The following is a 226,804-nucleotide window of genomic DNA, read 5'->3' on the forward strand; positions in this document are numbered from 1 at the left end:
CTTCGCCCAGTGATAGAACCCCTGCCGATCCCCCAGAGCACGTGAGCGGGCGGCAAGTCGCTGCGCCGCGTAGTAGGCGTTTTGCTCGTCACTTTGGATCAACGCAAGCGCGTCTGCCCGCCAGAGACGCCGCATCTCCTGACGGCGGTTCCACCACTGTCGAGACAACGGGAACATCATTGCCTTCGAGCCGCCTACCACCCCTCTCGCAACCATACAGCGGTCATGCCATTTGTCGAACATGGACATCGGACACCCTATCAATGGGCGGGGATGGATGGTCCGCATACCCCACACCATTGCTCGCGCTGCGTGAAAGGGCCGACCTGCCCCGGAACACCGGTCAATGGTAAGCCTTGGCGAAGGCGGAATATCCACAGGCCTGGTTGGCCTCCGACTGCTCTCCCCTCACCGCGTGAAATATAAGGCCGTTTCTGGACAAGACATCATGCAGGACGGGTCGCGATTGCAGCCAAGCGTCCAAGTCTATACGATCAGCATCCAAGAGCGGCAGGGCGAACAGCGTAAGCAAGTCAACTTCCCGCGCTGTTAAGCTCTCTGCTCGACCTTCCAAGGCTCTATAAATCACTTTCCATATCGTAGCCAAAGGCATGGTTCTCTCCCACAAAGCGACCCGTCAATAATCGTCGCCCTTTGAGACACGGGGATAACTTCCTTCTTTTGGGATCATTTCTTTATGTCTGCACCCATGAACCTGCCAACAGCACCCACACGAAAGCCTGCGAACATCGATCTTCACGTCGGGAGAAGACTGCGCGCCCTTCGCCTTTTACGGGAGTTAAGCCAGGAGGCCCTGGCGGAAAGGATCGGATTGACGTTCCAACAGATCCAGAAATACGAAAAGGGGGTCAACCGCATTAGCGCCTCCCGCCTCCAGCAGTTCGCGGACACGCTCAACGTCAAGCCACAGTTCTTTTTCGATGCGGATCAGGATCCTGGCACTCACGGCTCACAAAACGCGCTTCCCCTTGAACTCATTTTCGACCGCGACGTCGCGGCAATGGTAAACGCATTCGGACAGATTACTGACGCAGGCATTCGACGTGCAATTGTCGATCATATCCGCTCCCTCGCGGCGTGTTGCACGGAGCCGCGAAAAGCAGATCAATGACTGAGGTTTGTCTCCGAGGGAAGGACGTCCATGTCCTTCAGCGCAAACTGTCCCTTTAGGCTCTCAAGAGCTTCCTCGATCAGCATCGCGGCGTCTTCACTGCCAAGAACTCTCGACTCTTCTGTCGCGTAGATCAAGAGCCGCGCGAGGGCGCTAGCATCCTTCTCTAGGGACACATGAGAGGACCCGGACGCTTCCTCGTCCATCATGCCCGCCATGTTCCGCTCTGCAAAATCCTTGTCTTTATAGGGCATAAGACGGCTCCATTTGGCGCAACGCGAAGCGCTTCACTTTTCCGGTGGGGGTCTTCGGCAAGCTCGGAACGAAAGTGATCTCTCGCGGCGCCTTGTAGGGCGCGATCACAGCCTTCGCATGCTTGCAGAGTTCACTTTCCAGCCCGACTGATCCTTGGGCGCTTTCGGCGAGAACAACAAAGGCCTTGACGGAATATCCCCGCCTTGCGCACGGCACGCCGATGACCGCGCATTCCGCGACCGCGGCATGAGAAAGCAATGCCGCTTCCACCTCGGTCGGAACGACCTTGTAGCCGGACGACACAATGAGATCGTCCATCCTCCCTTGATACCAGAAGTATCCGTCTGGATCGCGATAGTAGGCGTCTCCGGTCACGTTCCAGCCGTTGCGGACATACTCACTCTGTCGCGCATCATCGAGATAGCGGCAGCCGGTGGGACCACGCACGGCGAGCCATCCAACGGTGTTATCGGGCAGTTCGTTTCCCGCTTCATCGAGCACGGTCGCCTCGAACCCGGGAACAACCTTCCCTGTCGCTCCCGGGCGGATGTCATCGCCGGCTGCCGAGATAAAGATATGCAGCATCTCCGTGGAGCCGATTCCGTCGATGATCCGCTGTCCCGTCGCGTTGCGGAACGCGTCAAACGTGGACTTCGGAAGCGTTTCGCCCGCGGAAACACAGGCGCGAAGCGCGCCGATGTCGAATTGTTCGACAATTGGCAACATCATCCGATAGGCAGTGGCCGACGTGAAGCAAATCGTCGGGCGGCACTTCTCGATCGCCGCTAGAAGCTGCTCCGGCCGCCCATCCTCGAGGAGCAGGGCAGACGCCCCGACACGCAAGGGAAAGAGGAGGAGCCCACCAAGTCCATAAGTAAAGGCCAGCGGTGGCGAGCCGCAGAAGGTGTCGAACGGTGTTGGGTTCAAAATTTTGGCGGAGAAGGTATCGCAAATGGCGAGAAGATCGCGGTGACTGTGGACTGCACCTTTGGGGACGCCCGTTGTTCCGGACGTGAACGCTATCAAGCAAGGGCTATCCGCAGAAGCCCGGAACGGAACAACCGGAGTGCTATCGAGGCGAGCGAGGAAATCGATGTCAGATGCATCGTGCGCGACTTGCTCCGGGCGAACAGAATAAGTCGCAATACTTCGCAACGTTGGACACGGGCGACGGCAGCGATCAAGCTCACGCAGCATCTCTCGCTCACAGACAGCATGCGAGATTTGCGCCTTCTTTATGATTGATTGCAGCTCGCCAGCCCGCAGCATCGGCATCGTCGATACGACAATGCCGCCGGCCCGGATGACCGCTAGATGCAGCGCGGCCAGCGCCGGACTGTTTCGCCCCCTCAGGAGAACACGGTTTCCCGGAACCAGACCGAGCCGCTTCACGAGGGCAGTGGCGTAGCGCGAAACACGCGATTGTAGCTCCTCATAGGTCCACATCGTCGTGAGTGAGCGCAAGGCGAGGCGATGCCCTTCCCCGGCCGCCACCCAATCATCCACCAGGATTTCGGTGACGTTGAAGCGAGCCGGATAGGCATGCCCCGGCACCTCAAGGCGCTCCGGCAAAGAAAACTGATCTGGCATGTGATCACGGACAAACGTATCAATACGCTTTGACATGGCTGCTCACCCAGCGAGTTTCTGATTGGCCACACTCGTCGCGAGCACGGTTCCCCGAATGTCCCGCAGCCTGCGCGTTTGGCGCAGAGCGTGTTCTGAGATGTCGACCGTGATGCCCACGACATCCATGCCCTTCCACACGATGGGAAGACCAAGCGGCTGGGGGTTCCAGCCGAGGCGCAAGAAGCGCGTGATCCAAGGGGGTTCCGTCACGATCGAAAGCTGAGAAATGCCGCATTCAAGGCAAAGCTCTTGAACACCGCACATGATCTGGCAGGAGACGTTGCTGATGGCGTGGGGTTCACGCGCCTCCGGCACCACATAGAAGCGCGTCCACTCGTAGATGTCCGGAGCTCGAGGAATGGGACGGACGCCGGCAAGCTCTGGAAACACGTCGGCAAGGAGATGGGGTTTGAGTGAAGAGATCAGCCTTGATCCGCCCTGCACGCGCATTTTCTCGTCAAGCGCGAGCAGGTAGATGGCATTTTCGTTGTCGAACTGATCGACTTCGCGCCCGTCCAAGCGGGCCAGATCATGCCACCCGCGCTCGTGGACATAGATCCGGTGTCGTATGCGGTAGCTTTCTTCGACCTGTTCTCGATAGCGCTGGCGGTTGTCCGCAGTTACCACGTGGAGCATGAATCCTTCTCCGAGTTGCGTCGGAGAAAGATCGCCACGTCAGGGGTAGGGTCTTGAATCCCTCGGTCGAGGAGTTGACGAAGATCAGATTTTCTGTCTAACCAACCGTCACAGGGAGATCGCCCGCCAGCTTATGGCGTTGGCCACCGCGTGGGCACGGCTTACAGCGTTTAGCTTCCTCAAGCTGTTGCGAAGATGCGCCTTCGCCGTTTGCTCGGAAATGGCGAGGATTTCACCTATCTCCCAATCAGTTTTGCCGCGCGCGACCCAAAGGAGCACTTCACGCTCGCGCTCGGTCAAGGCCTCATACCTGCCCGCAGCAGCCGGCGCAGGCGGAGGCCGAAGCGATTGGGCTTTCCCATGCGCGAAGATCGACAGTAGCTGGAGCGCCTCCCTACCGCGATGCGGGATGTCGAGCTTCCCGCCGCCCATGGTCACGCAGCTTTGCTCCCCGGTACTGCCAAGGATGGGTACGGAAAAGCCACGTCGAAGACCGCACTCTGCAGCCTCATTCATAACGCGTTTCGCTTCCTTGCTCGGATGAGGGCAGCGCACTTCGTCCCAGAAGAATGCCTGGGTGGAAGACCTTGTATGGGCGGCCATGGGATCATGAAGAAAAAAATTCTGATCCATATAGCGATCAAACCAGGTTTTTGACCAGCCATTGAGGATCAACGAGGCCTGCAGGCCGGAGCCGGGCGGCGGCATCTCGGTGATAAGAAAATTTGTGAAGCCGAATTCGCTAAGCGCAACGCCAAGAAGCGAATAAACCTCGTCACAGTCACTGGCTGCCTGCAACTGGTCAACAATGTCAAAAGTGCGCCGCTCGATACCCGACATCGCGAGCCCCAGTACTCCAGGTAATATTGGTACCTTGGGCTCAGCCGGACGACAAGCCGACTTAACGGTCCTCAGCACATAGTCCCGAGCGGGTAAGGCATGAACATCGATCCCAAATCCTTGGCGCGACAACGTCTCGCCTTCCCGCATCAGACGGGCTGTTTTCCGAAACCGGACAGTCTCGCGTGCGGGTCCCAGATCCACGGGCGCATCAGAGCGGTCCGGCGAGGCGTGGCGATGAACATGGCTGGGATGGCACGGACACCGGCATTGGAACAGGTGGCCGGCGTGCGCAGGAACTTGAGCGTGAACGACCTGCCCGCCGACGCACAAGCAGAAAAGCAGCTTCGCGCCGTGGGAACCGGGCGCTCCCCTCTTCAGCAGTGACCTTGCCCCCGCAGGGGTACCCGATCTGAGCTAGAGTCCGTCGATCCGAGAAGGAGACGGATGATGCGTAAGGGCAGGTTTTCACAGGAGCAGATCATCGCCATCCTGCGCGAGCAGGAAGCCGGCATGGCCACCGCCGAGGTATGCCGCCGCCACGGGATCTCGTCGGCGACGTTCTACGCCTGGAAGTCGAAGTACGGCGGGCTCGAGGTGTCGGAGGCCAAGCGCCTGAAGACGCTCGAGGACGAGAACCGCAAGCTGAAGAAGCTGTTGGCCGAGCAGATGCTCGATAACGCTACCCTCAAGGAGCTGCTGACAAAAAACTTCTGACGCCCGCCGCGAGGAGGTCCGCCGTGAGCTGGGCGATCGAAGAGAAAGACTACTCGCAACGCCGTGCGTGTGCCCTGGTCGGGCTCGCGCCGAAGGTCTATCGCTATCGGCGAGGAAGTGATGACGGTGTGCTGCGCACGCGCTTGAAAGCCTTGGCGGCTCATCGCCGCCGGTTCGGTTACCGGCGCCTGCACCTGCTGCTGCGGCGAGAGGGCTTCACCGTGAACCACAAGAAGCTCTTCCGCATCTACCGGGAGGAGCGGCTCGTCGTCCGCAAGCGGGGTGGCCGCAAGCGTGCGCTCGGCACACGGGCACCTGCTGCCGTGCCACAGGGCAAGGACCAGCGCTGGTCGCTGGACTTCGTCTCGGACACGTTCACGGACGGGCGCCGCTTCCGCATGCTCGCCATCGTCGATGACTTCACGCGCGAGTGCCTTGCCCTGGTGCCCGACACCTCGTTGTCGGGCCATCGCGTCGCCCGCGAGCTGGACGACCTGATCGCGCGGCGCGGCAAGCCGGAGATGGTGGTCAGCGACAACGGCACCGAGTTCACCTCGATGGCGATCCTGCGCTGGCAACAGGAAACGGGCATCGCCTGGCACTACATCGCGCCGGGCAAGCCGATGCAGAACGGCTTCGTCGAGAGCTTCAACGGGCGACTGCGCGACGAGCTGTTGAATGAGACGATGTTCCGCAGCCTGGCGCATGCCCGCGAGGTGCTCGCCGGCTGGCGGGCGGACTACAACGCGGAGAGACCGCACACGAGCCTCGACGGGCTCACGCCGAACGAGTTTGCAAGGAGGTCCACGTCGGACCATAACCAGAACGGACTCCAGTTATGAGCGAGTACCTTCCGGGGGCAAGGTCAAAGGTCAGCAGGTTTGCACACGTGCGTCATCTCCGGCACTGCCTATAATTTTAACAATCCAGCCAATCACGAATGAACCTCTCCGCGGCATGCTCAAGCATTTACGGGGCTGGTCTGATGCGTTTTTTCGCTTATTGCATGGTCGCCGGCATCGCCTTCGTCGGCGCCGCCAAGCTGTTCCCGCCAGCTCCGCAGGACATGACATACCACTATGTGGATGAGCGGGGCCAGCCCATCACCGAGGTGGTGGCGCGCGCCTACTTTGCCGAGCAGGAACGCCTGGACACCCTTGAATGGGAATCCAAACGCCGCGCCTCCGATGAAGGAAACGTCGCCAACCCGACGACTTCCTCTGGGCCGGTAACCCATTCGGACCTGTCCAACCGTGCGGCCGTTCCGCCCGGCACAAGCCTCCGGGGTAAGCCTCCGGTGAAGGCCGCGCCCTGTTCCTAGGAAGCTGCAAACGCCCTGACACAATTGGCCCCAAACCAAGAAGTTAGAGTGTGAAGGGCCTTGGTTCCAAGTTGTTGCGTAAAGAACAACGCGAGCCTCGTGGTTGGGCGTGAACATGAAACGTAGAAGAGATTGCGATTCCGCTCGTAGCTATCTTTTTTTCCGTCTGGAACACCGCTCCCAGCCCATTCAAGGTACTCGGCCCAGTTATATTTGTTCCATCCCCTGCCGAGAACCACCAAAACGTTCTCAAATTGATCGCCTTTGACGCTGTGCTTTGTCGCAAAGGGTGTGTTCCCGTCAATGAAGTCGTCGAGAGCTATCACCTGTTTATAAGGTATCTCGCGAAGATTACGGGTACGCTCAACTCGATTGGCATACTCCACCGGCTCACCGCTCCAGGTCTTTGCCAATTCTTCGGCACGGATCACACCTTCTGGAAGCGCGATCCTAGAAGTCGCGCGAAGAAAGTCGATAACGTCACCAACTGAGCCTGCTGCTCGAAGATCGAGCAGCTTATTCATAAATTCCACCCATTCAGCCTTATCTTTTTGAGATCTTATGAGTGGTCGATCACCCAACGGGGCAAACATCTCGCCGTAGGACCGACGCGTGAACGCCTCGCATGCTGGCTCCAGCTTGTCTGCGAAAAACGCAATATGCTCATTTTCCTTCTTTATGAATAACTCCGTGCGGTCAAAAACCTTCGCAAGGTCTGAGTATCCTTGTGTCTTGGCCAAAACGTTGTGGGTGAGCATCAGCACCTTGGTTCGTAGATGGCTAAAATCCCAGCCATCTTCAGCTTTCAGCTTGTTGATGAACTGCTCCAAATACACTTCGGCAATCTCGGCTGGCAGGTCTCCCTTCCAGTGAGCAGAAGTTTGGCGCTGCCCTGTCCAGCTATTGGTATGATAAGCGATTGCCGATCCAATGAAATTTGAGTCATGCGGCCCTTGAGGAAGCTCCGGCCTCATTTTATTGAGGACGCTCACGATTGATACAGCAGACCGGAAATTTGACCGCTTCGGAATTTCCACCAATGCTGGGCTAGAAACGCGACCGCACGTTCCATCGTAGATTTGCTGCCAATGGTCGCCGAATAAGCCGAATTGAGGGCCACCAGCCCGGCCAAACAGATTTTCCTTTAAAGCCTGCATTACTCCGGCGTTTGTATCTTGATACTCATCAATCAAAATAAACGGGTACTTTCCGGCGAGAATTCCTTGAAATTTGCTATTGGCCAAGAGACCTACTGCAAGTGCCAAGACATCGTCATGGTGTAGAGTAATTACATCAGCTTTGATGCTCCGATAGCCCAAGTCATACTCTACCTTTTGGGTACCTAAAGGCGTCTCAGACTCCGCTAGGCGCTCTTTCCAAGCTTCAATGCCCTGGATGCCATCTCGAAGCATTGGCTGATAACTGCGGATCAGACTCCATAGGAAGGCATGGATTGTGTCTATAAATACCACGGGGTTTCCGTCTATCCGTTCCGTGATAACGGCTGCCGCTACGTTCGTGTATGTGATGCAGGCTATGCGCTGCCCCTTTTTTCGAAGCTGGTCGCCTTTCGAGGCGATCAGGAACCGAAGAGCTTCAACAAGTGAATACGTCTTGCCGGCACCTGCCCCTGCCTCGAGTAGAACATTCTTCCCGGCTTCGAGGCATTTGCTTACCTCAGCATCAGCCTTCTTAGCTTCTTCGAGCGCCTCATTGACTTGCAGATCAGCGCTCATGGCGTTCCCTTGGATGCTGGAGCTGAGCTGGGGTCTTCCGCCAACCACATCAAGCCATCTTTGATGTACTTGGGAATGGCCCAATCATCCTTCGTGGTTGCATATTTTAGCGCGAATTCGGATTTCTTCTGCTCCCGAGCAAGATCGTCAGCTTCCTGCTCGAGGTCCTGGCTGGTCTTGCCAGATAATTTGAAGATCGTGGGGTTTGCGAGAATAAATGCCTGTTCAAAGCTGCTACCGCAGGGCCCCTTCTCCTTTTCCGGGATCTGGTAGGCGATCCGGCGCTTACTCACGACCTTCTTAGCATCCGGAACGGCCACAAGCTGTTCGCCCGAAAGCTTCTGTGGGTCGTACCACTTATTGATACAGGCGTTGCTCGACCCTTCTCCCTCACAAACGAGACACTTTTTTCGAGTGGCTAGCTTGATGGTATCGATATCGGTGACCACTAGGGTCTGGAGGTCAAGAAAGCTGAGAAGATCGAAGAATAGGTGGGCGTAAGCTCCCCCGACCTCGATGGTGGAGATATACTGGCTGCCCAACTTCTTGCCCTCAGGCTGTGTGGTGTCCAGTTTTCTGATTATCCGTGGCAAGAGAAGTCGCTCACTCGTTCCTTCGATCAGAATTGCTTTTTCGGCGAAGAACAAGTCACAGCGGGTAAGGGTCAGATACTGATGGAGAAACTCGCGATCGTCGGGATGGCTGCCCCCTAACCCTTTCCGTAGATCCCTAACAACGGTTTTGGGAGCCTCAGGTGCCCCATTTGAGAGAAAATACCGGATAGCCTCAAACCGGGCCTCGTTTGCTACATGTGAAGAGTGGGTGGTGACGATAAATTGTACGGGCCAAGCAATACCCAACTCTTTCGTAAAAGCAGCCGCGATGTCGGCTAGCTTTCGGATGAAGACTTCCTGCATCTGAGGGTGAAGATGGACCTCCGGCTCTTCGATGAAAATGAGATGTACAGCTGGTTGCGGTTCAGCTGCTGCGTACTGTTTGAAGAATTCGCGTAGTTGCAGGAGGATGAGGATAAGATTCCTCACGCCTAAGCCATTGTAGGCTTCCGGTAGATGGACCCCATTTTGCCCTGTGTATAGGACCTTTGTGTGGTTTGATAGCAGCTTCTCCACATCCAGAGTTGTTTCCGTGCGGAGGTTAGATCCCGTCAAACCTGGGTAGCCGAAGATTTTCAACGCAGGCAGGAGAGCATTGAGCTTGTCGTTAAAGTCACTTCCTATTTTATCCTGGATATCTTTGACGGCAGCTTCCAATTGCCCGGCTGTGGCATGGTCTTTCACGTCATGTTTGTTAGATTTTGCAGTATTGAAAAGATTTTCCAATACTCTCCCAATGACCACTCGGTCTTTGTGGCTAACATCATCCAACCCCCGTTGTGCGCTGATGAAACCACTTGCACACAAGATGGAGAGAAACTTTAGGTCTAAGGGCTTTGTATTCGTGGGATTGCTCGGATCGACCGCATGAAGGCTAGTCGTGAAAAGATCCGGTATGCGTTCCTTCAATGCCTTGAAGAATGAAGGTTTGGTGGCGGGATCCGTTGACGTTATGTCAGTATAGAGGTCTTTGAGCGCGCCATCTCTCAATGCATACCGGATCATAATTATGGCGGTGGTGCAGTTGGGATCTAGGTCAATAACAGCCTCTGAGAGCTGCCCAAGGTTTTCGTTCTGAGTGTATGAAAAGGCAAGCTTGATTTGAATATAGGGGACAAGCTCACGCACGGCGGGCTCAGTCTCACCTTTGGATAATGCCAGATACGCGTTCCAAAACTCTTCATGTGCCACAAACGAAAAGTCTTCCAAACGAAACGAGGCGGATTTCTCAACAAGAAGGCGCTTTAGGACCTCGGTGAGGGATGTTTTGCCGCTGTTGTTCCTTCCGACAATAACGGTCGTGTCCTTCTCTAAGGAAATCGATACCTCTCTCAAGAGGCGAAAATTGCCGACATCTATTTGCGTGAGCTGCATTAATCCCCCCGTGGATCGCGACTCACATTCTACCACAGCGGGAGGAAACTGAATCTCTCCCGGTCGGATTTTATCACGAACGACACCTCGTGCCGTGCAGCCGCTCTTTCGACACGGTGAAGGCCGCCTACCAATTCCCCCTGGATCTGATGAAATCAAGCCGGCTCTAGCTACGGCCTTATGTAGCGGACCTAGAGCCACTACGGAGGAGAGCAGATATTGGAAACCCACGAAAACCTAGGCTTGTTGGGCAGCCTTCCAGTTCCATGGCAGGAGCTCATCAAGACGCTTCGCTGGATGCTCAGCAATCCGCCCCAACACATCGGCAAGCCACGCCTGGGGATCAACTTTATTGAGTTTGGCTGTACCAATCAGACTGTACATGAAGGCCGCGCGCTCTCCACCACGATCGGAACCCGCAAACAGCCAAGACTTCCGGCCCAAGGCAATGCCCCGGAGGGCTCGCTCGGCGGCATTATTGGTCATGCAAACGCGCCCATCTTCAAGAAAGCGCACAAACGCAGGCCAACGCTTCAGCATGTAATCGACAGCCTTTGCCACCTCGGAGTGTTTAGCAAGCTTCGGCTTTATACCGCGCATCCAAGCCTCAAGGTCCGCCACCAACGGCGCACTGCGATCTTGGCGCACCCTCTGACGTTCCTGAAGACTGGCGCCATTAAGCTCACGCTCGATGGCCAACAATGCATCGATTTGCCGAACGGCCTCCACCGCCAAGGGGTGAACCAAAGCCTGCCGGAGGTCGGCCAACTCAAAGAACTTGCGCCGTGCGTGAGCCCAGCAACCCGCTTCCACGATGCTGCCATGCTCATAGAGCTGCCCATACCCCCCGTAGGCGTCGGCCTGCAGGATACCTTTATATTTAGAAAGGTGGTTTTGCGGGTGCTCACCCTTACGGTTGGGAGAGTAGTAGAATATCGCAGCTGGTGGCGCTGGCCCACCAGAGGGCTTGTCATCTCGGACATAAGTCCAAATTCGGCCGATTGTCGTCTTATCAGCCGCCATAACCGGGATTGTGGTGTCATCACCATGCAGGCGTTCTGCCGCAAGGGTGTGAGCCTCGATACGCTCAAAGAGTGGTTGAAGAGCCTTACAGCAGGCACCCACCTGGTCGCCCAACGTCGAGGGGCTAAGGTCAACGCCTTCACGGGCATATCGTTCAGACTGTCTGTTCAGTGGTTGGTGCTGATTGAACTTCTCAGAGAGGATCATCGCCAAAAGATTGGGGCCCATCCTCCCTCGCGGTGTCGGGTGAAAGGGCGCAGGCGCTTGGTTGATATGACCACAACCGCGGCAGGCCATTTTAGGCCTTTCATGGCTCAGCACCTTCCATTCTCGCGGTTTAACCTCGAGGGTTTCGGTAATATCTGTCCCCAAATAAGCCAGATTACGTCCCTTGCAGCATTCACACACGTCGGGGCATGGATGCACAACAGGAACTCGAGGGTAATGTGTGGGGAACGGCTTCCAACAAGGCTTTTTTCGCGCTGCCGCAAAGACTTTGATGGGTTGGGGGATTTCCTTATCAACCTCAAGGTTATCCGGGCGCGCGATTTGGACTTCTTGAGTTTGCAATTCATGCTGATCGTTCAGGCGACTGGCATGTTCCGAGCTGGTTCCAAAGAGTTCCCGCTGCTGTTTGGCTATAATGAGATCTTTCTGAGCGATTATAGCGTCCTTGTGTTCAATCTCCTGTTTCAATCTAGCCAGCTCCTCCAGCGCCAGATCAATGGTTTCTTCCTGCTGATAGGCCATCTCCACTGCATGCTCAAAATGCTTGCGATAATAACTAGCCATTTTTTCAGCTTCGGTGAGCTCCACCACGACGGGTTTCACCTCTGTGGCCTGGACGATTTTAAGCTCGGCGACGAGCGCATCTAGCCATGGCGGTTTCGGGCGCAAATCAAATTGCATGCGTACATTAAAACATAGGGCGGGTCGAACGTCGCGCATTTTGTAATAAATATTATTATAAATCAATCACTTAACCTACATATTCGGGCCGAAAGGTATATTGGGGATTCCTCCAATCAATGCCATCGAGCATGTAGCCCAGTTGGGACGATGAAATGGAAATCGTGCCGTCGACCGGAGCTGGCCAGATGAACTTCCCGCGCTCCAGCCTCTTCGCGTAGAGCGACATTCCTAGGCCATCGTGCCAAATGATCTTGATGTGATCACCCCGCTTTCCACGAAACACGAACATGTCGCCTCTGTGAGGGTCTCGCTTCAGTAGCTGCTGAACGTGCAGAGCCAGGCTGTTCATGCCTCGGCGCATGTCCGTATGGCCGACGACGACCCAGACGCGAATGTTGCTTGGTACGGGGATCATCGTGCCACCGCTTTGATCAAAGTGGCAACGAGGTCGGGGGGTGCATCAAGCGGGATGCGAATGTGGCTCTCCTCGCCGATAACGATCTCAATGAAGCGCTCTGGGCCTTGAGTACCAGTAGCGGGCGCGGTCACAACGAGTGGGGCAAGGCCTTTTGGAGGACGGGATCGCTCAATCCGCCATCTATAGATCACAGCTCTCGTAACGTCGTGCCGTCGGGCAACGGCTGTAAGATTGGCCCCAGGCGCAAAGGCCTCAGCCATAATCTCGTCCTTCTGTTCCTGGGTCCATACACGGCGGCGCTCAAGCCCCGTCATAAGTTCCACTTTCTGCATTCGATCATCTTTCATCGTATCTAAGACCGAACTTAAGGCCGTTCTTAAGTAGCGGTGCTAAAGACACTTACAGATGATGGAATGGCCCGCTAGGCGGCCTTCACCGGAGGCTTACCCTCCGGGCAACAGAGCCGAGCAAGGACTATATCAGCGTGCAGGGCTATTACCGGCGCGACGGGACCTACATCGCCCCACACAAGAGGTCGGCCGCGAGCCGCACCGAAACCGACAACTGGAGCACCCGGGGCAACAAGAACCCCTTTACCGGCAAGTCAGGCTCCAACAAAGCCAGGCGCTAATCCTGCAAAACCAAATCATCGGGGCCCGCTGCCCAAACTACGCCAAGACACTGAGTTGGACGAGTGGTGCGCGCCTCTACTGGCACAACTCCATCAACCCGGTCGACGGGTTGCGGCGCATTCCACCCCTCATGTTGGCATCGCATGCCTCCGCGCCTGTACCCGCCACTTTGATGGTGCCGGAGACGTGAAGGGTGGCAGAAGGCGCTGTTGTGCCGATGCCGACAATACCGCTGGTCCCCACATAAAGGCTTGGCGTGGTGGTCTGCCCACTGGCGGACACGATGAAACTGCCGGAGACCTGCAACGTCGCTGTGGGAGAATCCGTACCCACGCCGATGTCCCCGGCATTGGTAATCACCATCCGGGGTTGGCGGGTCGCGGTTTGGAAAACAAGGTCTCCCCCGTTGTAAGCACCAATTATCAACCCGCCGGCGTTGTAAGATTCCAGCACGGCTGCGTTGTTGCGCCAGTTGCTGAAGGAGCCACCATTGCTGCCAAGCTGAAGCAACGACACCATTCCGGGCTGGCCGCCCAATCCTGTAGCGTTCAGGTTGGCAGCGGTGAAGCCGGTGGAATAGTCCGCGGTATTGCCATAGGCATAAACGCCCGAGGTTTGTGAGCCCTCAGAGTTGATGACAACCCCGCCGCTCACCGTGCTTGCGGTACCAACGCCAACTCTACCGCTGAAGTACCCATCGGTCCCGCTGATGGCGCCGGTGCTGCTCACGCCCACCGAGACGAGGCCGAGACTTGGGTGGAAATACGCGGTGTTGTAACCGCCCTGCGTAACACTAATGTAGCCGGTGTCGGAGATAGCCACCATGCGGGTCTGGGCGGTGGACCCGGACACGATGCGGTCGGAACTGCCCGCAGTCACGCCGGTAAGGCCGCTACCGTCACCCAAAAAGGTGCCATACACCTGCGTGCCGGAGATGTAGCGGAAATAGCCATAGGTTCCGCTTACCGCACCGTTGCGCGTCGTGTCCACAAAAGACGCGCTGACATTGGTGGCACTCACCAGCGAACTGCTGACACTGTTGGAACCGATGGTTACGGCACTCAACGCCAAAATGGTTGCTGCCGGAAAATACCCCTGTGTGCCACTGACGTAGTAGGCGTTCAACGCCGATGCAGATACCATCTGCATCGAAATAGACGTACTGTCACTTATCGCAATCACTTGCGCAGGAATGTTGGAAATGCTGTACCAATCGGCAACGCCTCCGCCCGACAGTGTTACCCAGCTTACGCCATTGCAGTATTGAATGTCCCCGCTATTGAAGCGGATTGCTCCCGATATCCCTGTACTGCAGGCTAGGCTACTTGCGCCAACCTGAATAGCGTCGCTTGCCGAAATCGTCCCTCCCACGTCAAGCGTAGCGAGCCTACCCGCCTTCCCAATCGCGACACCTTCACCAAAGTAACCAGAGGTGCCGCTGACAGGGCCCGTTGCGCTTACCCCGAGCGTCACCAGTCCCCGGTATGGATCAAACCAACCGCTGTTAGCCCCTGCCTGCGTGATGGAGATGTAGCCGGTGTCGCTGATGGCCACCATCCGCGTGGCTGCATTCGTACCGCTGACGATGCGGTCGGTTGCGCCCGCGATCACGCCGGTGAGACCAGAACCATCGCCCGTGAAACGCCCGTACATGTCAGTACCGCTGACATAGCGAAAGTATCCAAACGTCCCGCTGACCGTGCCGTTACGCGTGGCATCAACGTAGGTTGCGCTTACGCTCGTCGCGCTCACCAACGAGCTCGATACCGTATTGGCCAAAAGATTGGCGAGCAAACTCCAACCGGCACTGAAGTACCCCCAGGTGCCGCCTGAGGTCGTCAGGCTTATGTAGCCCGTATTCTCGTTGATGATCACCGCATGGGTATTGCTGATGATGCGGTCACCCTGAACATTCAAATTCGTCAAACCGTTGCCATCGCCGATGAACTTGTTGGCCGATACGTTGCCCGTGATGCTCACGTGTCCGGCTGTTGAAAGGCTTGGGGCGTAGCTTGGGCACCCGATGTCGGCAGGACGCATATGATCGGGAACGCCCATACAAAGGCGGTTCGAGTTATTGCCCGCCGTGCTGGAAATGATGGTGACATCACCCCAGTCACCCGATTGCGCGTTCCCCCATGCCGCGGCCAGCGCAAGCAGCGCCGTCGTAGCGATGCGGACTAGCGCTTGAGGCAAATCTGCGGGTTCCCGTTCTTGTCGATGCGCACCGAGCCGACGGGTACACCATCACAACCCTTGTCGATCGCCGTTACCCTTTTGGATACGCCTTCGTACACCGTCCAACCCGCAGCAGCGATGCTGCCAAGGCAAATGACGGTCATAACGATACGGCAAAAGGCGCTGCTCACAGGCGCACTTTGCCTGCAGTTTCGGTATACATCAGCAAGGGCGCCGCCGATGTAAGCACCTCCTGTGGCTTCGCCGCATCTGTTCCACCACTACAATGATTTTCCTGACCCGTATTACGCAAGCGCAACCCGCGCCTTCTCGCACATGGCCTCCGGGATCTGTTCGTTCCCAACCACCCATGCCATGGCCTCCACGATCACATCGGCCTTCAAGCCCCCGCAACACCAGTTCAGTCTCTCCGGTAGAGGAAGCCCACCTAGGCTTGCCCTCAATTGTTACCTCTTCGGATTACCCGTCCGCGCACCCGTGCCCCAGCTCCAACGGTTCACGCACTCATCAAAACACCAAGTACCCCTTCCTAATCGCCGTACTCCAGATGATCGAAATCCGGCACCACCCGTCTCAGGCAATCACGGTCAGGCAACGACAGCACATCTTGAACAGACCGTTCCGGCACCGGTAGCGCCTTTAACGCCGTCGCCGGTTCTGGAAGCCTCTTCACGTCCGGCATCGGCAGCAACTTCACCGAGACCGCCTCAACCGTCTTCGGCATCGCGGTTTGGAGACGCGCCATGCGCCTGCGCTGCAAGAGCGATCTGACAAACTTGACATAGAAGGGAGGAACATCGGCAATCATACTTGATGCTCCCATATGACCACACACACGGAAAGCACGCGTGCCCAAGCCGTATGCAACGCAATCACCCGACCGCACGCCACACGGCCGAGCGAAGGGCCATGTCATCTCCTGCCCTTTCCGTATCTATTACAGCGGTATTTGCGTCACGCGCTTGCCAACCCCTCACCCGCTGCCCATCGTTGATTGCGTGGCACGGGTAACGGCGATGTTCTCAATGAGGTAAGCCTCCGCCGAAGCTATGTGTGCGGACCCGCGCCACGTACCTGCTCCTGTCTAGGCCGGCTGCTGCCCCTGTTTGAGGAACGATGGCAGCCGGCCCCCCAATCGCTCGACCAAACTGTTGCCGCGTCACGCCAACGCGAACAGGAAGGCTTTGTTCAGCCACCACAATGGATCAAAGCCTGAATTGAAGGCACGCCACTTGGCGTAGCATGAGACGCGGCGTACCTTGTTCTAGTGACAGCCCTTCCGCGCACCCACCTCGAGCGTTTGCAGCGCCATACCGAGGAAATCAACAGACGACTTGGATTCTCGTTCACGCTGGCTGACTTCGTCAACGCCAATATGAATTACGACCGTCTCGGCGATGCCGCCACCGAGACACTTGTGAGCAACGCCGCCGGATTGATGCGTCTCCTCAAGATCCCAGCCAAATCACTGCAGCCCTTCCTTCTTTCGTCGCCTACCTTCTTCAGGCGGTCCCCGTTCTCAGTCCAGACGCAGTTCACGGATATCGCCGCGTTGCTCGGCATGCCATGGCGTTCCTACGTCAAAAAAGTTCTCAAAGCTCACCGCATCGCCAACGCGACACCGGAAAGCGTCAACATCCTCATAGACGCCCTTGCCACAGAGCTGGAGCTATCACCGGCTGCGGTAAAAGCCATCCTGAAAAGGCACACCATCCTCTTGGCAAGCAACCCCAGTACGCTTGTGTCCAACATCCGCACGACAATCAATCGCCTTAACCTATCAAAATCAGACTATGCCACCTTCGTCCGCCGCGCGCCCGGCCTGCTCGCCACTCCCACAGATACCCTAGAAACAAAAGTCAAAGCCTTCGCCGACATATTCTCCATCCATCCCGCAACAGCGCTGAAAGCGCTTCGTCGCTCGCCGCCCCTCTTGGCCATGGCCACCGACACGATCCGCAATAACCTGCACCGTACGGCGACCGCCCTCAACATACCGGTCCACAACTGGAGCCAGACCGTCATTAAGAAACCAAGCCTCGCCAGCTACCGCGCTGGCACGCTCCTTTCCACCGTCTCCCAAATCGCAAGCTTGTTTAAGATGTCAGCCCCAGACGTCATAGCGATTGCATCCCGCTTCCCTTCCCTCCTCTGCATTTCCCTCGAAGCCTATGAAAGCAAGCTTCCGCTTGTCCTCAAATTCTGCCGAACCCTTGGCTTCGACTATACGCCCGCCGACACACTCCGAGAATGTCCTCTTGCCTTCACCTACGCACCGAGGCGGCTTCAAGAACGTCTGCGGCTGGCAGAACTCGGATTGGGGCCACGAAGCATCATGAACCTCCTCACACTCGCCAATGAGGACGCAGCTCCTCTTCTTCGACGCAGCCGGCTCCACCCGTAACCAACACCCTGACACCCTCCTTCCATTCTGCTGCCAACACAGCACCGTCCGTGAAGCCCTTGAAAGACGCACAGTCCGCCCCATAAAGCTCCTATGCCTTTCGATAAGGCCACGCACTGCGAACTGCGCTTCCACCATGCAGCGACCAGCCAGGGTATTCCCTACTGGGCATGGATACGGACGCTCATCATCACCTTCGAAAGGAGGTTTCCGGATCTCCCCATCTCCACCTATCCCAATACCTTCCTCGTATGGGTACGCGCGAACACCAACGCCATGTTGGCCATCTCGGATACGTCGCCGGTCATGAACTGAAGAGGGAAAGAGTGGGGCAGGGAAAGGGTGACGGCGCATCGGGCAGGAAGAGAGGCTTCCCCCGACCGCCCGAAACCTGAAGGAGACCGTTCCCATGTCAAAATCCACCAGCCGCCGCGGCAAAGCCACGTCTGCCGCCATTCCCGAAACCACCTCCATCGACATCCCATTCAACCGCTTGCGCTTGAGCGAGAAGAACGTCCGCACCATCTACGACAAGGACGCCATCAAGCAGCTTTCCGAAAGCATCGCGGAAAACGGCCTCATCCAAGCCCTCAGCGTCAGACCCGTCCTCGATACTGAAGGAAAAGAAACCGGCGACTACGAGGTACAAGCGGGTGGACGCCGGTTCCGCGCCCTGGAGCTTCTCACAAGGAGCAAGCGCCGCGCTATCGACCAGCTCACTCCTTGCGTTCTCAAAACGACCGGCCTTGCCGAGGATGACAGCTACGTCGAAAACGCCCAGCGCGAAGCCTTGCATCCCATTGACGAGTTCCGCGCGTTCAAAGCCATGCAGGACGCTGGAAAGACAGAAACCCAAATCTCCACCGCCCACCGCGTCAGCATCGCCTTCGTTCGGCAACGCTTGCGCTTGGCATCCGCAAGCCCGTTGATCCTGCAGGCTTACCGCGACGAGGAAATCGACCTTGATCAACTGATGGCCTATTGCGTCACCGACGACCACGCACGCCAGAACTCCGTGTTCGAACGCCTCAGGGACTCCTACGAGGCCCATCCCCACGCCATCCGGCGCGCCCTGACCGAAGACACGGTGTCATCCAGCGACCCCCGCGTGCGTTTCATCGGCCTCGACACCTATGAAAAAGCTGGTGGGCATGTGGAACGCGACCTCTTCAGCTCGACCGACCAAGGATATCTCAAGGACGTTGAGTTACTGAACCGCCTCGTGGCCGACAAGCTCAACGCCGCCGCGAAAAAGCTGCAAAACAAGGGCTGGAAATGGGTCGAGGCTGCTGTTTCCATCCCCCACAGCGTCAAGTGGGGTCTTGACCGCGTGATTGGCGAAGAAGCGTTGCTGTCTGCCAAGGAACAAAAGCGCCTCGACAAGCTGAATTTTGAAATTGAGGAGCTCGACAAGCTGGATGAGCTCTCCGACGAGCAGGATGCACGCCGAGACGAGCTTCAAACCGAGATCACCGCGCTTGAAGACAAGCCCGCCGTGTTCTCCAACGAAGACATGGCACGCGCCGGCGTTTTCCTCTCTATCGACCACAACGGAAACCTGGTCGTGGATGCAGGCTTCATCAAAGAGGATGACACACCCTCACAAGACGCGGGTGATGATGACGACCATCCGGAGCCCAACAGCAATGCGAATGAGCCCACCCCATCTACCGGCGACGATAACGCCGAGGGCTCACGACCGCTTTCCGCCGCGCTCCTCGAAGACCTCACATCCTACCGCACCGTGGCGCTGCGCAATGCCATGGCTCAGGATTTCAAGGTCGCCTTCATTGCGGTGGTGCATGCTTTCGCACTCTCGCGCTTCTACACCTTCAGTCACGGCAAGACCTGCCTGCAGCTGAAGCTGGATGCGTCTTTCCCCGCCAAGGCCCCGGGCCTCGACGAATGGGCGCCCACAAAGGCCGTTTCCGACCGTGATCTTGCATGGAAGAAGCTGCTGCCCAAGAACAGCGCCGATCTCTGGCAGGCGTTGCTCGCCATGGACCTCACCGACTTGCAGAGCCTGTTCGCCCACCTTGCCAGCCTCTCGGTCAACGCAGCCATCACGCCCCATGTGAGAAGCGCCGAAAGCGTCGCACACGCCAACGACCTCTTCCGCGCCCTCGACACCGATATGGTGAAGCTGGGATGGGTCACCACCGCTGACAACTACCTCAACCGCGTCTCCAAGGACCGCATCCTTGAAGCTGTGGAGCAGGCCCGTGGCGAGGACACCAAGTTGCTCATCTCCCACATGAAGAAAGAGCCGATGGCCAAAGAAGCCGAACGCCTCATCGAGGGTAAAGGGTGGTTGCCTGAAGCTCTACGCATACAAGCGACTTCCAAGGCTGCGGACCACGAAGACGACCGCAGCGATGATGGCGTCGAAGATAGCCTTCCCACCTTCCTCACCGAAGGAGCGCAAGACACGCAAGAGGCCGCTTAAGTAAGCCAAGTGTCATTGGCCACATCCGCAAGGGTGTGGCCATTTATTATGCCGTCTTCTTAGAGTGCGATTTCAATGCAGTCGGGAAGCGAACATGCTTCATAACCGCGGCCTTGAACTCGAGATCATATTTCTCAAAGCCCGTGTTGGACCTCGCTGGAAGCCTCCCGCTGTTGAGCCCGTCCAACGCCTCGGCCAGATCTCGTCGCTCCAGAGCCAGCGTCCACATTTCCCTGTCAATCTGACCGATCTTCTTTGAGACCAGCTGCGCAAGGGTCGGTGATTTTTTTGCCATGGCACATCCTCACACCTCGGAATCGAGGCGTCCAATGGCTTGCTGTCTGCAAAGGCACTGACGGTCGGCCGATCGGTATCCCGAAAGTGGAGAGGTTACGGCAGGCAGGGTTGCATTGCCGCGGCCTACAACTCTATCACCGGCACTTGGAGGTGTGTCCGCCCCATGGATCCATCAAAAGCCGAAATCTAGGACACAGAGCTCAAACAACGTCCCAACCGTACGGGTCACGCTTCGCGCTTTCGACGTAGTCTTTGATCAGGGTCATCTTTTGTTGCAGGGCCTCTCGTCCTGCATCTAACCCTTGCTCACAAGCTGTGCGATAGCAAACATAGAGAACAAGATCGATCTGCTCGTCGACCAAATAAGCGTCAATCGATTGCTTCGCGCACACGGCGACAAGCTCACCGACCATGCCAGGGCACTTGCGCGCCATGGCTTTCCTCAACTGAGCGCGATTTCCAGGAACGAGATATCGACGCTTTTTCTTAACCGCGGTTGAGGCCACAAACCCATCGTCGCCGGGCGGCTCGCCACCAAAGCCCGAGCGGGGACGAGGACCCTCAGTCAGACCGCCCGGTATAATCACGAGGCGCGCGCGGCCCCTTGCCTTTCGTTCCATGCCTTGCCCCTTTGATGGACTTAGCCTTCTCATAGGACGTCAAACGGTTATCGAACCCAACCAGCTCATGAAGGTGCGATGATTTTTCTTGAAGCATCTCCACCCCCTTTTTTGTCAATTCATAGAGCTTTAACGGTGGCCCAGACTTGGAAGGTGAAGTTCCGGTCCGGGCGATGATTTCCTGCTCAAGCAATCTCTGGATTGTGCCGTACATCTGGGCCGTGTTGACCTCGTAGTTTTCACTTTCTAGGAATTCATAAATTGCCAAGCCGCTCGCATTAGCTCCGAGATATTGAACCGTTCGACATATTCTGAAAGTGAAATCGCCCATCTTTGGGTCTTTGCCTTTAGGTGCAGCAGGCCCAGTAAGCGCGGTTGAGGCGCGCAGTTTCAGCGTCTTCATCGAGTTGTCCTCAGCTTGCTTCATTTGAATTAGCTAACACGCATAAGCTAACGCGGTCAAGCTAACGTGGGACGTCACCGCTATCAGAGAGCTATTCCTCTGTCGCAGGTTGCCGTCCATTCTCACCTTCCGCGTTCAGCGTCCAAGGTCTGCCGACGCCGAATGCACCGCTCTGACGCGGATAAGGTCCGGATCGGCCGGGAAGGCGAGAGGTTGCGGCAGGGTGTTCACCTTGGCCTCGGTCGCGCGGACTCCCTCGGCCTTTCTGAGAGGCGGAGCAGGCCAGAGTCGGGGCCGGGCGCAACGGCGGCGGGAGACTATTTTCCGCCGGGGCCTACGGCCCCTTTGCATCGCGAACAAAATAGACCCCGCCTTGCTGTCCTTCGCTTCGCTACGGCCGCGCGCGGGGTGGCGCGCGGTGCTGCCCGTCCGCGCCTCCGGCTGAGGGTCCGCCGGAAAGGCCGGTGGATGTCACCGGTCTCCGAGAAACCAACGGGAATTACACCCATGGCCTACAACTCCTCGTACCGCCGTTCCGGCTATCCCTCCGTCACCGCCACCGCGCGCGTTGCCGACAACCTGGCGCTCTATGGGCACCGCCCCTCTGCAGACGAGCCGGAATACCGCCCCATGCCGGAGCCCGAGCAGCTCACCGGCGCGGTCAGCTGCCTCTTTTCGGCGATCACAGGCCCGTTCACTGACACCGCGCTGGAACCCGACATTGACGACATGCTGTGGTCATTGGCCAACACGCTGCACCACAAGACCGAACGCATGCAGCGACTGCTGGACGACAACGAAGCCCAGCAGCGCGCCTCCCTCGAGGAGCAGGACGGTTCCGAGGTGCGGTCGGTCGAGCTCGAACGTCTCACCGACAAGGGGCGCGCCCTGATGGATCGCCGCAATGCCTTCGAGCACATGCGCGACGCCGCCGCAGAAGCCTACGAGAACGAGACCGGCTCCGTGTGGCGCCCGCGCTCAGGCTCGGTGGTCAACCGCAAGGCGCAGACCGCGGCCATGGTCGACTCCCGCGACTACCTCAACGCCAAGCGTTACGCGGAGACCAACGTCATGATGCCGGCCGGCACAAAGATTGCCATCGCCGGTGGGTTGCAGTTCCAGGACCACAACGCGATCTACGCCGCGCTGGACGCCGCTTTGGTCCGGTACCCCGACATGGTCCTCCTGCACGGCGCCGCCAAGACCGGCGTCGACCACCTCGCCCTTACCTGGGCTCGCAACAAGGGCGTGAAGGCCATCGGGTTCGAGCCTGAATGGAACCGCCACAACCGTGCAGCTCCCTTCAAGCGCAACGACAAGATGCTCGAGGCCACGCCCGCCGAAGTCATCGTGTTCCCTGGCAACGGCATCACCGATAACCTCGCCGACAAGGCCAAGGAACAACGCATCCGTGTTGTGGATTGCCGCAAACCGGCGGCTTAGGCCGCCTACGGCCCCGGCTTACCCGGGGCTTCTTCATGGCCGGCATCAGAGAGGGAGAAGGGCAAGGGACTTGCGGCCGGAAACCGCCCCGAAGAGAGAGATCGGCCACCCGTCAAAAAAGGAAAGCAACACCGTGCTCCCCATCACAACACTCGCAGCCTTCAAACGCGCCCTCAAACCCGGCACACGTTGGGAAACACGGTCCTCCCATCGCGCACCAAACGACCAGCTCATCTCCATCTGGGAAGAAAAGGAAGTCATCCACGCCCAGTCCAACGCCGTGGCGTTCTCAATCGGCGTCTCTAAGACTGCCATCGCCGCCGGAAAGCAAAACCCCCACCGCAATGGGTCATGGCTCTGGTTCCCCAAAGCCAGCGCATGCACGTTCACCGAGGGAAGCCTTCGCATCACCCACAACAATGACGCTCAGCACTGGCGAGAGTACCGCCCTGTGCAAGAGTTCAGCAAAAGCCCAATCCAATGACATCGCACACCGTCTGGACAGTAGCCGCAGACACAGTCTGCGAAGGATGGGCACCCGCCACAATCCATGAGGACGAAGTCTCATACACGGACGTCTACCTCACACGTATCGAGGCCGAGCAAGAACTGGCCGACATTATCAGTGAACGGCTCTGCCTCTTCATAAAAAGCCCGGAAAGCTACGACGGCATCAATGATGCCCTCAACAGCGGCTTCTCCGTCATTGAAGCCGTCATGCGTGCTGACGGCACCATCCTCATCAACGGACAGGAAGAAGGCACCGCACCGCCTTCAATAAGATCCGCCATCGCCAACCTCCCGCCAACAATGGAAAGAGCCCTGCAAACATATAACAAAGTCCAAAATCAAAAGCGAAACCCGGGCAGCTCTCGATTTTACCGAACACGCAAACCTACCTAGGGGCAAACCGAAGTAGCTGACACCACAGGAAACAATGCTCACACCAAATAAATCTTTGCGCCTTAACCATGTTAAAATAAGCAATTTCCTAGGAGGATTCCAAAAGAGTTGCACGAAGGCAACACGCGCGGTCCGTAAAAACATTTCCCCAGAATATGTCTTTGCCTCCGCCCGTAAACGCGTATCATTTAGATCAATCAACCTTGAATATAGGGAGCGCCTTACCAAACCAATATCCTTCAAATTCACCAGCCATATTCCGTATCGCGTCGTTTCTTTTGCTGGAGACTTTCATGGTCTTGGCCTACTTCAATTTGCGCCCCATTCTACGAATAAGAAAAACGGTTCAACCCGTATCAGCTGCGTGGACCATGCGGTGATCGCAACGTCACGCACGCACGGATATCCATACCGTCAGCGACAATTGTTTCGCCGGCCGCTGGTCTGTCCTTGCCTTTAAGCTGAAACCTATCCCCATTCCCGTCCCTGTCCAACCTCGTCCGTGCGCACGGCCTGGTAAGCCTTTCCGTACGCGACCTCGGTCTATGTCAGATGACGGGTAGTGGCAGGTGAAGCACGCTCCTAGGAAAGCAAGCGCTTCACCTGCCACCTCTTCGCCGCAGCGAAAAATCCAATGGGTCCCTTTTCATTATCACCGGGGCATCCGAGGTCAACAGAATGATGCAAAATTCCCGGTTTCGGCGACACATTACCCTTTCGGTGCATTCGTTCATGCCACACACCCCGCTGTGCATGGACGGTACGATGGCAGGCGGGGCGCAGTCACAAGCAACCCGCCTGCCATCCTCCCGCTCGCCACTATCGTTTCGCGATCCCATTTCACGGCCCCTTCCAGAAACCACGACCTCGGAAGACAGACCACATCAACAAAAGCCACTATGCGCGCTACAGCCAACGACAAGTAATGGTTGGCAATCCAAATTTACCGACGCCAAACTTCATTTCTATCCCCACGGGGACGGAATTCGTCTTCCGTGTCACGTTCTCAGCTCGAGTTCTCATGTCTGATCCCCTCGCCCGCCTCAAAACAATAGACCGCCGCCGGATCATGCTGGCCACCTATAGCCGCCGCATAAGATTGACACGCCCCCTGGCCCCCGAAACCGAACGCCGCATGCAGAAGCGTATCGACGCACGTTTCAATGACCTCACACGCGAGCGCCGTCAGCTCGTCGAGCTCATCAAAGCCGACCCGGTTCTACGCCAACGCTTCTACGACCAAGAAGAAGCGATGCGCAAAGCCGCAACACCGAACGCCGTCCCTTCCTCTCAAAAGGAACGAGACCGCTAGCCACTTCTATGACCAACAAGCGAATACAATTTTGATTACTTTGTATGCTGAGCGTATTGCCAATGTATCCAAACAGTCCGACGCTTCCTTCCGTCACCAACCACGACGAAAGGAAGACACATGGACCAAACCACGACCACGCGCCCGCAGGGTAACTTCACGATGAACCTCAACTTCCGGCGCGCGAAAAATCCCAACGCGCCCGCCATCACCGGAAGCATCTCCACTCCTGAACACCCGGATCGGAAATTCGACTTCTCCGCTTTCGCCCAGCAGGAGACCGACAAGGAGACAGGCGAGGTCAAAACCTACTACATCGGCCCGGTCAGCACCGCGACCAGCATGCGTAGCGCCCTCGCCCAAACCAAGGAGAACAACACGCACTTCATCGCCATCCGCCCCAACCAGTACAAGATCTTTCAAACCCTGGAAGACGGAAGCCCCAACCCTGACTATGAAGCCTTGAGCGCTGAGGACCAGAAAAAGGAAGACATGAAGCCCGCCTTCTGGGGCAAGTGGACCCGCACTCCCGAGCTTCCCGTACTGGACTGCTCCGCTTGGGAACGCGAACCCAACCGCTACGGACCGTGGGCCAGCGGAAACACACAGCACCACATGACCAAGGAACAGCTGCAAAGCGCCGAACACGCGGCCGACGCCGAGCCGCAGCGTTCCGGCCGGAAGAGCCGCGCCCGCACCGAAGACGCCGACATGACCCGCTAACGGCACCAACAAAAAAGCCCCCGCTCAGGGGGCTTTTTGTTTAAGTGTCCATCACCAGACCCCGCAGAACCAACCCCAGCCCGTAAGATGCGGATACCGCAATCAAGGCATTCAGCGCCGAGAGCGTCATCGAAGCCTTCACGGCGCCGAGCCTGTTCACGTCATTGGCCCGTTGCCAGAACGCCTGATACTTCGGAAGCGACGTGACACACAGGCCCGCCATCCCAACCGGCACAACCACAAGGCCCGAAACCGCGCCGAGCCCGCAAACGGCGCATATCACCAGCAGCAGATACTCCACCGAAAGCACGTTCACCGGTCGCTACTCCTGTCCTCTTACCGCAGCGCGCTAAGCCCCGCCATGTAATCCCTCTCCCGCGCCACCACTTTGCGAAATTCCTCCCCATCCGGGTAACTCACCATCCCCCGCAAATCCTCCAGATAAAACTCGTCGCCACTTATCCGCACGTTTGAATTGCCCAGACGGTAGAACGTATCCGCCTTTTCATCGAACAGATACGGAATGCCCCTCACCACAGTCACCTCGTAGAACGACACCGTAACCCCCTTCCTCCGCACCTCCTCAAGGGTCATGTCCCAGCTGGCAATCGACAGGCAAGAAAACAAGCCCCGCTCGGGGTCATAGCGGAACTGGATGTTATCGAGAAAAACCGTAGGTAGCTCCTTCATGAGACCTCTCCTCAACGGTCGCGTTCCTCACTTCTACGCACCCGCTCATGAAGGGCTCTGTCCTTGTCCATAATCGCCTTAAACACATCACCCCGTGGAGCGCTGACAGCACCAACTTCAATCAAGGCCGTATAATCATTCACCCCCAATCTCTTCGAAGGATTTGATGCCCGCATCAGTTCATCCCTCACTTCATCGTAATAGTAAGGAACCCCACCAACCACATAAGCCCGCCACAACGCGGCATGCACGTGCCCACGTTCCACTTCATCCATTGTCACCACGCGGGGCTCCAGCCCCGACGACGACATGAAGACCTTGCGCGCAGCATCGAAACGGTAGCGTTGGTTGTTGAGGTAGATGTCGCAATACCGGTGCGCGTCCTTCATCATTCCCCCCTGTCGCTATCCGCATGCCTCTCCTTTTCCCGCCTCCAGAACGCCATCTCCTTCGCCATCGCCTTCTTGAAGGCATCACCCGTGGGAATGATCAAACGTTGATCCTTCTCATTAAGCAACTCAAACTGCTGATAGGTCAAAACCATGTGCGGGCCGCCAACCCGCCGGAACTCCTTCAGCCGCTCGTCGTGATAATAGGGGTAACCCTTGATCAACACGACTTTCAGGCTCGCCAGGTGCACACCCCGAACAGACAGTTCCTCTACCCGCAGCCTCTTCGACCGCTCCATCTCGTGCTGAAACACCTTCATCGCGTAATCCGTTAGCCACGGCTCGTTATTGAGGTAATACCGCTTCAACTCGTTCATGGTCACCTCCGCCTTCAACGTACGGACGTGCCTATCGACCTGCAAACCAAATTTCCTAGCTGCTCCTCGCTACGCCATATCCCCCTTTGCTACGCCCGCAAGCCGCACATCCACGAGGTATGGCCTTTGCGCGCGGGTCGTCGTGGCGATACCCGCTTCGGCCGCCAGCACATCCAACCTCTTTGAAAACTCGGCCTCCGTGTAAGCAACCGCATTGATGGACAAACACCAGCGCGCATAATCCTCATGCAATACCTTTACCGACAGCAGGTCCTCGCCAGGTTCAATGCGCGCCAACATGTAAGTGTCTACATGGCCCAAAACCTTCTTAGGTACGGATAGGGTTTTCGCTGCCTCAACCTCCTTCGCCCGCCACGGCGTCGTCACCATGAACAACCCGACACCCGAGCCGACCTCGATGAAGCACGCCAAGAGGATGGAAAGCGCGAGACCAATGTGCTCCTTCTTCACGGCATCCGTCACCAGACCAAAAACCCCTGCCAAAGCATCCACCTGCGCGTCAGATGTCAGGGGCGTCACGTGTTCCGGCGATTGAAGGGATGGATGTTGCAGTGCAGCCGTCAGCCGCTGCACCTCGTTGGACGCCGCTAGCTCAACCTTCAACTTCGCAACCTCCTCACACGCAGCACGCGTGGATTTGCGGTCAACGGCGCAATTATCGGACAGAACGCCGACCGCCTGCCCTCCCGCCCACACACGTTGCTTCAGCCTAAATGCAATCTCATCCTGCACCTCACGCACGCTCCGCTGGGGCCCTTGGAATGCAAGCGCATCCTCGATGCGCTTTCTCTCCTTTCTCACATCGCCATAACCATCCACTTGGGCTTGGGCCGTCCCCGCCTTGCTTGACCTGTGCTCGGCCGCAAACCCCAGCGACGATACGAACGAGAAACTTGTGCAAATACCAAACAGGGCGACCGCTGCCGCAGCTGAAAGCACATCGCCATGGCGCAATCCCCACGACATCATGAAAGGCGCAATCGCCTTCAGGCAATCGCCGCAGGCGGCGCCGGCACCGTAGAGTTTTCCATCAAGCTCGGTATCCGCGCTGCGCAACCCCATGCGAAAGTTAAGCGCAACAGATACAGCGATAAGCCCCAGCGACACCACAATGCCAAAGACGACCACCGCATCAACCAGAAGGCTCCGTTGGTTTTGAAGCTCTCGCGCACGTTTGGATCGCGGCCCACGCCTCTTCACCATGCTTGGTCTTCAGCTCCTCAATGGATTGATTGACTGCCTCCGCAAGCACCCGTTCGCAAAAGCCGTTTTTGGCTTCCCCGGTGACGAGCTTGATAATCTGAAGACTAATGGACATGGATTCTGGGACGCGAAGGTTCAGGCGCATCCGGTACCCTTTGAAATCCGCACGCCGGGTTGTCCTTACCCTTTGAGTACGCGCAAACCGTTCCCGCAAAATGTTGCGGCTATCCGCCATCCATCACCCTTGCTGTTGCGAAGGGCAGATTCTCCCATAAAGGGGAAAGGCGAATAAAGAGAAATTCCCTAGCTACTGCTAGCTACGCCATACCCCGCCCTACCTCTCCCGTTCCTTCCCCCAATTCTGCAGCACAGGCGACCATTCCGCCGTTTCCTCAAACCCCCGCCTTCTTGACACCTCCCTCACTTGCCGCGCCACATAGTCGTCGCGGTCATTTCCCCGTGCGGGTGCTTGACACATGCGGTCTAACGCCATCGCCACGGGATTCCCATTCGCCACCTCATGGCCAAGCAGCTCTACAGCAGAAGGCTTCTCGGCCTTATGATCAATCCATCGTCCCAACGAAGAATTCAAAAGAAAGACCCCCGCAATTTCCCGCAACTCGACGACATCCGCATCCCTCATCTGCCAATCGCGAGCCTCTTCGCGCCGAAAGGTAGAGGCACCAAGCCGCTTCGCCACTTCCGGTACCAAATCCCAAACGAACGATGCCTCATAGGTCATGACGTCAGGACAAGCGAGTTTATCCGGGTGCTCTTCTCGCGCCCGCCGCGCGAGCCGTAACAACTCTTCCGCAAGCCACCTGTCCGAAAGTCGGTAGATCCGTTCCATCTCCACTCGTGTTGCAGCAAGCCGTTTGAGTTGAGCAGGAGATAACAACCGTGAAAATTCCAAAATGCCCTCCATAACCCAGACTACCCCATCGTGCAGGAACGCATGGTGACGGAGGCACAAACCTGCCTACGCGCTGAGCACCGAAACTGCGCACAGCATGAAACGTCTCGCACGCCATCCCGAAGCTTTTTTTCCTAGCTGCGCCAGTCCCCCCTTCCCTACGCTTTACACCTCCTTCCAAATCCGTCACGCGAGGTCGCGCCGGTAAAGGGAGAGGGAGAGGCGGGTTCAGCCGGGTAAGCCGGTACGGGCACCGAGAGGTGTTCCGGCCGGGCAACCCGGAGGACAACCATGAACGCACCCATCAACATCCGTGCCCTTGAACGCGAAATCCGCCACTTCCACTTGTTCTGCGGACTGGGCGGCGGCGCAAAAGGCTTCAACCGCGGCCAAGCCCGCGTCGGAAAAACAACCGCACGCTTCCGCTGCATCGGGGGAATCGACAACAACGCTTCGGCGATCAAGGATTTCTCGCGGCTGGCCGGCGTTGAAGGAACCTGCCTCGATCTCTTTTCCCGTGAGCAGTACATCGCCTTCCATGGCCACGAGCCGCCGCCTGATTGGCGGGAGGCAACACCGCAAGACCTTCACACGGCCGCCGGTCACGAACGCCCGCACATCATCTTCCTGTCCGCGCCCTGCAAGGGGTTTTCGGGGCTGCTCGCCGAAGGCCTCAGCAAAACCGACCGCTACCAAAGCTTGAACGCCCTCACGCTTCGGGGCATCTGGCTGGCGCTCGAAGCCTGGAAGCACGACCCCACGGAACTGTTCGTCTTTGAAAACGTGCCGCGCATCATGACGCGCGGCCGTCACCTGCTTGACCGCATTGGAGAGCTTTTGCGCCAGTATGGGTATGCGGTGGCAGAAACCACCCATGATTGCGGCGAGCTTGGCGGTCTTTCCCAAAGCCGCAAGCGTTTCCTTCTTGTCGCGCGCCACATGGAGAAGGTGCCGCCCGTCCTCTACGAGCCGGAGAAACGTTCCCTCAAATCCATTGGATCTCTCCTTTCGCGGTTCCCCCTGCCCGGCGATATCGAAGCGGCCGGCCCCATGCACCGCGTCCCCGCGCTGCAATGGAAAACGTGGGTGCGCCTTGCATTCGTCGAAGCGGGTTCCGATTGGCGCAGCCTCAACAAGCTCGCTGTGGAGAACGGGTATCTTTCCGAATACCTGCTGATGCCGGAAAGCCGTTGGGACAACTCCCTTCAGTACGGCGTGAAACGGTGGAACGATGCGTCAGGCACGATCGCCGCGCGCAGCCACCCCGCCAACGGAAAGTTCTCAGTTGCCGACCCGCGCATTGATGGCCACCCGCGTTCGGTGCAGATGGGCGTGCGGCCGTGGTCGGAGACCGCACCCGTCGTCACCGGCAAGATGATGGTGGGTGGTGGCCCCCACTCCGTCGCTGACCCGCGCCTGCAGGGTGCCCCGCGCTTCAACACCACCTGCCGCATCGTTCCGTGGGAAAGCGCATCCCCCGCTGTTGCCGGACCCGGCGGACCGGCCGGAGGTCTCTCCGTTGCCGACCCACGTCACCACAACTGGCACCCCGGCGCCTCGAGCGCGAAGGAACGCGTCACCCATTGGAAGCAGCATTCCTACACCGTCACCGGCGCCCAGCAGGTTGCATCCGGCGCATTGTCGGTTGCCGACCCGCGCCCGGTCGCCTTCCGCAACGGCAAGGAGAACTATCAGACCGGCGGGCATTACGGCGTTGTTCCATGGAACACGCCCTCTTATGGCATCACCGCCTACGGCCAGCGTGACAATGGGTTCTGGTCACTGGCCGACCCGCGCGTTGATCAGCTTCCAGCGCCTGACCATAAACTCACCACCGTCATCCGCGCGCTGGATGGAACCTGGCACCGGCCCTTTACAACGCTGGAGCTCGCTGCGCTTCAATCCTTGCTGGACCCCGAAGAACATCTCGAACTGGAGGGGTTGTCGGATGCTGATTGGCGCGAGCGCATTGGAAACGCCGTTCCCCCTAAAGCCGCCGAAGCAATCGCCGGCGTTATGGGAACAACCCTGTTGCTCGCGTGGTCGGGGGCGACGTTCACGCTTGGCTCGACGCCCATTTGGGTGCGCCCTGTCGCTATCGGATTGACGCTCCCGCCTTCGGCATAGCCCCCGTGTCCCCATCTCCCCAAGTGTGGGCCCCCACATGTGGGGATACACATGTGGGCCTGGGTAGACCCCCATCTGTGCGCTTGGGGTGATGTGGGCTTCCCCATATCCCCATGCGTGGGCCTGTGGGCTTCCCCATCTGTGGGCCTCCCCACTTGTGTATCTGTGCTCCTCCCCATATCCCCATACCCCCATCTGTGGGCATGGGGTTTTCCCACCATCGTTTGCCCCCGCCTTTCCGCCCTTTCCCATTTGCCACTTGTGGGCCTGTGGGTATCCCCAGTTGGGCATCTCCCCATTTGGGGTTATGGGGACTTCCCCATATCCCCACCTGTGTATCTGTGGTTCCCCCCACTTGTGGACTTGGGGTTATCCCCATTTCCCCATACCCCCATGCCCACAGGCCCCCATCTGTAAAAAATATCACACCCCCTGCATACGATTGCCCATGTCATGAGCGCGGTCGCTGGACAGTCCTTAGATAACGACGCAGCATCCACCCATGAGCACTCAACAACGCGCCGCCATTATCGCCTTCATCTCCCCCAAGGGCGGTGTTGGCAAATCACTCACCTGCCTTACGCTGGCAGCGAGCCTCACCAATCAGGGTTATACGGCCCGCGTCATCGACTTCGACCAAACCGAAACCCTTTACCGCTGGTACAAGAGCAACCCCTGCATCGACCTTATTAAAGGTCTTGAGGTGGAGAAGGGGCCTACCGCCGACATCGACATCGACGCCTTGGTCAACGGCCTGTGGAATTACAGCGGCCACGATTTTGTCTTCGTCGATCTCGCCGGCCACATGAATCGCGTTGCCTTGCTCCTGGCCGCCGCCGCCGACATCACCATCACCCCGATGGGCCTCGATGAGCCCGACGCGCGGGAAGCCCAAAAGCTCAACCGCGAACTCAAAGGCATGGCTTCGAAAATGACGAAGCCGCTGACCCACCGCCTCCTTGTCAACAAGGTTCCCTTCGGAATTCTCCCCGCCCACCAGGCCCTCACACTGGATGAGGTCGATGCCAGCGACATGGTTAGGTTCAAGAACATTCTGCACCTGCGCCCCATCCTCTCGGAAACGTGGAAGACTGGAACGACACCGCATTACGCCGACCAAAAGCGCTTACCGGTCAAAAGGGCCGTCGAAGAGATCGACGCCGTCACCGAAGAATTGCTGGCCGTATTCCAACCCCAAGAAGAAAGGATTGCCGCATGAGCAGCCCCGCCAATAGACCCTTCATGCGCCCGTCGCTCTCCGATGACCGCGGCTCGTTCGCCGACGTCTCGAAAGCCGTGAACGAACACGCGGCCGAACGCGGCATCCCAACCGTCGTCCCAACACCAAGCCCTTCCGCCCAGCAAGACCAGGAACAAAGCACTTTGCCGTCGGCATCGGTGGTCAAGACCTCAAACTCCAAGAAAGGGAAGGGAGCCCGTACTTCGGAACAAGCCCAGTCCCCCACCAAACGCCTGTCCGTCGACATCCCCGACTACCTGCGCGCCGAATTGCGCAAACGCGCCGGTGATGGCGAGAACACCATCAAATACCTAATCTGCCGCGCGCTGAAAAAAGATGGCTTCCACGTCGAGGCCCACGACCTCGTGGAGGACGGCCGCCGTGAAGCCAACTAAGCTGAACCTCAAATCCCAAGCCGAATTCAGCGATCTTTCGCTCGAGCAAAAGAACAGGTACCTGCAGGAGGTCGCCGCGCGAATATCTGTCATCGAAGGCGACGAAGACCCCCAGCCCCTCAACAAGGAAGCGCTCGCCAGGCTCCGGCGGTTCTACATGCGCCGACGGCTTTCCGACCTCGCCTTGGACACCACCACCAACCCTTTGTTGCGCGACACCCTTAAACGTCTTAGCGAAGCCGTCCACCTTGACGAGGTTGGCCAACTCATCAAACACGAAGCGCCCCTCAAGCTGACGTCCAACATCCTCACGCTCCGCGATGCGCCGACCGAAGAAAACCAACTATCCTTCTTCTCGCCACCCACCTACGACGCCCCCCTCAAGGACGACGTCAACCTGATGGACGTGGCGCCATTCTCGCTTTCCAAGAACAAACGCGAGGAAGGCGTCATACGCTACGAGCTCCCCGACGCCATCATCACCATCGAAGGCGGCGCCGAAACAGGCCTGGCCAACGCCTTCGACTACGACATCTTCCTGCACATGGTGACATCCCTCACCTCCACCATGAAAGAGTACCGCATCGCCGAGAAGAAGGGATTGCGCCCCAGCCTCCCCGCGCGCTGCTACCGCCCCTCGATGGGCGAAATCCTCTCCTTCGCGCGAAGAGGCCACGGGGGTCGCCAGTACGAGCGCATCGAAGGAGCGCTGGACCGCTTGCAGGCAACCCGCATCAAAATCACCAACCTCAACCACGCAGCCAAGCGCCGCGCCTCGGAATCATTCCCCCTCATCGGACGCTACAAGGTCATCTCGCGCACCAAGGGCAACAAGATCGACACTGTTGAAATCGACATTCCGGATTGGGTGTATCAGGGCGTGGTCAACCCCAGCGACAAACCCAGCGTGCTCACGCTTCACGCCGACTACTTCCTCATTGCCAAACCGCTTGCCCGCTTCATTTACCGCCTCGCCCGCAAGTCCGCAGGAACGACGGGCATCTCCGACTACGGCCTTGAGACCGTCCACCTGCGTTCGGGTTCAAGCTTACCCTTCGCCAAGTTCAGAAGGGCCCTGCAAGAAATCGTCGAGGATTCCAAACTCTGCCCGTTGCCCGAGTACAATCTTGAAATCCTGCCCGCCAAGAACGGCGAGAAGCTGCGCATGACCAAGCGCCACGCGCAAATCACCGAAGGAGATCAGCAAGCCGCCTGATGGACAAAAAGCCCGTGCATCGCTTCCTCCGGCTTGGACAAAAATGGCCCCATGCCGCGTTGGACAAAAACGCCGTGCATCATTCCGTCCAAACTTTTCGGGAACGCAAGTGATGCCTTTTCAGGCACCTAGCTGAGCACCACGCGCCTTGGACAAAAATGCCGTGCATCATTCTGTCCAAAAAACCCGTGCATCGCTCCCACGCACTCAGCCCCTCAAATTTTCCTGCAAACCACTGACATCATTCATATCCATCGACGGCTGAACGAAATATCCGTGCATCACATCCTGACCATGCCCAACCGCTTGGACAAAACCACCGTGCATCGATGCCGCATGCTTGGACAAAAATGCTGACCCCACTGATGCACAAGGATTCACAGCCCGTCAGGGAAGGGGCCCTTGGAGCAACCTCGCGTGCATCGCTTCCGAGAGTTTGGACAAAACCACCGTGCATCACCACCAACCCCTCGGACAAAAATTCAAAGACGCGATTTTTGGCCAAGCCCGTGCATCCCTTCCCCTCCGGCGTGCATCATTCCGTCCAGGCCGTGCATCATTCCGTCCGAACCCGTGCAACATTCCGTCCGGCCCGTGCATCACTGCCCAAAAGCACCGGCAAGGCCATATGGGCATTCGTGTTCGTGAACCTGAAACCTTTCTAAAACCTCCTTCTCTATAACTATCAAAATCCTTCAAACCGCCTACGGCGGGATTTTTCATCTTGAGAAGGGAAGGGGGTCAGTCTCCGTCGCAGGCACATCCATAACCATCCATGCACATCACCGATGCCGACATCCAGAAGCTTGCCCGCAAGCTGGTCGAAACATTCAGCTGGCAAGACCCACGGCAAAGAGGTTTTGAGCGCTACTGGCCTCTTGCAGGCCCGTTGCAATCGTTTTTCGAGCACGCGGTGGGTACGCTTGAGCAAGAGGTGGCAAAAGCCCTCCTAACCGCGTTGGAAGCAGCCCTGAAGAAGATGGCACCGCACTCCTTCCACATGGACGCAGACACAGTAGCAACGTTCCTCGATGCGGCACCGCTCCCGCCAAGGCCCCGCAAGCCCCACCACAGATCGCTTCGCCGCCGGTAGGCTTGGCGACCTCTGAACGTTCGCGTTAGAATTTTACGATCAGCATCATCCCCACCTGGACGTCCCCCCTTACGCTCGCCCCGAACGGGCTCTTTGTGTTTGGGTCAAACCTCGCCGGACGACATGGCGCGGGCGCCGCATATACGGCGCTGAAGCACTAAGGCGCAATCTACGGACAGGGAATAGGGTTGCAGGGCCGCTCTTATGCGTTGCCGACCATGTCCGCCAATCCCCCGCCGCGCCCCGCCCAAGTCCGGCCGCTGCCGCTTGGCGCGATTACAAACCACGCTGACGTGTTCAAAGCCTTCGCGGCTCAACACCCGGAACTGCTGTTCTTCCTCACCCGCGTAGGATGTGGTTCAGCCGGATTTTCTGACCGGCAGATTGCGCCGCTGTTCCTCAACGCCCCAGCCAACGTGCTGCGGCCGCCGGAATGGGGAAGGGACAGTGCGCGCCATCGAGACAGCGACCGCACATAAAAAAACGGATTGGGCGCACACGCGAGGCCAATCCGTTCTTCGTGAAAGCTTTCATGAAACGCGTAGGTATGTGATTGCTCACCGTCTGGGCCTTGGCGTCGCCGCTGTACCGTGCGTACACGATGCACACAACAACCCGTCTGCTACCAAGCGAAGTGACCCATCGAAGAGCAGCACAAACAAATCAACCCAACATGGTGTGGCATTAGAATCGCAGGTTACCCCGGGGGTACCTCACCCTGCTGACAGCACGCCAAGTTGTAGTAACGGGTAGCTACGGGGCACTAGGAGTAGCTAGGAAATAGATGTTTGGGGATGCACGCATCTTTGAGACAATAGATGCATGAAAAACCGAACCAGGACTTTGCTGATAGCGAAACGCTCTAGGAAGCCAACGACCAACCCAACATCGACGAGCAGAAACAGCTCGCATGATCCTCGATCGACTGGTTGTCGGGCCAGCCCGACGAGGTCGTCTCGGAATTCCGTAGAACCTTCGCCTTGGAGATCAGACCCAGAGGCTGTGAGCGATGGCCACCTTGCAGGTGGCCATCTTCTCACCACGAGTGAGGCCGCTCGGTACTTGAGGCTGTCGCCACGAACGCTCGAGGGGTTTCGTGTGCGCGGGTCTGGACCCCGCTTCATGAAGTTGGGATCAGGTCTCCGCTCGCGCGTTCTCTATCACCCCGCAGACATCCGCGCATGGTTGGAGCGGCGGTTCTCGTCGACATCGGAGTATGGGATGTGAATGGATGTCGGATTGGTCCCAGCAGCTGACATTGGTGAAGCGACGAGCGGCGCCGATGATTCTTCGCTCGAAAAGCCCGCTGGTCGATCCTGAGCGGACGTCCGAAAACGACGGCCGCTGAGAGCAAATGACCCGTAGCGGACCTGAAGAGTTTGCGAAACTACTAGTGCCTTCGATGCGCGCGGGAGCGTGGCCAACCCGCGCGCTGTAAGGGTCATGTCAGTCCGCGTGGCGTCGCCTGTGCCAGCCCGTGCCAGCGCGCTCACGGCAGCTCCCACTTGCTACTGTAGCGACCGCCGAACAACGTCTCCGTCAACTGGTCGTACTGGTACGTGCCGCCACCGTTGACATCCTTGAACTTGCCCGTGCCGCCGGTCGCCTTGTAGGGGTTAGTCTTGAGGTGAGAACCTTCTTCCCACGTTACGGAAATGGTGTCGCCACCCGTGTTCGTGGCTGTGCAGGTTCCACTGCCCTTCCAGCTGCCGTCGGGCATGTACTCGTACTTTCCCTCACACGCCTCCGTCGCTTTCAACGCAGCCGGATCGTCCGGAACTTTGACGCAGCGGCCGGAGTAATCAACCAGCTTGTGCCCCTTCTCGGGCTCCTTCTCATCCCATTTGTCGCTCACGCAGACGAGCACGCCGGCTTCTTCGACGGTCTTGCCGGCTTGGGCCGCGCCGCAGCCGAGCACAATGAGCGTCGCGGGAAAGGCGACGAGCAGTCGCTTGAAATTGTTGGTCATATCACTTCCTCGCAATTGGATGGGTCATACGCATTGGCGGCCAAGGCCGCCGTCCCCGCAGCGGGATCGTGACAGGACCGGTGTGCCGGTCCTAGTATGTAACCGTAGCAAACGTCATTAGGTCGGGACGCAACTCTCTGTTTCAGCACCTGATTGGAGTTTGACCGTGACGGCAGCATTGCCCGGTGGCTGCAGCCCATCCGATCCAGATGCCGTGCGTGAGCAGCTGGCCCGCATCCTGAGAAGCGGGCCGTTTCAGCAGTCGCAGCGCCGGCAGCGGTTCCTGCGCTACCTCGTCGACGAGACTCTGGCCGGCCGTGGCGATAGGCTCAAAGCCTATACGATCGCCGTCGCTGTGTTCGACCGCCCTTCCACGTTTGATCCCGTCGTCGATCCCGTCGTACGCATCGAGGCGGGGCGGCTCAGAGACAAGCTCCGCGAGTATTACGACACCCTCGGACAGACCGATCCCATTCGCATCGAGCTGCCCAAGGGGAGCTATGCGCCACACATCGAGAACCAAAGGGACGCAGTCTCGGCGCACGGTCCGGATCCGATCAAAGCGCCGCCGCCCGAGCAGTTGCTGGGCGACGCCGTCGCGCGCGAGCCGACACCGCGGCGCTTCGCTCCCTTCACGACCACCGGATGGTCGCTCGCCGGGCTGCTGGTCGGCGCCGCGCTGCTGATCGCCGTGGCGAGCTTCTGGGGAAGCCGAAGGCCGCCGCTGCCCGACAATCCATCTATTGCCGTTCTGCCGTTCAACAACATCGGGCACGACGCCAGATGGCAACGGTTCGCCGATGGGATCACCGAGGACACCATCACCGACCTCACGCGCGCCAAGGACCTCATCGTGATCGCCCGCAATTCCACCGAGGTCTACAGGGATAAGCCCATCGACGTTCGAAAGATTGGCCGCGACCTCAATGTGAAGTACGTGCTCGAAGGCAGCATCCAGCCCATCGGCGAGCGCATTCGCGTCACCGCGCAGCTCATCGACAGCGCCTCCGGCAGCCACGTCTGGTCCGAGCGCTACGATAGGCCCGCCGACGATCTGTTCGCGCTGCAGAGCGAGGTTACGCAACGGATTGCCGCAACGCTCATGGGCTACCAGGGAGCCGTCGCCGAGGCGGAGCGCCGCCTCGTCAGACGCAAGCCGCCAGCGAGCCTCACGGCCTACGACACCTACCTGCTCGGCATCGAGGCGAAGCACAGGGTGACGAAGGAAAGCCTAGCCGAGGCGGAAAGCCTGCTCAACAAGGCCATCGAGCTCGATCCTCAGCTTGCCCGCGCCTACGTCGCGTTGGCTGAGGTCCAATTCTATCTCATCGATCTGGGGTTGGCGCCTTCCTTCAAGGGAGCCGTCGAGAAAATGATGGATGCCGCGGAAAAGGCCGTGACGCTGGACCCCGACGACGGAAAGACCCACCTCGCCCTCGGCATGGCCTACATGTATGGCGGCAAGCAGGAGCAGGCCGCCACCGAGCTTTCCCGTGCTGAAGCTCTCGCGTCCTCCGACGCGGACGTGCTGATTTGCGTCGCGTGGTCGCTGCCGCCGCTCGGTCAGTCGGAACGAGCCGTAGCATTGGCGGAGCGGTCACTACAGCTTAACCCGCACTATCCCGACTGGTATAATCAAGGTCTCAGCTACGTGTACTTCTTTGGCGGGCAGTACGACAAAGCCGCTGAATACAGACTGCTCGTGAAGAAGCCCCTTGCCCTCGACCACGCCTTTGCGGCGGTAACCTATGCCTATCTCGACCGCCCGAGCGATGCGGAAGCGGCCGCCGCCTCGGTCTTGAAGCTCGACCCGGTGTGGAACGCTGAGCGCTACCTCAGCGAAGGCGGCGGATTCGCGGACAGGGAAGCCGAGCTGTTCGTCGATGGCGCCCGCAAAGCGGGACTGCCGAGCTGCATGCCCTCCGCTCTGCTCAAGGACGTGCCCCACTTTATTCGCGTCAAGTCCTGCGACCGGCAGCGCGCCAGCACGTCCGGCTGATCCGCCCCGCGATCACGTCCTCGATGAGCTACTTCTGACCCAGAACGCCACCGGCTTGAAGACTGCTTTCGGACCTTAGCCTGCGTCGGGCCTGATTGCTGGCCAGTCCCAGGAGCGGAAGTCACCTGCCCCATGGTCGGCGGGGATAAGGCCGTCGCCGACCACGTCTGCTATTGAGGGCATTGTGTCAGATGTCGATCTTCTCTGCGATCTCGATGGCATCGTCGACTTCGATGCCGAGGTAGCGCACGGTGCTCTCAATCTTGGAATGCCCAAGCAGGAGCTGGACGGCGCGCAGGTTGCCAGTGCGGCGATAGATTAGCACCGCCTTCGTGCGCCGTAGTGAGTGGGTGCCGAACTTGGCCGGATCAAGTCCGATGCTGGCGACCCATTCGTGCACGAGACGCGCGTACTGCCGTGTCGTGAGCCCGTGCGCACGATCGCCATCGCCCCGGCCGGCGAACAAGAATTGTCCAGACTTTCGTCCGGTGAGCCTGAGGTAGTCATCGACCGCCAAGCGAGTCTGATCCGTGATCTCAAACCGTACCGGCCTACCCGTCTTCTTCTGGCGGATGGTCGCACGATCCATCGCATAACCGCTTGGCGCTACGTCATCGACGCGTAGCGCAACAACGTCACAACCTCGGAGCTTGCTGTCGATCGCCAGGTTGAACAGTGCCAGGTCGCGCTTCCGATCCGCCATCTGAAGCTTGGTCCTGATCGACCAGACGTGGCTTGGTCGCAGTGGCGGCTTCGCCCCGATAAGCTTTCCCTTGTTCCAAGGCTGATTGCGGACAAGCTTCAGATTCTTAGTTTCGTGATTGTTGTCCATGGTCTGTCTCCTTGTTCGAGAGACAGATCAGCATGCGCCCACACGAGCCAAGGATCGAATCTCGCGACCGGATTCGGGCTCAGATTCTTCCGAAGCTGCTCAACCGAGGTTGTTCGATCAGTACATGTCGCGGCAAGAGCGACGAGACGACGTGGAAGGTTGTCGACTGTTTTCTCTGTCTATGCGGACAACCTAAAGACGGCGAAATAGACTGCGCAACCGTAAGGGGTGGACTTTTGCACCCGGGCACCCCATATTGAGTTTATCGCTGGCATGAAAAGGCTCCAGCGGCTGAGAGATGCGAGTGCTCCCGCCAGATTGGAGCACCATCATGCCCTTCCCGCAGAATCCTCCCGGTTTTAGTCGCGACGCGCTCCGGCTCCTCGACATTGCAATGACGAGGGCTTGGATGGAACGCGTTGCCATTGGTGCGTCTCAGAGCGGCGCCGACGCGAATCTTTGCGCGGCGTTGTGGGGCAAAGTGGACCGCCTAGAGAAACTCCAGTCTGGCGAGCGCGGTGGCATAAGAAAGGACTTGGCGAAACACATGGCAGCCCACAGGTTCAAAGTCGGCCAACGCGTGATCTTTCATTCTCCACGGAGATCCGTTGGTCCATCCATAGTTACTGTCCTTCGTCTTCTGCCGATCGAAGGCAAGGATCTCACGTACAGGATCAAGGCGACTGAGGAAGGATTCGAACGCGTGGCCATCGAACGCGAGCTTGCGAGCCTCCAGGAGGAGAATGCCTGATGATGGACACATTCAATTACAACGCTCCAGCAGAGCTGTTCCCGTCCAAGGGCAAGGGCTTTAGGCGCAAAATGGTTTCATATCGGCGCTTTGAGTCCGCGGCCGTCGCCATCCGCTATGCCATTGAGGAACTGGACCCCGACAAACTGATCGGCGCCGTTCTCGAGATAGATGAGGATCGCTATGACGACGTCGCGATCCGCACTCTCTACGCGAGCGACGGGTACCCGTTTCCACGGCTCAACACCAATCAAGAAGGGAGCTCCGTGTGAAAAGCGACTTTCAGATCTATCAAGGCACCAATAACAATTGGATCGTGTTGAGCCAGATAGGTGTTCCCTTACTTGCTTCGCGGCGCCAAGGCGTAGCCGAAGCCTTTGGTAAGGCTCTTGCGCATCGTGCGAGCGTCGCGTTGATCGTTCACCGGCACGGCGAGCGGAGCACGCACTATTCCGGGCGCGCCCTCACCTACGCGAGCAGGCTCTAGGGTGGGAGCTGAAATTGTTCAGGCTCGCTGCTGGCTGGAACCCTATTGACCCACAATCCTCTTGCTTGGCGAGAGACGTTTATTTGGACGATACCCTCGTAGGCCGCATCGTCGACACGACCGCAGAGGTCTATCTAACCAGTCCTTCTAACGTCCGCATATTCGAAGCTGACGTTCTACGAGGGCAGATTTGGGAAACAGGGGACGAACGGTTCACCGACGAGCGCAGTGCGTTGCGATCGCTTGAAGAGCGTCTCAGCGCGTCGCGGAACGCCAGCGGCAGGACGGTGCGCGGCGCCCACGATCTGCTGCCCAAATAAAATTCCATCCGCCCAGAAAAATCGATCGTTGCTCAGTGCGCGTGTGCGCACAGAATACCCAATCATCAATTAGGAACAGTCATGCAACTTGGAACCGTAAAGTTTTATAATTTCGAAAGAGGCTTTGGCTTCATCCAGCCAAATGACGGCGGCAAGGACGTGTTCATCCACGCGACAGCCCTCGAGCGATCCGGTACGCACATCCTCAGTGAAGGGCAAAAAGTGACCTTCGATATCCAGGAGGATCGTCGGTCCGGAAAAATTTCTGTCTCGAACATTCGCACCGACTGAGTGTGCTCAGGTGTTGGTAGCCTCGCGGCATTCGCCGTAGCAGGTCAGTTGCGGACGCGCTACGTGCGTTAGCGTTCTCCGGCGCATCAGAAATGGGTCGAAGAGCGCGTTTCTCAGGAGGATACTCGTGGCACTCGATCCCCGGCCGAGCGATTTTTCGGCGACCTCAGCGCTGATCCTGTTCGTCGCATTTGTCGCCTTAGTTGTTGCTGCCGGATACATCGGGCACATCATGGCCGGCGAATAGGTAGCCTAGATCGCCCCTTCGGATTTTATGACTACCTTCATCTAGGCCGGACGTTGACCCTTGGCGTCAGTGGCTGGTTTGTTCAGTAGCTCCGACCGTCCGGAGCTGTCCAGCAACGACTTGCGCCTGCCATTCGGGATCGAGCGCGATACCAAGAATCGTTCGGCACTGTTCGCACAGGAATTGGACTGCAGGCACGGTCCGCTTCGATCCCTCATCGCGTGCACGAAAGTACTCGATGATAACGTGAGACTCCGCATCACATTTTGGGCACTTCCCGCTCACGATGTTCTCCTGTTGGGCATGATGTCTAGGTGTGTGCGGGGCCTGACTTGCCGGCGCTCAGAACCTTTTGGGTGAGATCCCAAGCGCCGGAATTTGCGCCAAAGCGCTTGATGACGCGCGACAGCGATTAGCTTACTTGAATATTCGCGACGGCAGTCTTACCGGAACGCCGATCCTGCTCGGTGTCGAAAGAGACCTTCTGTCCTTCCGACAGGCTCGTCAGCCCTGCACGTTCGAGTGCACTCGCGTGTACGAAGACATCGCTTCCTCCATTGTCCGGCGCGATGAATCCGTAGCCTTTTTGTCCATTGTAAAATTTGACCGTTCCCGTGTTCATGATCACTCCAATCACTGATGCTAACGAGCCGGCGCACGCGGTGAGGCGCACGCCAGCTCTATCTCTCGAATTTTTGGGGTCTATGAACATACGCTCAGCAGCGCTGAGCACAGCGGCCCGTATTCCGGCCAAACTCGATCAATAGAAATAAGAACAGCCTCCCTTAATTGCAAGGGCTCACTGCGACCGTCAATCGTGCCGGTGGTCGGCGGTTTTGCAGCCGCCCGACGCCAACGCTGCCCGCCCGCGAGTCGCGCCCGACGCTCTGAGTAGATTCCGACTCTAACGGCCGATAGCCTTCCGTCGTATCATCTAGTTTGACATCTGCGTCCTGATTTGAGCATGGGTACCTGTCGCCTTTCGCGACGCGAGACTGTGCGCGAGAAACAAGGATTTTCTCCTATGAATGACCCGGCTCCCCACCTAGTTGCTGAGAAGACGAGCTGGCGGACGCTTGCGCAATGGATCCCGTTTTTGATCGTTCCAATCGTGCTTGCACTAGTGCTCGTGGTATACGTCGTGTTCCAAGCTGCCAGCTAGACTAGCGCAACCTAACCGGACAGCCCGATCGCTACTCGCGGCCTGGATTAGGTGCTTGTCGGGCATCATCGCCGCAGGGCGTTCCAACGCTATAAGGAGACGCGCGGTGACACTCAGCTTTCCCAATCGGAGCCGCAGCTACGACGCACGCGGACGCCGCGTGCGCTTTTGGGGTTATGACGGTGCGCTCGAGATCAGCTTTTTCCTTGATCAGCACGCCTTCTCCCGCATGAGCCCAAATCCGAAGATGGACGAGACCGGAATTCTCATTGCGTTCGACCGCCATCGAGATCAAATCCTCGACGTCGCGGCAAAACTATATTCCGGCTGCCGCAGAGACGCCTACACCCTGCAGGCATCAGACTTCTGATCGTGCGGGCCGCTCAAGCCGCCGCGATCGCGATCCGGATCAGGGCCGGAAGCGACTTAGAGCCGGTCTTCCTCATAATGGCCGCCCGATGATTGTCCACGGTGCGCTGACTGATGCCAAGGTCGGCGGCAATGTTCTTGCTGGGATGTCCGGCCGTGACGAGGTCCATGATCTGGCGTTGGCGCACCGTCAGCCCTGCGACAAGAGAGATAGCCTGCTCTCGCGCCGCAGAGGGTCTGCCTCCGTCGAGTTCGAACGCGCGCGCAATGCTTGCAAGCAGCTCCACGTGACCGACCGGTTTTTGAATGAAATCGGAGGCACCCGCCTTCATCGCCCCGACGGCTAAAGCAATGTCTCCGTCGCCAGTTATCATGATCGTGGGCAGTGTACAGTCCTCCGCTCTGAGGCGCTCGATCAATTCGAGACCGGTCATACCAGGCAATCGAGCGTCGATCAGCAGGCACCCGTCGGATCGCTTGGCGCGCAGAAACTCCTCGCCATTTGCAAAGATCTCTACTGCATAGCCGTGTTCTTCGAGCAGATCCCGCATTGCCTCGAGGACAACGGCGTCATCGTCGACGACGAATACCCTCTGTGTCGCGGAAGTATCCGCGGACGATGGCACGTCGATCGCGGTATCGGGTGCGTTTCTCCCCGCCTTGACCAGAAGGTCCTGGATCAGGCTTATGAGTTGCTGCGATTTCACCGGCTTGTTGAGCTGAATGTGCCCCTGGTCCGCAACAGCGCGCAACGTGATGGTCGCGATGTCACCGGTCAGGACGATGGCGGGGATGTCTCGACCGAGCTGCCGCCGCACGCCCGCAATGGCATCCAGGCCGCTCGCCCCGCAAGACAGGTTATAGTCCGCGATTACGAGATCCAGTTCCGCAGCTTTTTTTCTGGCGATATCGAGTGCTGTAGCGACATCGCCTGCGACCGTCGTTCGATGTCCTTCCTGATCAAGAAGCATCTTGACCATATTCCGCACGATGGGATCGTCGTCGATGATCAGGATTGTGCCGGCAACGGGTACTAAGTTCTCCTGGACTACGCGTGTGGGCCGCGTCTCACCGACTTCGCCTGCGTCACCGATCTGCACCTCCACCGCAAATGCCGACCCGTAGCCGGGGATCGAGCGGACGTCGATCGAATGCCCGAGCAGATCTCCCATCCGCTTGACGATTGAAAGGCCGAGCCCAAGACCCAAACTGCTGTCGCGAGCTGGATTTGCGAGCTGGTGGAACTCCTCGAATATTTTCCGGGCCTGATCCATGGGGAGGCCGATGCCCGTGTCGAGCACCTCGATACGAATGATTCCCTCTCGCCGCCGACATCCCAGAAGCAGCTTGCCTTTGCTCGTGTATTTGACGGCATTCGAGATCAAATTGTGAAGCATCTGTCCGAGGAGCTTGGGATCACTCCGTGCAGCGAGGCTGCAAGGGACCACGTGCCACTGCAGTGCCTTTTCCTCCGCAAGATATGCGAAATCGGCTCTCAGCCTTGAGAGCAGGCTACTGATGGGGAAATTGACGATACTAGGTCGCACAACGCCGGCTTCGAGCTGGTTTATGTCGAGCAACTTGTCGAGCATGCTCGACATGGCACCAACCGTGTCGTCGAGGCGCTCGAGCAACTGAAGCGTATGTTCGTCGCGCGCACGTTTTTTCAAAATCCCTTGCAGCAGATTGATGGTCTGTAAGGGCTGGCGCAGATCGTGACTGGCAGCGGCCAGGAACCGCGATTTGCCGATGTTGGCACTTTCGGCTAATGCCTTTGCGGCCGCCAATGCCTCGCTCTCACGCTTCGCGTCTGTGACGTCGACGATCGACAGAAGCACGTTCTGGCTTGCCAAGCAGCGCTCTCCGATGGCACGAGCGCTCACCAAGAAGGACCGGACGCCGCACGTCGGCAGTTTAAGCGTGATTTTCGTATCAGCCACTTCCGCGCCGCTCGAAAGAAGCGCGGAAAGATACTTTTGCATCTCCGGCACATCGAGATGGGAACCAAAGTCTAGCAGGTGGGGTCCGACCATGGTTGTCGGTTCGATTTCGAATGCCCGGTAGAAGGATGTCGAGGCAGAAACGACGCGAAGCTCTGTATCCAATACGACGAGAGGTTGTTCGATCGTAGCAATGATGCCTTCGGAATACGCGCGCGCGGCTTGGCTCTCTCTTTGGGCAACCTTGATTTCGGAGATGTCGGCAAAGGTGATGAGCACTCCATCGACGTGCTTCTCATTGCTACGATAGGGCAGGATGCTGCAGATATGCCACGTCCCGTCTTCGCCTTCGACTTCGCGCCGAACAGGAGCAACCGTATCGAAGACGGCATGCACGTCGCGCAGCATGTCGTTGTTTCTGAAGCGATGAGTAAACTCGGAGAGTGGGCGCCCGATGTCGCTCGCCGTGACGTCGAACAGTGGCGTGATCGCCGGTGTGAAGAAGCGGATCCTCAAAGCCCGGTCGAGCACAACGATGGGCACGTCGGAGCTGTTGAGGATGTTGTTGAGGTCGTCGGATGCCCTCGGCGCTCCAGGACGAGGCCCGGTCATGATCCTGCTTTCTGGCGATCTCGCCCCACAATGGGATATTGCAAGCGAATACATCCTAGCACGTATTGTCCTGCCACGGCGTGCTTTGACTCGAACCATGGGGAACGGGCCGTAAGGCGGCGGTGCGCCATAGGTACATTCCGAGTCTAAGCTTTGTCCGAGTTGAGGGGCATTGTCGGCATGAACTAAACCATCAAACCGGTGACATTCATGATCGACAACCCCACAAAAGCCTCTGACACTCCGATTGCCGCAGTGCCTGATACGCCGACTGCGCCATCCAACGTGCCAGCCGGAAGTCCGCCGCCCGTCGGCGAGCCGGAAACGGTTGCCAATCCGGCCGTCAAGTCGGAGCAAAAGCCGGCGGCCCCCGCACCGCAGAAGATCTAGGTCAGCGCGCGACCGGCGTTTCAAAACGGCCAGTCGCAGCGCCGAGCCAGTGCACCATGTGCACTGGCTCGCTCTTCGTTCGTTCGGCAACCGGAGCTGCTGGTATGAAATCAGCCATATTACCCTCTACGCTGGTGGCGATGGTGATGGCCTCACCCGTTTCCGGCCAGCAGCCGGCCCCCAAGCCAGAGATGCCCCCGTGGAACGGAGCCGTCTTCGCCAGTACGGAGAGTGAGATGGCACCGACCGCGGATGTGCGGTTTGTCCACGCCGCCATCCTCAGCCACTCTTTGGAAAAGTGGAGACGATGACGACTCGCACCATCCGATCGATTGCAGTATTCAATAGCGCTTTTAATCTCGGTGGCATCGACGGTGACTTGCCGGCCGGCAGCTATAGGATCGAGTCTGAGGAAGAGCTGATCGAAAGTTTGTCCTTCGTGGCCTTTCGCCGAGTGGAAACCACCATCGAGCTTCCCGCAATCGGTTCTGTCAGTCTCAAGAGACAGGTCGTCGCTATCGATCCACTCGATCTTGCCTTGGCCCAAGATCGTGATGCCGGACATGAGTAGTATCCGAGCCTGATGCCGCATGCACGCTGGCGCCAAGGTTGGTTTGTGCCATCCGCCTAACGAAAGGACTTTGCTCTGTTCAAATCCCATCCTCACAGTTCTATTGTCGCGGTCGTTTTGTCCGTCTGCCCAATAGTCTCGGCTACGGGCCCGGCACATGGTCAGGAACCGGCATCTGCGTCGACCGCGCATGCACAGGAGTCCGCCCCCGGGCTCGGCAACAATAGTCGACCGACAGAAGCTGAGAAATTGGCTGCCTGCATGGATCTATGGGAACCTGCGACGCACATGACCAAGGAGCGGTGGAGGACAGTGTGCAAGCGCATTCAGACCGACGACTGAGATGACGGGCGAGAGCTTGTAAGCGATGATGCGACGTGCACCACCTCCAAAGCGTCACTCGGACTGCCGAAGGACATATGGGCGAGCACATCAGGGGACCGATGAGGTGAGGACGTTCTATAAAAAAGCGAAGCTCATCACAGAAGCAGAGGCCCGCTACATCATCGCCCACGGAACAGCTTCATCCAGCGAATGGGTCGTCGTACAGTATATGGACCAGTGGTTCGACATACGTGGCATGACAAAATCAGAGATCACGGATCATATCGAGGATCTGGACCGGAAATTGGCTGCCGACCTTGCGGCCGGTATCGAAAATCCGCACTAAGCGTTCATAGCTCGTCCTGTCCGAGCCTGGTGGTGCTGGCAATCGTGCGGCATTTTTCTCAGCGAGAGTCCTCCATGTATCCCAACAAGACGTCGATCGACCCGTCACCGTTGCAGGATCCCGTCATTCCCATTGGCCAGAGAAAAACGATGGAGACGCTAATGGCGGACGACTGCCGTTGGCCGATCGGCGATCCGCAAGTGTCCGGCTTCCATTTCTGCGGCAGCCGCAAGGTCGATGGGCATCCTTACTGCGATGTGCATCGTCGTCGCGCGTTCCAGCCGTCCAAGCCCCGCGCGGTGGCCTATCCAAACTTCGTTCCGTAGAAGCATACGGGCATCTGGCTGGGGTGCAGGCGTTCTGGGGTCATCACGCGGAATGACAGAATTTGTAGAGGTTGCCGCGAGCTCGATCGATTGATCACGCTTGGTCATCAGGACGCCAGCCTGTTGACTTCACTGCAGCGAAAATTTCCTGGTTTGACGCAGGCCGGCCTGGAGGCGGCATTCTCTAAGGTCATTGCCGACCGTGGGCTAAAGCTCGATCCCGAAAGAAAGCTGTAAGACGGGCCAAATCGAGGCCAAGCGAGTTGCGCTCTCCGCGTTCCGTTTCGCACAGGCTCGCAACGTCATTCAAATTACCGTTGGAAACTTGCTGGCGCAGAAGTGCCGATCTCGACAGGTGAAATGGGAAGATCGCTCTCCCCGAGGCTTGCCCTCATTTTAGTGTACGTTCACGTCCTACGCCGAGGACACTTGCCGGTGTCGTTGGGCTGGCACGCCTTATCCTTCGAGATCACAATGCCGCCCGTGCTACGGCTATTCACGGTGCAGCGACGGGTTTGGCGGTCGTCGGTTGGCGGCCGATCTGGATCAAAGGGAAGACCTCATGCGGCGTCATCTCATCGTGCGCCATACGACCGAATACCAATATGCCGAACCGGTTTCCTTTGGCCGCCACCGCATGATGTTTCGGCCGCGCGACAGTCACAGCCTGCGGCTCTTAAATACGGAGCTTTCGATCACGCCGGCGCCAGCTAGCATCAGATGGATGTACGATGCCTTCGGTAACTCTGTTTCCTATGCAGAGTTCGAAGGCGAACGCGCTATGTGCCTGCGGTTTGTGAGCGAGATCGACATCCTTCACTATGAGGCGGCTCAACCAACCGATCTCCTGCTCAACTCCGCTCAGCGTTTTCCGTTCGCCTACGATGCCGAAGAGGTACCGGACTTGCAGTCGGTCATGAGAGTCCATCGCCCGGATCCAGACGGCCAGCTCGCTGCATGGGCGGTCAACGTTGCGAGATCGAGCGATGGCGGAACGCTGTCCGTCCTCGTGGGTATGATGGAAACCATCCATCGTGATTTCGCCTACTTGAGTCGCCCGAAGGCCGGGACGCAGGAGCCCGTGCAAACGCTCGCGCTCGGCTCCGGGAGCTGCCGAGACTTCGCGTTGCTTATGATCGAAGCACTTCGGTCCTTGGGTTTCGCCGCCCGATTTGTGACGGGATATATCTACACGCCTGGGAGCACTAACCACCAGGGTGGCGGCGCGACCCACGCCTGGCTGCAGGTTTACCTGCCGGGATGCGGCTGGGTGGAGATGGATCCCACCAACGGCATATTCGGCAATCGCGACCTCATTCGCATCGCCGTCGCGCGCGACCACCGACAAGCCGTGCCGTTGTCAGGCAGCTTCGTGGGCACATCTTCCGCATTTCTGGGCATGAGTGTGTCTGTCTCCGTACTCGGCGCGGAAGCCGAAACGGCTCTGGCGTATTGATTGGCGCGATTGCGCTCGACGAAAGGGGGAAAAGGTCTACCATGTCTCGTCGCGGCAGGTTGTCGAGCGACCAGAGCGAGGATGACCTTCCATGAAGCTGCGTGTCGGCTACGAACTGGACTACGAGTTTCCCCAGCCTACACCCATCATCCTGGTGCTAAACGTGCACCATTCCCGTGTCTCCGACTTGCAGGCGCCGGATCATGTCGTCACCAGCCCGTCGGTTCGAATGTCTGGCTATCGGGACGGCTTCGGCAATTGGTGCAATCGGCTCGTTGCTCCGACGGGAGCGATGCGCCTTCGTTCGGATTCGCTCGTGCTAGATTCCGGGCTTCCGGATCCGACAGTGCCGGAAGCCACACAAATCTCAGTCGAAAACCTGCCTGAGGAGGCACTCGTCTTCCTGTTGGCAAGCCGTTTCTGCGATTGTGATCAGATGCTGGATCTGGCCTGGACGCACGTCGGCAATGGAGAAACCGGTTGGGCCCGTGTCCAGGCTATTTCGACTTCGTGCATCAGCACATTGCCTTCGACTATGCACACGCTCGCGTGACGCGCACGGCCTCCGAGGCTTACCGGGAGCGGCAGGGTGTGTGCCGCGACTATGCCCACCTCGCAATCGCATTCTGTCGCGCCTTGAATATTCCAGCCCGCTACTGCACGGGCTACCTGGGCGATGTCGGCATGCCTCCGCCCTATCCCCCAGGTGACTTCGCCGCATGGTTCGAGGCCTATCTGGGCGGCGAATGGCACACGTTCGATCCGAGGAACAACGTACCACGCATTGGTCGCGTTCTGATTGCACGCGGCCGCGATGCGGCCGATGTCGCGATCGCCACGACGTTCGGCCCCAACACGCTCAAGTCGTTCCGGGTTTGGACGGACGAGATCGCGAATCCCTGAGGCCAAATGGACATCTTGGACGACGCGCCTTAATTGGGAGCGTGCGGAGCCTTGCCTAGAAATGAACCATGCTTGCCGTTTTTTTGCGAGCACGCCGGATGAATGCGATTTGACGGCCCATTCTCTCGTGTGGCCACTCCGTCAGCAAGCAATGTCTGCTGCTAGAGGCGCTGCCGTCACGCCGAAAGAGTCAGTCGAAACCTCGACGCCATCGGACCAATGTCCGCTTTCTCGGCTTCGCTACGATGGCACGAAACGTCGACGACCTTAACGCCCGGAGCAGGCGCTCACGTCGAGGTCACTGCGGGGTTTTCGTGGGAGGTCTGGATGAGCCTCTGGATCCAATTTATTCGGAAAGGAAACAGATCTCTGTCCGGGTTGCTCGCTTCTCGATGCTCTCGCGGACGGATTATTGGAGGCTCCCGCGAAGTGATGCGTCTCCGCGAGACGTCCAATCCCGCATTGACGAAATCACCCGCAAAGACCACCACGTCGTTCTCGGTGACGCCAATGGAGCCGACAGCCCGAGATAGGAAAAGCTGCGGCTATCGAATCCTATGCAGCCGCCGGCATCAGCGTGCAGCGTTGTGGACGTGATCAACCACGACGATACGTCGGACATGTGCCGCACCGCGTCGGCCCGAAGGCTCCACGATCGCCGCCTTCAACTTGTTTCGCCTGCTCTCAGGACATGGCAACAACCATGTTGCAGCGCAGCATATGGTCGCTAATTTCCTCCAAAGTGGTCGCTAATTGGTCGCTAATCTTGAAAACATCGTTCATTTTTGAACGATGTAAACATTGCAACATATTGATATTATTGGTGCGGACGGTGGGACTCGAACCCACACGACGTTGCCGTCTCAGGATTTTAAGTCCTGTGTGTCTACCGGTTCCACCACGTCCGCGAATTTGCCGGGCGCCTCGGCTGGGCCTTTATGCGCTGGCGTGCCCGAGACCTCAAGGCCGCGTCGCTCCGCTTCCCCTCGTGCCCGCCACCCCGGCCTCGCGGGCCAAGCCATAAAGGATTGCGGCGCGCAGCAACAGATAGAGCGTCAGCGCATTGAGGGTGTGCCACATGAAATGCGTGCCCCGGAGATGGCCACCGAGGCTCGTCAGCTCACACAGCTCTAGATCCAGCGTCCGGAAGGTCATGGACGCCAGGAAAACGACGGCGGCGACACTCAGAAGCCGCCATGCCGGATGACGAAGGACAGCGAGCAGGAGCGCCGAGGCCGCGAGCGCGATGAAGGCTGGAGCGTAGGCCGCGGTTCCGTTGAGACAGCGCGCGCCTGCCCGCGCCGTGACCGGCAACAGCGCGCCATACTGGCAATCGAGCGTGCCCGCATACCTGATCGCCGCGTAGAAGCCGGCAAGTCCGGCGAGCACCAGAACCCAGGGGAACCCAAGGAAGCGGCGCATGAGGAACGCGAAATAGGCGAGCATGAAGACCGCGATCGGGATCATGTCGGCCAGGGACGCCCATCGGGTTGCATAGGTGTGGAAGAGAAAGCTGCCGATGCCGATTACGAAGGTCAGCGCCACGAGCAGCGCGGGCCCCACGCCGCGCCGGTCTCTGGGCGCCGCCAGATACTCACGTGCCGCGACGAGGGCCGCGACGAGGAAAGCCGCGTTGCTCACGGCATTCAGCGGCTCCGCCCAGAAGGAGGGGTCCTGCCCACGCTCGCAGTAGATGAAAATCTTTTCGTAGAGGTTCATGGGGCGGAAGGTTGCCTCGAAGCGCTCAGTGCCGGATCAGGGTGTTGGAGCCATCTCTGCGCCAGCGAGCGGATGCCTATCGGGCATCGTTCTCGGCGCGGCGGTCGGGCGACGGCTCGGGCCCTGCGGGGGCGGCGCCGGCCGCCGCTTTCTGCATCAGGGTTCTCAGCTCGGCGGGATCGTCGAGATCGATGGTATGGGGATACTCTGGGTCCTTGCCGCGGACATCCGGCATGACATCGCCTTCGGCGGTGTAGAAGATCGTCCGGGGAACGTATGTCCCGTCAGGGGAGAAGGCGCCGTTGGCGTCCGGGTCCTTGTCGACGTCGACGAGGATCATCACGAAACTGCGGGAGGCTGCGACGACGCCTGCGTCGTGCCAGACCTTGCGGTAGCGTTTGCACGAGGTGCACCAGGAGGCGTGGAAGAGCATGACGACCGGCTTGCCGGTGCGGCTCGATTCACGGATGCCCGGCCCCACCTCCTTCCAGTCGATCTCAGCGCCGTTCCACAGCTCGGCCATGGCGGGCTGGCGGGCGGACGCGTGGGGCAGCGCAATGGCCGTTGCGAGCACAAGGGCAAGCGCGAGCGCAAAGCCAGCGGTGGGCCAGGCGGACGCCAGCCGGCGGCCGGGACTGCGGACTGGTTTCGACATCGTGCTCGCTCCTTTTTGGTGCCGGATCTTTTCCCGCTTCTTTGCGGGCTGCGCAAGACGGATCGTTCGAATTTGAACCCGCCCCTTGACGCCGGATTAACCAGGAAAGTCCCGAATGTCTTAAACAACGGCCGCTACACTTCGGGCCAGAATTCGCGTTTTTGGCAGGAGTGTCCGCTCAGTGGACTCCGCAAACTTCGTCAAATACTTGCGGCGTCGCCCAACCTTGCGCGAGCCGCGGTCCGATCGTCCGTTGCGCACGCTCGCGGGCATGAGCATGCTCACGGTGTTCTTTACCGCCGTTCTGGTGATCGGGGTGGTGCTCTGGTCTGCCGCGCGCAGCGATCAGGTGACCCGGGATCGCCAATTCCAGACCGTCTCGGACGCCATCACGCTCGGCCTGCAGAAAATCCCGTTCGATCAGGAAAGCGTGGCGTACTGGGACGACGCCGTCCTCAATGTGCGCAAGGCGTTCGACGTCAAATGGGTGGACGTCAATCTCGGCGTGTGGATGTACGACTACTTCAAGCATGACCGCGTCTACATTCTCAACGCGCAGGATCGCGTGCTCTACGCCATGGCGGATGGCAAGCAGGTCGCCCTCACCACCGACCGGCCCAACAACCTCGTCGGCGCGCTCGCCACGGAAGTGCGGGGCAAGATCGAGGCCGGCTCTTCCGAGAAGCGCGAGGGCGGCAAGGTCAACATTCCCCGCACCGAGGATCTCGGCTTCATCGAAGGGCGCCCCGCGGCCGTCAGCGTGATGCCGCTCATGCCCCATTCGAAAGAGGTCTCGCAAGAACGCGGCAGCGAGAGCCTGATCGTGAGCGTGCGCTTTCTCGACCGCAGCTTCCTGTCCGACATGGCGGACGCCTACCTGCTGGAAGGCGTCCGGTTTTCGCGCACCAACGACTTGAGCGACGAGGAGCAGGCCTATCCGCTGAAGAGCAAATCAGGGGCCGTAATCGGCAACGTGGTGTGGATGCCGAAGCTGCCCGGCGCCAGGATCCTGTCGGAAGTGCTCCCCGTGCTCGCCGCGGGCCTGTTCGTGATCGGGATTGCGGTGTCCCTGCTCGTCCGCAGCCTCAGACGGACTTACACGGAACTCATGACAAGCGAGGCGCAGGCCCGCCACTTGGCGTCTCACGATACGCTAACCGGCCTTCCAAACCGGGCGTTCTTCAATGACCGGCTGGAAGAGGCGCTTATCGAAGTGAAGGGAGGCCGTGAGCAGATCGCGCTCATGTTCCTCGATCTGGACCGGTTCAAGCAAGTCAACGACACGCTCGGTCACGCAGCCGGAGACGCGCTGATCCGCGAGCTGGCCGCTCATCTCAGCGCGACCCTGAGACCGGGAGACGCGCTCGCGCGCATGGGCGGCGACGAGTTCGCCATCGTCATGCGCAACATCCAGGACCGAAGGGAAATCGATGCGCTTTGCATGGACATCGTCGCCGCGGTCTCGAAGCCGTTCGAAGTACTCGGCGGCCAGGCGACGGTGGGCATCAGCATCGGTGTCGCGATCGCACCGGATGTGGGCGTGGACCGCAGCGAGCTCGCGCGCAAAGCGGACATCGCGCTGTATCAAGCCAAGAAGAACGGCCGGCGGCGCTATCAGTTCTTCACCGAGGAAATGGGAGAAAGCGCGCAGAAGCGCCGGACACTCGAAGCCGAGCTGCGCCGGGCTATCGAGAACGAAAACGAGCTCGAGGTCGTGTATCAGCCGCTCTACTCGGCCGAACGTCTCGGTATCTCGGGCGTGGAAGCCCTCGTGCGGTGGCATCACCCGCGCCTCGGTTCCGTCTCCCCAGTCGTGTTCGTGGCACTCGCCGAGGAATGCGGCCTGATCGACAAGCTCGGCGACTGGGTTCTGCGTCAGGCCTGCAAAGCCGCGAGCGCCTGGAGCGTGGAAACGGTGGCCGTGAACATCTCTTCGGTGCAGCTACGCCAACCGGATTTCGCCGAGCGCGTGCTTCACATTCTGTCCGAGACCGGAATGGCGCCGAGCCGGCTCGAGATCGAGATCACCGAGAGCACGCTGCTCGACGGATCGGAAAGTTCGGCGCGCGCGCTCAAGATCCTGCGGGCCGCCGGCATCAGGGTGGCGCTCGACGACTTCGGCACGGGTAATTCCTCGCTTAGCTACCTGATGAAGCTCGAGGTCGACAGGGTCAAGATCGACCGGTCCTTCGTGCGTCACCTGGGCGAATCCTCGCAATCCTATTCGATCGTGCAGGCGATCGTGACGATGGCCCATGCCGTGGGCGTGCCGGTGACAGCCGAAGGCGTCGAGACGCGCGATCAGCAGGAGTTTTTGACGCGCATCGGCTGCAACCATCTGCAGGGCTATCTGCTCTCGCCACCGCTTTCCGCTCTGCGTCTCGTGGAGATCTTCGGCGGCCGGAAAGGCCGCACGGGCGGAGAGCCCAGCGCGGCCGTGGCGTAGATCACGCGCTCTTGCCGTCTCCCGCGAGCCGGTAATCCCTCAGTCTATTTCGGGCAATCGATCGCGACCGTCGATCTCGTCGAGGCGATGAAGCGGCGGCAGTCGGATTTTTTCGCCTCCGCGGGGGAGGCGGGCTCGATGCGGCTATCTTGTGCGGCGTCTCGTTTGGCGGAGGCTGCGACGAGCCGGTCAACACGGCCAAGCGCTGGCGAGCCTCGTCCTGCGCGGAGCGCGCATCGAGCGATTTCGAGGGAAGCTCCAGGGCACGCCTGAAGCTCGCGACGGCAGCATCCTTTTCGCCTTGCTGCTCCTTGATGCGACCCTTCAGGGTGTGGGCCGCGGGAAAGGTGTCCTTGAGGGACAGAGCCTGCTCGACATCGGCGGAGGCAGCGGCAATCGCGTTGTCGCGGAACGCCACGAGAGCGCGCGCGTAGTAAGCGCCGGCCTCCTTGGGCAGCCCCGAGACGGCTTTCTCGGCTTCCGCGCGCGCCGGGCCTTGCTCGCCCAGATCCGAAAGAACGAGCGCGCGCAGCATCTCGACCTTGCGATCGCCCGGATCGAGAGCGCCGGCCCGCTGGAGCTCGGAAAACGCGGCTTGAAACTCGCCGCGGCGACGGAACAGGCGTGCGCGGTTGATGTAGGCTTCGGCCACCTCGCCCTTGCGGCGCAGATACTCGTCAAGATCGGCGAGAGATCGCTCGCGATCGCCCCGCTCATGCTGAGCTACGGCACGGCTGTAGTAGGTGTCGGCATAATCGGGCTTGCTGGCGATCGACTTGTCGAAGTCCGCCAGCGCTCGGTCATAGTCGCCTGCGTTGAAGTACGACCAGCCGCGATTGTAGTGGCCTATATAGACCTGCTCGCGCGGAAGGCGTCCGCTGTTCATGACCCGCGTGCAAGCGTCCGCGCTGGTCTTGCGGTCGGAGGCCGTGCAATCGGCGAGGTCCTGCGTCATGCCGGCGAGGCTTGGCGATGCGAGCGCGCCGAAGACCAGCATCATACCCACCGCGCCCGTCAGATGCTGAAGATGAAACGATCGCAGCATGGTCTTCTCCCTTTCACGAGGGATCGAGCCGAGCCCGCCACCCCCGGGTTGAGACATCTCCGGTCGAAGCGGCGACTGTGACGGCGGCGAATAGGGATTGCTGTTCCCATCGGAACATCGCGCACGATTTCAGGCCCAGCCACACTTGGCGCGGCTCACGCGCAGGACCACATGCATGTGCGAGACACGAGCGGCGCCACCGCGGTGTGCGATCGCTCATGCTTCGCCTCTTGACGGCGACGGCGTTCTCCCCCACATATGTTAATGTGATAAACATTCACATGAGGTCCGAGTGCAATGCACGACATGGTTCTGAAGCTCGACGACCTGGGCCGGCCGGCGTGGCTCGCGCTCATGGTCCTGAGTTTTATTGTCTTTTGGCCGCTGGGACTTGCGGTCCTGGCTTTCCTACTCTGGAGTGGACGCATGGGACGAGGATGGGGTTGCAGAGCTTGGGACCGTGACCGCTGGCAGCAGCGCTTTGCGGAGAAGTGGGACAGGCGCGGCGATGGGTTCCGCGGAGGCTTCTCTCCGTCGGGCAACCGCGCTTTTGACGAATACCGGGAGCAGACCCTGAAGCGCCTGGAGGACGAGCAGCGCGAGTTCCGCGACTTTCTCGAGCGGCTTCGCCTCGCCAAGGATCGCTCGGAGTTCGATCAGTTCATGGCCGAGCGGAAGACCCGTTCTACGCCTCCCCCGGGGGCGGGCGGCGAGGCTCCTTCGCCTCAGGTCTGACCGCAGCGCAGATCGAGCGCGGCTGCACGCGCTCCACGCACACCGAAAGGCCGGCTCCCTCGGGGCCGGCCTTTTCCATATCGGACCCAATGCGGGACCTGGCACACGGCTTAACCGGAGATAAAGCAACAAGTCATTCGAAACACAGCAAATATCGTATCGAGTGTAACGCTTTATCATCATGCTGGGACTAAGTATTGAACCTCGACCGGCGTGCTGCCAGTCTGGAGATTGTTCGATGCTTGAGCGCCGCGGGATCGCTGGCTGCATCGCTGCGTGTGTGGGGACCTCGTTTGTCGCGCTGGCCGCGACCATCGGCGGTTTCCCCCCAATCATTTCCTCCCCCGCCACGGCAACGGCCGGCCTTTGGACGTTGAGCGTCGCACTTGCCGCGAGCGCTCTCTGCCTTCTCGTCTTTTGGTCTTGGCCTCGCGGCCAGAAGATCAGCCCGTTTGCCTCGCGACGTCCGATGAGGCTGGTGGCGGACGAGGACGAGAACCGCCCTTCCGCCGAAGAGCTTGCCGACATCGGCGATATGGTCCGCATGCTGGGCGATGCCGTGCTGCTCGCGCGTGACCTGCCGAGCCTCGAACGTCTCGATACGGTGGATGTCTGGGCGCTGGTTTCGGAGACTGTCGCTCAACACAAGGACAGCCGCCTGACGCTTCAAGCCGCAAAAGGCTGCGGCCCTGCCTTCGCGCTCGCCGATGCGAGGGCGTTGCAGCGTGCCATCGACATTCTCGTCACACAGGCCCTGATGAGCGGATCACGCACGACGGTGAGGCTGGATCACGGCACGACAGCGCTCGTGGTCGTGGTCGACGATAACGGCCCGGGTATTCCGCGCGCCTGCCGGGAGAGCGTGTTCGAAGCGCGCTACTATATCGAGACGCCGCCATCGCAGAGAGCCAGCCGCTCTGCGGAGCTTGTCGCTGCGCGCCAGATGGTACGCGCGCAAGGCGGCGACATCACCATATCGGCCTCTCCAGACGGAGGCGCGCGCTTCACGCTGAAGCTCCCGCTCACCCAGGCCAACGAGACTGCGCTCAAGGCCGCGTCCTAACCGCCGCGCTCAGCGGAATGCCTTGTCCAGATTGATCGCGCGGTCGAGACCTTTCACGGTGTCGAGCCCTTTGACGCCCGCAAGGTTGGCGCTATCGAAATCCGCGCCCGTCACGTCGGCACCCGAGAGATTGGCGCCCGAAAAATCCACCTTCGAGAGATCCGCCTCCACCAGCAGAGCGCCCGTCAGGTCCGCGCCGACGAGGCTCGAGAACATCAGCACCGAGCGCGTCAGGTTAGCGTGCCGCAAGGTGGCGCCGGAGAAATCACAGGACTTGAGGACATTGCGTGCGAGCGTGACGAGGGTGCCCTGGCCGGGGCGATCCTCGAGCGGGCTCAGGTCGGCATAGGTGAGATCCGCGCCGCGAAAATCCGCGCCCGATAGATCGGCCTGCACGCGGACGCCGGAGAGGTTTGCGCCCGCGAAACGCGGCGCGTCCGCCGGGCTGTTCTGCATGTCGGAATAGACGGTGGGGCGGAAGATGGTGGAGCCGCGCAGATTGGCGCCCGACATGTCGGCGCGAATGAGAACCGCGCGATCGAGCCTTGCGTAGGACATGTCCGCGCCCTTGAGATCGGACCCCGTGAAATCCACTCCATAGAGATCGGAGCGCGAGAGCCGCGCCTGCTTGAAGTCGAGGCCGGAGAGATCGAGGTAGGTGAGGTCGCGGCCGGCGTAGTCGACGCGCTCTCCCGGCTTGGCCTTGAAAAGCTGCTGGGTGATCTCACGCGCCGTAAAGTCCGCATGGGGCGACACGTTCTCGTCAGCCGCCGACGCGGCCGTGGCAAGCGCCAAGGCGAACACCAAACCCTGCGAGTAACGGACAACAGCCGCCATGATCCCGAGTTCTCCGCCGCAACCCGCCAGCCGCGGCACGTCATTGGTAAATGATTCCCAACGCTGACCCAGACCGCAAGTCTCCTTTGGGTTACGGCGGCGTGCCAAGCGCGGATCAGGCTCCGCCGCGGCGCTCCAAATCAAAAAAAGCGGCAGAACGATAAAACTCTAACGATCGCGCAAGCTTCCGATTAATTCCTGCACGGCACGATCTGCCGCGTGGCAACGTGTCTTGCCGAATATCTGGCTGCCGGCCTCTCAACAGACGCGATCCATTGGAGAACGGATGATCAACTTACCCATAGGGAGCTCAGCGGCAGCGTCCACGCTGCGCAATGGTCTTCCGTCTCAGCGTCCGGCTCCGCCCGCGCAGGCCGATCTCGATCTTACGCCACGCAATCCCGAGATCGCCGGGCGCAATCCGGAAGAAGCAGGCGGCACGGGCATCGCCAGTCTGGTGCAGCTCAATCTCAGCTTCGAGGCCGCATTGCAGCAAGCCCAGCAGATCAAGTCGCTGCTCTCACTCCAGCCCCTCAGCATTGCCAACGAAGAGCCGAACGACATCCTGACCCTGGTGGCGGGATAGTTTCGCGGCCCGCCGGCTTATGCCTTGCCGACACCACCGCCGGTCGGCGTATCGATGACGATAGCGTCGCCGGCGTCGAGGTCGACGGCTGCGGCGCCGGACAGTTCCTCCACGCGCCCGTCGCGGCGGCGGAGAGTGTTGCGTCCGGCCTCCCCCGGCTCGCCATCGGCCAGGCCGAACGGGCGCACTCTGCGGAAGCCGGAGAGGATCGCCAGGCGCATGGGCTCGAGGAAGCGGATCACCCGGCGCGTGCCGTCGCCGCTTTTCCAGCGCCCCTTGCCGCCGGAGCCACGGCGGATGGAGAAACGTTCGAGCAGCACCGGATAGCGGCTCTCCAGGACCTCGGGATCGGTGAGGCGGGTGTTTGTCATATGGACATGCACACCGGCCGTGCCGTCGAAGCCGTGGCCGTCGCGGTCGAAGCCGGCGGGAGAGCCCGAGCAGATGGTCTCGTAGTACTGCACCTTGTCGTTGCCGAAAGTCAGGTTGTTCATGGTGCCCTGGGCCGATCCGAGCACGCCCAACGCCGCGAACAGCGCATTGGTGATCACCTGGCTTGTCTCGACGTTGCCCGCCACCACGGCAGCGGGATAACGCGGCTTCAGCATGGAGCCGTCCGGAACGACGATCTCGATGGGTCTCAGGCATCCGGCATTGAGCGGGATCGGCTCGTCGAGCAGCACGCGAAACACATAGAGCACGGCTGCGCGCGCGACCGGCTCCGGCGCGTTGACGTTGGTGGGCTGCTGAGGAGAGGTGCCTGTGAAATCGACCTTCGCGGCTCGGCGCTCGCGATCGATGGTGACCGTGACCTCGATCGCCCAGCCACCATCCGTCTCCACGCGAAAATGGCCATCGCTCAGGCGCCCGATGAGACGGCGGACGGCCTCCTCGGCGTTGGCCTGCACGTGGCGCATGTAGCTCGCCACCACATCGGCGCCGAACTCTGCGACGAGGCGGACGAGTTCTGCGCGGCCGCGCGCATTGGCCGCCACCTGCGCCTTGAGATCGGCGATGTTCTGAGCGGGATTGCGGGCGGGATAGCGCGCGCCGGTGAGCAGGCTCAACGTCTCCTGCTCCAGGAAGCGATCGTCGCGCACCAACGGCACGCAGTCTATGTAGACTCCCTCCTCCTCGATCGTGGTGGCTTTGGGGCTCATGGAGCCGGGGGCCGTGCCGCCGATATCCGCGTGATGGCCCCGGCTTGCGACATAGAACGCGGGCGTGGACGCGCCTTCTATGAACACCGGCGTTACGACCGTTATGTCCGGCAGATGCGTGCCGCCGGCATAGGGCGCGTTCAGCATGTACACGTCGCCGGGGGCGAGCCGGCCGCCCTTTTCGCGGATCACGGTCTCGACAGCGCTTTCCATGCTGCCGAGGTGGACCGGCACATGGGGCGCGTTGGCAACGAGCTGCCCCCAGCGGTCGAAGATGGCGCATGAGAAATCCAGCCGCTCCTTGATGTTCACCGATTGCGCGGTGGCGCGGAGCGCCTCTCCCATCTCCTCCGCAACACCCATGAACAGGTTGCCGAACACCTCAAGCAGGACCGGATCGGCTTCGAGCCCCACGTGCTCGCGCTTGCGCGCCGCGGCGCGGGTGAGAACGAGATCGCGCCGGGGCGTCATCTCGGCCACCCATCCGTTCTCGACGACGACGGTCTGGTTCGGCTCGATAATGATGGCAGGACCGGTGACGCGCTGGCCGTCGCTCAGGCCTTCCCGGCGCCAAACGCCGGCTTCGTGCCATGCCCCCCGCGAGAAGTAGCGCGTGCGCGAAACAGCCGTTGCCGGTTCTTTCGGCGCTGTTTGCAGGCTGGCTTCATCCCGATCGGATCCGCCTTCCGCCTCCACCTCGACGAAGCCGATCTCGATGCGTTTCTCGGGTGAGATGAAGCCGAAGCGTTGCGCGTGGGCAGCCTCGAATGCGCGCCGCAGATCGTCCAGCGGCGTTACGCCCGATGGAGCCCGTGCGTCCAAACGAACGGGCAGCGCGACCTCGGTCGCTTCATAGCGCAGGTGGAGCAACGTGATTGCGTGAAGGCTCGCGGGCGCGGCGCCTTCGGCCGCGAGCTCGGCGGCGGCGTCTTGCAACATCGCATCCGACAACGCTGAAGCCGCGGCGAGACCGTTCTCATCGAGCGGGACCTCGAGCGAGCGCTCTCGGCTCGCGCGTACCGAGGAGAGGCCGATGCCGTAGGCCGACAGCAGGCCAGAAAGCGGATGGATGAGAACCTGGCGCATGCCAAGCGTATCGGCCATCAGACACGCATGCTGTCCAGCGGCCGATCCGAAGCCATTCAGCACGTAGCCCGTCACGTCGTAGCCGCGCTCGACCGAGATTTTCTTCACGGCCTTGGCCATGTTCTCGACGGCAATGCGAATTAACCCATCGGCCACCTGTTCCGGCATGCGGCCGTCGCCGATCTGCCCGGCAAGCGCCTCGAAGGCAGCGCGCACGGCATGCGTGTCGATGGGCTCCCTGCCGCTTTCGCCGAATACGGACGGCATGAAGGCGGGGTCGAGCTTGCCCAGCATCACGTTGGCATCGGTGACGGTGAGAGGGCCGCCGCGCCGGTAGCACATGGGGCCTGGATGAGAACCCGCGCTCTCGGGGCCAACCTGGAGGCGCCCGCCGTCGAACCGGAGGATCGAGCCGCCGCCCGCGGCCACGGTGTGGATGCGCAGCATCGGCACGCGGAGGCGCACGCCCGCAACCTCCGTTTCGAACGTGCGCTCGTAGCTGCCCGCGAAGTGAGAGACGTCGGTCGAGGTTCCGCCCATGTCGAAGCCGATGACGCGGTGGAAGCCCGCGGCTTGTGCGGTCTTAGCCATTCCGACAACGCCCCCCGCCGGGCCGGAGAGGATGGCATCGCGGCCGTGAAAGTGAGCGCGCGCCTTGAGGCCGCCGGACGAGGCCATGAAGAACAGGCGCGCTTCCAGGTCTCCCGTGAAGGCCGCGGCCACGCCGTCCGCATACCGGCGCAGAACGGGCGAGAGATAGGCATCGGCTACAGTCGTGTCGCCGCGTGGCACGATCTTGATGAGGGGAGCCACCTCATGGCTTACCGAAATCTGCGTGAAGCCCGCATTTCGCGCGCACTCTGCCGCGAGCCGCTCGTGCTCGGGGTAGGCGTAAGCGTGCATGAACACGATGGCGACGCTCGCGAAGCCGTCGCGGCGTGCCGAGGCGAGCGCGGCGGAGAGGGCTGCCGCATCGAGCGGCTTCTCGACGGTGCCGTCCGCGCGCACACGCTCGTCCGCGCCGATCACCCGGCTGTACAGGTTCTCCAGCTTGACGATGCGGCGCGCGAAAATGTCGGGGCGGGCCTGGGTGCCTATTTCGAGCTGGTCTTCAAGCCCCTCGGTGATGACCAGCACGGTGGGCTCGCCCTTGCGCTCGAGCAGCGCATTGGTGGCAACGGTGGTGCCAATCCGGACGGATGCGATGCGGCCGGCGGGAATAGCCTCGCCCGGTGTAAGTCCGAGAAAGCGGCGGATGCCGGCGATGGCGGCATCGTTGTAGAGGCCAGGAGCTTCCGACAGCAGCTTCAGCGCCGAAAGACGGCCTTCGGGCGTTATCGCGACGATATCGGTGAAGGTGCCGCCGCGGTCGACCCAGAACTGCCACGCCGCGCGCTCGTGTCCCATAGATCCAATCGCCGCAAAGCCTTGTGATCCTGCGTGGCTATCGGCGGGCGCCCGTTCCGTCAACCGCCCAACATGAAATTTGCTCCATGTGCTTCATCATCGCCCCGGAAGCAGGTATGGATTGCGGATGCCTCTCGACAGTCTATCCAATCTCATCGAGCAGGAGCGAGACCAGGGCCTGCGCGGCCGCCTCGCCGATCTGCTCGGCCACTGGTGGCCCGCTCTTGGCCGCCTCATTCGACCCAAGCCCGTGCATCAGACCGCAGCCTTCTCGGCCGCCATCATCGCGCTTGCCGCAAAGATGGCAAAGGCCGACGGCGTGGCGGTGAAGGTGGAGTGCCAGACGTTCGAGCGCTTCTTCGAGCCCACGCCCGAGGAGATACCGCGCATCCGCAGCCTCTACCATCTCGCGAGCCAGGATACGGCCGGCTTCGAGATCTACGCGGAGAACGTGGCACGGATGCTCAAGGACGAGCCGGATCTCAAGATCAACGTGCTCGAATGCCTTCTGATGATCGCGTGCGCGGACGGCATCCTGCATCCGGCCGAGGAAACATTCCTGCGGACGGTCGGCGAGGCATTCGGCATCTCGTGCGACGAGTTCAAGAAGCTGCGTGCGCCGTTCGTACGGGACATGGACAACCCTTACGATGTGCTCGGGCTCGAGCCCACCGCCTCGCGGCACGCGGTGCGCGCGCGCTATCTCGAGCTGGTGCAGCGTTTCCATCCGGATCGCCTGACGGCGAGAGGCGCGCAGGCGGCGCTCATCAAGGCCGCGACCGTCAAGCTGGCCGCCATCAACGCCGCGTACGAAGCCATCGTGGCAGGCCAGCGCGCGCAAGGAGAACGTGCGTGAGCGTCGTGGACCTGATCACCCGACCGGACACGCCGCTGGTCGGCGAGTTGTTCCCCTCCCCCAACATCGAGCCGCGCAAACCCGGATACGCGCCCTCGATGCTGATCCTGCACTACACGGGCCTGCCGACGGTGGAGCGCGCGCTCGACGTTCTCTCTCGCCCGGACTGCAAGGTCTCGTGCCACTACGTGATCGACGAGAACGGCCGCATCATCCAGATGGTGGCCGAAGACTTGCGTGCCTGGCACGCGGGCGTCTCCTACTGGGGCGGGGAAACCGACATCAACTCGGCATCGATCGGCATCGAGATCCAGAATCCGGGGCACATGCTGGGCTATCCCGAGTTTCCGGCGATCCAGATGCGCGCGGTGGCGGCCCTCTCACACGATATCGTGCTGCGGCATGGCATCGCCCCTCATTACGTGCTCGCCCATTCGGACGTGGCGCCAGGCCGGAAGATAGACCCCGGCGAGAAGTTCGACTGGGCCTGGCTTGCGCGGCAGGGCGTGGGCAACTGGGTTGCACCGGCTCCGCTCGACGAGGGGGACCCGGGGCTTCAGCCCGGTTGCAGGAGCGCCGACGTGGAGCGCGCCCGGCGCCTTCTCGCCGACTACGGGTACAAAATTGATCTCAAAGGCTCTTTCGACGCGGACATGCAGACGATCGTGCGCTCCTTCCAGCTTCATTTCCGCCCGGCCCGCACCGACGGGCGGCTCGACCGCTCCACCCTGGACACGCTGTCACGGCTGGACATGCCCCGGAGCCTCAAAGACGGCCGGATTGCCTGATTAATGCTGACAATTAAAATTGGGACGTAAACGGCTTAGACTGTGCCTCTCTCATAAGGTCGAACGCTGATCTGTCGCGGGCCACGACCCTGGCCTCGCTTTGACAGATTGTTGCAATGTGGGATGACGTCCGGCCGAAGCAGAAACGAGCCAGACCGCGCGACGGGGAAGAAGAGGGAAACGCCAGATGAAGATCGTGATCGCCCCAGACTCCTTCAAGGAGAGCCTGACCTCTCTCGAGGTGGCGACCGAGCTCGAAGCGGGCCTGCGCCGCGTGTGGCCGGATGCGGACTACGTCAAGGTGCCGATGGCGGACGGCGGCGAGGGCACGGTGCAGTCGCTGGTCGATGCCACGGGCGGGCGGATCGTGAAATGCGCGGTCAGCGGTCCCTTGGGACAGAAGGTGCTGGCTTCCTACGGCCTGCTCGGCGACGGGCGCACGGCCGTGATCGAGATGGCGGAGGCCTCCGGCCTGCCGCTGGTGCCGCGCGCCGACCGCGATCCGCTGCGCGCCAGCACCTTCGGAACGGGTGAGCTCGTCGCGGACGCGATCAACCGCGGCGTTGACGAAATCATTATCGGCCTCGGCGGATCGGCCACCAACGACTGCGGCGCGGGCTTCGCCCAGGCGCTCGGCGTTCGCTTCATCGGCGCCGATGGCACCGCCATCACGGAGCCGCTCGGCGGCGGACGTCTGGACGAGGTCGTGTCCGTCGACGTGAGCGGCATCAATCCCGGCCTGTCGCGCGTAAAGGTCAACGTAGCGAGCGACGTCACCAACCCGCTCACCGGCGAGACGGGCGCGTCTGCGGTCTACGGCCCACAGAAGGGCGCGACGCCCGAGATGGTTCAGAGGCTCGACCGCAACCTCGGCCACCTGGCCGCCATCATCAAACGTGATCTCAACATCGACATCGCCGGTCAGCCGGGCGCAGGCGCGGGCGGTGGACTTGGCGCCGGCCTGCTCGCCTTCACCAACGCGACGATGAAGCGTGGCGTGGAGCTGGTGGTCGCAGCGACGAAGCTCGACGAGCACATGAAGGGCGCCTCGCTCGCCTTCACCGGCGAAGGACGCGTCGATTTTCAGACGGCCTTCGGCAAGACACCGGCAGGCGTTGCCGCTTCCGCGCGCCGGCACGGCGTTCCCGTCATCGCCATCGGCGGCGGCCTTTCGGATGATGCCAACGGCGTGTTCGCGCACGGCATCGACGGGCTCGAAGCCGCGACGTCCAATCCCATGCCGCTCGAAGTGGCGATGAAGAAGTCGCGCGAGTACTTGCAGAACGCGGCCGAGCGCGTGGCGCGCCTGATCGAGATCGGCCAGCGCGTGGCCTCGGCCTCCGCAGAGACCGCGTCGTCCGCCCCCTCCGCTCCGCAGACGGGCTCGTCCGTGGACGCCAAGTCGCTCAACGGCGCGGCTCCCGTCTCGCTCCATCCCGTCGCCAAGCGAAACAAGCCCGTAAAAAAGGCCCTGCGTGCGAAGCGAACCCAGGGGCTCACGCGCGCTGCCGTGGAATTGAGCCAGCGCCGCCGCCAGCGGCTGCAGCCGACGCTCAGCTCCTGATCCTACGGACGCCTGCCCAGCGGACACGGATAGCGCGCACAACGCGCTTGCCGGTTAACCGTGCCCGTTAACCTGCGCGGCGCTTGTAAGTTGCTGGGGCCGATCAACCTTGCAAGAACCCTGAAATTGCATGGCTAAGGCCCGTCTCAAATGGGAACGCTCCCCTCCAAACGTGATCTCCGTATAGACCTCTTTCGCGGCCTGGCCCTCGTTGTCATCTATATCGATCACATTCCCTACAATCGGTTCTCGCACCTGACGCTGAGGAATTTCGGCTTCACGAGTGCGGCCGACATCTTCGTGCTGTTGGCGGGGATCTCATTTGCGCTCGCCTATGCGCCTCGCCTCGACACGCGCGGCATCGGCCCCGTGACGGGAATGGTGGGGCGGCGCATCGTGACGATCTATGCGGCCCACATTCTCGTTCTGCTGGCCGCGCTCATGCTTCTCGTCGTCGTCAATCGCAATGCACCCCTCGATCTGTTCGTCGCGTCTCCGGCGACATGGGTCGACTACTCGTTGCCCCATGCGGCAGCGATGTCGCTCGTGCTTCAATTTCAACCGCCCTACTTCGACATTCTGCCGCTCTATCTCGTGTTGCTCGCCTTCGCGCTGCCGCTGCTCTTCATGGCACGCAGCCATTGGGGGCTCGCTCTTTCGGCGTCGGCGGCGTTGTGGCTCGTAGCGGCGGTCTACGGGCTCAACTTCCCGAGCGTGCGCTCGATCGAGGGCTGGTACTTCGATCCCTTGTCTTGGCAGATCGTGTTTGCGACGGGGTTGTGCATCGGGCTTGCCAGCCTCGGCGGCGGCTCCATCTGGAAATCGCGCTGGCTATCGGCTTTGTGCATTCTCGTCATTGCCGTCTCGTTTGTGCTGGTCTTTCCGTGCCGCCATCTCGGCACGGATTCGAGCCACTGCTATCTGGGCTCGTTCTCGCAGTTCGGCGGCCTCGTGGACCGGCAGACGCCCTGGCGTTTCGTCAACACGCTGGCGTGGGTCTATCTGATCATCCGCTACGTCCCGCGCGACGCGCGCTGGCTCACCCGTCCCGCCGCCCAGGCTCTCACCCGCATGGGGCGCAACTCGCTCGCGGTGTTCTCGATCGGCACGTTGCTGTCGCTCGCGGCACGGCTCGCTTTGCCTGGGCCGGATCATAGCTGGCTCGCGCAAATCGCCATCTTCGTGACCGGCACGGCGGTGATGGCGCTCACGGCGTATCTGCTCGACAACGTGCCGCGCAACATGCCGCTCATCCCCACGCGCGCCAAATCCGTCTGACGCTCGCCGGTGCGCCCTTTGCGCGCCTGATGCAGCTCGCTCTTGACGCGAGACGCGATCGCGCCCTTATGTGCCCCTGTCAGCCGGCTGGACGGCCGCTGCCGTCTCACGACGGTGGAGGAAAGTCCGGGCTCCATGGAGACAGGGTGGCGGCTAACGGCCGCCGGGGGCGACCCCAGGGACAGTGCCACAGAAAACAAACCGCCCGGCGGGCCTCGGCCCGGCGTGGTAAGGGTGAAACGGTGCGGTAAGAGCGCACCGCGCGACTGGTAACAGGAGCGGCACGGCAAACCCCACCCGGAGCAAGACCAAATAGGGGTGGCCGCGTGCGGGGAAACCCGGCACGGAGGCGTGTCTTCAAGCCCGTCACCCGGGTTGGTTGCTCGAGGCGCCCAGCAATGGGCGTCCCAGATGAATGGCCGTTCGCGACAGAACCCGGCTTACAGGCCGGCTGGCACATACCCCCACCTCGACACGGTATGATATGGAATTGCCATAGTGTTGTTCTAACACGCGATTTCATGAATTGCTCGCTGCGGCCCAACTCTTGGCCGCGACGGGCGTTAACCCGGTGTCGGGTTCAACAGGAAGAAGGATGTAAGTGATGAAAGCGATGCTGCCTCTGGCTGCTGCCCTCGTACTCGGCGCAACGCCGCTCCTGGCTCGCGATGACAGCTTCTCGGCGGACCCGGGCCCGGCTCCGGTTCGCTCGGCCTCGAGCATCTATGAGCGGATCGCCGCCCACTATGGCCCGATGGGCCGCGACGTGAAGGAGAAGTTCCGCGACGGTCCCTGCAAGATCGAGCGCCGCTGGTGGACGGACGGCGACTACGAGGAGACCATCAAGTGCCGCGGCCCGCGTGACCGCGACTGATCCCTCGCCTTGACCGCGCTGATCCTCGCCGGATCGGCGGAACCTGCATCACGCCCGTCCGTTCCCCCTTTTGCGACCCGGGAACGGACGGGCTTTTTGCGTGGCGTGCACCATAGTTCCCAGGTCGAATTGACAGGTTTATGCTTCCAGTTCTCTGATGGATCGATCAACAATTATCCGGAGGAGCAAGGTCATCATGAAACGCCTCGTGACTGCTTTGACTCTGCTCGCGGCCTCCGCCCTGCCAGCCAGCGCGGGCCGAGATTGGGACGATGACGACTACTACGAGTCCCGTCACTGGCGCGGAGAGTATCGGGCTTACTATGGAGCGCCCGCCTATCGCGCGCCGGCCTACGAGGTCTACATCCCCTACGGCTACTACTTCGCCGGGGAGCCGGAAGACTTCTACGGCCCGAACTGCACCATCGAGCGGAAGTGGCGACACGGCCGCTATAAGGAAAAGATCGAGTGCGACGACGACGATTGAGCGCCGCGCCCGCGACAAACAACAAACGCCGTCCCGAAGAGGGGCGGCGTTTTCGTTCGTGGTTGAAAGCGACGCCCGAGGTGTCCGGCGCCGGCTTGGCGTCTTTTGCCTCGCCTAGAGCGGCTTGCCTTTGCCCGTCAGCAGCCAGCGCGGGTCGAACCAGCGGTCCGCCGGGCCGTCATAGGGGAGACGCGTGATGTCCCAATGCATGATAAAGGGCGCGTAGACGTCCCAAAGGGCGGGTCCGCCGCCGATGAAGACGACGCGATCGGCAAATTCCGCGAGCACGGCTTCAGGATTTTCATGCGAGCGCGCGACGCGGAGGGTCATCTGAGCACGGGCAAAATCCGGCACGGCGCCGATGGTCTTCGGCCCGGCGATCAAAACGTGCCCGCGCGTGATCTCGAAGAAGCGCTCCACGTCTGCCCTGAACTCGGGGCGCGGATCGCCCTCCCAGGGCAGCTCGCCGTTCAATCCCAACTGACCGCTCAGGCCGATGGCGCATATGCAGCGCACGTCGCTCATTCATATCCGCGGTATCCCGCGCCTCTTTTCGTCTGCGTGTTCGCGACACCTAGTTCATCTGAGAGCGATGCTCAAGCCGTCTGATATTGCTTTCATTTGTCGAGGAACCCGTCGAGCGCCCTCAGCAGCTCCTTGGGACGCTCGTGCTGGGGCAGGTGGTGGCAGCTTTCGAGGATCTTGAGGCGGGCGCGCGGAATGGCGGCCGCCACCCGGCGCCCGGCTCTCAGCGGCACGATGGGATCCTTGCGGCACCAGACAACGAGAACGGGCTGGCTCAGCGCGCGATAGCGCTTTGCGATCTCCTTGGGACCCTCCTCGGTCACGATCGCGCGGGCGGTCGCGAGGAAAGCCGTCATGGCGGCGGGGTCGCGGTAGGGCGCGGCGTAGCCTTCCACCATCTCCTCACTCGCGTCTTCCTCGCCGCCCATGGCCTCGCGGAGCAGGAGACGCGCCATGGCTTCCGGAGACAGGGCCGAAACCAGCGTGTCCGGAAGAAGCGGGGCCTTAACGAGGTCGAAATAGCGCGGCGTGGAGCGCGGAAGGGCGGGTGCGCCGATCACAACAATCCGCGCGATGCGCGAGGTGCCGCGGATGCCCTCGGCTATGGCCGTTCGCAAGGCGACCGTGCCCCCGAACGAATGGCCAACGACGCTTACGCCTTCGAGACCGCGCTCGATGAGGAAACGCGCGACGAGGGCTGCCTGATCGTCGGCCGAGTAGGCACCGTCCTGCGGCTTGCCCGAGCGGCCAAAGCCCTTGAGATCGAGCGCGATGACGCGATAGCGGGCGGCAAGGGCGGGGGCGATCTCGTGCCAGGTGAAACTCGACTCTCCGAGACCATGCAGGAGCAGGAGCGGCGGCCCGGCGCCCTGCTCCTCATAGTAGAGCGACACCGCCTCACGGCCAGGAACCTCAAGTGTGATCCGCTGGCCGGGCGGCGCCTCGGCGGGTGCTGCCGCCGCGACGGCGCCCATCGCGGCCGTCACCGCCGCAAGCGCAAGGGCCAGCGCCGCCCTCCTCCCTCGCCACCGCCGCACCTTCACCAGTCCATCCCTCCGTTGAGGCTCGCCTTGTCCATATCGTGCGTCCGGGCGGCTGGCGATAGAGGCCTCTTCTAGTCACTGCATTGATAAGTCTGGCTCGAATTTGTGGCGTGAAACAAGGGATGGTGCCCGCCTAAATCCTTAACGATCCATTGACGCCCATACCGAACCATGGCATCCCATATATGCCCGACCGCACCGGGCACGGGCCCGTGGTAGTGGCGCCAGCTTCGAGAGAGGGCCGAAGCCCGAGCGACCGCCACGGCCCAGCCCGGAGCGGCCGGCATGGGGATTTCAATCCCCGCGCGTGAAAGTCTGACAAAAGCGTTCCGTTAGTTGCGTTGGAGAGCGAGGCTCGAGAAGGGGATGGACCGCTTTGTCTCGACATTCACCAACAAGATCGACGCCAAAGGACGCGTCTCAATTCCTGCTCCGTTCCGCGGCGTGCTCGAACGCGACGGATATGCAGGCGGAATCTATTGCTACCCCTCGATCGATGCTCCTGCCCTTGATGCAGGCGGCGAAAGACTTGCGAAAAAAATCGACGGGCTTCTCTCGGGCCTGCCGGACTATTCGGACGAGCGAGACGAGCTCTCTGTCGCGCTCTACGGCGACGTCCAGGTCCTCGGGATCGACGGGGACGGGCGTATCGTCCTTCCTGAAAGCCTTCGTCGCCACGCCGGTCTTCAGGATCTCGTCACATTTGTCGGCCTTGGCGACAAGTTTCAGATGTGGGCCCCTCAAGCCTTCGAGGAGCGGCGCGCTCGGGCCCGCGAAAAGGCTCAAGAGCACAGAAAACTGTTCGGCGCGGGGAGCGGCCATCGCAGCAGCGGTGGCGACGAAGGGGCACGGGAATGACGCCCCGGCGCACCGGCTCGATACCGGTGCTCCAGGATGTGCGGGCGCATATTCCCGTGCCCCTTTCGGATCTCGTTTGAACTAGCCCTGCCGGTTTCTTTGCGGCTCGCACTTCCGCGATAAGCGTGGTGCCGGCCGCAAAATGTCCTATAAAGCCGCCGATCATGACCGCGGCCCATCCACATCGTTCCCCTCACATCCCGGTGCTCCTCGCAGACGTCGTGGAGCAGTTGCAGCCGGTGGCGGGTGAAACCTACATCGACGGCACGTTCGGAGCGGGCGGATACACCCGCGCCATCCTCGAGGCGGCTCCCTGCCGGGTGATCGCAATCGAGCGCGATCCCACGGCTTTCGCCAACGGCCAGGCGCTCGTCGCGGAATTCGGCGGACGCCTCTCGCTCGTTTCCGAGACCTTCAGCAATATGGAAGAAGCCGCCGCTTCGGCCGGGGCCGAGCGGGTTCACGGCGTCGTGCTCGACATCGGCGTTTCCTCGATGCAGCTCGACGATCCGGCGCGCGGCTTCTCCTTCCTGCGCGACGGCCCCCTCGACATGCGCATGTCGCAGAATGGCCCTTCCGCGGCCGACGTGGTCAACCACATGGACGAGGAAGACCTCGCCAACATTCTCTTCAACCTGGGCGAGGAGCGCCGCTCACGCGCCATCGCACGGGCCATCGTAAAAGCGCGCACAGAAGCGCCGATCACGACGACGAAGGCGCTCGCCGGCATCGTCGAGCGCGTGCTGGGGCGCGCACGCGGCGACGAGAAGCATCCAGCGACGCGGACGTTCCAGGCGCTGCGCATCCACGTCAACGACGAGCTGGGCGAGCTCGAGCGCGCGCTGGAAGCCGCGGAGCGCCTGCTCGTTCCCGGCGGACGGCTGCTGGTCGTGACCTTCCACTCGCTGGAGGACCGGATCGTCAAACACTTCCTGCAGGAGCGCTCCGGCAAGACGCCGGGCGGCTCGCGCTATCTTCCAGCGCCATCCGGCCCGGCCAGTGCACCAAGTTTCCGAATTGTTAACACTCGCGGTTTTACACCTAACAAAGAGGAAACGGACGCAAACCCGAGGGCGCGCTCGGCACGGTTGCGCGTGGGGCTCCGGACGGAGGCTCCCGCGTGGAGCGGCACTGCGCCGGGATCGCCCTTCGCCTAAGGCCCTGCGTGCGCAAGGCACGCCGCGCCATTGTCGTTGAGGTTCAACCGATGCACCCGCTTACAGTTTCGGCAGCGTTTCTCGCCATCTCCAGCGCCTTTCTGCTCTACGGGCTCTCCTACGACACACGCCAGCTCGAGGCGCGCGTCTCGGCGCAGGAGCGGCTTGCGGACAAGGCACGTGCAGATATCGCCGTGCTGAAAGCCGAGCGCGCGCATCTCGGACGGCCGAGCCGCATCGAGCCGCTGGCGCGGGCACAAGGGCTCGAGCCACTTACCGACAAGCAGATGACGGACCGCGTGCCTGACGGCGCTCTCAGCACGGGTGCCATCGCCCGCTGAGGCTCATCTAGGGGGACGGACAAAACAATGCGCGGCGCGGCCAAAGGCGGAAGAAGGGCACGCTCTTCGGAGCCTGCGCCCGCACGCGCGGAGGCCCACTATGGGCCGCGCGGCCGCTTCAGAACGCGCCTCGTCATGCTCGGCATGGCAGCCCTCTTCGCCTGCGTCGCGGCGCAATTGGCGCGTCTTGCGGGCAGCGGCGGCTTCGAGATGGTGGCGGCGATCACCGAGCCGATGGCGCGAAGCTACGCGCGGCCCGATATTCTCGACCGTGGCGGCCGGCTGCTTGCGACCGACATCGAAATGCCCTCCCTGTTCGCCGATCCTTCGTTGGTGCAAAGCCTCGACGACGTGACCGAACGGCTTGGCGCCGTTCTGCCGGACATGGACCAGGGCGAGCTGCGCCGCCAGCTCTCAGACCGGAACCGGCGTTTCATCTGGCTTCGCCGCGGCATCGCTCCGAAGCTTGCGCAGCAGATCCACGATCTCGGTCTTCCCGGCCTCGAGTTTCGCGACGAGTTGAGGCGCGCCTATCCGCTCGAACGGCTGGCGGGACACGTGCTCGGCTCCGTCAACATCGACAATCGCGGCGCGAGCGGCATCGAGCGCACCATCGACGAAACGGTGGGCGTCGAGCCCACACACGGCGCGCCCTCGAACGTGGGGCTGCCGGTGAGGCTCTCGCTCGATCTCGGCGTGCAGCACGCCATCGAGGACGAGCTCAAGGCTGCCATGGTGCGCTACGAGTCCAAGGGCGCCGCCGGCCTCGTGATGGACGTGCGCACGGGAGAGATGCTGGCTTCCGCCTCGCTGCCAGGGCTCGATCCTTCTCAGCCCTCCGAGGTGCTGGATCCGGCGCGCATCGACAAGATCCAGGGCGGGACGTACGAGCTGGGCTCGATCTTCAAGATCCTGACAGTCGCCATGGCGCTCGACAGCGGCAAAGCCAAGCTCGATACCGTGCTGGACGTCACCAAGCCGCTGACCGCCGGCCGCTTCACCATCAAGGATCTGCACGCCTCGGGACGCCCGCTCACCGTGTCCGAGGTGTTCCTCCACTCCTCGAACGTCGGCTCGGGAATGCTCGCGCTCGCCGAGGGGCCGGAGCGGCAAAAGGCGTTTCTGGAAAAGCTCGGCCTGATGGCGCCGATGCGCACGGAAGCCGGCCCCGTCGCAGCCCCGCAGTTGCCGCCCCAGTTCGGGCGCGCCGAGCAGATCACGGTCGCCTATGGCCACGGTATGGCGGTGGCGCCGATCCAGTTCGCGGCGGCAACGGCGGCCATCATCAACGGCGGCACGAGGGTGACGCCTACGTACTTCCGCGGACGTAGCGATGCGCCAGCGAGCACGCGCGTGGTGAGCGCCGAGACGAGCAACAGCCTGCGCGGTCTGCTGCGGCGCAACGTGAGCGAGCCGATCGGAACCGGGCGGCGCGCGGATGTTCCCGGCTATCGCGTGGGCGGCAAGACCGGCACGGCAGAGATGCCGGGACGCGGGGGATACATGGAGAAGGCCGTCGTCGCCTCCTTCCTAGCCGCGTTTCCGATGGACGATCCCAAGTACCTCGTACTGGTGCTGCTGTTTGAGCCCAAGGGAACGAGCGAGTCTGCCGGAGAGGTGCTGGCCGGGCGCAATGCGGCTCCAACCGCGGGACGCGTGATCGCGCGCATCGCGCCTCTGCTCGGCGTCAAGCCGGCTGCGGACGTGGCGCAACTCCCGAATTGAGCCACACTTAACGCAATCCCAACGCTTGACCCGGATAGTTGCTGTCGCCCCCCGGCGCCCATCCCGCCGTGTTGAACAGGTCACCTTTCACGTCATGGACGATATCGAGCTCGTATCCGGCTTCGGGTCCATCGCGCGGCTTCGCGCGCTCTGGCGGAGCGTGGGCGCTCAAGCTGGCGGGCTCGGCGCATTCGACAGGTTCGATCTCGTAGAAGCCGCTGCCCGCATGGTGGAGGCGGAGGGCTCCGAACCGCTGGTCGCAATCTTCCGCCGCAACGGAGAGGCGGTCTCGCTTCTGCCGCTCAGGTGCGAGCGTCTTCTCGGCGCGCGTCTTGCCGTGCCGCTGCTTCATCCCTTGGCGCAATACACCGACGCTGTCGGCGAGGCGATCGATCCGGACGCCTTCGCGCGCCTCTGCAAAGCCGTCAGCCGCAGAGGCATCGACGTGATGCTCCTGCGGAAGGTGCGCCACGACAGCCGCCTCCACGCTGCGCTTCAACGCCATGGCCGCTCGCAACGGGCCGCCGAGCACGCGCTTTACATCGACCTCAAGGCCCATGGCACGTTCGCGGCCTATGACGCCTCGTTCTCCGGCAGCACGCGGCGCAACCGGCGTCAGCGCAAGCAGAAGCTCGAAGCGCTGGCGGGGCCCGTCTCCTTCGAGATGCTGCGAGGCGGTGATGCGCTCGACGCTTTCGAAACGGCGCTCGGCTGGAAGCGCGCGTGGCTCGACGAGCGCGGTGTCTCGAGCCCGGTGTTCGACGGAGGACAGTGGGAAAACCTGCTGCGCAGCACCGTTGCCTCGGGCTCCGCCATCGTGTCGGCCCTCAGCGCGGGCTCGTCGCTTGCCGCAATCGAGGTGGGCTACGCGGACCGCAACACCTATGTCGCCTATCTCGGCGCATTCGATCCGCGCTTCAGCTCGGCCAGCCCCGGCCAGGAGCAGATGCTGCGCACCATCGCCTGGTGCTTCGAGCAAGGTTTCGAGCGCTACGATCTTCTCGCTCCTGCCGATGACTACAAGCGCCAATGGGCGCGCACGGACACCGGCATCGCCATCGACGACTACGCGGTCGCGCTCACCTCTGTCGGGCGTGGCGTGGCGGGCCTGCGCCGGCACGTGCGTCCGCTCGCGCGTGATATCTATCTCAGGCTCTCGCCGGAAGTGCGCTCGGCTGGAAGCCGCTATGGGATGCCGGCCGCCGCGGTGGCTGCAGCCGCCTGCGCGAGCGCGATGCTGGCCGCGATCGAGTGAGCTAACCTCGCACTCTCGACATGCCCCAAAAACAGAACCATCGGCAGCTTCCGCCGCCGATGGTTCCACCCCGATCACGCTACGGCACCCATCGGGCGGAGCCCCAGCGTGGACGGTTCGAAAGCGGCGTCTCCGTTCCAGACGCCTCTCGCCGCCGAGCCACGCTTGCCCGCTACTGGGCTCGTGTCGCCCGATTGCAGCCGTCATCGATCTGTAAGAAAACGGTCGCACGGCTTCAACGTCTAAGGGGGTCTAATCCAGGTTCCGGACATGGATGGGGATTGGAAGACATTCGTTCGCCGCTATCGGTTGCGCCACGGCCTCAGTCAGGCGCGCATGGCCGACGTGATGGGTGTGGCACAGCGCACCATCTCACGGTGGGAGCGCGGCGAGGACAGTCCGTCCGTGGTGCAGCAGAAGCGCCTGCGTGACCTGGGTTGGGCACCCGCCAGCTCGCTGTTGCGCAGCCTCTCCGCCTCGATCTCGCTCTGCCCAGCGCCGCGTGCGCTGACACGAACGCCGGGCCTCACGCTGCAACGTCTCTCCGCACCCGCGCTCGCCAAGCGCCCTTCCATGGCAGACTGGATCGGCCGTGACTTGGCGCCGATCGCCACGGGCGTGCTCGAAGAGATCCTGGACGACGGCGTGCTGCAACGGGCGATCGCGAACGGCGAGATCCAGAGTCTCGTGACCACCACCCGCAGCGTTCTGCAAACGGCCGAGCACGACGGCATCGGCCTGTTCCGCACCACCATCACCTACTTCTTCCATGAAGGGACGATCTATAACGACGCCATCGGTTTCCCGGCACCGCCGGATGCCCAGTGCGGCTATAGCCCGGTTGCGATGGACGATGTGCTGTTCGACGGGTGAGCTGCCTGCTCAAGCGCGGCGTGCGTAGACTGGAATCTCGAACGAGCACGAGAAGGGCTGCTTACTGTCCGGCGCGTCCACATGCAGCGTCCAGCGAACCCCGTTGCCCTCGCTGTCGAGCGAGTATTCCCGGCTCGCGGGCGGCACATCGATCTCGACCGGGATGCGTGCGCCCGTGCGCGAAACCATCACGAGAGAGGCGGGGATCTCGCGCTCAACGCGGGCCAGCTCCCTCACGTCGAGGCGGGAGGTGGTCTTGCCGCCGGTCCTGATCCTGATCCACTTCAACTGTTCGCAGATCAAAGCGGCCCTGAGCGGCTCGACAGGCCGGGCCCGAAGGCGGGCCTCGACTGTGCCGCGAAACCTGTCACCGATGTAGGCGGGGAGCGTATCGAGGCGGAGGGTGGTTCTGCCGTAGCGCACGTGTGCCCAGGTCGCGGCGAGCGCGAAGCGAAGCGCTATCAGGCCGCAGAAGACAAAGGCGCCGAGTAGAAAGTAAGTCCACCAGGACTCGTCCAGAGCCACGCGGATCTTGTCGCGGTTGACTGTGCCGATGAACGCGAGGGCGCCCCACCAGCCGATGTTCCAGACCCATAGCAGGGCCGTGACGCCAAGGTTCGAGTGCGTGACGCGGCGGGAGGCCCAATCCTTGCGCTGCATCCAGGGCTGGCCCGGATAGCGCGCTTCGAGCCGGGCCTGCTCAGCGTCCCAGAGGGGTTTCTTCACGTAGCGGAAATAGAAGTAGCCGAGACCGATCGCTGCAAACACCAGCCCGACGGCGATCAGCACCAACGCTTTCGGAATGCTGGCTTCACCCGAGAGGAGCTGACGCACTCCAGCGAGGATGGTGAGGCAGCCCACGGCGCCCGTCAGCGCGAACATGGCGAGGACGAAGATGACGCCGATCCATTCACCGATGGATTGAGGGCGCGCGGGCAGATCCGGCGTCGAAACGCTCGTTCTCGCGGATACGCCGGTCGTGCTCTTCGCGAACCGCTTGAACTTCATGCGTTGCTACCCGACGGAGCAGGAGATCTCGCCCTCGGCGCTCAGGGTCTCGCCCTCGGAGCTGGCTTCGTCGCGGATGTGATAGACGGTGAGCTTGTAGGAGCCGCCGAACGCCGTCTCGTCGTCAGGGCTCTGGGTGGTTTCAACGACAAGCTCCACGTAGCCGTGCAAACCCGAGCCCGGCCTCTCGCGATAGAGATGAAGCTTCAGGCTATCCCCGTGAAACCAGTGATGGGCGAGGTGGTCCTTGTCGAAGGCGAGGTCGGCCAAGTCCTTCGGAGTATCTTTCAAGAGAACCTTGAGCGTGCCTTTGAAGTTGGTGAAGACCTCGCCCAGCCCGTGGCTGAACGAGCTTCCCGCCTCGAACTTCACGGAAGCATCGTTCGCCTCGCACAGGAAATCACCCGTCGCATGCGCGGGGCCGAGCGCCGCCATCATGGAAACCAGGACGGCGCCCGCGAAGCGGATCGTATAGTTCATCGAAGCCTACCCCGTTCCCTCTAGGCGCGGCTCGCCAGGGCGTCGCGGCCCAGCGCCGAAAGCGCGGTCTTCACGATGTCGGGCGCGGCGAGGCCCGCGCGCTCGTACATGCGGGCCGGCGCGTCGTGATCGATGAAGACGTCGGGCAGCACCATCGAGCGCACCTTGAGGCCGCGATCGAGCAATCCCGCTTCGGCGAGGTATTGCAGCACGTGGCTGCCGAACCCGCCGATCGAGCCCTCCTCGATCATCACCAGAACCTCATGCTCCTTGGCCAAGCGCGCGACGAGATCGCGATCGAGCGGCTTCATAAAGCGCGCGTCCGCGACCGTTGTGGAAAGCCCCATGGCTCCGAGCTGGTCGGCTGCCTTCAGCGCTTCGCCGAGACGCGCGCCGAGCGACAGGATGGCGACGCTGGTGCCTTCCCGCAGGATGCGGCCCTTGCCGATCTCGAAGGGAATGCCCTCCTCGGGGCGCTCGACTCCCATGCCCTCGCCGCGCGGATAGCGGAACGCGCAGGGGCGATCGTCGATTGTGGCGGCCGTGGCGACCATGTGCGTCAGCTCGGCCTCGTCGGCCGCGGCCATGATCACCATGTCGGGCAGGCAACCCAGGAACGCGAGATCGAACGAGCCTGCGTGCGTCGGCCCATCGGCGCCGACGAGGCCTGCGCGATCGATGGCGAAGCGGACGGGCAGGCGCTGGATAGCGACGTCGTGCACAACCTGGTCATAAGCGCGCTGCAGGAACGTGGAGTAGATGGCGCAGAATGGCTTAAGGCCTTCGGTTGCGAGACCGGCCGCAAATGTGACCGCGTGCTGCTCGGCGATGCCTACGTCGAAGGTGCGATCCGGAAACTCCTTGCCGAAAAGATCGAGGCCGGTGCCGTCCGGCATGGCAGCCGTGATGGCAACGACGCGCTTGTCCTTGCGGGCCTCGGTGATGAGGCTGTCGGCAAAGACGCGCGTGAAGGTGGGCGCGTTCTGCTTGGGCTTCACCTGCGCGCCGGTGACGACGTTGAAGCGGGCGACGCCGTGATACTTGTCGTCGGAGGCTTCAGCCGGGGCGTAGCCCTTGCCTTTCTTGGTGACGACGTGGACGAGCACCGGCCCCTGCTTGGTGTCGCGCACGTTCTTGAGCACGGGGAGCAGGTGGTTGAGATCGTGCCCGTCGATGGGGCCGACGTAATAGAAGCCCAGCTCCTCAAACCACATTCCGCCCTGCCAGAGGTGGCGGGTGTACTCCTCCATGCGGGCGGCGCGGCGCTCCCAGCTTTTCGGAAGGCGCTTGGCGAGCTGCTTGGCGAAATCGCGGAGTTGCAGATAAGTGCCGCTGGATGTGACGCGGGCGAGATAGGACGAGAAGGCGCCAGTGGGCGGCGCGATCGACATGTCGTTGTCGTTCAGGATGACGATCAGGCGCTCGTCGCGGGCGCCCGCGTTGTTGATCGCCTCGTAGGCCATGCCGGCGCTCATGGCGCCGTCGCCGATCACGCAGATGACGTTGTTGGTGCCGCCGTTCAGATCGCGCGCGACGGCCATGCCGAGGCCAGCCGAGATCGACGTGGACGAGTGGGCCGCGCCGAACGGGTCATACTCGCTCTCGCCGCGCTTGGTGAAGCCCGAAAGGCCACCGCCCTGGCGGAGCGTGCGGATGCGATCGCGCCGCCCGGTGAGGATCTTGTGCGGATAGGACTGGTGGCCGACGTCCCAGATCAGCCGGTCCTGGGGCGTTTCGAACACCCAATGGAGAGCGACCGTCAGCTCGACGACGCCGAGGCCCGCGCCGAGATGCCCGCCCGTGACCGAGACCGCCTCGATGGTCTCCTGGCGCAGCTCATCGGCAATCTGACGAAGGTCAGACTCGGGGTGCTTGCGAAGATCCTCCGGCGTCTTGATGGTATCGAGGAGCGGGGTCTTGCTCACGGCGGGACACATTCCTTCAACGATATGGGGCGTTTCGCCCAAGTGGCCGCAGCCTTGACACTCCAGCCTCGCGTTTCGGGGCACCATAGCGCCGAATGTACGGCGGATGAAGGGCCGAGGGCGGGCATTCCTCCCGCTCCCGCTGCGTCAGATGTGTGCAAAAGCGCGGACTGGCGTCCACCGGGGTTCGGAGGGGCACCACCCGGGCATCCCTCTTTCTTTTTCCGGCAGTTGCTCGGTCCGCACCTGGCAACCGGACAGCGCGGCGCGATTGCGATTTGCGCCAGGCTCCGGCGTCACTCCGGGTCGAGAGGCTCCGTGCCGCGCGGCGCGCCATCGGAACCCACGGTGAGCTTCTCCACGCGGGCCTCCGCCTGCTTCAACAGGCGGTCGCAGTGCTCGCGCAGCGCCTCGCCCCGCTCGTAGATGGTGATGCTCTCTTCAAGCTCGACATCACCGCGCTCCAGCCGGCTGACGATCGTCTCCAGCTCCTTCAGAGCGCGCTCGAAGCTCAGCTCCTTGATGTCGGCGTGATTCTTGTTCGGCGTCTTTGTCATTCCGAGCGAGCCCTTTGATTCTCCGGCCCGAATTTAGAGCCTCGAACGCCCGCACGCACGCAATGATTTCTTTAGCCGCATCAATTCTTTAGCTTCCGAGATCCATGAGCGTGCGCACATGCACGGCCACCGACTTGGCGAGCGCTTCGAGATCGTAGCCACCCTCCAGCATCGAGACGATGCGGCCCTTGCAATGGGTTTCGGCCACCTTTCCGAGAGCTTCCGTCGCCCACATGAAGTCGGCCTCGACCAAACGCAGGCCGCCGAGCGGGTCGCGCTTGTGGGCATCGAACCCGGCAGAGATGAGGATCAGGTCCGGCCCGAAGTTGTGGAGTGGACCCAGGATGCGGGAGGTGAATGCGTCGCGGAAGGTCTCACCCCCATCGCCCTCGCGCAGGGGCGCATTCCAGATGTTGCCGACGCCCGTCTCCGACAGCTCGCCCGTGCCGGGGAACAGCGGCATCTGGTGGGTGGAGCCGTAGAACAGGTCCTTGTCGGACCAGAAGACGTCCTGCGTGCCGTTGCCGTGATGAACGTCGAAATCCACGACGGCGACCCGCTCTGCGCCGTGGCGGGCGCGGGTGTAGTGGGCGGCGATGGCAATGTTCGAGAACAGACAGAAGCCCATGGCCCGGTCCTTCTCGGCGTGATGCCCGGGCGGGCGCACCTGGCAGAACGCGTTCGCCACGCGGCCGCTCATCACCTCGTCCACGGCCTCGAGACCGGCGCCGACCGCGCGGAGGGCTGCTTCGTAGGTGCCGCGCGACATCACGGTATCGCCGTCGATGTGGAGGGCGGCATCCCGCTTTTTCACAATCTCGGAGGTGCCTTTCATGCGGACCAGATGATCCGAGGGGTGAACGCGCAGGATCTCGTCCTGGACATCGAGACGCAGAGGCGCCTCCGCCCGCATCAAGGCGTTGTAGCTCTCGTGCGCCAGCACCTTGTCGATGGCGCGCATACGATCGGCGCGCTCCGGATGTCCCGGCCCCGTGTCGTGCTCCACGAAGGCAGGGTGGGTCAGCAGCAGTGTTGCCATAGTGAGGTCAGCCTTGGCGTTTCCCGAGTTTCTTTAATTGAGTTCCATGATAGCGGAGCCGTGGCGACTGGCCAGCGCTAACACGGTTACCGGGATCAGACTCTGAGGCCGGGGCGCTCCTTGCCGAAGCGGGCGCGGAGCCATCTCAGGCCGCGGACGGGGGCGGTCAGCACGGCCCAGAGCTGGAGCAGACAAAGCCAGACAAAGGCCGGGATGCCAACCAGCGGCAGGAACAGCACGACGAACGCGAGCAGGCGGGTCAGGCGTGCTGCCCAATATCCGAATTTCCCCGCATAGTCCGCCCGCTGCTCGGCAGGCCAGAGGCGCCCCCACCAAGATCTCGACACCTGGAACGCCAGGACGCCGAAGACGAGCGAGCCCAGGTAGACGAACTGAGCGGTGGATGGAATGCCGGGGATGAGGCGGGCGTCGAGCTCGCGCTCCCGAGCCTCGTCCCGAGCATAAACCTCGGCCGCCCTAACGGCGACGTGGCCGGTCACCTCGCCGATCCACTCGCCGAGCGTGCCGGTGATCGGCGTTGTCGCGGTGGGTACCGGGACGGCGGAAAACACCACGCGGCCCTGCGAGCCTGTGGCCGCCTTGACCGCCAGCTCGCTGCCGGCTCCTCCCAGCGCGCTCAGGAAGTCGGCAAACGTGGCGCGCTTCAACGCGTCGTCGAGACCGGCGACCTCGACCTTCTGCCAGAACCAATTGCGCCCGCCCGGCTGATGCGTGGCGCTGGTCTGCAAAAGCACGAGATTGACGTCGGCGCTTTCGGCGGCTTTGACGAGCTGGGTGATGTCGAGCGTCTGCTCGGGGCCGCTCGACGGCCGGAAGGTCAGCACGTTGCCTTCGATGCGGCCGGAGACAAGGGCGGTCTGTCCCTTGAGCGTGGCCAACGCATCCGAGAGAGACGAGGGATCGACCTGATCGACGAGGGCGGCCTTGGTGGCGGGATCATAGCGGGGCACCGACGACAGCCTGCGCGGCCCCCCGGGCTCGAGCGCGAGCGCACGTATGTTCGAGCGATTGAGCGGGCGGCTCAGCCTGTAGATGGTCTCCTCGAAGAGCACGCGATCATCCAGCCCGACGATTATGTTCGAGCGGAATTCGGCGGCGAGATCCCCCGCCCCGCTGCCCGTGCGGCGCAGGCGGTAGGCCTCCTTTCCGGACACGATGTGAAGGTCCGCGTCCTTCGGCAGGTCCTTCAGGAACGAGCGCCCAGAGAAGACGGTCTCCTCGCTGAGGTAGAGCGAGAGCTTTCCGCCCGTCGCGATTTCGGGGGCAAGCGTCGTGGCGACGCGTGCCATCTCATCCGGCGTCGCGGCGGTGAAAACGGTGCCTTCGCGGCTGGCGAACTTCCAGTGACCCTCCGGCGTGACGTGAGCCGCAAGCGCAGCCCCTTGCGACAGGCGCGGCAAGCCTGCGACGTGGGCCGCTGCATTGTCGAGAGCGCCGAGGCCGAGCTTGCCGGTCTTGGCAGTCACGCCTCCGCCGGTCTCGGCTGCTTCCCGTGCCAGACGAGAGAGCCAGCCCGCGCCCGAAGCGTCGGGGAGAAGCGTCGCGGCAGCGGCGAGCACGAGCGCGCTTGCAGCGAAGCGAATGAGCCGCATCACCTTCCTCCGACTTCGCGCGCGTCCCTCTCTCAGCCCGCAGGTGCCTTCATGCGAGCTCGGACTCCGGAATCGCCCCGATGACCGAATGGCCACCAGACGTCACCACGGAGGCGAGACCAGGGCCGGCCACCGAAATGTTTTCGGCGAAGAAGCGGGCGAGCGCAACGGACTCCATGGCGTGGGGGCCACCCACCTCCAGGCCAGCCAGCGCGCCCTTGGCCAGATAATGGCCGCCTGCCGCAAGCCCGAACAGCCGTAGATAAGGCGTTGCTCCCGCGAGCGCGAGATTGGGGCTGTGCTCGATGGCTTCGAGCATCCAGGCGGTGGCTTCGGCAAACGCGACGACGGTGGACGAAAGGCGCTGGCCCATGCGGCCGATCTCCAGCCGGTTGAGCGTCTTCAGCTGGCGCGCCGTCGCCTCGAACTCAGCGATCACCTGCTTGATGAGATTGCCGCCCGCGAGCGGAAGCTTGCGCGTCACGAGGTCGATCGCCTGAATGCCGTTGGTTCCCTCGTAGATCGGAAGGATGCGGGCGTCCCGGTAGTATTGCGCGGCGCCTGTCTCCTCGATGAAACCCATACCGCCGTGGACCTGCACGCCGATGGAAGCCACCTCGCAGCCTATGTCGGTGGAGAAGGCCTTTGCCACGGGCGTCAGAAGGGCCGCGCGATCGGACGCCGCCCGGCGATCCGCTTCGGTGGCGGCGTGACGTGCGCGATCGATGTCGGCGGCCGTGGCGTAGCAGATGGCGCGGGCGGCGCGCGTCAACGCCTTCATGGTGAGCAGGTTACGGCGCACGTCCGGATGCTCGGCGATGGCAACCATGCCGGCGGACGTGGCGGTGCGGCCCTGGCGGCGCTCCTTGGCGTAGCTCACGGCATGCTGGGTCGCGCGCTCTGCAACGGCGACGCCCTGAATGCCGACGGCGAGGCGCGCAGCATTCATCATGATGAACATGGTGTTGAGGCCGCGGTTCTCCTGGCCCACCAGATAACCGATGGCGCCGCCCTTCTCGCCGAACTTCATGACGGCGGTCGGGCTGCCGTGGATGCCGAGCTTGTGCTCGAGCCCGGCGCAGACGACGTCGTTCTCGGCACCCAGAGAGCCATCCGCATTGACGAGGCGCTTGGGCACCAGGAACAGTGAAATGCCGCGCGTGCCCGAGGGTGCGTCCGGCAGGCGCGCCAGCACGAGATGGATGATGTTCTCCGTGAGATCGTGATCGCCGTAGGTGATGAAGATCTTGGTGCCGAAGATGCGATAGGTGCCATCCTCATGACGCTCGGCACGCGTGGTAATGACGGAGAGATCCGAGCCCGCGTGCGGTTCGGTGAGATTCATGGTGCCGGTCCATTCGCCGCTCACCATGCGCGGAAGATAATCCTTCTTGAGCTTGTCCGATCCGCCGGCGTGCAGCGCATCGATGGCGCCTTGGGTGAGGAGAGGACAGAGCCCGAACGACAGGTTCGCCGCGTTCCACATCTCGCAGACCGCCATCGCAACCGTCTCCGGCAGGGCCTGGCCGCCGTACTGCTCCGGGCAGGGGAGCGCGCTCCAGCCCGCCTCGCGAAATGCGCCGTAGGCCTCTTTCCAGCCCATCGGGGTGACGACATGGCCGTTGGCCCATCGGGAGGGCGTGCGATCTCCAGCCTTGTTCAAGGGGGCGAGTTGCTCGCCAGCGAACTTGCCGGCTTCCTCAAGGATGGCGCGCAACGTGTCCTCGTCGAGCCCGTGCGAGCCGCCCTTATCCATCTCGCCCGAAAAATCTGCTGCCGTCTTGAGCGCGAACAGGATGTCGTCTACTGGAGCCTCGTAGCTCATTGCTTCTCCCTTTCCCGGCGCCCGGCGAATCAGCGTTTCCCGCCCGCCTCGATCATCGGGCGGAAGCCGTCCGAGCGCAACGGAGCACGAATCAGGTCCCGAACAATGGCAGTGCGCACGGCGGATCAAACGGCAATCGACGAGGCTGGCCGCCTGCTTCGGGACGGCGCACTCGTGGCGTTCCCGACGGAGACCGTCTATGGGCTTGGCGCGGATGCGACAAACGGGCAGGCCGTCGCTGGCATCTTTGCGGCCAAGGGGCGGCCGCATTTCAATCCGCTGATCGTACACGTTCCCGATCTCGCGCGGGCTGAACAGCTCGCAGTTTTTCCGCCCTCCGCGCGCAGGCTGGCAGAGGCGTTCTGGCCCGGGCCTCTGACGCTGGTGGTCACGCGGCGCGCGAGTTCAGGCCTCTCAGACCTCGTCACGGCGGGGCTCGACACAGTGGCGATCCGCGTTCCTTCACATCCCATTACGCAGGCCTTGCTGGCGGCATCACAACGACCGCTGGCGGCTCCCTCCGCGAACCGTAGCGGACGCGTGAGCCCGACCCGCGCCCAGCATGTGGACGAAGACCTCGGCGCCCGCGTCGCCATGATCCTCGACGGCGGAGCGACCGAGCACGGCCTCGAAAGCACCGTGCTGGATGCGAGTAAGCCGGACGGCGTGGTGCTTCTGCGGCCGGGCGCGGTTCCGCGCGAGGCGATCGAGGCGGTGCTCGGCGCGCCTCTCTCGGACGGCCCGGAGAGCGACGACGCACATCCCACGTCACCCGGCCAGCTCGCGAGCCACTATGCGCCAAACGCCGCGATCCGCCTCAACGCGAGCGACGTGCGGCCGGGAGAAGCTCTGCTGGCTTTCGGCGCGCCCGTTCCGGAGACGGCGGGGCCGGTGATCAATCTCTCGGCGCGGGGCGATCTGATCGAGGCGGCGGCAGGATTGTTCGCGGCGCTTCGCGCGCTCGACCGGACGGGAGCGGCCACCATCGCCGTGATGCCGGTCCCGGAGCACGGGCTCGGCGAAGCGATCAACGACCGTCTGCGCCGGGCGGCGGCTCCGAGAAGCGGCGCCTAGGCACCGATCAAATGCATCGCGACGAGCACGACGTGCGGCATTGCTGGCGCACGGAGAGGCATTGCGACACGTTGAGCCCCGCGCACGAGATCATCTGACACCGTGAGCCGCAGCTCGAACGGCAATTGGGGCCGTAGGTGTTTGGACGCGTGATGCCAGGGCCGGGGCCGAACCGCGGCACGAGCGCGGGATTAGGCACGGGCGTCACACGCGGCACTTTCGGTGCCGGCAACACCCGCGGAGGCGGAACCGCCCGGAAGCCTGGGTCGAGCGTGCTGCCAGGGCGCGTCCGGTTGGGCGCGGCTTCGGCTGTGCCTGTCATGCTTTCGAAACTCTGGACGGCCAGAGCCGCAACGGCGAGCGCCGCGAGACATGCAAAAAACGCTGCTCTGGCTTTCATGGCGAAGGCGCCTGGAACGGAAGATCGTTGGCCATTCTTCGTACTCTAAACGTCTTCACTCACCGTTGAAATCGGATTCCGGCTCAACAGCCCGACTCACACGAGAGCCGGCACTTCTGGCGGACCGCCAGGCATTCCGACACATCGAGGTCCGGGCAGGTGACGCGCTGGCACTGCTCGCCGCAGGCCGCGCGACAGGAAAAATCGGAATAGGCGGGGTTCTGCTGTGTGGGGGCAGTCGCCGTCGCCGCGGGCGGCGTGGTTTCTCGTCCGCCAGGCGCCGTGCGCGCCCCGGGACTAATGGGCGGCGTGACAGCGGCCGGGCCTGGTGTCGCTTTAAGTGCAGGCGCGACAGTCGCGCTCGGAGCGGCGGGGCGCGTAATCGCGGCACCGGCGGGATGCGTGGCGTGGGGCACCGGGCTGTGCATCCCAGTGCCTCCTCCTGCGCTCGATCGCGACAGGGCCGTGCCCGGGAGCGCCAGAACGACGGCGGCCATCATCAGGCCCAAGACAGCCACAAAGGCAGCCGCCGAGCCGGATTTTTGCCTTAGACGGCGAAAGCCTGATATTGCCTTCTCGACTGCAACCGGACGCGAGGCCCGCTCGCGGCCCTTCTTCATTGCCAGCGGCTTATCCATGACGTCGTCCTCCGATCGTTCCGCGAAGGCGCCTGACGCCGATCTCGTCGCCCGTTTTGCGGCGATCGTCGGCGCCGATCACGCGATTACGGCGCCAGCAGAGCAAGCGCCGTACCTTGTCGAATGGCGCGATCTCTATGTGGGGCGCACGCCCCTTGTCGTGAAGCCCGCGACGACCGACGAGGTCTCCCGCGTGCTCGCTCTCGCCAACGCGGAAGGGGTGGGCGTGGTTGCACAGGGCGGAAACACCGGGCTCGTCGGCGGGCAGATCCCGGCCGAAGCCGGCACCGAAATCGTGCTCTCGCTCAAGCGGTTGAACCGCATCCGAAGCATCGATCCGGCTGCAACATCGTTAACGGTGGAAGCGGGCGTGACGCTGCACGAGGTGCAGGAGGCGGCGCGACAGGCGGGGCGCCTGTTTCCGCTGAGCCTCGCCTCGGAAGGCACCGCCACCATCGGCGGCAATCTCGCCACCAACGCGGGCGGCGTGGCCGTGCTCTCCTACGGTACGGCGCGGTCGCTGGTGTCCGGCCTCGAAGTGGTGCTGGCGGACGGCAGCGTGTGGGATGGTCTCAAAGCGCTCAAGAAGGACAACACCGGCTACGACCTGCGCGACCTGTTCGTCGGCTCGGAAGGCACGCTCGGCGTCATCACAGCCGCAACGCTCAAGCTCTTTCCCGAGCCGCGCGAACGGGCGACGGCCTTCGCCGCGCTGCCGAGCCTCGACGCGCTGCTTCCCTTCTTCCAGCTCGCGGAGGAGCAGGCGGGCGGAGCGCTCACCGCCTTCGAGTTCATGCCGCAAGAGCTGCTCGACTTCGTGATCCGGCACATTCCGGGTACGCGCGTTCCCCTGGCAGAGAGATCGCCCTGGTATGTGCTGATCGAGATCTCCGGCGCGTCAGAGGGGCGGGCCTCCGCCGCGCTCGACGGCATCCTGGGGGACGCGATCACTGCGGGCCTTGCGAGCGATGCAGCCGTGGCGGCGTCGTTGCAGCAGGCGGCTGAGCTATGGCGGCTCCGGGAAGCGGCGTCGGAAGCGCAGAAAGGCGAAGGCGGTTCCATCAAACACGACATCTCGGTGCCCGTGGCTCGCGTTCCCGAGTTCCTGCGGAAGGCCGCCCACGTGGTCGAGCGGGTGTGCCCTGGCGCAAGGCCCGTTCCGTTCGGGCACTTCGGCGACGGCAACGTGCATTACAACATCTCGCAGCCACGCGAGATGGCGAAAGCCGACTTCCTCGCCCTCTGGGATACCATGGCGCGCGCCGTGCACGACGTCGTCGTCTCGCTCGGCGGATCGATCTCGGCCGAGCACGGCATTGGCCGGCTCAAGGTGGACGAGCTTCAGCGCGTGAAGAGCCCGGTCGAGATCGAGCTGATGCGGCGCATCAAGGACGCGCTCGATCCAAAGGGCATCCTCAATCCCGGCAAGCTTCTCAGCCGCTAGCGGTCAGCCGTCGTTGCGGAGAGATGGCTTGATCCCAGCCGTCGTTGCGGAGAGATAGCTTGATCCCAGCCGTCGGTGTGAAGCCCCGCTCCGCCAGGGCGCCGAGATATGCCGTTCTTGCACGACACTGCAACGTGTCTGGATCCCGGCCTCCGCCGGGATGACGATGCAGGGCAGGGTGACGATACCTAGAGTGCAGGCGGTTTCCACATCTCCAACGTCACCCCGATGAAGATCGGGGTCCAGAGACGTCTCGCGCAGGACGCGTTTCAGCCGAGGCCTGTCGCCCGCCATCCATGGACGGGCTTGACCCGGCCATCCAGGAGGCGCGCACTCACCGCTGAAACGAGTGGCTCTGGATGACCGCCGGCCGATGCGAAGCATCGCTCCGCGATGAGGGCGGTTAGGGTGTGCGAAGGGGGAACCGCGCGATCGTTTCCGCTCGCAGTTCCCTGCCCAAGAGAGAGAGAGCCAGCGGTCTACCGCTCGCGGAAGGCGCGGGCGAACTGGTCGGAGAGCGGCTTCGTGAAGTAGGTCAGAGCCGTGCGCTCACCCGTGGTGATGTGGATCTCTGCCGGCATGCCGGGAATGAGCTTCAGCTCGCCGAGCTTTGCCTGCGCGTCCTCCGTCAACGCCAAACGAATGCTGTAGTAGGGAATGCCATCCGCGGGCGCTGCACCGTTGGAGGGGCGCGACTGGTCCATCATGAGATCGGCCGAGACGCGCGTCACAGTCGCCGTCATGTCCGGCGTGGTGCGCTGGTTGAAGGCGGGGAAGCGCACGTGCGCCAGCTGACCCACCTTGACCTGGTCGATGTCCTGGGGAGCGACCTTGGCGTCGATCACGAGGCGGTCCGCGTTCGGCACGATGAGCATCACCGGCTCGCTCGGCGTGATGACGCCGCCGACGGTGTGCACCGAAAGCTGATGCACGGTTCCGCTCTGGGGCGCGCGGATCTCGATGCGCTTCAACTGGTCCTCGGCCGCGACGCGCCGCTCCGACAGCTCGGCCTCGCGGCCCTGCTGATCACGAAGCTCCTTGCCGACCTCCGTTTTCAAATCCTGATCGAGCTGGAGAATCTGCAGCTCGATCTCCGAGATCTTTCCTTTCGCCTGGGCGGTGGCGGCCGCGACCTGGGCGATATCGCCTTCGAGCTGGGCGACGCTGCGGCGCGCGGCGGTGATGCGCGGCGTGCTGACGAGGTTCTTGCCTTCGAGCTTTTCGAGGCCTTCTAGCTCAGCCTTGGCGAAGTCGTGCTCCTGGCGGCGCGAGGTCTGCTGGGCGATGAGGCCGTCGATCTCCTCGCGAAGCTGCGCGATGCGCTCACGAAGCTGCGACTTCAAGCCCTCGCGCGCGGCGCGGCGATTATCAAAGAGCGCGGTCTCGCTCGCCATGATCTCGGCGAGCACCGGCTCATTGCGGCGCGCGAGGATGTCCGCCGGGTATTCGATCCCGGTGCGATTGTCCTGCTCGGCCCTCAAGCGGGCCTGGCGAACGGCGATCTCGTCGAGTTGCTTCACCACCATCTGAAGGTTGGCGCGGGTGACCGTCTCGTCGAGGCGGACGAGCAGATCGCCCGCTTCGACATGCTGGCCTTCCGTGACCTCGATGGCGCCCACGACGCCGCCCGTCGGGTGCTGGACTTTCTTGACGCTGCTGTCGACCACCACGTTGCCCGCCGCAAGCACAGCGCCCGCGAGGTCGATGGTGGCTGCCCACACGCCGAGCCCTCCCAGAAGCGTGACGACGACGGCGATGCCGAACACGATGTAAGCGCGCACCTCCTTGAACGGCGAGGCCGGTGCGGCCGGGCGCATGGGTCCTTCGAGCTTCAACTGCATGATGCTTCTCCTCAGCCCGCTACCGCGCCGTCTGCCACCATCTTGATGCCCGGCGGCAGGGCGCGCGCCAGCGTGGCGGCGATGGACGGGCCGACGGGGGCGGACGGCTGCTGGGCAGGCGCCGGGGCGGGCACGGCCTGCAGCACGGATTTCAGAACCTCATCGCGCGGACCGAAGGCCTGGACCTGTCCTCTGTTCATTGCGAGAACCTTGTCGAGGCCGGCCAGTGCCGACGGGCGATGGGCAACGACGACGACGATGCCGCCACGGTCACGCACCGAGCGGATTGCCGTGGTGAGAGCGAGATCGCCCTGCTGATCGAGGTTCGAATTCGGCTCGTCGAGCACGACCAGGAACGGATTGCCGTAGAGCGCACGGGCCAGGCCCACACGCTGACGCTGACCTGCAGACAGCTTCGTTCCGCCATCGCCGATGCGCGTCTGATAGCCATCCGGCAGGTGCACGATCATCTCGTGGATGCCCGCGAGCTTCGCAGCCTCGATGATGGCCTCGCTCGGCGCGTCGGGATCGAGACGCGCGATGTTCTCGGCCACCGTGCCGTCGAACAGCTCGATATCCTGCGGCAGATAGCCGATATCGCGGCCGAGCGCCTCGGGGGTCCACTGGTCGAGCGTCGCGCCGTCGAGGCGCACGCTGCCGCCGCGCGGCAGTGGCTGCCATGCGCCGACGAGAGCGCGGATCAACGTCGACTTTCCGGCCGCACTGGGACCGATGACGCCGAGGCCGTCGCCAGCCTCGAGCGCGAAGGAAACCGCGGAGATGGTGGGCATCGCCTCGCCCGGGGGCGCGACGGAGAGATCCTTCACGGCGAGCATGCGCGTGGGGCGCGGCAGCGCCATGGAGATCTCCTGCGCGGGAAGCTTCGCAAGCAGCGTATCCAGGCGCTGGATGCTCTGGCGCATACCCACGAAACCCTTCCAGTTGGCGATGGCGATCTCGATGGGCGCGAGGGCGCGCGAAAGAATGATGGAGCCCGCGATCAGAGATCCAGCCGAAAGCTCTCCTTTGATCGCGAGATAGGCGCCGAGACCCAGGATGCCGGATTGCAGAAGAAGGCGCAGAACCTTCGACATGGTGCCGATGCCGCTCGCCGCGTCGCTCATGCTGAGCTGATCGCCGAGATAGCGCTCGTTCAATTTTTCCCAGCGCGCGACCACGCGATTGCCGAGGCCCATGGCCTGGATCACCTCCGCGTTGCGGCGGGCCGCCTCGCTGAAGGCATGACGCTGCGAGCTGCTCTTGGTGGCTTCCCGGGCGGGCGCCCTCGTCTTCATTTCCGTCAGAAGCGTCAGCGTCACCAGAAGGAGTGCGGAGCCGATGGCGAACATGCCGAGCACGGGATGCAGGAAATAGATGAGGCCGATGTAAACGGGCATCCACGGCATATCGAAGAACGCCGTCGGCCCGAGGCCGGACAGGAACGAGCGGATCTGATCGAGGTCGCGCACGGGCTGGAGCGCGTCAGCGCCCTGCTTGGCACGAATTGGGACAACCAGCACGGCTTCCATGACGCGCGCACGAAGCTGGCGGTCGATGCCGAGGCCGATGCGGCTCAAGGTTCGAATGCGGGCGAAATCCAACGCGCCGAATGCGGCATAGAGCACCACCAGCAGGATGGTGATACCGATCAGCGTGGGCACGCTTCGCGACGGCAGAACGCGGTCGTAGACCTGCAGCATGTACAGCGAGCCAGTGAGCACCAGCACGTTGATGATGCCGGAAAAGACGCCGACGCCGATAAATGCGGAGCGCGATCTGCCAATCGCTGATTTGACGCTGGATGTGGACACGGGTGCTCCTCGCGACCGATGCAATCGTTCCTCGAGAGCCGTCTTAAAGCTCGCGATGGAGGGTGGGATGCAGGTCTCGCGCCATGGGCTGGCTCACTCCGGGGCAAGCGCGGGCTGAGCGGCGTTAGCGTTAAAGGCCGGTAAAAATTCCTGGTTAAATTTCTCCGAAAAGCCGAGATTCCGGGCTCTTGCGGCGGCCTCGCACACGCAAGTGCGCGGGCACCAAAAATGCGACGCCCGCAAGGTGATCCCTGCGGGCGCGTAAAAAACGGGACAGTGGTGTATCAGCTATCGACAGGGCCGCGCTTCGACCTGACAGTCGTAGCCGGAGCTGGACGAGCTGCAGCTGATGCGCTTGCCCACGGCCTTGCTGAAGCGCGCCCAGTCGCTGCCGTACTCGAAGTCCGTGAAGCTCGACCACGAGCTGATGGCACTCTTCTGGGCCGCGGCCTTGGTGGCGCCGGTTCCGCTCCCGTAGTGGTAATGGTCGGTCATGCACATCTTGTTGCCCACGCGCGCCTGATTGTGCATGGACGCAAAGCCGGTCTGATCCGCCGACGAGGGCGCGCAGCTCGCGCCCAAGATCATCGCTGCAAGAGCCAAACGGTATGACGCGCCGGTCGACATCAGAGGCCTCCTGTTGACTAGAACGATCCGAGCATTTTGCCAGATTCAGCCGGCGGTCTCGACAACGGCCCACAGAAAAGTCGACGCGCGCGGTAAAGAGATCACAGTGCGGGCATGCATCCTTCGGTATGTGCCCGCAGGAGCCATGCACGGCGGCACGCAAAGCGGCTCTACTCGACGCCGAGCGCCATCCCCATGCGCACGAGATCGGCAATGGAGCGCGCCGACATCTTCGTCATGACCCAGGTGCGGTGGATCTCGACGGTGCGCGGACTGATGCCGAGCTGCTGGCCTATTTCCTTGTTGGAGAGGCCTCGTATGAGAAGCTGCATGGTATCGCGCTGGCGATCGGAGAGCGATTGATGCCTGCTCTTGAGATCCTCGAGCTCGAGGCGCACCTTCATGGAGTTTTCCGACGCGACAAGCGCCTGCTCCACGCTGGCGACGAGACGCTCGTTGCTGAACGGCTTCTCCACGAAATCGAAGGCGCCGAGCTTGATGGCCTGGACTGCCAGCTCCACGTCACCATGGCCCGTCATCAGGAGCAGCGGGCGCGGATCCCCGACATTCTGCAGCGTGCGCAAGAGATCGAGGCCGGACATTCCCGGCATGCGCACATCACTCACGATGCAGCCCTCGGCAAAGGGCGCGGCGAGAAATGCGCTTGCTCCGTCGAAGCAGCTCACCGTCATGCCGTGCGCTTCCAGCAGCATGGCGACGGCATCCCGGACGGACGCCTCGTCGTCAATAACGGTTACGGTTTTGCTCATCAGCCTCCCTTTCGATCGGCAGTCTCAAAACGACCCGCGCTCCGCGCGATGACGTGGAGATGGTGAGGCTGCCCCCGTGCGCCTCGGCAATGGAACGGGCAACGGCCAAGCCGAGCCCAGATCCTTCCGGCTTCGTCGTCGTGAACGGGGCGGGCTCGGCGACATTGAAGCCCGGGGGAAAACCGGGGCCGTCGTCCCGCACCTCGATCAGAACATCATCATCCGCCGACAGGGTGACGAATACCTCGATCGTTCCGCCGCGGCCTACGCCCAGAATGGCCTCGGCACCATTCACGATCAAGTTGTGGGTGGCCTGCTGAAGCTGCACGCCGTCGGCCTTGATGATGGGGAAATCCGGAAGCACGTTGATGGCCAGACGGATACCCTTCTTGGCTAAATCCTCGCCCAAAAGAAGTTCAAGCTCCTCGATCTTGGCCTTGAGATCCACAGGGCGCTTGGACAGCGTTCCCTGGCGCAGCAGCTCGCGAATCCCTTTCAGCACCTCGTTGGCGCGTGCGCTCTCGGCCCTCACCTTTTCCACAGCGCGAGAAGCGAGATCGATATTGCCATCCGTCATCGCCTTGGATGCGACGCCGGCGTAGGTGTTGAGCGCCGTGAGCGGCTGGTTGATCTCATGGGCGATGGTCGCGACCACCTCTCCGGCGGAGCGGATGCGGAGCGCCCTGTTGATAGCGGCCTGCTGATCGCGAAGGCGTGCAGCCGAATCCTCGCGCTCCGCCACGATGGTGCCGACGATGAGGCCAGTGATCGCGAGCGCGATCATCAGAACCTGAAGCGCACCGAGGCCCGGATCGGGACCGAAGCGGATCTCGGCGCCGATGATGAGGCCGATCTGAATGAACAGAAGCGCAATCGCCGATCCAGGCGGGCCGTAGCTCAGCGAGATCCACAGCAGCGGCAAAAACAGGAGGTAGAAAAGCTGGAAGGCGGTGGCTTCCTGATAGCCGAAGACAACGGCGAGGGCGGCATAAAGCGCGAGGAGCTGAACGAGCGCCAGCGGCTCGGGCCTCGGCCACGGCCTGTAGGTGACCGCGAGCAGCACAAGGGGCGCTATCACCAGGATGCCGATGATGTCGCCCACGGCTGCACGCCACGCGACAGCGATCACCTCGTTCTGGAAGATGGTGCCGGAGCTTCGCAGGATGACGACATAGACGGCGGCGGCCACCAGCGCCGAGGACGCGGCTACGCCGATCAGCGTCAGCGCATCCCGCACGAAACGGAATCTCGGATCGAAGCTCACAATACGCTGTAGAGCGAGACCGCCCGCGAGATAGGTGCTGCCGACCGCGAGCGACAGCAGAAGCTCGAGCTTGATGCCGAGGGCGGCTCCCCTCACCACCATGTCCGCTACGGCCGGTGCGATGAGGACGAAGGGCGCGTAGAACCATCCACCCAGAAAAACCACTGCGATGCTGAGGCCCGGCGGCGGGTTCCAAGGTGTGATTCCCAGGCCGCGATAAGGCTTTACGTAGCTCACGTAGTCGAGCGCGATGTAGGCCGCGAGAAACAGGCAGCCGTACAGGATCCGGCGATAGATGCGGGCGTCGGTCATGGTGCCGTGGAGCCGTTCCTGTGTTGCAGCCGCCCGTGAATAGGCCGGAAATCCCCTTTTCGCCGCTTCGGCGATAAGGGGCGATACGTAATACCACTTAGGTGGACCTTCTACGTACTCACGCCAATTGTGGAACCAATGCAATCGGATCAAGTTCTGTCCGTCACGACAGCGCTAATTCTCGTTTACCCTGACTTCATTGTTCACCCTGACTTCGACGGAGGATCTGATGACAGACGCCACTTCAGAGGCTGTGTCCGAACATCGGCTACCTGCCGCCTACTCGCAGGGCTTTGCGCATGTTCGCGTGTTGTATATTGCGAATCCCGATGACGTGGGTCCGCTCGCGGTGCCCGAGTCCTCGGCGCAGGAAGATGCTCCCGCTTTGCTCGACGGTGCGGTTCCGGCGCTTGCCGGATGTGCAAGAACCGTTGGCGGCTGAGCGGCTATGGAGAAGCCAAGAATGCCTACCGGCGTAAGACTATTCGATCTCTTCCTTGTTGCTTCCGCCATCATCATCATGGCGTTCCGTTTCGCGTCTTGATCACCTCTACGCTCTATGCTCAGAGACCCAGTCGGGTGGGTCTCTTATCAGGCTCAAAATGAAAAGGATGCTTGTGGTTGTCGACGGCTCCGTGCAAGCCAACCTTGCACTGGATCAAGCTCTCGAAATTGCCCAAGCGTTGCCGAGCTCTGAAGTTCTTCTGCTCAACATTACACCCGCGCCATCGCCCTGGCAGATGCTGCGTCCGGTGCCGCGTGCGTTGCGCGAGATCTCCGAGCGCGTGATGACGCTCGCGCTCCAGCGCGCAAAATCGGCCGGCGTGAAGGCCGAGGCGCGAGTCGAGCCCGGCGAGACCGCCGAGGTGACGACGCGGATCGCACACGAGGAACGGTGCGATCACATCTTTCTTCCGGAACAGGAAAGCACGCCTGTCGCCCGCGCGCTGCTTACGCTCGCCGGACTGAGCGCGCACACGGCTGCAAGCCGCGTGATCTCGCTGTCCGATGTGCCGGTGACGGTGATTGCGCGCGAGCGCGTGCGCGAGAGGGCCTGAGAGAGCCCGGAGGGGCGGACGACGCCCTCCCCGCCCTAGTGCATCGCCCCGTTCTCGATATCGGCCTGCAGAACACCGGCCACGATGGCGCGGGCGGCGTACTCCGCCATGCAGCGGTATCCGAGATCATTCAGGTGGAAACGATCGCTGGAAAGATACGACGAGCCGGGATGCTCGCGCGCGAGGTCCGCCATCGTGTCGTAGCGATTGACGAGCAGCACGCGCTTCTCGCTGGCGATCTTCGCGATCTCGTTGACGATGCTGGTGTAGCGCGCATCCTTCGACAGGCGCTCGACGTATTGGGGATCGATCAGCACCACGTCGATCTTATGGCTGGCGAGCCAAGTGAGCGTCTCCCGAAGCTGATCGCCGAAATCGTCGGCATCGATGCGTGCGACCGCGTCATTCGTGCCGACCTGCCAGACGACCAGATCGGGCTTCAGCTCCGCAACCTCGGCCTTGAGCCGCTCCGCTGCACCCTCGGCCACCTCGCCAGACTGGCCGCGCGGGAACATCTCGATGCGCAGTCCATCGATCACGCCTTCGAGATCGTTCTCGAGGCGAACCGGATAGCTCGCGAGCGGAGACGAGGCGCCGATGCCTACGGTCGAGGAGGAGCCGAGCGCGATGACGCGAACAGGGCGCTTCTCCAGAATTGCGCGGCGCACGGCGCGCAACGGCGCGCGGCCTTCGTAAGCCGGGCTTTTTACCTTGCACTCGCTCGAGAGTCTCGGGCTTCCCGCATGCACCATCGGACGGCGCGGCGATGGCTGCACCGCGGGCTCGGCGGCGGGAGTTGCGAGCGGCATCGCCCCTTGCGACGGGCTCCTGTCGTCGGACTGCGCGATGGCAGCCACGGAGCCAAGGAGGAGCCAGGTCACGCAGACGCTGACGACTGGAATTCGGAGATCCACGCTGTGATCCTCAACAATACCAAGCCTGTTGTCACGATGGCCGTGTCGAGCAGAAAGGTCGGCTCGCCAATGTATCTGACCATCTGGCCAGCCAGCGCGAGCAACGACGCCACGCAGAAGACGGCGAGGGAATTGCGACCGAGGCTGCTGCAGTAGCGAACGACGGGCCCCACATGCCGGGAAAGTACAGGAAATAGCGGATAGAACGCAATCGCGATTGCGAGCATGCTCAATATTCGGACAGGCGATAGATACTTCTTATCGAACAGGAATAAGTATCGCGGATTTGGTGCGGTCATCGGGTCCGGACGATAGTCGACCCAGACGATGACAAGGCCAGCCACAAGCACCGCGACAGCCCACGGCCACAGGCTTCGGACCACTTTTTGCCACGATGGATATATCTTTTTCGACGCGACCGTTACGAAGCCCAACACGATCAGGAGCTGCCAAGATAACGGATTGAAGAACCACGCGCCATCCGACGGCCAGCTCGGAAGCTCGATCTCAAACGTTAACGTCACAAGATAAAGCGCGACCGATGCGGCGAGCGCCAGCGCCAAAGAGCGGCGGGCCAATACGACAAACACGATCGCGAGCAGCAGCAGCACTACATAGAGCGGCAGGATGTTGAAGTAGCCGATCTGGTAGGTGAGCAGCACCATGCCGATGGAAGCGCGCACGGTGTCATAAAATGCGGGGCCTGCATTGTGCCATTCGAGGAGCAGTGGATCGCTGAACGCGATGGCGCCGGCTCCCAGCATGGCGACCGCGACGGAGATGGTGGCGATCTGCGCCTGCCAGATCTCGAACGCGCGGATCAGAAGGCGCATCACCACCTGCCCGATGGGTTTAACCGAGGATTGGCCATTGGCGACGAAAGCGAGCGAGCAGCCCGCCAGGAACACGAACAGCTCCGCGGCATCCGAGATGGCATAATTGCGGAGCGTGAGGATGGAATAGTCCATCCCCGGAACGTGGTTGATGAAGATCATGACGAGCGCGACACCACGCCAAAAATCGATCGCATTGGGTGGTCGCATCTCGCGCTCTCTTATTTTTTGATCTTGCGTGCCGTGGGGCGAGCCCGAGCCTTAAAGCGTACCTCGCGGCCCGATACAAGCGGATGCTCCCGCCCTGCTTGCACAGCGTGCAGTTGCAAAATAAGGCGCCTACTATTTTCGCAGTGCAATCTTGAGGTCCCCCCGGCCCTTCCTATCTACGCTTGGTCAGGAAAGACTATTGGGGACCAGAATGATCGACGCTGCAAAGCTTCTCGACTTGGTTTTGAACGGAACAGGCGGGGCTTCTGCGCCGCAGAGCACGACGGGCTCAGTTCCGGCCACTCAGCCGGGCTACGGCGCAGCGCCTGCAACCGGCTCGCCCGGCGGCGACCTGATGGAGCAGGCCAAAGGATTTCTACGCGGGCAAGGCGGCGGCATCCTGGGTGGTGCGGCTGCGGGCGCGCTCGCGACCCTCGTTCTCGGCACGAAATCGGGACGCGATATCGCCGGAGACGCGCTCAAGCTCGGCACGGCCGCGGCGCTCGGCGGCCTCGCTTACAAGGCGTACACGAACTATCGTGACGGCAAGCCTCTGATCGGGACAAAGGCCGCGGAGTACATCGCCGCGGCGCGCTCGGGCGCTACGCTTCCCGGCGCTCCCGCGCCGAACGAGCATGCCATGCTCCTCTTGCGCGCCATGATCGCGGCTGCCCTCTCCGACGGGCGCATCGACGCGGAGGAGCGCCAGCGGATCGCCGGACGGCTTGCCGACATCGGGATCTCGCAGGAGGAGCAGCAGTTCCTCGATCGTGAGATCGCCGCGCCGTGGTCGCCGCATCAGTTTGCGGCTGCCGCCACGACACCCGAGATGAGAAGCGAAGTCTATCTGGCATCCGCGATCGCCATCGAGGCGGACACGCCGGCGGAGAAGGCCTACCTGCGCTATCTTGGAGCGACCATGGGGCTCGAGGATGGCCTTGTCGCGCATCTCGATGCGGCCGTTCAGTCGGCCAAGGATCCGGCCTCGGTTCCGCAGGTGCGTGCGGCCGGCGCCTGATTGCCTTCCGCTCCGTTGGAGCTTTCTGCCCCTCGCCCTCTCGCGAGGGGCAATTCGTTTCAGGCGCGCGCCCCGCCTTCCGTGGGCGGCAGATCCTCGTCCGCGCTCACCTCGACGACGCCGACCTCGCTCATCACGAAGATCGTGCGGTCCGGCATTTCGCGCGCGAGGCGGACGGCGAGCGGCCGTGCCATGGCCTGATGCGCCTTGTGCTGCTCGTCGCTCCACAGGCTCTCGGCGGGGTCCTCGCGATTGAGGGACGACGTGAAGGCCTCCGCCCAGGCATTGAGATCGTCCGTCAACTCCTGCGAGAGGCCGAGGCGCTCGGGCGGGAAATCTCCGTAGAGATCCTCGTCGAGCGCCCAGAGCGGATGCGTATCGTAGTCGGCCATAACCTTGATGCGCGTGCATTCGGAAGGGTCGCGACCATCGTCCGGTGTCGCGAAGGAGGCAAACGGGGACGCTGGCGGAACCTTGCTCAGGCTCCACGCCACATAAACCAAATGCGCGGCGACCAAACCGCCAGCAACGGCGAGCGCGGGCCACCCTGCATCCTGCCAGCTCTGCAAGCGGCCGGAGGAGAAAGCCCAAACGACCAGGGCCGTCGCCAGCAGATAGAGGATGAAGGCATTGGTGGTCTGGCGCCGTCCGGCTGCATCGGTGTCGTCATCGTCGAAGAAGCGGGGCGCGACGTAGAACAGGTATGCGGCCTGTCCGATGGCGGAGGCGATGAACAGCCAAGCGGCGATGTCCAGCGAGACGACCAGCGCCGCGCCGCCCGCCAGCACGAGGGCAGCGGCGGCAATGAGCCAATAGCTTTGCGCCACATCCTTCCGGCTCGGCTTCTCTGCGGCAATGGCCGCAATTGCACGGTCGAGAAAGAGGGACATGACGGCCGCGCGCGTCGCCAGATATCCGGCCAGCACATAAAAAGCGCCAACGGCGCGCAACAAAAAGTCGATCACATCCATTGATGCTGCGTCTCCCCCTCTCACGCGGGCCGGCCCGCGGTTGTCCGTATGCTTCTTAGCTGAAAACCGTTCGGGATCACGCCGTTTTTTCCGGACGGATCAAGATCAGAGGGAGTGAAGCGAGGAGAGCAGCATGAACGAGATGTTTCGCCGCTTTTCGGAGCACGCCTCTCATCTGGTCGGATCCTACTGGGCCTTCCTGGCGGCGTGTCTCGTGGTTGTCCTCTGGGGGGGTGAGCGGACATTATTTCGGCTATTCGGACACGTGGCAGCTATTCATCAATACGGGCACCACGATCGTGACATTCCTGATGGTGTTTCTCATCCAGAACACGCAAAACCGGGATGCGCGCGTGGTGTCGCTCAAGCTCGACGAGCTTCTGCGAAGCGTGGACGGGGCGCGAACCGGGCTGGTGGAACTCGACCATATGTCGGACGAGGATCTGACGCGGGTGCAGCAGGAGTTTATGCGGCTACGTGAAACCTATGCGCCGCTGATCGACGACGACCTCGCGCATGTGGAGCGTGAACTCCGGCAGCGGAAGACGAAGCGTTGAAGCAAAACGCCCGGCAGTGTCCTGCCGGGCGCGCTCAACTCCTTGCTCGTCCCCACTTCTTTTTCTTTCGCCGGCAAAGCGGCGCGTCAGGCCGGAGACTGCATGTAGAAGATTGCGTAGATCACCGCGGCTGCAATTACCGCGATCAGAAGCGAGCGTGTGAGCACGCGATAGTTCAGGCGCTGCGGCGTAGCCTGGCGCGCATCCGTAGGATCGATGACTTTTCGATCGGCCATTTCCAGTCCTCCTCGTCCTTTGCGTGGAAAACTCGGAAAAGGCCGGATTTGTTCCGGATTTTATTACGCCGGATCTGCTGGGGGTGGGGCCTGACCGGCGCTTTCGCTGACGCGCGAGAAATCCACGGCGAGCGCATCGATGAGTGCGCGGACAGCCGGAAGCAAGCCCCTGCGCGACGGAAACACCACATGCACGATGCCCGCGCGCGGCGCCCATGCCGGAAGCACGTCGACCAGCGTTCCGCGTGCGAGATCGCCGGCCACCATCATGGTGGGAAGCTGCACAACGCCGATGCCAGCGAGCGCGGCGAGGCGCATCTGGATCATGTCGTCAGTCACGAGGCGCGGGCGGTGCGGAACGAGCGCGGTGGCTCCTTCCGGGCCTTCAAGGCACCACTGGTGCTCACTGTGGGCTGGACCGAAATCGATACTCGGCATGGCGCTGAGATCGGCCGGTACGATGGCGCCGGACAGTCCACTCAAAAGGGCGGGGCTCGCCACCAAGCGTTGTGTGCTGGGAGCCAGCACCTTCATGATGAGATCGCTCTCCTCCAGTGGGGGAAAGCGCACGCGGATCGCCACATCGAAACCTTCGGCGATGACATCCACCTTGCGGCTCGTGCTTTCGAGATGGACGGTCACGCGCGGGTTCGCCGCCATGAATCGCGCGATCATGTCGCCTGCCTGGAAGCACAGCAGCGCCGGGGGGCAGGCCACCCGCACAACGCCTTGCGGCGCGGCACGCGAGCGCTCGATCGCCTCTTCGGCGGCCTTCGCTTCCACCAGCATCGCCACGCAATGGCGGTAGAATTCTTGCCCGATCTCGGTGACGGCGAAGCGGCGCGTGGTGCGCTGGATGAGGCGGACGTTCAGGCGCTCCTCCAGGAGGATAATCCGCCGGCTCAGGCGCGACTTCGGAATACCGAGGGCGCGGGCGGCCGGGGCGAAGCCGCCGTGGTCCACCACCTGGACGAAGAAGTAGAGGTCGTTGAGGTCCTGCATGGCCTTATTGTCCACCAAATAGGACAATGATGTCAAGAATTGGCATCTAGCGGGATTGTCGTCCCATCTCTATCTCACCGATCGACAAGGACGCCCCCATGAGGCATCCGGAAAGGAGACACCGCCATGAGACAGGTTCTCGGCCTTTACAGTGCGCCCCGCCCCCATTGGGTCGGAGACGGCTTCCCCGTGCGATCGCTGTTCTCTCCCGGTAGCCACGGCGCGCACCTCTCGCCCTTCATTCTGCTCGACTACGCGGGTCCCGCCACGTTTCCTCCGGCGGCAGCCCCGCGCGGCGTGGGCGAACATCCGCATCGCGGTTTCGAAACGGTGACGATCGTCTACGAGGGCGAGCTCGAGCACCGCGACTCCACCGGCAACGGCGGACGGATCGGCCCCGGCGACGTGCAGTGGATGACGGCCGCGTCCGGCATTCTGCACGAGGAGTTTCACTCGAAGGAGTTCACCCGCACGGGCGGAACGCTGGAGATGGTGCAGCTCTGGGTAAACCTGCCGAAGAAGGACAAGTCGGCTGCGCCCGGCTATCAGACTCTGACGGATGAGAAAATCCCATCGGTCGAGCTGGCGGACGGAGCGGGACGGGTGCGCGTCATCGCGGGAGACTACAAGGGTCACAGAGGTCCGGCGAAGACATTCACGCCGATCGACATCTGGGACCTGAGGCTCAACCGCGACAAGGCGACGACGCTCACCCTGCCGGACGGCCATACGGCGGCGCTGGTCGTGCTGAAAGGCACGGTGCTCGTCAACGAGCAGCACATCGCACGGGAAGCTCAGCTCGTGCTTCTCGATCGCACGGGCGGGGACATCTCGCTCGAAGCGAACAGCGATGCGACGGTGCTCGTGCTCAGCGGAGAGCCGATCAACGAGCCGGTGGTGGCGCATGGTCCGTTCGTCATGAATACGGTCGGCGAAATCAAGCAGGCGATGCTCGATTTCCAAACCGGACGTTTCGGCAGCATGGCACCCACGTCCTGACCCGACGGCTCCGCCCTCGCGGCGGAGCCGTTTCTCTTTAACTCGATTTTCTTAGGGATTTGTTCACCATCATCTCGGAAGCTCAGCAGGCGCACGCTCGCGCAGGCGGAGCTCAATATGGCCCTCTGGAAGACACTGGTTTCCTCGCTGTCCGGCGACGACGCATCGCGCTCCAAAAAGAAGCCGGAAGGCCGGGCGTTGAGCCCCGAGGACTTCAAGCGTCCGCAGCGCCTGAAAGAGGGCTACCTCTGGTCCGAGGGCATGATCATGCCGCGCCCCTGCACCATCCGCGACATGTCTCCGCTCACCGCGCAGATCGTGCTCTGGCACGACGACATCAAGCCTCACCTGCTGGCGCGCCCGATCAGGCTCTTCTCGAGTGCCGACAACAAGGAAGCCGATTGCGTGGTAACCGGCCGCGAGGCCAACGTGCTGACGCTCCGCTTCATGAGCGCGTTCCGCGCGCCGTCGCGGAAGTATCCCTGAGGGCTCACCGCGCGCCTCGATCAAGCGGAGGCGACGCGGTGGATATCCGTTCCTCCTGCCGAGATGATGCGCGCCGAAACGCGCTTCAGAACGCTTCCTTGAAGGGCCTCAAATCCAGCTCGTGCGTCCAGGCGCTCCTGGGCTGCTGGTGCAGCGTCCAGTAGGTCTCTGCGATGTCTTCCAGCTCCAGAAGACCGTCGGAACCCTTCGCCTTCACGAAGCCCGCGAACCGCTCACGCGCATAGTCGCCGCGAATGACGCCGTCGATCACCACATGCGCCACGTGGATGCCCTGAGGGCCGAACTCGCGTGCGAACCCCTGCGCGACGGCTCGCAGCGCGGCCTTGGCGGAGGCGAAGGCCATGAAGCCCGGACGCGCCCTCAAGGACGCGGTCGCGCCCGTGTAGATCACCGATCCCCGCTTGCAGGGCAGCATGGTGCGGATGGCCTGGCGGCCGATCAGGAATCCGCCGAGCGCATTCTGCCGCCACATGTCCTCGAAGTCCGCCGCGTGCATCTCGAGCGACGGCACCATGACGTTGCTGCCGACGTTGTAGGCGACAAGCTCAAGCGTCTCCGGCGCCTCCAGCGTGTTGAACAGCGCCGTCACCTCGTCCTCGTTCGTGACGTCCGCGACCGCAACGCGGGCCTTCCCCCCGTTCGCACGGATGTCCGTCGCGACCAGCTCGAGACGCTCCAGCGTGCGCCCCACCAGCACAACGCACAAGCCTTCGCGGGCGAAGCGGCGGGCCAGCGCGGCGCCGAGACCGGATTGCGCGCCCACTCCAACAACAATTGCCGCGCGTGCCGCCAAAATCGCCTCCCTCGGGCTGCTTCGTCGCGGTCACTCTCGGCCGGCCTCGGCTCGCCGTCAAACCGGCTTTACCGCTGGGCCATCGGCACGTTGGCCTGCAGCTTGGATTTGTCGAGCTTGTAGGACCAGGGAAGGCCGGCGTTCTTCCAGCCGTTGACCGTGCGGTGTCCCTCCTTCGACAGATCTCCCTCGAAGCCGTCGTAAACGCTCCAGGCGTTCGTAAATCCGGCTTTGGCGAGCATATCGACGGCTCTCGCACTGCGCTCGCCAGACCGGCAGATCACGAGCACCTTGTCGGACTTGGAAAGCCCCTTCCGGGCAAGCGCTGCCTCCACATTCGCAACGAACGCCGGATTTGGCGACATGGCGAACCGGCCGCCCTTTTCATCCCAGGCGCGCGGCTCGGCAAGCTCGGCAAACGGCACCTGCGCGTCGATATCGTCCGCCACTCCGACGAACATCAACTCGGCGCTGGTGCGCACATCGATGAACAGCAGCCGCGGGCGTTCGGCCATCGCGGCGTCATGCGCCTCCTTGGACGAGACGTATTTTCCGAGCACCGTGCGCTTCGACTGAGGCACGTTCGTGCCGGCGGCGGTATCGGCCAGCGCCGACGTGGCCGCCATCATGGCGAGTGCGGCCATCGCTATAAATCTGATCATATCTCTGCCTCGTCAGGGTTGGATCGGGATCGATACGGTGAAAGCGCCGCGCAACTCGCCGGGGGCGAAGCCGGTCGCCGCGTCCTCTGGATAGAGAGACTTGATCGCGCTCCTCACATCTGGGGCGATGGTCGCGCCGTGACAAGCCGCGCACGGCTTCTCGGCCATCACGATCGGCTTCATCAAGCGGAATGTGCTCGCGCCGTTCTTGGTGACGATCTCGGCGTGCTCGAGCTTGGCGGCATCCGCGCCTTTTGCGATCTCGGACTGGAACTCCTCGAGCACGCGGCGCTCGAAGGCGTCCGGCGCGTTCGCGGGATTGCGGACGCGGAGGGCGGTGCGGCCGATCGAAAGGCCGTGCGTCTCGGCGGCGTTGCGGGTTGCTTCCGGTGCGATGGCCTGGCAGGCGCTCAACGCGTTCGTGGGGCCACCGGAGGCCAGCGCCTCGCCGAGGCTCGTTTTCAGGCTCGCCGCGAGCGCGGCGATGGCAGCGCGCGCCTTGGCGGCGTTCGCCTCGTCCGGCACCTGCGTCTCGGCGGCGGCTTCGAAGCCCGCGGCGGTGGCCACGAGAGCGGCAGCGATGACGAGTTGCTTCAGCTTCCGTCCCAATCCCGCGGACAGAGTTCTCATGCCATTCTCCCCATGCTCACAACGCTGCTCGCCAGCCCGTCGCACGACAGGCCGGCAGCGGACATCCATTCTCAGACGCTCATGCGGAAAACGAAATAGGGGGAATTACGGGACAGGTCTGTGACCGAAGTCACATAGGGGGGAACAGCGGAGGAGCGCAGCGCAGGCCGCGGAGAGTGATGAGGTGAGGTTTGGCTGCGCCCGCGCTCGCTCTTAGCGCATGCCTCCGGCATGACGCACGGGCCGGGCTGTCGCGCGCCGAGCCGCTGTCCCCACCCTCGCTCACTTGGTGCTTGCCTCCAGCAAGACGCTCGGCAGCGTCTCGGCCCTCCGGGCTTCCATCCCTTGCAGGAGAGTCATCGAGGCCTAGAAGGCTCTAAACGAGCCTCAACTAGATGGCACAAATAGTCCGCAATGATACAATTTGCGCTAGAGTTACATAGCGATTCGCACAGCAGTCTCTGTGCAGGTATTTTTCTTCACCGTAGCGCAAGGTCTTTTCGATGCGCTTTGTGGCCCCGACACTCGACGATTTGTGCAGAAAGATGCTCCCGTCTCTGCTTAAGGGGGCTGACGAAATCCACGCTTCGCGATCGGAGCACCTTGGGGCAGCACATGAACGGAGGGGCGTTCTTCTCGAACTTCGGGATCCTCGCGCGCGTCTTAGTCGAACCGAAACAAGAGGCAAGCCATTTAGCTGCCTGGGAGAACTTCTATGGTATCTTTCAAGAGATAATCGCCTCGAATTTATCGAACACTATATCGATAGTTATAAGGACGAATCGGAAGATGGGGAAACAGTGCATGGAGGCTATGGGCGAAGATTATTCACCCATCCCGCCCATGACCAAATTCGGACGCTGATAGAGACCCTGCGGCAAACGCCAAACACGCGACGCGCAGTTGTGCAGATCTTCGAGGCTGCTGACACGGCACGGCGTCACAAGGAAGTTCCTTGCACTCTGGCGATGCAATTTGCATTGCGAAGAAATCAATTGGATTTGATGGTTTCCATGCGGTCCCAAGATGCCTACCTGGGATTACCGCACGATGTTTTCTGCTTCACCATGCTGCAGGAGATCATTGCTCGATCGATCAATGCAGACATTGGCGAATACAAACAATTTGTCGGGTGTCTTCATCTTTACGACAAGCACCGCGCCGGTGCCGAGCAGTTCCTATCCGAGAGGGTTCAACAATCTGTTTCGATGCCTCCCATGCCACTCGGAGACCCATGGCCCTCTATCGGCCGCGTACTTGAAGCGGAGATCGATATCCGAGGTGGTCGTGCAATCGCATCGGAAGCTATGGCCATCGATCCATATTGGCTTGATCTGATTAGACTTCTTCAGGTATTCGCAGCAACGGGCGATGCGAAAATGATTCGTCGATTGAAGAATTCACTCACGTTCAAAGGTTTCTGCGCATACGTCGACAAGCGTAAAGATATGAAACCGCGTTCACCTCGCCAGCCTAGTCAGCCGCGGCTACCGTTTTAAGGGAGTTCAAAGTGTGGCCCAGCAGGCGCAACGTCGCCAAACGAATAATCGATCAATTCGGCACTTATTCCGCTCAGAAACGCCAATTGCCTGGCGTCGAGACCCAAGAGCGCAAGTCTGCCCTCGCTTGGCAAATGGTCGCGAGCTTGCGCAGGCTGGATTACACGCGTGCACTGAAGAATAGACCAATCGATCCCGGTCGAGCAGATCCAAACAATGACCTTTTCGACCCAGAGCGCGCCGCCGTATTGCACTTCCGAGACGGTGATATAGACGAGGCATTTTGGGTCACTTTTTTATCCGTCCATTTTGGGAAGCACGGCCGCTACGGATGGCGGCGCCTGCGCGACGTATATTCCGGCCTAGGCGCGCACACCTGGACTTGGCGAGCTTACTGTGCGGCCCCCGAGACCTTTAAGGCTTGGCTAACCACAAACCACAACCAAATAGGCGGTGCGTTCGGCAATCATCGGAAATATTCGTCCCTGCGAACTGACTCCGAGCAAGGGACGGATAAGGTATTTGAATCTTACTCGACCTGGGTGGGTGCTACCCATTCACATCAGAGCCTCATTGCACGCTTGGTTCAGGCTGGCGGCAATGATCCAAATTCCATTTTCGATCAGTTCTATCGCGACATGAACGTCAAGCAGTTCGGCCGTCTAGGAAAGTTCGACTTTCTGGCACTTGTAGGTCGTCTCGACCTTGCTCCAATCGCTCCTGGCTCCGCGTATCTCGAGGGTGCAACCGGGCCGCTTCAAGGCGCCCGGCTCCTGTTTGGCAACAATCGAAAGGCCGCCCTAACTATCAGGGAACTTGACGCTTGGCTGATCGACCTCAACGAGGTTCTCAAAATCGGAATGCAAGCCATGGAGGATTCAATCTGCAACTGGCAAAAAAGTCCCGACCAATTCATCCACTTTACTGGTTGATATGTTGGGCAGCCGACTGCACTTCCTCCCATTTGTATCGTCGCTTGAGGCCATTAAGTTGGTTCCGCCTCAGGATACCATGATGCTGCATTTGACCAACGACAATGCCTGGTGAGATACCGAGAGACACCGCGAACCGAACTATCTGGTTTACATTTCCCTTCAGGCTGAGAAGTCGATCGTGCTCATGAATGGGGATAAGCAAGCCCGCCGCGAAAGCGTTAGCTTCTTTTTCCTTGTCCGTTTCCTCTGCTACGTCTCCATCAATAAAAGTGGCTTCGGGACCGTGCATAAGAAGGTGCCCCGCCTCATGGAAGAAAGAGAACCAGAAGTGATCGTCGGATAAATGCCGGAAGCTAAGAACGATCATGGCCCGGTCGCGACCGATAAACCGGGTTGCGCCGCTCGCGCGACAACCGACTGGTGCTTTCACGAATACAACTGCAACGCCAGCCGAAGCACAGTGCGTGCGAAGCCGGTTTATAAACATAAACGGTTTTTTTAGCCGGGTGAGTCCCCTGATGGACACAAGTTCATCACTGAACCTTTGCGGGTCCCATTTTGCGCAACCCATGGCGGCGGCCTGCAACTCGCCCTGCCGCAACCAAGCAGCAAGTGCTCCTAGCTTAGATTCGAATGTCTGCGAGGTCCGATAGGAAAATGACGTCGCGTGCTCGGCATAGCGCTCGCGCCACTCTCCAGGGCTAGTAACACCGAAATAGGCCAAAACTGCTTGTAGTGCGTCTTTCCGAGACGGCGATGTGATCCATCCGGCTGCACGCATGTCCTTAATCGGAAGCGCGCGCAGCCACTCTCGCGCATCGTCTGAAGAGATGTTGCGCGCGGAAGCATCGAGCGCCGCATCGTACCTTGTTTGCCGTGATGTCCAAAACGCAGCCGTCGCACCGATGTTTGCAGCGAGCAATTCCGCAAGAGCTACCTCTATGCGCTCAGTTCCTGCGATCAAGCGCAGAACGAAAGGAACATCTGTTCGTAAGCGAGCCGCGAGTTCACTCGTACTCACCTTCTGGCGCGCCATAATCATCGCGATAGTGCTTCCCGGCGGAGAGAACCAATCTGGAGTGAAATTCTCGCTCATCGGACCGCCTCTATTGCTTCAATTCTAATCCGCGTCACCTTGCTTTTATCTATCTGCCCGCTCTTTCGTGTTGGGGCTTTCACATGTCCTGGTACAAAGCCGACGATCACGCACCTATCGACCGTCAGCGCCCAGCCCTCGCCTCCGTAGGCTACCGATAGAGGGCCGTAAATGCTCTCGAGCTCTGCAACCGACTCGCATGCGTCTACGTCAGCAAGAACCATCTCTATTGCCTGCGACGCATCAAAGCCGATGCGTCGCGTGGCTTTACGCCGACTCTCGCAAATTCCTCGCAGCTCTTCGGTTGCAAATGACAATTCCATCGACGGTCAATAGCTTTGTGCAAAGAGCTTTTCTAGCCGGCCAACGAGTTGCCAACATCAAAGAAGATTTCTGAGTTGGGTCATTCGCAACGATCGACGACACGCGCCTTCGGCAGCATTGCCCGCCTTGGATTGCTCAATCCAAACCTGTTGCGAAGCGCGGCTTGGAGATCATTACCGGAGGATGCCTACCCAGAAAGCGCCCCACAGTTCCCCCCAACTTTCATCGGGAGCCTGCAAGATTGTGGTAGCTACGGGATTTTTGGGGGATGGCGGACTAAAGCTAAGTCCTTGAAATATTGGTCGGAGCGAGAGGATTTGAACCTCCGACCCCCAGTCCCCCAGCCTGTGAGGGTGGAATCCATCCCTGCCAAGCTGGTTTAATTCAAGCGCTCAACGCACTGATCCTTCCAGTGCATTCCTTAATCTGCTGTACCACCCGTCACCTACCACCCCACAGCAGGTTGGATCAAAATCGGAGACTTTTCGGGGGGCTTTATAGCCCGGGCTGAAGTTCACCACGTTGCTCTTAGAGCACATATTGGGAGACCTTCAGTGACTGACAAGATCGAACTCTCCGACGCCATGCTGCGCAGCCTCAAACTGCCCGCCACCGGCGTCATCTATCATCCCGACTCCAAGATCGCCGGCTTCGGCATCCGCGTCAGCAAGCACGGCCTCAAAACTTTCTACTTCATCTACCGCTTCAAGGATCAGCGCCCGCGCCTGACCCTCGGCCACTACCCCAAAATCTCACTGGCCCAGGCCCGCAAGCGGGCAAGCGAAGCTACCGGCTTGCTCTACCGCGGGCTTGATCCGGCAATCCACCTGCGCCTCAACGAAGAGGACACCCACGCATCGGCCGACGTCACCCCGCATGTCAGCCAGGCCCCCATCTTTACCTTTGCTCTTCAAGAATACATCGATAAGCACCTGGCAACCAAATGCAGGCCCTCCACCCAGAGGGAAGTCAGCCGCTCGCTGCGCAGCAACTTCCTTGAGCCCTGGGCCGCCATCCCCATCGATCAGATCACGGCCTTTCAGGTCAGCGAGATCATCGATGCCAAGATCGCCGACGACAAGCCCAGCGCCGCCATCCATGCGCACGCCGACATCAAGGCCTTCTTCGCCTGGTGCGTGGCCCGCAAGATGATCAAGGCCTCACCCGCCGACACCATCCCCACTCCGGCCTCCAAGGGCAAACGCAAGCGCAGCCTCAACGCCCACGAAATCCAGGCCGTCTGGCTCGCAACCGAAAAGGAGGTCAATCCGATCGGCAAGCTGATCCAGCTCGCCCTCGTCACCGGCCAGCGCCGCGGCGAGATCGCCGGCATGCGTTGGGACGAACTGCACATCAAGCATGGCTATTGGGAAATCCCCGGCAGCCGCACCAAGAACGGGCTCGATCACATCGTGCCGCTATCCTTCCTGGCGATTGCCATCATCGACTCGGTGACCAAGACCCCGATGCCGATGCAGCCGGGGGACACGGAGATCCGCTATTCGCCCTTCGTGTTTCCGGCTCAGCGCCTGCCCGCCAAGCCGATCAGCGACTTTTCCGACACCAAGGAACGCCTGGACAGGCTTGCCGCCATCGCGCCCTGGTGCATCCACGACCTGCGCCGCACCATGGCCACCGGCCTGGGCGAGATCGGCATCCTGCCCAAACCGAAAAAGAAGCTGTTCAACCACGCCGAAAACGAGGTGCATGATACCTACGACCGCTTCGAATATTTCAAGGAGCGCTGCGAAGCCATGCACCTTTGGGCTCTCTATGTGAAAAAAGCCATCGCGGGCCAGATCGAGACCGCCTCCATCGGTGCGTTCGACAATCCATTCGCCCGCATCGAAGAGCAGCCCTCCCCGGGCGCTTCACCCTGACACACATCCCCCGGAGCGCGCGGAACTTGCTTTTCGCGCGCTCCTTTAAAGCGAGCCGATTTAAAGCTCCCGCCGACTTTCCAACACAGAAAGCTCGAGCAACCCTCACCGGGGACCATCAGATGAACCACATCGCCATTAAGCACGTCATGTTCATGACCTCGCTGTCGCGCGCCCAGGTCTACATCATGGAACGGGCCAACCACCTTCCAAACCGCAAGCTTCGCTCCGATACCCGTGGCGTCTGGCTTCAAGACGATATCTGCGCCTGGATGCAGACCTGCCTTGATACCCAGCGCCTGCACAAGCTGTGCCCCAACACCACCGTCAACCTCGCCGACCGCTTCATTACCAAGAAGGAGCTCATCAAGCTGGTCAATATGTCGGCGCCCACCATCCTTCAGCAGGAGATCGCTGGAACCTTTCCTTCGCGCGTAAAAATCACCAAAACGCGTGTCGGCTGGTTCTATCGCGAAATCATCGATTGGCTGGCCGCACGCCCCAGCGTCCACTAGCGTCTCCAAACAGCAAATTCAAAAGGCGCCATCCGGCGCCTTTTTCATTTTGTTGCTCACTGCCCTTTATCCCGGTCTCCGCGCTCACAACAAAGACGTTATGAGCAATGCGGAAGACCACACATGACCATCCCCAACATAATCGGGAAAGCCGCTCCCATCATCTTCACCCTGGAGGAGGTGAAGTTGCGCACATCGCTTTCCAACGCACTTTATCACCTCCACAAAGAGCGCGATTTTCCGGCTCCCTTCCACCTGTCCCGGCATCGCCTCGCCTGGCACGCGCATGCCGTCATTGGCTGGATGCAGAAATGCATCGATGCCAGAGCCGATCAATCGCCGCATGCCCCCGCTCCCCGCATCACGGCAGCCGACCGCTTCATCTCCCTCAAGGAGGTTTGCGGCTGCCTTGGCGTCTCTCGCCAGACCGTCGATAGGCTCGAAGCGCGCGGGCTCTTTCCTCTTCGCATCAGGATCGGCCAGCGCCGCATGGCTTGGCTCAAATCGGAAATCGACGCCTGGACCGCCGAACGCGCTCCTCACCGCGAGGAGGAAGCGTCCATCCCCGCCACGCCGGATCGGGCCAAATCACCCGAGCCCGCCGTCCTTCCAACCAATCCATTCATGGGCCTTTGAAATGTCTGCAGACATCAAGATCACCGAAATCATCCGCGCGCACGGCGAAGCCGCCGCAATCAAGCGAACCCAGCGCGAGATCTACCCCGAGAGCGGCCAAACCGACAGCCGGTTCATGGTCGCGCTCCGCAACGCGGCCCGCCGCGCCACGAAAATCCAGCGCCATCTCGCCCGCGAGCGCGACCGCGACGACACGCCCGAACCCGACTTGAGCTGAGCCATTAACCGGGAAACCGACCATGACCAACACGCCTCAGCAAATCGCCGGGCAAGCCTCCGTTGCACCCGCCCCGATCGCATCGCCCGTGCAACGCCGCGCCGATGCATCGATCGGCATTGGCAACCTTCCCGCCATCGCCGGATATTTCCGGAAAGGCCGGCGCATCCCGCGGCGCCATCCCGGCAGACGCAAAATCCGCAAACTTGCAAATCGCATCGCCGCCGATCTGGATGTCCGCATCGTCGCCGCCAACACACTCCTGAAAACGTACACCCCCGACAACACCTTCATCTCCGGCCCCATGGCCGGAATCGCTGCCCTTTGCCGCCTGCCCTTCCGCCGCCTCTACCACGTCGACCGGGAAGCGCTGTCGGAGATCCGCTACCTGCGCGCCCTTCACGCATTCTACGTCAAGGAAGACACGCCCTTTGCATGGGAAAGGAACTAGCCATGCGCCTCATCGTCTGCGGTGCCCGCGATTACGACGACTATCACGCCGTCAAGACCGCCATCGCGCAGCTGAAGCCTGCTGTCATCGCCCACGGCACCGCCAAGGGCGTCGATAGCGTTGCCGATGAGGTCGCCAAGCACCTGCGCATCACCGTGCGCCGCTATGCGCCCGACGGAAAACGCCACGGGCGCTTCGCCAAGCACATCCGCAACGGCCAGATGCTGAAGGAGTTCAATCCCGACGCAGTACTCACCATTCTCGGCAAGCCGGCCGTGCCCGGAGCCCCTGGCAACCCTGACGACCCGGGCGATGCCGGAAACTATGGCGCGACAACGATCGCGCTGCGCGCCCTCAAATCCGGCATCCCGGTTTATACCGTCGGCAAGGACCGTCAGCTCCTGCAGCTGCCCAAACTCGAACGCGACCGCCTCAACAGCGCAAGCCTGCCCCGCAACGTCAGCCCCGAAAACGTCGTGCGCGGCCTGATCGCGCGCGCTGCGCCCCCTACTATGGCCCGTGCGCCCGATACCGCGCCATCGCCCGCCAAAGCGCCCGAACCGAAAAACGTGATCGGCGAACCGCCCTATCTCGAAACCGGCCCGCATGGCCGCGGCGATTTCAATCCTTATACCGCCCGCCTTCAAAGCCATCAGGGCCGTTCGATCCACGAAGCGTTCACCGCTGCCAAGATCTTCGAGAACGGCGCCACGGGCCTCACCCCCGACCAGACCCAGGGCCGCACGGCCACCAACCGCGACGAGCTCGGCGACATTTACACCGCGCTCTGGGGCCAGTGGCTACGCGAGAACCCGAAACAGATGGACGCGCTGCTTTCCGCCCGCGGCATTGCCAACGTCAACGCGCCCAAGGAAGACGTCTGCCCCGCGCAAACCCTTTGGCGCATCCGCCAAGCCGAGATCCGCCGCCGCCATCTTCTCAGGCTGCCGATCCCGCAGCACAGCCTATCAATCGCCCCGTCATTCAATGCCAGCCACGACAACGGGCCCGAAAACACGATGGAGTGACTTCACCCCTTCGTTCCACGTCACATCATCGTCAGCCCTTGATAGACGCGCAGCACGATCACAACAGAACCTTAGAAACCCCGATTCACCCGAGTAGTTTGCACATGAAAATGCTGCGCCTCTACGACATCGAAATCATCCCGCCCTTCGGCGACGAGCTCGAGATCGTTCTGCCCGGCCAGACCTACGAGCACGCCAAACGCGCCGCAGAAATACTCCTGCTCACCCGCGGCGAAGCCCCGTTCGATCCGATTGACATCTCACCCGGCCGCAATCTGGGAGACATCTACACGCGCAAGGCCGACAAGCTCATGCATCACCTTCTGGCCGCCTACGATGCCGTCTACGACAAGGCGCAAGAGCGCCGTTTCATGGCCGAGATGTTCGACCATCTCGAATACCAGATCGAAGCCGCCTTCCCCTTCTCGCGCAACGTCGACCGCCGGCTGCTGGAGAGATTCATCATTCAGCGCGCTGCGCGCCAGTTGCCCGATCAGATCATCGAAGCCAATCCCCTGCGGCGCAAAGCCAACAACGCCAACGCGCCTTCTCCCACCGCCAAAGCCAAAAGCATGCGCGCAGACAAGGGTCTGACCGCTGCCAAGCGGCTGATCGGCAGCATCGAAAAAGACGTTCACGAAACCGCGCAGCTCACCGACCAGGTGAAGCACGAGCATATCGCAGCCCGCATCGCGATTTCCCGCGCCGCTCGCGACCGCGCCGCATCCGTACGCGCCCGCGTCAACAAGGATTTCAACCAGCACTATCGTGAGGTCAGGCGGCTTTACGCCGAAAAAGCGCCACCCGGCGACAAACAAGCGGCCCACGAATACCAGGGTACGCTGAAAGCCGTCGTCAGATCCCACCAGACCGTGCTGCGCCACGCGCTCCGATCGGTTCACGATCACAAGCGTGAGGCCCTCGCCACCGCCGACAAAGTGCTGTCGGATTTCCATGACCGCAACAGGCAGCTCTCTAAATGGGAAACCGACTGGCTCCGCCAGCAGTGGCGGGAAATCTCGACCACGCACTATCGTGAAAAACACACCCCGCCCCACACTGCCCACATCGACAAGCCTGCGCCTCAACCTTTCATGGAACGGCTCGCAACCCGCTCCCGAGAACGCGCCGCCCCTTCGCCGTGCCGCGAGCAGAACAATGGGCACGATCCTGAACCATCTTGACGCCTAACCAGGGCCGCTCTTGCGACAATCGCATAAAGCGCAAAGGGAAAGCAGGTCTTCGGATGCGAGTGATCGGGCAAAGCCCTCTCAGAGAGAGGGTGAAGTCCCGCCTCCCGCAATCCAAAGGAAGACCCATGCTAGATTTCGCTGTACCCACTCGCGCCGCCGCCAAACGACCCAAGCCCTTCGATTGGCAAAGGCCCACCCAATACGACGATTGTCAGAAAGCCGCGTTCCACCGCGCAGCGTCCAATCGGCTGAAGCTGTTGGCCGCCCAGCTTGACTGGCCGAAGGCGGATTTTGACCTCCGCAGCAACAAAGCCGGTATCGCCGTTTCGGGCGAGATCGCCCTTCATCACGAACGCGTCTATATCAGCGTTTCCCAATCCTGCATGGGCGCCCAATCCGGCATTCTCATCCGAACCTGCAAGGGTCGCCGCGATTACACCGGCGGACGAAATCACTTTGCCGCCCTCACCCTTCTCGATGACCCCCCTGCCCTCGCCGAGCGCGTGACAGCCGTCATGGCCGGAGGCTGAACCCATGGCCGATCTGTTCCCTTCCCGCGCGCAAAACCTGGGCGTCAAACCCAAGGTTCTTTTGGCCCGCACTCAAAAATCGCTGAGCCATTACCGCGCAGCCCTCACTGAGTTCGCCGCCCCTTTCATCGATATCGACAATTCCGTTCAAGGGGCCCTGGACGATCTGATGGCCGCCTTCGACGACTTCGAGCGCCACGTGCGCGAAACCGTCACCTGGCTCAACCAGCAGCCCGGCACCTGACCCCCAACCCACAAGAAAGGAGCATTCCCATGAACCCCGCCTTCGACAACGTCGATGAAGAAATCAAACAGATCCGCCTCGAGGCCTGGCACAAAGCACCCGGCCCCCGTGTCGGCGACTTTATCCAGTTCGCAACCGGCGAGCTCCGCCGCATCGCCCATGTCTGGCCGGACCGCATCCAGCCGACCAGCGGCACCGGATCGTTTTATTTCGGCCACGGCTATTGCAGCCACTCCGGCGGTCTCGACAACGGCATCCCGCGCGAGATCTTCATCGATACCGGCAACACCAAACCGGGCGAAGTCTGGTTCTTTCATCACGACAGCGCCTGCGCACACAACGGGGTCAACACCACCATTCCGTGCCGGTTATACGCCCTGCAAACCCAACACTAGGAGGCATTCATGACCAACCACACGACCCAAGAACTTACCTTCAACCAGTACCAGCGTACCGCCGCCGAGAATTATGCCGGTGGCGATTTCGCCTGGATTCTCGATCACCCGGACTGGCGCGCCAAGGTCGAGGATTGCGGAGATACCTTCTTCACCTTCCTGATGCTCGAATTCTCCGACCTCGAATACCCGACCGACAAGCCTGACGCCCTTAAACGCCTGCAACGCGTCGCCGATGATGTCGAAGAACTCTATGACATTATCGATGCGTTGCAGCAGCCGGCCGACCGCATCATCGCAACCTTTGTACCGCAAGTCTGCATCAACGATCACGCCGTCACCGTCGATCCGCCCGGTGAAACCTGCATCGATATCACTGCAGCCGTGCTGGCCATGACCCGGGCCGAAGCCCTCGATCTCCGCGACGACACCGACCAAACCGATGCCCTGCTCGATCGCGACTCCGCGCCCGCCTGGATCCGCGACTGGACAGGCCCCTTCTACCTGGCCGTGGAAGCCGCCGTCGCGCGCCACTTCGGGACCATGACCAATCCGACAGGCGAGCCGAACGTCGCGGCCGCTCCCGCAGAATGACAGAGAGGCTCTGCCTTGAGGTGCCCCGCATGGGCGTTAAAGGAGAGCAGCATGAAACTACACTTCCCCTGGCCTGACGTTCTCAAGGCCCTCGAAGAAATCAAATCCGCGAAAACCGCCAGGCCCTTCTACGGCAAAGATCTCGGACCCGGCCTTCTCATCGTCGGCGATCACGGCATTTACCTCATGCCCAACACCACCGATGGCATCCATCACCAGGCAGGCGAGAAAATCATCGTCTACGCCCGGGAATGCGACCCCCGCACCATGCCCTTTGACGATTGGTGGCGCACCAAGAACAACACCTGGTGCGGAGATGACGGCAGCAACGCCGATCTCACGGCCCTCTCCGACACGCCGATCCCCTCGCCCATGATGATCAGCGATCTGGCCATCAGCTTCACCGGCCAACAGATGGAAATCTCCATTGAGTTCGTCCGGAAACACTAACCGATTGCATCCAATTTGAAACCTGAGGCCCGCCACCAAGCGGGCCTTCGCATTTTAGGAGACCAACACCATGACCACCTGGACCACCGAACGCATTACCAACCTTAAAAAACTCTGGACACTCGGCCAGCCCGCCTCCGCCATCGCCACCATTTTGGGAAACGTGACCCGGAACGCGATTCTCGGCAAAGTGCATCGCCTCGGACTGTCCACTCCATCTACTGCAAGCACCCGCGCCTCCGCCACCAGCACGCAGCGACGCAGCCGCCGCCAATCCTCCAGTGCCAAAACCCGCGCCGCGCCGGGCTGCCAGCCAAAACCCCACAAGGCGAAGCGCGCCTCCAAGTTTCCGCCGCTGCAGCCCCTCGTTTTCAACAACCCGCCACGTATTGGCGAGCTGAAACCCGATCAATGCTGCTGGCCTGAAGGCGACCCGCGCAAGCCGGACTTTCACTTCTGCGGCCGCAGCAAAACTCCGGGCCGCCCCTACTGTGCGCACCACCGTGCCCGCTCCATGGCTTAACTCCAGACACCGCTAAACCGCTTTCCTGTTGACGCCTCAGCTTCTTTGAAAGCGCACCGCTCAAACAACTCTATTGGATTTTGCCTTTAAAGAAATTGGGCGGCTGTTTTTCATAAACTTGCAATTATTCGATCATTTCCTGCATAATATGAAATGACTTTCACGACCACGTCCCTACCGAACGGCATTTCCCTCGGCATCGATCAAAATTCTCATTCGGGCGGCGTCTCGGTCCGCATCGTGATCCGCGCCGGAGCGCGAAACGACACCATTCCGGGCAGAGCACATTTTCTCGAGCACTGCATCGCCCATAGCACCGCCCCATCCGGCCGCTCGGTCGTGGATACTCTTGATGAGATGTGCCTGTACTCGAACTTCTGGACCGGAAAGGAGCGCATCCTGTGCCTTGCCGATACCAGCCCAGAGCATTTACGGGAGGTTCTCGGCCTTCTAGGCCATGCGCTTCTCAACCCGGCCTACGACCCCGAATCGCTCGAGCGTGAGCGCGGCCGCATCTTGCATGAAGAACACGAACGGCGCGCCGCCACGCCCGCCTATGGCATCCTGGACCGTCACGTCTGGGGCGACCATCCCGTCGCCAATACGCCCCTGGGCACGCGCGCCAGCATCACAGCGATGAAGCCCGCCGATCTCGAAGCGTTCCGCCAATCCCATGTCGTCGGCAGCAATATCGGCATCATCATTTCCGGCCCGCTCGATCACGACCAAACCCTCGCTCTCATCGAGCGGTCTTTCGCCCCCATCCCGAAAGGTGAGAAGCTCCCCGTGCAATCACCGCCCTCGTTTCTTCCAGACCCGCGCATCTCGATCCACAAGAGCCAGGATATCCAGGCCATCACCGTATGCCTGGAACACATCGACCCGGCGCCGGAGAAGCGAACCTCGTTCGTGGCGCTCTCCATACTCCTGCAAAATGAGATTGACAGGCGCCTCAGCCGCAGCGCCCTCAATTACGGCGGTGCCAGTGCCAATTATTTCCCTTATGCCGATCATGCCTACTGTGAGATCGGTCTTTCCATGAGCCCGGAGAACGCCAGCAAGGGCCTCGCCCTCGTCGCCGAGACGTTGCGAGATGACAGCGCCTGGCTCACTCCCCAAGCCCTCGAAACGCTAAAGCGGCAATGGCGCATGGCCAGCGACTTCAACAACAACGACCCGCGCCAGCGTGTACTCCTGATGACAACTGAATTTGAGCTCACCGGCAACATGGCTCACTGGAAGGAACTCGATGATCGCTACGACCACGTCACCATCGAAAGCGTGCGCGACGCATTGCGCCAGCTCGATCTCTCCAACCCGGCCTTGCTTTCCGTAGGGCCTGCACAGGCGCCCTGGCTCACACAAACACCAACGCCCCAGCCAGATAGGCTGCAACCCGAGCATTCCTTAGGCTGATTTTTTTTTGACTTTTCCAATCATCTTCTGTGCTTAGAAATACATCCGTCACAGGTGCGGGTTTTGAGCGCGCGGGCGGATGCCCTCATCAGATTAATGCGTAGACTGTTGCCCAACTATTTGCCGGCACCCTCATTGCGGCCCTTGTTTTCGACATTTCCCTCTCCCGCCTGCGTCTTTGCTTGCTCGTTAAACCTATTGCTCAGCCACATCACCAAAAGCACGGCTACGAGCGTCTGCGGCATGACCATTTCCGAATGCGCTCCAAGGTCGAGGCATTGCGTAAAGAACGCAACAAGTTCCTGAGAGAGAGGGATGCGTTAGGTCGTTGAGGTCTACTCAATGTTCGCGCGTTTTGCTTTCATTGCTTTAACCGCCGCAATCGCTTCTCAACGACCTGAATAGCAATGCGCATAAGTTTGCTAGCAGATAATATTTTGCTTCACAGGTATACGGATAGCATCAAGCAACGACGTGATCATATTGCGGCGGATGACCTTGCCGATGTTGGTTCCGTTCCCTGTCGCCGGGAATGCAGCTCGCAAGCATGAGATACCAGCCCGAGCCGCCTAAAGCCTCGCTCGAGCGTTATGGGGGATACGCGCAGCAACGCGGCAACATAAGGCGCCGGATAGCCCGTTTCACAGACGTAGCGGTAAGCATCAGCGACAATCTCGTCGGATAGCCTGCGGGGTCGGCCAATCTGCGCTCCTCTCACACGTGCGGCCATAATCCCCTCGCAAGTTCGCCGACGAAGGATGCGGCGCTCAAACTGCGCGTATGCCGCAATGATTGTATAGAATAGCTCGCCTTCCGGCGTCGACGTGTCGATGTTAAGGGACATGATGTGCATCCCAACCTTGCGAGCCTTCAAGCTCTCTGCAGTCAGGATGGCGTCCAAAGTGGAGCGGAAGGCGCGGTCGAGGTCCCAGACCACGAAGGTGTCGCCGGCGTTCAAGCGAGAGAGAGACTCGTCAAATACAGGGCGGCGTCCCGCCACGGCGGAGAGTTGCTCGAGATACAGCTCGTCGCAGCTCTCTTGCAGGCCGATGCACTGCCTATCGAGCCGCTGGTCCGGCGTGGAAACCCGCATGTAACCGATGCGGCGGCCGTTGGGGGAGAGAGTGGTCATGACACCACCTCGTCAAAAATGATCCCTTTTGTCGAGATGTGTCGGCGTCTGGAGGAACTTCGCCAGATTGGCGGATTTCCGCGGGCTTGCAAGTGGAATGTTATCATTTTCGCGCTAGTCTATTCTCCTCTACAATAACGATCATTTATGTTGAGCAGAAAAGCACTGGCCATCGCAAGCCTGAGTACCATCGTGTGCAGTCAGGCTGTTTTAACGGCGGTTGTCTCGAACCCGGCAATGGCTGAAGATACGTTTAAGACCTCTGACTTTCTGAATCTCCCTCCGGAAAACCAGCGCGGTTACGTGACGACAGCGGCCATGGCCGCCGGTCTCATCGCCGCGGGGAACCGCAAGGAGCAGGCCAAATGCATCGATGATTGGGGCGCAGAGCATCGCAAGGACGGCTATAAGCCCGTGATTGATGCGATGAAGAGACTGCCCGACTATCACCCCATGGCCATCATCATTGCAGTCTTCGAGAAGGCGTGCGGCGAATTCAAGTACGCCGCTAAATCTGCGGCTTTGCCATAGCGGCGGTTGACACGGCGTGCTCCTGGACTCCTGCGTCGTGCCATGCTGTCCAACCGCCCAACTCGTTCTTGGCCTCTTGATGTCGTTCCTGCGCGCGTTTCTCGATCTCACCGAGCTCCGCCTTGTCCTCTCCTTTTTGCTCCATTGAGAGCGGATTCTCGTTGTCGGTATTCCGCTCGCGGATTTCACCCACGCGGACACGGTCACGCCGGTTCTCATCTGCCCTTTGCACGGCCTCATCAACGGGCTTTCGCCGCTCCCGATATTGCTCGAGCGTCATCTTGCTTGTGAAATCAATTTTCTTTGCTGCTTCTGCGTCCTCACCCTCAAGCGGCTTCAGGTTCTCATCCACGATGCTGCCATCATCACCCTTGAAAACGTAGCGGCCATCCGGCAAGCGCCCGGCCACTCTTTCCAGATCAGCTTCGAGTGCCATCTTTTCCCTGGCTACGATCTCATCCAGGTTGTCCTGATTGTCATCGAGCAGGTTTTCGACTTCCGGCAGTTCCGCCATGATATCTTCATGCAGCGCCCGATACGCCGCATTAGTGGCCAGCAGCGCTGTCAGCGTCAGGGCTTGGTGGTCGCGCCGATCGCGGTTTTCCCGGTCTTCGCGGTGCGTGGCCAGAATTCCTAGCGGACCCTGCTCCAGCTCCCGCTTGTCCTTGGCGTCCTTCACGATCTCGTTGAATTTAAGCTTTACCGTCGCGGCATCCAAATCCGGAAATCCCTCAGTTTCTTGTTTCAATGTTTTTGCCACGCAAATATTATGTCTATAGTTTATCGCAAACAACCTAATAAAGTCAATTTTCGCCACTGGCTTTTTCTTTGACAAACATTGTCATTATCTCATAAAATTAATAAAGGAGTTTTTAAAAAATGGCCACGATGAATATTTCTTTGCCTGATACGCTGAAGCAATGGGCTTGCAACCGAAAAGGGTATAGCAACGCCAGCGATTACGTGCGGGAGCTCATACGCCGCGATCAGGAGCGCACCGCTCGCCTGGCACATCTTCAGAACCTGCTCGATGAAGGCATTGCCAGCGGCGTGAGCCCGCTCAGCGCCGAAGACGTATTTGCGAACGCCAAAGCCAAGTATGACCAGCAGACCGCGCTATAGCCTCAGCCACGCCGCGGCCGAAGACCTAGAGGCGATATTTTTGCACAGTCTCATCCAGTTCGGCTTGCCGCAGGCCGAACATCACCTCGCCAAGCTCCTGTCGATACTCGATATCATCGCCGACAACCCCGAGCTTGGCCGCCTTCGCACCGACCTCTCCCCGCCCTCCCGTGTGCATCCTCACGGGCCGCATGTTCTCATCTATCATCTTGATAGCGACCGCCGGCCGATCATCCAGCGCGTCCGACATGCGAGCGAAGCCTGGTTAGATGGCGAACAATAGGCCCACCACATGGACAACCGCCGCAAACGCTTTCTGATCGCCAAGGCCCTCTGGGAGTTTGTTGCCGAGAACCGCAACAAACCCGTTGAGCGGCAAGCCCCCAACGACGCCGATGACATGGAAGCCATTCTCGATGCCGATTATCCGGCCGAGGTGGCCACGCTAATTGCGCTTGAGCCGTTCAAGAAGCGGTAGCCGCACGCGTGACCTCCGCTGCCAGAGACTCATTCAGCCTCCCGGTATCGCCGCACGGCCGGCCGTTTTGTCACAATGCCACTTTGCCTTTATTTCCCATACTCCATATCGCCGCTTTGCCTCTCCGCTCTTTTGCCGCTTTGCCACTTAGCCACCAAGTGCTCGCTCTGGCATTAAGCCCTTCTCATTCACGGGCACAAAGCCACCCTGCGCCCGCACCCCTCGCGCTCTTTGCCGCCGTTCCTTTTTGCCGCTTTGCCTCGCTACACTTTTTCCTATTTGCCTATTTTCATTTTATTCTATTTGCCATTATTGGCATTTACCGCCTGCGCCATTTGCCTGTTTGCCAAAATTACGCTTTGCCTATTTATTTATTGTGATACAATCCCATTATGTCGTTCGACATATTCAAGTTTTCTCAGGCGCACCCGCCAAACCAGAAAAGGAGCTGGCCACCACTTTTATGATTCTTGTCTTTGCATCCTCAAAAGGGGGCGTCGGAAAATCGACGATCTGCGCCTCCCTAGCCGCAGCCCTCGCACTCCGCGGCCAACGCGTCGTCGTTCTCGATCTCGATCAGAACCGCACCATCCATAGATGGGCCAGCAAGATCACGATCCCGGGCCTGACCGTCGAAGCACTTCCGGCGCAAGACATATCCGCCAAGCTGCGCGATCTCACAGCAAACAACGACTTCGATCATATCCTGATCGATCTGGCAGGGGCCCGCGAAGTCAATCTCTTCAAAGCCATTGCACGCGCCGATCTGGTCATCATACCGGCGCAGGCCTCCGAGCCCGATATTCGCGAAGCGATTGTCATCTCGCATGACGTCAAGGACGTCGAGGAAACCGCGTCCCGGAAAATTCCATACCGGATGCTCCTGACCAAAATGCACCCGCTACGCACACACGTCACCGATTTCGTGTTCTCCGAACTCAAACGCAAGGGAATGCCGATCTTCCGCACCGTCACCGTCGAGCGCACCGCTTACCGCGAGATGTTCCTCAACGGCGTGCCTCCAACCAAGGCAGAACCCACCAAAGGCGCTGGCCTCGAAATCAATAATCTCCTCGCCGAGATCGAAGACATACTAGGCGCCACCGCAACAACCTCAACCCAAGCCGCATGACGACCGAACCCATGACCAAACAACCGTTCCAGCCCTTCAATCTCGACCTCGATGATCAATTAGAACGCATCGCACAAGCCAAAGGCGTGCCCGCCCTCACCACCCCGCCGGTCATCCCAGATCATGAACCAACGCAGCATCCTGCGGAGGAGGGGGCTCAGAAGACCTTCTCCCATGCCACCCAACAACCGCCTGCAACGGCCGATTTGCCCGTCAAACCTCCGCCGTGCGAGGCCCGCGTAAAAGTTCCAGATTACCTGATGATGGAATTGAAAATGGAAACCGTACGACGCCGGGTTTCCCTAAATCATCTTTTCATGGCCGGTCTTCGCGCCACCGGCTTTACAGTCCACGACGAAGACATGATCGAAGATGGCCGCCGCCTTCGCGGAAAAAACAGCCCGCATCATTCAAACAGAAACACTTAACTCTGTTTATTGCTGCGGATAACTTCGTCTGACATATTGACCCTCCCTAACTAAATCCCTCACCATAAATTTATGCTGGAATCATCTAATTCCATTGTCGCCCCCAATAAGAGAGTTCTTCCTTCCCCCGATCGAAGTCCCCAATACGACCTGTTCGCAACGTTTTTTGGAAACCCCCGCGATCTCTCCAATTCGATTGAGCTTTGGGATGCAATCCCCAAATATTCGGTCAGCGCTCGCGCCCAGAATATGCTGCGCGACGACAACGGACGGCTACCCGTCCATAAGCACGATTTTCACTATCATCCGTCGCCCAAAGCCGACAATCCAACCTTCAAGTGCACCATGTCGCTGCAACCGGCCAGCATCGAAACCGAACACGGCCGCCAGGACTACTTCCCAAGCGCCGACGAAGAGCTGGTCGAGGAGATCATCAAGAAAATCTTCTCCGATCAGCACTACGGGCTGCACGATGTGACCAATAAGGAAAGCTGGGTGCGTTTCTCCCTCAACATGATCCGTAAAGAGCTCAAAGCCCGCGGCAAGACGCGCTCGTTCCAGGAGATCAAGCAATCGCTCGAAATCCTCACCCGAACCGTCCTCGAGGTTGAAATCGAAGGGCAGGGGAACCGCAAAACCGCCTATACTGCGCCAATCCTCAACGATATGACGCGCGTCAAGCGCTCAGATTGGCTCGAAGACCCCGATGCCATGTGGACCGCCCGCCTGCCGGCGCTCCTAAGCCATGCCATCAACAATCTGAGCTACCGGCAGTTCAATTACCGCATCCTGATGCAGCTCTCCTCACCGATGGCCCGCTGGCTGCACAAGCGCCTCAGCCACGAATACACAAACGCCTCGATCACCACGCCCTACCAGATCCTGTTTTCTACCATATCCCGCGACAGTGGCCTCCTGCACCACAACCGGACATCCTCCAACATCCAGACCCTCGAACGGGCCCTAGCCGAGCTCGTCCAGCATGAGGTGCTCTATTTCCATGAATCCAAGAAGCGCAATTCCGGCCGCACCATCACCGACGTTCTCTACACCCTCACACCCCATTCCAACTTTGTTTCCGAGATGAAGGCGGCCAACGCGCGCGTGCGTGACGCCCGCACCAAGCTGGCCCAGAATTGATCCTGCTTCGCGCCGGTTACAATGGTAGGCGGATGCTGCAATGAACCCGAAAACCACGCCTACCATGGTAGGTAGATCATGCAATATCACCGATTTTGCCTTGACCGACATTGTAGGCGCTGGCTGCAATACCCTTCCAAGTACGCTTTTTCACCACTCACCCCAGACCCGAATCTCTCGGTTAAATTGAAATCCTGCAATCTCCGGCACATGGTAGGCGCAAGATGCAATACCCTCTCCACCCCCAAGAAAACCGCCAAAAACGCGATTTCAAAATACCACAGCCTTTTTCCTGCGTTCCGCGGTGGTAGGTGGACGCTGCATTAGAGCGCTAACCGCCCCTTGAGATGGTAGGCGGAGGCTGCATTTCCCCCGCCCAAATAGGGCGGTAGAAGCTGCAATGGTTGGTAGGTAAAGGCTGCAAAGCCTGAAATTGACCTTCCGCTCCTCTCTAATCCCCCTGTCAAGTCAGTAGGTAGACGCTGCATTGGCGCCCGAACATGGAAGGTAGACGCTGCAATAGCTGACTCTTCAAGCCAACGCGGGCCGTCAACATAGAAGGTGGAAGCTGCAATACCCTCCTGAGTGAGAGGTAGACGCTGCAATGCCATTCCCGAAACACCGCGCGTTCCAACGGAGTCGCGCCGGATTCGAGTCCGCCTATTCTTTTCCTTATATTTATCCCTTTTTCTTTCCCTGTGCCGCAATTAGTCTCGCGTGGCTTTTTTCGGTATTTGCTGACAGGGCGGTTATGTCCAAAATTTCAGCTACAAAAACCGGCTGCATTTTTGGACGCGCTTTTTAAATTCTGTTTCCCAAAGAATCTGATATTCTAATATTCATGTCGCGTGTTATATCCTCAGCCCGATTGCAAAATCAGGACCTCTCCACCGTTCCCTCATTACCGCTCCCCCACAATATCGAAGCGGAGCAGGGGCTTCTTGGCGCACTTTTGGTCGATAACAACGCCTTCGATCGCATCGCCGACATCCTGAGCCCAGAGCATTTTTATGTCCCCGTTCACGGCCGCATCTTCGACGCCATTTGCAATTACCTGCACAAGGGCCAGAACGCGTCGCCCATCACGCTGAAATCCTTCTTCCAGGCCGATCCCGACCTCGAACATCTCGGCGGAGCAGCCTATCTCGCTGACCTGGCCGCCAATATCATCTCTCTGATCAACACCGAAGACTATGCAAAGACCATACGCGCCTGCCACCAGCAGCGCTGCCTGCTCGACATCGCTGACGACATGGCTCTGGCCGCGCGCGGCCAGGATATCGACGCCACCCCCGCACAGATCATCGAAGACGCCGAGCAGCGCCTCTATGCGCTGGCAGAAACTGGCTCCGATAGCCACGGCCTGAAACCGTTCTCGCACTTTTCGCTCTCCGCCCTCGGACAGGCGGAACGCGCCATCACATCATCGGGCAAAATCACCGGCATCACGACCGGGCTTCCCTCCATCGACCGCAAGCTCGGCGGCCTGCAAGACTCCGATCTCATCATTCTCGCCGGCCGCCCCTCGATGGGCAAAACCTCTCTCGCCCTCAACATCGCTTACAACGCCGCCCGCGCACGCCTCGAAACTGCGGGCGAGCAGGGGGGTATCGTCGCGTTCTTCTCGCTCGAAATGTCCGGCGATCAGCTGACCACCCGCATCCTGGCCGACCAGGCCAAACTACCGAGCGATGCCATTCGTAGAGGGGCGATCGACCAAACAGCCCTCAAAGCCTGCATCGATGCCGCCCAATCCAACAACCGATTGCCGCTTTTCATCGATCAAAGCGGTACGCTTTCGCTGGCAACCCTCAGAAGCCGCGCCCGCCGCCTCAAGCGCACCCACGGCCTGCATTTGATCGTCATCGACTATCTTCAGCTCATGCACTCGCCATCCCGCCGCAACATTGATAACCGCACGGCCGAAGTGTCCGAAATCACCCGCGGCCTCAAACAGATCGCCAAGGACCTTGACGTTCCCATTCTCGCCCTGTCGCAACTGTCCCGCGCACCCGAAATGCGCGAAGATAAGCGCCCACTGCTTTCCGATCTCAGGGAATCAGGCTCCATCGAGCAGGACGCCGATGTCGTCATCTTCGTCTACCGCGAAGAATACTATCTAGCCCGCACCGAGCCGCAACCCGGCACCGACGATCACCTCAAATGGCAGCAGACCATCGAAGCAGCCGCCAACATCGCCGAAGCGATCATCGCCAAGCAGCGCCACGGCCCGATCGGAACCATCAAGCTCAACTTCGAACCGGCTTTCACGCGCTTCACCGACATGGGCGATCTTTAATCAGCGCTCGCGTTTGCGGTCACGCTCAATGCCCCAAGACGGCTGCGCGTCATCCCGCTGCGCCAGTTCCTTAGCCCGTGCCCTGAGCCCGGCCATAAACGCGCTTTCCTGCCGATCCTCTCCGTCCCGCTGCGAAGAGTCCCCGGAAGAAGGAGGAGGGGGGGTGTCGGGGTCGGAACCGGGGCCGCCGGGCCGCTGCGGCTCGGCCCTGGCGCGCATGGCGTCGACCTCATCGCGCTTGTCCGCCCGCCCCACATAGCGCACCGCAGCCTGAAATTCCGGCTTTACGGACCGCAATCTGTCGATCGAAACAATCTTCACAGGGCGCTTTTCGATGATCCCTTTCACCCAGCGCGCTTCCGCGAGTTTCACCCGGTCCCAGTCACTGCGCATAACATCGGGCATACCGCGTGCCTCTCCCAGCACTTGCGCTTTCGTCACCTCGTGCAAAAAACGGCGCTCGACATCGCTGCGCGGCTCGATCCTGTAGCCCTGAAGCTGCGGCTTCCCGCCCGAAAAACCCGGAGGATGCAGTTCAGGAGCAGGGGCCGCCCGCGCCCGCCTGCGCTCCCGCGATCTCTTCCAGCTGGCCGAGCTTCTCAGCGTTGCCATGACCCACCATCCCTAAACTTGGCCGCTTGATTGCAGCTCCGCGCGCTTGTCGTAGGCAGCACGGGCCGCCCCAATGTCATGACCAATGCCAGTCTCCTAGACCAACCCCTGGACATCAGTCCGGCAGCGCGTGCAGACGCGCCGATAGCCTTGTCGGCCGCTACCAACCGGAATATGCGACCGCGCCTGATCGCCGAACTTCCGCGCCTGCGCTCTGATCAGAGCTTGCGCGCAATCCTTGCACCCCAGCATCAGCATCGCCGCGTCCCACGCTTCCCCCAAGCTCACCGAAATATCGAGCAGCAGGCCCAGATCGGCAGTTTTGCCCGGCCCCGGCCCAACACCTGAAAAGCCGCCCCCGCCCACCACTTCGCGCGGGCCGACCGCCTGCAGCACCAGTGAGGCATCTTCGCAAAACTCAAGACATTCACCCAGATGGGGTGCTTCCGCCTCCCAGATGATCTCGAGCTTTTCTTCGATATCCCTGACCGAGCAGGCCACACAGCGATGGAACCTGAAGGCCTGAATCCAGGCCACCATCGTGCTCTTGACCACCTCATCGACTCTGGTTTCAAGAAACGCGTTCTCTTCGTCATGTGAGCTCATCGAAATCCTGGCTCCGCTCACGGCAGCATTGCCGATCCTCCCAACCTGAGAAAGCCAGCCTTCAAAATCAGCCCCGGCGGCAGAAATTTTCACGCCGCGCTAGAGCCCGCCAGCAGAGAAAAGGCTCCGCAGGAGCCAATGGGCGCGGCCCCGGGGGTGCAGAGAGAGAGAGTAGTCAGCCCTCGGGGTCGCCCCACACCCGCTTAAGTCCCAGCGGAAGCCTCACCCACCCTTCCGAGAAAATCCGCAGCAGGCGCCCCCTACGCTTGAAATTAGATTTCGATCTTCCAAAAGCTCTGAATAGCCGCCGCATACGGCGGTATGGAAATTCGCTTTGACTTTACATTTCTGCTACCATGGATAGAAAGAAAGGTTTCGTTTTGAATTACTACGAGTATCCATTTATTCCCCCTTATGCCATTTTCGTATTTGCCAGCAATTTAGCCGGGCTGCACGTTACGGGTCCTGCCCGTATCGCCTCCGAGCACTACGGCGCCCTCGACGGACAAGCAGCCGGCCTGCAAGGTCGCTCCTACGCCATTCCCGTCAAAGACGAGAACCTGAAATCAATCCCGCTGTCCGACGTCAAACCGCACGTCGATCGCTTCATCGGATTTGCCCGCGGCAACCCGCAGCTGCGCTTTGTGCTGATCCCGCCCGGTCTCACCGATATCGCCGAGCGCAGCCCCCGGCACGCGCCGCTCTTTAACCGCGCGCCGCACAACGTCATCCGGCCGAAGCCCTGGGGCGCCCAGCCTCTCATCGCCCCGGAGATCGAATGATGAAAAACATAACCGATCGTCCGCAGCCGCCCGATCCCGATCCCGAGCCTTCGGCTTCGCTGCAAACGCACTGGATGCGGCTTGCCGATGCCGTGCGCCCCATCATGAAAGTCCTCACAGCGCGAGACCACACAGATTGGGAGCCCCGGCCATGAGCACCAATGAAAAAGTCAGGGGTGTCCTGCGCACCTATCTCGAACTGCCGCCGATCGAGCGCCATCCTGTGCTCGACCGCCTGGTCAAGCCGCAACTTCTCGAGAAAGCCGCTCCGCCCGAAGCAACACTGCTCTCGCGGCATATCCGCCTGAGCCTGCTGGTTGGCGATCTCTACGACGAGCTCGGGCATTACATCGCGCCCGACAACCAGGACGGCGCCGACGATATTCACGACGGCTATCAGCGCACCAAAGGCAGGCTGGACCGCGCCCACGCGCTCCTGCGGGAAAACGCCCGCAGAGCCCAACACCTTCTCGGTGAGCAGCAGGACAACGCCCCCGGCAGTTTCCTTGAACGCCTTCGCCGCCAGGCCAATCAACGCCCGCCGCAGCGCGCGCGCCTTTACATCCCCGAGCTGGAGTTAGACTGACATGCCCATCACCATCGGCTCGCCAGATGGATACTGGTTCGCGCTTCTGGAACAGCGCCGCATCGCCCGGGTGTTCCACCACGATAAGATCATCGCCCGCGCATTCTATGCGGAGCAGGGGCCTAGCACCCCCTCTACCATCTTTAATCGCATCATCGAACGGCACCGCGCCCGCGCGCAGGCGCTCTCACACGCGCCGCACTCCTCGATCGAGCATGAGATCTAGCCGCGCCCTTTAATCGGATTCCCCGTTGTCCAAGACCAATTCAGGAGCCCACCCGACAAACCACCCAATCAAATAGAGCAGGCCTCATGACCCCGACCGACGAACAGCGCGCCGCCACCGAGGCCTTCCAGCACAACCGCCTACTGAAAATCACAGCCTTCGCCGGCGCCGGCAAAACCACCACACTGCAGCTGCTGGCCGAAACCAGCTCTGAGCGCGGCCTGTACCTGGCTTTCAATCGCCAGATCGCGGTCCATGCGCAAAAACGCTTCAAGACTGTCGATTGCCGGACCACGCATTCTTTGGCCTGGCGCGCCATCCAGGCCAAACGCGATTATTCGGTCGAAAAGATGCAGGGCAAAATGTCACCTGCCGCGCTGGCCGACCTTCTCAAGCTCGAAGACTTCAAAATCTCGGCCAACGTCACCTTTACGCCCATCCAGCACGCGCATCTGCTCGCCCGTACCGTCGCTCGCTTCTGCCAGAGCGCCGACGATGAAGTATGCCCCGGGCACGTTCCGCACTATCAGCGCATCGAAAAGCTGCCGCCCGCGCTGCTGGCTTCTACCCGCCAATACGCTGCGGAACGCGCGGCCGATCTATGGAACCGCATGACCCACCCCGAAGACCCGATCGCGCTCGGCCATGACGGCTATCTGAAACTCTGGGCGCTCGGAAAACCCCGGCTGCCGTTTGATTATGTTCTTCTCGATGAGGCCCAGGACACCAATCCGGTTATCCTCGAAACCCTGCGCGCCCAGGATTGCCGGCTCGTGGTCGTCGGCGACCCCTGGCAGATGATCTACGAGTTCCGCAACGCCCTCAACGCCATGAAAGCCTTGAAGGGCGGCGCCAACACCTATCTTACCCAATCCTTCCGCTTCGGCGATGCTCTGGCTTCCGAAGCCAGCAAAGTCCTCTCCACGCTTGGCGAACGCAAAACCCTGCGCGGCAACCCGGCGCTGACGACCGAAATCCTCCCGGAAGAAGAGGGCGCCCCCGACTGTGTGCTGGCCAGAACGAATGCCTCGGTCATGGCCGAAACCATTGCCGCCCTCGCCGCCGGAAAGTCCCCTTACATCCTCGGCGGCACGTTTGACCTTAAGCGCATGCTGATCGACGTCACCGCTCTCAAAAGCGGACGCGCCGCCATGAGCCCGGATCTGTTCGGGTTCAAGGATTGGGATACCGTGACCGGCTTCGCCGGCTCGGAGGAGGGGCAAGATCTCACGGCCTTCGTCAAGCTGGTCAGCGAGCACGGCGAAGATGCCCTGACACAGGCCATCGCCAACACCGCCGCCTCGCCCGGCCAGGCTCAGATCACGATCGGCACCGCCCACAAAGCCAAAGGCTGCGAATGGAACAGCGTACGTTTGTGCCGGGATTTCCTGACCCAGCCCGTGCTAACCCGGAAATCCAGCGCGGACCCCGAGATCCGCCTGTTCTACGTGGCCATGACCCGAGCCAAACGAGCCCTGTCGGTCGATCCCGAAATGATGGCCATCTTTACGGGCGATAGGAGCTCCACCGATGCGTCCTCCGTCCCGCCACCCCAGACCTGCGCTTCACACGCTTCAACGCATACAGGGGCTCCCAAACCCGAACCCAAGCCTGATTTCATGAACACCCTATTCAACAAAGCTGCCAGGCGCAGGGCCAACGAATAGCATTCGCCGTCTCAGACACGGTTCAACTCTGCTCCCACCCAAGCAAACGCCAGACCCATCGCATAAGCCCCACTCGCCGCGAGCAACCCCTGCAAAACCGACACCGCCCACACACTTGCCGCCGTGCGCTCTTTACCGACCTCCCGTGCCAATCCCCACAGTTGCCAATACTTATCCGCAACCGTCAGGTGCAGCGCGATCCCACCCAGAGCAGCGGCCCACCAGCCGAGCCCAAGCACCCCGGCGACCGCCATGGACAAAAGCAACAAGAACCCCGGTGCCATCCGCTATTCCACTCCGATACGCCCCGATGCAATGTGAACCGCCGGGAAAATCCCGTCATCCGCGAAATATCGCTTCAGCTCATCGATCTCCGCTTGCCTCAGCGAAACCCCTCCGCGCGGCAACAGGGCTGCGATCTCATCCCCAATCTGATCGACCGCAAGCGCGATCGACTCCGAAAAACGCAACGGTTTGCGTTCGATCAGCGAGACGTACCCAATTGTCTCAACGTGGCTACACCCCACGCATGCAACCGCAGCCGACTCCTCGAGCTCAACCGCCTGCGTAAACGCCGGCGCCAATTTCCAAGCCATGAACCTCGAAACCATGCCGAGCTGTCGCTTCCGCTCTTGGGCATCAGCCGAATGCGTTATCCCGATCCACCAATCGCCCTCCGGAGATGCAATCCGAAACTGCGGGTCCAATTCATCCTCGATAAGCGCAATCAACCGCTGCGCCCGCTTCAAGTCCGCCAGAACAAGCTCCCTCAGCCCCATCAGCCCCTCAGCCCTGATTCCAGACCTAGCGTGCATTCCTGATATGCAGATGCCTCCGCCCCCGGAGGCTATAAACCTGTGCATCCTGATCCAATAATTACACCGTAACGCCCAATCCGCCTCGCTTCCACCATTCCACTATGACACGGGTCTGGCATCCTTCGGCAGATCAGGAACACCCCATTTCAAAAAGCATTTCAGTTGGGAGTTTGCCGATGCGCTGCGTTACCCTGCTGATCACAACCCTGATCATTTCAGCTTGCAGCGGCGGGCCCCCGCCCGACACGTTTGTCACCTGCGCCCATGACGCAGCGGATAGACCGGCAACGGGCAAGGGCTGCGGCGCATAGATTAGCTCTCCAGAAGGACAGGGCTTCATTTTTTGGCTTTGACACGCTTGGCGCGCCGCTGACACTTCGCATACGCTCGTGTGCCCTCTTTTCATCACAACACGGATAGGGCACACTTATCATGTGAAACCAAGCTTCCCCAAAAACCGCGCCCGTTCCTCATCTCCGCGCAGATCTTCGGCTTCTATTTCAGATCCTCTCAAAGTCAAGCTCGCCGGCAAAGACGATGCGCCGCTCTCGATGTCCCAGCTGCGCGATGGCCTCTATGAAACCGTGCGCCGGCTGCTTCCCTACGACAAACACTACCGTGTAAAGCGCGCCGCAATCTATCTCACAGTTATCGATGAGAACGGCCACCCTGTGCAGATCTCTCAAACCGGCGAATGGACCATCTATCCATACCAGTGTGCCGCAGAGGACTTCGACACCTGACCGATATCGCCCGTATCAACACTATTTAGGCGATCTCCGCCCGAACAAAGCTTGCAATGCCTCTTCCGAATTAAAGCTCTTCTTTCCAGCGGAAGGTGGCAGGGTCCCTGCGGTCAAGCGCCTCAAAATCGAAATTGATCCGTTCTGAAACGGACGAGGTGGCGTTCCCCTAAAAATGAAGAAATGTCGTTGCTGCAGCCCCCCCCGGAAAGAACACTCTACATTGAAATATTTGAGTTTTAGAAACGCATATGTTAATATACATAACATTTACAAACAATAACAAGAAACGAGACTTGATTATGAAGATTGCCGAGAAGGAGGAAGTCGTATTTTATTCTATTGACGATGAGGAGTCTGACGAGAAATCATTTTATCCAACTGATATCGCCGATATTTCTCATCTGTATTGGGACGACGAGTGGGTGGATGGTGAAGAGACCTGTTTTTGTGTGCATCGTCGCCAAGCGCAGGAAGATTATTGGCAGGAAAGAAGGGTTGAGACGCTTAGCTCGACAACCTTGGCAGATCTGCAGGCGCGGCACGCGCTCGTTCAGCTCGGTCCCAGGATGTGGGTTCCAGCGCGGAATATCGCGAACGTGTGGACGGAGAAGGGCGTGACGATGGTGGACATTGGAGACTTGCATCCGGAGCGATCAAAGCGACCGGCTGAGGATGTCCTTCACGATTGTCGTCGTGAATTGCAGAGAGTTTATTCCCGGCCCGCGCCGCCCTCTGAGTTTGGATATCAGGATGGCATGCTTCTGATGAGCCCGCAGCAGTTGCGGAGCGCCATCGACCGAATCGATGCGTCGTTTTCAAATCGCGGCGCAACACCGTTCCTGCCGGGGTTTTAAAGCCATGACCACTGCGACGAACGAGCTCGAGTTTGAAAAGAGATGGTGGCATAATATCCGCTGCCTCTCTCGTTGCTGCGAGCAGAGATCAAGGCGGTGGGCAGGGGGAACGATGTCGCCGGCGGATGCACCCATACGACAGACTATTTCCGACCATGCCTCGGAAAACGGGAGAGCTTCCAACCCCTTTGATGATCTAAGCGTTGAGATCCACACGTTGCTGAAGCTCTATCAGAAGCTCCGAGCACGTCTGATAAAGCGTTTTGCAACCTTCGTGTGCGAGCTCGACCGCGATCGCGTAACCCTGCCGGAAGACATCGTCTTCCCCCGCCCAGCGCCGATGCGTAAACACCGCCAGATGAAACATCTCGTTCCGCGCATCGAAATTCTTGGCCAGGCTCATATGAGCCACCTGCAGCGTGCTGGTCTCGCGTGCGCGCACACTTGGATCGACCGGACACAAGCTTGATTTCTCAAACTCTGGCGGCCGGGTTTTGTCCTCTCGCTTGCGATATTGCTCGAAAATCTCATCCGGATTGAGATACCGGATCAACTGAAAGCTCATGCGCAGCCCCAGATACTCGAGGCGCGTATGCCGGACGGGCGGATCAAACGCTAACGACACCCGGACCGAGCGCGGCCCCTTCGTCTCACAAAAAGCCGGCGGCATCGGAATCGCGTATAGCGCCATCTGGTCCAACAGCATCTCGTGACCATCGGCGTAGAAAACCACCCGGTTATCGTCTGAGGCCAGCACCCGGCCCGGATCAGCTACGCCATACCCGACGACCTTGCGCACGTCCTTATGCAGAGGCTTTTTCTTCTTGTACGCCGGCGGTGTCATCCGCGCGACGCTCGCAGACGGGACGTTTGCGGATAAGCCCAGAAGACAGCGCAGCAGATTGCTCGACGCCTGCGGAAAGCGCGCGGCGATCAACGCCGCCTTGAATGCAAGCCGGGGCGCCGCATAGGACGTTCCTGATGCCGCCGTGAACAAAGCCTGCCGATAGTTTGGCGATAGCGTCGCCATACCGGCACTTTCCCAGTGCGCGCCTGTGACCACACGTGCCGCACCGCCATCGTAAACACAGGTCCCGCCGAGATCCGCGAAGTCAGGCTTTACAGCGCCGTTGATACCCGGACCGCATCGGGTCAATGGGGATGGTTCCTCAGCCGCCGTGATCGCTCTCACTCCAACACCATCGAATTCGTCGACCCGCAGTCCGTTTCCATGCGCCAAAGCGCCAACGGTAATAACATTCGCCGCATAGGCTGGATCGATCAGGCGGCTTTGAGGGCTGAGGAGATAGCCGGGGTAGGCTGTCGCGAGTTGTTCAGGCCGTCCCCATCCGGGCGCGCGACGGCTCTGATTGCCGGCGGAGACAATAATCACAACACCAAATTCACGCACCAGCGTATCCAGCTCGGCGGCCCAGGGGCTGGCGCGGCCATCGTCATAGGGAATGAAGGCCGAGTCCCCCAGCGAGATGTTGATAATGCGGCAACCGCGCTCCGCCAGAAGCTTGACGGCATTGCGCATCTGCTCCGGCACCTTCTGCTTTTCGTCAAACGCCCCGTGATCGTTGACGACGCGCACGCTCAAGAGGCGCACGGGCGCGGCGAAGGTATTGCGATCGATGCATTCCCGCACATCGCCGTAGGCCGCAATCCCGGCAACGCGTGTGCCATGGCCGCTAGCGTCAGCGCCGCCCAGATCGGCCGGAACGGAAAGCCGCTCCGCGACAAGACCGTCCAGAAACGGATGGGCGTTGAGGCCTGAATCAATAATCCCGATAAGCGGCACATCACCCGCCGGAAACCCGACGGGCGGGGCCGTGGCCAGGACAATGTCCTCAAGGCTATCCTCGCCTAAATCCGGTATCGGCGGAACGTCTACGACGGCCACGTCCGTAAGCTCCAACAGGCCCTTGAGAACCGTTCCCTTCATCTTGGCCCGGATCAGAATAAGCCCGTAATCGCCGATATAGGGCGCGCCGAGAATTTCGCCGCCTGCCTTCTCAATGTGCTTGACCACACGATCGACCCGCACGCGCCGATCCAACGACGTTTCAGCGTCCCAGATCTCAATATCGATCACAAAGGACTCACGGCCGTCGATGTCGCCCGGCCCCGACAGCCCCTGCAATTTGAGCCGTGACCCAAGCCGATCACCCGGTTCTATCCCGCTCGCTCGCTCGATTGTGTTGAAGAGGCTGGCAAAGGGCGCATTGACCGTGCCTTGCGCCCCGCCCTGAAAGGAATTTAACTTCGCCTTGAAGTCCTTGAGTTCGGTGTCGGTCGAAAACAGCACATAAATGTTGCCCGGGTTCTGCGCCAAGACCTGAAAGCCATTCCGGCGCCAGACATCTTCTTCGACGGCACCGACCAACTCCACTTTAAGGATCAGCGCCGGATCAATGCCTTCGACCCGCGGGGCCGCTGCCGCGCTTTGAATCACATCCTCAAGCTCTGTTCGAAGCTTGGCGCCGTGCGTCCCGGGATTGCGGGTGATCGCAACCGAGAAGCCGGGCTTTTTGCGCCTCAGCTCGTCGCGGACATAGCGCAGAAGGGGAAGGTGGTCATAGGAGGGCATGGTTCACGTGTGGGCGGGCTTTCATTTGTGCGGCCTTGACGGTCTGCGCTTGCTGGCGTGCTTCACGGCTGCCGCAAACTCGGTCTCGCTTACGACCTTGCGGCGCTTCATCACCGCGTTCTTGATCGCATCAAGGCAAATACGTTCGATATCGGCGAAGGACTGCCCGGCAAGCTTCGACACCTGCTCGCCTAATTCAAAATTCGTCTGGTAATTCCTAAATTGCAAATGAAGCATCGCCTCGATCTGCCGGTTGTCCGGCAAATCAAGTTCGACGATCTCGTCGAATCGCCGCCAGATCGCTGAATCGAGCGACTCATGCAGATTGGTGGCCGCAACCAGCAACCCGCGCGGCTGATGCCGGTCGATCATCACAAGCAGCGAATTGACCACGCGGCGAAGCTCGTTGTGTTCACTGGAATCACTGCGCGCCCGCGCGACAGCGTCGAACTCATCCAAGAAAAGCACGCACGGAGACCGGCCCGCAAAATCGAACAACCGACGCAGATTGCTTGCCGTCTGGCCGAGCAGGGAGGAAATAATCACATCGATCTTGGCAACGTAGAGCGGCAAGCCCAGCTCGCGCGCCAGAACCTCCGCCGTCAGCGTCTTTCCGCAACCGGGCGGTCCGTGCAGTAGCACCTTTGACCGGACGGGCAGACGGTGCTGGCGCAGCTCGTCGCCACGGCGTTGCTCCTCAAGGACACGTTCGATCGCCGAGCGGGCTTCCGCGAACAAAACCACCTGCTTCAGCGACCGCGTAGGTTCCAGGATTTCGACGAGATCGACAGCACTCTCTGGAACGTTCGATAGCGCTGTCAGGCCCCGTTTGGAGCCTTCCTCAACCTGGACACTCGCATCGAGAACGCGCTTCAGGCTTGCCGCAAGAGGCATATGGCCCTTGCGCTGCTCTTCTTCGATAATCTTGAGCGCCGCGGCCCTGAATTCAGAAGGCCGTCCGTAACTGCCAATCAGGCGCTTGATCTGGTCGGCCTTGGCCATAGCATCCCGCTTTCCAACTGGCCGGATAAGATCACTTATCGTGATTCGCCCGGCACAGCCTTTTCTCATTTATTATATACGAATTTTTTCCAGAAACTCAATGTCTTACAGTTTTCGGCCCGCTTCTGTACTCAACTCGCCGAGGCGATCCGCCTTCTCGCTGCCGGACTGTACTATGCGCATGCGAGCAGCATCATAGGGGCGCACAAGTCCGTATGCGGCATCTGGCGACCCGTTCAGCCAGGTGTCGAACTCTTGAGGCTCGCTCAAAAGAACCGGCATCCGGTCGTGCATGATTGTGCTGGTGAGCGCATTGGGCTTTGTCGTCATAAACGCAAACACATCGATCTCAATGCTCGGCCCATCCTTCTTGACCGGGCCCGCATAGCGTTTCCAGATCCCGGCGAAGGCAAAAAGCGGCCGCTCTTCCGGCGGCGTCAACGCGAACCAGTGCCAACCCGCCGGGGATTTCTCGTCCGGTTCGCAATAAGAACTCGCGGGCACAAGACAGCGCCGCGATTCAAAACTCGGCCGCCAAAACGGCGAGGTCAGCACCGTGTCGTCCCTGACATTGGTTACAGGTTTGGGCGCATAACCTTTGCGGATAAGGGGAAAGCCCCACATCAACGGCACAAGTTCGCACTCCCCATCCGTGGCAAGCCGCACCACTGGCGCTACGCTCTTCGGGAAGATCGAGGGCTGCGAGTTGATCTCCTCGCAGCGATTGTCGGAAAGCCGGAACAACCCGCGCACCGCTTCACGGCTTCTGGTCTGACTATAGAGATTGCACATGGTGTCCACGCTAAAAGCTCCCAGCGCCGGGTGCCAGTCCTGCTTCCCGGTCCAGCGCCGTGGTTCATAGATCGTCTTCATGTCGCCGCCGGCACCGCTCGGCTCGTTCAGCCGAACACCCCGGTAGCCGCATTGCGAACAGCGCATCACGGCCGCTACGCGCTCCGGATCGGCCTCCGTCCCGAACCGGATGATCAGTGGCGCAATCGCGCATTGACAGAACTGCGCGGCAACCGCTCCGTCCGCAACCGGCCCAAAGCCATAGATGACGCCGCCGCACGTCTTGCAATGTGCGGGGCAGGGACACCGGCTTGCGGTGCGATGCCCGCGGTGTGAGCATGATCTCATAGCGCATGAAATCGTCCCAGCGCTCCGGCAGCTTATGCATGACCCCTCACTCACACGCCCCGTTGGCACAGCGCTGATAAGGCCGCCGCACCTCGCTCGCCCTGCCGGTGATCTCAAGCGCTTTGAGAACGGCATCCGTCAGCCGGCCCACATCCACGGCGAACACGCGCTGCCGCTCGAGCTCGTCGAACAAAACTTCATGTAGCCGCTGCCCTTCCTTCATCGTCCTTCTCCTTTCGGGTCCCAAAGGAGAACCATAAGCGAGGAACAAAATAAGAACAACAGAGCGGACACCATGCTCAGAGATTATATTTTCCCTTTTGTATCAATACTGTAGGTTGTATATTCGTCATTAGTGGCCTATTCGCTGCACAGCGAGTATTGCACTGTGAGCGATCGTGAACGCAACGTTGTCCCTTGCCCCCTTCAAGGCTTCATCATGCGTTGACATCAAAACGCTTGTCATTGTCAATCATCTTGACTATTATTTACTTGTCAGTATATACTATTAAGGCAAGTGATTGGATGACACCTTGAAGGAAACGCTTCGCACTATTCGTGATGCCCTGGACGCCCAGCGCGCGGTTCTGCTGCCCCTGAGGCAGATGCCGAAGCCTCCGCTCGGCTGGATTGCCACTGTGCGTTCTGCCCTCGGCATGTCGCAAAACGTGCTGGCAAACAGGCTGCAGGTCGCCAAGCAGCGCGTCTCCCAGCTTGAAGCGCGCGAGATCACCGGCGAAACGACACTCGCCCAGATGCGCGATGCCGCCGATGCCCTGGGCTGTGATTTTATCTATGCATTTGTTCCCAGAACGCCGCTCGAGGAAACCGTCTCCCGGCGCGCCTATGCGCTCGCGCGTAAAGAACTGGCCGCTGTCGAGCGCTCCATGCAGCTTGAGGATCAAGAAACGCCCCTGAGCGATCAGCGCATTCGCGATTATGCAACGCGTTACATCTCTGAACGCGACCTGTGGCGCGATGAGCGATAACCTCTTTGAGCAACCGCCGAATGCTACGCCCCTCGGTCCGGACGAGATCGCAAATCTGCGCGTGGCCGCCGTCTCGCGGGCCCAGCTCAATGAGCTCGAATCCACGAACGTGGCGCGTGGCCGCCGCTGGGGCATGAACAGCCGCAAGGATTGTTTCACCCCTGTGTTCCTGATCGGACTGCACAGCCGTATGTTCAGCACGGTCTGGAGCTGGGCCGGACGCTACCGAACCCATGAGGTCAATATCGGCAATACCAAGCCTCACGAGATTGAGGTCGCCGTCCATCAAGCGTTTGACGACGCCAAGGCCTGGATTGAATACAAGGCCTACGAGCCCGCAGAACTGGCCTTACGCCTGCATCACCGCCTTGTCCTGGTTCATCCCTTCGTCAACGGCAACGGCCGCAGCACGCGGCTGATCGCGGACATCGCTGGCAAGCGACTCGGTGCCAAGCCCTTCACCTGGGGTGCTGTCTCCCTCGCCGAGACGAGCGCAGCGAGAACCGCGTATGTTGACGCGCTTAAAGCCGCCGACAACCACGATATTGAACCGCTGATAAAATTCGCGCAGTCATGACCGAGCACCGTGTTTTTACCTTGCCCCTGCTTCAGGCCGTCAACGACTGGCAGCGCGGCGGCGATCACAATCAAAAAATCCGGCGCGGCCACGCTCTCAAAGCGGCCTGCCTGAGCCTTCCCGCGCAATACCGCCAGCCCCCAGCTCTTTGCTACCGCCAGGAATCCCACAAAGAAGATCGCACCTGGCAACTGCTCATTGACAACGAACTCCCGGAAACGATCGCCGCATGGTCTCTCTCCTTGGATGTTGTGCAGACCTTCAAGGGCGGCATACCTCCGCCCGATCAGCGCGGGATCATCTTTCAGATCGCGCCCGAGGCTCATCAGGTCATCGCCAATATCGCAGCCCTCTATGCCGATCCTGAGTTTCTAGAGACCGCCCAAGCCCGCAAGTCGGAGATCAACGGCTACTATTCCGGTATTGGCGATTACGGCAACGCGCAGCAGGAAGTTGTTCTCGAGCTTGGCTCCCTCGACCGCGCCACGATTCATTTGTACGGCGGCTTCGCCGGAACACTTGATCAGCTGCTCCCGGCTTCTTCGCTCTCTTTGTGATGGCTCAGACGGAATCGAGCGCGCCCATTAACCAAATTTTTCTGTTTTATATCAAACAGTTTGCATTATTGACGCGTAACAACACAGCACAATATACGTGTAACTGCCCAGCATAATCGACGCGCAACACAGGCGATATTCGACCCTTTGCTACGTTCATCGCCGACGGGCTGGAAAAATAATCATCGGCCTGACCGGGTTAAAGAGCCGCCAACGCGCCTGATCAATCTCGATCATTTCTGATCACGCTCAGAATGCCTGCCAGATCTGAAATCGGAAACACATGAAGGGGTATTCCCAGCAAGCGAGCGGCTGCGTACGCCGCGAGCAAGGCTTCGTTTTGATGCTTATCCAGTTCAGCGGCCGATTGAACAGGGCGCTTGCGGGTTGTGTCCGCCGCCCTGCGCCGATGAATGGCATCCGGATCGTCCACCACCAGTACGAATTTCTGGATGCCGAGCGCCCCGAAAACAGAAGGCTCAATCCTCACCAGACCGTTCGGCGTATCGATAACCGTATGGCCATCCAAAATGACGGTGCCCTTCGCCACATCGCGGGCCGCCCGAAATCCTTCCACCAAAAGCGCCTGATTGTCCCCGATATCGACCTGCCGCAGATCGTCATGCCCAACCGCACCCGCTTCAAGCGCATTGCGCGCGTCGTTGATCAACGCGCTGGCCTGAAGATGCTGAAACACAAGCGTCTCGGCAATGGCGCGCAGCACCGTTGACTTGCCGACCCCTGAAATCCCGACGAGTGCAACAACCGTCTGCGTCATGTCGCAAACCCAAGGCGCAGGCGGCTCAGGAGATCGTCAAGCTTCGCCCCCCTGATCTCGAAAATCGACTGCGGCGGATGGCCCCCGATGATGCCGGCCTTCTGAAGATCGGCGTAGCTGATTGCCGGATCGATGTACCCCGCCAGCAGGTAATTGATCACTTTGACCGGGCGCTCCGCACTGGCACCCCAGGCGGCAAGCTCTGCCTCGCTGTAGACGGACCGTCCGCCCGTCATCTGCATTAACTCCTTGGTCGATGTCGCGCTCTGAACCTCCTCGAACACGCCAAGGGCAGTCATCGCCTGAGACGGCGGACTTTTGGACTTGCTCTTGTAGAAGAAGAGGAGTGACCCCGCGGGCCCCAGCTTTGATTGAGCGCGGCACAAGTAAACCTTACGAATCGTATTCCCCGGCTGACCCGCGCAATCGAACAGTCCTCTATCCTGCTTGAGATCGGGATAGAGCGTATCGTGATAGTCCTCCACGATCGGCACCCCGAAAGCACGCACGTCCGGCCCCACAAGGAAACGGGGATAGTTGAGGCGATCAAGCTCGAAATCACTCAAGCCGTCGACCCGATCAAGCTTCGCCGCAGAGAAGGACTTCTCATAAATAAGCTCCCCGTCCGGCTTGGTCGCCGTATGGGCAAAACCGTAATATTCCAGAAGGTCGATCAGCGAGACTTGGTCCTCGTACGTGGTCACATAGGCCAGCTTGTAACCATTGGCCTGCGCGAACCAGAGCGCCTTCTTCAGCAACAGCTCTCCGAGCTTCACCCCGCGTTTGTCCGGGCTTACCTTGAACGTGCATATCTTGAGGATCTTGGCAGCCTTGATCGTCGCATCGGTCTTAGCGCCCGTCTCATCCTTTATGACGACGATCCCGGCGAGACCATTGTCATCGACAATCCAGCATGGCCGCCGCTCCCGCACGCATTTCTCGGTCCACCATTTGTTGAAATCCGGATACCCCTGCCGCAGGCTATCGAAGATGGGATCATCCAAGGGAATCTCGTTGGCCGATACCTCCTCGATATAGCGGATCGGCGCGCCTTTCGGCTCATACGTCGTCTTGAGCAGTTGGACCGCGTCGGGAACAAACAGCACGCGCCGCCCAAGCTCCGGGCTGTGCCGCCGCGCCCGCTCGTGCAATTTCCGGTCTTGCGTGACCACGAAATCCGCGGCGCCACGATCAAGCGCATCGAGCAATGTCGCATCCACGACGTCGTTGGCTTTTGCAAGCGGCCCGAACTTCGCCTCAAGATCAGCCGCCGTAAGGCCGCGCACCTTCTTTAGGATATGGTATTTATCAAGCTTGCTGAGCGACACGTCGCGCCGCCGCGTATTGCGATCGCGCTTGAGATCATCCTTGGCCGCCTCATGGACAAGGACATCGACCTTATGCTTGGCGGCAACCGAGAGCAGGGCTGAGAAGGCGGGCTGAACGGCGAGATCGTCCTCAAGGCCGATGATGACGTTCGTATCAATCAGATACGTTTGGGAACTCGTCATGCAGGGCCTTTCTCAGGATCGGCGTCGCATAGAGGAAGGACTGCGGCGGCTCAAAGCCGAACCGATCGCGAAGCTCGGAAAGTGTTAGCGGGCGGGTGAAGGGACGGGCATTTGCAAACTCGAGCGCGAAACCTTCGTCCACACCCTCAAAGTAGGCGTCAAAATCAGGCCGCTTGATAAAGGCAGTTTTGGCGTATTGCCGCCAGATATCCTTGACCGGGAGCTTGATCACGTCCGCGATCTCCGCTCGTCCCACCATCGCGCGCACGGGCGACGTCGAATAAATGTATGCAATAGTCCCGCGCGGTGCCGACAGCGGAAAACGCCGCCTGAGCTCCACCGTCTTCCGACCCTCCAGGATTCTCGCCGAGTATTGTGGCCGGATGCTCAGCACCACGTCCCGCTGCCGCGGGAACACGTCGTCCCCGAAGATCGGGAACACAAGCTGATTCTCGTCGGGCGTGTTCGGGTCAAACGCCAGATTGAACTGATTCGCATATTCCCGTGTCGCCGGGAACGCCGCCTCTATCCTTAGGGTCGCGCCGAGAGCAGCCACATAGCGCTGCAAGGAGAGCAAGTGGACATCCCCACGCTGCTCGATCTTGGATACGGACCCTTGACCAATCTCCAGGCGTTCAGCCATTTCTTCTTGGGTCACGCCCGCAAGCTCACGCAAGCGCTTGAGCGAATGACCGATGATGCGCCCTGTGTCGCCATCACCGAGCTTCACCGCCCGAATCACCTTGTTCTTAATATCTGTCATCGCGCGCCCCCAAGGTACTGCAACGAATCTATCGCAACCCCATATTCCTCGCAAGGAATATTGCCAATCATTGCGCGCATTTGCTTTTATTATGGGTTCGCGTGACATAATGCCAATTAAAATAAAAAATACTGCGCCAAATAAAGTGAAAACATGCAGACGAACTTCTGTTGAAACGCGGACACAATTGTTGTCAAAAAACCGGATATTGCAAATGGCAATGAATACGCTGAGCACGCCGCACTGGCGCGGTCCAACGTAGAGGATTTTCCGACTGAACCACTGGGCTCAAACTAGCTCCGCTAGCGTAACGACATCGACAACCATGACACCCTCGATCGATTGGCCGTATAAGTGTCCGAAATCACGCTTGTCTCCTGTAAGTAGAAACTGACAACGGCCACCAATCGCAGCGCCCAGTACGGGGCGATCTTTGTCCCGAAGGTCAACTTCGACAAGCAGCGGGCTTTCCGGCACAATCTCAAGACCGGACTTGACCTCATGGAACGAGTCGACCCAGGCAGGGCGCTTCAAAACCAGATTCCTCTCCGCTTCTGCCAACACAAAACCGCTGCACACCAAAGAATGCGACTGCCGTAGATAGCAGAGGAACCAGAATAATTCGCTTTGGGGGTTGCTCCCGGAAAACAGAATATTCGCGTCGAGGAAGGCGCGCACTTATGCCTTAAGCCCGCGGCGTCTCAGCACAGCGCCCAGGGCCGCATCATCTCGCTCAAATTCCGCAATACGGCCTTCAGAGTAGACCTCGATGGGGGCAAGGAACGCTGGACGCAACACAATCTCTCCCTCCGGTGTAGCCTCGACGATGAACTGCTGCCGTCCCGCCAGCCCGAGAGATTTTCGAATGGCTGCAGGCAACGTCAATGTTCCGCGCTCGGTAAGAAAGGTCGTTTCCATTATTTCAGAATAGCAGATTTCCTGATTTTCTGCATTGGGAATATATTCCTTTCGCAAAGTGTGATAATGTATCTTATGGAAAATGATCGGTGAGAGCTGCCCTAGGCATCCGCGTCTTCGGGAAATTCCGTTGCTCGTTTAATCAGGCGAACGTCATCCTCAACTCTCTCCATGCGCCGCTCTAGCAAATTGATGTCGTGTTGCGGGGCTTGGAGAGCCGCGCGGACGGACGCAAATCCTTCTCGCAATCGTCACGCAAGAATCCCATCTCGCGAGTCTGCTCGACACTTTGCGTTTGTAAGTCCTGGCCCTGCCCACGATTGGTACTCGCTCATAGGGTGAGTCCGTTCTGGTTATGGTCCACGTTGGACCTCCTTGCAAACTCGCTCGGCGTGAGCCCGTTGAGGCTCTTATGCGGGCGTCCTCCATTGGAGAACAGCGTCTCGTTCTAGAGCTCGTCGCGCAGCCGCCCGTTGAAACTCTCGACGAAAGAGTTCTGCTGCGGTTTGCCGCGCTAATATATTGCCAGTCGATGCCACTGGCCTTGCTGCGGCCGCCGTTGGTATAGCGATGGGAACTGGCACCGATCGCCATGGAAAGCGCTTGAATTACCCTTTTTGACGGGCGATTTCAACGGCATCGCGCGCGTAGAGCCGACTGCAACATTTGTAGAGCTGACCGAAAGAGCTGCGCTGAAGCAGCGATCCCGATCACGAGATCGGGCCAAGGCGACTGTAAACCCCACACCGCCACAGCTGTCGCGATGACGGCGATGTTCCCGAGTATACTTGGTCGACTATTCTCTTCGTAGATACTAAACAGGCGGCGCTCCCCGATATGGGGCGCCAGGATGGCAATGCTGCCGAGATTAGCCAAGATGCCGAGGGCGCCAACGAAACCCATCACGCCGGCGTGTGGCAGCTCCGGAATGAATGAGTGATAGATCGCTGAGGTTAAAACTCCGAGGCTCGTCACGCACAAAATTCCGGCCATAAGCAGAGCGGCGGCCGCGCGCGTGCGCTTTGTGGTTCCAATCACGGCAAGGCTTAATGCATAAACAAGCACATCATGCAAGAAATCCAGGGCGTCCGCTGTGAGAGCATGCGAGCTAGACAGGTAACCGCCGATCATCTCGATGACGAACATCGAGCCTGTGATCGCGATGACAATCAAAAGAGCGACCCGGTGCCCGGAAGGGGCTTCGTCTAGATCGAGCAACCCGCATTGGGTGCCTTGGTCCTTGCGTCGCCGGGATTTGCCGGCCTGCATTTTTTGCTCGCGTGATTTCATTTTTGACACTGCCAGATTGGTAAACAGCGCAATGTGCGCGGCTCATGGATGAGAAATCTCGACGGCGTCATTTCCCCTCCAGCGTAGACCTCGACCTTGTTGTAAATTGAACGGGGCAATGGCAGCACGACGGAGCAAAAATGCCGGCCGAACAGCAGTCCCGCTGAGCCGCATTGCTTGATCTCCTTGGTGTCTGGCAAGATTCTCTTTATCCGTGGAGTTCGCAGAGGGCATTAATGCCGATGGGTATGATGCATATCCGGCACATGCGGGTGCGTATGCTTTAGAGGCTCGTGGCGATGCCGATGCGTGTGGCGTTCACCCGCTGGATCGGTAGCAGTGTGCACGTGCCGATGATGCTGGTCATGAACGTGGGAGTGCGAGTGCTCAAGCGCTTCGTGGACATGCTCGTGCTCATGCCGCTCAGTAAGGTGAAGCCACACCCCAAGCCCCATTAAGCTGCCCGCGACAACAAGCTGGACCGTAACAGGTTCACCCAGCCCAAGGATCGATGCAAATGTTCCAAGAAACGGAGCGGTCGAGAAGTACGCACCGGTTCTTGCTGTTCCAAGATAACGAAGCGAGCGGACAAACAAGGCAAGGCTCAGGCCATAGCCGAGGAAGCCGACGAGTCCTGCCATAATCGCAGGCCAGATTTTCGGTAGCGTGCCCCCGAGCAGCAATCCGAGCGCCAAACTGACTGAGCCAGCAACCAGGCCCTTGATTTCGACAATCTGCAGAGGATCAGCAAGTGAGACTTTGCGTGTGAGATTGTTGTCCAGCCCCCAGGCGATGCAAGCTCCGACGATAAGCATTGGGCCGAACAGACTCGAAAGTGTCGGCCTGCCCGACCACGCTAGAACGGCCGCTCCCGCCACGAGGCAGATCATGCCAAGCGCAACTCTGCGATCGAAATTCTCGTGAAAGGCAAACCAGGCCAGGAGCGCAGTTGCAACGCCTTCCAAAGTCAGGAGCAGGGACGCTGTCGAAGCTTCGGTTCGATCTAAACCCGCCATGAGGAGAATCGGCCCAGCAATTCCTCCGGCCACGATCGCTCCGGCTAGCGATGGCATGTCCTTGGCGTCAAGGGGCGCTTCCTGGGGAGTAGAGCCCGCCGGTAGGGTTTGCGTAAACCGCCGGAGTATACCTATGCCGATACCAGCGCCGCAATAAAGGATGCCGGCAAGAACAATTGGATCAATATCGCCAAGCAAAAACTTGGCGGCCGGGGTCGAAATGCCGAACAGGGCAGCGGAGGCGAGAGCAAGGATGACGGCATGACGGTTCATGGATCTGATAGTACATAGCTGACGGGAAGACGGCCAGATACTCTGGCGCGGGCGTAGCAGTCGCTCAATTGCGAAACTACGTTTGTCGCGGTGAGTTTTTGACCCGCGCGAATGATGCGGCGACGTCAAAGCCGGGTTCGTTCAGGTTTGCTCGTCGGTCATGGTCAGGCCGCATTTCAAAGTGAGGGATGTGGCAGTAACGGCGGAGGATTTGACGAACTCACTGCCAACATGCAACTTTCCGGCGGAAATGACATACTTGGCTCTGTTCTCGGCAAGGTCTGACAGGATGACGCCCGCGACCGCTTGGTTGCGCCGGATCATCGCTAGCGTCGTGATCGCATTCATGGCTATCAATCTCGTCGGTGGAGCTTTCTCAGGGTACATCCACGCACACGAGCCCAACTACGATAGCAATCACCATCATCATGGCGATGACGACCACCATGACCATGGGTTTGGTTCCGACTTAGAGGCTATCGGCCTGACCAACGAGGGAAGTTCGAATTCAGAAGATGGAGCTATGGCCCAGCTCCATGACCATGGCGCCAGTGTCGTGCTCGCCGAAGTAGAGGCGACTCACTGGACAGCTACAAGTCTTCAACACGTCTGGAGACAAATCGAGCCCGCGAGGCGCATTACAAATCGCCGCGAAGCCTCCGAAAGACCTCCTAGAGTGGCATGACCGCGCGTTGGCGCCCGCATATCTATTGTCTGTCACTCTGACCTAGGTTTCTGATCATGCTTCATCTTGCCGGGCCCGCGAAAGGGCCATTGGCGCACGCAATGCGTGCCGTCGCACTCGTGTGTGCGCTTCTGTTATCGTTGGGATCGGTCTCTCTCGCAGGTCCTGGTCATAGCGGCGACGAAGGGCACTCGCATGATGCGTCCCAAGCCGCTTCGTCACAAAGTCCGCGCGTCGTGGGAACGTCCGAAGCCTTCCAGCTTGTTGGCATTCTCAAGAACGACCTGCTCACGATCTATCTCGACCGGGAGCAGGACAACAGCCCGGTTCTCGATGCCACAGTCGAGGTTTCAGCGGACGGCAAAACCGTGGTCGCGGAGGCGACGTCGGACGGCACATATACGCTGCCGGCAGCAACCGTCGCAAAGCCTGGCGAAAACGTGCTCGAGTTCTCAATCACGGACGGACAGACCTTCGATCTTTTGGGGGGCACGCTGCTCGTTCCCGGTGAGAAATCCGAACACGCCGCACATGACCCAACGTCGCCTCGCGGATGGCTCGACCGGCCCATTCCAGCCGGTTGGGCAGCACTCGGGGGTATCATAGTGCTTGTGGCCGGCAGCTTGATTGGCGGGCTTTTCTCACGTCGTGCGATGCTTGCTCACATCCTGGTCTTGTTCGCTTCCGGAGCGCTGCTTTTCGGCGACCCGGCAACTGCTGGACCGGGACATTCCGGAGATGAGGGTCATGCGCATGGCCCAGAATCCGCCGATGGCGCGAGCGACAGTCCGCGTCGATTGTCGGACGGGTCGGTGTTTTTGCCCAAGCCCACGCAACGGCTTATTGAAGTTCGGTCACGCTATGTCGGGGCAGAGACGGTCCGCCGCGCCATCCGAATGCCGGGACGCGTGATTTCGAATCCGAACCACACTGCAATCGTTCAGAGCACGGTCGACGGGCGGATAACGCCGTACAACGGAAAGTTTGCCCAAGTTGGACAGAAAGTCCGTGCCGGCGAAGTGCTGGGATTCGTGCAGCCCGTCATGTCCGAGATTGATCGGTCGGATTTCGAGCAGACGGCGGGCCAGCTCGATCAGGAAATCGCGCTGGCCATAAACCGCCTAGAGCAATTCCGCAAATTCAGCACCTTTCCGGCCGAACGCATCCGCACCGCCGAGATCGAGGTGGCGAATTTAGAGCGTCGTCGCGCGGCGATGGCGCAACGGAAGAGGGGCAACGAGCCCCTGACCGCGCCGATCGATGGCGTGATCGCAACGGCCCAAGCGGTTATCGGGCAAGTCGTTTCACCGAAGGATGTGCTGTTCCAGATTGTTGAGCCACGCTCACCTTGGATTGAGGCGCTGGCGTACGAGACCGTCGACGTCGATCAGTTGGGAGCGGCGCGCGCCGTAGTCAACAATCTTCCGCCGGAAAACTTGCAGTTCGTTTCGCGTAGCCCGTCACTCGCGCAGCATGCGACAGCCATTAAGTTTCAGGCTGCCGACCCCTCGCGCCTCGACATCGGCCGCCAAGTCACGGTGCTGGCGGAGACCGGCAAGCCGATGAGCGGGATCGTGATCCCTCGCGCCGCCGTTGTTCAGGCGCCTAACGGCGAGTTTGTCGTCTTCAGGCATATCGAACCGGAGCGCTTCGAACCGAAGCCGGTTCAGTTTGTCGATGTGGATGGGGAGCGTGTGCTGCTGACGGCAGGAATCGAAGCTGGCGAGAAGATTGCCGTGCAATCGGCTGCTCTCATCAACCAGATCCGGTGAGGCTGATCGATGTTCAACATTCTCGTCACGGCCAGTCTGCGTCATCGCCTGATCGTCCTGTTCGTAGCCGCCCTGCTGGTCGGTTACGGCATGATGATGCTGCCCCGCGTTCCAATGGACGTCTTTCCTGATTTAACGAAGCCTATCGTAACGGTACAAACGGAAGCCGACGGCATGGCGCCGCAGGAAGTGGAACTTCTTGTCACGCGCCACATCGAAACAGCAATGAACGGTCTTCCCGGCGTCGGGCGGGTGCGCTCGGTATCCGGTGTCGGCCTCTCTATCGTCTATGTCGAGTTCGACTGGGGAACGGAGATCTACCGGAACCGTCAACTCGTGACCGAGAAGCTCGGCGGCATCCGCGATCGCCTGCCGCGCAACGCTGTCGCGTCTCTCGGTGGTATCAACTCGATCATGGGCGAGATCATGCTGGTGGCTTTGACCGGGCCGAAGCTGTCGCCCATGGAACTGCGCGAAATCGCCGATTTCACCATCAGACCGCAACTTCTGGCGATCCCCGGCGTGGCGCAGGTCATTCCAATCGGCGGCGAGGTGCGCCAGTTCCAGATCTCGCCCAGCCCCGTCGCCATGAAGACGCTCGGCGTAACGCCCGAAACGCTGGAGGCGGCCGTGCGCAATTTCGGGATGAACTTCGGCGGTGGCTTTGTCGATCAGCACGGAAGCGAGTTTCTTATTCGCAATGTTGGCGATGCTGTCGATCTCCAGCAGTTGCGCAATGTCGCCGTGGCGCAGCATGGCGGCCGCACGATCCTTCTGAATGAGATTGCAGATATCTCATTTGCCCCCCGCGTGAAGCGTGGCGAAGCCGGATACAACGGGGCGCCATCCATCATCATGAGCATCCAGAAGATGCCTACGGCAGACACTCTGCCCTTGACCGCTGCGGTCGAAGCGGAGCTGGCCGCCTTACAGCGGACGCTGCCCGACGGCGTGAACGCAACAAACATCCAGTTCCGCCAGGCCACCTTTATTGAGCGATCGATAGAGAACGTGAAGTCGGTGTTGATCGAGGCAGCCGCGGTTGTTGCCATCGTGCTGGTGCTATTTCTTCTGAATTGGAGGGCCACCGTAATTTCGCTCACGGCCATCCCGATCTCGATCCTGGTGACGGTTCTCGTCTTCAGCATCTTTGGGTTGACCATCAACACCATGACGCTGGGCGGCCTCGCCATTGCTATCGGCGAGTTGGTGGACGATGCGGTCGTCGACGTGGAGAACATTCTTCGGCGGCTCAAAAACAACTCCCAGCTTCCGCAGCCGCTCCCTGCCATACAGGTGATCGCCACCGCCAGCCGAGAGGTCCGCTCAGGGATCGTCTATGCGACGTTCATCATCGTTTTGGTCTTCGTGCCGCTGTTCGCGTTGAGTGGCGTCGAGGGCCGCCTGTTCACGCCGCTAGGCGTTGCCTACATCGTGTCGATCCTGGCATCCCTGCTGACGGCCATCACGGTCACTCCGGTGCTTTCCTATTACCTTCTACGCAACACGCGGGTATCGGTGCACAAGGACACTGCCATCGTGCGTGAGCTCAAGGCCGGCAATAGCTCGCTGCTTCGGTGGGCCTTCGACCACCCCCGTACCGTTGTTCTTCCAATTGTCGGCGCGGTCGCATTGGCCAGTGTCGGCGCGGCGCTGTTGCCGCGTGCGTTCTTGCCGCCCTTCAACGAAGGGACCCTTCTCGTTGGCATGCAATACAATCCCGGCATAAGCCTCGCGGAATCGCATCGCTTGGGTTTCGCGGCCGAGCGGCTTGTCATGACGGTCCCCGAGGTCAAGTCCGTCGGCCGGCGCACCGGGCGCGCGGAGCTCGATAGCCACGCCGAAGGCGTCCACGCGAGCGAACTCGACATAGACCTCGAGCGCTCAACCCGGCCGAAGGAAGCGGTGTTCGAGGATATACGCGAAAAACTATCCGTTCTGCCGGTGTCGGTGGCGCTCGGGCAGCCGATCTCGCACCGGATCGATCACATGCTCTCCGGCGTTCGGGCCGCGATTGCAATCAAGATATTCGGCCCGGATCTGGACGTGCTCCGCACGCTTGCCGACAATCTCAACACACGTTTGAAAGCCGTTCGGGGTCTCGTTGATCTCAACGTCGAGAAGCAAACGCTGATCCCGCAGATTCGCGTCCGAGCCACGGCGGAAAACGCTGCGATCTACGGCTTGTCTCCCGCGCAGGTCACATCGGCGATTGAAGGCCTCTCGAATGGCCGCGTCGTTTCACAGGTCAGTGATGGACTGCGCCGTTTCGACGTCGTTGTGCGCCTGTCTGACGAGAACAGGTCGACGCGCGCCTTGGGTGACGTCCTGATCCCTACGCCGACCGGCTATGTGCCGCTTCACTATGTGGCGAGTGTCGACGAGACAGTGGGTCCGAATCAGATTCTCAGGGAGAACGGGCATCGCCGCATCCTGCTGTTCGGTAACGGCGACGGCGTGCGCGACATGGCGGCCATAGTCGAGGATGTCCGTCGCATCACCTCCGAGATGGATCTCCCCTCCGGGTACGTGATCCGCGTCGATGGCACATTTCAGGCACAAGAACAGGCGACGCGCACCATCGCGCTGCTGTCTCTCGTTTCTCTCGCCCTGATCTTCCTGGTGCTTTACTCGCGCTACCAGTCTGCCGTGCTCAGCACCATTATTCTTATGAATATCCCGCTGGCCCTGATCGGAAGCGTAGTGGCGCTTTGGATTGCCGGACAACCGTTGTCGGTCGCCAGTATGATTGGCTTCATCACGCTGGCCGGCATCACGGCACGCAACGGCATCCTCAAGATCAGTCACTACATAAACCTCGCCGTGCTTGAAGGTGAGACTTTTGGACGGGAGCTGGTCATACGCGGTAGCCTCGAACGCCTGACACCCGTTTTGATGACGGCCCTCGCTGCCGGGCTCGCACTCATTCCATTGTTGATCGGGGCCGACCAGCCGGGGCGCGAAATCCTTCATCCCGTTGCGGTCACCATTTTCGGCGGGCTCGTCACAGCTACAATAATCGACACGGTGCTAACACCGTTGTTGTTTCTGAGGTTTGGCCGCAAACCGCTGGAGGCGCTTGTCGCTGAACGCGCTGCAGCGAACACAACGGCCGCCATCGGAAACGGTGTGGCCGAAGCCTATTGATCCCCCACATTGAACGGAGAACGCAACATGCCTCGTAGCACGCTGACCGCCAGTCTTCTCGCAGTGGCTCTGGCGGTATCAGGTCCCGCTTTGGCGCAAAAGGCAGGACAGCATGGCGGACAAACTGCCGTCGTCGCCGGTCATCACGATGCCGAACTCGTGATCGAGCCGACAAGGCTCGTCCTCTACCTCACCAATCACGGAAAGCCTTTGTCGGCCAAAGACAATACCATCAAGGCGACCGTTCAGGACGCCGGAACCAAGTCCGAGATCAAGTTGACGGTCGAGGGCGACCACCTTGTCGGTCCGCTCTCCACACCTTTGAACAAGGGCGCGATCGTGCTGCTCTCTGGAAAAACAGAAGATGGGCATGGCGTATCGGCCCGCTTTACCGTGAGGTAGCCAGCATAATCCCCGGCAGCAATCGCCAGACGAGTGCTGCCGGGCGGTTGGCGTTTGGCCCGTGGAGTTACCTGCCCCGGCACAGGGCCAGACTTGTCCGGCCCGAATAAAGTTAACGCGCCGGCCGTTACATGCGTTATGCTTGCCGAACCAAGGAACCTGTGCCACGATTCCTACCGTGAAAAAACGCTTTTACCGACGGTGTTTCGGAGTCCTCGGCATCTTTGCGATGCTCGGGGCGCTGGTCACATTGCCGCTGACCAGCACCTACACGCTGGCGATGGCCACCGCTCATCAAGCCGCACCCGGAGACATGGCGAAATCCGATGCAATGCCTTGTCATAAGCCGGCGCAGCAGAAATCCTGTCCGGATTGCCCGCAGAAGGTATGCCCGGAAATTGGGACCTGCTTAGTCAAGTGCTTCCAGCAGCTCGTGCCACCTCCTGCAAGTGGTGTGCATCTGGAAATGGCCGTCGCGGCGCGGTTATCGCCGATCGCTGACGACGTTGTAGCCAGCTCACTTGTGGCACCTCTTCTCCGACCTCCCAGCGTCTGATCCACGCCCGATAACGGGCGATCAATGGTTACGGCACGTGTGCCGTGGCCGTTGAACGCGTCGGCCAGTGACGGCCGTCGCGACGGTTCACGACAACAGGAGATACACAAATGATCCACAAACATCTGCGCGCAGCTGCCTTCGGCAGTGCGCTGCTCACCGCCCTTGCGACCACAGCAAGGGCGGACATCAAGGACTACGAGTTTCGGCTCGACGAGAACGACATGAAACAAGGCGAGGCGACCATTGCCGTCAAGCTCGTCCATAAGCCCTCGGGCCGAGCCATCCCCGACGCGGTGATTTTCGCCAAGCGCATCGACATGGGGCCAGACAAAATGGAGGCGAAGACCGCCCCGCTTGAGCCGGTCACGTCAAGCGAGCTCGGTGTCTATCTTTTCAGGACCAACCTGATGATGGCGGGCAGCTGGGCGCTTTCGCTCGGCGCCAAGGTGCAGGGCGAGGAAGGCACTGTTCAAAGCAAGCTCATCGTGAAAGCACTGCCATGACCTCCCTCGCCAGGAACAAGGCAACCGCTGCGGCCATGGTGGTCGCGGCGGGCGCCGGAGTGTGGGCGGGCCAAAATGGTCTGCTTCACTTGCCGCAGGTCCAACCTTCCGCAACGACTTCCGAGACGTCCCCCGCTACGCCTTCGGGGGGAGCCATCTACTATCGTGACCCCGACAAGCGGCCATTCTACTCAATGACGCCCCGCAAGACCGATGATGGTCGCGATTATGTGCCCGTACTCGCCAGCGAGGACGTGAACTTCGATGCTGAGCCAGCGGCCGAGGTCGCACCCGGTGAGCGAAAGATCAAGTTCTACCGCAATCCAATGGGCCTGCCCGACACTTCGCCAGTGCCCAAAAAGGATTCGATGGGGATGGACTACATCGCTGTCTATGAAGTCGAAGACTCGGACGACGGTTCAGTAAAGGTGTCGCTCGGAAAACTGCAGCGTACGGGCGTTGAGACTGCGCTGATTGGAAGGCAGGTTCTGACGCGCACCATCAAGGCGCCCGGTGTTGTGCAACTCGACGAACGCCGGATAGCGGTCGTGGCGCCGCGCTACGACGGATTTGTCGCGAGCGTGGGGCCGGCGACCACCGCCTCTCATGTGAAAAGAGGCGATGAGCTTGTCACGCTCTTCAGTCAAGAAGTTGTGGGCTGGGCAGCGAACCTCGGAGTTGAGATCGATGCTGACCGGCGTAAGTCGTCGAACAAAACTGAAGGAAACGGCCGCAGCATTGGCGCTGCCCGTAGGCTTGAGAATTTGGGCGCGCCATTGGAATTCATTGATGCTGTTCGGCGAACGGGGCAGGTACCGAATACGTTCATCGTCCGCGCACCCTTGGATGGAGTGGTCTTGGAACGCAATGCCGTAGACGGCCAAGCCTTCAAGGCCGGCGACGTGTTGTTCCGCATCGCGGACCATTCCGTGGTTTGGATGATGGCCGACGTTGCGGAGGGCGACATCGATGCTCTCAAAGTTGGTCAGCCGGTCCAGGTCACAACGCGCGCCTGGCCCGGACGCGTTTTCAAAGGCAATGTGGCTATCGTCTATCCGCATCTCATGAAAGAAACGCGCACAGCCCGCGTTCGCATCGAGCTCGCGAATTCCGATCTCGCTCTTTTACCTGACATGTACGGCGACGTAGCCATTTCCACGGGAGAGGGAGTTCCGGTGGTGGCAGTGCCCACAAGCGCTGTCATCGACAGCGGTGCGCGGCAAGTGGTGCTGGTGGATCGCGGCGAGGGCCGCTTCGAGCCGCGGGCCGTCAAAGTGGGACGCAGAGGCGACGGCTTTGCCGAGATCCTCGACGGGGTGGCGGAGGGCGATCGTGTCGTCGTCAATGGCAACTTCCTGATTGACGCCGAAAGCAATCTGCAGGCGGCGTTGAAGGCGTTCTCCGAGCCCGCGAAGCCGGAGGTCACGCCATGATCGCGCGCCTCATTACCTGGTCGGCCAGGAACGTGATGCTGGTGCTTATTGCCACGGCGTTTGCCGTGGCGGCCGGCGTCTGGGCGGTTCGCACGCTGCCGCTCGATGCGATCCCTGACCTCTCGGACACGCAGGTAATCGTCTACACCGAGTATCCGGGTCAGGCGCCGCAGGTGGTCGAGGATCAGGTCACGTATCCGCTGACGACGTCGATGCTGACCGTGCCGCGCTCCAAAGTGGTGCGAGGCTTCTCATTTTTTGGCGTGTCCTTCGTCTACGTCATCTTCGAGGATGGAACGGACATTTACTGGGCCCGCTCGCGGGTTCTGGAATATCTCAACGCAGCGGCCAAGCGGCTGCCGTCGGGCGTAACGCCGACCCTCGGCCCGGACGCCAGCGGGGTCGGATGGGTCTACCAATATGCGCTGGTAGGCAAAGACATGTCGCTTGCGGCGCTCCGCTCGCTACAGGACTGGGAGGTGCGGTTCGGTCTGTCCAAGGCGGAGGGCGTCGCTGAGGTCGCCAGCGTAGGCGGCTTCGTCAAGCAGTACAACGTTGTCGTCGATCCGGGCCGACTGCGCAGCCTCGGCATCCCACTCGGAAAAATCCGCGAGGTTATTCGCGGCAACAACATGGATGTCGGCGGCCGGACGCTGGAGCTGGCCGAGCACGAGTTCATGGTGCGCGGCCGGGGCTACCTCAAGGGTGTGGCCGACCTCGAGAGCATCGTCGTCAAGGCCGACGGCGGCACTCCGGTCTTGTTGAAAGACGTTGCTCGTGTCGAACTGGCCGGCGACGAGCGGCGCGGCATTACGGAATTGAACGGCGACGGCGAGGTAGTGAGCGGCATCGTCTTGCAACGCTCCGGCGCCAACGCGCTGACCGTCATCGACAGCGTCAAAGACCGCCTCAAGGAAATCGCGCCGGCGTTGCCGCAGGGCACCGAGATTGTGCCGGTCTACGACCGCTCCGATCTCATTCACCGCGCCATCGAGACACTCAAAACCACGCTCATCGAGGAAAGCATCGTCGTTGCTCTGGTGTGCATCGTGTTTCTGCTGCACGTGCGCAGCGCGCTGGTCGCCATCCTGATGTTGCCTGTGGGCATTCTGCTTGCGTTCCTGGCCATGCGCATGCTCGGCATCGGCTCCAACATCATGAGCCTTGGTGGCATCGCCATTGCCATCGGCGCCATGATCGATGCGGCGATCGTGATGATCGAGAACGCGCACAAGCACCTGGAACGGGCCGCACCCGAAAAACCGCGCAGCGAAATTCTGATCGAAGCGGCAGCCGAGGTCGGGCCCGCGCTGTTCTTCTCGCTGCTCATCATCACCGTATCGTTCCTACCTATTTTCACGCTGGAGGCCCAGGAAGGACGTTTGTTCGGCCCGCTGGCCTTCACCAAGACCTTTGCGATGGCGGCGGCGGCGCTTCTATCGGTCACGCTGGTGCCCGCCCTGATGATCCTGTTCGTTCGCGGGCGCATCATTCCGGAACACAAGAACCCGCTCAACCGGGCACTGATTGCGGTCTATCGTCCGGTCATTCGGGGCGTGCTTAAAGCCAAGACACTGACCATCACGCTTGCGCTTGCGGTGCTTGGCGTCTCCATCTGGCCAGCAATGCAGGTCGGCACCGAGTTCATGCCGAACCTCAACGAAGGCACATTGCTTTACATGCCGACAACGCTGCCGGGACTATCCGTCACGAAGTCGGCGGAGCTGCTGCAGACGCAGGACCGAATCATCAAGTCGTTTCCGGAGGTGGCTTCGGTCTACGGCAAGGCTGGGCGCGCGCAGACCGCGACCGACCCGGCGCCGATCGAGATGTTTGAGACCATCGTCAATCTCAAACCGCAGGAAGAATGGCGGCCGGGCGTCACGGTGGACTCACTCATCCAGGAGATGGACAAGGCGCTGCTGTTCCCTGGCGTCTCCAATGCCTGGACGATGCCGATCAAGGCGCGCATTGACATGCTGTCGACCGGCATTCGCACGCCCGTGGGCGTCAAGGTGATTGGTCAGGATCTTACGGCCATGGAAAAGGTTGCCCGCGAGGTCGAAACCGTTCTCAAATCGGTTCCGGGCACGTCGAGCGCTTACGCTGAGCGGGTCGTTGGTGGCTTCTATCTCGAAATCGTCCCCGACCGTCAGCGATTGGCGCGCTACGGCTTGATGGTGGCCGACGTGCAGGATGTGGTAGCGATGGCGCTTGGCGCCGACCCCATCACAACGACGGTCGAGGGGCGCGAGCGGTATACGGTCGCCATCCGCTATCCGCGCGACTTGCGGTCTGATCCGCAGGCCATTGCCAAGGATGTCCTGGTCTCGTTACCCGCTGGCGGAACCGTGCCGCTCGGCGAGGTGGCCGACATCCGGCGCACCCAAGGCGCAACCAGCATCCGCACCGAGAACGCCAAGCTCGCGACCTATATCTTCGTCGACTTCCGGGACCGCGACCTCGGCGGCTACATCGCCGACGCCAGGCAGGCGGTCGTGGACCAGGTCAAGCTGCCAGCCGGAACGTACCTCGTGTGGAGCGGCCAGTTCGAATACCTGGAACGAGCCGAAGCCCGGCTAAAGCTCGTGGTGCCGGTGACGCTGATGCTTATCTTCCTGCTCTTGTATCTCAACTTTGGCCGGTTGACCGAGACGCTGATCGTTATGCTGTCGTTGCCCTTCGCGCTCGTCGGAGGAATGTGGATGATCTGGTGGCTGGGCTTCAACCTGTCGGTGGCGGTCGCGGTCGGATTTATCGCGCTGGCTGGAGTCGCTGCCGAAACCGGCGTCATCATGCTGATCTATCTTGACCACGCGGTGGAGGAGAAAAAGGCCAAGCGCGCGGCTGAAGGCAAGCCGTACACGCGGTCCGACCTCTACGAAGCCATCATGGTCGGCGCCGTCGAGCGCGTGCGGCCCAAGATGATGACCGTCGTCGCCATCATGGCCGGACTTCTGCCCATCCTGTGGAGCACCGGCACCGGCTCGGAGGTCATGCAGCGCATCGCCGTGCCGATGATCGGCGGGATGGTGTCATCCACGCTGCTGACGCTGATCGTGATCCCAGCAGTCTATGCGATCGTGAAAGGATGGCCCCTTAGAGTAGAAGATTCTGTGAGAGATCACCGACCTCAAGCTGTCGCATAGAAACGCGCCGGGTAGTCTGACGGTGGACTAGGTTGAGTAGGAGGTTGGTCAAGTCGCTCGTGATCTGCTGCCGATCCACGGACATCGCAAGGCGCTCGACCGACTTTGGTTTGATGACGGCCAAGACGGCCGCCATAGGGCCTCTATCGCATCGCCGCCAATCGCGTGATCCGCGGCATCACCCAAAAACTCGCTGCTCCACGTAGGGACGTACAGAGCAGCTGCGAACTTGGCGAAACAGCGAGGAGAGCTTCTGGTTCGAGCCAGCAAAATCCCCCGCATCATGAGTGCTTCACGGTTGCTGCGGTCGGGATTGTTGCCAGCCTGCGCCTCTCCTGCTCCATGCATGCACCGGACGGGCTGTGGCCAGCTTATGGCCCAGACGCTGAGCTGGCTGCTCGACCAGATGCCATGAGGCGGCAGCTATGGGCACAAGGATGAGTAGGGTGAGAGCGGCTACCTCGACCGGCGTTGCCGCTGTCCAAACCTGCACGAGCGCCTGGGACACCGGCCAGCCGTAGAGATAAATCCCGTACGAAAAATCATGCTTCATTGTGAAACTGGCCAGGGCTGGGCGCCTGAGGTTCGCAAGCCAAAACACCACGCTGGCCTCAAAACACACCATCGCTGGCACCTTCATCGGCGTCGACCATAATGCGAGAAGCGCGCCCAGGCTTATGACCACGAGCGAAGCTCGTCCTGCGTAATGCCGGGCGAAGAATGCCGCAGAGCCCATTGCAAAACAAAGTCCGAATCGGCGAACCACGTCGGGGCCGGTCTTCGCCTCGATAAGGCCGGGGACAACGTAAGATGCCGCGAGCACAGAAATCGCGAGCCAAAGCCAGGCCTGGGCCCTGAGAGAGGTTCGCAGCACACCCGCCGCGAATGCAAGCCCCAGACCAGCGTAGCAAAGCACCTCGTACTTGAGCGTCCAGACCGAGTTGTTGATCTGGCCAGCCAGCGGGTTTGTGGTGAAGACGCCAGGCAGCTCCGCCCGTCCCGTGATCAGCAGGGTCGTCTCGGCAACGTACCTCACGAGGCCTGTATCGGCGAAATAGCTCGACAATGGGCATACCGTAATCAACGGTCCCAGCACCGCCACCGTGAATATCGCGCATACGATGAGCCCCGGGAAAATCCGCATCACCCGCGCGACAGCGAACCGCGTCAGGTCCGACGTCCGCATGAGACTCGCCGTCACCAGGAAGCCGCTCAGGATGAAGAAGACATGCACCGCGTGCTGGCCAAGCGTATAGCCGGTGATCTGATGCACATAATCCCAGGATACGTTTCCGACTGTGATCTCGACCGCGTGGCTCACTGCCACGGCCAAGGCCGCGGCCAGCCGTACCGCGCCGAAGCTGTTGTCTTCCGGGATGAGGCTTCCGGTTTGCCGGTATCCGTTCATTGGTTCGGCCTTGTTGTTTGGCCGAAGGTCGCACGGGAGGCTTCCGAAAGGGTTGAGGGGGGCCTAAGCCGCCTGTCAAACACGTTCCAATGGTGAAAAAACTGCTAACCCAAGGGGGGTGGAGCCGCCGCGCGTTGCGGCGGTCTGCGGCGGCATCTATTTATTGAGGCCTTTTAGCCTTGCCGTCATTTCAGCAATCTCCTGCCGTTGGCCATCAATGATGGTGCCGCAGAGCTGCTTGATGCTCGGATTTTCGAGCGTTGCCCGTTCGCACATGAGAATTGCGCCGGCGTGGTGAGGTATCATTGAGCGCAGGAACTGGTCGTCACCAATCAGGGCCTGCGAGCGGATCGAGAAGAAGAACACGGCCGTCAGCGCGACGGCGGCGGCAGCGATGGCATAATTTGCCTTTGTGTTAGAGTACATATCCTTCATCAAAAGCAGCTCGATCAGCACCATGGGCGCCGCCATGAGCCCGGCCATATAGGCCTGGTTGGTGTTCGGGTATACGTTATCGAAACGGTCCACCATCGCGTACATGAGGATGTACATCGCGATGAACGACAGGACGGTCATGCCGGCAAGTCTTGCATAAGGCATGTTGTGGCGCATGGTTCACACCTCGCTTCCCTTGTTTTCAGGGCGACACGGAAATTTTGAGCGCGCCCTGACGTTCGATCCCGTGCTGACAGCCCGCATCTCAAACCGACGATGACCGTGGCAATGGCAACCTCGAGCGAGGAATCGTTCTCGCAAAAAACACAGTCATCTATTCGAACGAGACAGCACCTCCACGAGTTCCGCAACTTTGGCCCGTTGTTCGGTAGTGTTGCCACTGCTGATGGCGTTTTCGACGCAATGGCCGATGTGGTCCTGGAGGACGGCTTCTTCGACCTTCCGCAAAGCGGCCCTCACGGCCGCGACCTGCGTGACGATATCAATGCAATAGCGACGCTCTTCGACCATGCGGGACAGGCCCCGCACCTGGCCTTCAATCTTCGACAGACGCTTAAGGCAGGACGCCCGTGTGTTCTGATGCATGCCATGCATATACCCCCGGGTGGTATGACAGTCAACTTGCAGCCATCTTGCGCGATACCCCCATGGGGTATATATGGAGAACGTCACTATACATGAAGGAGTTCATGCATGGATCATCTAACCCATCCAAATCACGGCCATAGCTGCTGCTCTTCGGCGAAGTCCGCAAACACCGTAGACCCAGTCTGCGGCATGGACGTTGACCCGCACACCGCCAAGCACCGCAGCTCACTTCATGGCCACCCCTATTTATTCTGCTCGGCGGGATGCCGGACCAAGTTCGACAACGACCCTTCTCGCTACTTGTCGGAAAAACCCGCGGCGCGTGAGAACGAAGGCGCGATCTATACCTGTCCCATGCATCCGCAGATCCGGCAAATGGGTCCGGGCACATGCCCCATTTGCGGCATGGCTTTGGAACCTGAAGTAGTAACAGCTGACTCCGCTCCAAACCCCGAACTCGTCGACATGACCAGGAGGTTCTGGGTCGGACTCGCGCTGACGGTCCCCATCTTCGCCCTCGAAATGGGTGGTCACATCACCGGACTCACGGGCACTTTGGGGCAACAGGCTTCCAACTGGGTCCAGTTTATCCTCGCGCTCCCCGTCGTGCTGTGGGGCGGATGGCCGTTTTTTGAGCGCGGTTGGGCTTCCGTCCGTACGCGCAATCTCAATATGTTCACACTCATCGCCATGGGTACTGGCGTCGCGCTGGCATACAGTGCCGTGGCGACGGCTTTTCCAAGCCTGTTCCCTGATAACATGCGCACAGCAGATGGAGCCGTCCCTGTCTACTTCGAAGCTGCCGCCGTCATCACGGTCCTTGTCCTCCTCGGCCAGGTGCTCGAACTCGGGGCGCGAGATCAAACTAGCGGCGCAATAAGGAGCCTGCTCGACTTGGCTCCTAAATCAGCGAGGCGCGTGAAAGCCGATGGTTCGGATGAAGACGTGCCTCTTGACCAGGTTGCGGCTGGGGACCAGCTGCGCGTGCGGCCGGGCGAACGTGTCCCGGTCGACGGGGTGATCGTCGAAGGCCGGAGCGCCATTGACGAGTCCATGGTCACAGGCGAGTCCATGCCGGTAACCAAAAGCCTCTCCGATCAAGTGGTGGGTGGCACCATGAACCAATCCGGCAGTTTCCTCATGACCGCCGAAAAAGTCGGGCGGGACACGGTGCTCGCCCAGATCGTGCAAATGGTCGCTCAGGCTCAACGGAGCCGGGCGCCCATTCAGCGGTTGGCGGACCAGGTCTCGGGGTGGTTCGTGCCGGCCGTTATCCTGACAGCCCTGGTGGCATTCGCCGCTTGGAGCATTTGGGGACCTGAGCCACGCTTTACATTCGGCCTTATAGCGGCCGTGTCTGTCCTGATTATCGCCTGTCCTTGTGCGTTGGGCTTAGCCACGCCGATGTCCATCATGGTGGCGGTCGGCCGGGGCGCGCAGGCCGGCGTGCTAATTAGAAACGCCGAAGCGTTGGAGCGCATGGAACGCGTTGATACGCTTTTGGTCGACAAGACGGGCACGCTGACCGAGGGCAAGCCGAAAGTTGTGGGGGTGCACACCGCGCCGGGATTCGAAGAACCAACTGTGGTGAAGTTGGCCGCAAGTTTGGAAAGATCAAGCGAGCATCCTCTTGCCAATGCCATTGTCGAGGCTGCAAAGGCGCGTGGCCTAACCCTGTCTGCCGCCGCTGACTTCGATTCTCCTGTCGGGAAAGGCGTCACAGGCACGATTGCCGGATCCCGCGTCGTGATTGGCAATGCCCGCATGATGGAAGAGGCCAGTGTCGACATTGCAGAAATGTTTAGCGCGGCAGACCGTTTCCGTGGCGATGGCGCGACCGCCATTTTCGTTGGCATAGATGGGAAAGCTGCGGGCGTCCTTGCAATCGCCGATCCCATCAAAGAGACAACGCCCGCTGCCGTAGACGCCCTTCGGGCGGCAGGCTTACGCGTTGTCATGGTGACCGGAGACAATGCGGCAACCGCAGCCGCTGTGGCGAAGCGCCTTGGCATCAACGATGTCGAAGCTGACGTGTTGCCGCAGCACAAAAGTGAGATCGTCGAGAAGTTCAGGAGGCAGGGCCGTGTCGTGGCCATGGCAGGCGATGGCGTGAACGATGCCCCTGCCCTTGCTGCGGCGGACGTTGGCATAGCGATGGGAACTGGCACGGATGTCGCCATGGAAAGCGCTGGTATTACCCTTTTGAAAGGCGACCTCAACGGCATCGTGCGCGCGCGGCACCTGTCCGCTGCCGCAATGTCGAATATCCGGCAGAACCTTTTCTTCGCGTTCATTTATAACGCGGCCGGTGTTCCGGTGGCGGCCGGAGCGCTTTACCCCTTGTTCGGAGTGCTCCTTTCGCCGGTGATAGCGGCTGCCGCAATGGCCTTGTCGTCCGTAAGTGTCATTGCCAACGCGCTTCGGTTACGCGGCGCCAGTCTGTAGGCATTTTTTCTGAGACTGCCTCATCTGGCGGCCATCTGCCCATCGATACCGAACTCGGGAGCGAACACGCACACGTGGCGCAATTCTGCCCGCAAACGTCACGCGGAGATTGTTCTCTAATTTACGATCGACAGCGACTTAGCGGCCCAGCAAAACTACAGAACCGAAACTTGCGATACGGGCGCCGCGGGGCTGGGCAACATCCATAGGATGCGCCTGGAACCTGACACCCCGTCACGCACGACCGCCAGGCCGCAGACAACAAGGACCCCACCCACCACCGCTATCAGCGTTTCGAACCTTCTTGCTGCACGAAACTGATAATACAGAAAACCAGCGCCCGTCGAGATCAACGCCAATCCAAATGCGACGCAATCGCGCCGAGAGCGACGAGCCCCGTGGCGATCAGGAAAGGAACGCTGCTCTCGGAGATGACTGACATATTTGCGCCGTTGTGCGGCAACAAGAGACCTCCAGCCGATGCGATGACGATCAAACCGACGAGAAGGGCTCCCGCGAGCACCAGAAGTGGGATTTTGTCGGTCGAGCGTGGTGTGGCTGATCTCAAGCCGAGAGTCATCAGCAACGCCAACGCCGGCATGATCGGAAGCAGATAGTGGAGCTGTTTGCCGCTAATGAGGCTCAAGCCGAACAGCGGCGGCCCGATCCAACAGAGCAGGAAATCGCGAGCTTCGTTGCGTTCATGGCGGATTGTGCGCAAACCAGTCCATAGGGGGCGCCAGATAAGCAGAGGGATCAGGAAGAGAACTAGGATAGGTCCGTAGAACCAGAATGGACGAGCATGCGCGAACGACGACGCAATGCGTCCTGCGGATTGTTTCCAAAACAGCATTTCGGCGAAGTCCGGCCCGCCGAGATATGCAGCGCGGAGCGCCCAGGCTAGCGCAATCGCAATTCCGAGAGCGAGCGAGGCTCCAAGACGGAGATACCAGCCCCGTCTTTCGGCGGTCTCGATCCAAAACCAAGCCAGCAGCGCAGCAGGCAGTGTGAACAGCAAAACGACCGGGCCTTTTGCCAGCAATCCTATCCCCGTGCAGAATCCGTAGGCGATGAACGACTTTGGTCCTCCCCCTCGACCGGCTTGCCAGAGGGCCAGCATGGCGCCGACCACAGTGGCCGATAGCAGCATGTCGAACATGATCGAAAAGCCGAGGGCGACAAACAGCGGCAAGCCGAGAAGCATAAGTGCGCTTGCCGCCGGTCCCCTCTCGCTGTCCGGCGCAAGCCTGCGATCAAGCCGATGCGTGAGCAGAAGGGTCATTCCCATAGCTGCGACACCGACGAGGCGGGCGGGCCAGACGGCGACACCAAATAGCGACCAGCTGGCATTGATCAGCCAAAACAATAAGGGTGGTTTGTGAGAGTAGGGCTCGAAGTTGAGCGTAGGCAGGCTCCAGCTACCCATGGCCCGCATCTCCCACGCCACGGTGAGGTAGCGCGTCTCGTCGACGGGAACGGCGGGCCATGTCGCGACGACGATCGTCAAGACCACCGCAAGTACGGCGAGCCCAACGAGGCCTGCACGGTCAATTGTCTCGTCACTGATGCTCAAGTGATCAACCTGCACCCTGCACGTGAGGACTGGCTCGCCCGCCGCTGCTGACGAAGTAGAGATTGCGCCCATAAATCACGAGGCCGGAGGCCTGCCCGATGATGAAGATCGGGTCGGCGCGCCAAAGCGCGTAGCTCAGTAGAACGAGACCTCCTGCCAGGCTGAAGTACCAGAATGCCGTCGGGAGAACCGACTGCCGCTGGCGCTCGGAAGCGAGCCATTGAACAAAAAAGCGCATACAGAAAAGCGCCTGTCCGACGAAGCCGACGCAAAGCCAAAAGGATTCCGAAGACGGGAGACCCATCGCGGTGATCATTGGACTGTCTCCTGTTCGACGTTGCCAATCTGGCGCTTCAAGAGCCAGCGCACTCCGACGAGGTCGTAAATTCCGGCCCACAAGCGGTTCCACAGGCCATACTTGGAGAGTCCTGCCTTGCGCGGCCGGTGCCCAACATCGACCAGCACCACAACGACGCCAGACGCCTTCATCAGGGCGGGAATGAACCGGTGAATGTGATCGAAGAACGGCAGTTCGAGGAAGTCCTGACGCCGGAAAAGCTTCAGACTGCAGCCGGTGTCGCGCACATTGTCGCCCAACACGCTCGCACGGACGCCATTGGCTATACGCGAGGACAGGCGTTTGACCAGCGTGTCCTGCCGCCGCATTCGCTGCCCGGCTACAATCATGCGCGACGTGCGATGCTGGCCGCCGACATAGGCGGACATAAGTGTAGCGATGTCGGCAGGATCGTTCTGGCCGTCGGCGTCGAGCGTGACAATAAGTTCTTGGGACGCGGCGCGGATGCCGGTGAGCAAGGCACGACTTTGGCCCTGGCGCCGGCGGTGACGAAGAATGCGCAACGACGGATCGCTTGCCCAAGCTGCTTTTGCGCGCTCGGCGGTCGCATCCGTGCTGCCGTCGTCGACAAGGACAACCTCGCGCACGGGAAGGCCATCTACTCTTTCACGGATTTCGCGAAGCAAGGGGCCAATGCTGTCTTCCTCATTGAACGCGGGAAGAACGATCGTCGCATACATTGAGTGCTTCCCCCGGCGCTAACCCGTAAGGCACCATCCGGCAGCAAGCTGAAGGCAACCTGAAAGAACGGAATCCCGTCGCCTTATTGGCAGGCAACTAGAGCGCGCCGGGAAATTCGAGAACGATCTCAAAGCCATCGAGACGGCCTCCGGCCGGCGATAGCAGCGTCACCGAGCCTCCCGCCTGGTGCATGATCGTCTCGACAATTGCGAGACCAAGTCCGCTTCCCGTTCCGTGCTGGGCGCCACCACGCTGGAAACGGCCCTTGAGATCGCGCAGGACGTCAGCCGGCACGAAGGCACAGGCGTTGACGACATTGACTTTATGGTTTGGACTGACCCGAACATCGATCGGCTCGGCTGCACTTCCGTGATTGACGGCATTCTCGATGGCATTGCGCATGACGATCGCCACCGCGTCTACGTCCATGGCCACCCAGCAATCCCCGTCATCGCCCGTGAGCCTGACGCGGTCGCCGACATCAGACCGTCTGCGATAGTCGTCGACAACGAGCTGCACAACCGCAACGAGATTGCCGCGTTCACGCGAGCGACCAAGGCCTGCGTCGGCGCGCGACATCTGCAGCATCTTTTCGATGCGGCGTCCAAACTGCCCGAGCTGCGAGGCGATATTCTCGGCTCTCGCGTGGTCGGCCGTGCCCGCGAGCTTGCTGGCGAGCAAGCTGGACTTGGGCGCGCGCCGACGCAATCGGATTGCGCAGTTCGTGGGCGGCGTTGGCGGCAAAAGCGCGTTCTTGATCCAGGGCTGCTTTGAGGCGCGTCAAGAGTGTGTTGACGGCGCTGATCACTGGCGCGAGCTCGCCGGGTAGACCTGTGTCATCGATGGGCTCCAAATGATCGCCGCCTCGAACTTCCAGCTCGCGTGAAACGCGACGGATGGGTGCCGTCGCACTACCGACCGTTCGCCAGACGGCGAAGCCGGCAAGTGGTAGGAAAGCGAGCAGCGGAGACGCTAGGCCGAGCCAAAGACTGAGTGTAGCTTCGGACCGCTCGTGGAGTTCTTGAGCCACCACGATCCACACACGCTCGCTCGGGAGAAAACGCATGTAGTAGCGGAACTCGCCGTAGTTTCGAAAGCCATTGGTGGGAGGGTCGGGGAGCAGACCTGCGTCAGCGCCCTTCGACTGAACAAGGATGGCTCCATTCGAGTCCTGCAAGAAATAGTGCACGTGACCGCGGCGTGACTGGAAAGACGTAGCCACCGCTGCGGGTAATGCAGCAACAGTTTGGCCGGACGACTTGAGCCGGTATTCCTGCAGTGCGATGGGAATGATCTGGCCGGTCGTTTCGCGTAGGGCACTGTCGAATATCTCATCGAGCTCGTGGTAGATGGCAAAGCCGGTTATCGTCACGCCGCCAATCCATAAGACCGCAAAGAGGGTCATCAATCGCCTGACAAGGCGCTGCGTTATGGTCCACGTGGACATCTGGTCTAGCGGTCCATCCTGTAGCCGAGCCCCCGCATCGTGCTGATCGAGTCGCTTCCAAGTTTTTTTCGCAAGCGGCTCACGTAGACTTCGACCGCATTGCTCTCTATTTCAGAGCCAAAATCGTAGAGCACTTCCTCGAGCTTTGCCTTCGAGACTATTGTGCCCAGCCGGTGCGTAAAGCATTCGAGGATGGCCCATTCGCGGGCTGTCAATGGGATCTCCTGGTCGCCGCGCCAGACCTTGCGTGCAATTTGATCGACCGTGATGGAGCCGATCGACTGCCGCGGGTTTGGCAGGGCAACGGCGCGCCGCTGCACGGAATGGATGCGCGCCGTCAACTCGTCGAGATCGAACGGTTTCAGGACATAGTCGTCCGCCCCGGCGTTCAGTCCATCGACTCGATCGCGAATTTGGTCGCGAGCCGTGATGACGATGACTGGCAACTTTTGGCCTGAGCCACGCACCGACCTCAACAAGTCGATCCCATAGCCATCCGGGAGGTTGAGGTCCAGCAGCAGCAGGTCGTAGTTCACGGCGCGCATGGCGCTGCACCCTGCATCCAAGGACTGGAGCCAATCGACGGCATGAATTTTCTTCAAATGCGTAGCCACCGCCTCCCCCAGCAGTGGCTCGTCCTCAATCAGTAAAATCCTCATGATCTAACCTCTCGGCCGGCTCCTTCGTCCTATCAAGCGCCCCCCTGCGTCGTCGTGCAACCCGATAGCAATGGTCAAGCACGCCAAAGAGCACTGTTGGTGCCAAGCGAGGCGACGATGGCGAGCAGTTGCAGCGCGCCAGCCGGAAGGAGGCATGAATGCGATGAACCCCGTAAGGGTCCAGTACGGCCACACGATGTCAACATTCTTCGACATCGTGCCAGCGCAACAGCAATGAAAGACCCTTTCATGCTCTTATAGAGGGCATTGCCGCGATGCCGTTCATCAAGCAACCGATCAGTTCGCGCGAAGACTTGCACGATGCTGTTGAAAGCGGTCTCGTCCTGCCTTGGATGTGGGGTGTTGGCCTGATGAGCGAGGTCGGTTAACGCCCCGCACACTCTCGATTAGCCTTCGGCAATTGTTTGGAGCGGGATCAGGCTTGCCGTAGCGGGTCGTAGCGGTAGAAGTGTGCTGCTGCCGGCCAGGTTGACGCCGCCGCAGAATGTGGGTGGCACCCTGATACACAGCGCATCGATTAAAGCTCATCTCAAGGCCATACCGGCCGGAGTCTGGGCCCTCGGTTTTGTCTCCCTCCTAATGGATATCTCCTCCGAGATGATCCATGCGCTGCTCCCCATTTACATGGTCACGACTTTGGGGACGTCTGCACTTGCGGTGGGCATAATTGAGGGCGTCGCGGAGGCAACGGCTGCCATCACCAAAATTTTCTCAGGCGCCCTGTCCGATCGGCTCGGCAAACGAAAAGGGCTTGCAGCACTCGGCTACGGCATGTCCGCCTTTACCAAACCGGTCTTTCCGCTTGCATCTGAGCTTTCGTGGTTGATCGCGGCGCGCTTTATTGATCGGGTTGGCAAAGGCGTGCGGGGGGCTCCCCGCGATGCGCTGGTTGCCGATCTGTCGCCACCCGAGGTGCGGGGCGCGAGTTTCGGCCTCCGACAATCGCTCGATACGGTCGGCGCTTTCCTCGGACCCTTGCTCGCCATTCTTCTCATGGTCCTGACGGCCAACAGCTTCGTCACCGTGTTTTGGATCGCAGTGATCCCGGCATTCCTGGCATTTGCCCTGATCGTATTTGCCGTCCGCGAGCCCGAACGACTTCCAGATCTCAAACCGGTCCGGTCCCCCCTCAGCCGTCGCGAACTGGCGCGTCTCGGCCAGGATTTCTGGTGGGTGGTGGCCGTTGCCACAGTATTCACGCTCGCGCGGTTCAGCGAAGCATTCCTGCTTCTGCGCGCTCAATCCGTAGGCTTGCCCGTCGCCCTGGTGCCGGCCATATTGGTTCTGATGAACGTAGTCTATGCGCTGGCCGCCTATCCGGCCGGTGTCTTGTCGGATCGCATGGACAGGCGCAACATGCTCGCGGCCGGTCTCGTCCTTTTGTTTCTGGCCGACATGGTGCTCGCCTATTCATCGTCGGTTGAGAGCGTCGCGGCCGGCGTCATTTTGTGGGGTATCCACATGGGGCTGACCCAGGGGTTGCTGGCAACGCTGGTGGCTGATACGGCGCCCCCCGAATTGCGCGGCACAGCCTACGGCATGTTCAACTTGATGACCGGGCTGGCTCTACTCGCCGCCAGCGTCATTGCCGGAGTTCTCTGGGATGCCGTCGGGCCCAAGGGGACCTTCCTCACCGGAGCTGTGTTCGCGGCCCTCGCCGCCGCAGGTGTGCTTTTCCTACGCAGGGTTTCGGTCAGGACACGATTTTGAAAAGTTCCGCCGGCCGGGCGTGCAATCGAATGCGAAACGGCGCTATGGCAGAATTTTCGAAATCCAATAGGCGGTCGCCCGCGCGTGCACGAACGTTCGTCTCGCCTCACGAGGGTTCGCACGACTCGAATCTGGAATGCCGCCAGCTCCCCATCACGAGACAGCCCGCATGGTGATGGTGCGGCCTGCTCGGGCTAAAGTCAGAGCGCTTCATACAAGGTCCCTTGGCGCAATGACCAAATCCCTTGATGCGCACTTCGCCCGCCCGCCAGGGCAGCACGTGAGACCCTGCAGACGCAGACCACATTACCAAAATCAGGCCCGCCCCGATCATCTTGATTGCCATTCCCGTCACGGTGCTTTGGTCCTTTTACTTGGCCCCAGCGTCAAGGCCGTATCTCGATCCCGCAGTGCCTTCGCCATCTCCCCGAGAGATGCGTAGGCGGCGGCTCTCAGGCGATAGGCATCGCCGTCATTCGGATCGCGCTCGATCACGCGCGTGAAATCCGCAATCGCTTCCCGGTATTCTTGCCGCTTTCCCCGCAGGAAGCCGCGATTAAAGAGCACGTAACTATTGTCTGGCTCTCGGGCAAAGGCGGCATTGTAATCAGCGAGAGCCTCGTCGAGACGGCCAAGCGCCGAGCGGGCGCTGCCGCGGTTGACCAGCGCCATGACATGATCCGGGCTGCGGCTTAGGGCTTGGGAGTAGTCCTCCGCAGCGCGCTCGAATTGCCGCAGCCGGAAATGAGCATTGCCGCGATTGTAATATGGCAAAGACGCGACCGGATGCAGCTCAATCGCCGCGCTCAACTCCTCGATGGCTTTGTCGAGGCGGCCCGATTGATAGAAGCGTAAACCGCGATCATTGTGAAAGGCGGCATGAGTATCGCGATCCGCGAAATCAACGTGCCAGGGTTCAATGGTTGGAGTATCGGATTCCGCACCGGCGCAGGGCGTGAGCTGGGCTTTGATGGCGAGTAGAAAACCGGCGGCGATCACTGTTCTCCTGGCCATGGATGGCTTTCCTCTGTCACACCGCCTGAGGGCTGGGGTGCGTATGGTGATCGGGAACCTCGATGATCTCCTTCGGTCTCCCGAACCCAAATATCTTGCACAACGCTGGCAAGACCAGCAGGGTCAATATCGTCGAAGAAATAATGCCGCCGATGACGACGGTAGCCAGCGGTCGTTGCACTTCCGAACCCGCGCCAACATTAAACGCCATCGGGACAAAACCCAGGGACGCAACGAGGGCCGTCATCAGCACCGGTCGCAAGCGTGTCAGCGCGCCTTCCGTGATCGCCGGCTCGAGATCATGGCCGCTCGCCATGAGGTTGCGGATGAACGAGACCATGACCACACCGTTGAGTACAGCAACCCCCGAGAGCGCAATGAAACCCACACCGGCGGAAATCGACAGCGGGATGTCACGGAGCCAAAGCGCCGCGATGCCGCCCGTGAGTGCCAGCGGCACCCCGCTGAAGACAATGAGCGCTGCGCGTACGGAGTTAAACGCGGTAAATAGCAGCCCGAAAATGAGGAGCAGCGCCAGCGGCACCACGATCTGCAAGCGTTGGGTCGCGGAGGTCAGTTGTTTGAAGGTTCCGCCATACTCGAGCCAGTGCCCCGGCGGCAGCGTCACGCGCTCATCTATGGCCTTGCGCAGATCTGCGATGAACGAGCCGAGATCGCGGCTTCGCACGTTGGCGGTCACCACGATGCGGCGTTTGCCGTTCTCGCGCTGAATCTGGTTGGGGCCGATCGCCACTTCGAACGTGGCGACTTCCTGCAGAGGCACATAACTGGGCGCGCGCGATGCAGTATCACCTGCTCCGGTCCGAAGGGGCAGCGGGACCGGCAGGCGCTTGAGCGCATCGAGATCGGTTCTCAGGGTTTCCGGCAACCGGACGACCAGATCGAAGCGGCGATCGCCTTCAAAGACCTGGCCCACTGACCGGCCTCCGAGTGCGACCTCGATGACATCCTGGACATCCGCAATATTGAGGCCGAAGCGGTCAAGGGCCGCCCGGTCCGGGAGAATGCTGAGCACCGGCAATCCGCTCACTTGCTCAACCTTGGCGTCGGCCGCCCCGGAAACGCTGCCGACCACGGCCTCGATTTTCTCCCCTATCTCGGCGAGTTGATCCATGTCGTCGCCATAAACTTTCACGGCAACATCGCTCCGAACACCGGAGATAAGCTCGTTGAAGCGCATCTGGATGGGCTGCACGAACTCATAGTTATTGCCGGGAATCTCTCGGACAGCCGCTTCCATCTCTGCCACGAGCTGCGATTTGGGCTTGAGCGGGTCCGGCCATTCGGCACGGTCCTTGATCATGACGAACGTGTCGGCAACGCTTGGCGGCATGGGATCCGTGGCCACCTCAGCAGTACCCAGTTTCGCGAAAACCCTGTCCACTTCCGGAAACTGCTTGAGGCGCGATTCCAGTGCCGTCTGCATCCCCACCGCCTGGGAAAGGCTGGTGCCCGGAATACGCAAGGCGTGGAGTGCGATATCACCCTCATCCAGGCTCGGAATGAATTCGGAACCCATACGCGAGGCCAGCAACCCGCCGAAGAGGACAAGCAGCACAGCCGAGCCAACCATGATAAACCGGTTGGCGAGCGCAAATCGAAGCAGCGGCTCGTAAACCCGCCGCGCGCCCCGCATGATGAGATTCTCTTTCTCGTCGACCTTGCCCGTTACGAAAATCGCCACGGCGGCCGGTACGAAGGTGAGGCTAAGGATCAGGGCGGAAAGAAGCGCAATGACGACCGTGAAGGCCATCGGATGGAACATCTTTCCTTCCGTCCCGGTCAGGGCAAAAATGGGAACGTAAACGACGGTGATGATGAAGACGGCAAAGATACTCGGCCGTATGACTTCTGCCGTCGCTTCGGCCGCAAGCTTGTGGCGTTCTTCCGCGCTCAGCAATCTTCCAAGTGCGTGCTGCGCCATTCCGAACCGTCGCAGGCAATTTTCGATGATGATCACGGCGCCATCGACAATGAGCCCGAAGTCGAGCGCGCCCAGGCTCATAAGATTGCCGGAGACCCGCCCTTGCACCATGCCCGTGATGGTCGCCAGCATCGTGATTGGTATCACGGCCGCAGTGATCAGAGCCGCCCGGATGTTTCCCAGTAGAAGAAAGAGGATGACAACGACGAGAAGCGCGCCTTCGAGCAGGTTTTTTTGCACTGTTTCGATGGTTCGGTCCACGAGCGTCGTGCGATCATACATGGTCTTTGCAACGACCCCCTCCGGGAGGCTCTTGTTTACTTCGACAAGCCTCTCGCTGACGCGCTGCGAGACCGTGCGGCTGTTCTCTCCAACGAGCATGAACACGGTTCCTAGGACGACCTCGCGTCCGTTCTCGGTGGCGGCGCCCGTTCGCAGCTCCTCTCCCAGGTGAACGTCTGCGACGTCTCCGATGCGTATCGGAAGGCCATGACGGTTCGCCACGATGATCCGGCGCACCTCGTCCATGGTTGCCACCTGGCCCGGAACACGGATCAGATATTGCTCGCCTGACCGTTCGATATATCCAGCACCGGCGTTCGAATTGTTGCTCGACAACGCCTCCATGACGTCACGGATTGTCAGGCCGAAGGCCAGGAGCTTTTGCGGATAGGGCGTGACGTGGAATTGCTTTACGAATCCCCCGATCGTGTTGACTTCGGTGACGCCTGGAATATTGCGCAGCTGCGGCCGCACCACCCAATCCTGCAGGGTACGCAGCTCGGTGGACGACCACTCCGCTCCCTCTGCGTTTTTGGCGCCCGGTTTCGGCTCAACGGTGTACATATAAATCTCGCCAAGACCGGTGGCGATCGGGCCAAGCTCAGGCTCGAGCCCCTTTGGCAACTGGTCCTTGACCTGCTGAATCCGCTCGTTGATGAGCTGGCGCGCAAAGTAGAGGTCGGTGCCGTCCTCGAACACGGCCGTGACCTGCGAGAGCCCGTAGCGCGAGATCGAGCGCGTGTGCTCCAGCCGTGGAAGTCCAGCAATGGCCGTCTCCACCGCAAAAGTCACCCGCTGCTCGGCTTCAAGAGGCGAGAAGCCGGGCGCCTCGGTATTGATCTGCACCTGAACGTTTGTGATGTCCGGTACCGCGTCGATCGGCAGACGCTGGAAATTGTAGGCGCCAAGGGCGCAGAGACCGATGACTGCGAACATCACGGTCCATCGCTGGGCGATCGAAATATAGACAATCCGCTCTAGCAAAGCGCTTACTCCTAATGGTCGTGGCTCGCGCCGGATTTTTCGATATCGGCCTTCACGAGGAAGCTGTTTTCGGCCACGTACTCGGTTCCGGGCTTGAGACCACCCTTTACCTCAGTCCATGTCGCATCGCTGACACCAAGATCGAGCATGCGCACCTCATACGTCGTTCCAACCTTGGCGAAGACGACAGTAAAATCCCGGAACCGCTGAAGTGCCGAAGATTTGACGGCGAGCGGCACTTTGTGCCGGTCGACGACGACCAGGCCGCGCACCGTCATACCGGGCCGCCAACGAGCCTGTGTGTTGTCCAGAGTCACACGGGCCAGGATCGATTGGCTCGCGAGTTCGGCGACCGGGGTGAAGATCGCGACGGTGCTTTCGACCTCGCTATCCCCCTGGATGTCTTTGACCCGTATGGTTTGCCCTGCCTTGATGCGGGGCAGGTCTTTGGAGAAGACGTGGAACTCGGCCCACACCGAGCTGAGATCAGCGACCACAAAAATAGCCGCGTCTCCGGTCACATCGCCAATATTCGTATTCCGCTCGAGGAGCACGCCGTCGAACGGCGCCGTTACGTCGTAGTTGTTGAGGCTGGCGTTACTCTCGACCACCGCGAGCACTTCGCCTTGCTTCACCATCTCGCCGACATTCTTGGACACCTGCCGGACGACCCCGGGAAAACGGGCTTTCACCTGTGCAGTCTTGTTCTGATTGAGGACGACACTGCCGGTCAATGTGATCGTCTCTTCAATCGTGACCGGGCCCGCCGTCTCCGTCTCCATGCCGGCGCCCGACGCGGCGGTTTCAGTGATGGTCGTTCGCCCCTCATAGGAACCGTACGTCCACGCGTAGGTCTTGCCGTCATGCGTGGCCGAAACCGCAACATCGAAAGAGTGGGGCTCGACCACGGACGACGTGCTCTTGAGGTAGTCAGCTTGCGGCTCGAACGAAAGGGTGTCGACATCCCCTCCCAGACGCGACAGCTTCACCTCCACCACCACCTTTGCGGGGTCGAGCGAACGGTCGTCCATATAGGCATAGAAATGAAACTCCGGCGGCACACCGGTCTCGAAAATTGTAACCTCCAGCGCGAAGCGCCCGGATTTGAGCAGGCGGCCGTTATGGGGGCCCCGCTCGAATTCCTCTGCCTCCGCGGCATCGTGCTCGCCGTGCCCATCCTTTTCCGGATGTCCGGGCCCTTGCGTCTCGGCCGCCGGGATCGTACCGCGCAGGCCCGGTACGAATGACGGGTCGATTAAATTGACGGCGCCCGCTAGCGCCGCAACGATTAACAGGAATACGAGGCCGCCCTTCCAGGTCATTTCGTGTGCTCCATGCGCTAGCAGCGCGTCGCGTCTTCAGATTTCGGATAGAGGCCGCCCGACGAGCGCTTCGACTTGCGCCTTCGCCTTTTCAAAGTCGGCCTTCGCGTTCACAAGTTCGAGGCGGACCTCGAAAAGCGTGCGTTGCGCGTCGAGAACGTTGAGAAGATCAAAGCGCGCCTGCTCGTAACCGGCCTGCGTCTTTTCGTACGAGCTTTCAGCAGCAGGCAGCACTTCCCGTTGCAAGGACCGAACCTGTGCTGCGGCAACCCGCAGGTTTGTCATGGCCTCGGCCACGGAACCCGTGACGGAAACCCGCGCGGCCTCACGGTCATGCTCCGCCTTGACGACACGCTGCTCCGCCGCCGTGATGGCGCCGGCATTGGTGTCGAAAATCTTGAGCGGCGTTGAAACAGACACGACGAATGCCGCTTCGTCGGTATCTTCATAGCGACGGACGCCGCCCCCGACCGTGAAGTCGCGGACGGATTTCGCGGCCTCGAGATCGAGTTGAGCCGCGCGGCGGCCGATTTCATCGGACCACCGGGCGATGAGGGGATTGCCGTCGGTATAGGCCAGCACTCGTTCGGTGGAGGGGACATCCGTGCCGTTGCCAAGCTTCCCCGAGACACGGGTGAAATCGGCGTATCGGGCTCCCCAGAGTGCGGCAAGTCGCAACCGGTTTCCGGATAGGCGGGTTTCTTCGCCGACAACGGCCGAGCGGGCCCGCGTCAGAGTTACATTGGCGCGATCGAGCTCGATCGCGCTCGTACTGCCAATCTTCACCCGCTTATCGACCGCCGCCTTTACCTTTTCGCCCAAGCTCACCGATTTGCGGAGCACGTCCAGGCGCTCTTGCGCCGCCAGCACCTCGACGTAGGCCTGCACGGCCTGAAGCATCTCGCGGACACGGATCGTTTCCATCTCCCAACCCGCTATGGAGGTGTCCATGCTTGCGGCGCGCAGCCGCTTGACCCGTTTGTCCCCGAATTCGAACAGCTGTACGATGGACAGGGTCTCCTGAGAGGCTTCGAAGCCGGACCGCGTGTCCGCTCCGAGAAAATCCTCCACATCCAGCTTTACGTCTGGATTAGGTTTGACAGATGCCTGCAACTCTTCTCCTCGCCGGGCCTGTATCTCCGTGAACGCGGCCTTGATGGCGGGGCTATGGTTGATAACCCTGCCGACAGCCTCACGCAGCGTGAGGGTCTCCACCTGGGCATGCGGTCCGTGCGAGGCCGGTGGCGTCTCGATCACGACCGGCCATTCGCGCCGCGGAAGATCGCGGTCGGTCTCCGCCGTTTTGGCTATCGCTTCCGTCTCGATACTTCCCAAAGGCCGGGTCTCGCACCCGGACAATCCGAGCGCGAGCACGACGGCCCATAACCTTATCGAGCGGCCAGATAATCCCGGCATATCCCTTGCTCTCCCGATCTCAAACGCGCATGAGCGCTGGACGCGGCACAACGGCGCCGCGCCTCCTCAGGCAATCAGAGTCGGAGAGCTAAATCAGCAGAATCACAGTGCGCAGATGCTCAAGCCGTTCGCTTGAGGCGGGAATTCGAGCGCAGTACCGGCCGTCAGACAGATATGTTCGGACGTCGCCGCCCATCGGCTCCACGAGAACAGCAGGATAAGCTTTGGGCTTAGCGCCGACGCACGCCTTGTCCGATCTCGTGGAAGTCCCAGAGGAGACAATGGCGTGATCGTCGCAACCGCCATCGTGCGAATGCCAACCGGTAAATTCGCCGGCATGCTCGCCGTCATCATGCTCACCGCCATGATGATGAAGGGTGGTGTCCGCGTGGTCGGCGGTCCCGCCGCGCCATTCTAGAGCATGGCTACCGTCGCTGGCGTGGCACAAAACCAGCGGCATCGCAGCCACAATCGATGCCGGTGCGAACAGCACCAGCAGGATAGCGACGACGAGGCGACGCAGGCTCGACACGCGAATAGCTCCGATTGGACCGATTCCGTTACCCACCAGAGCTACCACCCCTGAGCGCGAGGGCCAACAGGTGCGCGGCCCATCTTTTGAGAGCGCATCACCCATGAGGCTAAATGGCAACAACCCGGAGAATATAAGACTTTTCAAGCGCGACATTTGACGTTTATAGAGTACCCCCCTATACTATACTTAGATCGAGGTCAAGAATGAGCCATACCGTTGCCGGGAAATCGAAGCTGCTCGGGCGCGTGCGCCGCATCAAGGGGCAGGTCGAAGCCATCGAGCGCGCCCTCGAAGGCGAACACGGTTGCTCGGAGATTCTGCAATTGGTCGCCTCGGTTCGCGGCGCAATAGGCGGGCTGACCGCAGAACTGATCGACGATCACATGCAGGATCACGTCATCGGCGCTGCCAACGCCGCCGAACGCGAGCGCGGCGCGAGCGCGTTGATGGATGTCATCAAAACCTACGTAAAGTGAGGGCCCGCAACTGCCGGATATCGCAAGCATCGTCGAACACGGGGCAGCAAATCCCTGGATTTACCTTCCCCTCGCGGTACTCCTGGGTGCGTTGCATGCGCTTGAGCCGGGACATTCCAAGTCCATGATGGCAGCGTTCATCGTCGCCGTGCGAGGCACGCCCGCCCAGGCAGCGCTGCTCGGACTAACGGCAGCAGCGGGTCATACGCTGATCGTGTGGATCATCGCCCTTGCGGGACTCTATCTCGGCGACAAAATGATTCTCGATAAGGCCGAGCCATGGCTTGTACTTATTTCCGGGCTTCTCATCATGGGGCTCTCGCTCCGAATTTTTGCGTTGATGCGGGGAGGTCTTGAGCCTTCCGCCGCTCAATTGCGCACTCCCGATCATGCCCATCAAGCCGGCCCAAACCATGATCATCACAAATCCGATGAAGATCATAACCATGACCACAGCCACGAGCCTCATGTCCAGGATGCCGGACTTGACGCGCACGCAGCAGCCCACGCGCGCCATCTCCAATGTCGCTTTGGCGGTGGCCGGGAGGTCACGAATCTCGACATCGCATGGTTCGGGTTTTCAGGGGGACTTTTGCCCTGCCCGGCCGCGATTGCGGTGTTGCTGATTTGCCTGCAGCTCAAAGCTTTCACCCTGGGCATCGCCATGGTCGCAGCGTTTAGTGCGGGACTCGCGATAGCGTTGATCGCCGTCGGTCTTGCAGCGGTCTGGGGCGCCGGTTACGCGCGGTCCCGCTGGCAAGGATTTGACCGGTGGAGCCATAGGCTTCCCTATGTGTCGGCGTCTATCGTGTTTCTGATCGGTTTCGTGATCTCCGTAAGGGGGGTGCTCGCACTGATGTCTGCTGCTCATGCCGCGCCGTTCTGACATATGGAAGCTTGTGCAACGCGACGCGCCTTTATTTCGAACGCGCACGGCTTGGTGCCCAAGGCCCTCTAACGCTCTGGCGAGCGGTAACTTCTCCTTGTCAGTATCAGCTTCCGCCAGCCTATGGCGCGCGGTTGGTCCTCGTATGTGATCACAGCGCCAGCGCATCAGCGGGTAAGAACCGATCCGGACGCTATCTTGAGTCTGGGACTTGCAACGCTGTCGGCATCGTCCATCCTGTTACAGGTTCCAGCGATCCGCTTTGCGTCAACGCCACTGAAACATTTTGTAATAAACGCGAAACACCCCGAATCGGGGTGGCCGATTAAAGTGGATCCCAACCTTTACTTTTTTGGGATGTTTTGCGCCATGGCGACCAAACCAAGCACGGCGGCCTCATCATGATCAGGGTGTGGATTGCACTGTTCGCGCTGTTGAGCCTCACAGGTTGGGGTGAACGGGAACCGGCGTGGCCGCAGGCCGGTCCAATGCCTGATGAGCCCGTTCCTGTCCCGGCCCAACCCTACCGATCGATTGCCGCTGGCATCAAAAGCTATCGGCCTGTCGAGCCGCAGCCTTGGGGCGAAATCAATCGCCAGGTGGCCCCTCCTGGCGCGCTGCCCGCGGATCGACAGCCGCCGCAGGCAACACCGAATTCTTCAACCGCCCCGGCGCAACCGAAGCCCATGGAGTCCATGCCGGGCATGCAACATTGATGAAACGGGTGTGAGTGTACCGCGGAGCCTTCGGGGGAAGGCGTTGCGAGATTTTAGAGCACCGGGGGGATCGCTCATGGGTTTGGGCAGACGGCGTAGCGTTTGGAAGAGATTGATGAGGATCTCGGCGGCAAGTCCGCTTTTGATTTTGGGCGGTTGCGCGCAGTTCTCGGCTGATGGTGGCATGAGCCTTGTGAGCGACCTGTCGACTGCAGCGATTGGCGAACCCGCCGCGAAAATCCAAGATGAGCACGGCGCCGCTGCGGCCGAGGCCCGAGTGGCCGAGCTTCTTTCGCGCACGATGACGCCCGATGCGGCCGTTCAGATCGCTCTTTTGAACAACCGGGGCCTGCAAGCCGCCTACACCGAACTTGGTGTGTCGGAAGCCATGATGGTCGAAGCGAGTTTGCCACCCTCACCGATCGTCACGCTGTCACGTCTCATTCAACCGTCGACAATCGAGATCGAAGCCCAGATTTTGCAGAATGTGTTGAGCCTTTTGACCTTGCCGCGCCGGCGCGAGATCGCGGAGGATCGCTTTCTCCAGGCACAGAAACGCGCGGTCGATGCGACTCTCAAGATCGCGGCCGATGCGCGCCGCGCCCACTATCGGGCTGTGGCGGCGAACGAGCAGGTGGTCCTCCTGCAGCAGGCCGTCAACTCGGCCGAAACCGTGTCAGACTTTGCCAGGAAGCTTGGTGAGACGGGCGGCATGGCGAAGCTGGATCAAGCGCGCGAGCACGCCTTCACGGCTGAGGTTGGCGGTCAATTGGCGCAAGCGCGTCTGACACAGCGCCTGGAGCGCGAACGGCTCAACCAGGCGCTTGGACTATGGGGCGCGCAGCTCAAATATAAACTACCGGATAAACTGCCCGCCCTTCCTCCAAAGCCGAAAGTCGAAGACGACATTGAAACCGAGGCTGTGCTTTCCCGCATCGATCTGGAAATCGCACGCATGGAGATCGCTATCCTGGCCAAGGAGTTTGGGCTCACGAGCGCCACTCGATTCATCGATGTGCTGGAGGTTCGGGGCATTCGTCGCGTTGAAACGAACAAGGTCACGGAAGTCGACTTTACGCTCGGACCGGGCCCCGCGCTCATACGCACAGAGACGCAGCGGACGGAGAAAGTTCGCTGGCGCGGCTTCGACGTGGATTTTCAGATTCCGATCTATGACTTCGGCGAAGTGCGGACCCGGCGGGTCGAAGAAACCTATATGACCGCCGTCAACCGGTTGATTGAAAAAGCGGTGAATGTGCGGTCCGAAGCACGGCAGGCCTATCAGGCCTATCGCGGCACGTATGACGTCGTTCGGCACTACGAGCGGGAAATCCTGCCTCTTCGCCAGATTATTACCGAGCAAACGCTGCTAAACTACAATGGTATGCTTGTCGACGTGTTCCAGTTGCTCGCCGATGCTCGGGCCCGGATCGAAACGAATGTGCAGGCTGCGACCGCGCGGCGCGATTTCTGGCTGGCCAAAGTCGATTTGCACACCGCAGTGATCGGCGGACGCGATGGCAGCGTTGCATCGGTCGCTGCGGGTACGGGCGGATGACGGCATCGAGAAAGGAGCTTCAGGATGACGGTATCGCGTAGAGACATGATGGTCGCGACGGGCGGGCTTGCGTTGCTGGGTGCCGCCAAAGTGACGGGCCGCCCCGCCCACGCTGCAGCCCCAGAAGCGCAGTTCCAGTCATCGCCAGCCACACAGGCTCCGGTGGCTCCTTCGAGCGGCCCAGACTATCAGCCGGTTGTCACTTTGAACGGCTGGACACTCGCACCGCGCATGAACGGCGAATGGAAAGAATTCCATCTGGTCGCTGAACCGGTCGTGCGCGAGATGGCGCCCGGAATGAAAGCACACCTGTGGGGCTACAACGGCCAGTCTCCGGGTCCAACAATTGAGGTGATCGAGGGCGACAAGGTGCGCATTTTCGTCACCAACAAACTTCCCGAACATACGACTATTCACTGGCACGGGCAGATCCTGCCGAGCGGCATGGATGGCGTTGGCGGCTTGAATCAGCCGCACATCAAGCCGGGCGAGACCTACGTCTACGAGTGGCAGATCGCGAAGTCCGGCACGTTCATGTATCACCCGCATGCCGATGAAATGGTTCAGATGGCTATGGGCATGATGGGGTTCTTTGTCGTCCATCCCAAAGACCCGAAGTTCATGCGCGTTGACCGCGATTTCGTCTTCCTGCTGAATGCCTATGACATCGATCCAGGTTCGTATGTCCCGCGCATCGCGCAGATGTTGAACTTCAATCTTTGGAGCTGGAACAGCCGTGTCTTCCCCGGCATCGATCCTCTTGTCGTACGCAAGGGCGATCGCGTGCGCGTGCGCTTCGGCAATCTCACGATGACGAACCATCCAATCCACATGCACGGCTACCATTTCGAGGTGACTTGTACGGACGGCGGCTGGGTGCGTCCCGAAGCCCGGTGGCCTGAGGTGACGATCGATTGCGCTGTCGGGCAAATGCGCGCCTACGAGTTCGACGCAAACTACGAGGGCGACTGGGCTATTCACTGCCATAAGTCGCACCACACGATGAACGCGATGGGTCATGACTTGCGAACATTCATCGGCGTCGACCAGTCCGAGCTGAAGAAGCGCATGTCCCAGATGGTCAAGGGCTATATGCCGATGGGGGCCGCCGGCATGGCCGATATGGGCGAGATGGAAATGCCGCTGCCCGACAACACGCTGCCGATGATGACCGGGTTCGCCCAATTCGGGCCTGTCGAGATGGGCGGCATGTTTTCGGTTGTCAAAGTACGCGAGGGGCTTGACCGCAACGACTACAAGGACCCCGGTTGGTACGAGAATCCGGAAGGTACCGTCGCCTTCAAGTGGACGGGCGATCCCTCGAAACTTTCCAATCCCGTTCGTGCTCCGGCTGAACCGGCAGCAACGACCGGACCTGGCGGGCCCGCATCAGAAATTGAGGTCAAAGCCGTCAAGCCGAACGGGCATTCAGGGCATTGAGGACACGTTCTGAGACGCGTGGAAACAATTTGTAACAATCGCGAAATGAAGCGGTAGAGCGCGTTCGTTACATCCCTCGTTGGCGCGAAGTCAGCGCAGTTCGTTGAGGGATAAGTCCATGAGAACGCGGATCACGCGATCACAGCTTTTGATAGCGCTGACGGCAAGCGCAGGTGTGCCGTTCGCCGGAACGCTTGCCATAGCAGAACCAGGAGCGGCCGGTCATACGCACAAAGTCTTTGCCGCGGGCGAACCCGGTGATCTTGCGAAGCCGGCTCGGACGATCACCGTCGCGATGACGGAGGGCGACGGCACCATGGCCTACGATCCACCGGAGCTGGCGGTGAGGGCTGGTGAGCAGATCAAGTTCGTGATCACCAATCGCGGGGCGCTCGATCACGAGTTCATGCTCGACAGCGTCGAGAAGAATGCTAAGCACCGCATCGCCATGCAGAAAAACCCGGAGATGGAGCACGACGATCCCAACGGACGCCGCTTGAAACCAGGCGGATCGACAGAGATCGTCTGGAAATTCTCGAAGGCCGGAGCCTTCGAGTTCGCCTGCCTCATTCCCGGCCACTCCGAGGCCGGCATGAAGGGCGTTGTCGTCGTGTCGGAAAAGTAAATCGATAGCGAACGCACCGAGATCAATTCAAACAAGGAGTTCAAGACATGAAAATCGGATACGCACTGGCCGTTGCTGCTGTGCTTCTCGCCGGACCTACGGGTGTCGCGAGCGCAGGTGGAACTCATGACCCCGCGATGCATCAGGCAGCAGATACGCCTGCTGCAGAAAAGCCGGCCGCGTCCCTGCCGAAAGTTAGCGGCACCGTGACGAAGGTTGATGAGACCGCCGGCAAGATCACGATCGATCATCAGGCCATTCCAAACTTGCAAATGGATCCCATGACCATGGTCTTCAAGGCGTCGGATGCTGCGCTGCTGAAAGCTGCCAAGCCGGGTGACGCCGTCAAGTTCACGGCGGACAAGGTCAACGGTCAGCTAACCGTAATGAGCCTCGAAAAAGGCAAGTGATAAAACACGCAGCCCAGGCCGCCTGAAAGACCGACAAGCGGCCTAGGCTGTTATATAATCTGCAGTATTTCAGATGTTGCCTCGACGGAAACACGCATGTCTCCCTCAGATTTTCCAGCGTCGGAGCGCGATGCCAGTGCGCCGCCGGCCTCGATCACAGATGCCCATGTTCTGATTGTCGATGACGACGGCCAGCTTCGCCAGCTCGTTGCCAAGTTTCTCCGCGGCCAGGGCTATCGCGTGACGGGCGTCCGCGACGGGCGTGAAATGAACGACACCCTAAAACTCGTCCTGTTTGACCTCATCATCCTCGATGTAATGTTGCCTGGGCCTTCAGGCCTCGACCTTTGCCGGGAACTGCGCAAGACATCCTCGACCCCCATCATGATGCTGACAGCTAAGGGGGACGAAACGGATCGGATTGTTGGACTGGAGCTTGGCGCTGACGATTATCTCGCGAAACCTTTCAGCACACGGGAATTGCTCGCGCGCGTCCGTGCCCTTCTCCGCAGAGCTTCTGTTTCCCCGCACCTCGTTCAGCCGCTGAGCGCTGGCGCGTACGCGTTTGAGGGGTGGGTGCTGGATACGCGCAAACGGCAACTGCTCAACCCCGAAGGTGTCGTGATTGATCTTAGCACGGGCGAGTACGATATGCTGCTAGCCTTTGTCGAAAGCCCGCAGCGTGTTCTGACGCGGGAACAGTTGCTCGACCTTTCGCGCAACAGGATCGCGACGGGTTTTGATCGCAGCATAGACGTTCAAATCAGCCGTCTGCGGCGCAAGCTTGAAAGTGCGGATGAAGGCGGGATGATCAAGACGGTCCGCGGCGCAGGCTACATGTTCGTGCCATCAGTAAAGCGCGTCTGATACGCCTGCGGCGGGAGTTCGCATGAGACTTGTCCCTGACACCATTGCCGGGCGCACCATCGCGGTGCTTTTGCTCGGGCTCACCGCACTGCATTTGGCCAGCATATGGGCCTATCAGTTGGGTCTTGATTCGGAAGTTGGACTGACGAATGCCGCGCGAACGGCCGAGCGGCTCATCTCAATTAAATCGACGCTGAGCCGGCTGCCGGCTGAAAAAAGAGAAGAAACAGCGCATACCCTGTCGGGGGGCGCACTGGAGGTCCACTACAGCACGGTCCCGCTCGCTGTAGCCCCCGCAGTTATGACCGGCCCGGCCAGCGCGTTGCAGTCCGAAATTGAAAAAAGCACAAAAACCCATCGCGATGGCGGTCTCATCGTCGGGACGCCAGCACAAGGAACAGGCACACGCACCGATCCGCATTTGACCCTCGTTTCGATGCGATTGCCCGATGGAGGGTGGGTGAACACCAACATCGCAGTGCTGGACGGTGCGCATAATTCCAGGGGAGCTATCATTGTATCAACGGCCCTGATGGCGCTTGGAGTTTTGGGTATCGCCCTTGGCATGGCCCGAAGCGTGACACAACCAATCCGCAAATGCGCCGAAGAGGCCAAACGCGTCTACGTCACAAGTGAACCTCAGCCGATCCCAGTCGACGGCCCAAAAGAAGTGCGCGAGCTGGCGGCTTCGTTCAATGAAATGCAACTGCGCGTCAAGAAACTCGTTGATGAGCGCACCCTCATGCTTGCGGCGATTTCCCACGACCTGAAGTCACCGCTGGCCCGTTTACGCTTGCGGCTAGAGGATGTTGCCGACGAAGATGTGCGCCGCGCCATCGAGACCGATTTCGATGACATGCTGCAGATGATCGGCTCGTCCTTGGAGTTCCTGCGCAGCGATCACACCGGTGAGGAGCGCCAACGGCTCGATCTTGGTGCCATTGTCCGGACGATCTGCGATGACTTTGCCGATCAGGGGCTGGCGGTGACACTCGAACGGCAAGACAAAGCAATCTTCACCGGTCGCCGCCTCGCCCTGAAACGCGCGTTCGCGAATTTGATCGGAAACGCCCTGAAGTACGGTCAAAGCGCAACTGTTCGCGTCTTAGCCGCGCCGCAGAACGTCACTTTGGAGATTGAGGATCAGGGTCCGGGCATTCCCGAGGATGAACTCGAAAAAGTTCTCGCGCCTTTCTATCGCATCGAAGCGTCGCGCAGTCGAGATACCGGCGGAACGGGACTGGGGTTGACGATTGCCCAAAGCGTCATCGAAAGCCACGGCGGTACGCTACAGCTTAAGAACCGTCCCGAAGGCGGCCTCTTGGTGAGGGTGGTTTTGGCGAAAGTGGAGGGCTCCTAAGCCCTCAAGACCAACCATGCCGGGCCGCGAGCTATTTTCACGACCGCTCCTGCAATCAAAGGAAACATTCGCGAAATCTCGCGGTAGCACCCTTTACCTAACTTCTGTGCATCGGACATTGCAAACGAGACCGATCTCGCTGCGGAGCGTCTGAAGACTTAAACTGCAAAGCACAGGAGACAAACATGAACCGGATTATTCTTGCCATTGCAACCGCTGCTGTCGGCTCAGCTACGCTCATCGGCGGCGCCGAGGCCAATACGATTTGGCGCAATCCGTACAAGAGCACGCCGTATGCCGTTCCTCATGACCATGCAAAGCCGCTTTCCGCCAAAGTTGCCCCTATGGCGGCGAAGCGGCATGCCCATAGTTGAGACCCGGCGTGTCTCGTCAGTCAGGCCAGCTCAGCAGCTGGCCTGACCGCCGCTCCAGAAAGAGAACACGATACAACAGTAAGAAGATGCGCGTTGGGTATGACCTAGAGCTTCGCAAGCATGCGCACAGGCTCCAAGAAAAAGGGTTTCTCTGCCTTTCCTAACGTATCCAGTGCACTTGTCATGGACGCGCTTCGCGTCGATCGAGTCTGATCCTCGGGAGAGTGGTTGAACCGCGCGTATGAGTTTTCCGCCGCCTCTCGAGCAACCATCCCAAAATCATGTGTTCTGGGTTTCGAATCTTCCAAAGACGAGATTGATGGCAGGCAACACGAACAGCACGAGAGGCGCTTGAAGGATCAGGCCCCCGATGATGGCAATCGCGAGGGGCTGCTGCATCTGTGCGCCCTGGCCGAGGGCGAGCGCCAAAGGCAGCAAGGCAAGGATCGCCGCCAGCGTGGTCATAACGATCGGACGGGCGCGCGTCCGGGTCGCGAGCGCCAATGCCTCTGCCGCCGACTTGCCGGTCGCTCGAAACCCTTCGAACGCCGTGAAATAAATAATCGCGACTTCGGTGACGATACCGATCACCATGGTCAATCCCATAATGGCCGAAATGTTGAGTTCCGATCCTGTTGCCGCGAGCGCCAGCATGGAGCCGCACGCAGCCAGCACTGGCATCAGCAGGATGGACCCGGCAATCATGAAGTCTTCAAACAGCAGCAGCAATAGCAGCAGAACCAGTCCAAACGCCGCGACAATAACCAGCATCAGGCCGTAGAACGCTTGTTGTTGCTCGGCATAGAGGCCGCCCAACTCGAACCTAACAGACCGAGGAAGAACGCCGGCCTCCGAGAGCTTTGCCGTCACCGCGGCCGCAGCCGAGCCCATGTCGGTACCCTCTATTCTGGCTGTAACGGCCCGCATCGGCTGAAGGTTTTCACGAACGATCTGAGGTTGTCCGGTCTCGCGTTCGATTGTCGCGATCTTTCGCAGCGGCACCATGTGGCCGTCCGCCGATTTGAGTTCGAGATTGCCGATGCGCGCGATATCATCCCGGATGGTTGGTCGCGTCGTGACGCGCACGCCGATGGATCGTTCTCCTTCGTCGATGGTCGTGGATATATCGCCGGCAATCATGGCATTGAGCTGTGCGGTCGCAACGGCGGGATCGATGCCTTGAAGTCCCGCCTTCACATGATCAATCTTGACGAGCAGGGCGTCTCCTGCCGGGGTCACACCGTCTTGCACTTCGACCAGCCCCGGTAATGAGGAGACAACAGCGGCGACCTTTGGCGCGACTTCCAGCAGGACGGCTTCGGACCCATAGAGCTTGACCTCAATCGGTTGCGGGACAGCCGTCAGATCCCCGATCAGGTCCTCCATCAAGAGTGCCATTTCGACGTTGATGCCCGGAACCTGGATCCTAATCTGTGTCCGGATGTCTGCCATTACGGCATGAATAGGTTTGCGTGGCGGTGGCTTGAGGCGAATGAAGAAATCCCCTTCGTTGGGTTCCGTCAACCCGCCGCCGAGCGCGGCGCCGGTGCGCCGGGAATAGGTCGCAACTTCAGTCGTCGCCCGCAGGATGGCCTCGACCTGTTGCAACAAGCGATCCGTCTCCGTGAGCGACGTGCCGGGCGGTGTCTTGTAGTCGAGTACAAACCCACCTTCATCCATCGGCGGTAAAAAGCCGGATGCAAGCTTAGTCGTGACCAAATATCCGGCGGCCGCCAGCGGTAGGATCGATGCGGCGACCACCATTGGCCATCGCTGCGCCGTCGAGACTGTGCGGGCCCAGAGGCCCTCCCGGCGCGATTCCTGTGCGTCCTCCTCGTGGACATCACCAGGCCGCAACAACCAGGCGGCAAGCAGCGGCACAACAAGCCACGACAGGATGAAGGATATCGTCAAAGCGACCGCAATCGTCAGCGAGAGCGCGGCGAAAAATGCTCCCGTCACGCCCGTCAGGAACGCCAGCGGCAGGAAGATGATCAGTGTCGCGAGGCTCGATCCAACGAGCGGCTTCAGAAAGTCGTTGGCCGCGGCCGCAGCAGAAGCCTCTCGTTCGGCAATCGTCGCCCCTCTCAACCGAGTCTCGATGTACTCGATGACCACGATCACATCATCGATGATCAATCCGATCGCCGCCGCCATGCCGCCAAGCGTCATGATATTGAAGCTTTGGCCCAGAATGCCAAGTATGAGTGCAGTGATCGCCATAACCGATGGCACAACGACGGCGGCGATCATTGTCACTCGAATGCTTCGGAGAAAAACAAGCAGGACGAGCGCCGCAAGCACGCTGCCGGTCAGGATCGCGTCGCGAACACTGGTCGCCGATGCCACAATCAGTTCGCTTTGATCGTACCAAAAGGATTGCGTCACGCCCGTCGGCACCATTGTCTTGAGATCGGCCAATTTGGCCTTGAGGTCCGCGACGATCTGGACCGTGTTGCCGTCCGGCTGCTGAAACACTTGCAACGACACGGCCTCGCGCCCATCGGCCGAGACCCTGGTCCAGTTCGGCACCACGCTTTCCTTGACGGATGCGACATCCTCAAGTTCGACAATCCCTGTCCCTCCGGTTCTCAAAACCGTACGCCGTATCGCGTCAAGATCGTGAAAGCGCTCATCCGAGAGCACGAGATAAAGTTTGTAGTCTTCCTCGAGTTTACCGGTCGCTTGCAGGATATTGGCGGCTGTCAATGCAGCCGTGACGTCGCCAATCGCCAGGCCGTAGGTCCGGAGCCGCATCGGATCAATCTCGACCTGATATTCGCGCAGTGCGCCGCCAATCACGCTCGTGCGCGCCACTCCCGGTATCGCAGACAGAGCCGGCGCGATGGTCAATTCGACGATGTTGCGCAGTTCCACTGGTGCGATGGACGTCGAGATAAAGCTCATCGCCGCGACCGGAAACACGGTCGGGTCCATGCGTCGGACCTTGAAGGTCGTGCCCGCAGGGAGCGACGGAAGGAGCTGAGCGACCGCCGCACCGACCTCCGTCGCGGCGAGATCCATCGGGTGTCCCCAAGGAAAGTTCACCGAAATTTCGGCGCTGCCGCGGCTTGAGATCGAGCGCAGCGAGCGGACGCCAACAACCGACCGTAGAGCGGTTTCGGACGGACGCGTTACCAGCGTGACCATTTGCGATGCGGGCCGATCACCGGCCTCGAGCGACACGACAATCCTCGGAAAGTTCACCTGCGGAAAGAGCGCAACCGGAACATAAGCGGCGTAGAGAGTTCCCGCGATGATGAGCGCCGCGAGTGTGAAGAGCAGCGATCTGCGGCGCAGAAAGGCCTTCTGAACGATTTCCGTCATGGTTGAGTCCTGACGGCCGCGCCATCGCTGAGCTCGAAATTGCCAACCGACACCACCTCGTCGCCCTTCGACAGAGATCCAGTGACCGCGATCAGCTTCTCGCCGGCAGGCAACCCGGAAACAACGGGCACGCGCTTGGCTTTGCCGGCTTGAACCACAAACACGTGGTCGCCCGTGGCATCCTTGAGCACCGCCGACATGGGGACGACCAAGGATGTATGCGACCCAAGAACGACGTTGGCCGTGACTATCGTGCCGATCATTAGTTGACTCACTTTGTCATCCGGCATGGTGGCGATCGCGTCGACCAGCCGTGTCGCCGGATTGATGACGCGACCAACAGCGCTAATGGTGGCGGTTTTGGATACAGGTTCATCAAAAACGGCATCAAGGTGCACGCTCAGACCGGACTTCACGCGCGCGGCATCTTCTGGCTCTAACCCGAGCATGACGACTAAGTGGTCGGCGCTTGCCACGGTGGCGATCGCTTTGTCGGCTGCGACACGGTCTCCCAAGCTCACCACTACCTGCGAGACAATTCCCTCATGCGGTGAATTGAGCGCGATCGTGGCGGCTTCCCCGCCAAGCTGCTTTTCCTCGTCGAACCGCGCCCGGGCGTCGGCCAGCTTCTGGCGGGCAATGTCGAGCTGACTTGCCGGGATAATGGCTTTCTGCGCCAGCTCCTCTGCCCGCCCGGCTTCCGCCTTGGCGAGATCGAGCGCGTTCTGTGCTTGCTGGAAGCTGAACCGCGCGATGGGCGCAGTTTCGAATTCCGCAAGCGGCTGCCCTTGGATCACTGGATCCCCCGTGCGGACAAACAGCCGTTTGATTAGACCGGGCTGCGGGACCGACACGCTGACCTCGGATTTTGGATCGGCCTGCACGCGGCCGTAGACGGTCAGCGTCTCATCGAACGCTTTTTCTTGCACTTTCGATGTTTCAACGAGGACGGTCGGCGTTCCCTCTTGGGCAACGGCCAGGATCGCCCCCCAACAAGGAAGGCCCGCGACCAGCACGTACAAATGCGATCTTTTCACGCGTTTTCTCCCTCAATCCAACCTGCGTCAGCGCCGTAGCGAAGGCACGCGAAAATCTTCACCGCCAAAACGCCGCTGCTTCCACGGCCACATCCTTCTGCCCGAGGAAGCTTTTCAACGCACCAGCAGTCGCGGCACTCTCCCAGAACGTGCCTAGCCCTATGATGAGAACGAGCCGCCCAAGCTTCATCATCTGGTCCTGTCCCTATCAAAACGCGAAGCCCCACCCGAACACAAGGCATGCGGCCCCACATTGCCCATCCTAGTCCCCGCAGAGATTGCTGATTTCGCGCGGCGCTTTTACGGCCGATCCTTTAGCGATCTCATCCCAAATTTTTTCACGAGGCCCATGCCCCCGAGCATAGCCACCAAGAAATTAGTCGATCTCAGTTCTCGCGGAGAGAGCTTCCCGCATCGCGCCGTATTTCTGTTCCAGCCTTTCCCACGTACTGTCGCCCGTGACCGTGAACTTGAAGCGGTTCATGGCCAAATCGTTCAGGCTATTGATGGGATAGGATTCAGACGCACCCGACATCCAGTCCCGGACGGACTGCATCTCCGGGCGCACGAAATCCACCAGATCGTTTCGGCCGGGTGATGCGATAAACACAACCAGCCCGTCTTTGGTTTCAACGATAACCTCCGGAAACACTTCGGCCAGCGTCTTGTAGATGATGAGTGATACGGGAGAGAACGGGTTCGACTCTTCGCTCCAAACGGATACCACACCATCCTGTTTCAGATGTTTTGCAAGGTTCTGATACATCTCCCGCGAGAACAGGTGCGTGGCGTTCATGTTCTGCATCCACGCTACATCTATGGCTATGACATCGTAAAGATCACCTTCGCCGCGCACCGCAAAGTGGCGGAACCCGTCATCGATAAGGATCGTCACTCGCGGATCGTCGGTCGATGGTTTCAGGAGCGGGCGAAACAGCTCCTGTGCCCTCGGCATCTCGGGGTTCAGTTCGATGACATCAACCGTTCCCGATTCCGGCAACCGGGAGAGAATTCCCGACAGGGTTATCCCGCAGCCAAGGCCGACATTCGCTACCCGCATGTTTTCGCGCTCACCAACGATCTTCATCGGAATCTCGCCGGTATCCCACGCCGAAGGGTCAACATGACCGGCCCAGCGTTCCCCAACGCTGCACAAGGGCCGGTTATCGATATTGATGATTGTCTGCCCGCCGATTTCAGTAGCGCTTAAAAGCCCGTAGGGTGAGCGTGTTTCAAAAAGGATTTTTCCGTCCTCCTGTGTCAGCTCAATCGGAAACCCCTCAACTGTCAGAACATCCTTATGCTTGCCTGCCATGGGCGAGGCAAACTGCCCAAGAGCAATCAGCGTCACACCACACGCCATAGAAGCCCATCTCAAAGGACCCGGGATCAACAGCAGGGAAAGCGATTGTATCGCCAAAACTCCGGCAAAGCTGGCATTGATGCCCCATAGCGGGATCAACAAAAAGCCGCCGACCAAAGCCCCCAGAACGGAGCCTGCCGTATCGGCAATAATGATGGCGCGGCCCTGCTCCGTCTGCGCTACAGGCGCCATCAGCGATATCACCAGCGCGCCCGCTAAAGCAGCCGAGAGCATGGAGAATGAAGCGGCCATGCCAACCGTAGCAAACAGCCCGAACCACAGCACCCCGGCCCACCAGATAAAGAAGAATGCCAGCGCCATCGTGGCCATTGAGAGTGCTATCAGCCACGGTATCGGCAAGTTCCAGCGCCGCACGGCCAACGACCCCAAAAGAAAACCCAGAAGGTGAAGTGTGATGATGGAGGCGGCGACATATTCCGAATTGGCGACATAGAAAAAGATGATCCGGTTAAAGATAAACTGGCCCATCAATGACCAAGCGCCGACAAGCAGCGCCAGTGCGATGCGCCGCCATTCCACGGCACCTAGTTCCATGTGACGACCACGCGGCCGTAAGCGCCAAGCCCGCCGTCATAGCTTGAACCGTTACCGCCGGTACCTCTGGCCCCTACCACCACCGGCACGATCTCTCCGGGAGTGTACACTCCAGCTGCGTAGGAGCGTGCTGAGTAACCGCCACCACCAGCGCCGCTGCCTCTGCAGTTACCTGAGCGTCCGCCTGAATAACCGCCGCCAGCGCCGCCGCCGCCCGGAGCAACGCCCGGTCTTCCCGTACCGTAACCCGGGATTGTATCTCCACCCGCCCCACCGTTAGCGCCGTCTCCACCCGGCCCGGCCTGTGTCCCGGCGGTGCTGCCGTTCTGACCTGTCAGATTTGTGGTGCCGCCCGATGCCGTCCCTCCTGCCCCTCCGGCAGTCGTTGAGGCGCGCGTGCCACCATTCGCTGTGACGGTTCCGTCCCAACGCGATAACCCGCCGCTGACGCCCGCGACTTTTGTTGTCGTGCTACACCCCGCTCCTCCTCCACCGGCACCCCAAACCTGCACCGTAAGAGTGTTATAGGCAGGCACTGTGAAGTTGAATGACCCGGATGTCGTGAAAGACTGCGAGCCGGGCACGACGTTGGCTTCGGTCGTTACACTCCAAGCATTGGTTACGCCACCAACGTTCACCGTCGCAGTGAGCGCCGTGTTATAGGAGGCGCTCGATGTAAGCCGCACAGCCAGAGTTTGACCGTTGGTGATGTTGCCCGATGTTGTCCAAGCCCCTCCGGCGATTGATATCTGCGGAGAGCCCGAGCCGCTGACCGAAACCGGCGTCGTGGTGTTGATGCCGCCAATTGCGATACTGTTCGACGTTGTCAGCGTACTCCGCGCAACGTCTGTCTGATCGGTGAATGTGAACGCATTCGGTGTCGTATCCGCCGCCAGCGTGGTCACGCTCCATGCGTCCGTCACGCCGCCGACATTCACCGTCGCCGTAATGGCGGTTGAGAAGGAGGCGCTGGAGGTCAGGCGCACGGCAAGCGTTTGCCCGTTGGTGATATTGCCCGATGTCCCCCAAGCTCCGCCTGCAATGGAGATCTGCGCGCCCGTGCCGGTTACGGAAACGGGAGTCGTTGTGTTGATGCCCGTGATGGTCACGGCACTGGCCGTTGTCAGCGTACTAAGAGCGGCATTCGTCAAGTTCGGCGTGAAGTCAAATGCAACGGGTGTCGTATCCGCCGCCAGCGTGGTCACGCTCCACGCATCTGTTACCCCTCCGACAGTCACCGTGGCCGTGATCGCTGTGGAGAATGAGGCGCTTGAAGTGAGGCGCACAGCCAATGTCTGGCCGTTGGTGATATTTCCGCTCGTGCCCCACGCGCCGCCATTGATAGAAATTTGAGCGCCCGCGCCGGTAACAGAGACCGGCGTCGTTGTATTAATGCCGTTGATGGTCACCGCTGACGCCGTTGTCAGCGTACTCAGGTTCGCGTTCGTGACATTCGGCGTGAAATCGAACGCATCGGGCGTCGTGTCCACCGGAAGCGTTGTTACGCTCCACGTATCGGTAACCCCGCCGACATTCACTGTCGCCGTGATCGCTGTAGAGAATGAAGCGCTGGAGGTCAGCCGCACAGCCACTGTCTGGCCGTTGGTGATGTTTCCGCTCGTAACCCATGCGCCGCCAGCGATCGAGATCTGCGCTCCCGCGCCAGTGACAGATACCGGAGTCGTCGTATTGATGCCGCTGATAGTCACCGCGCTGGCAGTGGTGAGCGTACTCAGGTTCGCGTTCGTAACATTCGGTGTGAAGTCAAAGGCATTCGGCGTCGTATCCATCGCCATGGTCGTGACCGACCATGTGTCTTGGGTAGACCCGACCGAAATCGTTGCCATATGCGCTGTGCTGAACGAAGCGCTGGAGGTTAGCCGCACGGCGAGCGTCTGACCATTGGCAATGCTGCCTGTTGTTCCCCACGCCCCTCCGTTGATGGAAATCTGGGGGCTGCCTTGCCCTGATACTTCCACCTCGCCGGGACAACCTGCGGGGATACCGCTGATCGTGACGGAACTCGCCGTGGTTAGAGTGGAAAGCGCGGCGTTCGTCGCATCTGCAAATGTGAAGGCGCTGGACGACCCGCTTCCGTAGGTTCCAGTGACGCCCAGCAGTTGTGACCCGCAACGCAGATTCGCGGCTGTGAACTGCGGATCGTTCGAGTTCCGCAGCGCTGCCAGCGTGCATTCCCCAGCATCGTCGTTTTGACACTGGGGTAATCTAAAAGGGAGCCAGGACGTCGTACCTCCGTCGCAGTAGTGCCATTTTGGATTGCCGCTGGCGTTGTATTTAATCAGCCCGTCTTTTTCTACAGTGCATGGCCCCGTATCGTTCTGCCCTTGAAGCGCGGCCAGCCCGCCGCCCCCTGTTGCGCTTTGCCATTGCGATCCGTCGCAGATGAGCGTGATCTCGCTAACGTCGCGGTCGGCGCTGGCATTTCGCCTGATATAGCCCTCCTCCTGCGCTGTGCAGGCATCTCCGGGTTTCGTGTCTGTGCCGCCGAGCTGCGCTTGGGCCGATACGGACAGTGTGATCAAAGTCAGAAGGGCGAGAAGAATTCTAGTCATCGGCGGCCTCCTTGCTGAGGCTTTCGATTTTCTTGTCGAAATGCTCTACGCCTTTATCCGAGAGCGTTGCGCCATAGACGATGCCTTCACGGACGACGAGTCCGTCCTGATTGAGGAGTGCCACAGGCTTGTCGTCGATGATGAAAACGAAGGTCTTCGTGTTTTGATCGATCTCGATCCGTGTCGGCTGCTGGCTTGCAGCGTCTTCTGCGAGCGCCGGATGTCCGGCGAGTGCCGCGCATGCGGCGGCGGTGGCAATGAATAAACGCATGAACTCCCCCAACTTCAAAACGAAACGGCCACCCGAGGATTGTCCTCATGGTGACCGGGAGTTCGAAACCGCTACAAAGAACAAACGGTGCGGCAGTCTTTAGCCGCGAAAGCCTGAACATACACTGCCGCCTCCCGGTCTAAGCCGAGAAGCGACATCTTTGGCGCGCTTCGCCATTTTGATGAGGAAGACGCACCAAGTAACGGCTGATGCCTGCCGTTCTTTGTATGGGGTTTCGACACCCCGACTGGAAAAACTCCAGCTTCTTCTATTCTATACATTTTTTGTATATAAATAAACATTATTCGATTTCACGCCCAAACTGGCGGGTTTACCTAAAGCAAAAGGATGGCGGGCCGTCTCGAACCCAAAATGGGTTCGAGAGAGAAAGGAAACCCCATGCCCCGCTACCGTGTCACCCAATACCGCGATGCCCGCCAGATCTTCGCAGCCATCATTCCGGCCGACTCTTCCGAAGCCGCCCTGGCTCTGGCGGAAGGCGACAACTGTCACTGGATCCCAGGTGACACCCACGCCTTGGACGAGCGCGATATTCCCTTCGACGAAATCCAGGAGCTGGATGACTTATCTGTCGTTCTCGAACCCGGCACCATCCCTACAAAAATCTGGTTGCTGCATATCGATGACGGCGACAACGAACCGAGCGTCGATATCTTCAGCCACAAGCCTTCCGCGCTGATCGCCTTCGAAGCTGCCCTTACGCCCTACATGACCGGTGAAGAACGACGGACATTCTCCGGAGACCCGGAAGCCGCTTACGAATCCATCCTCAAACGGGAAGGCGGCGATCTTCCCTACGGCCATGTCTGCCGTCTCGACGAACACCGTCTGAGCGTCTATCCCGCCACGCCCGCCTGATGGCCCCCAAAGAGAAAGGATGGCTTCCCATGCGTCGCCGCAGAGCGGCTTTGCAGAGGGCAAGGCAGCTCCCGCGGATCAAACCGCAACGATGGAGCCATCATGCAAACTTCAAACTCATTTCAGGAGAGCCTTGCGCTCGCCCCCTCCAACACACCCGCACCGGCCACGGCCAAAGGCGAACGCATCGTCGCGGCAGCCCACCTGCTTGTCCCGCTCCTTGAGCAAGGCACAAAGATCGAAGCCCACGCCCTGCGCGATACGATGCGTTGCGTATTTCAAACCAACGACAATGAGGGCCTATGGCAATGGAAGGACGCCTACGAGGCCTGCGAAGCCGCACTCATAATTTTCCTGCAGAAGTACCTTGCCGCCATGCGCGAGAGAGCCGGCGCACCCCGCAATGTTCTGCCGATGCTGCGCACCCTTGCCGATCTCATCCCGACCCACACCCGCCGCTCGGAAGACAGCCAGGCCTTCCAGCAATTCTCCACTCCCCTCGAACTCGCCTTCATCGCCGCCGAGGCTGGTGCCATCACGCAGACCGATACCCTGCTCGAACCTTCAGCCGGAACCGGCATGCTGGCCGTCCACGCCCACGCCCTGCAGGCCAAGCCCATCCTCAATGAACTTGCGGCCACCCGCGCCGATATGCTCGCCGCGTTGTTCCCCAGCGCACACCTCTCACGCTTCAACGCCGAAAATATCGATGACTACCTGCCCCGCGCCCTGCAACCCAGCCTCGTGCTCATGAACCCGCCCTTCTCGGCCAAGGCCAATGTCGCAAGCAAACATCAGGGCGTCGACGCGCTCCATATCCATGCCGCCCTCAAGCGCCTCGCCCCCGGCGGACGCTTGGTCGCCATCACCGGAAAGGCATGCATTCCATCGAACCCCTCATATCTCGATATCTTCGGCAAGATTGGAGATCTCGGCCAGATCCTGTTTTCAGCCTCCCTTGGCGGCCGCTTCTTCGCCAAGCACGGCACCGCCATCGAAACCCGCATCACCGTCATCGAAAAAGGCTCCGAGCACGCCACGCCGCCCGCCTATCATGACGACATCACCGATCCGGCCCTGTTGCTCGACCTGATCCAGTGCAGCCTTCCCGCGCGCAGCGTCCCAAACATTCCGGCCCTTCCCGATCCAGCCGCGTCCCCGATCGCGCTGTTCTCTACGCAAAAGCGCCGACCCGCGACGGCCGCCCCGGCCGCCAAGGCCCCCGAACCGGAAAACATCACCGAACTCGACTACCATCCGCGTGAGGATGCCGCCCAAGCCCCGGCCACCAGCGATAATATTTACGAGCCGTATCGCCTCGATTCCATCGCCATACCCGGCGCCAAACCGCATCCCTCCAAGCTCATGCAATCGGCGGCGATGGCATCCGTGAGGCCCCCGGTACCGACCTACCGTCCGCATCTTCCCGCCAAGCTGATCGAAGACGGCATCCTCTCCGATGCCCAGCTCGAAACCATCATTCTGGCCGGTGAAGCCCACAACCATTATCTCTCCGGCAAATGGCTCCTGGGCGACAAGCCCCACGCCCTTCACCCCGCCAAAGACGATGACGACACGGCCGTCACCTACCGCAAAGGGTTCTTCATCGGCGACGGCACCGGATGCGGTAAGGGCCGCGAAGCCGCGGGCATCATTCTCGACAACTGGCTCAAAGGCCGCCGCCGCGCACTCTGGATCTCAAAGAACGACGAGCTTCTGGAAGACGCCCAGCGCGATTGGTCCGATCTCGGGCAGGAAAAGCTGCAGATCGTGCTGCAAGGAAAATTCTCACCTGGGAAACCCATCGTCCTCGATGAAGGAATCCTTTTCACCACATACGCTACGTTGCGATCCGCTGGCACGAACAGCAAAGGCTCACGCCTGCAACAGATCCTCGACTGGCTGGGCCGCGATTTCGACGGACCGATCATCCTCGATGAAGCCCACGCCCTTGCCAACGCCTCCCCCGGCGAATCCGAACGCGGCAAAATCAGCGCCTCGCTGCAAGGCATCGCCGGGCTTTCTCTGCAAAACGCCCTGCCCCACGCCCGCGTCACCTATGTGTCCGCAACCGGCGCCACGGTTGTCGAGAATCTCGCCTACGCCTCCCGCCTTGGATTCTGGGGCGGAGCTGATTTCCCATTCGTCACCCGCGCCGAATTCATTCAGGCCATGCATGCCGGCGGCATCCCCGCCATGGAAGTGCTGGCCCGCGATGCCAAGGCCCTGGGCCTTTATACCGCGCGCACGCTCTCCTTCGAGGACGTTGAGGTCGACATGCTGGAGCATGTGCTGACCGCCGAGCAGATCCGCATCTACGACGCCTATGCCGAAGCGTTCCAGATCATCCATCACAACCTGACCGACGCCCTCGATGCCGCCAACATTACCAGCCCGGAGGACGGCACCCTCAACGGCCAGGCCAAAAGCGCGGCCAAAGGGGCCTTCGAATCCAACAAGCAGCGCTTCTTCAACCACCTGATCACATCCATGAAAATTCCGACCTTGATCAAGGCTCTGCAGGCCGATCTCGATCGCGGTCACGCCCCCGTCATCCAGCTGGTCACAACATCGGAAGCCCTCTTGAAGCGCCGCCTAGCGCTCATTCCGCCATCGGAATGGGGCGATCTCAACATCGACATCACCCCGCGCGAATACGTACTCGACTATCTGCATCACGCGTTCCCCATCACGCTTTACGAAACCTATTCCGACGAAGACGGCAAGCTCCATTCCCGCCCCGCCATGGAAGACGGCCAGCCCGTCATCTGCCGTGCGGCCGAGAGCCTGCGCGATGACATGATCGAAAGCCTCTCTGCCCTTCCGGCCGTTCAATCGGCCCTCGATCAGATCATCCAGCACTTCGGCACCGATATCGTCGCCGAGGTCACGGGCCGCAGCCGCCGCATCGTCAAAAAGACCGGCGCACACGGCCGCCCCGTGCTGGCCGTTGAAAACCGCTCCGGTTCGGCCAATCTCGCCGAAACCGCCGCCTTCATGGACGATCGCAAGCAGATCCTGATTTTTTCCGATGCGGGCGGCACCGGGCGCAGCTATCACGCCGCGCTCACCGCCAACAACCAGCGCCGCCGCGTCCACTACGTTCTGGAACCCGGCTGGAAAGCCGACGCCGCCATTCAAGGCCTCGGCCGCACCAACCGCACCCATCAAGCCTCCGCTCCCGTTTGCCGCCCCGTGGCCACGGATGTTCGCGGTGAAAAGCGCTTTCTCTCCACCATCGCCAGACGCCTCGATACCCTCGGCGCCATCACAAAAGGCCAGCGTCAAACCGGCGGCCAGGGTCTCTTCCGCCCGGAAGACAATCTGGAAAGCCCCTACGCCCGTACGGCCCTCAACGTCTTCTACCAGCAGATCATCCTGGGCAAGATCCCGGAATGCTCGCTCGCAGACTTCGAAGATGTGACTGGCCTTAAGCTTTCGATTGATCTCGGCGCGGTACGCTCCGAAATGCCGCCCATGCACACCTTCCTCAACCGCATGCTGGCGCTTAAAATCGAAATGCAGAACGCGCTGTTCGCGCATCTGGAAAACATCCTCGCCGGCATCATCGAGCACGCGATCTCCGAAGGCCGCTACGAAATCGGTCTCGAAACCATCACCGCCCACAGCCTGATCGTCACCAAGCGCCAGGCAATCGACCGTCACAAGAGCGGGGCCGAAACCCTGCTCTATGAAGTGGAGCGCAAGAACCGGACCGCGCCCCTGACGCTCGAACGCGCCATCGAGATTACCTTCGACGCCAAGACCAAATTCATCCGCAACGAAAAATCCGGCACCGCCGCTCTCCTGGTCAGTGCCCCCTCACGCACAATCGAGGACGGCTCGGTCGAGCGCCGCTACCGCATCCTCCGCCCAATGGAAACCGATTACCTCAGCGAAACCAGCCTGCACCTTTCATCCTGGAAAGAGTGCGACCGCGAAACCTTCGAACAGCTCTGGGCCGCCCAGCTTGCAAAAATCCCCGAGTTCGTCACCTCGCGCCTGTTCATCGTCACAGGCCTCCTGCTTCCGATCTGGAACCGCCTGCCCAACGATCACTGCCATATTTATCGCTTCACCACCGATGACGGCGAAAAAGTCATCGGACGCCCAGTGAATATGGCCGATCTGGCCAATCTGGGACTCACGCCCAGCTTCGAACAACCGGGCGAAGCCTACGACCACCTGACCACCGGCGGCTTTATCGATCTCGCCGAAGGCCTGAGCCTGCGCAAGGTCAGCGTCATGTATGCCCCGCGCATCGAGCTCACCGGCTTCAATGACATCAGCCTGCCAGGCTTCAAGGCCATGGGCCTCACCACCGAGATCATCGCCTACAAGCTGCGCCTGTTCGTGCCCATGGGCGATGACGCCAACGGCATTCTCGACAAGCTTTTCAAACGCTATCCCCCGCTCTGATCCCGCCTGTTGCCAACCCACGCCTCCTCTCCGGCTGATGCCGCAGAGAGGAGGAGGCCCCATGGCGCAAGAAAGGACGCGCGTATGAGCAAAGATACCAATGAAATCGCCAGGCTCTTGTCCCGTCATGCCCTGGCCGTCTGCCAGACCTATCTCCCCAATGGCCGCAAGACCGGCAATCACTGGATCATCGGAAATCTTTCCGGTGACAAAGGCCGCAGCATGCACGTGCGCTTGCACGGCTCCGACTATGGGCCCGGCGCAGCCGGAAAATGGTCGGACAAAGCGACAGGCGAACACGGCGATCTTCTCGATATCATCGCCGCCGCCAACGGCGGCATCAGCTTTCCCGAAACCCTCGATGAAGCACGCCGCTTTCTATCCCTTCCGCGGCCCAATCCGCCGCCACCCGCAACATCGTTTCTCCCTTCCGAACATGCCGCCAAAGCCATGCGCCTGTTCCGTTCGGGCAAAAACCTCCACGGCACCCAAGCCGAACGCTATCTGCGCAGCCGGGCCATTACCGCTTCGTTGGAATACGAGGCGTTGCGTTTCCATCCCAACTGCTACTATCGCGAGGACGATGATGCACCGCTGCAAGCCTTTCCCGCCCTGCTGGCCGCAATCACCGATCTGTCCGGCACGCTGACCGGCGTCAATCGCACCTGGCTCGATCCGGCCACGCCCGCCCTGGCTTCCATTCTCGATCCGCGACGCGCCATGGGCCGCATGATTGGCCATGGCGTGCGTTTCGGCGTTGCCCACGACGTCCTCATCGCCGGTGAGGGCCTTGAGACCATGCTGTCCATCCGTACGCTTCTGCCGTGGATCCCTGCCGTATCGGCACTGACAGCCGACCACCTCGCCCTTTTGCGCCTGCCGCTCTCGTTGCGCCGCCTGTATGTCGCGCTCGATAACGATCCCGCCGGCGACATGGCCTGGGCCGCCCTTTCGCGCACCGCTCGCGCCCAAGGCACCGCTGCCTTTCCGCTGATTCCCGCGCTCGATGACTGGAACGGCGATCTGCGCCAGCTCGGCTTTGCCGCATCGCGCGATCTGGCCCTTGCGCAACTGCACCCGGACGATATCGCCCCGGTTTTGTCCCCATTGAATCAATCAGCCCCCGGCGAGGAAAGCCCGATCCCTGCGCGCGGGACGGCATAGCCCCTTTCCGCGGCCCGCATCGATGGCCCGGGACCGCTCTCCCAGAAAAGCAGCGCGCGTGGAGCCACGGCCTTTTGAAGACGCGATCATGCCAGAGCCAGCGCGGGGTCAACCCAGAGGGTCGGCGCGTTGCGCCGCCTTGCGCGCGGACAAGTCCGCGGCGCTGCGGTGACACCCGCTTTCTGGCTCAGGCAAGAGGATCGCGAAAGGCCGTGGATGGTCCACGGCTTCCGAACTTTATCTAAGGAGAAATCTATGTCCCACTACGATCCTTCCGAGCACGCCTCCTACGAGGGCTCCGCTACCGCCGCCGTCATCGAAGGTCTGAAGACCTTCGGTTACACCCCATCTGCCGATGAAATCGACCAACGGCCTCTGCCGGAAACCGAGGATATGGACCAGGCGATTTCCGCCATGTTCCAGATCATGTCAGATACACTGCAGGACAGCGCCTTGGAGCCCGACCTCGAAGATCTGCTCTGGTCGCTCGCCAATCTCTTCCACCGCAAAGCGGCCACCGTGCAACGCATGCTCGATGACAACGAATCGCGCCAGCGCTATTCGCAGGAGCAGCAGGACGGCTCGGAAGTCCGTTCCGTCGAGCTGGAAAACCTCATCGCCCACGGCATGGCCATCCTGCAAAAGCGCGACCTCTTCGAATCCTGCCGCGATCTCGCCGGCGCGCATTTCGAAGCCATCACCGGAAGCGCTTGGCGTCCCAAGGCCGGATCGCTTGCCAACCGCAAGACCATGACCGCCGCCATCCTCGACTCCAAGGATTACATCAAGGCCAAGCGGTACAAGGAAACCAACACACTCACCCCACCGGGAACTCTGATCGCCTTGTCCGGCGGCGTCGAATACAACAACGTGGCGCTCATCTACGAAAAGCTCGATACACTGCTCAAGCGCTTCCCCGACATGATCCTGATCCATGGCGGTGCCGACAAGGGCGCTGATCTCATTGCCACCAAATGGGCCTCCGCCCGCGGCGTCACACATATGCCGTTCAAGCCCGACTTCGCCCGCTGGGGCAAGACCCGCGCCGGCTTCATGCGCAACGATGAGATCCTCAAGCTCGAGCCGCGCGGCGTGCTTGTCTTCGACGGCACCGGCGTCCAGCACAACATGGCCGACAAGGCCAAAGCCGCCAAGATCCCGCTCAACGATTACCGTACCCAGAAGGTCGCGCGGTAAGCGATGACCGCCCAAGCCCTGAGCGCTTCGCGGCGCTCGGGGTTTTTTTATGCCTCATCCAAATCATGTCTTGCACTTAAAGCCCACGCGCGATCAACGCCCACAGCGCGCTCGGTGCTTACCTGCGCCAATAGTCAAAGCGGGCCCTGGAAAATCGCTCGATCAATTCCGCATCCCCGCACGAGGCCATTCATCGTTACGCGGATATTCATTTCCGTTTTTCAAGAGAAAGAGGGCCGTCGGCAGAGCGCGAACCGTTCCGGTTCAAAGAGAGCGCAAACGCGCCATTCCCAACCTCTCAGCAAAGGACCCGAGCCATGACCCTCTCCAACAGCGCCGTTGGCGACATTCTCTATACCTCCTGGGGTTACGAGCAGACCAACATCGATTTCTATGAAATCGTGGCACGCCGCGGAAAATCCACGCTGGCTCTGCGCAAGCTCCAATGCAGCAGCGAAGACGAAGGCTGGTGCCGCCACAAGGTCATGCCGCTCAAAGGCCAATTCGTCGGCGACCAGATCCTCACGCGGCGCATCAGCAAGCACGGCACAGCCAAAGTCGAAACCTATGCCTATTTGCACCCCTGGGACGGCGCGCCCAAACACGCCACCAGCTACGCCTGAGGTAGCCACCACGTTTCATAGCGAAAGAATTTCCCATGCCCCCAAAACCACCAAAACAAATGACCGTGACCATCACACTCGACAACGACTGCTTCGCCCAAAATCTCGAAGCCGAAGTCGCAGCCATCCTTACCGACCTTGCCAATCGCATCCAACACGAAGGCGCCGGGCTGGAAGCCCGCAAGCTCCTCGACAGCAACGGCAACAACGTCGGCAACGTCTCGCTCTCTTACCGGTAGACCCCGCTTTTCACTCGCACATTTCTTGAGAAAAAAAGGCCGTGTTCTACCCCGGCGAAAACTGGGAGCGACACCGGAGAGTTGCCGCGGCCGCATCCCAAAAAAAACCAACCGAAAGGACCCTTCCCATGACCGTCACCCTCACCGATCCGCAAAGCGCGACCGCGCTCAAGGCCGCCCAGCGTCAACTCGAACGCATGCTGGATGACGATGAGCTGCGCTTTTGCAGCCAGACCGGCGCCACCCTCGAGCAAATCATCTCCAATATCCACCAGGCGCTGATCAACCCGCTGAAGCCCGCCCAGACGATCAATCCGGCTGAGATCAAAATCTACGCCGTCCATGACGCAACCGATCCAGACCACGCGGTCAGCCTCTGCGGATACAGCTTCAGTGCCGTACCCGGCAACGCCGAGCCCCATCATCGCCATCAGCCGATCGATCCCCTGAACCCCGGCGCCAGCCTGCATCTCTATTGCTTCAAAACACCCGAGCAAGCCTCGGCCTTCATCGGCGGATTGCAACTCTTCCGCGCTGATGCATGCGGCCAGACCATGCAGACCTTTGCCCCGGATCTAACGGCTGTTCTGGTCGAGTTCTACGATTCGGCCGCAAACCATCTCATCATCAACACCGATCACCTGATCTCCGCCCCGAGCGTCCCGGCCCATGATCAATACATCGTTCTGGTGCAAACCGAGGCCGACCCAGAAACCTGGCGCTTCCTGCACTTCTCGGCCGACGATCCCCAACACGCGCAAGAACAAGCGCTAGATGAAGATCCGAACAACACCGTCACGGCCGTTTTTCACCGGATACAGTAGGCCCTCTGATCCCACACATCACCCACGACCAGCTGCGCCATTCGCGCTGGCACCAAGCCCTGAGCGCTGACCGGCTCGGGGCTTCATTATTTTCAGCATCCAGCCAGAGAAAGAGACCGGCGCGGGCGGGCGAAGCGCGCCCGCAGGATTGAGAGGCGTGCCCTCAACCCGATCTGAAAGGACCATCCCATGACCGCAACCGCCATCGCCCAGCTCCAGTTCATGACCGCAGCCGAAGTCTGCGCCGCCGCTCCCCTGGGCGCCATCATTCGCTACACCGATCTAGCGCCGGAACCGCCGCTGCGCTTCAAAAACAAGCATGCCGTCTGGCGGCGCTCCAACGCCCAAGGTCGCCTCATATCTGTCACGCCAGGCGAGAACGGGCATCCCGGCCACTTCACCCTGCACGAGGGCGATTTCGGCAACGGCAATATCGTCGTCCTAACAATCCGCAAAACCTTCGCCCTCGACAGCAGCCTGGGCTTTGCCATCGCCCAAATGCCCGCGCCGGGCTCGGTCGCCGTGCTCACCGCCTGGAACGATATCCCCGAGCTCCAGCATCTCGCCGCCAATCTGCAGGATGCCGCTGACTGGATGCGCACGAATCAGCACCACGGCGCCTACCTGGAGCCCGTCCTCGCCTGCACGCAGCGCGCTCAATGACCACCATGAAGAAGGAGCCTTTTCTCCATGAAATTCCTGACCCCGCACCAGCACGCCCAGCTGATCGCCAATGGCAAAGCCCAAGCCCCCGTCAAAGGCACCGGCCGCGAAATCGACTTTCTTCCCGTCGTGCGCCTCTTCAATCCCTATGGAGCGGGAACATGGCTGCTCACCGAGATCGATGCCGATGATCCCGATATCGCCTGGGGCTTGGCCGATCTCAACTGCGGGTGCGCCGAAATTGGCGCCATCAGCCTGTCGGAGCTTTCCGCGCTCCGCCACCCAGTTGGGTTTTTTCTGATCGAACGCGATCAGCACTGGAGCCCGCGCGCTCCCATCTCCGCCTACATCAAGGCATCTGTCGCCGCCGGCCGCATCGTCGAGCCAGACCTCGAACCTGTTTCGAACTGACGCTTTCCAGCCTGACCGGTCGGTCAATTCCCCACAACAGCAGAGATCGAGAACGCCCCCGGTGGGGCGAGCCGGAGGCTGCGCCAGAGAAGAGATTCGATCGCCGCCCTCCCGGCACCCATCACCCTCCAACAATCACCATAACCAGGAGCTTTTCCATGACCAAACCCAAGACCAAAACCGCCAGCCCCGCCCCCGAAGCCGTGCAGATTTATCCCAGCCGCATGATCCCGCTCAATCTGCTCGATGTCGACGAGGCCAATGTCCGCCAGATCAAGAACGGCGTAACCATCGAAATCCTGGCCGATGACATCGCCGAACGCTCCCTAATCCAATCCCTCAACGTGCGCACCGCCACCGATGCCGACGGCAAACCAACCGGGCGTTTTGGCGTCAAAGCCGGCGGTCGCCGCCTCAAGGCGCTGCAGATCCTGGTCAAGCGCAAGCACATCGCCCCCGACGAGCCGATCCCCTGCATCGTCAAGGACGACGGCAATGCCACCGATGACAGCCTCGCGGAAAACATCTTCCGCGAGCAGCTGCACCCGCTCGATCAATTCAGGGCCTTCAAAGATCTCGCCGAACAGGGCATCCCCGATGCCGCCATCGCCAAGCGCTATCACGTTACCGAGCGCTTCGTGCAACAGCGCCTGAAGCTCGCCAAGGCCAGCCCGAAGCTGCTCAAAGCCTTCCAGGACGAGGAGATCAGCCTCGAACAGCTGCAGGCCTTTTGCGTCACCGACGACCACAAACGCCAGGACTCCATCCTCAAGCTGATCAAGGGCGGCCAGCGCTATGGTGCCTATGACATCAGGAGAACCCTGACGGAAGATTCGATCGAAGCCGACGATCCGCGTGCCCGTTTCGTAGGCCTAGAGGCCTACACGGCCGCCGGCGGCACCCTGATGCAAGATCTCTTCAGGGAGGAAAGCGGCCCCTGGCTGCAGGATCCGGTCCTGCTCGATCAACTGGCCATCGCCAAGCTCGAAGCTGTCCGCGACAACATCCTGGCCAAGGGTTTCAAATGGGCCGAGATCTGCTTCGTCGGCACCAATATCTGGGACGTGAAGCGCAATCTGGCCACCATCCCCAACCTTCCCTCCTCCCTCACCAAGGAGGAGGCAGCGCAGGAAGAGCAGCTTCACGCCGAGCACGACACGCTGATCGAAGAAATCGAAAATACCGGCGAGGAACCCTCAGCGCGCAACGGGGCCCGGCTTGAAAATATCCGCACCACCCTGGTCGAGCTGCGCAACCGCCCGCCGCGCATGTCGGCCAAGCAGATCTCCCGTTCCGGCGTTCTCATCCGCATCGATAGCGACGGCGATCTCAGCATCGAATACGGGTTCCTCAAGCCCGAAGACGTCAAGCAGGCGAAGAAAGCCGCCCCCAAATCCTCACGCGCTGAGGGCAACGAGGACGATCTCGACCACGATGCTGACGATTCTGGCGGAGACGAGGATGACGACGACAGCGACGATTACGTCCGCGCCGACAACAATCCCGGCGCCAACATCGCCGGAAAGCTGCTCTCCGACAGCCTGACCCGCGATATTACCTCCTACCGCACGGTCGCGCTGCAAAACGCCATGGCCCAGGACTTCAATACCTCCTTCCTGGCCGCCCTGCACGCCTTCTGCCTCTCGCTCTTCTACCGGCGCGGCGAGTTCCACCAAAGCACGGACTCACACAAGGCGTGCGCCAAGATCGCGCCCACGATGACCGAGTTCCGCGGCGTTCAGGGTCTGGATGAGTTCGAACCGCAAAAGCAGATCACCCAGCGCCACCAGCACTGGCGCGACCGTCTGCCGGAAAACTCGGACGCGCTGTGGAATGCCCTGAACGAGCTTTCCAACGAGGAACGCGGCGAACTTTTCTCGCACTGCGTCAGCCTGACCCTCGATGCGGTGCATGGCAATCAGGCCCGCTCCTCCTCGGCGCTGCATTCCGACCAGCTGGCCGAAGCCGTCCAGCTCGACATGGCGCAGGCCGGATGGATCTCCACCGCCGCCAATTACTTCGGCCGCATCAACAAGGAACAGATCATCCAGGCTGTGAAGGAGGCCGTCCCCGCCAAGGCTGCCCTGATCGATCACCTCAAGAAAGGCGTGATGGCCGCCGAAGCCGAGCGCATCATCAAGGACACCAACTGGCTCCCCCCTTTGCTGCGCGCCCCGTTCACGGCCATGCCGGAGCCTGAGACCGATGCCGCTGCCGGGGAAACTCCGGCCGAGACCAAAAAACCCGAAATACCCGCATTCCTAAAAGGTGGCCTCAACGGCGCTTCCCCCCCGCCTGCCGCCTAGCCGGAACGCCCCGCGCCTCAAACCCTATCCCCACACACAGAGGCGCGGGGCCCTTTCTTTCAACCCCGACACTGGAGAGCCCACGACAAAACCCGCCAACCCGAAAAGGAGATTGCTTTCAGCACCCGCAATGACCGCTACCCCCCGAACCTCCCTCTACCGAAGAACCCATTCCCTGACCACCGAGCTCCTGCACGCCGGAATCGCCGCCCACCATATCCACGGCCTGTTCCTGTCCGGCAACGACACCGATGCCCTAGGCCAGATGACCAAGCTCATCCAGCACATGCGGATCGCCATGCAAGACCGGCGCGAAATCACCCGCCTGATCAAAAAGGGCGTGCTCTCCCCACCTTCAACCAAGCAGCGCAGCTAGGAGGCGACCATGACAAACCCGCAAACCCAAGAACTCTGGATCACCTTGCGCTTCAAAGGCTATGCCGATGCCGCAGCCCCGGCCCAGCACGTCGCCGAGCACACCCTTGCCGACCTGCAAGCCCATCTCGAGCGGCGCTATGGCGCGTTACCCTTCGCAATCTCGCAACCGGGCGAGGTGATCGATGTCGAGGACGAAGCCCAAATCTACGACACGCAAGAACCAACGCCGCTCTACGATCATGCCATGACGATCGCGTTTTCGCTGCGCTCAGAACATCCGTCCGGCGAAGACCTCACCCCGCAGCAAATCCGCAACGCCCTCTATCAGCGCCTTACCAGATTAGATGACGATGAGCTTATCGAAGCCACCGGCGCGCCGTTCGATACATATGAAGTCGATCAATCCATCCCGGTTACAAGCCCTGCGCTTCCCGCCGAGATCACCCGGCAAAGCACCTTCCAGGTCGATCACGAGGCATCGGACGGTACCTGTTTTTCCGTGCAAGTCGCCGGGATCGCCACCGTCACCATCAAGCGCGAAAGCGAAGGCATCGTCGCTGATATCTACCCGCTTCACGCCTCCGGTGAGCCCGTGGCCTCGACCTACGCTTTCGATCACGACCTTACCGACACAGACCCCCAACCAGAAAAGGACCCCGACACCAATGGCTAATTACACCGCCGCTGCCCGCAGCAACTATTTCCGCGTTAAAAATCCCAAGACGTTCCGGCGTTGGTGCAAGGTTTTCGATCTCGACATCCTCATGCCCGACGACGCCGGCCCGGAGCCCTTCTTCGCCATCACCCCTTCCAGCGATACCGGCTCATGGCCCGGCTTCCATCCCGATACCGATGAGGAAATCGACATCCATCACGAGCTCGCGCCCCATCTCGATCCGCGCGATGTCGCCATTCTCATGCAATCCGGCCACGAAAAGCTGCGCTACATCACCGGCTTTGCCACCGCCGTCCATGCCGACGGCCGCACCGTCACAATTTCGCTTCGCGACATCTACGACCGCGCGCGCGAAGAATTCGGACAAGACCTTTCCATCACCGAAGCAATTTACTAGCGCCCCTTTAAAATCGGCCCCCGCTTGATCAACAAAAGGTCTGACGCCGCAGCATTGCCGCCGAGGACCGCATGCACCGCATTCTCAATGCTCTCGCATACCTTGCCTTCATCATCTCCTACGCCCCGGCCGCAGGCTTTGCCGTGCTCGGTCCGGTTTTTGATCGTGCCCCTCCTTGGGCTGCCGCAGCATTCGGAGCCGCACTGCTGCTGGCTCCCCCAGCTACCGCAAGTTCGATGCGCCCGATCTTTTCGGCATTGCCTCCGGTGAGCTGCGCTACACATCGCTCTTTGCGCTGCCGGCCATCCTGATCGCGCTCTATCACGTGGCAATCGCCAACACGGCCCAGGCCATCCACGATTTCGATTTCGCGGCAACCCTCTGCGCCCTTGGCGTTGTCATCGCCCTGATCGGCGCGGCGCTTCCCCTCCGTCCCGACAATGACCGCGAAAACACCCACGACTTTTAGAGGAAGAGATGTGCGCCAGCCGGGCAAGCCGGCTGCGCCGCCAGAGAAAGCTCGCCCTCGGCAACCCTCAACCCTAACCAAGGAGCGTTCCATGGGATGGATCTATCTGGACCTCGCCCGCGCCGGTCTCTCGCTTGAACAAGCCAAGATCAACCACGTGCGCGACGCCGCCCAATACGGCCCCGGCACGGCCGCACGCATCATCATGCACGAATGGCACCCCCGCACCTGGTACGCGATCATCGGTCTTTATGCGGTCCATTCCGATCAGCGCATGCAACCGCCCCATACCGTCTTTCTGCGTACCGACCGCATCGACACAAGCGACGGGCTATTTGGCTACAAGGACATGACCGAGCAGATGGGCCCGCTGGTCGACGATACGCCCTCCTTGGCCATGGTCCGCGCCATCTTCCGCTACATCCCTTACGCCGAAGGCGATGCCATCGCCTTCCGGCAATCGCTCGGCATTCCCTTCCTCCGCAAAGGCCGCGCCGAGGCCGCGATGAAGGAGGCCCCATGAACCTCATCAAACACAGCTACGGCGGCCGCAAGCCCGCCCGCTATTACATCGACGGCAAGCGCGTTTCGCCCGGCCGCTATGAGCTCACCGTCATCGAAGCCCGTATCGCGGGCTGGCAGCACTGTTCCTTTTGGGGGCGCACCCTTTGCACCGCGCCCGGCCGCGAACACTACCTCTACGGATCGTCCATCAACCGCTGACAGAAAGGATCGTCATGGCCACCACCAAACCCCTCCGCGCCCGTCCCCGAAAGACTGGCCCTGCATTCACAGGCCCAAAGGCATGCAAACACGCCCGCTGGTGCGCTCCATCCTCGTCGCGCAGGGCGAGCACCGCGTCGTATCACGCAATCACGGCGCCACGTTCACGGTCTGGTTCACCGGCACCCGCGCGGCCTGCCGCCGGTGGATCTTGGGCCGGGCGCGCGGACATATTCCGCCCTACTATGCCATCACCTCCCGTACGTCCGACTTCAACAAGTGTTTCTGACCGAGACCTTTTAGAGGCGGCACCGCTGCTCCCCCGTTCGGTCCGTCCCTGCCTTCCTAGCGATTTCTTCCATATCTAAGGCAAAGATCAATCTTCCGGCCTCGCCCCCCTACCGGGGGCGACCGCGCTCTATCGCTCGCCCAAGGCGTCGCGACGGAGCCGCCCGCGGCGTCTCCGCCCATCGGGTCACGATCGCATGGCCGAACCGCCCTTCCGCTCCAATTTTCCGCAGAGGGCCAGCCTGCATGCAGACAGCGCACCACCCGCAGTATCAGAGCAGAAAGGAAAGCCCCATGACCTTCTTCGCCCGCACCGCGCCCGAAGAAATCGCCCTCATCGACAAAATCGCCCAGCGCATCATGGCAGACCCCGAACTGTCGCCCTATGCCAACAAAATGACCGCCATGATCGAGATCATCCTCACCCACTGCAACGGCACGCCGCTCGCCCTTGATGCCCTCCTGGCCGCCGATCCGGCCAGCTTCTGGCACGATATCACCGGCATCGCCCGCAATCTCGACCGCGCAACCGGAAAGCTCGGCAATGGTTTCACGCCGCGCCACGCGCTGCACTGATGCTCACTTCGAGAAGCAGTCGAAAAGAAATATTCGAAAGCAAATTCGAAATTCGGTTATTATAGTCATTCCCTAATACATTGACCGGATCGCACTTAAGCAGCATTGCCCGTTTATGCTATGCTCGACAAATGACTGATCACCTTGGCAACATCGAGTCTGTGGCCCGCGCAATCTGCGCCCGACAGCTCGCCGTACAGACCGATGCGGCCGAAGTGGCGGCCCTGGTCGAACGCTTTTGGCGTGTCGCCGCGGCGCTGCTGGAAGCGGGGCTGATCGGCGATGACAAGGAGATCTCACACAGCGTCGAGCAGGGGGAAGCAGCCTGGGCAGATTAGCGTTCGCGCCATTGCTGCCCTCGATCGATTTTTTTTGACTTTTCTGGTCATATTCTGTACTATGACAAACTTCCTTCACATCGGCAGGCTTTGATCAACGCGGCGGGCGTTTTCGCCTTTGCTGCGCATCGTCATGCCTGCAGCGCTGTGGAGAGAGGCCGAGCGCCCGCGTTGTGCGGGTGCCGGAAATTTGCTACATTACTTAGGCATTGCTCGCAGTGTCGTTCCTCACCAAACCTGTTTTTATCGCTCTCCATTGTCGCCACTCTTTTGCGAAAACGGTCATGACATTCGAGACAACGCCTGCCGCCATCCGCATCGCTCCCCACCGCAATTCCGCCGCCACGATTTACCGTCCAGGCGATCCCAACCAAGCGGTGAGTTCCATCAGCGACTACACCCTCGATCTCGACGGGCCCTACGTCGCATCGCCCCTGATCGCCATCCACATTCGTGATGAAATTTTGCGCGGCACGCCACAACAAGCCGACGCGCTCGAAATCTTCCGCCTCTATGCCGGCCTCAGCCCAGCGGATCTCGCCCGTATTCCAACGGAGCAGCGGCTGCTCCTGTTTCGCCTCATCTACCTCCTCGTGTTCGTCCCCGCCTTCTTTGGCCTCCACCTCGTCGAGGAGACTGAACAAGCCAAGTCCGCCCCATCCGCCCGCCTCGCCTCCGCCTTCGATAGGGGCGTCCCCCTCATCGCAGCGACGCTGGTCGGCTTCAGCATCGCACTCGGCCGCTGGTCGGACCTCCTCATTGAGCTGCCGGTCGCTTTCGCGCCCTTGCTGATTTCCCGTTTGAAGCTCCAGCCCACGCAGCCGGACCGGACACGAACCAACCATATCGCCAGAGCGCTTCATCAACGCGCGCTCGCCTTCTTCTTTCGCTGGAACAAAACAGACTTTTCCGACGGCCTCCCAGCCCCCTTCCTCGAGGCCGCGCGCCAGGAAATCGCCGAGATCACGAAAGCCTATTCAGATTCATTCAAAGTCGAGGCCGCTACGCGGCTGCAGCTCACCTGACACGCCAGCCCCCTCAAATTCTGTCTTGCTGCGTCATTTGCCGGCAAGGCGCCGTCTCCCAAATCTTCTACATTCATAGTCGCGTTTGAAACCTGGCAGGGATGGGCGCATTTTCGCTCCAAACACCCTGAACCCGGGCCAAAAAAGCAATTCCCGCCGCGTAGCGATTTTCCACGCCGCCCTTTTTATGGAATATCTTCCTATTGAATATATTGCACAAATACTGTTAGTTTTCTCCATCAACCGTTTCTAATAGGGTAATTTCATAATGAATTATAAAGGCATTTCCATTCGAAATTTATTTCATCGCATAACTACCGCGAATTGGCCTGAGCATATGTCCTTCGCGCAGAGCGCTCTCGGCGGCGGCCACGAATGGGTAGACCGCAACGGCCGACTGCACCGCCTTGACGGCCCGGCCTATATCGATCCTCACTACCAATGCTGGTATGTTCACGGTCAATGTCACCGCGAAGGCGGACCGGCCTGGATCAACAGTGACGGCTCGAAATTTTGGTCCCAACACGGTAAGGATCACCGCGAAGATGGACCTGCAAGGGAATGGGCCAGTGGAGATAAAGAATGGCTCATCCAAGGAAAACTGCATCGCGAGGACGGCCCGGCCATCGAACGCGCCGATGGGACACACGAATGGTATCGCGATGACCTGCGCCACCGCTCCGCCGGCCCCGCCCTGGTACACGCCAATGGTAGCAAGGAATGGTTCATTCAAGGAAAACGCCATCGCGAGGACGGCCCGGCCATCGAACGCGCCGATGGGACACACGAATGGTATCGCGATGACCTGCTCCACCGCTCCGACGGCCCCGCCCTGGTGCACGCCGATGGTAGCAAGGAATGGTTCATTCAAGGAAAACGCCATCGCGAGGACGGCCCGGCCATCGAACGCGCCGATGGGACACACGAATGGTATCGCGATGACCTGCGCCACCGTTCCGACGGCCCCGCCGTCATATACCCGGACGGAACCAAGGCGTGGCATCTCCATGGCCTGCTCATTCAATTCATCCGACGCGGTTATGTCCCAGAAGATTCACTGAGCCACGCAAACGGACCCGACTAGTGATCGGCTCAAAATTCTGAAACTTATAGCGCCCGCCCCTTGGAATTGAACATTACATAGCGGCCGTCCTTAAGCTGCGGCGTTGAGGCCAGATAGTCCTCAATCTTCTCGCTCACATCCGCCAAAGCCTTTTCCCCGGCCTCGATCGCATCATCGATGGCATTACCAGCGACGGCAAAAGCAGCCATCGCGTTTTCATGCGCCGCGCGGTAGGCCGCGTTGGTGGCGAGCAGCGCTGTCAGCGTCAGCGTTTGGTGATCGCGCCGGTCGCGCGTTTCCCGGTCATCGCGGTGCGTAGCGAAAATTCCCTAGCGAGCTCTGATCCAGCTCCCGCTTGTCTTTGGCGTCCTTCACGATCTCGTTGCATTTGAGCTTGACCGTCGCCGCATCGAGCGGGCTGAAGAGCACTGCGCCACCCCCCTTCCCAAAGCCCTTGTATCAGATTTTCCCTACCTGGCCCGTCGCTTCAAGCGAGCGAAGAAAGCGCAGCACATACTGAAATTTTGTGTCCGACGGCCAGTTTAGTAGACTTTGCCGAACACCAGCCCTTGAGATCCTCCGTCGTCACCAGCGACGACCTCTGCCGCGACTCTCCGCGGGCGATTACCCCATCTTCAGCCGCCATGAAACATCCGCATGACCGAACCGATAACCGACCAGGCCATAGCAATCATAGCCGCTCATGCTTGCGCGTCAGGCATCGGCGTCCTTAAGGCGTGAAAGAGCCGAAGTGGCCCCACTCTATCCAACGATACGAGCCAGGGCGTGATTGCTCGTCATTGCACTCTCCTGGGGTGCTACGCTACGCGCCTCCAATCAATATTCCGGCTGCAAGCACCAACGCGCCGCCCAGCACAACTTGAAACGTCGCCCGAAGGAAGGGCGTTTCCATGTATCGGTTCTGAATCCACACGATGGCCCAAAGCTCAATGAAGACCACAACAAGGGCAAGGACTGTCGCGGTCCAAAAATCCGGGATGAGGTAAGGCAAGGCGTGTCCTAGCCCGCCGACCGTGGTCATCACTCCCGATGCCAGCCCGCGTTTCCATGGTGCGCCGCGTCCGGAGATCTTGCCGTCATCGTGAGACGCCTCGGTGAAACCCATCGAGATTCCTGCGCCCACAGATGCCGACAGACCCACTAGGAACGTGGTCCAGGGGTTCTGGGTCGCGAAGGCAGCCGCGAAGATGGGCGCCAGCGTCGAGACAGAGCCGTCCATCAGGCCAGCCAAGCCAGGTTGAATCCAAGTGAGGATGAACTGGCGGCGGAAAGCAAGATCCTCACGTGCGCCCTTCTCGTCGCGCAGATGGCGCGCGGTCAACTTTTCTGCCATCGCCTCGTGTGCGGTCTCGGATCGCCCGAGATAGTCCAGGAGCTCGCGCGTTTCCGGGTTCTTCGCCTTTTGTGCCGCAAGCTCGTAGAACTTCTGCGACTCCCGCTCCATCTCGAAGACCTCTTGACGGATCCGTTTGAGGCCGAGGTTCTCGATCAACCAGACAGGATTGCGTGGGTAGAAATCGGCAACCTGCTCCCTGGTCAGTGGGACAATCGCGTCGCCGTAGAGGCGCTGGTACCTATCGGTTAGCGATCGGCGATGCTGGTCCTCCTCGGCGGCCATGCCCTCAAAAATAGCCGCGCTGTCCGGGTAGCCGTTTCTCAGATTGGAAGCGAAAGCAGCATAGATACGGCTATCCTCTTCCTCCGAAGCGATCGCCAAAGCGAGGATTTCCTTGTCCGAGAGATCCGCAAAGCGGCGCTTGCCTCGCAAAAAAGGCGACCTCAATGATAGAATGCTCATACGCGTCCTTGTAGTTTACAGCGAGCGGCTCATGTTGGGCGGCAGGATCGCCGGCTTGAAGTGGATGCGGGCGGGATCGTCGACAGGCCGCGCGGTCGCGCACACGCAGCTGGCGGATGGCGACGGGGCGATGCCGCCTGGGCTAACGATGGACCGCTGCGCAAGTCCCCGCCTTCCCGATTCGATCCCCACCAGCTTCCGGCGATAGCTCAGTAGCGTCAGACTAGATGTTCGGCTGAGCGACGGCAGCGTTGGTCGGCGCCGCCGTTTCTGTTGGCGCTGCGCTGAGATTCACCGGTGCTACGGATGCACGTAGTAATATCCTGCCTGCTGCCACTTAATGAGCTCGGCGATCCCGCTTGGCACAATGTCGCCAGCGGTTAATCCATAGAGCGTTGCGGGATCGATTTTACGTTCATCCAAGGTGTTTTGGCACACGAGAAACTGGACTCCTTTGGCTTTCAGATCATCGACAGCCTTGGCCAGGTCGGCATCAAACATCGCAGATTGAAGCAACCCGACGCCGTCGCCATGATTGACAACCTTGATGTCAATTCCGTTTGCTCCCACAGCTTCTACATGGTTGCGTAGATTTCTCAGCAGGGCCTTGAAATACTTCGTGCTATCGGGACCGCGCCCGTTGTTATGATAGACGACCTTTTGCGCGGCATACGATCCTGGCTTGGCCGTGTCGCCTTCTGCTGCAACCGCGATCCCCGGGGTGGACAGCAGCACGACTGCGACGATCATCGTTGCCGCGATAGCTGATCTAAGCATTCCAGAATTTCCTTGCTAGATGAAATTAGTCGGCGCCGAATGGCACGCCGGTGTCTCAGCCGTCGGGGCGAAACCCGATACGGTTTGCTGTGAGCTCACCAGCATGAACAAGTTTGATGGCGTAGTCGTACCGGTGTGCATCACGTGCTCCGCCCAAGATTCGCTATGACATTGTGAAGGCTGCCGTGCCCCGCCAAACGATGTAGAGCCCAACTGCTGCAACCACAGCGGCGAAGACTTGCGAAAGGAGTTGTTTCCTGGGGGCGAGAACACCAGCCAGCTGACGGCCCAGAAGACCACCTGCAACGCCGCCCAAAATAAAGAACGCGACAAGCCGCCAATCGATCATGCCGGACAATGCATAGTTTCCGGCTGTTGTAAAACCGAACGCGGAAACTGAAACCAACGATGACCCGATCGCGAAAATGAGCGGCATGTCGGTTGCCGCGATCAACCCAGGCACCACCAGAAAGCCACCGCCGATCCCAAAAAATCCTGACAAAGCGCCGACGCCGACGCCATACCCGAGCAGGTGGGGAAGCAATGCCGGTGCCGTTGCCCTGTTCAATCGCACCTCGATGTTTCCGTCGCTCGACTTTTTCCAGAACATCAGTCCCGCGATAACGATCATAAGCGCGCCGAAAAGGACGAGGAGCTTTTGGCCGTCGAATTGCTTGCCGAGCGTCGACCCCAGTGCTGCGCCCACGACGCCAGCCGCGGCAAACACCAGTGCGCAGCGCCACTTGACGTTGCCTTGGCGCGCGTGGCCAATGAGATTGGCAAGGGCGCTCAGCGCCACGGCGACCGCGCTGGTACCAATGGCGATATGCGGGGAACTCACCCCGACGAGGTAAACCAAAAGCGGCACAGCGAGGATCGATCCGCCGCCGCCAATGAGGCCCAAGACAAACCCGACCAGCGACCCAGAGAAGGTTGCGAGAATATCTTGAAGCGGCATCACGAGACGACCTTAGGCTTGGCCATCCACTCGCGACCCTTGAGCATCGCTTGCCAGTACAGCGGCGGTAGGATGCGTTCTTTCAGCATCCACGCCGCGCGCGATGGCTTGGTGCCGTCGAGCATGAACGTCGGGAAGCTCGGAGCAACTTTTCCGCCATAGCTGAACTCGGCGAGGATGATTTTACCGCGCTCAACAGTGAGCGGGCACGAGCCGTACCCATCGTATATGGCGGTCCCTGCTCGCATGCCCATGTCGGCCAAAAGGTTTTGAGCGACGACGGGTGCCTGCTTCCGTGCCGCTGCGGCGGTTTTTGCGTTGGGGCTGGAGCTCACGTCCCCGAGCGCATAGACATTCGCAAATTGACGGTGGCGCAGGGTTCCTTGATCGACATCGACCCATCCAGTCTGGTCGGCAAGGGGGCTCGCCTTGATGAAGTCGGGCGCGGTTTGCGGAGGTGCGACATGAAGCAAATCGAAGGTCGTTTCGACCGTCGATTTCGTGCCATCCGCATTGGCCTTGGAAAACCAGGCTTTGCGGGCCGGCCCATCCACGGCCGTCAAGGTATGGCCGAAATGAAGGCTCGTGCCATAGCGCTCGATGTACTGCATCAGAGCAGGCACGTAGTCGGCGACGCCGAACAGGACCGCGCCAGCGTTATAGAAGTCGACACTGATATCGTTGAGACGTTTCGTTCGGTACCAGTGATCAGCCGAGAGATACATGGCTTTCTGGGGCGCTCCGGCACACTTGATCGGCATCGGCGGCTGAGTGAAGACCGCGCGGCCTGACTTGAGATTGCGCACAAGGTCCCAGGTATAGGGTGCCAAGTCGTAGCGGTAGTTCGAGGTCACGCCGTGTTGGCCGAGCGTTTCAACAAGACCATCGATCCCGGCCCAGTTAAGTTTGAGGCCCGGACAGACAATCAGGCGCTTGTAGCGGACGACGCGGCAGCCTTCCAGAATGACGCTGTCATTTTCCGGTTCAAACGCTGCAACGGCTGCCTTGATCCAGGTTACGCCCCTGGGCATAAGGGAGCCCATCTTGCGGGCGGTGTCTTCAGGATCAAACACGCCGGCGCCGACCAGGGTCCAACCCGGCTGATAATAATGGGTGTCCGCAGGATCGATGATGGCGATGTCGAGATCCCGCTTTCGCGCCAGCAGGCTCGAGGCGGCAGCAATCCCGGCTGCACCGCCGCCGACGATCACAACGTCATGCGCCATGTCAGGACTGGCTGTCGGAACCTTGCCACCGTTCGCAATACGGCGGACGACGCCGGACATATCGTAGCCGGCGTCCTTGGCTTTCAGCAGGATCTCGCCGACCGGGCGCGTGTTTGCCTCGGCGAGTGACCACAGCGTGGTTGAGCGGGTGCCGGTGCGGCAGAAGGCGAGCACGGGCCCCGGCAACGAGGCCAAGGCGGCCGCAAAATCGTCCGCGCTTTGATCGCTGACCATGCCGCCCTGAACGGGGATATAGCAGCTTGCCAGACCGTGGTCCGCTGCTGACTTTTCGAGTTCGCGGAACAACGGCTGATCTGCGCCTTCGCCGTCGGGGCGGTTGCAGATGATGGAACGGAAGCCCGCCGCCGCTATCGCGGGGATGTCGGCAACGGTGACTTGCGGTGAGACGGAAATCCCGTCGGTCAGTTTCCTAAATTCCATCTAACGCTATCCTCGGTGTGGTCGCTTGATTGCAGTTGATTGGGCGATCGGACATGCTGGGTTCACTCGGAGGGCGCACTGACGGAAAATGCGCCGCGCAGCGTTCCTGGCGCGAAGCCCGTGGCTTGATCGTCCGGGTAGAGAGTGCGGATGCGCTCGACGACGTCCGGCGCAATCGTGGCGCCGTGGCAGGCCTGACATGGCGTCACAGCCATCGGAATAGCCTTCATGTAGCGGAAGCGCTTTTGATTGCCCTCAGTGATGGTTTCCGCATATTCGAGCGTGGCCGGGTCTGAACCGGCGTCGATCTGCTCAAGAAAGCGACCCAGGACCTTGCGCTCGAATGCGTCCGGTGCGTTATCGGGATTGCGGACTTTCAAGGCAGTCCGCCGGATCGACGTATGGCGCTTTTCCGAAACGTCCGCAGTGACGGCTGGCGCAATCGCTTTGCAGGCGTCAACAGCTGAAGCGGGTCCACCGGAGGCAATGGCGTCCTGCAACTGCGCCTTGAGAGCCATTGCCAATTTAGTGGTTGCGGCGCGCGCCGCAACCACACGCTCATCGTCAACCTCCGTTGCCAAAGTCTCTGAACCGACTCCTACGGGCAGCATTAGCAGTCCGCCCAGAACGACGGTTGTTAAGGCTCGCCTCCGCTGACGATCAGAGCCCATTGACCGGCACCTTGAGGAACCGCTTGCCGGATTCATCAGGCTCCGGCAATTGGCCTGCGCGAATGTTGACCTGGATCGACGGGATGATCAGCCGGGGCATGGCGAGCGTTGCGTCGCGCGCGGCGCGCATCGCAACGAACTCGTCTTCGCTGATACCGTCGCGGACGTGAATGTTGTGCGCGCGCTGCTCGGCGACGCTGGTTTCCCATTTGATGCTGCGGCCGCCGGGCGCGTAGTCATGACACATGAAGAGCCGCATCTCCGGCGGCAGGGTCAGGACACGCTTGATGGAGCGGTACAAAATCCTAGCGTCCCCACCGGGGAAATCCGCCCGCGCCGTGCCGCCGTCGGGCATAAAAAGCGTGTCGCCCACGAATGCGGCATCGCCGATGACGTGGGTCATGCACGCGGGCGTGTGACCGGGCGTGTCGAATGCAAACGCGGTCATGCCGCCGATCGTGTAGGTGTCGCCATCCTCGAACAGACGATCGAACTGGCTGCCGTCGCGCTGGAACTCAGTCCCTTCGTTGAAGATCTTGCCGAACACGTCCTGGACAATCCTGATCTTCGCGCCGATGCCAAGCTTTCCGCCGACTTTGCTCTGGATGTAGGGCGCTGCGGAAAGATGATCGGCGTGGGCGTGGGTTTCGATCAGCCATTCGACGGACAGGTGTTTGTCGTTGATGTGTTGGACAATCTTGTCGGCGGCGGCGTAGGAAATCCGGCCGGCGGCGTAGTCGATGTCCATCACGCTGTCGATGACGGCGCAGGCGGTCGAATTCGGGTCCTTGACCACATAGCTGACTGTGTTGGTTTCCGTGTCAAAGAAGGCGGTGACGTCAGGCTTGATCGTCATGTTGACGAGCGTGTTGGGGTCGAACATAAGCGTCTCCTTTCTAAGCTTTGGCGCGCACATTGGCGGCCAGGGTTTTTCTCGGTTGCGTAGCGGTTGCCAACTGGGCCTGCAGCGCGCGCGTGAGCGCCATGCCGGCGATCATGGCAGCCAGGAAAACGGCCGGCTCGGAGCGGCCGAGCCCAAGGGCCGGAACGGCACCACCGGGGCAGAATCCGGAAATTCCCCAACCGATCCCAAAGATGGTCGAGCCGAGGACGAGTTTGAGGTCGATGGCGGACACGGTCGGCAGATGAAAGGTCGGGTCGAGGATGGGCGCGGAGCGCGCGAAGGTGAGCCGGTAGCCGATCGCCGTCACCACAACGGCTCCGACCATTACGAATGCCAAACTCGGATCGAACGTCCCGGCGACGTCGAAGAAGTTCAGAATCTTGGCGGGATTGGCCATCCCCGACAAGATAATCCCGGCGCCAAATGTGAGCCCGGCCAGCGCAGCTGCGATAATCTGGATCATGTCAGCCTCCCCCCACATGGCGGATGACGAAAACCGTCATGGCGGTTGAGGCCATAAAGCTCACCACGGCAACGAGAGAGCGCGGAGAGAATCGCGCCAGACCGCATACTCCGTGACCGCTCGTGCAGCCGGAGGCCATGGTGACGCCAATCCCGACGATCAAGCCGCCGAGCGCAAGCATGGGCAAGGGGGTGGCGACCTGCATATCGAATGAAAATCCAGTGGCGGCCATCATGGCAATCGGAGCGAAAATGGAGCCGGCGATGAAGGCAAGGCGCCAGCCCGTCGCCGCGGACGGGACGGCCAGCAAACCCGTCAGCATACCGGTCATGCCGGCAATGCGCCCGTTGAAGAGCATCAACATCACGGCTGAAAGGCCGATGAGGCTGCCACCTGCCAACGCGGTGAGGGGTGTGAACTCGGTCATTGAAAATGCGATCCCGCTGGAACATCTGCGCCTAAAGGAGGACATAGAGAGCGATCCCGATACTCACAGCCGACCAGACCATCATGTTGATGAAACTGCGCAGGACCTGACGATGATCGCTTTCCTTGGGCACGCCGGCCAGATCGCAAATCTGGTCGCCGGGGAACAGGAACCACTGCATGGGTTGTCCTTTCGAGGTTTCGCGGGAGCAACGGGTTCAGTGCGTCGTGCATGTCCGAACACCCAGAACGCTATAGAGAGGGCAGAAGCGCAGGAGCCCCGTCAGAAGCGGGATCAAGCCAAACCAGCCCCAGGGCGACTGTGGCCCCACAAACACCAAGCTGATCAGCGCCAGTCCGAGGACGATCCGCAGTGTGCGATCTAGTGTTCCGATGTTAGCTTGCATGGCGGGGGCTCCTGATTTCCTGTTGTTGTGACGGTACGGAATTCCAGAGACCGTGTCGGTGACTTAGTCACGCAAGCTGGGATTACAGTGGTAGACCGTCCGTGCGGACTGGCCTGCAGGGCTGGTGGTCATTTGAGGACCATCCTGATCAGAAGACCCACGGTGGCGACACTCACGACACCTGCGAGCCACAACCCAGCAAACCAAACGAAACGCGTGAGCCTGGGGTTCCGCAGGCGAGGCGGCATCAGTGATAGCCTCCCTCAGGATCGACTTTGCCGCGGAAGACCCAGTACGAGTAGGCCGTGTAACTTAGGATCATCGGCAACAAGACGAGCGATCCAACAAGAAGGAACCAGAGGCTATTGTCGGGCGCTGCCGCGTCCCAGATGGTGACAGAGGGCGGCACGATGTAGGGATAGAAACTTACGCCCAGACCGGCGAAGGACAGGACGAACAGACCGAGCGCTGCGAAGAATGGCTTGTTGTCGTTGAGGTCGATAAGGCCGATCATGAGTTGATAGGCGCAATACAATACGAGCAGCGGCACTGGCACCGTGTAGAGCAGGCCCGGGAAGGTGAACCAGCGCTGCATGAAAACCGGGTCGAGGAAGGGCGTCCAGATACTTACTGCCCCGATCAAGGTAAGGGTGGCGAGACTGCATATCCACGCGAAGGTGAAGGCGCGGCGTTGCACATGGCCTTCGGTCTTCATGATCAGCCAGGTTGCGCCGAGGAGCGCATAGCCGAAGACAACGGCAGCGCCGGTGAGCAGGCTGAACGGCGTGAGCCAATCCCACCATCCGCCGGCATAGGCGCGATTGGCAACGGGGATGCCCTGTATCAGAGCCCCAAGCGCGATACCCTGCGCAAGCGCCGCGAGCATCGATCCCCCGGCAAACGCCCAGTCCCAAAGAAACTTTCCGCGCACGGTGCGCCAGCGGAACTCGAACGCTACGCCTCTGAAGATGAGACCTAGCAGCATAGCGATGATGGGAGCGTAGAGCGCGGGCATGATGATCGCGTAGGCGAGCGGAAACACGGCGAACAGTCCGCCACCGCCAAGCACAAGCCAGGTTTCGTTGCCATCCCAGACGGGCGCCACGGTATTCATCATGAGGTCGCGGTTGCGCTCACCCTTGACGAACGGAAATAGAATGCCGACGCCGAGATCAAAACCATCGAGAATGACGTAGGCGAGAACAGCAAAGGCGATGAGGCTGGCCCAGACGAGGGGGAGATCGACAGTCATGTTCAAGCCCCTTCGGTTGACGTAGGCAGGAGATGGGGCTCGGGCATTGCAGCCGCGGGCGTCGTCCCTGCCGCGCGGAGTGGCTGACCGATCGGCAGATCCGTGTGGTCTTGATCGGGCGATTTGCCCATTTGCCGTAGCATGTAGAAGGTACCTGCCCCAAACACGGCGAAATAGACAATGACGAATGCGACGAGCGAGGCGCCGACGGCGGCGGCGTCGATGGGTGAGATTGAGTTGGCCGTGCGGAGCACGCCATAAACTGTGTAGGGCTGACGACCGACTTCAGTGGTGACCCAACCGGCGAGGACGGCGATGAACCCGGATGGTCCCATAACGAGGCTGGCCCACAGCAGGTACGGTGCCCCAAACAAACGGCCGCGTAGTCGCTGCACCAGTCCCCAAAGACCAAGCGCAGCCATCAGGAGCCCGATCCCAACCATGACCCGGAAACTCCAGAACACAATAGTTGCGTTCGGTCGATCTTCCCTCGGCCAGGCTTTGAGGCCCTTCACGGTGCCGTTCCAGTCGTGGGTCAAGATCAGGCTGCCGAGCTTGGGGATCTCGATGGCGTAGCGCGTTTCTTCCGCACCCATATCCGGGAGACCGAAGAGAATCAGCGGGGCGCCGGCCCGCGTCTCGAAATGCCCCTCCATGGCGGCAACCTTGGCAGGTTGGTGCTCCAAGGTGTTGAGACCATGAAGGTCGCCGGCAACGATCTGAATGGGGGCGACAATCACCGCCATCCACATGGCCATCGAGAACATGATGCGGGTCGCTTCGCCTCCCCGGCCACGCAAGAGGTGCCAGGCTGCGGTCGCCGCGACGACGAAGGCAGTGGTGAGATACGCGGCCAACACCATGTGCACGAGGCGATAGGGGAATGACGGATTGAACACCACGGCCCACCAATCGTCCGCGATATATTGGCCGACGCTGTTGATGGCATAGCCGGCAGGGGTCTGCATCCAGCTGTTTACGGAAAGGATCCAGAACGCGGACATCAGCGTTCCGATCGCTACCATCAGAGTCGCCAGAAAGTGGAGCTTTTTGCCAACTTTCTCGAGGCCAAAGAGCATCACGCCTAAGAACCCGGCCTCCAAAAAGAAGGCTGACAGCACCTCGTAGCCCATCATTGGGCCGAGGATCGGTCCGGTCTTGTCGGCAAACACGCTCCAGTTAGTACCAAACTGGTAGCTCATGACGATTCCCGACACGACACCCATGCCGAACGCGACCGCGAAGATCTTCTTCCAGTAGTTGAAGAGGTCCAGGAACACTTGCCGGCCGGTCAGGAGCCATCGGGCTTCAAGTACGGCGAGGTAGCTGGCCAGCCCGATGGTGAAGGCGGGAAAGACGATGTGAAAAGAGATCGTGAAAGCGAACTGCGCCCGCGCCAGCGACAATGCATCGAACCCGTCCATAAGTCATCGTCCTTAAAGCTATATTCTGGATAGATGTTATTGCGGATCAGTCGATAAAGCAATATGCTGGATAGATGTTTTATTGCCGCAAGCAGAGAGATGACGCCGTGAAGCTTACCCAGTTCTCAAATTTCGCGCTGCGAACCCTTCAGTTCGCGGCTATCCGCCATCCGGAGCTTGTTCGCATCGATGACGTTGCCAAGGCGCACCGTATTTCGAAGGCAC

The 226,804-nt window shown here is 60.6% G+C and carries 236 protein-coding genes, 1 tRNA gene, 1 other RNA gene and 2 pseudogenes (2 of these 240 running past the window's edge); 130 read left to right on the forward strand and 110 right to left on the reverse strand.

Annotated elements, in window-relative coordinates; all coding sequences use genetic code 11:
• On the reverse strand, positions 1-249 hold the 5' portion of the coding sequence (locus PE058_RS19325) for a hypothetical protein (protein ID WP_271029166.1). It extends 96 nt beyond the left edge of the window; 249 of the gene's 345 nt are visible here — the first part of the coding sequence; the start codon lies at positions 247-249; the stop codon falls past the left edge of the window.
• A gap of 448 nt (positions 250-697) precedes the next feature.
• Between PE058_RS19325 and PE058_RS19330 the strand changes: the two genes are divergently transcribed.
• Positions 698-1,132, forward strand: a complete 435-nt coding sequence (locus PE058_RS19330; protein WP_271029167.1) for a helix-turn-helix domain-containing protein — start codon at positions 698-700, stop codon at positions 1,130-1,132.
• Here the strand turns inward: PE058_RS19330 and PE058_RS19335 are convergent.
• From PE058_RS19335 to PE058_RS19350, 4 genes are all read right to left on the reverse strand, one after another.
• A complete protein-coding gene (locus tag PE058_RS19335) occupies positions 1,126-1,386 on the reverse strand; it encodes a hypothetical protein (protein ID WP_020084628.1) in 261 nt (86 codons plus the stop codon). The genes PE058_RS19330 and PE058_RS19335 overlap by 7 nt on opposite strands.
• Complete coding sequence (locus PE058_RS19340) at positions 1,376-3,013, reverse strand: AMP-binding protein (RefSeq protein WP_020084627.1); 1,638 nt, start codon at positions 3,011-3,013, stop codon at positions 1,376-1,378. Before PE058_RS19340 ends, PE058_RS19335 begins: the two co-directional genes overlap by 11 nt.
• Before the next feature lie 6 nt (positions 3,014-3,019).
• The gene (locus PE058_RS19345) at positions 3,020-3,652 is read right to left on the reverse strand and encodes an acyl-homoserine-lactone synthase (RefSeq protein WP_271029168.1); all 633 of its coding nucleotides are present in this window, start codon (positions 3,650-3,652) and stop codon (positions 3,020-3,022) included.
• A 108-nt stretch (positions 3,653-3,760) separates the two neighbouring features.
• Entirely contained in the window at positions 3,761-4,492 is a 732-nt protein-coding gene (locus PE058_RS19350; RefSeq protein ID WP_271029169.1) for a LuxR family transcriptional regulator, read from the reverse strand.
• A gap of 99 nt (positions 4,493-4,591) precedes the next feature.
• On the opposite strand from PE058_RS19350, the gene PE058_RS19355 reads away from it, so the two are divergent.
• The 3 genes from PE058_RS19355 to PE058_RS19365 all read left to right on the forward strand — a co-directional run bounded on the left by PE058_RS19355 (position 4,592) and on the right by PE058_RS19365 (position 6,530).
• Positions 4,592-4,879: a hypothetical protein gene (locus PE058_RS19355; RefSeq protein WP_271029170.1), complete on the forward strand. Its 288-nt coding sequence runs from the start codon at positions 4,592-4,594 to the stop codon at positions 4,877-4,879.
• Between the two features lie 63 nt (positions 4,880-4,942).
• Positions 4,943-6,051, forward strand: a protein-coding gene (locus tag PE058_RS19360; protein WP_271029094.1) for an IS3 family transposase whose coding sequence is annotated in 2 segments (ribosomal slippage) — positions 4,943-5,195 and positions 5,195-6,051 — 1,110 coding nt in all. Because the reading frame shifts where the segments join, the coding sequence is not laid out codon by codon here.
• Positions 6,052-6,194: 143 nt separating this feature from the next.
• Positions 6,195-6,530 carry a hypothetical protein gene (locus tag PE058_RS19365; RefSeq protein WP_271029171.1) on the forward strand — a complete coding sequence of 112 codons (336 nt, stop codon included), beginning with the start codon at positions 6,195-6,197 and terminating at the stop codon, positions 6,528-6,530.
• On the opposite strand, the gene PE058_RS19370 is transcribed toward PE058_RS19365, so the two are convergent.
• From PE058_RS19370 to PE058_RS19395, 7 genes are all read right to left on the reverse strand, one after another.
• Entirely contained in the window at positions 6,527-8,266 is a 1,740-nt protein-coding gene (locus PE058_RS19370) for a UvrD-helicase domain-containing protein (RefSeq protein ID WP_271029172.1), read from the reverse strand. The two genes, PE058_RS19365 and PE058_RS19370, sit on opposite strands and share 4 nt — an antisense overlap.
• A complete protein-coding gene (locus PE058_RS19375; protein WP_271029173.1) occupies positions 8,263-10,254 on the reverse strand; it encodes an ATP-dependent nuclease in 1,992 nt (663 codons plus the stop codon). The genes PE058_RS19370 and PE058_RS19375 overlap by 4 nt, the downstream gene beginning before the upstream one ends.
• A gap of 237 nt (positions 10,255-10,491) precedes the next feature.
• Positions 10,492-12,027 carry an IS66 family transposase gene (gene tnpC / locus PE058_RS19380; RefSeq protein ID WP_271030629.1) on the reverse strand — a complete coding sequence of 512 codons (1,536 nt, stop codon included), beginning with the start codon at positions 12,025-12,027 and terminating at the stop codon, positions 10,492-10,494.
• Between the two features lie 229 nt (positions 12,028-12,256).
• Complete coding sequence (gene tnpB / locus PE058_RS19385) at positions 12,257-12,604, reverse strand: IS66 family insertion sequence element accessory protein TnpB (RefSeq protein ID WP_271029174.1); 348 nt, start codon at positions 12,602-12,604, stop codon at positions 12,257-12,259.
• Positions 12,601-12,954, reverse strand: a complete 354-nt coding sequence (locus tag PE058_RS22095) for a transposase (protein ID WP_442908666.1) — start codon at positions 12,952-12,954, stop codon at positions 12,601-12,603. Before PE058_RS22095 ends, tnpB begins: the two co-directional genes overlap by 4 nt.
• Positions 12,955-13,314: 360 nt before the next feature.
• Positions 13,315-15,435, reverse strand: a complete 2,121-nt coding sequence (locus tag PE058_RS19390) for a beta strand repeat-containing protein (protein WP_271029175.1) — start codon at positions 15,433-15,435, stop codon at positions 13,315-13,317.
• A 532-nt stretch (positions 15,436-15,967) separates the two neighbouring features.
• A complete protein-coding gene (locus tag PE058_RS19395) occupies positions 15,968-16,246 on the reverse strand; it encodes a hypothetical protein (RefSeq protein WP_271029176.1) in 279 nt (92 codons plus the stop codon).
• Positions 16,247-16,705: 459 nt separating this feature from the next.
• On the opposite strand from PE058_RS19395, the gene PE058_RS19400 reads away from it, so the two are divergent.
• The 3 genes from PE058_RS19400 (at position 16,706) to PE058_RS19410 (ending at position 20,288) form a co-directional block, all read left to right on the forward strand.
• The gene (locus PE058_RS19400; RefSeq protein WP_271029177.1) at positions 16,706-17,842 is read left to right on the forward strand and encodes a hypothetical protein; all 1,137 of its coding nucleotides are present in this window, start codon (positions 16,706-16,708) and stop codon (positions 17,840-17,842) included.
• A 93-nt stretch (positions 17,843-17,935) separates the two neighbouring features.
• Positions 17,936-18,157, forward strand: a complete 222-nt coding sequence (locus tag PE058_RS19405) for a hypothetical protein (RefSeq protein ID WP_271029178.1) — start codon at positions 17,936-17,938, stop codon at positions 18,155-18,157.
• Between the two features lie 94 nt (positions 18,158-18,251).
• A complete protein-coding gene (locus tag PE058_RS19410; RefSeq protein ID WP_271029179.1) occupies positions 18,252-20,288 on the forward strand; it encodes a ParB/RepB/Spo0J family partition protein in 2,037 nt (678 codons plus the stop codon).
• 46 nt (positions 20,289-20,334) lie between these two features.
• Here the strand turns inward: PE058_RS19410 and PE058_RS19415 are convergent, their stop codons facing one another.
• The 3 genes from PE058_RS19415 to PE058_RS19425 form a co-directional block, all read right to left on the reverse strand.
• The gene (locus PE058_RS19415) at positions 20,335-20,583 is read right to left on the reverse strand and encodes a hypothetical protein (protein WP_271029180.1); all 249 of its coding nucleotides are present in this window, start codon (positions 20,581-20,583) and stop codon (positions 20,335-20,337) included.
• 202 nt (positions 20,584-20,785) lie between these two features.
• Positions 20,786-21,205: a hypothetical protein gene (locus tag PE058_RS19420; protein WP_271030644.1), complete on the reverse strand. Its 420-nt coding sequence runs from the start codon at positions 21,203-21,205 to the stop codon at positions 20,786-20,788.
• Complete coding sequence (locus tag PE058_RS19425) at positions 21,147-21,608, reverse strand: PadR family transcriptional regulator (RefSeq protein WP_020084599.1); 462 nt, start codon at positions 21,606-21,608, stop codon at positions 21,147-21,149. The genes PE058_RS19420 and PE058_RS19425 overlap by 59 nt, the downstream gene beginning before the upstream one ends.
• A gap of 507 nt (positions 21,609-22,115) precedes the next feature.
• Between PE058_RS19425 and PE058_RS19430 the strand changes: the two genes are divergently transcribed.
• The 5 genes from PE058_RS19430 to PE058_RS19450 all read left to right on the forward strand — a co-directional run bounded on the left by PE058_RS19430 (position 22,116) and on the right by PE058_RS19450 (position 25,989).
• Positions 22,116-23,051 carry a DUF2493 domain-containing protein gene (locus PE058_RS19430; protein WP_020084598.1) on the forward strand — a complete coding sequence of 312 codons (936 nt, stop codon included), beginning with the start codon at positions 22,116-22,118 and terminating at the stop codon, positions 23,049-23,051.
• A gap of 70 nt (positions 23,052-23,121) precedes the next feature.
• Positions 23,122-23,535, forward strand: a complete 414-nt coding sequence (locus tag PE058_RS19435) for a hypothetical protein (RefSeq protein ID WP_271029181.1) — start codon at positions 23,122-23,124, stop codon at positions 23,533-23,535.
• Complete coding sequence (locus PE058_RS19440) at positions 23,532-23,954, forward strand: hypothetical protein (protein WP_271029182.1); 423 nt, start codon at positions 23,532-23,534, stop codon at positions 23,952-23,954. The genes PE058_RS19435 and PE058_RS19440 overlap by 4 nt, the downstream gene beginning before the upstream one ends.
• 1,021 nt (positions 23,955-24,975) lie before the next feature.
• Entirely contained in the window at positions 24,976-25,266 is a 291-nt protein-coding gene (locus PE058_RS19445; protein WP_156827200.1) for a hypothetical protein, read from the forward strand.
• A 120-nt stretch (positions 25,267-25,386) separates the two neighbouring features.
• Positions 25,387-25,989, forward strand: a complete 603-nt coding sequence (locus PE058_RS19450; protein ID WP_271029183.1) for a hypothetical protein — start codon at positions 25,387-25,389, stop codon at positions 25,987-25,989.
• A gap of 40 nt (positions 25,990-26,029) precedes the next feature.
• Here PE058_RS19450 and PE058_RS19455 read toward each other — a convergent pair whose 3' ends face one another.
• From PE058_RS19455 to PE058_RS19480, 6 genes are all read right to left on the reverse strand, one after another.
• A complete protein-coding gene (locus PE058_RS19455) occupies positions 26,030-26,305 on the reverse strand; it encodes a hypothetical protein (protein WP_020084593.1) in 276 nt (91 codons plus the stop codon).
• Positions 26,306-26,325: 20 nt separating this feature from the next.
• Positions 26,326-26,679: a hypothetical protein gene (locus PE058_RS19460; RefSeq protein ID WP_271029184.1), complete on the reverse strand. Its 354-nt coding sequence runs from the start codon at positions 26,677-26,679 to the stop codon at positions 26,326-26,328.
• A gap of 11 nt (positions 26,680-26,690) precedes the next feature.
• Positions 26,691-27,071 (reverse strand): hypothetical protein, encoded by a 381-nt coding sequence (locus tag PE058_RS19465; protein WP_271029185.1) that lies wholly within the window; start codon positions 27,069-27,071, stop codon positions 26,691-26,693.
• On the reverse strand, positions 27,068-27,445 hold the full coding sequence (locus PE058_RS19470; protein ID WP_271029186.1) for a hypothetical protein: 378 nt from the start codon (positions 27,443-27,445) through the stop codon (positions 27,068-27,070). Before PE058_RS19470 ends, PE058_RS19465 begins: the two co-directional genes overlap by 4 nt.
• Before the next feature lie 69 nt (positions 27,446-27,514).
• Entirely contained in the window at positions 27,515-28,669 is a 1,155-nt protein-coding gene (locus tag PE058_RS19475) for a hypothetical protein (protein ID WP_271029187.1), read from the reverse strand.
• A gap of 334 nt (positions 28,670-29,003) precedes the next feature.
• On the reverse strand, positions 29,004-29,519 hold the full coding sequence (locus PE058_RS19480) for a hypothetical protein (protein WP_020084587.1): 516 nt from the start codon (positions 29,517-29,519) through the stop codon (positions 29,004-29,006).
• Positions 29,520-29,873: 354 nt separating this feature from the next.
• Here PE058_RS19480 and PE058_RS19485 point away from each other — a divergent pair, with 354 nt between their 5' ends.
• From PE058_RS19485 to PE058_RS22105, 7 genes are all read left to right on the forward strand, one after another.
• Entirely contained in the window at positions 29,874-31,709 is a 1,836-nt protein-coding gene (locus tag PE058_RS19485) for a DNA cytosine methyltransferase (protein WP_271029188.1), read from the forward strand.
• A 502-nt stretch (positions 31,710-32,211) separates the two neighbouring features.
• On the forward strand, positions 32,212-32,928 hold the full coding sequence (locus tag PE058_RS19490) for a ParA family protein (protein WP_271029189.1): 717 nt from the start codon (positions 32,212-32,214) through the stop codon (positions 32,926-32,928).
• On the forward strand, positions 32,925-33,344 hold the full coding sequence (locus PE058_RS19495) for a hypothetical protein (protein ID WP_271029190.1): 420 nt from the start codon (positions 32,925-32,927) through the stop codon (positions 33,342-33,344). The genes PE058_RS19490 and PE058_RS19495 overlap by 4 nt, the downstream gene beginning before the upstream one ends.
• Entirely contained in the window at positions 33,286-34,560 is a 1,275-nt protein-coding gene (locus PE058_RS19500; protein WP_271029191.1) for a replication initiator protein A, read from the forward strand. The genes PE058_RS19495 and PE058_RS19500 overlap by 59 nt, the downstream gene beginning before the upstream one ends.
• Positions 34,561-35,335: 775 nt before the next feature.
• Complete coding sequence (locus tag PE058_RS19505; protein WP_271029192.1) at positions 35,336-35,653, forward strand: hypothetical protein; 318 nt, start codon at positions 35,336-35,338, stop codon at positions 35,651-35,653.
• Between the two features lie 167 nt (positions 35,654-35,820).
• Positions 35,821-36,132, forward strand: a complete 312-nt coding sequence (locus tag PE058_RS22100; RefSeq protein WP_442908685.1) for an A1S_2505 family phage non-structural protein — start codon at positions 35,821-35,823, stop codon at positions 36,130-36,132.
• A 343-nt stretch (positions 36,133-36,475) separates the two neighbouring features.
• Positions 36,476-36,880, forward strand: a complete 405-nt coding sequence (locus tag PE058_RS22105) for a helix-turn-helix transcriptional regulator (protein ID WP_271029193.1) — start codon at positions 36,476-36,478, stop codon at positions 36,878-36,880.
• A 262-nt stretch (positions 36,881-37,142) separates the two neighbouring features.
• Here the strand turns inward: PE058_RS22105 and PE058_RS19515 are convergent, their stop codons facing one another.
• Positions 37,143-37,622: a hypothetical protein gene (locus PE058_RS19515; RefSeq protein ID WP_271029194.1), complete on the reverse strand. Its 480-nt coding sequence runs from the start codon at positions 37,620-37,622 to the stop codon at positions 37,143-37,145.
• Between the two features lie 166 nt (positions 37,623-37,788).
• Here PE058_RS19515 and PE058_RS19520 point away from each other — a divergent pair, with 166 nt between their 5' ends.
• Positions 37,789-39,621 carry a tetratricopeptide repeat protein gene (locus PE058_RS19520; RefSeq protein WP_271029195.1) on the forward strand — a complete coding sequence of 611 codons (1,833 nt, stop codon included), beginning with the start codon at positions 37,789-37,791 and terminating at the stop codon, positions 39,619-39,621.
• 187 nt (positions 39,622-39,808) lie between these two features.
• Here PE058_RS19520 and PE058_RS19525 read toward each other — a convergent pair whose 3' ends face one another.
• Positions 39,809-40,453 carry a tyrosine-type recombinase/integrase gene (locus tag PE058_RS19525; protein ID WP_271029196.1) on the reverse strand — a complete coding sequence of 215 codons (645 nt, stop codon included), beginning with the start codon at positions 40,451-40,453 and terminating at the stop codon, positions 39,809-39,811.
• A gap of 331 nt (positions 40,454-40,784) precedes the next feature.
• Between PE058_RS19525 and PE058_RS19530 the strand changes: the two genes are divergently transcribed.
• From PE058_RS19530 to PE058_RS19550, 5 genes are all read left to right on the forward strand, one after another.
• Positions 40,785-41,204 (forward strand): hypothetical protein, encoded by a 420-nt coding sequence (locus PE058_RS19530; RefSeq protein WP_271029197.1) that lies wholly within the window; start codon positions 40,785-40,787, stop codon positions 41,202-41,204.
• Entirely contained in the window at positions 41,204-41,476 is a 273-nt protein-coding gene (locus PE058_RS19535; protein ID WP_271029198.1) for a hypothetical protein, read from the forward strand. The genes PE058_RS19530 and PE058_RS19535 overlap by 1 nt, the downstream gene beginning before the upstream one ends.
• Complete coding sequence (locus PE058_RS19540; RefSeq protein ID WP_271029199.1) at positions 41,473-41,691, forward strand: hypothetical protein; 219 nt, start codon at positions 41,473-41,475, stop codon at positions 41,689-41,691. The genes PE058_RS19535 and PE058_RS19540 overlap by 4 nt, the downstream gene beginning before the upstream one ends.
• A gap of 83 nt (positions 41,692-41,774) precedes the next feature.
• On the forward strand, positions 41,775-42,011 hold the full coding sequence (locus PE058_RS19545) for a hypothetical protein (RefSeq protein ID WP_271029200.1): 237 nt from the start codon (positions 41,775-41,777) through the stop codon (positions 42,009-42,011).
• Between the two features lie 81 nt (positions 42,012-42,092).
• Positions 42,093-42,302, forward strand: a complete 210-nt coding sequence (locus tag PE058_RS19550) for a cold-shock protein (RefSeq protein ID WP_271029201.1) — start codon at positions 42,093-42,095, stop codon at positions 42,300-42,302.
• A gap of 659 nt (positions 42,303-42,961) precedes the next feature.
• Here PE058_RS19550 and PE058_RS19555 read toward each other — a convergent pair.
• Positions 42,962-43,171, reverse strand: coding sequence for a cold-shock protein (locus tag PE058_RS19555; protein ID WP_041317444.1), 210 nt, complete (start codon positions 43,169-43,171; stop codon positions 42,962-42,964).
• 595 nt (positions 43,172-43,766) lie between these two features.
• On the opposite strand from PE058_RS19555, the gene PE058_RS19560 reads away from it, so the two are divergent.
• Positions 43,767-44,081: a DUF1488 domain-containing protein gene (locus PE058_RS19560; RefSeq protein WP_271029202.1), complete on the forward strand. Its 315-nt coding sequence runs from the start codon at positions 43,767-43,769 to the stop codon at positions 44,079-44,081.
• Positions 44,082-44,094: 13 nt separating this feature from the next.
• Here the strand turns inward: PE058_RS19560 and PE058_RS19565 are convergent, their stop codons facing one another.
• Positions 44,095-46,632 (reverse strand): response regulator, encoded by a 2,538-nt coding sequence (locus tag PE058_RS19565; RefSeq protein ID WP_271029203.1) that lies wholly within the window; start codon positions 46,630-46,632, stop codon positions 44,095-44,097.
• A 210-nt stretch (positions 46,633-46,842) separates the two neighbouring features.
• Here PE058_RS19565 and PE058_RS19570 point away from each other — a divergent pair, with 210 nt between their 5' ends.
• A complete protein-coding gene (locus tag PE058_RS19570) occupies positions 46,843-47,022 on the forward strand; it encodes a hypothetical protein (RefSeq protein WP_271029204.1) in 180 nt (59 codons plus the stop codon).
• Between the two features lies 1 nt (position 47,023).
• Here the strand turns inward: PE058_RS19570 and PE058_RS19575 are convergent, their stop codons facing one another.
• Positions 47,024-47,587, reverse strand: coding sequence for a hypothetical protein (locus PE058_RS19575; protein ID WP_271029205.1), 564 nt, complete (start codon positions 47,585-47,587; stop codon positions 47,024-47,026).
• Between the two features lie 454 nt (positions 47,588-48,041).
• Here PE058_RS19575 and PE058_RS19580 point away from each other — a divergent pair, with 454 nt between their 5' ends.
• From PE058_RS19580 to PE058_RS19600, 5 genes and pseudogenes are all read left to right on the forward strand, one after another.
• A complete protein-coding gene (locus PE058_RS19580; protein WP_271029206.1) occupies positions 48,042-48,263 on the forward strand; it encodes a hypothetical protein in 222 nt (73 codons plus the stop codon).
• Positions 48,264-48,337: 74 nt separating this feature from the next.
• Positions 48,338-48,589, forward strand: a complete 252-nt coding sequence (locus tag PE058_RS19585) for a GcrA family cell cycle regulator (RefSeq protein WP_271029207.1) — start codon at positions 48,338-48,340, stop codon at positions 48,587-48,589.
• Between the two features lie 90 nt (positions 48,590-48,679).
• Positions 48,680-48,826: a hypothetical protein gene (locus PE058_RS19590; RefSeq protein WP_271029208.1), complete on the forward strand. Its 147-nt coding sequence runs from the start codon at positions 48,680-48,682 to the stop codon at positions 48,824-48,826.
• Positions 48,827-49,151: 325 nt separating this feature from the next.
• Positions 49,152-50,045, forward strand: a complete 894-nt coding sequence (locus tag PE058_RS19595) for a transglutaminase family protein (protein ID WP_271029209.1) — start codon at positions 49,152-49,154, stop codon at positions 50,043-50,045.
• A gap of 91 nt (positions 50,046-50,136) precedes the next feature.
• A pseudogene (locus tag PE058_RS19600) lies at positions 50,137-50,948 on the forward strand (transglutaminase-like domain-containing protein).
• An 821-nt stretch (positions 50,949-51,769) separates the two neighbouring features.
• On the opposite strand, the gene PE058_RS19605 reads toward PE058_RS19600, so the two are convergent.
• The 3 genes from PE058_RS19605 to PE058_RS19615 all read right to left on the reverse strand — a co-directional run bounded on the left by PE058_RS19605 (position 51,770) and on the right by PE058_RS19615 (position 53,322).
• A tRNA-Leu gene (locus PE058_RS19605) sits at positions 51,770-51,856 on the reverse strand.
• A gap of 52 nt (positions 51,857-51,908) precedes the next feature.
• A complete protein-coding gene (locus PE058_RS19610; protein ID WP_271029210.1) occupies positions 51,909-52,667 on the reverse strand; it encodes a ceramidase domain-containing protein in 759 nt (252 codons plus the stop codon).
• A gap of 76 nt (positions 52,668-52,743) precedes the next feature.
• Positions 52,744-53,322 carry a thioredoxin family protein gene (locus tag PE058_RS19615; RefSeq protein ID WP_020084938.1) on the reverse strand — a complete coding sequence of 193 codons (579 nt, stop codon included), beginning with the start codon at positions 53,320-53,322 and terminating at the stop codon, positions 52,744-52,746.
• A 271-nt stretch (positions 53,323-53,593) separates the two neighbouring features.
• Here PE058_RS19615 and PE058_RS19620 point away from each other — a divergent pair, with 271 nt between their 5' ends.
• Positions 53,594-55,768, forward strand: coding sequence for a bifunctional diguanylate cyclase/phosphodiesterase (locus PE058_RS19620; protein WP_271029211.1), 2,175 nt, complete (start codon positions 53,594-53,596; stop codon positions 55,766-55,768).
• A 1-nt stretch (position 55,769) separates the two neighbouring features.
• Here the strand turns inward: PE058_RS19620 and PE058_RS19625 are convergent, their stop codons facing one another.
• On the reverse strand, positions 55,770-56,813 hold the full coding sequence (locus PE058_RS19625) for a tetratricopeptide repeat protein (RefSeq protein WP_271029212.1): 1,044 nt from the start codon (positions 56,811-56,813) through the stop codon (positions 55,770-55,772).
• Positions 56,814-57,110: 297 nt separating this feature from the next.
• On the opposite strand from PE058_RS19625, the gene PE058_RS19630 reads away from it, so the two are divergent.
• Positions 57,111-57,548 carry a DUF2852 domain-containing protein gene (locus tag PE058_RS19630; RefSeq protein ID WP_271029213.1) on the forward strand — a complete coding sequence of 146 codons (438 nt, stop codon included), beginning with the start codon at positions 57,111-57,113 and terminating at the stop codon, positions 57,546-57,548.
• Positions 57,549-57,786: 238 nt separating this feature from the next.
• The gene (locus PE058_RS19635; protein WP_026867864.1) at positions 57,787-58,611 is read left to right on the forward strand and encodes a sensor histidine kinase; all 825 of its coding nucleotides are present in this window, start codon (positions 57,787-57,789) and stop codon (positions 58,609-58,611) included.
• Positions 58,612-58,620: 9 nt separating this feature from the next.
• Here PE058_RS19635 and PE058_RS19640 read toward each other — a convergent pair whose 3' ends face one another.
• Complete coding sequence (locus tag PE058_RS19640) at positions 58,621-59,448, reverse strand: pentapeptide repeat-containing protein (RefSeq protein ID WP_271029214.1); 828 nt, start codon at positions 59,446-59,448, stop codon at positions 58,621-58,623.
• A 286-nt stretch (positions 59,449-59,734) separates the two neighbouring features.
• On the opposite strand from PE058_RS19640, the gene PE058_RS19645 reads away from it, so the two are divergent.
• Positions 59,735-60,034 (forward strand): hypothetical protein, encoded by a 300-nt coding sequence (locus tag PE058_RS19645; RefSeq protein WP_271029215.1) that lies wholly within the window; start codon positions 59,735-59,737, stop codon positions 60,032-60,034.
• A gap of 17 nt (positions 60,035-60,051) precedes the next feature.
• Here the strand turns inward: PE058_RS19645 and PE058_RS19650 are convergent, their stop codons facing one another.
• Positions 60,052-63,687 carry a hydantoinase B/oxoprolinase family protein gene (locus PE058_RS19650; RefSeq protein ID WP_271029216.1) on the reverse strand — a complete coding sequence of 1,212 codons (3,636 nt, stop codon included), beginning with the start codon at positions 63,685-63,687 and terminating at the stop codon, positions 60,052-60,054.
• A gap of 127 nt (positions 63,688-63,814) precedes the next feature.
• On the opposite strand from PE058_RS19650, the gene PE058_RS19655 reads away from it, so the two are divergent.
• The 7 genes from PE058_RS19655 (at position 63,815) to PE058_RS19685 (ending at position 69,534) form a co-directional block, all read left to right on the forward strand.
• On the forward strand, positions 63,815-64,543 hold the full coding sequence (locus tag PE058_RS19655) for a TerB family tellurite resistance protein (RefSeq protein WP_020084932.1): 729 nt from the start codon (positions 63,815-63,817) through the stop codon (positions 64,541-64,543).
• Positions 64,540-65,331, forward strand: coding sequence for an N-acetylmuramoyl-L-alanine amidase (locus tag PE058_RS19660; protein ID WP_020084931.1), 792 nt, complete (start codon positions 64,540-64,542; stop codon positions 65,329-65,331). The genes PE058_RS19655 and PE058_RS19660 overlap by 4 nt, the downstream gene beginning before the upstream one ends.
• A gap of 187 nt (positions 65,332-65,518) precedes the next feature.
• Complete coding sequence (locus PE058_RS19665; protein WP_271029217.1) at positions 65,519-66,895, forward strand: glycerate kinase; 1,377 nt, start codon at positions 65,519-65,521, stop codon at positions 66,893-66,895.
• Positions 66,896-67,045: 150 nt separating this feature from the next.
• Complete coding sequence (locus PE058_RS19670) at positions 67,046-68,173, forward strand: OpgC family protein (protein ID WP_020084929.1); 1,128 nt, start codon at positions 67,046-67,048, stop codon at positions 68,171-68,173.
• Between the two features lie 79 nt (positions 68,174-68,252).
• Positions 68,253-68,632: RNase P RNA component class A (gene rnpB, locus PE058_RS19675), an RNA gene on the forward strand.
• Positions 68,633-68,777: 145 nt separating this feature from the next.
• Complete coding sequence (locus PE058_RS19680) at positions 68,778-69,047, forward strand: hypothetical protein (RefSeq protein ID WP_020084928.1); 270 nt, start codon at positions 68,778-68,780, stop codon at positions 69,045-69,047.
• Positions 69,048-69,243: 196 nt separating this feature from the next.
• Positions 69,244-69,534, forward strand: coding sequence for a hypothetical protein (locus tag PE058_RS19685; protein ID WP_020084927.1), 291 nt, complete (start codon positions 69,244-69,246; stop codon positions 69,532-69,534).
• Between the two features lie 114 nt (positions 69,535-69,648).
• On the opposite strand, the gene PE058_RS19690 is transcribed toward PE058_RS19685, so the two are convergent.
• Together PE058_RS19690 and PE058_RS19695 are read right to left on the reverse strand one after the other, a co-directional pair.
• Positions 69,649-70,059 carry a dihydrofolate reductase gene (locus tag PE058_RS19690; protein WP_020084926.1) on the reverse strand — a complete coding sequence of 137 codons (411 nt, stop codon included), beginning with the start codon at positions 70,057-70,059 and terminating at the stop codon, positions 69,649-69,651.
• 92 nt (positions 70,060-70,151) lie between these two features.
• Positions 70,152-71,102: an alpha/beta fold hydrolase gene (locus PE058_RS19695; protein WP_156827271.1), complete on the reverse strand. Its 951-nt coding sequence runs from the start codon at positions 71,100-71,102 to the stop codon at positions 70,152-70,154.
• Between the two features lie 366 nt (positions 71,103-71,468).
• On the opposite strand from PE058_RS19695, the gene mraZ reads away from it, so the two are divergent.
• The 6 genes from mraZ (at position 71,469) to PE058_RS19725 (ending at position 77,311) form a co-directional block, all read left to right on the forward strand.
• Positions 71,469-71,960, forward strand: coding sequence for a division/cell wall cluster transcriptional repressor MraZ (mraZ, locus tag PE058_RS19700; RefSeq protein WP_020084924.1), 492 nt, complete (start codon positions 71,469-71,471; stop codon positions 71,958-71,960).
• Positions 71,961-72,124: 164 nt separating this feature from the next.
• The gene (gene rsmH / locus PE058_RS19705; protein WP_271029218.1) at positions 72,125-73,117 is read left to right on the forward strand and encodes a 16S rRNA (cytosine(1402)-N(4))-methyltransferase RsmH; all 993 of its coding nucleotides are present in this window, start codon (positions 72,125-72,127) and stop codon (positions 73,115-73,117) included.
• Positions 73,118-73,167: 50 nt separating this feature from the next.
• On the forward strand, positions 73,168-73,458 hold the full coding sequence (gene ftsL / locus PE058_RS19710; protein ID WP_271029219.1) for a cell division protein FtsL: 291 nt from the start codon (positions 73,168-73,170) through the stop codon (positions 73,456-73,458).
• A 27-nt stretch (positions 73,459-73,485) separates the two neighbouring features.
• Positions 73,486-75,183 (forward strand): peptidoglycan D,D-transpeptidase FtsI family protein, encoded by a 1,698-nt coding sequence (locus tag PE058_RS19715; protein ID WP_271029220.1) that lies wholly within the window; start codon positions 73,486-73,488, stop codon positions 75,181-75,183.
• 94 nt (positions 75,184-75,277) lie between these two features.
• Positions 75,278-76,438 (forward strand): GNAT family N-acetyltransferase, encoded by a 1,161-nt coding sequence (locus PE058_RS19720; protein WP_271029221.1) that lies wholly within the window; start codon positions 75,278-75,280, stop codon positions 76,436-76,438.
• A gap of 270 nt (positions 76,439-76,708) precedes the next feature.
• Positions 76,709-77,311, forward strand: coding sequence for a helix-turn-helix transcriptional regulator (locus PE058_RS19725; protein ID WP_271029222.1), 603 nt, complete (start codon positions 76,709-76,711; stop codon positions 77,309-77,311).
• Positions 77,312-77,320: 9 nt separating this feature from the next.
• Here PE058_RS19725 and PE058_RS19730 read toward each other — a convergent pair whose 3' ends face one another.
• From PE058_RS19730 to PE058_RS19760, 7 genes are all read right to left on the reverse strand, one after another.
• Positions 77,321-78,319 (reverse strand): hypothetical protein, encoded by a 999-nt coding sequence (locus PE058_RS19730; protein ID WP_271029223.1) that lies wholly within the window; start codon positions 78,317-78,319, stop codon positions 77,321-77,323.
• 6 nt (positions 78,320-78,325) lie between these two features.
• Complete coding sequence (locus PE058_RS19735) at positions 78,326-78,799, reverse strand: hypothetical protein (RefSeq protein ID WP_271029224.1); 474 nt, start codon at positions 78,797-78,799, stop codon at positions 78,326-78,328.
• Positions 78,800-78,819: 20 nt separating this feature from the next.
• Complete coding sequence (gene dxs, locus PE058_RS19740) at positions 78,820-80,736, reverse strand: 1-deoxy-D-xylulose-5-phosphate synthase (protein WP_271029225.1); 1,917 nt, start codon at positions 80,734-80,736, stop codon at positions 78,820-78,822.
• Between the two features lie 284 nt (positions 80,737-81,020).
• Entirely contained in the window at positions 81,021-81,281 is a 261-nt protein-coding gene (locus PE058_RS19745) for an exodeoxyribonuclease VII small subunit (RefSeq protein WP_020084915.1), read from the reverse strand.
• 88 nt (positions 81,282-81,369) lie between these two features.
• Complete coding sequence (locus tag PE058_RS19750; protein WP_271029226.1) at positions 81,370-82,320, reverse strand: histone deacetylase family protein; 951 nt, start codon at positions 82,318-82,320, stop codon at positions 81,370-81,372.
• Positions 82,321-82,415: 95 nt separating this feature from the next.
• Complete coding sequence (locus PE058_RS19755) at positions 82,416-83,933, reverse strand: hypothetical protein (protein ID WP_020084913.1); 1,518 nt, start codon at positions 83,931-83,933, stop codon at positions 82,416-82,418.
• Positions 83,934-83,982: 49 nt separating this feature from the next.
• Entirely contained in the window at positions 83,983-85,758 is a 1,776-nt protein-coding gene (locus PE058_RS19760; RefSeq protein WP_020084912.1) for an acyl-CoA dehydrogenase, read from the reverse strand.
• A 105-nt stretch (positions 85,759-85,863) separates the two neighbouring features.
• Here PE058_RS19760 and PE058_RS19765 point away from each other — a divergent pair, with 105 nt between their 5' ends.
• Positions 85,864-86,832 (forward strand): L-threonylcarbamoyladenylate synthase, encoded by a 969-nt coding sequence (locus tag PE058_RS19765; protein ID WP_271029227.1) that lies wholly within the window; start codon positions 85,864-85,866, stop codon positions 86,830-86,832.
• A 483-nt stretch (positions 86,833-87,315) separates the two neighbouring features.
• Here PE058_RS19765 and PE058_RS19770 read toward each other — a convergent pair whose 3' ends face one another.
• Entirely contained in the window at positions 87,316-87,870 is a 555-nt protein-coding gene (locus PE058_RS19770) for a hypothetical protein (protein WP_271029228.1), read from the reverse strand.
• On the opposite strand from PE058_RS19770, the gene PE058_RS19775 reads away from it, so the two are divergent.
• Complete coding sequence (locus PE058_RS19775) at positions 87,869-89,314, forward strand: FAD-binding oxidoreductase (protein WP_271029229.1); 1,446 nt, start codon at positions 87,869-87,871, stop codon at positions 89,312-89,314. The two genes, PE058_RS19770 and PE058_RS19775, sit on opposite strands and share 2 nt — an antisense overlap.
• 479 nt (positions 89,315-89,793) lie before the next feature.
• On the opposite strand, the gene PE058_RS19780 is transcribed toward PE058_RS19775, so the two are convergent.
• The 5 genes from PE058_RS19780 to PE058_RS19800 all read right to left on the reverse strand — a co-directional run bounded on the left by PE058_RS19780 (position 89,794) and on the right by PE058_RS19800 (position 95,939).
• Positions 89,794-91,155 carry an HlyD family type I secretion periplasmic adaptor subunit gene (locus tag PE058_RS19780; RefSeq protein WP_020084909.1) on the reverse strand — a complete coding sequence of 454 codons (1,362 nt, stop codon included), beginning with the start codon at positions 91,153-91,155 and terminating at the stop codon, positions 89,794-89,796.
• A gap of 11 nt (positions 91,156-91,166) precedes the next feature.
• Positions 91,167-92,966: a type I secretion system permease/ATPase gene (locus PE058_RS19785; protein ID WP_020084908.1), complete on the reverse strand. Its 1,800-nt coding sequence runs from the start codon at positions 92,964-92,966 to the stop codon at positions 91,167-91,169.
• A 288-nt stretch (positions 92,967-93,254) separates the two neighbouring features.
• Positions 93,255-93,593 carry a hypothetical protein gene (locus PE058_RS19790; RefSeq protein WP_271029230.1) on the reverse strand — a complete coding sequence of 113 codons (339 nt, stop codon included), beginning with the start codon at positions 93,591-93,593 and terminating at the stop codon, positions 93,255-93,257.
• A gap of 170 nt (positions 93,594-93,763) precedes the next feature.
• On the reverse strand, positions 93,764-94,363 hold the full coding sequence (locus PE058_RS19795) for a response regulator transcription factor (RefSeq protein WP_020084906.1): 600 nt from the start codon (positions 94,361-94,363) through the stop codon (positions 93,764-93,766).
• The gene (locus tag PE058_RS19800; protein WP_020084905.1) at positions 94,338-95,939 is read right to left on the reverse strand and encodes an ATP-binding protein; all 1,602 of its coding nucleotides are present in this window, start codon (positions 95,937-95,939) and stop codon (positions 94,338-94,340) included. The genes PE058_RS19795 and PE058_RS19800 overlap by 26 nt, the downstream gene beginning before the upstream one ends.
• A gap of 229 nt (positions 95,940-96,168) precedes the next feature.
• Between PE058_RS19800 and PE058_RS19805 the strand changes: the two genes are divergently transcribed.
• Together PE058_RS19805 and PE058_RS19810 are read left to right on the forward strand one after the other, a co-directional pair.
• Positions 96,169-96,381 (forward strand): hypothetical protein, encoded by a 213-nt coding sequence (locus tag PE058_RS19805; RefSeq protein WP_020084904.1) that lies wholly within the window; start codon positions 96,169-96,171, stop codon positions 96,379-96,381.
• Between the two features lie 160 nt (positions 96,382-96,541).
• On the forward strand, positions 96,542-96,997 hold the full coding sequence (locus PE058_RS19810; protein WP_083929082.1) for a universal stress protein: 456 nt from the start codon (positions 96,542-96,544) through the stop codon (positions 96,995-96,997).
• A gap of 35 nt (positions 96,998-97,032) precedes the next feature.
• Here the strand turns inward: PE058_RS19810 and PE058_RS19815 are convergent, their stop codons facing one another.
• Positions 97,033-97,911 (reverse strand): SGNH/GDSL hydrolase family protein, encoded by an 879-nt coding sequence (locus PE058_RS19815; RefSeq protein ID WP_156827270.1) that lies wholly within the window; start codon positions 97,909-97,911, stop codon positions 97,033-97,035.
• Entirely contained in the window at positions 97,875-98,954 is a 1,080-nt protein-coding gene (locus tag PE058_RS19820) for an OpgC family protein (RefSeq protein ID WP_020084901.1), read from the reverse strand. The genes PE058_RS19815 and PE058_RS19820 overlap by 37 nt, the downstream gene beginning before the upstream one ends.
• Before the next feature lie 211 nt (positions 98,955-99,165).
• Here PE058_RS19820 and PE058_RS19825 point away from each other — a divergent pair, with 211 nt between their 5' ends.
• Positions 99,166-99,972, forward strand: coding sequence for a tellurite resistance TerB family protein (locus PE058_RS19825; protein WP_271029231.1), 807 nt, complete (start codon positions 99,166-99,168; stop codon positions 99,970-99,972).
• Between the two features lie 59 nt (positions 99,973-100,031).
• Here PE058_RS19825 and PE058_RS19830 read toward each other — a convergent pair whose 3' ends face one another.
• The gene (locus PE058_RS19830; protein WP_020084899.1) at positions 100,032-100,943 is read right to left on the reverse strand and encodes a hypothetical protein; all 912 of its coding nucleotides are present in this window, start codon (positions 100,941-100,943) and stop codon (positions 100,032-100,034) included.
• Between the two features lie 233 nt (positions 100,944-101,176).
• Here PE058_RS19830 and PE058_RS19835 point away from each other — a divergent pair, with 233 nt between their 5' ends.
• A complete protein-coding gene (locus tag PE058_RS19835; protein WP_271029232.1) occupies positions 101,177-101,500 on the forward strand; it encodes a low affinity iron permease family protein in 324 nt (107 codons plus the stop codon).
• Between the two features lie 86 nt (positions 101,501-101,586).
• On the opposite strand, the gene PE058_RS19840 is transcribed toward PE058_RS19835, so the two are convergent.
• Both PE058_RS19840 and PE058_RS19845 read right to left on the reverse strand, forming a co-directional pair.
• Entirely contained in the window at positions 101,587-101,736 is a 150-nt protein-coding gene (locus tag PE058_RS19840; protein WP_020084897.1) for a hypothetical protein, read from the reverse strand.
• A 63-nt stretch (positions 101,737-101,799) separates the two neighbouring features.
• The gene (locus PE058_RS19845) at positions 101,800-102,738 is read right to left on the reverse strand and encodes a LysR family transcriptional regulator (protein WP_271029233.1); all 939 of its coding nucleotides are present in this window, start codon (positions 102,736-102,738) and stop codon (positions 101,800-101,802) included.
• A 126-nt stretch (positions 102,739-102,864) separates the two neighbouring features.
• Between PE058_RS19845 and PE058_RS19850 the strand changes: the two genes are divergently transcribed.
• Both PE058_RS19850 and PE058_RS19855 read left to right on the forward strand, forming a co-directional pair.
• Positions 102,865-103,737 (forward strand): pirin family protein, encoded by an 873-nt coding sequence (locus PE058_RS19850; protein ID WP_271029234.1) that lies wholly within the window; start codon positions 102,865-102,867, stop codon positions 103,735-103,737.
• Positions 103,738-103,854: 117 nt separating this feature from the next.
• Positions 103,855-104,223, forward strand: coding sequence for a hypothetical protein (locus PE058_RS19855; protein WP_020084894.1), 369 nt, complete (start codon positions 103,855-103,857; stop codon positions 104,221-104,223).
• A gap of 85 nt (positions 104,224-104,308) precedes the next feature.
• Here the strand turns inward: PE058_RS19855 and PE058_RS19860 are convergent, their stop codons facing one another.
• The 3 genes from PE058_RS19860 to PE058_RS19870 all read right to left on the reverse strand — a co-directional run bounded on the left by PE058_RS19860 (position 104,309) and on the right by PE058_RS19870 (position 106,329).
• The gene (locus PE058_RS19860) at positions 104,309-105,037 is read right to left on the reverse strand and encodes an SDR family NAD(P)-dependent oxidoreductase (RefSeq protein ID WP_271029235.1); all 729 of its coding nucleotides are present in this window, start codon (positions 105,035-105,037) and stop codon (positions 104,309-104,311) included.
• A 68-nt stretch (positions 105,038-105,105) separates the two neighbouring features.
• Positions 105,106-105,699, reverse strand: coding sequence for a rhodanese-like domain-containing protein (locus PE058_RS19865; RefSeq protein WP_271029236.1), 594 nt, complete (start codon positions 105,697-105,699; stop codon positions 105,106-105,108).
• 12 nt (positions 105,700-105,711) lie between these two features.
• Entirely contained in the window at positions 105,712-106,329 is a 618-nt protein-coding gene (locus tag PE058_RS19870; protein WP_271029237.1) for a Tll0287-like domain-containing protein, read from the reverse strand.
• A gap of 545 nt (positions 106,330-106,874) precedes the next feature.
• On the opposite strand from PE058_RS19870, the gene PE058_RS19875 reads away from it, so the two are divergent.
• Positions 106,875-107,828 (forward strand): thymidylate synthase, encoded by a 954-nt coding sequence (locus PE058_RS19875; protein ID WP_271030630.1) that lies wholly within the window; start codon positions 106,875-106,877, stop codon positions 107,826-107,828.
• Positions 107,829-107,839: 11 nt separating this feature from the next.
• The gene (locus tag PE058_RS19880) at positions 107,840-108,760 is read left to right on the forward strand and encodes an alpha-glutamyl/putrescinyl thymine pyrophosphorylase clade 3 protein (protein WP_271029238.1); all 921 of its coding nucleotides are present in this window, start codon (positions 107,840-107,842) and stop codon (positions 108,758-108,760) included.
• Here PE058_RS19880 and PE058_RS19885 read toward each other — a convergent pair.
• Entirely contained in the window at positions 108,750-109,859 is a 1,110-nt protein-coding gene (locus tag PE058_RS19885) for an ImmA/IrrE family metallo-endopeptidase (protein ID WP_271029239.1), read from the reverse strand. The genes PE058_RS19880 and PE058_RS19885 overlap by 11 nt on opposite strands.
• Positions 109,860-110,737: 878 nt before the next feature.
• On the opposite strand from PE058_RS19885, the gene PE058_RS19890 reads away from it, so the two are divergent.
• The 7 genes from PE058_RS19890 to PE058_RS19920 all read left to right on the forward strand — a co-directional run bounded on the left by PE058_RS19890 (position 110,738) and on the right by PE058_RS19920 (position 116,094).
• The gene (locus PE058_RS19890; protein WP_271029240.1) at positions 110,738-112,063 is read left to right on the forward strand and encodes a tyrosine-type recombinase/integrase; all 1,326 of its coding nucleotides are present in this window, start codon (positions 110,738-110,740) and stop codon (positions 112,061-112,063) included.
• Between the two features lie 122 nt (positions 112,064-112,185).
• Positions 112,186-112,578, forward strand: a complete 393-nt coding sequence (locus PE058_RS19895) for an AlpA family phage regulatory protein (protein ID WP_271029241.1) — start codon at positions 112,186-112,188, stop codon at positions 112,576-112,578.
• 123 nt (positions 112,579-112,701) lie between these two features.
• Positions 112,702-113,214 carry a helix-turn-helix transcriptional regulator gene (locus PE058_RS19900; RefSeq protein WP_271029242.1) on the forward strand — a complete coding sequence of 171 codons (513 nt, stop codon included), beginning with the start codon at positions 112,702-112,704 and terminating at the stop codon, positions 113,212-113,214.
• A gap of 1 nt (position 113,215) precedes the next feature.
• On the forward strand, positions 113,216-113,431 hold the full coding sequence (locus PE058_RS19905; protein ID WP_271029243.1) for a hypothetical protein: 216 nt from the start codon (positions 113,216-113,218) through the stop codon (positions 113,429-113,431).
• 22 nt (positions 113,432-113,453) lie between these two features.
• Positions 113,454-113,882: a hypothetical protein gene (locus PE058_RS19910; protein ID WP_271029244.1), complete on the forward strand. Its 429-nt coding sequence runs from the start codon at positions 113,454-113,456 to the stop codon at positions 113,880-113,882.
• Complete coding sequence (locus PE058_RS19915; RefSeq protein ID WP_271029245.1) at positions 113,867-114,910, forward strand: DUF2493 domain-containing protein; 1,044 nt, start codon at positions 113,867-113,869, stop codon at positions 114,908-114,910. Before PE058_RS19910 ends, PE058_RS19915 begins: the two co-directional genes overlap by 16 nt.
• 104 nt (positions 114,911-115,014) lie before the next feature.
• On the forward strand, positions 115,015-116,094 hold the full coding sequence (locus PE058_RS19920; RefSeq protein WP_271029246.1) for a hypothetical protein: 1,080 nt from the start codon (positions 115,015-115,017) through the stop codon (positions 116,092-116,094).
• Between the two features lie 137 nt (positions 116,095-116,231).
• Here PE058_RS19920 and PE058_RS19925 read toward each other — a convergent pair whose 3' ends face one another.
• On the reverse strand, positions 116,232-116,639 hold the full coding sequence (locus PE058_RS19925; RefSeq protein ID WP_271029247.1) for a hypothetical protein: 408 nt from the start codon (positions 116,637-116,639) through the stop codon (positions 116,232-116,234).
• Between PE058_RS19925 and PE058_RS19930 the strand changes: the two genes are divergently transcribed.
• From PE058_RS19930 to PE058_RS19955, 6 genes are all read left to right on the forward strand, one after another.
• The gene (locus PE058_RS19930) at positions 116,638-116,877 is read left to right on the forward strand and encodes a hypothetical protein (protein ID WP_271029248.1); all 240 of its coding nucleotides are present in this window, start codon (positions 116,638-116,640) and stop codon (positions 116,875-116,877) included. The two genes, PE058_RS19925 and PE058_RS19930, sit on opposite strands and share 2 nt — an antisense overlap.
• Before the next feature lie 29 nt (positions 116,878-116,906).
• Positions 116,907-117,272, forward strand: a complete 366-nt coding sequence (locus PE058_RS19935; protein ID WP_271029249.1) for a hypothetical protein — start codon at positions 116,907-116,909, stop codon at positions 117,270-117,272.
• A gap of 9 nt (positions 117,273-117,281) precedes the next feature.
• Positions 117,282-117,866: a hypothetical protein gene (locus tag PE058_RS19940; RefSeq protein ID WP_271029250.1), complete on the forward strand. Its 585-nt coding sequence runs from the start codon at positions 117,282-117,284 to the stop codon at positions 117,864-117,866.
• Between the two features lie 51 nt (positions 117,867-117,917).
• Positions 117,918-118,316 carry a DUF3085 domain-containing protein gene (locus tag PE058_RS19945; protein ID WP_271029251.1) on the forward strand — a complete coding sequence of 133 codons (399 nt, stop codon included), beginning with the start codon at positions 117,918-117,920 and terminating at the stop codon, positions 118,314-118,316.
• Between the two features lie 70 nt (positions 118,317-118,386).
• Complete coding sequence (locus PE058_RS19950) at positions 118,387-118,839, forward strand: GcrA family cell cycle regulator (protein ID WP_271029252.1); 453 nt, start codon at positions 118,387-118,389, stop codon at positions 118,837-118,839.
• A 153-nt stretch (positions 118,840-118,992) separates the two neighbouring features.
• Positions 118,993-120,255: a M16 family metallopeptidase gene (locus PE058_RS19955; protein WP_271029253.1), complete on the forward strand. Its 1,263-nt coding sequence runs from the start codon at positions 118,993-118,995 to the stop codon at positions 120,253-120,255.
• Between the two features lie 116 nt (positions 120,256-120,371).
• Here PE058_RS19955 and PE058_RS19960 read toward each other — a convergent pair whose 3' ends face one another.
• Positions 120,372-120,500: a hypothetical protein gene (locus PE058_RS19960; RefSeq protein WP_271029254.1), complete on the reverse strand. Its 129-nt coding sequence runs from the start codon at positions 120,498-120,500 to the stop codon at positions 120,372-120,374.
• A 233-nt stretch (positions 120,501-120,733) separates the two neighbouring features.
• The gene (locus PE058_RS19965) at positions 120,734-121,387 is read right to left on the reverse strand and encodes a recombinase family protein (RefSeq protein ID WP_271029255.1); all 654 of its coding nucleotides are present in this window, start codon (positions 121,385-121,387) and stop codon (positions 120,734-120,736) included.
• Positions 121,388-121,534: 147 nt separating this feature from the next.
• Between PE058_RS19965 and PE058_RS19970 the strand changes: the two genes are divergently transcribed.
• On the forward strand, positions 121,535-121,918 hold the full coding sequence (locus PE058_RS19970; protein ID WP_271029256.1) for a hypothetical protein: 384 nt from the start codon (positions 121,535-121,537) through the stop codon (positions 121,916-121,918).
• On the opposite strand, the gene PE058_RS19975 is transcribed toward PE058_RS19970, so the two are convergent.
• Positions 121,896-122,678 carry a hypothetical protein gene (locus PE058_RS19975; protein WP_271029257.1) on the reverse strand — a complete coding sequence of 261 codons (783 nt, stop codon included), beginning with the start codon at positions 122,676-122,678 and terminating at the stop codon, positions 121,896-121,898. The two genes, PE058_RS19970 and PE058_RS19975, sit on opposite strands and share 23 nt — an antisense overlap.
• A 119-nt stretch (positions 122,679-122,797) precedes the next feature.
• On the opposite strand from PE058_RS19975, the gene PE058_RS19980 reads away from it, so the two are divergent.
• The 7 genes from PE058_RS19980 (at position 122,798) to PE058_RS20010 (ending at position 128,517) form a co-directional block, all read left to right on the forward strand.
• Complete coding sequence (locus PE058_RS19980; RefSeq protein WP_271029258.1) at positions 122,798-123,040, forward strand: type II toxin-antitoxin system ParD family antitoxin; 243 nt, start codon at positions 122,798-122,800, stop codon at positions 123,038-123,040.
• The gene (locus PE058_RS19985; protein WP_271029259.1) at positions 123,018-123,323 is read left to right on the forward strand and encodes a type II toxin-antitoxin system RelE/ParE family toxin; all 306 of its coding nucleotides are present in this window, start codon (positions 123,018-123,020) and stop codon (positions 123,321-123,323) included. Before PE058_RS19980 ends, PE058_RS19985 begins: the two co-directional genes overlap by 23 nt.
• A 9-nt stretch (positions 123,324-123,332) precedes the next feature.
• A complete protein-coding gene (locus PE058_RS19990) occupies positions 123,333-123,518 on the forward strand; it encodes a hypothetical protein (RefSeq protein WP_271029260.1) in 186 nt (61 codons plus the stop codon).
• Between the two features lie 343 nt (positions 123,519-123,861).
• On the forward strand, positions 123,862-124,650 hold the full coding sequence (locus PE058_RS19995; RefSeq protein WP_271029261.1) for a ParA family protein: 789 nt from the start codon (positions 123,862-123,864) through the stop codon (positions 124,648-124,650).
• A gap of 11 nt (positions 124,651-124,661) precedes the next feature.
• Complete coding sequence (locus PE058_RS20000) at positions 124,662-125,078, forward strand: hypothetical protein (RefSeq protein ID WP_271029262.1); 417 nt, start codon at positions 124,662-124,664, stop codon at positions 125,076-125,078.
• 72 nt (positions 125,079-125,150) lie between these two features.
• Entirely contained in the window at positions 125,151-126,218 is a 1,068-nt protein-coding gene (locus PE058_RS20005) for a hypothetical protein (protein ID WP_271029263.1), read from the forward strand.
• Between the two features lie 841 nt (positions 126,219-127,059).
• On the forward strand, positions 127,060-128,517 hold the full coding sequence (locus PE058_RS20010) for a replicative DNA helicase (RefSeq protein WP_271029264.1): 1,458 nt from the start codon (positions 127,060-127,062) through the stop codon (positions 128,515-128,517).
• On the opposite strand, the gene PE058_RS20015 is transcribed toward PE058_RS20010, so the two are convergent.
• Together PE058_RS20015 and PE058_RS20020 are read right to left on the reverse strand one after the other, a co-directional pair.
• Positions 128,518-129,129: a hypothetical protein gene (locus PE058_RS20015; RefSeq protein ID WP_271029265.1), complete on the reverse strand. Its 612-nt coding sequence runs from the start codon at positions 129,127-129,129 to the stop codon at positions 128,518-128,520. It abuts the gene before it with no gap.
• A 96-nt stretch (positions 129,130-129,225) separates the two neighbouring features.
• Positions 129,226-129,828 carry a hypothetical protein gene (locus PE058_RS20020; RefSeq protein ID WP_271029266.1) on the reverse strand — a complete coding sequence of 201 codons (603 nt, stop codon included), beginning with the start codon at positions 129,826-129,828 and terminating at the stop codon, positions 129,226-129,228.
• Positions 129,829-130,091: 263 nt separating this feature from the next.
• On the opposite strand from PE058_RS20020, the gene PE058_RS20025 reads away from it, so the two are divergent.
• The 5 genes from PE058_RS20025 (at position 130,092) to PE058_RS20045 (ending at position 132,996) form a co-directional block, all read left to right on the forward strand.
• On the forward strand, positions 130,092-130,517 hold the full coding sequence (locus PE058_RS20025) for an A1S_2505 family phage non-structural protein (protein WP_271029267.1): 426 nt from the start codon (positions 130,092-130,094) through the stop codon (positions 130,515-130,517).
• Positions 130,514-130,672 (forward strand): hypothetical protein, encoded by a 159-nt coding sequence (locus tag PE058_RS20030; RefSeq protein WP_271029268.1) that lies wholly within the window; start codon positions 130,514-130,516, stop codon positions 130,670-130,672. The genes PE058_RS20025 and PE058_RS20030 overlap by 4 nt, the downstream gene beginning before the upstream one ends.
• Positions 130,669-131,103 carry a hypothetical protein gene (locus PE058_RS20035; protein ID WP_271029269.1) on the forward strand — a complete coding sequence of 145 codons (435 nt, stop codon included), beginning with the start codon at positions 130,669-130,671 and terminating at the stop codon, positions 131,101-131,103. The genes PE058_RS20030 and PE058_RS20035 overlap by 4 nt, the downstream gene beginning before the upstream one ends.
• Before the next feature lies 1 nt (position 131,104).
• Positions 131,105-131,329: a hypothetical protein gene (locus PE058_RS20040; RefSeq protein WP_271029270.1), complete on the forward strand. Its 225-nt coding sequence runs from the start codon at positions 131,105-131,107 to the stop codon at positions 131,327-131,329.
• Between the two features lie 86 nt (positions 131,330-131,415).
• Positions 131,416-132,996 carry a UvrD-helicase domain-containing protein gene (locus tag PE058_RS20045; protein ID WP_271029271.1) on the forward strand — a complete coding sequence of 527 codons (1,581 nt, stop codon included), beginning with the start codon at positions 131,416-131,418 and terminating at the stop codon, positions 132,994-132,996.
• Positions 132,997-133,007: 11 nt separating this feature from the next.
• On the opposite strand, the gene PE058_RS20050 is transcribed toward PE058_RS20045, so the two are convergent.
• Both PE058_RS20050 and PE058_RS20055 read right to left on the reverse strand, forming a co-directional pair.
• Positions 133,008-133,280 carry a hypothetical protein gene (locus tag PE058_RS20050; protein ID WP_271029272.1) on the reverse strand — a complete coding sequence of 91 codons (273 nt, stop codon included), beginning with the start codon at positions 133,278-133,280 and terminating at the stop codon, positions 133,008-133,010.
• Between the two features lie 3 nt (positions 133,281-133,283).
• Complete coding sequence (locus PE058_RS20055) at positions 133,284-133,775, reverse strand: hypothetical protein (protein WP_271029273.1); 492 nt, start codon at positions 133,773-133,775, stop codon at positions 133,284-133,286.
• A gap of 473 nt (positions 133,776-134,248) precedes the next feature.
• Between PE058_RS20055 and PE058_RS20060 the strand changes: the two genes are divergently transcribed.
• Together PE058_RS20060 and PE058_RS20065 are read left to right on the forward strand one after the other, a co-directional pair.
• A complete protein-coding gene (locus tag PE058_RS20060; RefSeq protein ID WP_271029274.1) occupies positions 134,249-134,557 on the forward strand; it encodes a hypothetical protein in 309 nt (102 codons plus the stop codon).
• A 302-nt stretch (positions 134,558-134,859) separates the two neighbouring features.
• Positions 134,860-135,414: a hypothetical protein gene (locus tag PE058_RS20065; protein WP_271029275.1), complete on the forward strand. Its 555-nt coding sequence runs from the start codon at positions 134,860-134,862 to the stop codon at positions 135,412-135,414.
• Positions 135,415-135,610: 196 nt separating this feature from the next.
• On the opposite strand, the gene PE058_RS20070 is transcribed toward PE058_RS20065, so the two are convergent.
• The 4 genes from PE058_RS20070 to PE058_RS20085 form a co-directional block, all read right to left on the reverse strand.
• Complete coding sequence (locus PE058_RS20070; protein WP_271029276.1) at positions 135,611-138,007, reverse strand: S8 family peptidase; 2,397 nt, start codon at positions 138,005-138,007, stop codon at positions 135,611-135,613.
• A 21-nt stretch (positions 138,008-138,028) separates the two neighbouring features.
• The gene (locus PE058_RS20075; RefSeq protein WP_271029277.1) at positions 138,029-139,009 is read right to left on the reverse strand and encodes an AAA family ATPase; all 981 of its coding nucleotides are present in this window, start codon (positions 139,007-139,009) and stop codon (positions 138,029-138,031) included.
• 105 nt (positions 139,010-139,114) lie between these two features.
• A complete protein-coding gene (locus PE058_RS20080) occupies positions 139,115-139,882 on the reverse strand; it encodes an SOS response-associated peptidase (RefSeq protein WP_271029278.1) in 768 nt (255 codons plus the stop codon).
• Between the two features lie 313 nt (positions 139,883-140,195).
• Positions 140,196-140,372: a hypothetical protein gene (locus tag PE058_RS20085; RefSeq protein ID WP_271029279.1), complete on the reverse strand. Its 177-nt coding sequence runs from the start codon at positions 140,370-140,372 to the stop codon at positions 140,196-140,198.
• 310 nt (positions 140,373-140,682) lie between these two features.
• On the opposite strand from PE058_RS20085, the gene PE058_RS20090 reads away from it, so the two are divergent.
• From PE058_RS20090 to PE058_RS20100, 3 genes are read left to right on the forward strand one after another with little or no spacing between them, the layout of a single operon-like run.
• On the forward strand, positions 140,683-141,138 hold the full coding sequence (locus tag PE058_RS20090; RefSeq protein WP_271029280.1) for a mobile mystery protein A: 456 nt from the start codon (positions 140,683-140,685) through the stop codon (positions 141,136-141,138).
• On the forward strand, positions 141,128-141,715 hold the full coding sequence (locus tag PE058_RS20095) for a mobile mystery protein B (protein WP_271029281.1): 588 nt from the start codon (positions 141,128-141,130) through the stop codon (positions 141,713-141,715). The genes PE058_RS20090 and PE058_RS20095 overlap by 11 nt, the downstream gene beginning before the upstream one ends.
• On the forward strand, positions 141,712-142,272 hold the full coding sequence (locus PE058_RS20100) for a hypothetical protein (RefSeq protein ID WP_271029282.1): 561 nt from the start codon (positions 141,712-141,714) through the stop codon (positions 142,270-142,272). The genes PE058_RS20095 and PE058_RS20100 overlap by 4 nt, the downstream gene beginning before the upstream one ends.
• Positions 142,273-142,495: 223 nt before the next feature.
• On the opposite strand, the gene PE058_RS20105 is transcribed toward PE058_RS20100, so the two are convergent.
• The 9 genes and pseudogenes from PE058_RS20105 to PE058_RS20145 all read right to left on the reverse strand — a co-directional run bounded on the left by PE058_RS20105 (position 142,496) and on the right by PE058_RS20145 (position 149,169).
• Complete coding sequence (locus tag PE058_RS20105) at positions 142,496-143,050, reverse strand: ATP-binding protein (RefSeq protein WP_271029283.1); 555 nt, start codon at positions 143,048-143,050, stop codon at positions 142,496-142,498.
• Positions 143,047-144,561 (reverse strand): GNAT family N-acetyltransferase, encoded by a 1,515-nt coding sequence (locus PE058_RS20110; RefSeq protein ID WP_271029284.1) that lies wholly within the window; start codon positions 144,559-144,561, stop codon positions 143,047-143,049. The genes PE058_RS20105 and PE058_RS20110 overlap by 4 nt, the downstream gene beginning before the upstream one ends.
• Complete coding sequence (locus PE058_RS20115; protein ID WP_271029285.1) at positions 144,533-145,324, reverse strand: helix-turn-helix domain-containing protein; 792 nt, start codon at positions 145,322-145,324, stop codon at positions 144,533-144,535. Before PE058_RS20115 ends, PE058_RS20110 begins: the two co-directional genes overlap by 29 nt.
• A 288-nt stretch (positions 145,325-145,612) precedes the next feature.
• Positions 145,613-146,002, reverse strand: coding sequence for a type II toxin-antitoxin system VapC family toxin (locus PE058_RS20120; protein ID WP_271029286.1), 390 nt, complete (start codon positions 146,000-146,002; stop codon positions 145,613-145,615).
• The gene (locus PE058_RS20125) at positions 146,003-146,299 is read right to left on the reverse strand and encodes an AbrB/MazE/SpoVT family DNA-binding domain-containing protein (protein ID WP_271029287.1); all 297 of its coding nucleotides are present in this window, start codon (positions 146,297-146,299) and stop codon (positions 146,003-146,005) included.
• A gap of 274 nt (positions 146,300-146,573) precedes the next feature.
• Positions 146,574-146,753, reverse strand: a pseudogene (locus tag PE058_RS20130) (integrase core domain-containing protein); the annotation flags it as partial.
• Positions 146,754-146,872: 119 nt separating this feature from the next.
• Positions 146,873-147,532 carry a cation transporter gene (locus PE058_RS20135; protein WP_271029288.1) on the reverse strand — a complete coding sequence of 220 codons (660 nt, stop codon included), beginning with the start codon at positions 147,530-147,532 and terminating at the stop codon, positions 146,873-146,875.
• A gap of 233 nt (positions 147,533-147,765) precedes the next feature.
• Positions 147,766-148,821: a DMT family transporter gene (locus tag PE058_RS20140; RefSeq protein ID WP_271029289.1), complete on the reverse strand. Its 1,056-nt coding sequence runs from the start codon at positions 148,819-148,821 to the stop codon at positions 147,766-147,768.
• A gap of 141 nt (positions 148,822-148,962) precedes the next feature.
• On the reverse strand, positions 148,963-149,169 hold the full coding sequence (locus PE058_RS20145; protein ID WP_271029290.1) for a hypothetical protein: 207 nt from the start codon (positions 149,167-149,169) through the stop codon (positions 148,963-148,965).
• A 573-nt stretch (positions 149,170-149,742) separates the two neighbouring features.
• On the opposite strand from PE058_RS20145, the gene PE058_RS20150 reads away from it, so the two are divergent.
• The 7 genes from PE058_RS20150 (at position 149,743) to PE058_RS20180 (ending at position 160,471) form a co-directional block, all read left to right on the forward strand.
• Positions 149,743-151,278 carry an efflux RND transporter periplasmic adaptor subunit gene (locus tag PE058_RS20150; protein ID WP_271029291.1) on the forward strand — a complete coding sequence of 512 codons (1,536 nt, stop codon included), beginning with the start codon at positions 149,743-149,745 and terminating at the stop codon, positions 151,276-151,278.
• 9 nt (positions 151,279-151,287) lie between these two features.
• A complete protein-coding gene (locus PE058_RS20155; protein ID WP_271029292.1) occupies positions 151,288-154,425 on the forward strand; it encodes an efflux RND transporter permease subunit in 3,138 nt (1,045 codons plus the stop codon).
• Between the two features lie 27 nt (positions 154,426-154,452).
• The gene (locus tag PE058_RS20160) at positions 154,453-154,827 is read left to right on the forward strand and encodes a hypothetical protein (RefSeq protein WP_271029293.1); all 375 of its coding nucleotides are present in this window, start codon (positions 154,453-154,455) and stop codon (positions 154,825-154,827) included.
• 178 nt (positions 154,828-155,005) lie between these two features.
• Positions 155,006-155,383 (forward strand): hypothetical protein, encoded by a 378-nt coding sequence (locus PE058_RS20165; protein ID WP_271029294.1) that lies wholly within the window; start codon positions 155,006-155,008, stop codon positions 155,381-155,383.
• A gap of 110 nt (positions 155,384-155,493) precedes the next feature.
• Positions 155,494-155,889: a FixH family protein gene (locus PE058_RS20170; RefSeq protein ID WP_271029295.1), complete on the forward strand. Its 396-nt coding sequence runs from the start codon at positions 155,494-155,496 to the stop codon at positions 155,887-155,889.
• Positions 155,886-157,322, forward strand: a complete 1,437-nt coding sequence (locus PE058_RS20175) for an efflux RND transporter periplasmic adaptor subunit (protein ID WP_271029296.1) — start codon at positions 155,886-155,888, stop codon at positions 157,320-157,322. Before PE058_RS20170 ends, PE058_RS20175 begins: the two co-directional genes overlap by 4 nt.
• Entirely contained in the window at positions 157,319-160,471 is a 3,153-nt protein-coding gene (locus PE058_RS20180) for an efflux RND transporter permease subunit (protein WP_271029297.1), read from the forward strand. Before PE058_RS20175 ends, PE058_RS20180 begins: the two co-directional genes overlap by 4 nt.
• Positions 160,472-160,763: 292 nt before the next feature.
• On the opposite strand, the gene PE058_RS20185 is transcribed toward PE058_RS20180, so the two are convergent.
• The 3 genes from PE058_RS20185 to PE058_RS20195 all read right to left on the reverse strand — a co-directional run bounded on the left by PE058_RS20185 (position 160,764) and on the right by PE058_RS20195 (position 162,920).
• Complete coding sequence (locus PE058_RS20185; RefSeq protein WP_271029298.1) at positions 160,764-161,879, reverse strand: acyltransferase family protein; 1,116 nt, start codon at positions 161,877-161,879, stop codon at positions 160,764-160,766.
• A gap of 156 nt (positions 161,880-162,035) precedes the next feature.
• On the reverse strand, positions 162,036-162,491 hold the full coding sequence (locus PE058_RS20190) for a DUF305 domain-containing protein (RefSeq protein WP_271029299.1): 456 nt from the start codon (positions 162,489-162,491) through the stop codon (positions 162,036-162,038).
• A gap of 153 nt (positions 162,492-162,644) precedes the next feature.
• A complete protein-coding gene (locus PE058_RS20195; protein WP_271029300.1) occupies positions 162,645-162,920 on the reverse strand; it encodes a metal-sensitive transcriptional regulator in 276 nt (91 codons plus the stop codon).
• A 108-nt stretch (positions 162,921-163,028) separates the two neighbouring features.
• Between PE058_RS20195 and PE058_RS20200 the strand changes: the two genes are divergently transcribed.
• Positions 163,029-165,368, forward strand: coding sequence for a heavy metal translocating P-type ATPase (locus PE058_RS20200; RefSeq protein WP_271029301.1), 2,340 nt, complete (start codon positions 163,029-163,031; stop codon positions 165,366-165,368).
• A gap of 349 nt (positions 165,369-165,717) precedes the next feature.
• On the opposite strand, the gene PE058_RS20205 is transcribed toward PE058_RS20200, so the two are convergent.
• The 6 genes from PE058_RS20205 to PE058_RS20230 form a co-directional block, all read right to left on the reverse strand.
• Complete coding sequence (locus PE058_RS20205; RefSeq protein ID WP_271029302.1) at positions 165,718-166,941, reverse strand: ArnT family glycosyltransferase; 1,224 nt, start codon at positions 166,939-166,941, stop codon at positions 165,718-165,720.
• Between the two features lie 4 nt (positions 166,942-166,945).
• A complete protein-coding gene (locus PE058_RS20210) occupies positions 166,946-167,257 on the reverse strand; it encodes a lipid-A-disaccharide synthase N-terminal domain-containing protein (protein WP_271029303.1) in 312 nt (103 codons plus the stop codon).
• Complete coding sequence (locus PE058_RS20215; protein ID WP_271029304.1) at positions 167,254-167,979, reverse strand: glycosyltransferase family 2 protein; 726 nt, start codon at positions 167,977-167,979, stop codon at positions 167,254-167,256. Before PE058_RS20215 ends, PE058_RS20210 begins: the two co-directional genes overlap by 4 nt.
• A 97-nt stretch (positions 167,980-168,076) precedes the next feature.
• Positions 168,077-168,559: a sensor histidine kinase gene (locus PE058_RS20220; protein WP_271029305.1), complete on the reverse strand. Its 483-nt coding sequence runs from the start codon at positions 168,557-168,559 to the stop codon at positions 168,077-168,079.
• The gene (locus tag PE058_RS20225; protein WP_271029306.1) at positions 168,522-169,427 is read right to left on the reverse strand and encodes a histidine kinase dimerization/phospho-acceptor domain-containing protein; all 906 of its coding nucleotides are present in this window, start codon (positions 169,425-169,427) and stop codon (positions 168,522-168,524) included. Before PE058_RS20225 ends, PE058_RS20220 begins: the two co-directional genes overlap by 38 nt.
• A gap of 5 nt (positions 169,428-169,432) precedes the next feature.
• The gene (locus tag PE058_RS20230; RefSeq protein ID WP_271029307.1) at positions 169,433-170,086 is read right to left on the reverse strand and encodes a response regulator transcription factor; all 654 of its coding nucleotides are present in this window, start codon (positions 170,084-170,086) and stop codon (positions 169,433-169,435) included.
• Positions 170,087-170,593: 507 nt separating this feature from the next.
• Between PE058_RS20230 and PE058_RS20235 the strand changes: the two genes are divergently transcribed.
• Positions 170,594-171,817, forward strand: a complete 1,224-nt coding sequence (locus PE058_RS20235; protein ID WP_271030631.1) for an MFS transporter — start codon at positions 170,594-170,596, stop codon at positions 171,815-171,817.
• A 351-nt stretch (positions 171,818-172,168) separates the two neighbouring features.
• On the opposite strand, the gene PE058_RS20240 is transcribed toward PE058_RS20235, so the two are convergent.
• From PE058_RS20240 to PE058_RS20260, 5 genes are all read right to left on the reverse strand, one after another.
• A complete protein-coding gene (locus PE058_RS20240) occupies positions 172,169-172,831 on the reverse strand; it encodes a tetratricopeptide repeat protein (protein ID WP_271029308.1) in 663 nt (220 codons plus the stop codon).
• A 16-nt stretch (positions 172,832-172,847) separates the two neighbouring features.
• Complete coding sequence (locus PE058_RS20245; RefSeq protein WP_271029309.1) at positions 172,848-176,042, reverse strand: efflux RND transporter permease subunit; 3,195 nt, start codon at positions 176,040-176,042, stop codon at positions 172,848-172,850.
• Between the two features lie 11 nt (positions 176,043-176,053).
• A complete protein-coding gene (locus tag PE058_RS20250) occupies positions 176,054-177,364 on the reverse strand; it encodes an efflux RND transporter periplasmic adaptor subunit (RefSeq protein ID WP_271029310.1) in 1,311 nt (436 codons plus the stop codon).
• A gap of 36 nt (positions 177,365-177,400) precedes the next feature.
• Positions 177,401-178,738, reverse strand: coding sequence for a TolC family protein (locus PE058_RS20255; protein WP_271029311.1), 1,338 nt, complete (start codon positions 178,736-178,738; stop codon positions 177,401-177,403).
• A 130-nt stretch (positions 178,739-178,868) separates the two neighbouring features.
• Complete coding sequence (locus PE058_RS20260) at positions 178,869-179,312, reverse strand: hypothetical protein (protein ID WP_271029312.1); 444 nt, start codon at positions 179,310-179,312, stop codon at positions 178,869-178,871.
• 206 nt (positions 179,313-179,518) lie between these two features.
• Between PE058_RS20260 and PE058_RS20265 the strand changes: the two genes are divergently transcribed.
• From PE058_RS20265 to PE058_RS20305, 9 genes are all read left to right on the forward strand, one after another.
• On the forward strand, positions 179,519-179,791 hold the full coding sequence (locus PE058_RS20265; protein WP_271029313.1) for a metal/formaldehyde-sensitive transcriptional repressor: 273 nt from the start codon (positions 179,519-179,521) through the stop codon (positions 179,789-179,791).
• A 28-nt stretch (positions 179,792-179,819) separates the two neighbouring features.
• A complete protein-coding gene (locus PE058_RS20270) occupies positions 179,820-180,677 on the forward strand; it encodes a nickel/cobalt efflux transporter (protein WP_271030632.1) in 858 nt (285 codons plus the stop codon).
• Between the two features lie 831 nt (positions 180,678-181,508).
• Positions 181,509-182,951, forward strand: coding sequence for a TolC family protein (locus PE058_RS20275; protein WP_271029314.1), 1,443 nt, complete (start codon positions 181,509-181,511; stop codon positions 182,949-182,951).
• Positions 182,952-182,975: 24 nt separating this feature from the next.
• Positions 182,976-184,391 (forward strand): multicopper oxidase family protein, encoded by a 1,416-nt coding sequence (locus tag PE058_RS20280; RefSeq protein WP_271029315.1) that lies wholly within the window; start codon positions 182,976-182,978, stop codon positions 184,389-184,391.
• Between the two features lie 118 nt (positions 184,392-184,509).
• Positions 184,510-185,016: a cupredoxin domain-containing protein gene (locus PE058_RS20285; protein ID WP_271029316.1), complete on the forward strand. Its 507-nt coding sequence runs from the start codon at positions 184,510-184,512 to the stop codon at positions 185,014-185,016.
• A gap of 47 nt (positions 185,017-185,063) precedes the next feature.
• The gene (locus PE058_RS20290; protein WP_271029317.1) at positions 185,064-185,426 is read left to right on the forward strand and encodes a copper-binding protein; all 363 of its coding nucleotides are present in this window, start codon (positions 185,064-185,066) and stop codon (positions 185,424-185,426) included.
• Positions 185,427-185,522: 96 nt separating this feature from the next.
• On the forward strand, positions 185,523-186,293 hold the full coding sequence (locus PE058_RS20295) for a response regulator (protein ID WP_271029318.1): 771 nt from the start codon (positions 185,523-185,525) through the stop codon (positions 186,291-186,293).
• Between the two features lie 22 nt (positions 186,294-186,315).
• Positions 186,316-187,653, forward strand: a complete 1,338-nt coding sequence (locus tag PE058_RS20300) for an ATP-binding protein (protein ID WP_271029319.1) — start codon at positions 186,316-186,318, stop codon at positions 187,651-187,653.
• A 185-nt stretch (positions 187,654-187,838) separates the two neighbouring features.
• Positions 187,839-188,027: a hypothetical protein gene (locus PE058_RS20305; RefSeq protein WP_271029320.1), complete on the forward strand. Its 189-nt coding sequence runs from the start codon at positions 187,839-187,841 to the stop codon at positions 188,025-188,027.
• A 279-nt stretch (positions 188,028-188,306) separates the two neighbouring features.
• Here PE058_RS20305 and PE058_RS20310 read toward each other — a convergent pair whose 3' ends face one another.
• From PE058_RS20310 to PE058_RS20335, 6 genes are all read right to left on the reverse strand, one after another.
• Entirely contained in the window at positions 188,307-191,354 is a 3,048-nt protein-coding gene (locus PE058_RS20310) for an efflux RND transporter permease subunit (RefSeq protein ID WP_271029321.1), read from the reverse strand.
• The gene (locus PE058_RS20315) at positions 191,351-192,391 is read right to left on the reverse strand and encodes an efflux RND transporter periplasmic adaptor subunit (protein ID WP_271029322.1); all 1,041 of its coding nucleotides are present in this window, start codon (positions 192,389-192,391) and stop codon (positions 191,351-191,353) included. The genes PE058_RS20310 and PE058_RS20315 overlap by 4 nt, the downstream gene beginning before the upstream one ends.
• A gap of 58 nt (positions 192,392-192,449) precedes the next feature.
• The gene (locus PE058_RS20320) at positions 192,450-192,584 is read right to left on the reverse strand and encodes a hypothetical protein (protein WP_271029323.1); all 135 of its coding nucleotides are present in this window, start codon (positions 192,582-192,584) and stop codon (positions 192,450-192,452) included.
• A gap of 183 nt (positions 192,585-192,767) precedes the next feature.
• Positions 192,768-194,309: a hypothetical protein gene (locus tag PE058_RS20325; RefSeq protein ID WP_271029324.1), complete on the reverse strand. Its 1,542-nt coding sequence runs from the start codon at positions 194,307-194,309 to the stop codon at positions 192,768-192,770.
• Positions 194,300-196,882, reverse strand: a complete 2,583-nt coding sequence (locus tag PE058_RS20330; RefSeq protein WP_271029325.1) for a beta strand repeat-containing protein — start codon at positions 196,880-196,882, stop codon at positions 194,300-194,302. Before PE058_RS20330 ends, PE058_RS20325 begins: the two co-directional genes overlap by 10 nt.
• A complete protein-coding gene (locus PE058_RS20335; protein WP_271029326.1) occupies positions 196,875-197,153 on the reverse strand; it encodes a hypothetical protein in 279 nt (92 codons plus the stop codon). Before PE058_RS20335 ends, PE058_RS20330 begins: the two co-directional genes overlap by 8 nt.
• Positions 197,154-197,552: 399 nt before the next feature.
• Here PE058_RS20335 and PE058_RS20340 point away from each other — a divergent pair, with 399 nt between their 5' ends.
• The 21 genes from PE058_RS20340 (at position 197,553) to PE058_RS20440 (ending at position 215,832) form a co-directional block, all read left to right on the forward strand.
• Positions 197,553-198,032, forward strand: a complete 480-nt coding sequence (locus PE058_RS20340; RefSeq protein ID WP_271029327.1) for a hypothetical protein — start codon at positions 197,553-197,555, stop codon at positions 198,030-198,032.
• 102 nt (positions 198,033-198,134) lie between these two features.
• Positions 198,135-202,451, forward strand: a complete 4,317-nt coding sequence (locus PE058_RS20345; protein ID WP_271029328.1) for a strawberry notch-like NTP hydrolase domain-containing protein — start codon at positions 198,135-198,137, stop codon at positions 202,449-202,451.
• Between the two features lie 84 nt (positions 202,452-202,535).
• Positions 202,536-203,615 carry a DUF7146 domain-containing protein gene (locus tag PE058_RS20350; RefSeq protein ID WP_271029329.1) on the forward strand — a complete coding sequence of 360 codons (1,080 nt, stop codon included), beginning with the start codon at positions 202,536-202,538 and terminating at the stop codon, positions 203,613-203,615.
• A gap of 255 nt (positions 203,616-203,870) precedes the next feature.
• On the forward strand, positions 203,871-204,812 hold the full coding sequence (locus PE058_RS20355) for a DUF2493 domain-containing protein (RefSeq protein ID WP_271029330.1): 942 nt from the start codon (positions 203,871-203,873) through the stop codon (positions 204,810-204,812).
• A 317-nt stretch (positions 204,813-205,129) separates the two neighbouring features.
• A complete protein-coding gene (locus PE058_RS20360) occupies positions 205,130-205,435 on the forward strand; it encodes a hypothetical protein (RefSeq protein WP_271029331.1) in 306 nt (101 codons plus the stop codon).
• 59 nt (positions 205,436-205,494) lie between these two features.
• Entirely contained in the window at positions 205,495-205,674 is a 180-nt protein-coding gene (locus PE058_RS20365) for a hypothetical protein (protein ID WP_271029332.1), read from the forward strand.
• Between the two features lie 128 nt (positions 205,675-205,802).
• Positions 205,803-206,498, forward strand: coding sequence for a hypothetical protein (locus PE058_RS20370; RefSeq protein ID WP_271029333.1), 696 nt, complete (start codon positions 205,803-205,805; stop codon positions 206,496-206,498).
• A gap of 189 nt (positions 206,499-206,687) precedes the next feature.
• Entirely contained in the window at positions 206,688-207,161 is a 474-nt protein-coding gene (locus PE058_RS20375) for a hypothetical protein (protein WP_271029334.1), read from the forward strand.
• A 27-nt stretch (positions 207,162-207,188) separates the two neighbouring features.
• Positions 207,189-207,572: a DUF2958 domain-containing protein gene (locus PE058_RS20380; RefSeq protein ID WP_271029335.1), complete on the forward strand. Its 384-nt coding sequence runs from the start codon at positions 207,189-207,191 to the stop codon at positions 207,570-207,572.
• A 158-nt stretch (positions 207,573-207,730) separates the two neighbouring features.
• Entirely contained in the window at positions 207,731-209,878 is a 2,148-nt protein-coding gene (locus PE058_RS20385) for a ParB/RepB/Spo0J family partition protein (protein WP_271029336.1), read from the forward strand.
• A 130-nt stretch (positions 209,879-210,008) separates the two neighbouring features.
• Positions 210,009-210,254 carry a hypothetical protein gene (locus PE058_RS20390; protein ID WP_271029337.1) on the forward strand — a complete coding sequence of 82 codons (246 nt, stop codon included), beginning with the start codon at positions 210,009-210,011 and terminating at the stop codon, positions 210,252-210,254.
• A 9-nt stretch (positions 210,255-210,263) separates the two neighbouring features.
• Entirely contained in the window at positions 210,264-210,929 is a 666-nt protein-coding gene (locus tag PE058_RS20395) for a hypothetical protein (protein ID WP_271029338.1), read from the forward strand.
• Entirely contained in the window at positions 210,922-211,329 is a 408-nt protein-coding gene (locus PE058_RS20400) for a hypothetical protein (protein ID WP_271029339.1), read from the forward strand. Before PE058_RS20395 ends, PE058_RS20400 begins: the two co-directional genes overlap by 8 nt.
• A 175-nt stretch (positions 211,330-211,504) precedes the next feature.
• Positions 211,505-211,798, forward strand: coding sequence for a hypothetical protein (locus PE058_RS20405; RefSeq protein WP_271029340.1), 294 nt, complete (start codon positions 211,505-211,507; stop codon positions 211,796-211,798).
• 91 nt (positions 211,799-211,889) lie between these two features.
• Complete coding sequence (locus PE058_RS20410) at positions 211,890-212,321, forward strand: hypothetical protein (RefSeq protein WP_271029341.1); 432 nt, start codon at positions 211,890-211,892, stop codon at positions 212,319-212,321.
• A complete protein-coding gene (locus PE058_RS20415; protein WP_271029342.1) occupies positions 212,318-212,521 on the forward strand; it encodes a hypothetical protein in 204 nt (67 codons plus the stop codon). Before PE058_RS20410 ends, PE058_RS20415 begins: the two co-directional genes overlap by 4 nt.
• A gap of 82 nt (positions 212,522-212,603) precedes the next feature.
• Positions 212,604-212,810 carry a hypothetical protein gene (locus tag PE058_RS20420; protein ID WP_271029343.1) on the forward strand — a complete coding sequence of 69 codons (207 nt, stop codon included), beginning with the start codon at positions 212,604-212,606 and terminating at the stop codon, positions 212,808-212,810.
• 293 nt (positions 212,811-213,103) lie between these two features.
• Positions 213,104-213,385: a DUF6874 family protein gene (locus PE058_RS20425; protein ID WP_271029344.1), complete on the forward strand. Its 282-nt coding sequence runs from the start codon at positions 213,104-213,106 to the stop codon at positions 213,383-213,385.
• Positions 213,386-213,516: 131 nt separating this feature from the next.
• Positions 213,517-213,723, forward strand: a complete 207-nt coding sequence (locus tag PE058_RS20430) for a hypothetical protein (protein WP_271029345.1) — start codon at positions 213,517-213,519, stop codon at positions 213,721-213,723.
• Positions 213,724-214,007: 284 nt separating this feature from the next.
• Complete coding sequence (locus tag PE058_RS20435) at positions 214,008-214,748, forward strand: hypothetical protein (RefSeq protein WP_271029346.1); 741 nt, start codon at positions 214,008-214,010, stop codon at positions 214,746-214,748.
• Between the two features lie 268 nt (positions 214,749-215,016).
• Positions 215,017-215,832, forward strand: a complete 816-nt coding sequence (locus PE058_RS20440; protein WP_271029347.1) for a hypothetical protein — start codon at positions 215,017-215,019, stop codon at positions 215,830-215,832.
• A 23-nt stretch (positions 215,833-215,855) separates the two neighbouring features.
• On the opposite strand, the gene PE058_RS20445 is transcribed toward PE058_RS20440, so the two are convergent.
• From PE058_RS20445 to PE058_RS20505, 13 genes are all read right to left on the reverse strand, one after another.
• Positions 215,856-216,020 (reverse strand): hypothetical protein, encoded by a 165-nt coding sequence (locus tag PE058_RS20445; RefSeq protein WP_271029348.1) that lies wholly within the window; start codon positions 216,018-216,020, stop codon positions 215,856-215,858.
• Between the two features lie 614 nt (positions 216,021-216,634).
• Complete coding sequence (gene mbfA / locus PE058_RS20450; protein ID WP_271029349.1) at positions 216,635-217,630, reverse strand: iron exporter MbfA; 996 nt, start codon at positions 217,628-217,630, stop codon at positions 216,635-216,637.
• A 300-nt stretch (positions 217,631-217,930) separates the two neighbouring features.
• Positions 217,931-218,407, reverse strand: coding sequence for a DsrE family protein (locus tag PE058_RS20455; protein WP_271029350.1), 477 nt, complete (start codon positions 218,405-218,407; stop codon positions 217,931-217,933).
• Positions 218,408-218,570: 163 nt separating this feature from the next.
• Complete coding sequence (locus PE058_RS20460; RefSeq protein ID WP_271029351.1) at positions 218,571-219,365, reverse strand: sulfite exporter TauE/SafE family protein; 795 nt, start codon at positions 219,363-219,365, stop codon at positions 218,571-218,573.
• On the reverse strand, positions 219,365-221,032 hold the full coding sequence (locus PE058_RS20465) for a bifunctional protein tyrosine phosphatase family protein/NAD(P)/FAD-dependent oxidoreductase (RefSeq protein WP_271029352.1): 1,668 nt from the start codon (positions 221,030-221,032) through the stop codon (positions 219,365-219,367). The genes PE058_RS20460 and PE058_RS20465 overlap by 1 nt, the downstream gene beginning before the upstream one ends.
• 62 nt (positions 221,033-221,094) lie before the next feature.
• The gene (locus PE058_RS20470) at positions 221,095-221,613 is read right to left on the reverse strand and encodes a Tll0287-like domain-containing protein (protein WP_271029353.1); all 519 of its coding nucleotides are present in this window, start codon (positions 221,611-221,613) and stop codon (positions 221,095-221,097) included.
• A 79-nt stretch (positions 221,614-221,692) separates the two neighbouring features.
• A complete protein-coding gene (locus PE058_RS20475) occupies positions 221,693-222,586 on the reverse strand; it encodes an MBL fold metallo-hydrolase (protein ID WP_271029354.1) in 894 nt (297 codons plus the stop codon).
• Between the two features lie 13 nt (positions 222,587-222,599).
• Positions 222,600-223,070, reverse strand: a complete 471-nt coding sequence (locus PE058_RS20480; protein WP_271029355.1) for a YeeE/YedE family protein — start codon at positions 223,068-223,070, stop codon at positions 222,600-222,602.
• 1 nt (position 223,071) lies between these two features.
• Positions 223,072-223,497, reverse strand: a complete 426-nt coding sequence (locus PE058_RS20485) for a YeeE/YedE family protein (RefSeq protein WP_271029356.1) — start codon at positions 223,495-223,497, stop codon at positions 223,072-223,074.
• Positions 223,498-223,528: 31 nt separating this feature from the next.
• Entirely contained in the window at positions 223,529-223,678 is a 150-nt protein-coding gene (locus PE058_RS20490) for a hypothetical protein (protein WP_271029357.1), read from the reverse strand.
• A gap of 36 nt (positions 223,679-223,714) precedes the next feature.
• Positions 223,715-223,903 carry a YgaP family membrane protein gene (locus PE058_RS20495; protein WP_271029358.1) on the reverse strand — a complete coding sequence of 63 codons (189 nt, stop codon included), beginning with the start codon at positions 223,901-223,903 and terminating at the stop codon, positions 223,715-223,717.
• A 247-nt stretch (positions 223,904-224,150) separates the two neighbouring features.
• The gene (gene cydB / locus PE058_RS20500) at positions 224,151-225,155 is read right to left on the reverse strand and encodes a cytochrome d ubiquinol oxidase subunit II (protein WP_271029359.1); all 1,005 of its coding nucleotides are present in this window, start codon (positions 225,153-225,155) and stop codon (positions 224,151-224,153) included.
• A 2-nt stretch (positions 225,156-225,157) separates the two neighbouring features.
• Entirely contained in the window at positions 225,158-226,579 is a 1,422-nt protein-coding gene (locus PE058_RS20505) for a cytochrome ubiquinol oxidase subunit I (protein ID WP_271029360.1), read from the reverse strand.
• Positions 226,580-226,686: 107 nt separating this feature from the next.
• On the opposite strand from PE058_RS20505, the gene PE058_RS20510 reads away from it, so the two are divergent.
• Positions 226,687-226,804, forward strand: the 5' end (the start) of a protein-coding gene (locus tag PE058_RS20510) for an RrF2 family transcriptional regulator (RefSeq protein ID WP_271029361.1). The gene runs 386 nt beyond the window's last position; only the first 118 of its 504 coding nucleotides appear in the window; its start codon is at positions 226,687-226,689; the stop codon falls past the right edge of the window.

This window comes from Hyphomicrobium sp. DMF-1 (assembly GCF_027886585.1).
Lineage (GTDB): Bacteria > Pseudomonadota > Alphaproteobacteria > Rhizobiales > Hyphomicrobiaceae > Hyphomicrobium_C > Hyphomicrobium_C zavarzinii.

Coding starts and splice junctions, on each gene's coding strand:
- PE058_RS19405 (WP_271029178.1), top strand. CDS start 17,936: ATGCCTTTCGATAAGGCCACGCACTGCGAACTGCGCTTCCACCATGCA.
- PE058_RS19920 (WP_271029246.1), top strand. CDS start 115,015: ATGAAAATGCTGCGCCTCTACGACATCGAAATCATCCCGCCCTTCGGC.
- PE058_RS20135 (WP_271029288.1), bottom strand. CDS start 147,532: ATGAAATCACGCGAGCAAAAAATGCAGGCCGGCAAATCCCGGCGACGC.
- PE058_RS19870 (WP_271029237.1), bottom strand. CDS start 106,329: ATGAGAACTCTGTCCGCGGGATTGGGACGGAAGCTGAAGCAACTCGTC.
- PE058_RS19895 (WP_271029241.1), top strand. CDS start 112,186: ATGAACCACATCGCCATTAAGCACGTCATGTTCATGACCTCGCTGTCG.
- PE058_RS20140 (WP_271029289.1), bottom strand. CDS start 148,821: ATGAACCGTCATGCCGTCATCCTTGCTCTCGCCTCCGCTGCCCTGTTC.
- PE058_RS20180 (WP_271029297.1), top strand. CDS start 157,319: ATGATCGCGCGCCTCATTACCTGGTCGGCCAGGAACGTGATGCTGGTG.
- PE058_RS20200 (WP_271029301.1), top strand. CDS start 163,029: ATGGATCATCTAACCCATCCAAATCACGGCCATAGCTGCTGCTCTTCG.
- PE058_RS20210 (WP_271029303.1), bottom strand. CDS start 167,257: ATGATCACCGCGATGGGTCTCCCGTCTTCGGAATCCTTTTGGCTTTGC.
- PE058_RS19760 (WP_020084912.1), bottom strand. CDS start 85,758: ATGAGCTACGAGGCTCCAGTAGACGACATCCTGTTCGCGCTCAAGACG.
- PE058_RS19445 (WP_156827200.1), top strand. CDS start 24,976: ATGTCTGATCCCCTCGCCCGCCTCAAAACAATAGACCGCCGCCGGATC.
- PE058_RS20375 (WP_271029334.1), top strand. CDS start 206,688: ATGACCGCAACCGCCATCGCCCAGCTCCAGTTCATGACCGCAGCCGAA.
- PE058_RS20495 (WP_271029358.1), bottom strand. CDS start 223,903: ATGCAAGCTAACATCGGAACACTAGATCGCACACTGCGGATCGTCCTC.
- PE058_RS19595 (WP_271029209.1), top strand. CDS start 49,152: ATGCGGCGTCATCTCATCGTGCGCCATACGACCGAATACCAATATGCC.
- PE058_RS20195 (WP_271029300.1), bottom strand. CDS start 162,920: ATGCATCAGAACACACGGGCGTCCTGCCTTAAGCGTCTGTCGAAGATT.
- cydB (WP_271029359.1), bottom strand. CDS start 225,155: ATGACTGTCGATCTCCCCCTCGTCTGGGCCAGCCTCATCGCCTTTGCT.
- PE058_RS19530 (WP_271029197.1), top strand. CDS start 40,785: ATGCCCTTCCCGCAGAATCCTCCCGGTTTTAGTCGCGACGCGCTCCGG.
- PE058_RS20320 (WP_271029323.1), bottom strand. CDS start 192,584: ATGATGAAGCTTGGGCGGCTCGTTCTCATCATAGGGCTAGGCACGTTC.
- PE058_RS20280 (WP_271029315.1), top strand. CDS start 182,976: ATGACGGTATCGCGTAGAGACATGATGGTCGCGACGGGCGGGCTTGCG.
- PE058_RS19430 (WP_020084598.1), top strand. CDS start 22,116: ATGGCCTACAACTCCTCGTACCGCCGTTCCGGCTATCCCTCCGTCACC.
- PE058_RS19355 (WP_271029170.1), top strand. CDS start 4,592: ATGAACATCGATCCCAAATCCTTGGCGCGACAACGTCTCGCCTTCCCG.
- PE058_RS20285 (WP_271029316.1), top strand. CDS start 184,510: ATGAGAACGCGGATCACGCGATCACAGCTTTTGATAGCGCTGACGGCA.
- PE058_RS19825 (WP_271029231.1), top strand. CDS start 99,166: ATGATCGACGCTGCAAAGCTTCTCGACTTGGTTTTGAACGGAACAGGC.
- PE058_RS20480 (WP_271029355.1), bottom strand. CDS start 223,070: ATGATCCAGATTATCGCAGCTGCGCTGGCCGGGCTCACATTTGGCGCC.
- PE058_RS19570 (WP_271029204.1), top strand. CDS start 46,843: ATGATCGACAACCCCACAAAAGCCTCTGACACTCCGATTGCCGCAGTG.
- PE058_RS19615 (WP_020084938.1), bottom strand. CDS start 53,322: ATGTCGAAACCAGTCCGCAGTCCCGGCCGCCGGCTGGCGTCCGCCTGG.
- PE058_RS20425 (WP_271029344.1), top strand. CDS start 213,104: ATGACCTTCTTCGCCCGCACCGCGCCCGAAGAAATCGCCCTCATCGAC.
- PE058_RS20380 (WP_271029335.1), top strand. CDS start 207,189: ATGAAATTCCTGACCCCGCACCAGCACGCCCAGCTGATCGCCAATGGC.
- PE058_RS20265 (WP_271029313.1), top strand. CDS start 179,519: ATGAGCCATACCGTTGCCGGGAAATCGAAGCTGCTCGGGCGCGTGCGC.
- PE058_RS20100 (WP_271029282.1), top strand. CDS start 141,712: ATGACCGAGCACCGTGTTTTTACCTTGCCCCTGCTTCAGGCCGTCAAC.
- PE058_RS19885 (WP_271029239.1), bottom strand. CDS start 109,859: ATGAGCGAGAATTTCACTCCAGATTGGTTCTCTCCGCCGGGAAGCACT.
- PE058_RS19490 (WP_271029189.1), top strand. CDS start 32,212: ATGAGCACTCAACAACGCGCCGCCATTATCGCCTTCATCTCCCCCAAG.
- PE058_RS19525 (WP_271029196.1), bottom strand. CDS start 40,453: ATGGACAACAATCACGAAACTAAGAATCTGAAGCTTGTCCGCAATCAG.
- PE058_RS19665 (WP_271029217.1), top strand. CDS start 65,519: ATGAAGATCGTGATCGCCCCAGACTCCTTCAAGGAGAGCCTGACCTCT.
- PE058_RS20000 (WP_271029262.1), top strand. CDS start 124,662: ATGACCAAACAACCGTTCCAGCCCTTCAATCTCGACCTCGATGATCAA.
- PE058_RS19450 (WP_271029183.1), top strand. CDS start 25,387: ATGGACCAAACCACGACCACGCGCCCGCAGGGTAACTTCACGATGAAC.
- PE058_RS19970 (WP_271029256.1), top strand. CDS start 121,535: ATGTTGAGCAGAAAAGCACTGGCCATCGCAAGCCTGAGTACCATCGTG.
- PE058_RS19475 (WP_271029187.1), bottom strand. CDS start 28,669: ATGGTGAAGAGGCGTGGGCCGCGATCCAAACGTGCGCGAGAGCTTCAA.
- PE058_RS20160 (WP_271029293.1), top strand. CDS start 154,453: ATGCCTCGTAGCACGCTGACCGCCAGTCTTCTCGCAGTGGCTCTGGCG.
- PE058_RS19755 (WP_020084913.1), bottom strand. CDS start 83,933: ATGCGGCTCATTCGCTTCGCTGCAAGCGCGCTCGTGCTCGCCGCTGCC.
- PE058_RS20240 (WP_271029308.1), bottom strand. CDS start 172,831: ATGGCCAGGAGAACAGTGATCGCCGCCGGTTTTCTACTCGCCATCAAA.
- PE058_RS19965 (WP_271029255.1), bottom strand. CDS start 121,387: ATGACCACTCTCTCCCCCAACGGCCGCCGCATCGGTTACATGCGGGTT.
- PE058_RS20485 (WP_271029356.1), bottom strand. CDS start 223,497: ATGACCGAGTTCACACCCCTCACCGCGTTGGCAGGTGGCAGCCTCATC.
- PE058_RS19955 (WP_271029253.1), top strand. CDS start 118,993: ATGACTTTCACGACCACGTCCCTACCGAACGGCATTTCCCTCGGCATC.
- PE058_RS20310 (WP_271029321.1), bottom strand. CDS start 191,354: ATGACGGAAATCGTTCAGAAGGCCTTTCTGCGCCGCAGATCGCTGCTC.
- PE058_RS20170 (WP_271029295.1), top strand. CDS start 155,494: ATGATCCACAAACATCTGCGCGCAGCTGCCTTCGGCAGTGCGCTGCTC.
- PE058_RS20275 (WP_271029314.1), top strand. CDS start 181,509: ATGAGGATCTCGGCGGCAAGTCCGCTTTTGATTTTGGGCGGTTGCGCG.
- PE058_RS19470 (WP_271029186.1), bottom strand. CDS start 27,445: ATGAACGAGTTGAAGCGGTATTACCTCAATAACGAGCCGTGGCTAACG.
- PE058_RS19900 (WP_271029242.1), top strand. CDS start 112,702: ATGACCATCCCCAACATAATCGGGAAAGCCGCTCCCATCATCTTCACC.
- ftsL (WP_271029219.1), top strand. CDS start 73,168: ATGCACCCGCTTACAGTTTCGGCAGCGTTTCTCGCCATCTCCAGCGCC.
- PE058_RS19635 (WP_026867864.1), top strand. CDS start 57,787: ATGCTTGAGCGCCGCGGGATCGCTGGCTGCATCGCTGCGTGTGTGGGG.
- tnpC (WP_271030629.1), bottom strand. CDS start 12,027: ATGGCCTATCAGCAGGAAGAAACCATTGATCTGGCGCTGGAGGAGCTG.
- PE058_RS19865 (WP_271029236.1), bottom strand. CDS start 105,699: ATGATCAGATTTATAGCGATGGCCGCACTCGCCATGATGGCGGCCACG.
- PE058_RS20185 (WP_271029298.1), bottom strand. CDS start 161,879: ATGAACGGATACCGGCAAACCGGAAGCCTCATCCCGGAAGACAACAGC.
- PE058_RS20385 (WP_271029336.1), top strand. CDS start 207,731: ATGACCAAACCCAAGACCAAAACCGCCAGCCCCGCCCCCGAAGCCGTG.
- PE058_RS20355 (WP_271029330.1), top strand. CDS start 203,871: ATGTCCCACTACGATCCTTCCGAGCACGCCTCCTACGAGGGCTCCGCT.
- PE058_RS19830 (WP_020084899.1), bottom strand. CDS start 100,943: ATGGATGTGATCGACTTTTTGTTGCGCGCCGTTGGCGCTTTTTATGTG.
- PE058_RS19415 (WP_271029180.1), bottom strand. CDS start 20,583: ATGGCAAAAAAATCACCGACCCTTGCGCAGCTGGTCTCAAAGAAGATC.
- PE058_RS19715 (WP_271029220.1), top strand. CDS start 73,486: ATGCGCGGCGCGGCCAAAGGCGGAAGAAGGGCACGCTCTTCGGAGCCT.
- PE058_RS20505 (WP_271029360.1), bottom strand. CDS start 226,579: ATGGACGGGTTCGATGCATTGTCGCTGGCGCGGGCGCAGTTCGCTTTC.
- mbfA (WP_271029349.1), bottom strand. CDS start 217,630: ATGAGCATTCTATCATTGAGGTCGCCTTTTTTGCGAGGCAAGCGCCGC.
- PE058_RS19575 (WP_271029205.1), bottom strand. CDS start 47,587: ATGTCCGGCATCACGATCTTGGGCCAAGGCAAGATCGAGTGGATCGAT.
- PE058_RS19370 (WP_271029172.1), bottom strand. CDS start 8,266: ATGAGCGCTGATCTGCAAGTCAATGAGGCGCTCGAAGAAGCTAAGAAG.
- PE058_RS19875 (WP_271030630.1), top strand. CDS start 106,875: ATGCTCCCGTCTCTGCTTAAGGGGGCTGACGAAATCCACGCTTCGCGA.
- PE058_RS20465 (WP_271029352.1), bottom strand. CDS start 221,032: ATGGAATTTAGGAAACTGACCGACGGGATTTCCGTCTCACCGCAAGTC.
- PE058_RS20305 (WP_271029320.1), top strand. CDS start 187,839: ATGAACCGGATTATTCTTGCCATTGCAACCGCTGCTGTCGGCTCAGCT.
- PE058_RS19800 (WP_020084905.1), bottom strand. CDS start 95,939: ATGACCGACGCCCGCATCTATCGCCGGATCCTGTACGGCTGCCTGTTT.
- PE058_RS19495 (WP_271029190.1), top strand. CDS start 32,925: ATGAGCAGCCCCGCCAATAGACCCTTCATGCGCCCGTCGCTCTCCGAT.
- PE058_RS20070 (WP_271029276.1), bottom strand. CDS start 138,007: ATGCCCTCCTATGACCACCTTCCCCTTCTGCGCTATGTCCGCGACGAG.
- PE058_RS19810 (WP_083929082.1), top strand. CDS start 96,542: ATGAAAAGGATGCTTGTGGTTGTCGACGGCTCCGTGCAAGCCAACCTT.
- PE058_RS19375 (WP_271029173.1), bottom strand. CDS start 10,254: ATGCAGCTCACGCAAATAGATGTCGGCAATTTTCGCCTCTTGAGAGAG.
- PE058_RS19730 (WP_271029223.1), bottom strand. CDS start 78,319: ATGAAGTTCAAGCGGTTCGCGAAGAGCACGACCGGCGTATCCGCGAGA.
- PE058_RS19980 (WP_271029258.1), top strand. CDS start 122,798: ATGGCCACGATGAATATTTCTTTGCCTGATACGCTGAAGCAATGGGCT.
- PE058_RS19780 (WP_020084909.1), bottom strand. CDS start 91,155: ATGCAGTTGAAGCTCGAAGGACCCATGCGCCCGGCCGCACCGGCCTCG.
- PE058_RS20415 (WP_271029342.1), top strand. CDS start 212,318: ATGAACCTCATCAAACACAGCTACGGCGGCCGCAAGCCCGCCCGCTAT.
- PE058_RS20455 (WP_271029350.1), bottom strand. CDS start 218,407: ATGCTTAGATCAGCTATCGCGGCAACGATGATCGTCGCAGTCGTGCTG.
- PE058_RS19690 (WP_020084926.1), bottom strand. CDS start 70,059: ATGAGCGACGTGCGCTGCATATGCGCCATCGGCCTGAGCGGTCAGTTG.
- PE058_RS20475 (WP_271029354.1), bottom strand. CDS start 222,586: ATGTTCGACCCCAACACGCTCGTCAACATGACGATCAAGCCTGACGTC.
- PE058_RS20395 (WP_271029338.1), top strand. CDS start 210,264: ATGACAAACCCGCAAACCCAAGAACTCTGGATCACCTTGCGCTTCAAA.
- PE058_RS19855 (WP_020084894.1), top strand. CDS start 103,855: ATGGCCCTCTGGAAGACACTGGTTTCCTCGCTGTCCGGCGACGACGCA.
- PE058_RS20085 (WP_271029279.1), bottom strand. CDS start 140,372: ATGAAGGAAGGGCAGCGGCTACATGAAGTTTTGTTCGACGAGCTCGAG.
- PE058_RS20325 (WP_271029324.1), bottom strand. CDS start 194,309: ATGGAACTAGGTGCCGTGGAATGGCGGCGCATCGCACTGGCGCTGCTT.
- PE058_RS20420 (WP_271029343.1), top strand. CDS start 212,604: ATGCAAACACGCCCGCTGGTGCGCTCCATCCTCGTCGCGCAGGGCGAG.
- PE058_RS22095 (WP_442908666.1), bottom strand. CDS start 12,954: ATGAAAGATGATCGAATGCAGAAAGTGGAACTTATGACGGGGCTTGAG.
- PE058_RS20430 (WP_271029345.1), top strand. CDS start 213,517: ATGACTGATCACCTTGGCAACATCGAGTCTGTGGCCCGCGCAATCTGC.
- PE058_RS19985 (WP_271029259.1), top strand. CDS start 123,018: ATGACCAGCAGACCGCGCTATAGCCTCAGCCACGCCGCGGCCGAAGAC.
- PE058_RS19345 (WP_271029168.1), bottom strand. CDS start 3,652: ATGCTCCACGTGGTAACTGCGGACAACCGCCAGCGCTATCGAGAACAG.
- PE058_RS20030 (WP_271029268.1), top strand. CDS start 130,514: ATGATGAAAAACATAACCGATCGTCCGCAGCCGCCCGATCCCGATCCC.
- PE058_RS20345 (WP_271029328.1), top strand. CDS start 198,135: ATGCAAACTTCAAACTCATTTCAGGAGAGCCTTGCGCTCGCCCCCTCC.
- PE058_RS22105 (WP_271029193.1), top strand. CDS start 36,476: ATGAAAAACCGAACCAGGACTTTGCTGATAGCGAAACGCTCTAGGAAG.
- PE058_RS20360 (WP_271029331.1), top strand. CDS start 205,130: ATGACCCTCTCCAACAGCGCCGTTGGCGACATTCTCTATACCTCCTGG.
- PE058_RS19335 (WP_020084628.1), bottom strand. CDS start 1,386: ATGCCCTATAAAGACAAGGATTTTGCAGAGCGGAACATGGCGGGCATG.
- PE058_RS19670 (WP_020084929.1), top strand. CDS start 67,046: ATGGGAACGCTCCCCTCCAAACGTGATCTCCGTATAGACCTCTTTCGC.
- PE058_RS20370 (WP_271029333.1), top strand. CDS start 205,803: ATGACCGTCACCCTCACCGATCCGCAAAGCGCGACCGCGCTCAAGGCC.
- PE058_RS20215 (WP_271029304.1), bottom strand. CDS start 167,979: ATGTATGCGACGATCGTTCTTCCCGCGTTCAATGAGGAAGACAGCATT.
- PE058_RS20075 (WP_271029277.1), bottom strand. CDS start 139,009: ATGGCCAAGGCCGACCAGATCAAGCGCCTGATTGGCAGTTACGGACGG.
- PE058_RS20340 (WP_271029327.1), top strand. CDS start 197,553: ATGCCCCGCTACCGTGTCACCCAATACCGCGATGCCCGCCAGATCTTC.
- PE058_RS19625 (WP_271029212.1), bottom strand. CDS start 56,813: ATGCTGCGATCGTTTCATCTTCAGCATCTGACGGGCGCGGTGGGTATG.
- PE058_RS19945 (WP_271029251.1), top strand. CDS start 117,918: ATGAAACTACACTTCCCCTGGCCTGACGTTCTCAAGGCCCTCGAAGAA.
- PE058_RS19620 (WP_271029211.1), top strand. CDS start 53,594: ATGAGCATGCTCACGGTGTTCTTTACCGCCGTTCTGGTGATCGGGGTG.
- PE058_RS19365 (WP_271029171.1), top strand. CDS start 6,195: ATGCGTTTTTTCGCTTATTGCATGGTCGCCGGCATCGCCTTCGTCGGC.
- PE058_RS19790 (WP_271029230.1), bottom strand. CDS start 93,593: ATGTCGACCGGCGCGTCATACCGTTTGGCTCTTGCAGCGATGATCTTG.
- PE058_RS19910 (WP_271029244.1), top strand. CDS start 113,454: ATGACCAACACGCCTCAGCAAATCGCCGGGCAAGCCTCCGTTGCACCC.
- PE058_RS20220 (WP_271029305.1), bottom strand. CDS start 168,559: ATGTCGCGCGCCGACGCAGGCCTTGGTCGCTCGCGTGAACGCGGCAAT.
- PE058_RS20175 (WP_271029296.1), top strand. CDS start 155,886: ATGACCTCCCTCGCCAGGAACAAGGCAACCGCTGCGGCCATGGTGGTC.
- PE058_RS19550 (WP_271029201.1), top strand. CDS start 42,093: ATGCAACTTGGAACCGTAAAGTTTTATAATTTCGAAAGAGGCTTTGGC.
- PE058_RS19775 (WP_271029229.1), top strand. CDS start 87,869: ATGACGTCGTCCTCCGATCGTTCCGCGAAGGCGCCTGACGCCGATCTC.
- PE058_RS19485 (WP_271029188.1), top strand. CDS start 29,874: ATGAACGCACCCATCAACATCCGTGCCCTTGAACGCGAAATCCGCCAC.
- PE058_RS20250 (WP_271029310.1), bottom strand. CDS start 177,364: ATGACCTGGAAGGGCGGCCTCGTATTCCTGTTAATCGTTGCGGCGCTA.
- PE058_RS20445 (WP_271029348.1), bottom strand. CDS start 216,020: ATGGCTGCTTTTGCCGTCGCTGGTAATGCCATCGATGATGCGATCGAG.
- PE058_RS20080 (WP_271029278.1), bottom strand. CDS start 139,882: ATGAAGACGATCTATGAACCACGGCGCTGGACCGGGAAGCAGGACTGG.
- PE058_RS20045 (WP_271029271.1), top strand. CDS start 131,416: ATGACCCCGACCGACGAACAGCGCGCCGCCACCGAGGCCTTCCAGCAC.
- PE058_RS20065 (WP_271029275.1), top strand. CDS start 134,860: ATGAAGATTGCCGAGAAGGAGGAAGTCGTATTTTATTCTATTGACGAT.
- PE058_RS19515 (WP_271029194.1), bottom strand. CDS start 37,622: ATGACCAACAATTTCAAGCGACTGCTCGTCGCCTTTCCCGCGACGCTC.
- PE058_RS19770 (WP_271029228.1), bottom strand. CDS start 87,870: ATGGATAAGCCGCTGGCAATGAAGAAGGGCCGCGAGCGGGCCTCGCGT.
- PE058_RS20015 (WP_271029265.1), bottom strand. CDS start 129,129: ATGGCAACGCTGAGAAGCTCGGCCAGCTGGAAGAGATCGCGGGAGCGC.
- tnpB (WP_271029174.1), bottom strand. CDS start 12,604: ATGATCCCCGTACCAAGCAACATTCGCGTCTGGGTCGTCGTCGGCCAT.
- PE058_RS19915 (WP_271029245.1), top strand. CDS start 113,867: ATGGGAAAGGAACTAGCCATGCGCCTCATCGTCTGCGGTGCCCGCGAT.
- mraZ (WP_020084924.1), top strand. CDS start 71,469: ATGGACCGCTTTGTCTCGACATTCACCAACAAGATCGACGCCAAAGGA.
- PE058_RS19930 (WP_271029248.1), top strand. CDS start 116,638: ATGGCCGATCTGTTCCCTTCCCGCGCGCAAAACCTGGGCGTCAAACCC.
- PE058_RS19845 (WP_271029233.1), bottom strand. CDS start 102,738: ATGCAGGACCTCAACGACCTCTACTTCTTCGTCCAGGTGGTGGACCAC.
- PE058_RS19645 (WP_271029215.1), top strand. CDS start 59,735: ATGATCAACTTACCCATAGGGAGCTCAGCGGCAGCGTCCACGCTGCGC.
- PE058_RS19410 (WP_271029179.1), top strand. CDS start 18,252: ATGTCAAAATCCACCAGCCGCCGCGGCAAAGCCACGTCTGCCGCCATT.
- PE058_RS19480 (WP_020084587.1), bottom strand. CDS start 29,519: ATGGAACGGATCTACCGACTTTCGGACAGGTGGCTTGCGGAAGAGTTG.
- PE058_RS19745 (WP_020084915.1), bottom strand. CDS start 81,281: ATGACAAAGACGCCGAACAAGAATCACGCCGACATCAAGGAGCTGAGC.
- PE058_RS19505 (WP_271029192.1), top strand. CDS start 35,336: ATGCACATCACCGATGCCGACATCCAGAAGCTTGCCCGCAAGCTGGTC.
- PE058_RS19330 (WP_271029167.1), top strand. CDS start 698: ATGTCTGCACCCATGAACCTGCCAACAGCACCCACACGAAAGCCTGCG.
- PE058_RS20225 (WP_271029306.1), bottom strand. CDS start 169,427: ATGTCCACGTGGACCATAACGCAGCGCCTTGTCAGGCGATTGATGACC.
- PE058_RS19765 (WP_271029227.1), top strand. CDS start 85,864: ATGGCAGTGCGCACGGCGGATCAAACGGCAATCGACGAGGCTGGCCGC.
- PE058_RS20390 (WP_271029337.1), top strand. CDS start 210,009: ATGACCGCTACCCCCCGAACCTCCCTCTACCGAAGAACCCATTCCCTG.
- PE058_RS20490 (WP_271029357.1), bottom strand. CDS start 223,678: ATGCAGTGGTTCCTGTTCCCCGGCGACCAGATTTGCGATCTGGCCGGC.
- PE058_RS20295 (WP_271029318.1), top strand. CDS start 185,523: ATGTCTCCCTCAGATTTTCCAGCGTCGGAGCGCGATGCCAGTGCGCCG.
- PE058_RS19685 (WP_020084927.1), top strand. CDS start 69,244: ATGAAACGCCTCGTGACTGCTTTGACTCTGCTCGCGGCCTCCGCCCTG.
- PE058_RS19465 (WP_271029185.1), bottom strand. CDS start 27,071: ATGATGAAGGACGCGCACCGGTATTGCGACATCTACCTCAACAACCAA.
- PE058_RS20460 (WP_271029351.1), bottom strand. CDS start 219,365: ATGCCGCTTCAAGATATTCTCGCAACCTTCTCTGGGTCGCTGGTCGGG.
- PE058_RS19630 (WP_271029213.1), top strand. CDS start 57,111: ATGCACGACATGGTTCTGAAGCTCGACGACCTGGGCCGGCCGGCGTGG.
- PE058_RS19735 (WP_271029224.1), bottom strand. CDS start 78,799: ATGAACTATACGATCCGCTTCGCGGGCGCCGTCCTGGTTTCCATGATG.
- PE058_RS20005 (WP_271029263.1), top strand. CDS start 125,151: ATGCTGGAATCATCTAATTCCATTGTCGCCCCCAATAAGAGAGTTCTT.
- rsmH (WP_271029218.1), top strand. CDS start 72,125: ATGACCGCGGCCCATCCACATCGTTCCCCTCACATCCCGGTGCTCCTC.
- PE058_RS19440 (WP_271029182.1), top strand. CDS start 23,532: ATGACATCGCACACCGTCTGGACAGTAGCCGCAGACACAGTCTGCGAA.
- PE058_RS19680 (WP_020084928.1), top strand. CDS start 68,778: ATGAAAGCGATGCTGCCTCTGGCTGCTGCCCTCGTACTCGGCGCAACG.
- PE058_RS20105 (WP_271029283.1), bottom strand. CDS start 143,050: ATGACGCAGACGGTTGTTGCACTCGTCGGGATTTCAGGGGTCGGCAAG.
- PE058_RS19585 (WP_271029207.1), top strand. CDS start 48,338: ATGTATCCCAACAAGACGTCGATCGACCCGTCACCGTTGCAGGATCCC.
- PE058_RS19395 (WP_271029176.1), bottom strand. CDS start 16,246: ATGATTGCCGATGTTCCTCCCTTCTATGTCAAGTTTGTCAGATCGCTC.
- PE058_RS19555 (WP_041317444.1), bottom strand. CDS start 43,171: ATGAACACGGGAACGGTCAAATTTTACAATGGACAAAAAGGCTACGGA.
- PE058_RS20010 (WP_271029264.1), top strand. CDS start 127,060: ATGTCGCGTGTTATATCCTCAGCCCGATTGCAAAATCAGGACCTCTCC.
- PE058_RS20290 (WP_271029317.1), top strand. CDS start 185,064: ATGAAAATCGGATACGCACTGGCCGTTGCTGCTGTGCTTCTCGCCGGA.
- PE058_RS20115 (WP_271029285.1), bottom strand. CDS start 145,324: ATGACAGATATTAAGAACAAGGTGATTCGGGCGGTGAAGCTCGGTGAT.
- PE058_RS20095 (WP_271029281.1), top strand. CDS start 141,128: ATGAGCGATAACCTCTTTGAGCAACCGCCGAATGCTACGCCCCTCGGT.
- PE058_RS20145 (WP_271029290.1), bottom strand. CDS start 149,169: ATGAATGCGATCACGACGCTAGCGATGATCCGGCGCAACCAAGCGGTC.
- PE058_RS19950 (WP_271029252.1), top strand. CDS start 118,387: ATGACCACCTGGACCACCGAACGCATTACCAACCTTAAAAAACTCTGG.
- PE058_RS19655 (WP_020084932.1), top strand. CDS start 63,815: ATGCCTCTCGACAGTCTATCCAATCTCATCGAGCAGGAGCGAGACCAG.
- PE058_RS19640 (WP_271029214.1), bottom strand. CDS start 59,448: ATGGCGGCTGTTGTCCGTTACTCGCAGGGTTTGGTGTTCGCCTTGGCG.
- PE058_RS19935 (WP_271029249.1), top strand. CDS start 116,907: ATGAACCCCGCCTTCGACAACGTCGATGAAGAAATCAAACAGATCCGC.
- PE058_RS19535 (WP_271029198.1), top strand. CDS start 41,204: ATGATGGACACATTCAATTACAACGCTCCAGCAGAGCTGTTCCCGTCC.
- PE058_RS19805 (WP_020084904.1), top strand. CDS start 96,169: ATGACAGACGCCACTTCAGAGGCTGTGTCCGAACATCGGCTACCTGCC.
- PE058_RS19905 (WP_271029243.1), top strand. CDS start 113,216: ATGTCTGCAGACATCAAGATCACCGAAATCATCCGCGCGCACGGCGAA.
- PE058_RS19960 (WP_271029254.1), bottom strand. CDS start 120,500: ATGCCGCAGACGCTCGTAGCCGTGCTTTTGGTGATGTGGCTGAGCAAT.
- PE058_RS20110 (WP_271029284.1), bottom strand. CDS start 144,561: ATGACGAGTTCCCAAACGTATCTGATTGATACGAACGTCATCATCGGC.
- PE058_RS19460 (WP_271029184.1), bottom strand. CDS start 26,679: ATGAAGGAGCTACCTACGGTTTTTCTCGATAACATCCAGTTCCGCTAT.
- PE058_RS19940 (WP_271029250.1), top strand. CDS start 117,282: ATGACCAACCACACGACCCAAGAACTTACCTTCAACCAGTACCAGCGT.
- PE058_RS19650 (WP_271029216.1), bottom strand. CDS start 63,687: ATGGGACACGAGCGCGCGGCGTGGCAGTTCTGGGTCGACCGCGGCGGC.
- PE058_RS20055 (WP_271029273.1), bottom strand. CDS start 133,775: ATGGGGCTGAGGGAGCTTGTTCTGGCGGACTTGAAGCGGGCGCAGCGG.
- PE058_RS20410 (WP_271029341.1), top strand. CDS start 211,890: ATGGGATGGATCTATCTGGACCTCGCCCGCGCCGGTCTCTCGCTTGAA.
- PE058_RS20025 (WP_271029267.1), top strand. CDS start 130,092: ATGGATAGAAAGAAAGGTTTCGTTTTGAATTACTACGAGTATCCATTT.
- PE058_RS20440 (WP_271029347.1), top strand. CDS start 215,017: ATGAATTATAAAGGCATTTCCATTCGAAATTTATTTCATCGCATAACT.
- PE058_RS19750 (WP_271029226.1), bottom strand. CDS start 82,320: ATGGCAACACTGCTGCTGACCCACCCTGCCTTCGTGGAGCACGACACG.
- PE058_RS19840 (WP_020084897.1), bottom strand. CDS start 101,736: ATGGCCGATCGAAAAGTCATCGATCCTACGGATGCGCGCCAGGCTACG.
- PE058_RS20400 (WP_271029339.1), top strand. CDS start 210,922: ATGGCTAATTACACCGCCGCTGCCCGCAGCAACTATTTCCGCGTTAAA.
- PE058_RS20435 (WP_271029346.1), top strand. CDS start 214,008: ATGACATTCGAGACAACGCCTGCCGCCATCCGCATCGCTCCCCACCGC.
- PE058_RS19610 (WP_271029210.1), bottom strand. CDS start 52,667: ATGAACCTCTACGAAAAGATTTTCATCTACTGCGAGCGTGGGCAGGAC.
- PE058_RS20335 (WP_271029326.1), bottom strand. CDS start 197,153: ATGCGTTTATTCATTGCCACCGCCGCCGCATGCGCGGCACTCGCCGGA.
- PE058_RS19925 (WP_271029247.1), bottom strand. CDS start 116,639: ATGGGTTCAGCCTCCGGCCATGACGGCTGTCACGCGCTCGGCGAGGGC.
- PE058_RS20050 (WP_271029272.1), bottom strand. CDS start 133,280: ATGGCACCGGGGTTCTTGTTGCTTTTGTCCATGGCGGTCGCCGGGGTG.
- PE058_RS19350 (WP_271029169.1), bottom strand. CDS start 4,492: ATGTCGGGTATCGAGCGGCGCACTTTTGACATTGTTGACCAGTTGCAG.
- PE058_RS19425 (WP_020084599.1), bottom strand. CDS start 21,608: ATGAAGACGCTGAAACTGCGCGCCTCAACCGCGCTTACTGGGCCTGCT.
- PE058_RS20330 (WP_271029325.1), bottom strand. CDS start 196,882: ATGACTAGAATTCTTCTCGCCCTTCTGACTTTGATCACACTGTCCGTA.
- PE058_RS19340 (WP_020084627.1), bottom strand. CDS start 3,013: ATGTCAAAGCGTATTGATACGTTTGTCCGTGATCACATGCCAGATCAG.
- dxs (WP_271029225.1), bottom strand. CDS start 80,736: ATGTGTCCCGCCGTGAGCAAGACCCCGCTCCTCGATACCATCAAGACG.
- PE058_RS19990 (WP_271029260.1), top strand. CDS start 123,333: ATGGACAACCGCCGCAAACGCTTTCTGATCGCCAAGGCCCTCTGGGAG.
- PE058_RS19500 (WP_271029191.1), top strand. CDS start 33,286: ATGGCTTCCACGTCGAGGCCCACGACCTCGTGGAGGACGGCCGCCGTG.
- PE058_RS19795 (WP_020084906.1), bottom strand. CDS start 94,363: ATGAGCAAAACCGTAACCGTTATTGACGACGAGGCGTCCGTCCGGGAT.
- PE058_RS20155 (WP_271029292.1), top strand. CDS start 151,288: ATGTTCAACATTCTCGTCACGGCCAGTCTGCGTCATCGCCTGATCGTC.
- PE058_RS20035 (WP_271029269.1), top strand. CDS start 130,669: ATGAGCACCAATGAAAAAGTCAGGGGTGTCCTGCGCACCTATCTCGAA.
- PE058_RS19720 (WP_271029221.1), top strand. CDS start 75,278: ATGGACGATATCGAGCTCGTATCCGGCTTCGGGTCCATCGCGCGGCTT.
- PE058_RS20350 (WP_271029329.1), top strand. CDS start 202,536: ATGAGCAAAGATACCAATGAAATCGCCAGGCTCTTGTCCCGTCATGCC.
- PE058_RS20230 (WP_271029307.1), bottom strand. CDS start 170,086: ATGAGGATTTTACTGATTGAGGACGAGCCACTGCTGGGGGAGGCGGTG.
- PE058_RS20300 (WP_271029319.1), top strand. CDS start 186,316: ATGAGACTTGTCCCTGACACCATTGCCGGGCGCACCATCGCGGTGCTT.
- PE058_RS19850 (WP_271029234.1), top strand. CDS start 102,865: ATGAGACAGGTTCTCGGCCTTTACAGTGCGCCCCGCCCCCATTGGGTC.
- PE058_RS19820 (WP_020084901.1), bottom strand. CDS start 98,954: ATGCGACCACCCAATGCGATCGATTTTTGGCGTGGTGTCGCGCTCGTC.
- PE058_RS19420 (WP_271030644.1), bottom strand. CDS start 21,205: ATGGAACGAAAGGCAAGGGGCCGCGCGCGCCTCGTGATTATACCGGGC.
- PE058_RS20365 (WP_271029332.1), top strand. CDS start 205,495: ATGACCGTGACCATCACACTCGACAACGACTGCTTCGCCCAAAATCTC.
- PE058_RS19725 (WP_271029222.1), top strand. CDS start 76,709: ATGGATGGGGATTGGAAGACATTCGTTCGCCGCTATCGGTTGCGCCAC.
- PE058_RS19565 (WP_271029203.1), bottom strand. CDS start 46,632: ATGACCGGGCCTCGTCCTGGAGCGCCGAGGGCATCCGACGACCTCAAC.
- PE058_RS20190 (WP_271029299.1), bottom strand. CDS start 162,491: ATGCGCCACAACATGCCTTATGCAAGACTTGCCGGCATGACCGTCCTG.
- PE058_RS20040 (WP_271029270.1), top strand. CDS start 131,105: ATGCCCATCACCATCGGCTCGCCAGATGGATACTGGTTCGCGCTTCTG.